Consider the following 230,686-nt stretch of genomic DNA (forward strand, 5'->3'; position numbering starts at 1 on the left):
TTTTCGGCAGTAGGTCGAAGGGGAATTCTTCCCGATCCCAGTACTCGCCCACCGCTGGTTTGATTTCCGTTTGCAGGAATTCGTGGATTTCGGTGAGCCGTCGGGACTCCGCTTCAGGCAGCTGATCGGCCACTTGGAGGATATCGGCATGGGGGAAGGCGACATTGTTCAAGTGTGGGAGGTCTAGAATTGGAGGCATCTGTACACCTTTCATCGGGGACAACAACCGGGTTTCCTGGCTGTAGGTATCGGTGAAGTAATGGCTGTGAAGTTATAAACGTGGTTTTTGGTGGCGAGGTGTTGCCAAGCGCACGCACTTCTTCGCGAACAACTTGACAGCTCCACCTGTACGAGATTCAACTCCAGCGTACACTATATTGTGATCCACGCCACCCGATTTGAGGATTTTATGACCCCCACCACCCCACTCACCCCGCGCCAGCGGCAGCTTTTCGACGCCCTCCTCACCCAATTCCTCAAGAACGGCTTCGCCACCTTCACCATCGACTCCGCCGCCAGGGAACTACACTGCTCCAAATCCACCATGTATTCTCTCGGCGCGACGCGGGACGAAATCATCCGACGGATTTTGGTGAGCTTCTTCAAAGAGGTCACCAGGCGTACCGACGCACAATTGACACACAATACGAGCCCCAAAGTGGCCCTGGAGCGGTACTTCACCGCGATGTCAGCAGCCCTAGAACCAGCATCTTTAGCCTTCTTGCGGGATCTATCTACGGTGGAGGTGGCGCGAGAGATCTACGCCACGAACACCCAGGCCGCGACCGAGAAGATTACCAACCTCATCGAGCGCGGAGTTGCCGAAGGGGAGTTTCGGACGGTCAACTCCAGCTTTCTCGCACATCTCATTTCCGCCGCGATGCAACACATTCAAACCTCTGCAGCTACCCCCGAGGTCAATGCGGTTGATGCATACCGCGAGCTGGGCCAATTAGTGATTTACGGGCTGTATTCGGAAGTTGCTTGACGCATTTTTGGACAATTGCTAGAAATTCCTTTCCAGATTTAACTAAAGTTGAGTGCGACGCAGATCACACCCCGTTAGTGAGCCGAGTAGGCTCACTCCCTTTGGAGGAAATCATGTCCAACACGATCACCGAAAAGTTCCGCACAGCCCGCAACGTCCTGATCAAGCACCAGGAAAACTACGAAGCAGCCCGAGCCGAATTCGAATGGCCCCGCTTCGAGGAATTCAACTTCGCCCTCGATTGGTTCGACGAGCTCGCTCGTGAACCTGAAAACGCCGACCGGGAAGCCCTGGTCATCATCGAAACCGACGGTTCGGAAACCCGTCGCACGTTCTCGCAGATGTCTGAGCGATCCAACCAGCTCGCCAATTGGCTTGTTTCCCAGGGCGTGCAGCGCGGGGACCGGATCATGTTGATGCTCAACAATCAGGTTGAATTGTGGGAATCCATGCTGGCCTGTATCAAGGCTGGTTTCGTGCTTAATCCGGCCACAGCGATGCTTGGTACCGCTGATCTGCAGGATCGAACCGACCGGGCGGGAGTCAAGTGGGTCATTGCCAACGGCGAAGACGCCGCCAAGTTCCAGGAGGTTGACGGCGACTTCACGGTGATCCAGGTGGGGGATTCGCCCGACGCCCAGACAGCACATCCCACGCTTCGGTATGCAGATTCTTTCTCGGCGGATGTGGTATTCACCCCGACTCAGCCGACCCGCGCCGACGAGACGCTGTTGCTGTACTTCACCTCCGGAACTACGTCTAAGGCGAAACTCGTCGAACACACGCACACCTCATACCCGGTGGGCCACCTGTCGACGATTTACTGGATCGGACTCACCCCGCACGATGTGCACCTGAATGTGGCAGCGCCCGGCTGGGCCAAACACGCTTGGTCCAACTTCTTCGCTCCGTGGATTGCCGGTGCCAAGATCTTCATTTACAACTACACTCGCTTCGACGCAGCCGCCCTGATGGACACCATGGAGCGCGAGGGCGTGACTTCCTTCTGCGCGCCACCGACAGTGTGGCGCATGTTGGCGCAAGCTGACCTGTCTCGGATGAAGACGCCGCCGGTCAAGCTCGTGGCCGCCGGGGAGCCACTCAACCCGGAGATGATCGCCACGGTCGAGCGCGCCTGGGGCACTACCGTCCGTGATGGGTTCGGTCAAACTGAGACGACGCTGCAGATCGCTAACACACCTGGCCAGAAGGTGAAGCCAGGCTCGATGGGTCGGCCGCTCCCTGGTATGGATGTGGTGCTGAAAGACCCGGTCACCGATGAGATTGGCAATCACGGCGAGATCTGTCTGCGGATCGATCCGAGGCCGGTGGGCCTGACCCCGGGCTATTTCGGGGACCCAGATAAGAATGCCGAGACTTTCCGCGACGGCTACTACCACACCGGGGACATCGCCGAGATGGACGAGGATGGCTACATCACCTACGTTGGCCGTGGCGACGACGTCTTCAAGGCCTCGGACTACCGCTTGTCTCCTTTCGAATTGGAATCGGCGGTGATTGAACACCCAGCGGTCGCTGAGGTTGCCGTGGTGCCGTCGCCAGACCCGATCCGCCTCGCGGTTCCGAAGGCTTATGTGGCGCTGGCTGCTGGTTTTGAACCTTCGGCTGAGACTGCTGAGTCCATTTTGAAGCACTGCCGGGAGGCCCTGGCCCCGTACAAGCGTATCCGTCGCGTGGAGTTTTACGAGTTGCCGAAGACGGTGTCCGGAAAGATCCGCCGCGTGGACCTGCGTAAACGCGAGACGGAAATCCACGCAGCCGATGGCGGCGCAACTTCGGTCTCCTGCGAGTTTGCGGATACCGACTTCCCAGAGTTGAAGGGCTAATATAGTCCAGTTGACTCGTTCTACTTCGAAGGGATCGCCGTGACCAGCCGTGATGTTATTGCCGACACGATGCGCAATTGGGAAAAGCACGGCTGGGACGACTCGGCCCTAAGCATGGGCACGGTCACCTCTATCTTGCGGTTGGCCGGATTGCTGCGCTCTCGCGCCGAGGACGTACTTCGCCCTTATGGAATTTCTTTCTCCCGCTACGAGCTATTAACTCTGTTGATGTTTTCTCGGTCTGGGGCGCTGCCAATGAAGAAGGCGTCGTCGCGACTCCACATTCCGCCGGCCTCGGTTACGCATACGGTCACTCAGCTCGAGAAGCAGGGGCTGGTGCGGCGCATGCGCGATCCTGAGGATGGGCGTGGCATTTTGGTTGGCATTACTGACCAAGGCATCGCGCTAGTCTCCTCCGCTACACCGGCGCTGAATGAGTTCTTCGTTTCCCTCGGTGTGAGCGATGCGGAGCAGGCGGACATGCTCGCCCTCTGTACTGCTTTTCGACGCGCGATTGGCGACGTTTAAGTTGACATAGCAAAACCGGCCGACATTGTGGGTGTCGGCCGGTTCTTTTGTGCGTGTTAGCTGTTGGTGAAGTTAGGGTCGCGCTTTTCTACGAAAGCAGCCATGCCTTCCTTTTGATCGTTAGAGGCGAAGATGCCGTGGAAGGTGCGGCGTTCGTACATGAGTCCCTGCGCGAGGGTCATCTCGTAGGCCGCGTTGATTTGCTCCTTGATCAGCGTGGTTGCGACGAGGGACTTCGATGCGATGGTCTCTGCCGTCGCGATGGCTTCGTCGATAAGAGCTTCCGGTGCGACGACGCGCGCCACCAAACCCGCGGCCTCTGCTTCCTCAGCCCCCATCATTCGGCCGGTGAGGCACATTTCCATGGCCTTTGCCTTGCCGACAGCGCGGGTCAGACGCTGGGAGCCCCCCATACCTGGAGTGACGCCGAGGTTCACCTCGGGCTGGCCGAATTTGGCCTTCTCACCAGCGATGATGAAGTCGCACATCATGGCCACTTCACAGCCACCCCCGAGGGCGTAGCCGTTCACGGCTGCGATGATCGGGGTGCGCACAGCGGTGAATGCGTCCCAACCAGCGAACCAGTCGAGGTTGTACATTTCGGTGGCGCCCTTCGGTGCCATTTCCTTGATGTCGGCGCCCGCAGCGAAGGCCTTTTCCGAGCCGGTGAGGACGATGCAGCCGATGCCGGTGTCTGTGTCTAATTCTTGGGCGGCGGCGGCGACTTCGCGCATCGTTTGGTCGTTGAGGGCATTGAGGGCTTTCGGACGGTTCAGGGTGATCAGTCCGACGCGGCCACGTCGTTCTACCAGGATGTTCTCATATGTCATGCGGTGCTCCTAGAGTTCAATATCTTCCACTCGGGGGTCGTCGACCGGACCGAGCATGCGGGCCATTTCCTCAGGCTCGACTTCCCCCAGGCTACTCGGATTCCATTGCGGGTTGCGATCCTTATCAATTAGCTGCGCCCGCACCCCTTCCACGAACTCGGTGCCTCGCTGCATGTTGCAGGAGATTCGGAATTCCTGCTGGAGAGCTTCTGCCAGCGTCTTCTCGCGGGCACCGCTTATCGACGCAAATGTCACCTTCAGCGCCAACGGGCAGTTACGTCGAATCCGCTTCGCCGCATCAGACGCCCATTCCGCTTGGCTGGCATCCAGGTTGGCCAGGATTTCCTCAACACTTTCAGCATCATAGACCCGGGCCATCTCCACTCGATCAGGCCCAAAACCGCGGGCTGGCTGGACCGCATGCTTCTCAATGTCCCCCACCACGCCCGAGGCGCAGAGATCGGCGACGAGAGTTTCAATCAGCTCATCGGGCACAAAGTAGTCGGCCAGCCCCGCTTCAATCGCCTGAGCGCCGCCCTCATGTGCGCCGGTCAAGCCGTAGTGGAAACCAAGATTGTCGGGAGCATGCGCAAGCAGCCAGGAGCCACCAACATCTGGTGCGAACCCAATGCCAACTTCAGGCATCCCAAGTTTCGTGCTATCGGTGACGATACGGTGGGAACCATGAGCAGAAATGCCGACGCCCCCGCCGAGGACGAGTCCATTCATGATGGCGACGTAAGGCTTCGGGTAATCGGAAATCATCAGGTTGAGCCCGTATTCATCGGCCCAGAATTCTGCGCCGGCGGTGCCGTCGGCCAGGGCGTCGTCGTAAAGCGCGGCGACGTCGCCACCAGCACACAAGCCCCGCTCCCCAGCGCCGCGCACGATGACGAGCTTCACGGCTGGATCGTCGTGCCACCCGTCGAGCACTTTGGTCATTTCCAACACCATTTCATGGGTGAGGGCGTTGATGGCCTTTTCGCGATTGAGCGTGATGATGCCCGCGTTACCACGGACTTCACTGAGGAGCTGATCGGTCACTGCATGATTCCTTTCGATGTTAAAAGTGTTGGGGTTTGGGTTGGTCTGGTTTAGTGTCGCGGGCTAGGGGGCTTCGAAAAGCAGTGCCTCGCCCTGTCCGCCACCACCACACAAGCTCGCGCCAGCTTTCCGCACGTGACCTGCTGCGATCTGGTGGGCGATGTGGGTTGCCAAGCGAGCCCCGGAGGCGCCGATCGGATGACCGAGCGCGATCGCCCCACCGTGTGGGTTCACCTTGTCCGGGTCTGCGCCCAACGCGCGTGTGGAGCAGATACCGACGGTCGCGAAAGCCTCGTTGATCTCGATGAGATCCAGGTCTTGGACTGTCCATCCTTGACGATTAAGGGCCGCCTTCAGCGCGTTTGCTGGTTGCTCCTGCAGGGAAGCATCTGGACCTGCGGTCTGCCCTGCAGCGCGGACGACGGCCATGATTGGCCAGTTGTTTTCCTCGGCGTGCGCTCGGGTCGTGAGCACCAGCGCAGCCGCGCCGTCGGAAATTGGCGAAGCATTGGCAGCGGTGATTGTTCCATCCTTCTTGAACGCCGGGCGCAGACCACTCAACGACTCCGCGGTGACGTTCTCACGGACACCTTCGTCCAGCTCAACGATCGTGTCGCCCTTGCGGCCCTTCACTGTCACCGGCGCGATCTCCCGGGCTAGCTCTGCGCGCGCTGCTACTGCGCCCTGGTGGGAGCGGGCCGCAATCTGGTCTTGTTCCTCGCGAGTCACCGGCCACTTCTCGCTGTAATTTTCCGTCATTTCACCCATGGAGATACCAAATTCGGCGGACACCAAACCGTCATACGCCATGTGGTCGACGGCGTTAAAGTCGCCAAACTTCACACCCGCGCGGGTGTTCTTCAGCAGGTGAGGCGCCTGCGACATCGACTCCATGCCCCCAGCGATCACCACTCGCGCTTCACCGGATCGCAGCAGGCGGGCAGCGTCGATAACCGCGGTTAGGCCGGACAGGCACACCTTATTCACGGTCACCGTATGGGCGCTCGCCGGGATGCCTGCCGCCAGCGCCGCCTGCTTCGCTGGGTTCTGCCCAGCCCCGGCCTGCAAAACCTGTCCGAGGATGACCGCGTCCACTTCCTCCGACGAAATGTCATTTAGTGCCGCCTTTATTGCGTGTGCTCCGAGTGCCGTTGCAGGCAGCGAAGACAGGCCACCAAGCAGCTTGCCAAATGGGGTGCGGGCGGCACCAACGATGACGACGTCGTTTTGGTCTTGCACTGGTTCTGTCATGGTTTCGCTTTCTTCTAGTTTGTGCTGGGTTTGAGTTGTGCGGTGTTGTGCTGGGTTGTGCGGTGTTGCCCGTTCCCGGCAGTACGCTATATCGCGCTATCGTACAGATACTTTGTGAGCTGCGCCACCGTTTTTGAATATTTGATTCGACCACTTATCTGTACACACTAGTGTTCGTATGTCTCAGATTTTTCTTTGATCACAACTTCGCCATTCGCCCTTGCGTTCTAATTTGAACCTGATAGAGTTGGGGGTAACACGTCAGGAGGTGATAGAGATGATTTCCCACGCCAAAACAGCACTTGAGCAGGCGCTTATCGACGGCCCGTCGTTCCAAGATTTCGCCACTCTACTAGAAATCAAGGAGCTCGTCGCACGGCTCGAAACCAACATGTCCAAAGGTCGCGAACGCTACGAACTGGAAGAACTTGGCGCATCTGCGGGAACATCCCGTCGCATCCTCAGGCGCGCTGCCCATGAATGGCCGTCCGACGTTTCCGTCGAACACCAGGACGTAATTCTGTCTGCGCTAGAGCGGCTAAGTAGCAACTCGGATCGTCGGGATGAGATCTACCAGCAAGGCGCGGAGGCGGCTCGCGAAACTTCGGTCAAACACACGCACGAATTCGTGAAGAAGCTCGTGCGGGAAGAAAATGAGCACTTAGCGAAGGACCCGTTCGAGGCCTACCATCAACGCCGGTTCCGCCTTCGATCCCAAGACGAGCACGGGGGCTGTTCTTTTCACGGCTACGCACCAGCGAAGACGGCAGCACTGCTCAAAGCCCTTCTGGATCGCGCCTTCCATTCCGAGGAAGGCAAGGAACAACAGCCACGAAACGTCGAACAACGCAACCTCGATGCCTTCGACCAGGTCTTGCAATGGGCCTCGAGCGACCGAATTGTCACGACGGGCCATGCGAGCCTCGTGGTCTCCGTCCACGACAGCGACACATTCGACTGGCGTACGAAGTTTGGCACAAACGTCGGCATCGATCTCAACCTCTTTGACCTTGCCAACTTAAGCGGGGATCGGATCAGCGACTACATTGTGGTCCATGAGCAAAATGGGGCCGTCAAGAACCTGGTCACCGCCGAGCGAACCGCCAACTTCCTCATCCGCATCGCATTGCTAGCCCGCGACTTCGTTTGCCAGCACCCCGGATGTGCAGAACCTGCCAGCCGCTGCGACGCCCACCACATAGTCCCCTGGAGTCGCGGAGGCCCCACAAGTATCAATAATCTCGGATTTCTCTGCCGAAAACATCACCGAAGAAACGACGACAGCCACGTCGGCCAGCACATGGACATTGACGATGGAATTCCTTGGTGGATCAACAAAAACGGCACCCCAAAACGCAACAACTCCCCCGGCGCAAAACGAGCCGGAGGAAGAAAACGCGACCCTGACTAACTACACCGCACAATAGGCTGCGGGTCATACACCGTCGTGGTGGTCTCCCGAGAGATCTCCTGCCCCGACAAAGACCTAATCACACGCGTGTCAGAAGTCGTGAACCCCGGCGCGCCACCAGACGGCGCACAATCTGCACCCGACAAAGTAATCGGCGAAGGCGACGTCGGCGCCCACCGGCCACCAGAAATCGACTCAACCTGAACCGTCTTCACACCCTTCAACGCCACGTGCACCTCATTACCCGAAACCCCAGCAGTAATCAGCACCGGATGCGCAGAAGTGTTCTTAAACTGTAGATCAATCACACCCTCAAACACCGTCGCCTCCCGACCCGCCGGATACCGCGAAATGTAGTAAGAGTGCGCCGTATGCGCCACATCCTCCATCCCCGCAAAATACGCAGCGTTGTACAAAGTGGTCGCAAACTGCGAAATACCACCACCCACGGCCTTATCCGCATGCCCGTTCAAAATGATGCCAGACTCCACAAAGCCCTGCGCAGTACCCCGCGGACCGGTGTGCCGATTCAGCGAAAACGTCTCGCCCGGCGCGACCAAGGCGCCGTCGACAAGCTGGGCAGTCTTAGCGATGTTCACCCCGGACGGGCCCGAGAAGCCACCGGTGGAAAACTCACCGATAACGTCATCAAACGTCGCCTTTTCCGCCTGTTCAGTCGTGAAAGTCGCCGGTTCGTCGCGGTATACGGCGTCGAAACGCTTAGGGGCCGTCCCGACCACGCGGGCGGCGAAATCCGCCATCGTCGGCTCCCACTCCACCGACACCCCATCCACCGATGGAGTCACCTTCTTGCCACCCGCGAAAGAGATATCGGCGTTGCGGCGCTTGACCTCAGACTTCGCCAAACCCTCCGCCAAAATCGCCTGAGCCGCCTCCGTATTTACCTCCGGCTTCAACTCGCCACCCTCCGGCTTAAACGAAACCACCTCGCCCATTCGGTTCAGTGGCACCTCGCCGACAACGTCCTTCCGGCCCACCGCGACGATCGGCGCGGACTGAGCCACCCGTACCGGACCCGACATCGCCCGATCCAACGCCGACTGCAACACCGCAGGCTGCGTCACCTTCGCGTCCACCCGCACCACCGGATCCAACCAGTGATCAAGCACCCGGCCCTGGACCTCGCCACGATCAACCTTCTGCCCATTCACCGGCGCGACCGGCACAAACACCCCATCAGCGAAATCGATCCGCGCATCCGCCGGAGCCGGAGTCAGCTCCGCATGCACCCGATCCAACTCCTTGCGCAGCGCCTGCTGATCGACGTCCGACTCCACCGAAACATCCCGAGACACAAAGAAACTAGTCACCTTCGTAATCGGATTGAGGGAAGGTGTGCCCGCAGCATCAATTGTTTTCTCCCAATCCACCTTCAACCCAGCATCCTGGGGCTTGAACGTAGCCGAACGCTCGCCAGCTTCCACCACCACCGGCTGCTCAGCCCGGGGCGCAAGCTCGGTTCGCAGCGTCGACAACGCCACGTCACGCTGCATGCCACCGATCTGCACCCCCGCGACCGTGGTCCCCCGGGGCACATGATCGCGAGTAAGCAGAAAGTCAGCGACATACGCAGCCACTGCCAACGCGAGAATGCTCAAGACAACGCCAACGGTGATCTTGAGGGCAGAAACTGGGCGCGAAGCGGACATGAAAACTCCGATAGTGGATAGAACAACAATGTTTTACGTCTCAACAGCGTAATCACTCAACGCCCAAAACCCTAGGCGGAAAACTGACCTACTGTTGCTCATGCACCACAAGCTGCAATTTTGCCCGCAAAGCTGAATTATGCAGTTGCTGCCCGGAATAGCTACCCGCAACAACAGCCCGCTCCACCGCGTTAATCGCCGCACCCAACTCCGCCGTAGAAATCCACAACGCGACATCCGCCCCGGCAGTCAGCGAGGCGACCACCGCCTCCGGAGTGGACATACGCGCAGAAATCGCTTTCATTCCCGAGAGATCATCGGTATAAATTACGCCTCGATACGGCGTTCCACCTGGATAGTCACCGCTGCGGAGCAGCTGGTAAGCCGCCGGGTTGATAGAGGAAGGGGAGGCATCGCCAAGCCCCGGCACCTGCACGTGGCCAACCATGACGGCACCATCGGACGTCGCTAAGGCAGGCCCGTAGGGCGCCAGATCTACCGCCTTGACATCGGTAAGATTCGGACCAGTCACCGACTGGAAATGGGAGTCGCCGCGGGCCCGGCCGTGACCAGGGAAATGCTTGTACACCGGCCGAACCCCCGCTCGCGACAAGCCCCGAGCAAAGGCCGCGCCATACTCGGCGGCCACCGCCGGATCCGCGGAAAAGCTGCGGTCCCCGATCGCGCCAGCACCACGGCCCCCATCAAGGTCCAACACGGGAGCGAAATCCACCGTCACTCCAGCACCACGCAGGCGCGTCCCCAGCTCAAACGCCATAGCCTCGGCCTGCTCTGAGGTATGCGAAGACGCCATTTCCCGAGGCGCAGGCACCGCTCCGAACAACGCAGGCTGACGCTGAACGCGGCCTCCTTCAGCATCAATCGACACCGAAAATGGGCGCCCAACCGAAGCGCGCAGCGCTGCGATGTCGCGACCTGGAGTAGTCAAGAGCCCAGGGTCTGTCCAGGAACCAATAAAGATTCCACCCGCGCCCTGCGAAAGAGCAAACAGCGCGTCGTCGTAGTTACGCACCCCAACCATCAGCACGCTCGCGGCCCGTTGTCGCAGATCGGTGGGCACAAGTGCCTCCCCGGCGGTCAGTTGTTGCTCGCTCACCCCAAAAAACTGGGCCGAAGCAGCCCGCGCCTCAGCATAGGCACGCTGCGCGAGCTCTTCTTCGATGTCTGCCTGGTTTCGCGCCAATTGCTCAGCGATCGTCGTGGGATCCTCATTAACCGGCAGGGGCTGCCCACACCCAACCACCCCGGTCGCCCACGGTAACAGCGCAATCAGGACAGTAACTACCTGCTTGCGCATGCACACCCCTTCACCGCCCACGACGCTTCACCGAACAATCAACCCCAACCAGTGTGCCAGAACACCATTAGGCTGGGTGCCACTGACATGCACACCAACCTTGCGGAGGAAACCAATCCCATGCCCGCACCAACGCCAGACCCTAACGAACAAACGATGCTCATCGCCTTCGACGGCTCCGCCGAGTCCCGGCGTGCCTTCGCCTACGCAGCCGCCCTGCTCCGCCCAGCGCAGGTACAGATCCTGACCGCCTGGGAACCGCTGCATCGACAAGCGGCCCGCGCAGCCGGCGGAGCAGGCATGATGCAGCACGACTTCTCAGCAGCAGTAGATACCGCGGAGGGCGACCCGGCCTACACCCGCGCCCTCGAAATCAGCCAAGAGGGAGTTGCACTCGCGGAATCCCTCGGGTTCCATGCCCACGCGTTGCTCGTCGAGTGCTCCACCGCGATTTGGAGCGCGCTTGTCGACGCCGCCCAGGAACTCAAACCCGATGTCGTCGTCACGGGCACGAAGGGATACCGCGGAATCAAGTCCTTCTTCAAGTCCTCGACCGCAGAAAACCTGCTTCACAACGTCGGAATGCCCATTTTCATCGTGCCGCCACTCGACGACGACGAAGACACCGACTAGCCTATGGGGAAGTAAAATATTCCCACCGCCTGCACTGACTTCATCAAAGGATCTCCATGGCATTTGAAAGCGACTCCCTGACGCGCCGCACGATCGGCCCCGCGCTGGCGAGTGCTGTGGTGGGAATCGCTGTTGGGGTAGCAGCTGTCGTTGGAGTTGCGGCGATCTCCAACCAGGACACTCTCCCTGCAGGTCATGCCGCTGATCAGGACGCCGCCTTGCTGGGTGGCGCGGAGTACGGCACTCGTCAATAATGCGGGATCGCCATGCACACCTTGTGGGCTGGCTGTTCCTAGCTGCCCTGTGTTTTCTGCAAGCCCCGGGCCTCGTTTTCGCTGACACCAAACATGATCTAACGGCAAACCCGGCCGGGTTTTTGCGCCACTCCTTACACGCCTGGACCGATCTTTTCCCGCTGGGACAACTGCAGAACCAGGCCTACGGCTACCTTTTCCCGCAAGGGTTATTCTTCCTACTAGCGTCACCGTTTCCGGACTGGCTCGCCCAGCGCGCCTGGTGGACCCTGGTGCTCGGCATCGGGTTTTCCGGCTTCTTCATCCTTACCCGACGCCTCTCCGCTTCCCTCCCAGCAGCTGCCCTCGGCGCGATCCTTTATGCGCTCTCCCCGCACACCCTGTCCACTCTCGGCGCGATCAGCTCTGAAACCTGGCCGATGATGCTGACGCCGTGGGTGCTCGCACCTCTAGTCAGCAAGAACAAACCTGGCACAGCAGCAGTAGCCGCCTCCCTGCTGGCGGTGGCGATGATGGGGGCGGTCAATGCGGTAGCGACGGCCGCGGCCTGCCTTCCCGCGCTGGTTATCTTCCTCGTCTGGCGTGCCTGGCGCAGTGGCATCATCTGGGTGCTCGGGTGCGCTGCAGTCTCCGCCTGGTGGCTAGGTCCCCTTCTGGTACTCGGGGCCTACTCTCCACCGTTTACCGACTTCATCGAAAGCTCTTACGTCACCACGCGCTGGCTCAGCCTGCCCGAAATCCTGCGAGGCGCCACCTCCTGGGCCCCGTTCGCCGACTCCGAACGCATCGCCGGAACGCTACTAGCCACAAACCCCTATTTTGTCCTCGCCACCTCAGCGATTGCGATCCTCGGTCTAGTCGGGCTCACCCGCGCCGACCTGCCCCTCCGACGCGCCTGGGTGCTGATGTTCCTGCTCGGCGTGGGCATCCTCGGAGCAGCACACGGCCCTGCAGGCCACTTCGTGCTCGAGCTTCTCGACGGCCCCCTGGCCCCCTTACGCAACCTGCATAAGTTCGACACCCTCGTGCGCGTGCCACTACTTTTGGGTTTTACGCACTTGCTCACGCACATTCGCGCCCCACAGTCTCCGCGCCGCGCAGCTGCGTTTGCCTGCATTGTATTGGTGGCGTGTGCCAGCATCGCACCTGCGTGGAGCGGTCGACTTGGCCCCCGGGGAGGCTTTACCCAAGTTCCTGACTATTGGGTGGAGGCCGCGTCCTGGCTCAACTCCAACGCGCGCAGCACCCGAACCATGGTGCTGCCTGCTACATCTTTTGCGCGCCAAACCTGGGGCTGGACTCGCGACGAGCCACTCCAGCCACTCCTGGAAGTGCCGTGGGTGGTCCGTGACGCTGTTCCGCTGGTCCCACCCGAGGCAATTCGTAGTCTCGATGGCATCGTGGCCCACCCGACCCCGGAGGCGATGGAGCGGCTCGGGGTGGGCATTGTGGTCATCCGGCACGACCTTTCTCCCCACATCGACACCACTGCACTCGAACAAGCCTTCAGCAACCAAGGGTTTAGCACACACACCTTTGGCGAAGTTTCCATCATTGAACTTGACCGCAACCGTGGGATGTCGCTCAGCAGCACTCCGCCGGTGCGGGTGGCTGGTTCGGGCGAATCGCTGGCCCTTATCGACGCGCTCTTCGGCCCACATAGTTACGAACTTACGGCCTCCGGCGCTGCCGACATCGTCACCGACACTCCCCTGCTCACTACCCGAAATTATGGTTTGGTGACCCGGGCGGAGTCTGCTCCGCTGGCGAAAGCAAGTGAGGGTGCGGATGTGCGCAACGCAGTCCCGAACTATCCTTCGCACGTCGAACCGATTCCCGTCACCGAGCGCGGTGGCCACGTGGTCGTTTCTTCGGCAGCGAGCGCTGCCACCGCATTTCTCGGCCCCGATCCATCACGTTCGGCGACGGCGGCCGTCGATAAGCACCCGGAGACGGCGTGGTATCCCGCACCAGGCAAACAGCAAGGCGAATGGTTGGAGCTACGCCCGGACCAGCTGATAGACCGTCCGGAGGTGACCTTCACTACGACAGGTGCACCGGTGGTGGTGACCATTTCTGGGGGCGGCGCCGAGCTCAACCGCACGGCGTACCCGCACCGGCCGGTGACGGTACAGCTGCCCGCGGACCGTGTCGATTCAGTGCGACTAACCCTTGGGGCCAGTGCCACCCCCGCAGGTCTGGCCGAAGTCCACCTCACCGATCACCCCATCGAACGGATAATTTCCCTACCTGCGAGGAGTGGGGCCAGTGCGTGGGTCATGCAGCGCCTCACGCCGGATACCAGGCTCATTCAGCGCGAATTCGGCGTAGCTGAGGATGCTTCGGTGCTGGTCGACGCGGCAACCTGCCACGAAGACGCCGCCACGCCAGGCCCCGTAGCCACCGATATTGTGCTCGACGGGCACCCAGTGCAATGTGGCGACACCCAGGAGCTTTCCGCCGGCACTCATCGCATCACGACGACATCCCGCTGGATTTCCCTACACAAACCAGACCTGCAGCTCCCGCCACCGCCCACGACGATCGCCGACGAAGTGCCCCGATCCGAGAAACCGCAACTACTCAACTCGCACCGCGCCACGAACCCCGGACTGCGGGCCAGTGTCGGCGGAGTGCCCGTAGCACCCATCGACGTGGATGCTGCCGCCCAGGGTTTTCTGATCCCCGCCGGGGTGTCCGGCCGAATCGAACTCAGCTTCGCAGGTGACAGCGCCTATCGGTGGTCGCTGTTCGCCGGGGCAGGGGTGGCTGTACTGGTAGTACTGGCTTGTTTAGTGCTCCAGCGACGCCCCCGAGACGCCACTCCGGCGCTGCCACCGGAGCGCGTACCAACGTGGTGCTGGGGCGCGGCCACCGTATTCCTCGTGGCAGGCTTCCCGGGACTGCTAGCGATGGTAGCGACCGCCGCCATCCGGCGCTGGACTATCTTCGACCGTGGTGTCCTCGCCGCCGCGGGCATGGCCCTGGCTGGCATGTGGTTGGCGCACGCCCCCTGGCCGAGCGAGAATTATGCGGGTGACCAGTGGTTTAGTGCGCTCGCTGGCGTCGTTTCGCTTTCAGCCATTGTGCTGCCGGACGTTCCACGAATTCATAAGACGCAGCCGCAATCGGAATAGTGGCTAGCACCGTCAACAGAGAGATCAACCAGAACCCACCGCTAAACGGTGAGCGGCCAAGCAGCGGGAACATCCACGTCAATACGGGTAAGTGCCACAGGAAAATCCCATAGGACCAACGCCCCAGGGCTTGCATGACGGGAGAGGAAAGGGCCCGTGACTGCTGCGTGTCCCACGCGTAGGGCACCAGCACCAGCGCAGCAAACAAGGTTCCAGCCAGCACCCGACGCACGAATTCCCAGGGACTCGGATGGATCAACCCCAGCGGGCCGAACCACGCCTGCGCAGCTATCCACGCCACCACCAGGGCCAACAGCCAGCTCACCAGGCGAAGCCAAGCGGGCACCGACCACCTAATCTTCCCTTCGAACTCGGCTGCCACCAGCCCCACCGCAAACCAACATGCGTAGGAGACCGGGAAAATCTGCAAGTTCGGCACCCCTGGTGCAGGACTCGCGACCACAAAAGGCAAGAATGGCCAGGCCAGGGAAGCCACAGCCAGCGTGGCGATGAATCCCAAGCGACGCGCGGGCTTTTGTTCCGCACCACCAGTCCGCATGCAGGCCCAGGCTACAAGCGGTAAGCACACGTAAAAGGCCACCTCGACACATAACGACCACAAGTGAGTAAGCCCAGGCGCTAACGCGTTGGGAACGTAAATTTGAGACAGCGTAAGATTGGCAACTACCTGGGTCGCCGTCGCACCGAAAGCTTCCGGCAGCAACAAAAACACACCTATCACGAGCACCAGGTAGGCGGGCAGGATTCGGACAACTCGGCTGGTTGCATAACGCCGCAACGCCTCTCCATGGCCATCGAATTCGAAACGGTGGCGGCGCCAGAGCAAAAATGCCGACAGCGCAAAAAACACTGGAACGAAGAAATCGAACCTCGCAAAGATGCTGTTGGCGGGCATCCCGGTCTGGAAAGCAGTGTGCGTCAATACGATGCCTAGTGCTGCCACAGCCCGCAACCCCTCCAGTGGTGCCAAGAACCCACGGTTGGTTGCGTAAGCTGGAGGTAAATCCACGGTGAGTTGGCCTCTACATTCAAGCTGGTTCGTCATGGTTGTTTTCCGGCGTGGCGCGCATGCTTGCGCGCCTAACGCTGGGGCTAGCTTAGTCGAAAGGACGAATGACGTGCGGATTCCCCGGCCTACCTCGATTAATTTCGGCCTGGCGCTCGCCCTACTCCTGGCAGGACAATTCCTTCCGGATCCCCTCACCAACCCCGTCCGGCTGCTTCCAACCCAGCACTCCTTCGAACTCAGCTACGAGCCCGTGGCTGCTCGGCTTTTCGACGCCACCAGCTTCAATGTGGGCACCTCCCCTGAGTGCCCGGACGCCCCCCGCCCCTCCCTGAGCTGTTTCGTGCACCCTGCGACACTGCACCGCAAGCAAACGATTTCTTACTCCGCAGGGCGTAACCGGAAAGAAACGGTGCAGACTTCCCAGGATCGCATCACCACGGACTCTGGCGCAACCGTTTTTAGTAGTCAAGACACGGCCACTTTGATGCGTCACTCCTCGATCCCTCTCGATGAGGCCCTGGCCTCTACAGTGGAGCACTCCACGATCCCAGGGTTTGACCGCAACTTGGTGGGGGAAAACCGCACCGGGCTGCAGTTCACCTTCCCCTTTGCCAGCGAATGGCGTTCCTACCAGTACTTTGATTCCTTCGGTCATTTTGCTTACCCGATTGATTTCCAAGACCGGGAAGACTTTGACGGCACCACCGTCTACCGCTTCCATCAACAGCTCACCCCGCGTCAATTGGGCGCTTTTAGCGCGACGGGCAGCGCCGAACAATACTATTCCCCGACCGAGATGACGGAGCTCGGGCTGAAACCACAGGATGCGGTGTTCTTGAAACAGTTCTATGCCGCCCAACGCACTGTGTGGGTAGAGCCCAAGACCGGAACGGTGCTCAACATCGTGGAGGAACCGCGCTCCTTCCTGGCCCGCAATATGGAGGAAGCGACACGAACCGCACCGGATTCCCCCCGAGTGCTGTTCTCGGCGACGTTCGCGCTGGATGGACAGTCTAAGGAGCAGCAACGGGATAAAGCCAGCGCCGGGGTCCACCGACTCAAGGCCATCGAAGTACTGCGCTACCTGTGTATCTTCGGCGCCGTCGTCTTTGGAATGTGGGGGGTGAGGACCTGGCGAAGGAACAGCTAGCGCCACATTTCCTCCGCACCGCTGGGATGTGCGCCTGGGTCGTCCTCCTTGTTGGCATGTTGCTGTGGCCCCTGGCCCAGCCAGGTGCGTTGCTGCACCGTGATATGGCGGTCCTGGCGCACCCGGCGCTGTCTCCTGCTGCGGTGGGTTTCGGCGATTTGCCTGCCCGCAACGCTCCGCAAGATGGCGTCTTGGCGCTCAGCGGTTATGCGGTACCGGCCGAATGGGTGGCACGGTTATTGTTGCTGGCCAGCGCGCTGTTCGGCGCGTGGGGCGCGGTGCGAATCACCCGGCACGTGGCTGCCTCCACCTGGGCGAGCGTACTGGTAGTGGCCCTCACGGTGGTCAATCCTTTCGTGGTTGAACGACTCCTGCAGGGGCAGTGGAGCTTGGTTATCGCCGCCTGGTTGCTGCCAGGGGTTGCTTTGTGGGCGATGACCAACGAGATGCGCTTGTTGTTACCGGCGCTATGGCTGTGTTCGATCACTCCCACGGGCTGCGTGGTAGCCGTCGCGGTGGCGCTTGTCCTCACCCACCGACGCGTTATCGTTGCAGGCTACGGGCTCTTACTCGCGCTCCCTTGGCTGGTGCCCAGCTTGCTGTCTCCTTCGTCCGCAAGCGCCACCGGGGCAACAGCCTTCGCTGTGCGCGCGGAGTCGCCGTTTGGTCTCGCAGCGTCTGTAGTGGGCTTGGGCGGAATCTGGAACGACGCGGCCGTCCCCAATGCCCGCGCCGGCCTAGCGACGCTTGCTAGCGCCCTGCTTTTCTTCCTCTTGCTCACTGCTTGGCGGCGCATCCCGCGGTGTGTACTGGTCTTGGCCGGGTCAGCGCTGGTACTTGTACTCATTTTGAGTTTCTTCCCCATGTTGTCCGTGTGGCTGGTAACCACAGTCCCGGGGGCAGCGATGTTTCGCGACACTCACAAACTCTTGTTATTTGCGCTGCCGGCTTACGTGTTTCTGGCCGCTAACCTTCGCCCGCGCACGGTGGCTGCCATAGCTCTGGGGTTAAGTCTGTTTGGGGTCTGGGACACTCCGCACGCGGTGGGAGTGCTCCGGCCGAGTCCCGAACCACAGCTCGGCCACCTGGTGGCACAAGCTGACGATCGCGACGTATTTGTCCCTACTGCGAGCGCGGTGGTACCCCACCGCGCAGATGTGGTGGTCAACCCGCTTTCCAAAGCGGTTTCCCTGGTGGAAAGCGGCGCGTTGAGTGTGGACGGAGTGGTGGTGGATCCGCCGTCGGCTCGCCACCAAGCGGCGGTGAACTGTTGGAAGACCCGGGATCTCGATTGCTTGCGCTCCCTCAACATCGGGATGGTGGCAACGCCGACGGAAATCATCGATTTGGGTGGTCGCCCGCACCACGATTGGCGATGGTGGCTAGGCTGCACGCTAACCTGCGCGTGGTTGTTACTCGGCTCGGCGGGCCTGTTCTTCCAACAGCGCCGCAAATTCTGCGCCCGTTGATTCCCAGGAGAATCCCGCAGCGCGACGCCTGGCCGCATCGCCCAGCAACTGGCAGCACTCCGGGTTGCGGATGAGCTGGGAGGTGGCGTCGATAAGCTGGGCTTTGGTGTCCACCAACAGCCCGGTGACCTGGTCAACCACGCTGTCGCGCAGGCCGGATGAGCTGCGATAACCCACGGTAGGCACGCAGTGCTGCGCGGCCTCGACGACGGCCAACCCCCAGCCTTCTTTACGGCTCGGCATGAGGTGAATCAGGGCCCGCGCCAGTAGTTGGTGTTTGCGTTGCTCCGTGACCTGGCCGTGGAAGATGACCCGTCCCTGCACACCCAGTTCATGTGCGTAGGTACGCAAGTGTTCCTCCCACCAACCTGAACCGATGATGTCGAGGTAGATGTCATGCTCCGGAGCGAGCGCGGCCACCACATCCATCGCGTGTTCGAGTTGTTTGTGTGGCACCAGTCGACTCAGCGTAACCAGGCGGAGTTCCTTAGGAGTATCTGCGAGGTGGGGTGCGGGATCGATGCCGTTGCGGATGATAGTGATGCGTTCCGGAGCGACTCCCAGTGCGCTCAACTCCGTCGCGCTAGGTTGGGACACCGTCACATACTGCGAATGGCGATACACCCAGGGCGCGACCCGGCTTTCCAGGAACCACCCCAGGCGGGCGAGGAACGGGCCCGCCACCGGCCACTGTTCGCGATGACAGTGATGGGTGAGCAGTACTGTTGGTCGACCTGCGAATACTCGGGCGAAGAAGGGAATGCCGTTTTGGGTGTCCACGATGACGTCGACGTCGCGGTAGGGCCCGCGACGGATCCGCGCCAAGGACAGCAAGAATGCAGCGTGAATATACACGGTCAAGCGCCCGCCACCCCGATGAAAGTCCACCCCTTGGCTACGCTCACGACGCCTCGCCCCGGGGTACCGAGCCGTGCGCACGATCACCTCGTGGCCCTGGTGGCTCAAATACTGTGCCACGCGTTCCAAATAACGCTCACTGCCCCCGCCCTGCGGGTGGTGAGTATCGCGCCAACACAGCATAAGAATTTTCATGACAACCTTGCAGCCTACAATGCTTCTGTGCACTTCCTTGAGACCACCCGCCGACGCGCCACCCTGCATCGCTCGCTCAGGCTCCTGCGGTCGTTTCCACAAGAGCAGGCCGATCCAGCAAAGTTCTACACGCAGCTTGCCGACGACACCCAGCAGCTCATCGCGACGCTGTGGGCAGACAGCATCGGCACGCCACCAGCAGGGGCAAGCGTTCTTGATGTTGGTGGAGGCCCGGGATACTTCGAGCGGGCATTTGCTGAGGCCGGCTGGCAGTACTTCGCCGTGGAGCCTTCCGTTTCCGAATTGTCCGCGGCGGGCGCAGTGTGCGCCACAACCGCGCGTGGCGATGGCCGGTCGCTGCCTTTCGCAGACGACTGTTTTGACGTGACTTATTCATCCAACGTGGTGGAACACGTCTCCTCCCCTTGGGACATGGGTGAAGAAATGCTGCGCGTCACCCGACCTGGGGGCTTGGTTGTCGTGTCTTATACCGTCTGGTTAGGCCCCTTCGGTGGCCATGAAACTGGCTTGTGGGAGCACTATGTGGGCGGGGATTTTGCGCGACGTCGCTACGAAAAGCGCCACGGCCACCCGCCGAAGAACGAGTTCGGCAGCTCGCTCTTCGCGGTGTCTTGCGCAGAGGGCCTGCGGTGGGCTCGAGGGTGTGGCGCCGAGGTGATTGGGCTGTTCCCGCGCTACCACCCGGCCTGGGCGTGGTGGCTGGTGCGGGTGCCGGTGCTGCGGGAATTTCTGGTGTCTAATTTGGTGATCGTGCTGCGTGCCTGACTGACGCTTAGATCACCAGGCCCAACAGCAGCACGCAGATGAGGCCCACCACGGACAGGATGGTCTCCATCAGCGACCAGGTTTTAAAGGTCTGCCCGATTGTCATGCCGAAGTATTCCTTGACCAGCCAGAAGCCCGCGTCGTTGACGTGGGAGAGGAAGACGGAGCCTGCGCCGATCGCCAGCACCAGCAGGGCGATATGGGTATCAGTCATGCCAGCTGCAGCAACTGGAGCCATGATGCCCGCGGTGGTGATGGTGGAAACTGTCGCGGAACCGGTGGCCAGGCGAATCGCCACGGCGACCAACCAGCCGGCGAACAGTGGCGACAGTGGAGCGCCCTGGATCCAGGCACCGATGACCTTTGCCACGCCGGTGTCCACCAGCGTCTGCTTGAAACCGCCACCAGCACCGACGATGAGCAAGATGCCGGCAATCGGGCCGAACGAACCGCCGACGATGCTGGAGATTTCCTTCAGAGACTTACCGACGCGCAAGCCGAGAACCACCATGCCGAAAAGGACCGTGATCAGCAGTGCGACCAGCGGGGAACCTGCAAAGTCGAAGAAAACGCGAACGCCATTCTTCTTGTCCAGGCCGATCGTTTCGGTGACGGTGCGGGCCAGCATGAGGACCACGGGCAGCATGATCACGGAAATGGCCGTCGCAAAGCTTGGGCGCTGAGAGCGGTCCGGCTTCTCTTCGGAGTCGAAGCTGGCAGGAGCCTCTATCGGCACCCACTTGGCCATGATCTTGGCGGCAAAGGGACCGGAAATAGCGACAGTCGGGACGGCGACCAGGAGGCCGAGGCCCAGGGTGAGACCGAGGTTCGCGTGCAGGGCGTCAATAGCGATCAGCGGGCCAGGGTGCGGCGGCACCAAACCGTGCAGTGCGGACAGGCCGGCGAGTGCTGGGATACCGAGCAGGATCACTGGAATCTTTGAACGGCGCGCGACCAGCATGACCACCGGGATCAGCAGCACCAGACCAACCTCGAAGAAGAGCGGAATACCGATGATGAAGGCCAGGGCCGCCATCACCCACGGCAGCTTGCCGACGGTCGTGCGGTCGAGGAAGGTATCGACGATCTCATCGGCACCCCCGGATTCCACCAGCAGCGCACCAATCGCAGCACCCAATGCGATGAGCACACCCACGCCTGCGACCGTGGAGCCCATGCCCGAGGAAAACGCGGTGAAGGTCTTGCCCAACGGCACACCCGCGGTCAGAGCCATGACGGCCGAGCCGAGCATCAGGGACAAGAACGGGTGAATCTTCGCCCAAGAAATCAGGCCGATGATGGCAAAAATACCGAGGCACGCTGCGAAGACGAGCTGGCCGCTAGGGGCTGTCGTCAATGGGGTGGCATCGGCTGCAAGAATGCTATGCAACATTAAATTTCCTTCAGGTTGAGGACGGCCAGAATCTGATCGGCAAGATCCCGCGGGCTCGCCTCGATGTTCAACGCGAGGCCGTTTTCGTCGGCTTCCAGTGGCTCGAGTGTCGCGAATTGCGATGGCAGCAACGAAGTTGGCATGAAGTGGCCGGCACGGTGCGACATGCGCTCGCCAATGAGTTCGATCGGGCCGTCGAGATGCACGAACAGTACGGTCCCCTCGGCCTCGCGGAGGAGGTCACGGTAGGAGCGCTTGAGTGCGGAGCAAGTCACGATACTGCTGCGCTTCTCGACGGCCTGTGCACTCATCCAGTCGCGCAACGTGCGCAACCATGGCCAGCGATCATCGTCGTTAAGTGCATGACCGGCGGCCATCTTCGCCTTGTTTGCTTCAGGATGGAAGTCGTCTGCTTCGGCGTAGGGCCAGCCAAGCTGGTCATGGAGCAGGCTAGCTACTGAAGTCTTCCCGCTGCCACTGACTCCCATCAGGACGACATGGACAGGTTGCTCAACCTCCATTGTCGACACCTCAATTCTTCAAATGGGTCGTTAAAATTGTTATATCCATTTGACCATGCAAGTGCCAATACAAAGAATTCTCACTAGGTGATTGTTTTCACTTGGAGAGTTTCTTGCGGGACTGATGCTGACCAGAGCTATTGAGTCTCAGAATTTCGGGTAATTGCCCCCACACGGCCGGTCAATCAGGTTAAAACCCCGTATTGCAATTTATGCCTAACCTTTACCAACCGGTTATAGACATGTGATTGCATTAGCAAATCGACGGTTTTAGGCTGGGCAGTGCCATGAGGCATGAGGCTCACCGACCAGGGAGGAACCTTTGAAAAAACGCGATGCCGTGTGCAATTAGCGCTCTCTTGATTGCGCTTGCGGCTTGACACCCTATGAACGCGGCTACCGCTAACAACTCGATTCCAAGTAGCCATGCCACCTATACCGTGACCCGCACCAGCGAGTACGGCTCAGAACTCAAGGTTCAGGATGCACGCGTCGAAAAGCATGGAACTGACGTTGTCATCATTGGAAAAACGGCTACCAGGAGAACATTTCCGAGGAGCTCACGGATTATCCATACGTCACGGCAACCATGGGCAATAGCACAACTGTCCAATTTGCGCTCAGCGAAGAAAAGATTCGGAAAATTGAGTCAGGTGTTTCGATGTGGGACGTCAGCTGGAAATGTGCCCTCGATACCTGGGGTACCGAAGCAATGGCTGGTTCCGTTGCGGTTATCGGCGTAGACACCGCAGCCGGACTGGTAGCTGCTTCAGCCCTAGGAGGGGCAGCTGCCGGTGCAGCAGGATCTTGTTTCAGCTAACCAAGAGTGAAAGGCCCGCCCATTAGTATTGTTGTAATCTTTGCGGTCGTCATAGCATCGCTCGGCATCCCCAGACTAATTCAGTTGACTAACTCAGCCTCGGCTCGCGAAGTGACGAGCATTGTTTTTGCAGTTGCTAGTATCGCCTTCATTATCGTCGCCTATCGTGCGAACATGCCCATGTGAATTATTTTGATCGCTATGCTTTCGACGGTTCTTTTTGCTGCTGTCGGAATCGCGCTTGGATCGAAGCGATAAGAAAACCCCGCCCCCTACCTCCAGGAGTGAACTGGCCCCCGGAGGGCTTCGCTGCTAGGGTGTTCTGCTTAACACGGTCGTCCCCGTAGAAGCCGTTGTTGTCGGACTGGGAGCACTGTACCTGTGCGGTGGCGTAACGCAAGGATGGGCCCACCTCGTCGATTTCCAGCCCAAACACGCTGCACTTTTTCACCCTCACGGGTTTCATAGGAACGTTGTTGGAGGTGCCCCTTGAGCGCTGGGGTGCATCGTTTTGGTCAGGGGTATGCGCAGAACTGGCTAACCGCGGAATTGAAGACGTCTTCATCGTTGCCTGCGACGGGCTGAAAGGTCTGCCGGAAGCTATTGAAGCGACCTGGCCGCACTCGCTGGTGCAGACCTGTGTGGTGCATCTGATCCGTAACGCCAACACATACGTCGCCTACGGTGACCGCAAAGCCGTCTCCGCCGCGCTGAGAGAGGTCTACACGGCAGTCAATGAGACCGAAGCACGCAGCGCGCTTAACCGGTTTGCTGACAGTGACCTCGGTAAGAAATACCCACAATCTGTCTTGGTATGGGAACGCGCCTGGGAGAGGTTTGTACCGTTTCTGCAGTTCACTCCTCAGGTGCGGAAAATGATCTACACGACCAACGCGATCGAATCACTTAATAGTGAACTGCGTAAAGCCACCCGCAATCGCATCCAGTTCCCCAACGATATCGCTGCTGTAAAAGCGCTGTGGTTGACGATCTGCACGATCGAAGACAAACGAGCACTCAAGCGTGCAAAGAAAGCGAAAGGGGCACCGAAACCAGATAAATCAGGACGCATAATCGAAGGGAGAACAACCGTCGGCTGGATGGAAGCACTCAACCAAATGATCGTCGCCTACCCCGACCGATTCGCCCCATACATCTAGAAAACAAAACACCACACACAAAAAACTTGACACGCCCTGGTCGGTAGCCACCAACCAGTCCGTACCGATACCTGCTCATCCTTGATGTGTGCTGGGCGCACACGTGCGGTAGGGCTGGCGTCGCAACCGTAAACAAAGAGAGCAAGGGAACCGCCAGGTTCCCGCGCTAGCCCTCGAAACGATCCGATTCCATTGGGGCGAGATTCGTTAGGAAAGGGCCGGTTACTACCGGAAACATATGTTTCTACGGTTATATAGTTATAGGCGACCTGGGCAAATACCTAAACCCGCTGGTCAATCCCTGTGGATAACTGCAACCGTGATGTTAAATCAGCGCAACCTGACCAGCGGAAACGAAAGCACCCCAGAGTGGGGTGCTTGGTGTTAGTCTCGATCGCAAAACCCTCAGCATTAGGAGCGGAATTGCTCCAGGCGTTCACTTCCTCTTATGCGAAACGGATTCACTCAAATGCTCTCGAAATGAGCCTGTGTCACTTTTAAGGCGGGGGTATCTGTTCAGATACTTCCTGGTCCATCACGAATCTAGATCTACTATTTCCAGTTATTCTTTAGTCAATCACTTGTTTGGAGATCGTGAAATCTAGATCTTCCCGTTCGAAAGGTGGAGTAATCCATTGAAGTCTATTGGCTCTCATTTGGTGTCAGCTCTAGGTATCGGGGCCACCGCTCTCATTGGGGTGATGGCTGCAATCGCCCCAGCCTATGCTATTGAAACCGTCCCTTCCGTAGCTTCTGAGCAGAATAAACCAGCTGATTTTTGGTTTACCTCAGAAGAGGGAATCCGCACTTTCGACATCGAGGAAAATGTTCTTGTTCCTCATCTTCTCGCTGGTGACCAGATCAAGATTGAAGGAAATATTATTAATGCTTATAACGCACAGGGAAAACTTGTTGCAAGCATCAAAGCAGATCTTCCTGAGGGGCTTGTCCTAAAGTACACCGACGGCGTAATCTACGCGGGCAGCGAGAGCGGAGACGCCCCACGTTGTATCGATAACAAATGGATATCTTTGGGTATTAATATCGCTGCCGATGCATTGGTTTGTGCTCCGCTAGGAGTCGCAACTGGTGGTGCAGGCGGTTTTGCCTGCGGCGCAGCTGTAGGCACTGGTATTACAGCAGCCAGTTGCTAGTAATTGATGCAGAGATAGGAAGGCATTTAAGAAATGGGTGAAGTATCGGGCGGAACTGTTGTAAAGACCCCAGCAGGGTTGAAGGTTCCTTTGTTTCTGTATGCTGTAGCAATTGCAGTGCTAATCTCTGCCGGATCAGCGGCTGCACTTTATAAAATTAACTACCCCTGGTGGGTGTGGATTGTAGAGGCATTGATCCTTTTGCCTATTGTTTATGGGATTTCTCATAAACTGACCAGCGCCGATAACTCTGGCGACTATGTAATTGTTAGCCGCCCGAAGGTAATTTCATTTGCCACAATTTCAGCAGTTGTGATCGCAATCTTGATTATTGTCGCCGTTGTCTTGTAAAAATCTGTTCTCTTTTTAGCGAGGCATAGTTTATTCTGCGTTGCCGACACAGGGTTTACTTCTTTATACCTAGAAGAAGTAAACCCTGTGTCGGCTTGTTTAATAGGTTTAGTGACTCTTCGCAATATGTAGGGAGATGGCTGGGGTGAGGTGAAATCTGCGAAACACTAACCTGCCCAAACCAAAGCCTACTGTGCACATTAGTAATAACATCCCAGATGATGTTGTTTGTGGTACCGCCGAATTCGGCATCACCATACCTGGCTCAGCAGACGCCGGGGACTGCATCGTCGTGGTCTAAACCGTGAAGAGTCGGTTTCTTAAAGGGAAACTCTATGGTCATGTATAAAGCGGACGATTACTAGAATCATGTGTAAGAAAGGTGCTTGACGACTAGTTCTACTCGGTTAGATACGCCATATTTGGCAAAGAGTGATGAGATTGTTTTTCTAATCGTGATTTCTGCAAAGTTTAATTTATGGGCAATTTGTATGTTCGTGTTCCCTTCGCATAGAAGGGTAATGACTGCTTGCTCCCGTGAAGTTAGATTGAGGAATTTGTGAACCTCTTCGAATGATTTATTCGTTGAAGGAGTATCGGGCAGTAATCTCTGGAGACAGTCAGGAGAAATACTTGTTCCTCCATTAAGCGCGTCGCGAAGAGAAAAGATAATAGCGTTTGGGGTCTCGCCTTTGATGATGTAACCCACAGCGCCGAGACGAAGAGCTTGGACCATGGTTTCATCAGTGTCGTAGGCGGTCATCGCAACGAACAAAGGGGGAGAATTGAGTCTTTGTACACAATGAAGTAATTCAATTCCATTCATGTCAGGCATATGTATATCTGACAAGACAAGATCGCAGCTATGGGCGTTTAACCATTCTACGGCAATTTTTCCAGTAGTGGCAGTGGCCACAATTTGTAAATCATCCGTTGTGGATAGATAAATCGGAAACCCCTCGAGGACTGTGGGGTCATCATCAACGAGAAGGATGCGATTGGGCATCATTTGCACCAGGGGTGGGGGTGTCCGCTTTTGCACCCCAGCAAATCAGGGATTACCTGGTAGATACTAATTGCTGGTTGTGTGGCTGACTGTATCGACGTAGTCGATTGGGCAGTAGCTATAGGAGGGAATATAGAACTCACGATTAGCACGAGAGTGATAGGGAGAAAGTTTCTCATAATCTATTCTTATACACCTCACCGTTCAATAGCAAGAGTTATCTTCCACTGTTTGTTTGTTTGTTGAATAGTCATGACTCCGTTGATGGCAGCGAGTCTTTTACGGATTGACTCGAGGCCTAACTTGCTGGAGTTTTTTATGTTGTGGTTTGGGGAATATTCATTGGTCATAGTTATTTCGATGCGTTCGTTGTCAATGAATGCGGTGAACAAGATGGTGGAACCTGGAGCAGCATATTTGATGGCATTGGTGGCAATTTCATGTAGGCACTGATGGAGAGCGCGGTTAATGTGTTCCTGACTGGGGAAAGATGTAAGTTCTGTAGTGGTCTGGACATTAAAATTGTGGGAGCGTAGGAGTTCGGTAACTTCGTGGAGTGTTTCATTAAGGGCTGGCGCAGGGCGGCTGGTTGTTTGATCTATTGGTTCGTTTAGCTCCTGAAGCAGGGTTCTAGTGTCCGCCATCGTTTTACGTGCGAGTTGTGCACAGGTTTGTAGCTGTGAGGCTTTATCTGGGGTGGTGATCGCCAGGGCTTCGAGACGTACTGTTAGAGATGTAAGGTCTGCGGCAACAGTGTCGTGCAGAAGTGCTGCGAGCTCGCGTCGTCGTAGATTACTTGTTTCTTCACGTCTCCGCTGTTGTCTGCGGGATCTATCTATCCACCATCCGATTGCGGAGGCGAATGCGAGCATCGCGGTAAAGACGATGAATGACTCTGGATCACCTTCTAAGCGATGGTGTTCCGGAGAGTAGAAGCCGAGTAAAACAATTAGCGCAGCGAATGTAAATCCGGTTACATGCTTATGTTGGGCTACAAGAATCGCCAGCAGCACTATAGCAGTGAGAGTAAGAATACCTGGATTGAGCTTGCTGAAAGCAAGAAAGGTAAATAATAAGAGGTAAAACCACGCTGCGGCGCGGGGAGAGAAAGCCGCGAACGGAACACAAAGAACTAAAACAAGATAAAGAAATCTAGATGGGGTTCCTACAGGGGAAACGACGAATACACTTAGAGCCCACAGAAGAAGCATCAGGATGCACAGGGCAGTTACGAGTGTAAAGCGAACAGATTGGTTTTTGTCAAAGACCACACAGATAGCATAAACGTCATTAGGCGCGGGATTTATTACGAAGACCTACTCCGTAGGCTGAAGTGTCCCAGGTTTTGTTCCGTTTGAGTAGATGGGAAGATCTGGAACATGTCGAAGAAATTTGATCAGGATGCGAAGGACCGTGTGGTCCGCCTTGTTGAGGATCGCATCCTGGCGGAGGGTATCTTCATGCAGGAAGTGTGCAAGATCGTGGCCCCGAAACTGGGTGTTTCGTGGCACACTGCCCGGTAGTGGGCTCAGGCGGTTCGTCGCGAAGGCCGGGCAACTGATCCTGTGCCTGAAGATCTCGTTGCAGAGGTGGCCAAGTTGCGTCGTGAGAATCAGGAGCTTCGCGACACTAACGAGTTGTTGAAGGTCGCGTCAGCTTTTTCGCATCCGAACTCGACCCCAAACGTCGGAAATGATCGAAGTTCATCGATGAACACCGGGATCGTTTCAGTGTCGAGTTCATATGCACGACGTTAAACACCCACAGTGAAGGCGGTTTTCTCACCTCTCGTGGGTACCGCCAATCCAAAGCCCGTGGCCTTAAGTGCTCGCAGCCTTCGTGACGCCGCACTGGTAGAGCACATTAGCGAGGGTCACTCCGCGAATTACGGTATGTACGGCATCCGCAAGATGTGGCACGTTCTACGCCGCGAGGGAATCGACATTGGACGTAAGCAGACTGCCCGCCTCATGCGCCTTGCTGGAGTCAGTGGAAAAGGTAAAGGCCGGTCGCCTGTGACAACTCGCAGGCCCACAGGCCCGGATAATCGCCTTGACTTGGTGGGCCGTGTTTTTCATGCCCCTGGGCCGAATCGGTTATGGGTGGGGCGACATTACCTACGTACGTACCAGTAACGGGTGCGTCTACACTGCTTTTGTTACCGATGTGTACTCCCGCAAAATTGTCGGATGGGCATTATCCGATACGATGCGGACTTCAGGCATTGCCGCTGCAAGCACTCAACCAGGCGATTGTATGCGCGCAGGAAACAACGGGACTGATTCACCATTTAGACCACGGCTCGCAGTATGTGAGCATTGTCTACAATGAGCGTCTTGCTGAGCATGGAATCACTGCCTCTACTGGGACAGTCGGTGACTCCTATGACAATGCTTTGGCTGAGAACGTCAACGGTTCTTACAAAAATGAGCTAATTCATAGGCGGTCGTGGACTGACGTGGTTGACGTTGAGATCGCGACGTTTGAGTGGGTCTCGTGGTGGAACGAATCACGGCTTCACCAAAGTCTCGGTTACCGTACGCCGGCAGAGGTAGAAGAAGAGTTTTGGACTGGCAACCCAAATCACGAGAGAATGGAAATCAAGGTAAATGCCTAGGAACAAAACCCGGGGCACTTCAGTTGCGGATTGCCCGTCCATTCGGATAGCGCATCGATGCAGCGGTGATTTGGGTAGACAGGTGGGTGCCGAACCGTGCACGCAGGGCAGGGTTGAGATCGTCGACGTTCTCGGCCATTCCGATTGGTTCGATTAGCGTGTCCCATATTGTGCGAGCTCAGCATCGTCTGCAAACATCGGTTCCGCCAGTACTAGGAACGCAAACGCGCCGAGGGCAAACGCCACAACGCTGCACTTATTTGCTTAGCCCGGCGTCGGTGCAACGTCATCTTCGCGTTGCTGAAAACAAGGAGTTTTTCCGCGAAATACCTCCCCGAGTAATCGCTGCGTAAAGCAAACGCAGAGGCCGGCGAGCTACCACTCACCGGCCTGCGAAGCATGCCTTCTAGCGCACCCCCACGTTTTCATTTTCCAGCGCAATTGCCGGGGTTGACAAAAACATAGGGACACCCCCAAGAAACGGTACACGGCGTGGGCAAGTGATGTTACCGAGTTTCGCATTGCCCGCACCAAGGTCCACCTATCGCCGATCATGGACCTCTAAGACCGATCGATCGTGTCGTACAGCGTGTCTACCTCACCGAACACAGCATTTACATCACAGTCATTGCGCCATGCTATTGCACAACAATCCCCAAATGAAGGATTGCTTGTGCACATGAATCAAGGATTCCAGCACCAGCATTCCAGCTGGCGTGACCTGATCAACAGCATCGGTGGCGTGCAGTCAATGTCCAGAAAAGGCGACTGGTACAACAACGAACACATCCAAATACGACTCAAGGGCCTGACACCGATGCAATATCGGAGCCAGGCCCTTAAGCCACTAACTGCCTAGATTTAAACCAGTCCAACAACCGGGGCCGGGTCAAGAAAAGGAAAGGCCAGGTTTCGGTTGTGGAGTCAACTAGGAAGCGTCTTGAATGCGCTTCTTCAAAGCCTCGAACTGAGAGTGAATCTCTGCCGGAACCTTTGGGCCGAGGAAAGTCAGCCACTCTTCGTTGTCGGCGATGTCATTAGCCCACTGTTCCGCAGGTGCGGTCAGGGCTTCCACGACGTCGTCAAGCGGGGTATCGAGACCGGTCAGGTCCAGGTCCTCCACGCGTGCGGTCAGGCCAGCGACGGTTTCGTCGGCTTCAACGCGTCCCTCGACGCGGTCGATGATCCACTTAAGGACGCGAGAGTTGTCGCCGAAGCCTGGCCACAGGAAGCGACCATCTTCGCCGCGGCGGAACCAGTTGACCAGGAAGATCGCTGGCATCTTGTCGCCACCCTTGCGCCCCATGTTGATCCAGTGCTGCAGGTAGTCACCAGCGTTGTAGCCGATGAACGGCAGCATTGCCATTGGGTCGTGGCGTAGCGCGCCGACCTTAGCTTCTGCGGAAGCAGCCGTCTGGCCGGATGCCAAGAGGGTACCGATCATGGTGCCATGCTCCCAGTCGAAGGCCTGGGTGACCAGCGGCACTGTGTCTGGACGGCGACCACCGAAGAGGATGGCGTCGAGGCGAACACCTTGCCAGTCGTCGTATTCCGGAGCGGCCACTGGGCTCTGCGCGATAGGCACGCAGTAGCGGGAGTTCGGGTGGGAGGAAAGCTCGTCGGACTCAGGAGTCCAATCGTTGCCCTTCCAGTCGATGAGGTGCTGCGGGTCACCTTCCAGGCCTTCCCACCAGACGTCGCCGTCGTCGGTAAGCGCAACGTTGGTGAACAGCGCGTTGCCTGGCTCCATGGTCTTCATGGCGTTCGGGTTCGAAGCATAGTTAGTGCCCGGAGCAACGCCGAAGAAGCCGTTTTCTGGGTTGACGGCGTAGAGACCGTCTTCACGCAGGTGGAGCCACGCGATGTCGTCACCGACGACCTCGGCCGACCAACCTTCGATGGTTGGCTGGATCATCGCGAGGTTCGTCTTGCCACATGCGGATGGGAATGCGGCCGCGATGTGGTAGTGCTTGCCCTCTGGGGAGGTCAGCTTCAGGATGAGCATGTGCTCAGCCATCCAGCCCTCGTCGTGCGCCATGGCGGAAGCGATACGCAGCGCGTAGCACTTCTTTGCAAGGATGGCGTTTCCGCCGTAGCCGGAACCGTAGGACCAAATTTCGCGGGTCTCTGGGAACTGGGTGATGAACTTAGTGTCGTTGCATGGCCAAGCAACGTCTTCCTGACCTGGCTCGAGTGGGGCACCGACCGAGTGGAAGCAGTGGACGAAGTCGCCATTAGTACCGATCTTGGCGAGGGCCTCTGCGCCCATGCGGGTCATGATGCGCATAGACATCACGACATAGGCGGAGTCGGTGAGTTGCACGCCCAGCTTAGGGTTCGGATCGTTGATTGGCCCCATGCAGAATGGCACCACATACATGGTGCGACCCTTCATCGCACCCTTGTAGTGCTCCAGCATTTCTTCCTTCATTGCTGCTGGTGGCGCCCAGTTGTTCGTTGGTCCTGCGCCTTCCTCAGTCTCGGTGCAGATGAAGGTGCGGGATTCGACGCGCGCGACATCGGAAGGGTTAGAGCGAGCCAGGTAAGAGTTTGGTCGCTTTTCCTCGTTGAGCTTGATGAGCGTGCCTGCCTCAACTAGTTCAGCGGCAAGGCGGTTCCATTCTTCATCGGAACCATCGGCGAAAACTACGCGCTCAGGTTCGAACAACTCGACCGCGTCCGCAATCCAGCTCAGCATTTCTTGGTTATCGGTTGGTGCGGTGCCTTCAAGGCCCTTAATTGCAGCAGCGGTCATCGCTTCTCCTGACTTGGGTGGTTATCGCCACTTCCCGCCGCAAGGGCGAAAAGTGACGGCAACCGTCTCGTGGTGGCGTTCTCATAATCCAGACTAGTCATAAATTTTTAACAATTTGCGTAGTCAAACACAATGAGATTGAGACTACCGCCACAAAAATGTCATTACCAGCGAGCTACCCCCATTCGACACAGGCCCAACCACCTGCACCGATGACAGCCCCTGGCGCCGATCCCCCCTTATCGGGGGCAGAAATGTTGGCATCACCACCACCTCGCTCCTGGGTGATGTCTGATAGCTCACCCCACCCCCTATTGGCGGGAGACTCAAGGTTTTCGCCACCATCCTGACGCTGAAAAACCTGATAAGAGCCACCATATTCCAGCGTGGATACCTGATCAACAACCCCGTCGCCATCCAAGTCCGCATAAACGGTCATGGCATGCGCCCCATATTCCGTGTGCATCTCGTTGCCACCGGCCGGGATTTCAAACTGTTGACCATCGGCCTCAAAGAGCAGTCCGCCGTCGCCAAGATCACCCACAGCAGCTACGAGCCCAATGCAGTTTTCCCACCACTTTTCCATTGCTCCCCCTGCTATTCAGCTAGCTCGGACATCGCTCGACGCACCCATAGGGCACCTGGCGAGCAAGACCGACTCTGCGCCAGCCTGACCAACTCCCCCCGCGCCCAGTTTTTTCGTAGCTGCGTCAATTTCACGGCCGCGCGAGCAAACACAACAGCCACCACAACAAGCACCAAAAGCACGCCATCCAAAACTCGACTAAACCCCACTCCCACCGCACAGGTTATAACCACTAGCTCGATTGCTAAGGTTGCATCCCACTGCCACGGCGGCTCCACGCCAAACGCCCGGCAGCCTGCCACTGGATCGTGTTCCCACCCCGACCGGTTCTGCGAAGTCTGCGTAGCTTCCAGCCGACGCACCGCCGACTCCCAGCGCTGCAACTTTGGCTCCGGCAGGGGCGCCACCGCAGGAACGCACGCTAGCCGGCGCACCACCTCCTCCACCTGCTCAGCTGCACACTGCACCGCACCCGGCACAACAGGAGAGGAAGCCCGGCTCGTCGAAACCACTTCCACCAGCCGACCGACCCCAGCAAAGGCCGCGCGCAGTTCGGCAACCTCCGCCGATTGCCATCCCGTCTCCGGCCGAACTGCCACCACGACGTCGACATCTTGCTTCCCGCGCGCAAGGATCATGCCCGGCCAAGCTAGCTGTCCACCGACTAGCGCCACCCGAGGTGAGCCAACGGCAGTGTTGAGCGAGGCGAGGTCCTGCCTGAGGGCGTCGATAAGCGGTGCACAGGCCGTCGCGTGTAAGGCAGTGAGCTGGCCGATAAGGTGACGACCTCGCGCACCAGCGACCAACTCGGGTGCCAGCTGTGCCCAGCGCGCGTCGATCGTCGCCACCGACTCCACAACCTCGAAGTGCGCCGGGCCGGCCAGGAGCCGATCACGCATCCGAGCTGTGATGGGCGCGGCATGCACCAAAAAGACCACGTCCGCACCCGCACACCCAGCGGGCCACGTGGCGCGCACCGTCCGCACTCCGGGTAGGCCCAAGCTTATTGACGTGTGCAGCGTACACGCCCCAACCCGTGGTGGCTGGGTGAGTTGTTGCAAAAGATCGTCGACACGTTCCAACAGCAGCGGATCTTCACTCGGCGCAAACTCCGCGGTGGCGTGCACAAAATATGGAAAATAGTTACTCAATAAGGAAGCCACTGACCCGTCCCCCGATGGCAGTAATTGGCGAGCAAATTGGCGCGCTTGTTGGCGAGCCCACCGCGCGCTAATCCACCATCATTGCACCCCAGAAACACAACCTCTGCAACCGCTGGAGCTGCCCGTGTTGAAGAAGTACCCCGCGACCGGGCAAAATAAACGAGATGAATATTTCCGATACTTCTAATTCCCCAGAAAATCCAAATTCCCACCCCGAAAACTCCGAACAACCGGTGGGAAGCTTGCCATTCGGTCGGCCGCTCCAGTCCGAATTCAACGACGGCCTCGACTATCCACGCCTCGGATCCGTGAGCTTCCGACGCGGCACCCTCACCGAGAACCAAGAGAAGATGTGGGAAGAAAACTGGCCCCGCATCGGCACAGTGCTTTCCGACGAGCTGATCGACATCGACCAGTGGTTTGGGCGAACCGGAGCGAAAACCATCCTTGAGATCGGCTCCGGCACCGGAACATCAACCGCAGCGATGGCCCCGCTGGAAGCGGACACCAACATCATCGCCTGCGAGCTGTACAAGCCAGGACTTGCCAAGCTCATGGGTGCTGCCGTGCGCGAAAACCTCGACAACATCCGCATGATTCGTGGCGACGGTGTCGAAGTACTCAATCGAATGTTCCGCCCTGCCTCCCTCGACGGCGTACGCATTTACTTCCCAGACCCCTGGCCGAAGGCCCGGCACCACAAGCGCCGCATCATCCAATCCGGCGTGCTGCACTTGATCGCTACTCGCCTGAAGCCAGGCGGTGTCCTCCACGTCGCCACAGACCACGCTGACTACGCCGAGTGGATCGCTGAATTGGTCAACGTCGAGCCCCTCCTGGAATTCCGGGGCTGGCCGTGGCCGGAGTGCCCACAGCTCACCCATCGGCAAGTCATCACGAAGTTTGAGGGCAAGGGTCTGAAGAAAGACCACGTCATTACCGAATTCCTCTGGCAGCGCACCGACCAGCCAGCAGCTGAAACGGAGCACACCGATGTCTAACGTGCATGAATTCACCCACTACTATGGCGATGCTCCTGTCGACTACCAGCTGCCACCAAACCTGCTCTTAGTGTGGGACGCCCCGAACCTCGACATGGGCCTCGGCGCAATCCTTGGCGGACGCCCAACTGCGGCCTACCGCCCGCGTTTCGACGCCATCGGCCGCTGGCTCGTCCACCGCGCCATCGAGCTATCGGAGACTTCCGGGGAACATATCGAGCCAGAGGCGACTGTCTTTACCAATGTGCAGGCCGGTGGTGCAGATGTCATGCGTCCCTGGGTCGAGGCGCTGCGCAACGTTGGTTTCGCCGTGTTCGCCAAGCCGAAGACGGAGCATGATTCCGACGTAGATCCGGATATGATCGCCCACATCAAGCGTCGACACGGCGAAGGCGTCCTGCGGGGAGTCATCGTGGCCTCCGCCGACGGGCAAAACTTCCGCGAAACGCTGATGGAGCTAGTGGCCGAGGGAATCCCGGCCACCGTGATTGGGTTCCACGAGCACGCGTCGTGGGCCGTCGCCCACGAGGACATCACCTTCATTGACCTGGAAGAAATTCCTGGTGTCTTCCGCGAGCCCCTGCCGCGAATTAGTCTTGACTCGCTTCCCGAAGAAGGCGCCTGGCTGCAGCCGTTCCGCCCCCTCTCCGCGTTGCTTGCGCACCGATAGATTCTTAACCCCGAAAACGAAGGGAACAACACCGAAGTGTTTTATCGTTGGGGCGAAATTGCCTATCGATTCCGAAAATTCGTGCCCGTGGCGATCATCGCAGGTATTCTGGCACTCTTTGCCCTGGAAGGAACCCAGCTAGGGATCCGAATGAGTCAGGAAGGTTGGGATGATCCCCGATCCTCCTCAACCCGCGCGGCACACATTGAGCTGGAGACTTTCGGTCGGGATAATTCCGGCGATGTCATTCTGCTGTTTCACGCCCCCGACGGCAAGACGCTGGATGACCCAGCGGTCTTCCAGCAGGCAAACACCTACTTGACCCAACTCAAGGCGGAAAACCCCGAGCAAATTGCTCATGTGACCAGCTACTTCGAGAAGAAGAACCCGAAGATGGTCTCCCCCGACCACCGCACGGCCTTCGCTGCTGTTGGCTTGCAGGGCGACGGCGAACAAACGCTAAAGTCCTTCCGCGCAGTGGAAGACAAGCTGACCCCTAGCACCGACCTGGGTGGCGCGAAGGTGGAAATCGCTGGTGCCACCGCCGTTGCTGATTCCCTAGATGAGGGAATGGCCGGCGACATCAAACGCGCCGAAGTCGTCGCACTTCCCGTGGTCGCTGTTTTGCTGATCATCGTGTTTGGCTCCGTCGTGGCCGCCGGGATGCCATTGATCGTCGGCGTCCTCTCCATCCTCGGTTCGCTGGGCGTGCTAGCTATGCTGGCCAGCCACACCCAGGTGAATGTATTCGCCCAGTCAGTGGTGACCCTGTTGGGACTAGGCCTTGCCATTGACTACGGCCTATTCATGGTCTCGCGCTTCCGCGAAGAACTCGCTGCGGGAAGAGACACCAAGACGGCTGTGGCCAACACCACGGCCACCGCCGGACAAACCGTGGTGTTTTCGGCGGGTATGGTCATCGTCGCGCTGTCCGGCCTGTTTGTCTTCCCACAAGCATTCCTCAAGTCAATCGCCTACGGCGCAATTTCAGCTGTGGGGCTCGCAGCGCTGCTCTCCATCACGCTGCTACCCGCACTGTTTGGCTTGTTGGGCGCAAACGTGGACAAGTGGTCCATCCGCAAAACTGCCAAAGATGAAAGCCAATGGGAGTCCACCATCTGGGCGCGCATCCCAGCCTGGGCCATCAAGCACTCAAAGCTGGTCACCGTCGGCATCGTTGCGGTCCTACTTGGGCTCACGTTGCCGCTGGCAGGCGTGAAGTTTGGTGGCATCAACGAAACCTATCTGCCTCCAAATAATGCAACTCGTCAGGCACAGGCCACCTTCGACGAAACGTTCCCCTCTTTCCGCACCGAGCCGATCAAACTCGTAGTCACCGGCGCAGACAACGCCCAGCTGGCGCAGATCTACCAGCAGGCGAACGCAGTCGAGGGCCTCACCGGCCGATTCGCCCCAACTAAGCCCACCAAGGATGGCACCACGGTGCTTTCCGCAGGCATCCAGGATCGCAGCCGGAACGAAGACGTCGTGAAGCAGCTGCGTGCGCTGGAGCTGCCAGATGGGGTCAACGTCTACATCGGTGGCACGCCAGCACTGGAGATCGAATCGATCGAAGCACTTTTTGAGAAGTTGCCGTGGATGGCCATTTACATCGTGGTGGCTACGTTTATCCTGATGGCGCTCGTATTTGGTTCCCTGATCTTGCCGGCCAAGGCAATCATCATGACCATCCTGGGCCTGGGCGCGACGCTGGGTATCCTCACCGCGATGTTCGTCGATGGCATCGGTGCGAACATCTTCAATTTCACCGCTGGGCCATTGATGTCGCCAGTATTGGTGCTGATCGTCGCGATTGTCTACGGGCTGTCTACCGACTACGAAGTGTTCCTGGTCAGTAGGATGGTCGAAGCTCGTCGCAAAGGCGCGACCACCGACACCGCCATCAAGTTTGGCACCGCCCATACCGGTTCAATCATCACCGCTGCCGCCCTGATCATGATTGTGGTTTGTGGCGCATTCGGGTTTTCGGAAATCGTGATGATGAAATACATCGCCTTCGGCATGATCGCAGCCCTAATCCTCGACGCCACGATCATCCGCATGCTGCTGGTCCCCGCTGTCATGCACCTGCTGCGCGAAGACAACTGGTGGGCTCCGCGCTTCGTCCAGGTCGCCGCCGACCGCATGGGCCACGGCAAACAGCCGGCAACTGTAGCGGCACCGGCCGCCGTGGCAGTACCGACGGCACCGGCCGCCGAACCGACTGCCGCAACTGAGCCGGCCGCGCCGGAAGAACACCCCATCGACATCCCACTCGAAGACCTCGACGTAGACACCACCCCCGTGCGTGGTGGCCGTTCCGTTGACGCTGACTCCGAGCTCATCCCGTTCTCCGAACTGATGAAACGCCTCCAGCAGGACTAACAGATGACTCGCACCCCAGCCCGCAGCCACGCGGTCCTACCCCGTGTGCTTCGGGCGGTCTTTTCTTTGGCAGTTCTAGCTGCACTGGCATGGTTCTTCAAAAACAACATGCCGATGGTCCGCCAAGCCTGGGATGCCGTCACCAGCGCCGATCCCGAATTTGTTGGCCTTGCCGTCATGCTAGTTTTGCTCTCGATGTTCGCGATGGCCGAGGTCATGTACCAGCTGATGCGTGCCGGTGGTGTGGACGTACGGCGTCGACAAGCCCAGGCATTGACCTTTAGCGCTAACTCCTGGGCCAATACGCTACCCGGTGGCCCGGCTTTATCGACGGTCCTCCAGTTCCGGGTCCAGCGTTCGTGGGGCGCTTCCGTGATCGTCATATCCTGGTTTGTGCTCCTCTCTGGCGCCGTGTCGACAATGTGGTTGGTAGTCCTCGGGCTGGGATCGATTGTCTTCTTAGGCGCTTCCCTGTCGCTGTATTCCCTCATTGGGGCGGGCATAGCCATGGCCTTGCTGGCCGGCGCGGTGCACTGGGCATCGGTTCACCCGCTCACGCTGGAGAAATGGACGTTGTACGCGTTGCCGCTCATCAACCGCCTCCGGCGCAAGCCCGCTCACTACGGAGAAACCGAAATCGCTGCCCACATCCGGCAGCTCGACGCAGTGCGGCTTGCTCCCGGTCGATTCGCCTGGGTGGCGCTGCTGTCTTTGGTAAACCGGGCGTTGGACCTTGCGACTCTCTGGTGTTGCATCGTCGCGGTGACGTCGAACGCCCCCTTGTGGCCCGCAGGTGATTCGGGCACCGACCTCGCTGGCGTCACGCTCGCCTACGCCACTGCGAAAATCGTTGGTGCCACCGGCATAACCCCTGGGGGCATCGGCCCCGTGGAGGCCGCGCTCACAGCCACGCTGGCGGGCGTGGGCATGACCGCGGGGTCAGCCCTGGCGGCCGCTTTGGTATACCGCCTTGTATCGTTTATTTTGCTCACCTTGGTGGGCTGGATTATCTACGCCATCGGATTGAAAGAGAAGCAATGAAATCTGCAGCCTTTGTTTTCGACGTCATCGCCATCATCGCCTTCGCTACATTCGCGCGGCTAGCGCACCAGAGCGAAGACATGCCGTTCGGGCTGTCGGGAATCCTCGAGACGGTATGGCCCTTCCTGATCGGCGTGCTCATTGCGTGGGCGACTTTCCTCGCCAGGAAGCGAGTCGCCGACACCCTGCCCTCAGGGGTCATCGTGTGGGTCTGCGCAGTAATAGCCGGTCTGGGAATATGGGCGGTCAATCACGGGCGGATTCCGCACATTTCTTTCGTCATTGTGGCCACGGTGATGTCTGGCCTGCTGTTGCTGGGCTGGCGCGGAATCGCCCGCCTTGCCACCCGTAACTCCCGCAGAGCCGTCTAGACCGCCACAGCGACAAAACCCGCATCAAACCAGCCATGTCGGCGGTTGATGCGGGTTTTGTGGCCAAACGGCAGCAAATTAACGGGTGAATGCTCCGTTGGCTGCGCGCAGAATGTTATCCAGGAACAAGAAAAGCAGGCCGATGATATCGCCGGCGAGGTCTACTGCGGTGCTGAGCATAAGAACGTATCTCCTCTAAAGTAATCAAATCTAGGAACTGCTAGGTACGTCGCACGCAAAGCGGGCAACGTTACGGCGACAGCTACTAAAACTATCAGAGTGGCATAATGGTATGCTTCTTTGGCAGATCTTGTTCCTGTTTGGTTTCAAGCTGGCGGAGGGCCTGACGGAGGGCCAACCTGGTGGAATTGGGCTCAATCATCGCGTCAATATAGCCACGTTCAGCAGCCACGTACGGCGAGGTCATGTTCTCGTCGTAAAAGTCCATGAAGACCTTCTTCATGTAGGCACGCTGGTTCTCATCCTCAATCTTCGCGAGCTGCTTGCCCTGGATCATCACCACAGCCGCAGCAGAACCCATGACGGCGATCTGCGCGGTCGGCCACGCCAAGTTGATGTCACCGGAGAGGTTCTTGGAACCCATCACTGCATAAGCCCCGCCGTAAGCCTTGCGCACGATCAGGGACACCTTAGGCACAGTTGCCTCGACCAAAGCAAAAGCGAATTTAGCTCCGCGGTGGATCAGGCCGGCCTTTTCCTGGGCCACACCAGGAAGGTAGCCAGGGGTGTCCACCACGTACACCAGCGGGATGTTATATGCATCGCAGATGCGGATGAAGCGGGCACCTTTGTCGGCCGCGTCGGCGTCGATACAGCCGGCGTTTTCCAGGGGTTGGTTCGCCACGACTCCCACCGATTTGCCGTCGATACGCGCAAATGCGGTAATGAGGTTCGGAGCGAAATTCGGCTGGATCTCCAGTAGATCGTCGGAATCAAACAGCTTAGCCAGCAGATCGTGCATGTCATAGCCGGCGTTGGTGTCGTTGGGCATGAACACGTCGAGATCTTCAGCTTGGGACACCGCGTCGTCGGACGGTGCCCAGAATTCTGGGCCCGGATCATTGCAGGTGGAGGGCAGGTGGTCGAGGAGATCCTTGACGTAGTTGAACGCGTCTTCCTCGTCCTGAGCTACATACGATACGTTGCCGTTGAGTTCCTGCTGGCGAGCGCCACCGAGCTCAGCGGAGGTAATTTCCTCACCGGTGACTTCCTTGATTACCGCCGGCCCCGTGACGTACATTTCCGCGCGACCATCCACCGCGACCACAAAGTCAGTGGTCACCGGTGCATACACCGCGCCACCGGCGGACTTACCCATCATGATCGAAATCTGCGGGCTACGGCCCGAAAGCGGCAATTGTCGACGCGCGATTTCGGAATACATAGCCAAGGAGGTCACAGCATCTTGGATGCGGGCACCACCGGAATCCTGGATGCCGATGACTGGGCAACCGATGCGGATAGCCATATCCATGACTTCGCACACCTTGCGGCCGAAGGTTTCGCCCACGGAGCCACCATAAACGGTCTTGTCATGGGCATAGATTGCTACAGTGCGCCCTTCAATCCGGCCGTAGCCGGTGACCACACCATCGGAATACGGAGCTTCCGGGTCGTCCGGGGTACGCCCCAGCGCACCGATTTCGACGAAGGTACCTTTATCCAGTAGACGTTCGATACGCTGGCGGGGGGTGGTCAGGCCAGCTTCGTCACGCTTGGCACGGGCCCGCTCGCTGCCCGGGTCCTGCGCCTTTTCTAGGCGCGCGCGCAAGTCGGCGAGCTTTTCCGCGGTGGTATGTCCAGTCACTATCGAACCACTCGTTTCGGTTACTAGATGATCGCTTACTTCTCCCCAAGCTGTTCAATGCGACGCGTCAAGTGGGCGCCGACCTTGCCAATCTCGGGTTCGTCCACAACTGCGAGGTGGTCGCCACGCAGATGGACGATTTCTAACTCTTCCACGATAGCCGACCAGCCACCGTCTTCCTTAATTGTGGCATAGCGAGGCTCCAATTCGATCGCACCATCGTGCATCCGCTCCGCGCGGAACAAAATCACCGGCAGGTCCAGCCCTGCCCAGTTTTCAAATTCGATCTTGTCCAAAATGCGGTTATCCACAAACGATGCCCGCTGGTGTTCGAGCACCCCAGCTGACAGCCCGTGTTCGGAGGCATCGGTGGTGGCCAAGAATTCACCGAGCATGGCGATCAGGGCGTCTTCCCCAGCCGTGTCCAGCAGTTCGTACGGCACTGGGAAATCCAAACCGTAGGTCTTCTTGGCAAAGCTTGCGTACCGCTCCCAACGCGCGCGGGTCTCTTCCGGGGTGTCCGGCACGTTTTCTGCTGGCTGTACGGTATCCAACAGTGCTACCAGGGCAACGTCAACCGCGGAATCTCGGAGCTGGTAAGCCACCTCGTATGCCAAAGCGCCACCGAAGCTCCATCCGCCGAGGATAACTGGCAGACCATCGGAGTACTTCTCGATTTCCTGGAGATAGGCCGCCGCACGATCATGCAGCGTGCCCTCCAGGCGCTCCACGCCGTAGACCGGCACGTCTTCTGGTAGTCGACGCATAAGTGGCTGGTACACCACCGACGAACCACCCGCAGGGTGGAACATGAACACCGCTGGCTTCTGAGAGCCTTCCGGACGAGGTCGCAGCACCCGAATGTTGCCTTCCACCTCGGTTTCAAGTGCCTCACGCACGACATCTGCCAGCGGTTCCATGGTTTCTGCAGCGAGAACATCGTCCACGGTTACCACCGCACCCGAGCGTTCCGAAAGTCGAGCTGCGATCTCGGCAGCTTGCTCTTGTTCCAATTCAGGCAGGGGGGAGGTCACTCCCGCGGCGGCTTTGCCCGTGATCGTTGCCCAGGTAGCAAACACCAAGCGTTCCGACGCGTCACGCGGCGCCACTCCGACGCCCCCCTTCTTTTCCGCAGGCGCTGGCTTGTCGACGCCCTCCGGCGTGGCTTCTGCCAGAACAGCAGTCTCAGCAGGACGGTTCGATCCGTCGCGCTGCGCCACCATTTCTTCTACGAGGGCGACTACGTCGGCGACAGAGGCGTCGCGAAGCGCTTGCACCTGCAGTTCAGGGATCTGGAAGTCATTTTCGATGCGGTTTTTGATCCGCATGCCCATAAGCGAGTCGAGCCCAAGGTCGATGAGTGGGAGTTCGCGTGGCAGGTCTTCCACGTCGTAGCCCATGGCCTCGGAAACGATCGTGCGCATGCGCTGCTCGACGGTTTCGCCGCTCGTAGGGTCCCAGTGCACGGCGTCGACCACAATCTCGTCGACTGGTGCCGAGGTGCGAGTGTTGGGGGTCACCAGGGCAGACTCAGACTTGTTGCTGAGGCCCAGAGAGCTAGCGAAGCCCTCAGCGATCAGCGTCAAACCTTCCGCCCCTTGGCGATATACCGCCAAAGTGATGCCGCCCAAGTGTTTGGTGGCAATCGTGGTGATGTCACCGGATGTCGGCAACGGAGTGCGTTCCTCCGTGGCAACCAGCTCAATTTCGGAAGCGATTTCCCGGGCCGCGGCCTCCATGAGAGCTTCCGTGCTAGGCACGAGTTCAGCCCGGGAAGCAAACGCGACGGAACCGTCCGGCAAGGCAACCTTGTGTCCAGGCATACCTGCATTGCCGGCAGAAGACGGGCGGGCTGCGGTCCAATAGCGTTGGTGCTTCCAGGTGATGTGAGGGACGTCGAGGCGCGGGCCGGAACCGACGATGGCTTCAAAGTTGATGTCCGCACCAGCGCAATACAGCTTGGCCAAGAGATCACGCAGCGAATCCGCGGCAGGCACTTTTCGTTTGAGTGCGTAGAGCAGTTGGGAATCTCCCGCGCCCACGGACAATGCCGTGTTCATCATTCCCATGAGGGCAACTGGGTTCGGGGAAATCTCCACCAGCATGGTGTGCCCGGCAGCGAAGGCCTGCTGGGTGGATTCGAGGAACCACACCGAGCCGCGGGTACACCGCAGCCAGTAGTCCACATCATGCACAACCTCGCCAGGCTGGTACACCTTGCCCTTATCTACCGAGCTAAACAGTGGGATCTGCAAGGGCAGCGCCGTGATGTCAGCGGTTTCAGCTGCGAGCTCACCCAATAATGGCTCGACTGCAGAGGTGTGTCCTGCGCCCTTGACATTGAGGGCACGCGCAAACTTCCCTTCGGCTTCGAGGATCTCCACGAGGCGAAGGACTTTCTCGCGCGGTCCGCCGACGGTAGTCATACCCGGACCGGCATATACTGCTGGTTCGATCCCGGTGAATTCCGGGTTTTCTTCGATAAACGAGGCCAAAGCCTCCGCGGAAAACTCCACGAGCGCCATAGCGCCGAGCTGGTCTTCGGGCAGGGACTTTTCCCCTTCACCCATGAGACGGGAACGATGGCAAGCGATCTGCATGGCATCCTTGGCGCTTAGGCCTCCAGCCGCGTAGGCGGCGGCAATTTCGCCCATGGACATCCCCATGACCGCTGCTGGCTTCGCCCCGAAGCTTGCCAACAGATCCGTCATAGCGATTTGGATTGCCGTGATGCCTACCTGCGCCGTTTCGGTGTCATAGGTCTGTTCGTCATCGTTAATGATGTCGACGAGGGACCAACCAGACTCGAATTGGATCATCTCGTCCAACTCCGCAATGCGAGCAGCGAACAGCGGCGAAAGTTCCAGCATGTCCTTGGCCATCTTGCGGTGCTGCGAGCCGAAACCAGAGTAGACAAATACTGGCCCAGTAGTCGCTGGCGCATCGGCAACGGCGATGCCTACGCTCTTTTTGCCTTGTGCCACGAGACGCAGTCGGTTGACGGCTTCTTCGACGGTGGGGGCGTCGACAACCGCCCGCGAGCGGCCATGGTTGCGACGCGCTACCGAACGCGCCACCAGTGGCAAATCAGCGTCGCTACGCCCCTCCAGGAAATCCGCCAGGTCGGCCGCAGCTTGTCGACGCCGCGATGGCAACATGCCAGACACCGGCAGCAATACCCCGGTCAACTGCGCGTCGACGTGACTGCTCGGGGCATAGTCCTGTTCCCGGAATTCTTGCACGACCACGTGGGCGTTGGTGCCACCGAAACCGAAGCCGGAAACACCGGCGATTTTCAGGCCGGAATACTCAGGCCATTCCCGCGGATCTTCGACGACCTCGAGCTTTTCTGCCTCGAAGTTGATGTAGCGGTTGGGCCCGGAGTAGTTGATCGAAGGTGGCAGCGTGTCGTGCTGCATCGCGAGCACAACTTTTGCCAAGCCAGCAGACCCAGCGGCGGCCTCAGAGTGGCCGATGTTGGACTTAATCGAACCGAGCAAAGTGGGCTCGAATTCGTCGCGACCAGCTCCAAGGACCGCCCCTAGCGCAGTGGCTTCGATAGGGTCACCAAGGATCGTGCCCGTGCCGTGCGCCTCGACGTAATCGACCTTCGCTGGGTCTACGCCTGCGTCGGCATACGCGCGACGCAGGACGTCTACCTGGGCTTCTGGATTCGGAGCAGTCAAACCGTTGGAGTGTCCGTCAGAGTTCACCGCGGATCCCTTGATAACGGCCAGGATCTTATCGCCGTCTTCGAGGGCTTCCTCGATGCGCTTGAGCACGAAGAGGCCAGCACCGTCGGAACGTACGAAGCCGTCGGCGTCATCGGAGAAGGCATGGATTCGGCCGGATTCTGAGATCACGCCGAGTTCGCCGAATGCCGTTGAGACGAACGGAGATGCCAGCAAATTAACTCCACCGGCGATCGCCAGGTCAGCGTCGCCAGTGCGCAGCGCACGCACCGCATCGTGGATGGCTACCAGCGAAGACGAACAAGCCGTATCGACAGACACCGAGGGGCCACGGAAATCAAAGGCGTAGGACACCCGGTTCGGGATAATCGAGCTCGAAGTCCCGGTCAGTGCATAAGGGTGTGCCTCCGCTGGATCGGAGACGATGATCATGCCGTAATCGTTGTTGCTCGACCCGATGAAGACGCCCACCGGTGCACCACGCAGCGAACTAGGCGGAATGTGGGCGTGCTCGAGTGCCTCCCAGGTAAGCTCCAACGCAAAACGCTGCTGCGGATCCATATTGGCGGCTTCGACTGGTGAGATCCCGAAGAATTCGGCGTCGAAATCCCCCAGGTCTTTCAAATAGCCACCACGCGTGTTATTTTCGGCGATTTTACGGGTCATTACTTCATCAGCCGAATACTCCGACCACCTGCCGATAGGCAGCTCAGAGGTGGCATCCACGCCGTCGACGACGAGTTCCCACAACTCCTCCAGGGATGAAGCCCCCGGGAAACGCGCTGCCATACCGACGATCGCGATGTCGTGCGACCCCGTCTGGGCAAAGGAGGTAAACCGCTGAGATTGAGCATCCGCGGTGAAAGTTCGTGGGCCGTCGATAAGGCGGGTGGCCAGGGCTTCGATCGTGGGGTATTCGTAGGCGATGGTGGCGTCGAGTTGCACGTCGAGCTTGTTCTCCAGCTCGCCGGACATGAGCACCACATCGCGTGAGCTCAAGCCGTAAGACTGCAGCGACTTATCGTCTGCGATTTCGCTAGTCGGCACTCCAGTTGCCCCGGCGACCCAGTGCCGTAACCACTCTTTCAGCTCGGTTACGGTCATCTTTGCTGATGCCTCGCTGGAGTCCATGCTGGATCTTCACCTCTTAGTCGAAAATGTGCAGGTTAATAAGCCTCTCTGTTCCTAGGCTACCTACAAGGACGTACCTAGAGGTGTCGAGACAGAAAGGCTGTTAGTTAAAAATTCGCGCCCGCGCCCGTTTTTGTTACACAGTTGTGAACTTTTAACCGTGCTCACGACCTTAGCAGCGCGCCACCACCTGGTGGCTGTTCGCTGCAGGAAACAGGGCCGAATTCACGAAGTTGCGAGTTCGGCCCACCGCCTCGACTAGCTTTCTTGCTCAGCCAAGTAGGACTTCGCGATCACACGGCGGGCGATCTTGCCACTGGAGCTGCGATTGATGGCCTCCGGGGCGACAATCTTGATGTCATGTGGACGGATGCCATGCGCCGAGGTCACGGCCTCTCGAATTGCTTCAATAGCGGCGGCGTCGCCGTCGGTGGACTTATCGACATCACGCTCAGCGATAATCACGAGGCGTTCAACATCGTCGCCTTGGATCGCAAACGCAGCGATGGCTGCTGGTCGCAGGTGGTCGGTGGCTTGCTGAGCGGTGAATTCGATGTCGACCGGGTAGTGGTTACGCCCAGCGATCACGATGAGGTCTTTGAGCCTGGACGTAAGGAAAACCTGGTTTTCGATATAGGTTCCCAGGTCGCCGGTAGCCATCCACAGTGCCTTTTCCGGTACTCCCTCAGCCCGAGAGTTCTCCGCCAACCGGCCAGCGAGCTGGTTGCGGAAGGTCTCCTGGGTCTCGTCCTCTCGTCCAAGGTAGCCCACGGCATTGTTCTCGCCGTAGACCCAGAATTCGCCGATGACCCCGTCTGCGACTTCCTGCTTGGTCTCTGGGTCGACGATGATCATGTGCATCGAATTGTTCGACTCACCACAGCCGGTAAATGGCGTGGTGTTCTCCCCCGGCTCGTCTTGGAATTCGGCCCGACCCTGCGCCAGGGCCTCCCGATCAAAGTGCTTGATGAGTGGCCGGTTGTCGGTCTGTGGCGTAGATACCAGCAGGGTCGCCTCGGCCATACCGTAGGAAGGGCGCAGTGCCTGACGGTCCAGACCATAATCCTTAAAGACGCGGTAGAAGCTCTCCAGCGCGTGCATCGTCACGGGTTCGGATCCGACGATCATGCCATCAACAGCCGAAAGGTCCAGCTCTTCACCTGCCGCAGGCACGCCGAAGCGGGCGCCCAGCTCAAGCGCGAAGTTCGGCACGACGGTGTAGACGTTGGTGTCTGCATCGCGACGCGACATCTGCTTGATCCACCTGCTTGGCTGTTGGATGAAATCGCGTGGATTCATCAGGTCGAATTCGACGCCCAGGATCGTGACGAATGCCGCGAGGATCATACCCATGTCGTGGTGCAGTGGGATCCACAGGCTCAGACGCATCGGCATTTTCAGCTTTGCGGCGCTGAAGATTTGCAAGACGTTCGTGACAATATTGCGGTGGCTGAGCATTACGCCCGCTGGCATGCGGGTGGAACCAGAGGTGTACTGCAAGAATGCCATCGTATCCACAGGCTGCTGCCCCGTGCGGGCCAAGCGCTGCATGTACTCGGGGTGCGCCATCGGGCTGGTCCAGGCTTCTGCGGTCGAATCCGGCAGAGCATCAACTGCGAGGACGCGCGGGCGTTCCGCCGCTGGCAGCGCGCCGAACAGCTTGCGCACTGCGCCTGCCGACGTCTTATTTGTACACACAATCTGTGGGCGAGCATCAGCGAGCACAGCGTTGAGGTGATCCGAGTGCCCCGGCTCATTCGGGTCGTAGAGCGGTACTGGCACCATGCCGGCATACATCGCGCCAAGGAAGCTGAAGATATACTCGGGGCTGTTTCCGGCCAGGATCGCTACGCGATCGCCGAGCTGCCCTACTTGCTGCAGGCGTGCCGCGACGACCTTAATGCGAGTGTTCATCTGGGTGCGGGTGTACACCATCCGGTTGCCCGCTTTGTTGTCGCTGTAATCCCAGAAGATCAAGCATTCCCGATCACCGCCACCCTGCGCCAAGTCTGCTTGGTAAATCATTTCGCACATCGCAGGCAGCGTTAGCTGCGGAGGCAAAACGATGTTTCCTTGTTCGTTAAAGAATCGGCCCATTGCGGCGTTGATATCCATACCTGCTCCTCGCGGGGTTAAAAGTGCTTTTCCAATAGCTGTTATGAAGTTGTATTTACCCTACCGGCAATAATTCGGTATACAAAAGCAATTATCTCGGCGTGGCGGTTCAGTGTTACCGCCAGCGCACATAACGGCGCCCGCCGGGCCTAGTCGTGTTCGGCTAAGCCCGGCGGGAGAGTTGTGGCCCATTAGGCGTCGATAAGCCCGGTGGCCCAGCCGATCAACCACTGGGTGGTGGTGCTGCCAGGGAAAACGTTTGGATTTGTGGCGTACTGTGCGTGCACGGCGTTCGCGGCGATGAGCGCCTGAGCTCGCTGTACTGCGTTGCCGATCCCTAATGGGGCGTCGCAGATGTGGTCGTCTGGTGCACAAATATCCATCACTCGGTCGTTGAGGACGCCGTAGCCTCCCACTCGTGGCCCTCGCATGGTGGCCCCCGGCATGATCGTTTGGGTCAGTTGGTTCAGCAATTGCAGCGAAACTTCTGCACCGACACCAGCAACCGGGTTACCTTGGGCCTGGCCCACACCAGGCTCACGGCGGCCATCCGCAACGACGGCTACCCCGCGGATCCGTTCAGCTGGGACAACTCCTTGCCCTGCCCCAATCTGATTAGCGATGTCCCCTACAATTACCGCCCCTTGAGAAAAACCCATGAGGATGAAATCTGTTTGCGGGCAATCCTTATGCATGATGCGCAGCTCGGCTTCATACTTAGAGGTACCTTCTTGCCGCGACTGGTCATAGCTCATCTCATGCTGGGCATTAATGTTTTTGAACTGCGCGGTGTACGGCAAGGTCCAGACCTTCACTTTGTCCATCGGGTAGCGCTGCTGGAGAGGCTGCGTCACCGTAAGCATGAAGGATGCCGGGTTTGCCTTGGGGTTGATCGGGTCGTCGTTGGCTACAGACTCCCAGGTACCAGGGGCCGCCAGAACCTCCACGTCAGGACACCACGCCGGCTGCGCTGGTTGGCTGGACTGAGGCGGAAGTGGCAATGGCGGGATGATGTCAGTCTTCTTGGTGGTATTCAACCAGTTGACCACACCAGCACCGATTAGCACCAGGACCACGACCGCGGCCACAACAGTCAGGAACTTCTTCATGTGTTAGCAGTACCCGTCTTTCGCGGCCTTAGTGATGATGTCTGCGACTTCCGCTGGCTTTTTGTCCGTGCGCTTTTGCTCCACGACCTGCCCCGCGATCGCACCGATGAGGTAATTGTCTTTCTCGTTTAAGCAGACCTGGCTGGCTGCTCCCAGCATTTGGTCTTCAATACCTTCAACGCGGATTCCCTGTTTCTTAAGCTCATCCAAGTATTTGCTTTCCGAGTCAGTGCGCTTGGGCCCGTCGCTCGGCAGCGCGGAAATCTCGACGGCAGCCTCGTCGCGGGGGCGTGGCGCAGCCCCCACCGGCGCGTCGTTCTGCCTTGGCGACGCCGTGGCGCTCGGCGATACACTCGCGCTTGTCGACGCAAGTGGCGCCTTACTCAGCGGCGCAACGCTTACTGCTGTAGCTGCTTGGTTGTCTACCGTGGCACCACCGCCGCAGCCTGCCAGCAGCAGGCCTGCCGTGATGATTACAAGGCTTCCGCCTAGTTTTCGCATGGTGTCCTTTCGGTCGACGTCTTCAACTGGATTTAGCGTGGCTCTTCGACAATACGCCCGTTGAGCTGCTTGATGGTGCCGTGCTGGAAGGTCTGCTGATCCCCACCAGCCGGAACCTTGGTGAGGTCAGAGGTTGGCCAGCCATAGCGACCATTCTCCCAACCGTTGGCACCCCAGGTGTCACGGATAGCACCATTCATGACCACGTGGGCGCCCGTAGCGGCGTTCCAGTAGATGGAACCATTTTCGAAGTTTTGCAACGCACCACCAGGGATCAGGAACTCATCCGAGGTTGGGGCTCCGAGCGCAGACTTGACGGTGTTGAGCTCGCCGTACTTCTCGGCAATCTTGCCACGTACGTAGAAGGATTCGTTCGCCTTGTTACGCACGACCCAACCGCCCTGGAACTTCTGGACGATAGCACCGTCAATAGTCTGTGGCGCTGCGGTTGGGTAGCCGAGCACGCCGGTTTCCCAACCCTGTCGGCCCCAAGCGTTGAACATGTCAGCTGGGATCTCCTGGGCGTTGGTCTCGTGGGTCCAGTAGATCACGCCGTGCTGGAATGTCACGAAGCGACCCTTGCCGTCCGGAGTGGCGATCTCATTGGACGTCGGGAAGCCCAGCCAGGAATCGGTGGCGCCCATCTCGGCGTAACGCGCACTGATCCGGCCCTGCAGGACGTGAGCACCAGTCTCGGCAGACCAGAACGCGCGCCCCGTGCTGAAGTCTTGGGAAACACCGCCCTTGACCTGGTACTCATTGTTCAAGCAAGCGCCCCATTGCGCACCCTTGGTTGCTTCGGCGATGGCGCCGATAGTGGTGCAGTCCGCACCGCGGTCTTCCTTCTTCAGAGCAAGGGAGTCAGCGATGTATGGCCACGCCTGCGACATCTCGAACTGCCAGTATGGCCAGTTGTGGATACCCGATGGGCGGAACTGTGCCACCACCGGTACACCCGCGCGATTAGCTCGCTCAACGAAGGTTTGGGTGGTCATGCGCGAGATGACCTCGAGCCCCTTACCGGCTTCGTTGGATGGGCCAGTGGCAACAGAACCTGGCTTGCCGAAGTCATCGACACCGTTACCTGCAGAGACGTAAATGGTCTTGCCCTTGAGTGCTTCGATACCCAACTTTGGATCGTTGTCGATCCAGCGCTGGTTGATCGGCCGTCCCCACATGTTATCGACGTTGTAGCCGCCCCCCTCAACCAGGGCGCCACGCAGCATGTCTGGCATGCCAGTGGACGTGGTATCGAGGTAACCCGAGAAGGAACCAACGAAGTTGAACATATCCGGGCGATGCTGAGCCAGGTTCATCGCCGCGGTGCCACCCATGGACAATCCGGTGATGGCGCGCTGTCCGTTCGAACGGTAACCATTTTGCAGCACGGCCGGCAGCTCGTTGAGCAGGAAGGATTCCCACTTGTAGTTCTTGTCCTTGGCTGGGCCTTCCCAGTCGGTGTAGAAGGACGCTTCGCCACCGACCGGCAGAATCACATTGACGTTCTTGTCAGCGTAGAACTGCTCGATATTGGTGTGGATCGTCCACCCGTTCTCAGTGTCCACGGCACGCAGGCCATCTAGCGCCCACACCTCAGGGAACTTCGCCTTCGGGTTAGAGTGCCAGTCACGCGCCAATAGAATCTGCACCTGAATTGGGTGCTCCGGCATCGCTGCAGAGTTGATGAACACAGCTACTCGACGATCGGTGAGCCACTCGACGCGATCAATCGAAACTCCGGCTGGCAGCCCCTCCAACTTTGGGTGGTCCGTCTTGATAGGGGTACGCTGCGGCACCTCACCTGGATCGAGGTAGTCCGAGATTCCGGTTTGCTTCTTGACACCACCAAGCAGATCCGAGCTGCCGGAGCTTTGCGCCTGAGCGACGAGAGGAGCGTTAAGAGGGCTCAAACCAATCGCGATAGCGACAGGAACCGCCGCCAGGGCTAGTTGAAGGGAACGTCGCCGAGCAGAGCGAGTTTCACGCATGGAAATTCCTTTTGTTGAGATGTGAGGATATACATGTGGAACGCACCGCACCCCCGTGTGCTTGCAGTGTGCTTGCGCGGAGGCGCGGTTGTGCTAGGCCACGAGCCCGAAAGTTCCCCGCTTCCGGCCGGCGTGACGCAGCGTATAAATTTTTCGCCGCTTGCGGTTGTGAATGTCATCGGGCTCGTGTGGGCGAGACCAGTTAGTTCAAAACCGAAGACTGCGTCAAGTTTAAGTTCAACTTTAGACTCTGACGGTAGTGACACACCAGTACCCCCAAGTTATTTTTGGGACTAGTGGGACTTTCGGGGTTAGTTGGTAGGGACGTCAGCTATGGTGCATGAAAGTGCAGAAAACCCCGGCAAAACCACCAATTCTGGTAGTTTGATGCACCATAGATGACACGGCCCAAGCATCAGCCCCGCCCCCAAACGCAAAACTGCCACCTACCCGAAAGTAGGTGGCAGCCTGATCAGTTAGCTTTTACCAAGCACCCATGACGTCCAAGACACGGTTGCGGGTCTTCCACAGCTGGTCGTTCCAGATGCCCCAGTTGTGGATGCCGGTTGGGGCGTAATCGGCGGTGACGTTCAGTCCGGAACGACGTGCCTTACTTTCCCATGCGACCGTCGTCATGCGCGAGAGGGCTTCGAGGCCCGAACCCATGATGCGTTCATTGATCGGGCGGTTCCAATCGCCAGGTCCCCAAGCACCGGTGGCCGCGGAGATGTAAACATCCTTGCCTGCCAGGCCGGCCATGTTGTAGTACGGGTCGTTTTCGAAACGACGTGGGCTGATGATAGCGCCGTACATGGCGTTGATGTTGAATCCGCCCGAGTCAAGAAGTGCGATGCGCAGCAGGGTTTGCATGCCTGGAGCGGTAGTGGTCAGGTATCCCGACCAGGACATTGCCTGGCGGAACTGGCCTGGGTGGCGGGCTGCGAGGTTAAGCGCGGCGGTGCCGCCCATGGACAGGCCGGCGATCGAGTTGTTGGTCGGCGAAACGCCGAAGTTCTGCTGCAGGTATGCCGGAAGTTCCGCGGTCAAGAAGGTTTCCCACATGTAGGTGCGGGACCCGCCCGAAAGCTGCGAGGACATCATCGGCTGGCCGTTCCAGTCTGTGTAGAAAGACCCAGCGCCACCTACCGGCATGATCAGGGTGAGGTTAGAATCGACGTAGGCAGGAGCTGCGTTGACGTACTTAGTCCATCCGGTTTGGTTGTCGTCGGCGCGCATGCCGTCGAGGAGGTAGAAGCCGGCATCGCCACCGCGTTGTGCTGGTTGGATGAGCACTGGGATGTTGCGTCCCATGGCTGGGGAGTAGACGTCGCATCGCTGCACCCAGTACATCGCGGCATCCCAGTCACAGGCGCCGGTAGCGTCTGGGCGGAGCCAGTCGCGGTTGTCTGCGTGTGCGACACCGCCACCGATGACCGCCAAGCTAGCGGCGGTCGCGGTGGCTACCATCGTCGCCGCTAACTTCTTAGTTGCTTGACGCAGTCGAGCTGCAATCTTCATGTTTCTCCTCGGTGTACAACCAGCTTTCAGCCAGCCTTTTGCGGCAGCACTAAACTAATAGTGACCAATTCGTTACTGTTTTGAACTTACACCAATAGGCTGCCTATGCAAGCCCCAGTTGGAAAGTTAGTTCACTGCTGGAAACATCGGAGAAACGTACACCGCCATTACAATGCAGGCCACCCAGAGGATTGCCAACGTCTGCAAAGTGCGGTCTGACAAGGCAAGTTCGTCCGGGGCCCCACCATCTCCGCGATCGACATCTGCTGCGAAACGCAAAATGGCAATCGTGAACGGAACCATGGAAATTTGGTACCAGACAGAACCATGCGCCTCAGTGATTCGGCTCATGTCAAAGCCCCACAGGGCGTAGGACATCACGACGGCGGTAGCAGACAGCGTCCAGACGAACCGCAGGTAAGTGGGGGTATAGCCTTCGAGCGACTTGCGGATCTTCGCGCCGGTACGCTCCGCGAGCAAGATCTCCGCATACCGCTTACCGGAGGCCATAAACAAAGAGCCGAAGGCTGCGACCAGCAGGAACCACTGCGACAACACGATTCCGGCAGCCACACCACCGGCCATGGTGCGCAGCATAAAGCCGGAGGAAACCAAAGCGATGTCGATCACCGGCTGATGTTTCCAACCGAAGCAATAGCCCAGCTGCAGTGCCAAGTAGACCGCGACGATGATCGCCAGCGAACTGCCCGCCGAGGCCAGGAACGACAACCCGATTGCCCCAGCCATGAGCACGATTGCCATGACGTACGCCAAAGAAACAGGAAGCACGCCCGCCGCAATTGGACGGAACCGCTTGGTGGGGTGGGCCCGGTCCGCTTCCACATCGCGAGCATCGTTGATCAGGTAGATCGCGGAAGCTGCCATGCAGAAGGTAGCGAAAGCGATGGTGACGTCGATAAGCGTGCGCTGGTCGAGCAACGCCTCCGAACCTGCGGCCACCGGTGCGGCCAGAACGAGGACGTTTTTAACCCACTGCTTGGGGCGCAGGGCCTTGATCATGCCGTCGGCAAGGTTTTTCGGCGGGCGGCGCTTCTTCAGGGTGTCGATGCCTTCGGTGTGCGGTTCCGAGTCGCCGAACCGTTGCTCGGGGTGAGTCATGCGCTCCTCTTCTCAATTTCGCTAGCCGCAACCGCGGTGGCGGCGCCCAACGCAGCGCCGGTAGCGACGTCTGTTGGGTAGTGAACTCCAAGTACCATACGCGACAGCATCATCAACGGCACGCCCAGCAGTGGCCACTTCTTCCCCAACAGCATCGACAGGCTCACGAGCGCAGCCGTGGTCGAGGTGGCGTGCGAGGAAGGGAAACTCAAGCTTGACGGCGTACCAACCCCAATCTCGATCCGCGGATCCGTGGGGCGCGGACGCCGCACAATGCGCTTAATCACAACGCTAGCCGCATGGCTCACGAAGGCCGCCCCGACAAGCGCTACCCACTTACGTCGCCGAGGCTTATCGACGACCGCCCCCGCCGCACCAAGCGCCAACCAACCAGCGGCATGCTCACCGAACAGACTCATCCCACGCGCGGTGCCGACGACCCCTGGCCGACCTAGCAATGCGCGCTGCACCTCGACGAGGATGTCAGCTTCTTTACTCGACTTGCTAAACATTGAAGATCTTCCCCCAGGCCGCTCGGCTGGTTAGTTGTGGGTGGGCAGCGCGGTACTTGTCCTGCAGTTCGCTGAAGCGCTCAGCCACTTCCTTCTGGAGGCGTCGTGACTCTTTCCACAGTTCCTCGGCCTTCGCGCGGTCGCGCTTGCGGTAGACCACGCCGCGGCCGTCAGCCGTGGTAACCGTGGCGCCGTCGAGACGCGACAGCGAGAACCAACGAGCATTAATTGGCGCGAGGTTTGCCTGAGGTACTTCGTGATGCTCCGGGTTTTCCTTGGTCAGGGTGTGCTTCAGACCTTTAAGCGCCCACACGGCCTTCTTTACCGGAGCCAAGCGACCACCGATGTCATTGATTGGAACGCCCGGAGCTCCCGAAGGCTTGGGCAGGTCGGCAGCGGTTGGCAGCACCACGGCATCAGAGAACTGTTTGCGAATCGCGTTGATGCGTGGCAGCGAAGACTCGAGAATGTCGAAGAGCTGGTCCGGGCCCGCGAGGAAGTCTTTCATCGCTTCGTTTTGGATCGCAACGGTGGAGTACTCCATGCAGACCAGGTGCTTGACCGTAGCCTTTTGCATGGACTTGATGATGCCGTCCACCGGGCCAGTGTGCTGCAGCGCAGCCACGATCAGGCGATTGCGTAGGTGGAAATAGGCTTGCCAGTCGATGGCGTCATCCTTGTCCGACCAGGCCATATGCCAGATCGCGATGCCTGGCCAAGTAGCGGTTGGGTAACCGTGGTCACCCGCACGCAGGCCGAACTCGGCGTCGTCCCACTTAATGAAGAGCGGCAGTGGCTGGCCGATTTCTTCGGCGACAACACGTGGAATCATGGTCATCCACCAGCCGTTGTAGTCGACGTCGATACGGCGGTGTAGGTCGCAGGAGTTGCGCGTGCCTGGCTTGTCGCCCGGCTTGCCGCGATCAGACAGTGGGTGCTGGGCGAAGTCGTGGTCGTAGTGCACGTATGGTGCAGACGTCCACATGAAGTCGTGGCGCCCCACAACCTCACCCATGGAGTGCAGGTGGCTGCGTTCCTGCAGGTTCAGCATCTGACCACCAACCAGGATCGGGGACTTCGCGTAGCGGGCTGCCTGCAGCGCGCGGAGGATGGAGTCCGGCTCGATGGCGATGTCGTCATCCATGTATAGGATGTATGGGGACTTCTTCGCCCCTGCCTCACCAGCACCATCGACGCCACCGAGAGCCTCAAACATGATGCGGGAATAACCGCCGGAGCCACCAAGGTTACCCTGGCGGAACTCGAAGAAGCGGTCCCCAAAGTGCTCGGTGGCAGTCTGGTAACCCGGCTCATCGGCTGGGTGCTTGTTGCCCTGGTCAGGCATGATGACAGTGTCGATCACAGCGTCAACGGCAGGGTCACTTGCCAGTGCTTCCAGGGCCGCCACGGCGTCAGCTGGGCGATTGAACGTCGGAATGCCAACGGTGACACGCTTTTCAAACGGCCCTACCTGAGTGCCATTCGGCAGGGTCTGCGGGCCAGGGGCGACTGGGGCCCACCAGCCCGCTTCCTTGATTGTCGTCTCGGTTTCGGCGGTGATGTCGAACCAGATCCAGCCACCGTCTTCAAACGGTGCTAGGGAAATTTCAAACTCGCCCGCCCCTGTAACCAGGTCACCTTCGACCGCAATACGGGAGCCGTCGATCTTGGAGCGGTAGATGTCTACGCGAGCTTCGCCCTCCAGCTCGACTTTCAAAATCACCGAAGAAAGCTGAGACCAGCGACGCCAGTAGCTGGCGGCAAAGGCATTGAAGTAAGTCTGGAAAGAAACCTCTGCCCCGGCAGGAATGGTGAGGGAGAATCGGTCGGACCAGGTAGCGCGTTCTTTATTCTGCTCGGCTTCGAGCAAGTACAGCGTGCGCACGTCCTGTGGCTCGCCACGCTTGGGCAGCAGGACTCTTTGCAGCTGCTCCACTGCCTTCTTCGTACCTTGCGAAGAATCGCTCATTGCCAACCTTTCAATCACGTATTTCGCTTCGTATCCAGATTAGTTGCCCGCGGGGTGAATCTGCGGTTTCACCCGCGCTTGCGTTAGACATTTCGTAGGCCCAGGGCCACAATAGTGCCATGAAGCGCATTCTCGTCGCAGTCATTACCATTATGTTCGCCCTGTTGGGCCTACCTCAAGCAAGTGCGGCCACCGTGGATGTAACGGTGTATTCCCAAAGTGGTGAACTCAGCGACGGCGATCGCAGCTTCTTGACCACGGAAACCGCCAAGCTCCAATTTCCCGAGCAGGTGAAACACGTACACTATGTGCTTCTCACTACAAATGACTCGAAGTTCAACGACACCGTCGAAAAGTTCGCGAAATCGGAGCACCCCGATTGGGTCTCGAGCGATCAGAAGAAGTGGGCACCTGGTGTGCTCATTGTCGCGGTGGGGCTCGACCCCCGTCGCAATGGCATTTACTGCGGTGATGACGTGTGCGCAGCACTCAACCTCGACGGCAACAGCCACCTAGAAAAGTCCCTCGATGCTGGCAAAGATTCCTTTAAGTCCGGCAGGTACGCCGCCGGACTCTTCGCTATGACCAAAGCCTCGCTCGAGGAATCTTCTGGAATTGGTGGCTGGATTGCCGGCGGGATGGCCGCTCTCGGCGGGTTCATTGCCCTGATCGCCACGCCGATTGTCATCCGTCGCAACAAGATCAAGAAGGCCCGCGAAAACTTCGACTATATTTCCAAGCACTATGCGGATGTCGCCCAGCGTTTCAGCGAGATTGACATCATGGCGCATAACCTGTCCTCGCCGCTTGCCGACGAAAAACTGCGCCGAGAATTCAATGAGGTCAAGAGTCAATTCCTTTCCGTCCACGAGCTACAGCAACGTATACCTGACCTGGCTGGCGCAGCGGACGGAGTCTTCGCCAAGTACGCGAAGGACATCGGGAAGATGAAAGACGCTACCGAAAAAATGAAGACCGCGGCCACTAACATCGAGACGCTGTCCAATATGGAGCGCGGCGATGAAACTGTTCGAAGGAACGAGCTGTCCCGGATCCGGGTTGACCTCCGGGAAGCAACGCTGAAAACCCAGGCGCACTACCTGGAGGGACAGCGTCTTGTTGACCTCACCGAAACCATCGATGTGCACTCGCCCGAGTTCATGAACACCTTTGCCCGGTTGCTCGATGACACTGCGCTCTTCTTCAAGCTGGTTGCCGAAGAACAGAAGCTGAAAGGCCAAGAAAAGGGCAGCGTGCCCCGCATCTACGAGTCCGGTTGGGCCCCAGGCTATGGTTACCACAGCTATGTGTCCTTCACCTTGATGAATACCTGGCACGACGACGCAATCCAGGCCGAATCCAGTTCCTCGTCGGTGGATTCTTCCTACAGTAGCGGGTTCTCCGGAGGCGGCGGGTCCTCGAGCTGGTAGCACTACCAACCAAAAAAGTGCCTTCTCCATGGGGAAAGGCACCTTGTGTATTTGGTAACTCGAACGCGAACTAGCCGCCGATATTGAACTGCCAGGTCACGCCAAACTTATCGACTACCTGTCCGTACACCGCGCCCCACATCTGCTTTTCGAGTGGCATTACAACGTTGCCGCTTTCGGCAAGCTTGTTGAACTGCGCGGTTTGTGCTTCAAGCTGGTTGTCGGAGCCTGAAATGGCGACGGTGATGCGTGGGGTGCTGTGGCCCTCGCTCGTGGCATCTTCGGAATCCGCGGCCATCAGGAACCAGGACTCATTGACGATCAGCTGAGAGTGCATGACAGCCTGGGGATTCGAGGCGAATTCGCCTGCGCCACCCTGCTCGAAGGTCATGATTTGGAGTTCGCCACCGAAGACGGACTGGTAGAAGGTCATGGCTTCGGCAGCATTGCCTGCAAAACCGAAGTATGGATGCAAGGAATTAGTCATACCTGCAGCCTACCCAGGTCTGCTGACACATCACCGAGTTTTATGCATGCACCTTGGCAGGCGCTTCGTAGGCATCAAGCTCGATCAGCAAATCCTTGATATTCGCCTCGAGCGTGTCCGCGATTCCGCGGATTTCTTCCACACCTGGGGTCTTGGATACGGAGATGTCCCATTTGAGGTAGCGATCACCCGGCACCCCTGGGATCTCATCTACACCCAGCAAAACGACGAGGTCAGCGCGGTGAGAAACGCGGGGTGTGATTTCCTTCTGATACAGGAAGTCCGAACGGATGCCACGTTCACCAAGCACTTCATATACCGCAGGATTAATGCCACCCTGCGGCTCAAGACCTACAGAGCGAACGAAAACTCCATCATGAGAATAGTGGCGAGCAATTGCGGCTGCCAGTTGGGTACGGCAACCATTGTGCGCGTCGACGAAAAGAATTTCCTTGCGGGCGCCCTTGCTAAAACCGGCTTCTTCGGCGAGCTGCTCCAGCTTTTCCGACACTTCCCGCTCCACCATCACTGGTAGGAAGGCTTGCACTTTTGCCGTCGCGGTTTGCTCAGCGATCTCGCTATCCAACACAGAGTTAATCAGCGATTCTTCGACGGCTTGGCCATAGCGACGGTGCAGGTCTTCACGAATAATTTCAAACTCACGAGCAGACATGTTTTCCTCTCCGGGATCCCTTGTCGTGCGGAGCCAATCAGCACCTTGTTAACCAACAAGAATCCATTTGTTTACCTGAAGTTAACTTTACTCTTCTGTGTGGGTTTTCCCAAACATGAGCTGTGTCTTATGGCAGCCCAAAGTAAGCAGCGCGCCAAGAACCAGCCCCACTACGACATCTGTCAGCCAATGCACCCCGAGATAAAGCCGTGAAAAAGCAACAGCAAGCGCCCACGACCAGGCGATACTTCCCCACCGCCAACCGAGATTCAACCACACCAACATAGCGACAGCACCGGCCATCAGCGCATGCCCCGACGGCATCGCGCCATCAAAGTGGTGCACCAACTGTTCAGCTAGCGGCGGGCGCGGACGCGCAAAAAGATATTTGAGCAGAGGCGAGGCTACCAGCGCCAGGATCCCCGGGATGAGCGTCGAAAAGCGTCGGTGCCACGCGGCGACCACACAGAGCAAGACAAAAACATAGCGCGGCGCCGACCAGACCGAAAACGGCACGATGACGCTAGTCAATAAAGAACTGCGGTGCGAGACAAGAAAGTCCCACACCACATGGTCAAGAGTGGTCAACTAGAGGAGCTCAGCGAGCTTGTTATCGAACATGGAGAGCGCCGAAGCGATTGCCATGTGCATGTCCAGGTATTGGTAAGTACCCAGGCGGCCACCAAAGAAGACGCGATTGCCTGCGGTCTCGGCGTCGGCAAGCTCGCGGTACTTCAGCAGCATCTCGCGGTCCGTTGGGGTGTTGATTGGGTAGTATGGCTCGTCGTTTTCGTCGGCAAAGCGCGAGTATTCCTTCATGATGACCGTCTTGTCGGCCGGATACTTGCCTTCGCGCTCCGGGTGGAAGTGGCGGAACTCGTGGATGCGAGTGTATGGGAACTCGGCATCGTTGTAGTTCATCACCGGGGTGCCCTGGAAGTCTTGCACTGGAAGGACTTCGGTTTCGAAGTCCAACGTGCGCCAACCCAGCTTGCCCTCGGAGTAATCGAAGTAGCGATCGAGCGGGCCGGTGTACACAACCGGTGCTTCCGGGGACTCGGCGCGGACTTCATCGCGAACCTCAAACCAGTCCGTGTCCAGGCGAACCTCAATGTTCTCGTGCTCCGCCATCTTCTCCAGCCACGCAGCATAGCCGTCAACCGGCAGGCCCTCGTAGGTGTCGTTGAAGTAACGGTTATTAAAGGTGTAGCGCACCGGCAGGCGGGTGATGTTGCCGGCAGGCAATTCCTTGGGGTCGGTCTGCCACTGCTTGGCAGTGTAGTCGCGAATGAATGCCTCATAGAGTGGGCGGCCGATCAGCGAGATGGCCTTTTCTTCGAGGTTGGTGGCGTCCTCGGAGTTGATCTCAGATGCCTGTTCTGCGATCAGTTTCTTGGCTTCCTCCGGCGAGTAGTACTTGCCGAAGAACTGGTTGATCAGCCCCAAGCCCATCGGGAACTGGTACGCGGTGCCCTTGTGCATCGCAAACACGCGGTGCTGGTAGTCCGTGAACGAAGTGAACTGGTTGACATAGTCCCACACCCGCTTGTTAGAGGTGTGGAATAAATGCGCGCCATACTTATGGATCTCAATACCCGTCTCCGGCTCTGCCTCGGAATAGGCGTTGCCACCAAGATGGGGGCGCTTCTCCACAATCAACACTTTCTTGCCGAGTTGGCTTGCAGCCCGCTCCGCAATTGTCAGTCCAAACAGGCCGGAGCCCACCACGATGAGGTCATAAGTCATGACATCTACTCTAAAGCCCCCACCCGGCAGTGCGCTTATCGACGCGCGTAGGACACTCCCACGAATGTCCGCCAATAACATTAGTCACTTGACTATCATTTAGTCACGTTGTGCACTACTATCAACAATGCTCACGACTGTCCCAGCTGCACCATTATCATCAGGGAGAAACACTGTGCCGCAAAGACGACGCATTTCAGCGAAACCCACACGCCCCTTGTGGGCACTTTTTGTGACCACCTCGCTGGTCGCATCAGCTGCCGTCGGCATTGGCGGAAGCCGGGTGCTCCACACCCAGGGCGAAGCAATCGCCCCGGTCACCGCTAGCGTCCAGACCGCATCTTTCAACGACGGCGCAACCGTCACCGTCAACGACCCAGCCATTTCCGGCCAGGGCGGCGACGGCGCAAAGGCCGTCAAGGAATTCACCCGTGGCGAAGAATTCTCCATGTTCGCACTCACCTGGCAGGGCCAGCGCGACGTGGTTGCCCACTTCCGCGGCCAGCGTGCCGACGGCTCTTGGACCCCTTGGTACTCGGCAGAGCCCACGAGTGAAAACCAAGGTGCCGGAAAGAACGGCACCGACCCGATTTACATCGAACCCACCAAGAAAGTCCAGGTCTCGCTGCTCGGTGTCGACATGACTCCGACACCGGCGGCCGTCGAAAAGCCAGGCCAGCCTTCGGGCATCCCAGCAATCCCCACCAACTACGGCGCGATCAAGCCGGTCGCTGACGTGCAGACCACCGACCTGGAAGCCGTGTTCATCGACGGCAAAGCCGACGCTAGCCAGCCTACGAACGGCGTGCAGCTTATGGCTGACGCCGACGGAATGCCGCGAGTAATCTCGCGCGCCGGCTGGGGTGCAGACGAATCGATCCGTAAGAACTGCCAGCCCAACCCGGACTACACGGACCCTACGAATGCGATCGTCATTCACCACACCGCTGGTTCAAACAATTACACCGAGGCACAGTCGGCGGGCATTGTTCGAGGCATCTACCAGTACCACGGCCAGACCCTGGGCTGGTGCGACGTGGGATACCAGTCGCTGGTCGATAAATACGGCAACATCTTTGAAGGTCGATACGGCGGCCTGAACAAGCCGGTGATGGGAGCCCACGCCGGTGGCTTCAACGAGAACACCTGGGCAATTTCCATGATGGGCAACTACTCCACCGTGACCCCGTCCGAAGCAACGATCAAGTCCGTAGGCGAACTCGCAGGCTGGCGCGCCAAAGTGGCCGGATTCGACCCATCCGGCAGTGACACTCACTACTCCGAGGGAACCTCTTACTCGAAGTACCCAGCTGGCGCTGCCGTCACCCTGCCACGCATCTTCGCCCACCGAGATGTCGGCACCACGACCTGCCCTGGCGATGCGGGATACGCCCAAATGGGTCGAATTCGCTCGATTGCGAAGTCCAAGTACGATTCCCTGACCAACGGGCGCCCAGCACCAGCTCCAGCTCCAGCGCCGGGTGGTGCCGCGCCAGCGCCTGCGCCGAGTGGTAACACGCAAGCATCTGTACCGGCACCTAGTGGAAAAACTACGGGTGGCACAGGGGCGGACAAGCTCGCCTCGGTACTCGACACTATTAGCGCGCTCCGCTCCGGAGATATGACCGCGATCCTTTCCGTCGCCGGCACTGTTTTGGGCTTGGCATTGACTTTCCTCGCTGGCCAGGGCAAACTCCCAAGCTTTATTACCGTTGATGGGGGAACACCAAAAATTGGTGGAATCGATATCACGAGCATCCCAGGAAAACTCGCACAAGCTCAAGCCCTGTCCTCCGACCCAGAGATGGCAGCTACCGCCGCGAAGCTCGCCGGCGCTCTTGGCAAGGCCCAAGGCACCGTCCAATACGCCGGAGAAACTGCAGTGCAAAAGCACGAAAACGGCATCGTAGTGAAGAACCCCGCCACCGGCACCCACGCGGTGCACGGCGGAATCGGTAATGCCTGGGCAGCGCAAGGCTTCGATGCCGGCCCACTCGGCCTACCAACATCCGAAGAATACCAAGCCGGAAACCTCACCCGCATGGACTTCCAGCATGGCTTCATCACGTACGACCCAGCCACGCAGCAAACGCAGGTTCACCAGAACTAATCAAGGTTGCGCACTGCGCACGTTAAACCCAGCTAGTGATTCTCCCCGCTAGCTGGGTTTCGTTTTGCCGTGATGGAGGCGTTGTTTGGGATTAAGTAGGCAATTGTGCGCGCGGTTGGCAAACGCGTTGTCATAGGCAAGCTGGTCGACCAGGTCCTGCGGTTGGGTCAAAACGGCAACTGTGGCCAGTGCGTCGTGTCCGCAGCAGTTGCTACCTGGGATCGCTGCGATCCGCAGCCAGTGACGCGGAGGAAGCGCCACAACAAATACTCCAAAAGGATCAATGCTCTGGAATGATGCACTGCCCCCTAGAATGCGCCGCAAATTTTGTACCACTTCAAAGGCAATCCCTGTCGGCTATGCGGGGCACATCCAAAGCGCAAAACTACACAACACAAAGGCCCCACGCACTGACTCAGTGAGAATCACTGGTCAACACGTGGGGCCTTGCTCGCCGTCCGGAGCACCTAACCTAGGTGCTCACTGGCCGGTTATTACTTGCGACGTCGCTTCACTACCATGCTCAACGCAACGCCCAGGGCGAGGAAAATCGCTCCGAGCCACATGACGAGCTGGAATGCAGCAACACCGGTCTGCGCGAGGGCCTTGCGTACCGGTCCCTTATTGGTGGACTGATCGGCACGGGCAGCAGGCTGTCCCTTAGCCGGCTGGGCTGGGTCAATGCCCTTCTGTGGGCCATTGGCGCCCTTGGCGGCACCATCTGCCGGAGCGGCAGGCGCAGCTGGAGCTGGAGCGGCAGGTGCGGCTGGAGCCGCAGGAGCCGGAGCATTCCCAGCAGAGCTACCTGGGATGTTCGAGGACAGGTCCGGAAGCTTACCGATGGTGGCGGTGCTCGACAGGCCATCGGAGCTACCGATCGCACCGTGAATCAATCCACCTGCGACCACACCACCGATGATGATCGCGATGATGTCGCCATCAGAAGATCCTGCAGGTGGCGGGGTCGGCTTATCGGCCTTGTCCACCTTGACCACCACAACAGCATGGTCGACGGTGCCGTCAGGATAGGTGATGTCTACCGTCACGGAGCCTTCACTACCTGGAACCGCGTTCTCACCTGGGGTTACAGTTACAGCGCCGGTGGTTGGGTCGACGGTGGCAGTCCAGCCGTCCGGCAAGGTGTTCTTATCGATCTCAAACTTGGTGCCAGTTGGCAGCTTGGTGTCCCCAGTTTGGCCGATGGTGACTGGCTTTCCTGGCTGTGCCGTTTCTGGCTGGTAGCCAGGCTCGTTGGTAGCGGCGTCCGTAGGCGTCGGAACTGGAGGAACTGGAGGAACTGGGTTGTTCACTGTCAGTCGGGCCACGGCTACGTCCATCGTGCCATCCGGGTAGGTGACGATCACTGGTATCGACACTTCGGTTCCGTCGAGCGCATCGCTCGGCGCAGTGGCAGAAACGGTGCCATCAGCACCAATGGTGATGATCCAGCCCTTTGCGGTGAGTTCCGCGAGGACATCACTACGCAGCTCGAACGTGGTGCCTGCTGGAGCATTGGTCAGGCCCTTGATCGGCAGCACGGCCGAGGTACCAGGAGTGACCTTCTCCGGATCGTAGGACGGATCGAACTGGGCGTTGATGTTCGTAGCCGTCTTAGCGACCTCGACATTCACCGTTTGCGTCACCGGCTGCTTGCCCGGCAGCGTGGTGGTGACGGTAATCGGGTAGGTTCCGGCTGGGGTTCCCGCAGGGACCGTGACGTTGATCGTGCCGTCAGGCTCGACGGTGACAACGCTACCTGTCGGCAACTGAGACTTATCAACCTTAATTTCGGTTCCCGCGGGTGGGATGCCCGGTTTGCCGTCGATAAGCGGGGCAATTGGGGTTGCCACGCCTGGGGTCGCGGGCACGGTGCTTGGGTAGGTGATGGACTCAGCGGTCTTTCCTGGCACGGTGATCAGGACGGTCTCGGTCTCCGGAGGCATGCCCGGCACCGTGATGGTCACGACCACTGGGTAAGTTCCGGCTGGCGCGTCGGTCGGCAGGTTGACGGTGATCTTGCCGTCGGTGCCTACGTTGATCGTCGAGCCGTTCGGCAGACCGGAGCCGTTCGCGGAAATCACGGTGCCACCTGGGATAGCGCCACCGTTACCGTTCACGGTAGGCGTGAGGACCACGGGTTCCGACGGCTTAGCGACGACAGTATCCACATAGTCGATATTGGCGGTAGGCAGCGTCGTTGCTGGGGTACCCACCGTGACGGTGACCGGAACCGTATCCACGGAGCCATCTGGATAGGTCGCGGAGACTGTGAGGTGAACTTCGGTGCCTGGTGCGGCACCCGCTGGGGAGGTGACCTTAACTTCGCCGGTGGCTGGGTCGATGGTAGCGGTCCAGCCGGTTGGCAAGGTGGAGGTGTCCACTGTGAAAACAGTACCGGCAGGGATCTGCGCCTCGCCCGTCTGTGGGATAGCAACCGTCGCCCCTGGCTGAACACCGGCTGGAATGTAAGCCGGGTTCTGGTTATCCGCGATAAGCGGGGTGGTCACCGTCGGGTTATTGGCGGTGAAGTGTGCGATCGCCACATCTTGGGTGCCGTCCGGGTAGGTGACCGTCACTGCAATGTCAGCGATGGTGCCATTCGGCGCGCTGGCTGGTGCAGTTGCTGTCACAGTGCCGGTGGCAGGATCGACAGAAATCATCCAGCCTTGCGCGGTCCAAGCATCCAGGATTGCCTGGCTGATTGCGTACTTGGTGCCCGCAGGGGCATTAGTCATGCCTTGAACCGGGCTTTGCGTAGCGACGCCCACCGGTGCAGTCACCGTGTTGTACGCAGGCGTGAACGCGCTGTTCTGCGCGTCCGGAGGCGTAACAACCTCTGCTGGTGGCACCGTCACCGTGATCACTTCCGTGATCGGATCCTGGCCCGGAACCTTGACCACAACGGTCACGGTGTAATCGCCTGGTGCAGTACCCGTCGGCACAGTCACGGTGACCTTGCCGGTGCTATCCACCGTTGCGGTGGCTGGGCTCGGCAACGTGGTGTCGGTGATCTCGTAGGTTGCCCCAGCTGGATCGCCGACAACGGTCGGAGTGACCGTCGTTGGGGTTCCTGGCTTCACGGTCGTCGCTGGTGGGTAGTCCACCACGACGGTTCCTGCTGGCGCAATCGTGACCGGGACGTTGACAACTTCCGAGCTGCCGTCTGGGTAGGTGACGGTCACTGGAATGGAGACGTTACCTGGGATGACATCGCGGCCTGGGGTCAGCGTGATGGAACCATCTGGATTGACGGTTGCCCATGCTGGCACACCGGTGGCTGGCGTGTAGGTGACCGTACCGTTGACCGGGTTGGTCAAGGTCGGTGCCGGTACTGTTGCGGTGGCACCAGCTGGGACGGTGGTCGGGACGTAGATCGGCTGCGTGGTGTCCGCTTGCTTTGGCGCCTCACCCACCGTGATGGTGAAGGTTTCCTTCGTCTCGTGTCCAGCGGAATCGGTGACGGTGACCGTCACTGGGTAGGTTCCCGCGGTCGTAGGAGTACCGGTGATTTCGCCGGTAGCTGGGTTATAGGTGACGCCAGCAGGCAGTCCGGTCACTTCGGTGGTCACTGGGGTTGAATCGGTTGCCACAACGCGGATCGGTGCGATTGGCGTGTTTACAGTGCCGGTTTGGTCATCGATCGGCGTGATGACTGGGCTGTCAGTATCAGTTACCGCTACCGGATTCACCGTGACGGTAAACGTCACCGAGTTGCGGTTACCAGCGGTATCAACGGCAGTCACCGTGATTGGGTACGTACCAACAGCTGTCGGGGTGCCGGAGATCGTGTTGGTAGCCGGATCATAGGTGACGCCATTGGGCAAACCGGCTACCGACGTGGTGTACGTCGATGCATCCGAGACACCTGGCACGACCGGGGTGATGGCCTGTCCCAGGGTAATGGTCTGATTACCGATGGCCTGGATTTGTGGAGCCGTCGTATCAGCTACAGCAGCTGGGTCAGTGACCACGACAGTCACGTTCACAGTGTCGCGGGTGCCATCCGGGTACGTGACCACAATTGGGATCACGTAGGAACCAGGCTTGACGGTGGCATCTGGGCTCAGCGTGATCGAACCGTCTGGGTTCACGGTTGCCCACGGAGCGGTGTCTGGTTGAGCAGGATCCTTAGCCACGGTGGTGCCCGCCGGCAGTGGATTGGTTTCCACAGCTGGGGTGCGCGGATCATCAAAAGTCGGTGCCGGTACGCCGGTGAATCCACCTGGCGCAACTGGGGTGCCCTGCTGGTAGATCGGCGTATTCACGTCGTTGTGAGCTGGCGGCTGAACAGTGACGTTGAACGTGACGGAAACCTGGTTACCGGCTTGATCGAAGGCCGTGACGGTGACTGGGAACGTTCCAGTCACGGTCGGGGTGCCCGTAATCAGACCAGATACAGGGTCGAAGGTCAGTCCAGCAGGCAATCCTTGTATGGTCAGGGCTGGAGCGACGTCGGAATCATCAGTTCCGGTGATCTTCAATGGTGGGATCTGCACACCATTGGTGTATGTCTGATCCGCGATCGGATCGATCTTCGGTGCGGTGGTGTCCCCTGCAGCAGCAGGCGAGGCGACATAAACCGGCACGTTGACCGTGTCGTTGGTGCCGTCAGGGTAGGTAACGGTCACTGGGATTTGGATGAGGCCAGCTGGAGTTCCTGCTGGTGGCTGGACCGAGATCGAGCCATCAGGATTGATAGTAACCCACGTTGGTGTCGCCGGATCCACTGTGAAAGTGGTCCCTGCCGGCATTGGGTTGGTTTCCACCGCGCTGGTGTTCGGGTCATCGAACGTCGGTGCAGGCACAACTGCCGGTTGGGCTGCACCGGCAACCACAGAGGTGTCCGTACGATAAACAGGATCATTGGTTACGGTCTTGGCCACTGGGGTGACCGTCACCGTTGCAATAGCGGTGTCGGTGGTGCCATCGGCATACTTGACCGTCACTGGAATTGAGTACGTTCCCGGCGCGACGTCTGGGGTCGGAGTGACAGTAATGGAGCCGTCAGGATTGACCGTAGCCCATGTTGGTGCACCCTGGGCAGCGGTGAAGGTAGTACCTGCCGGTGCTGGCAGCGACTCGTAGGTGCCGCTGTTGTCGACGTCGAAGACTGGTGGCGCGATCGTGGTCGTGCCATTTTCCGGAACGGTGTAGTTGCCGTCGTAACGCGGCGTGTTGGCGGTTGCCGACGGGATCTGGTTGACGTAGATAGTAAACGTCGTGCTGGTCTGGTTGCCCTGGGTATCGGTAGCGGTGACCGTCACCAGGTAGTTACCGGACTTTTCTGGGGTGCCGGAAATGACGCCGGTGGCTGGGTCGAAGGTTACGCCTGCTGGGAGACCGGACACATTAAGGTTCGGCGCAGTCTCCGAGTCATCGGTTGCCTTGATAGTGATCGGGGTGATGGCCGTGCCTGGGTCAATTGTCTGGTCAGCGATTGGGTCGATCACGGGTGCGGTGTTGTCCGCAGTTACGGTGAGTGGCACCTTCACGATTTCTTGAGAGCCATCTGGGTAACGGACCAATACGGCAACGTCGTACGTGCCAGGGGCAACGCGGTAGTCCGGGTTGGCGGTGATGCTGCCATCAGCGTTGACAACAATCCACGGCGGAGTAGGCATTGCTGTCCCATTGAATACGGTGCCTTCAGGGGCGGCTTCAAATGTGGTGCCAGCTGGTGCTTTATTGGTCTCAACACCCGGGGTTGTTGGATCATCGAAGGTTGGTACTGGCACGTTGGCAACAGTGCCGACTGGGATAGCCGGAACTGGGGCGTAGATGGCATTGTGCGTCGAGTTGTAGTCGGTGACAGTGATGACGAAGGTGGTAGTGGTCTTGTTACCCGCAGCGTCCACTGCCGTGACGGTAATTGGGTAGCTGCCTGGATTGACAGGCGTACCGGTGATTTCGCCGGTTGCTGGATCGAAGGTCAGGTCTGCAGGCAGGCCGGAGACGGCAAGGGTAGGTGTGCCGTTGTCGTCGGTGGCGGTGATCTTGATCGGTGTGATCGGGCTCCCCACTGGCGTGGTCACATCTGCGATCGTAGAAACGGTTGGAGGTGTCGTATCAGCCGGTACGTCCGGCGCGACAACCACGACCGTTACCGGCACAGTATCGGTGGATCCGTCGGGGTAGGTGACAACGACATCGAAAGTAACCGGACCGGCTGGAACAGTAGCGTCCGGCGCGATGGTAACCGATCCGTCAGGGTTCACGGTTGCCCAGGCAGGAACAGTGGTTCCTGGGGTGAACGTTGTATCAGCTGGGGCTGGGGCGGTCTCCACTGCTGCAGTCGTCGGGTCATCGAAGGTAGGTGCTGGCACAGTCGCAGAATTACCACCGGTAACCGCCGTGCCCTGTTCATAGTTCGGAGTGTTGCTATCCGTCAGCGGAGCCGGCGTGACAGTCAGCGTCCACTCGATGGTGGTCGAATTGCCGGAAGGATCAGTAACGATCACCGGAATGACGTAGGTGCCAGGGGTATCCGTGGTACCGGAGATCGTGTTGGTTGCTGGATCGAAAAGGATACCGACCGGCAGGTTTGGCACGGTCACAGTCAGAGGCGCGCCCGAATCATCGGTGGCCTTGACGACGACCGGTGCAATCGGATCGCCTGCATGCACAGTTTGATCCGCGATGGGATCAACAGTTGGCACAGTGGTATCTACCGGGTAGACCTCAATGTTGAAGATCTTGGTGGTGGTATTGCCCGCAGCATCGGTGGCGGTCACGGTAATCGGGAAGGTGCCCGTTACCGTTGGAATGCCGGTGATCTGGTTGGTGGCCGGATCAAACACCAGGTCTGCTGGCAACCCGTCCACGGTGCTCTCTGGAGCTTCGCCGTTTTGGTCCGAAGCCGTGATGGTGATTGGCTGGATCGGCTGGTTGACCGGTGTGGATATATCCTCAATCGGTGCGAGCACTGGTGCGGTGGTATCGGAAGCCAAGACGTCCACGACGACCGTCGCGGTCGTGGTGTTGCCGGCGGCATCGGTGGCGGTGACAGTGATGGTTGTCGGGCCGACCACGGTTGGGGTGCCGGAAATGATGCCGGTCGCCGGGTCGTAGGTCATGCCGTCGCTCAAGCCGGAGACGGTGATCGTCGGTGCTACACCTGAATCATCGGTAGCTTTTACCGTGATTGGCGCCATTGCGGTACCGACGGTTACTTCTTGGTTCGGCATCGGTTGGATAACCGGAGCGGTTGTATCCAGCGGCGCATTGACCGGGATGACAGTAAGCGTGGTGTTGTCGACATGTGCTGCGATCACGGTGCCGTCGGCAAGCGTGATGTCGTATGTGACAACAACGTTGCTGGTGTCCTGGGCGGTTGGGGTGCCGGTAACCAAACCGGTCGCTGGGTCGAAGCTTAGGCCAGCCGGCAGCCCGGTGACCTTCATATTGCTCACGGTTGCGCCTGCTGGCAGACCCACTGGGGTTACCGGTTGGGAATACGCTATGCCTACTTGCCCATTAGGGAAGGTGGTGTCCGTGATGATGATCGGCTTCGTGCGCTGCAGCGTAGAAGTAGTTCCATCGGCTGCGGTGACCGTGGCGGTCACGGTGACGTTCGTTGTGCCCGGCGCGGTTGGGGTGCCAGTGATGGCGCCAGTCTTAGGGTCGATAACCAAACCTGCAGGCAGACCGGAAGCGGCATAAGTTACCGTTGCTCCCGCCGGCGGAATGACGGTTGCTTGGCCCTGGTAGGCATCGCCAACTGAGCCGGCTGGGAAATTGGTGGTGAACGGCAAGGCGATGAAAGAGTCAGCCTCGCTCAACTGACCAGCTGCGTTGATGAGGTATGCCGTGTAGATGGTTGGCGCACTGAGGTCCGCCGGGACGGTGAAGTCACAGGACGGGATCGTTGCGCCGACCACAGCGACTGGCGCACAAGTCTTGACTACTTTGCCTGAAGGGTCCCGCCATTCGATGGAGTACTTAGTACCCTCCGAAAGGCCGGTCGTCTTAGTTACCGCGGTGTCGCCCGGGCCAGCCGGCATGGTGGTGCTGTTGAAGTTAGGGATATCGAAGGCCTTGTCGGCCGGATACATGGCGAAGTCCACACCGTTAGCACCGTTAAGGACTGTTACACCTGTACCAGCACCAGCGTCCAGCGGGTTCTGGAAGAGCGCATCCTGGAAGGAGCTCATCCGCACGTCATAGGCGTTGCTCGGCAGGGGGTACACGTACATATAATCCGTGTTCACGTGCTTGGAATTAAGCGCTCCTGCAGACCAAATACCTGTGGTCGCATTCGGTACCAATGCACCATAGGTGCCGGCGTTCGAGATGCCTTTCCACGTGCGTGAATCGCCCCAAAGACCGTTGAACTGCGCGTAGTAGCGCCCACTCGCATCGGTGGTGGCCACGACAGATTCAGCAATGGCGGATTGGCCGGTGCTGGATTCGTAGGCAGAGATGATCTGTTGCTGAGCGGCTTTCAATTGGTCGCGTGTGTAGCCGTTGTTGGCAGACTTCCAGGCGTCGATACGGCGTGAGACCTCGTCGTTGAGGTAGGAGGCAACCACTTGAACACCTGGGACTACCGGATCGCCACCGGCGGTGGGGTAGCTGGGAGCTCCGGCAACGAAGTTTTGGTCGACGAAGACGATGCCCGAGACAAAACCAGCATCATCTTTCGGCTGGGTCGGTAGCGGAGTAGGTGAGGCCAACCAGCCGGCTGGGCGCTCATTGAGCGCGAACAGGTTGTTCGTCACCGTCTTGGTGGCTAGGTCCCACGAGTTTGCGATACGGCCGGTCGAGGAGGACAACGTACCGTTGGCCTCTTGGAACGAGATGTAGTACTTCGACTGATCCGGGTTGACCACCCAGGTGCTGAGTCGCTCTGCCGGGATCGCATCGAAGGTGTGCGTCTTGCCATTGGCATCAACCCACGGCTGCATATAAATGGAGTAGTCGCCATTGGCGTTGGTGGTGCTCACGTAGGTCGGCGATACTGCGCCATCTTCGTCAACCCAGTACGACTTCACGGTGACGCCGGACATCCGCACATCGTCACCATTGATGACGGTGCCCCAGCCGGATCGATCGAGGAACACGGTGCCGTTGACAGTGCTGGTTCCGTTCGCGGTACCTGGCGAGACAATTTCGCCAGCCATGAGGGTGGCGGCTTCTGCGGTGGTGGGCTCACCCATGTGGCCGACGACAACAATGCCGGTGGCGACAGCCGCTACCGTTGCTAGACCGGCAGCAAACGGCTTGATTCGATCCACAAAAGAAATTCCGCGCATGGCGCGGGCGGATACGGGCGGGGTGACGGAAGCCGAGGCTTCCGAGTGGGGCAAGTTATTCATAGTTCCTTTTCTAACTCCTGAATTAAGAAGTGTTGATTAGAACAGTATCAGCGCGCACCCTAGATTTCTCTACTTAATTTTCGCTGAATAAACAGCCATAATTGCCCCCGTCACACTTCTGATGACGTTCCTAAGACGAATTGGGCCCAACAGTCCGTGGACTACCCCCGTTCCTGGCGAAGCACCCTTGGTTGGCGCACTAAAACCACAACATCGCGGGGAGAATAATTAAACTCGCTACACCTGAATTAAACTCCTAAAACCACCGTTCAAGCACGGCAGCCACCCCGCTATCGTTATTGGACCGCGTAACACTATCTGCAGCTTCCTGCACCTCGGGCACTGCGTTTGCCATCGCCACACCGAATCCCGCCCAGCGCAGCATGTCGCAGTCATTTGGCATATCACCGAAAGCCACCACGTCTGCGGCCGCGACACCTATCGACGCCGCAATGTAGGCCACCCCTCGCGCTTTAGTTACCCCTGGCGCCGAGACTTCCACCAAACCGTCTGGAATCGAAAATGTCGTGTGAGCAAGCTCTCCCGGTATCAGGGGCGCCAGTACGTCGAAGATTTGTGCTGAGGTGAGCTGTTCGTTTCGGATCAGCAGTTTAATGGCGGGATGCGAGCAGAGTTGAGCAAGCGGGGCCGTCGCATGGCCTTCCGAAACCCAGGCGGGTACGTAATCAGGGGAAACAAGAAACAGCTCTGATTCATCAGCCCAGGCTGAGTCCCCACTGCGTTCCACCGCGAAGCTAGCGCCACCGAAAGGTGCTAGGCCCCTCGTGGCGATCTCCACCACTTGACACAAGGTGTCCGGTGCGAGCGCTGCTACATCCAGCATGGTGTCGGTGGCGGAGTCGTAGACGATCGCGCCGTTTGCACACACACAAATCGGGTAGAGATCCAACTGTTCCAGCACCGGAGCAATCCACCTGGGTGGACGGCCGGTGGCCAGGGCGAACTGCGCTCCGGCAGAAACCGCTCTACGGATGACTGCTCGGACATCTGCGGGGATGCGCTCGCGGTCGTCGAGAAGCGTGCCGTCAACATCGCAACAAATGAGCTGAGGCCTACCGCTCACGCCGCTCCTGTCCAAAAGCCTCCATGCGGGCCTTGAGGCGCGCGATCCACCCTCGTGACATCAGCACGTCCATCGCTTTGCGATCGGCTCGAATGTCAATCTTGCGGATTCGTTTCGCACGGGTGCGCGCTTTCTTAGCTGCGCGCAATTCACGTTCCTCGCGGGTCAACAGCTCAGCGCGTTCCGGCGTGGGGGCGGAGCCACCAAGGGATTCCGGAAGCCAAGGCTCGCCCGATGCGAAGGGGCCAAAGAGCTCTTCATAGGCTGTTCGCACTTCGTCTAGCTGCGCGGACATCGTGGTGTGCAGGGTGGCGTTGTCGGCATCCGTATCACCGGTAACCGTGATTTCGTCGCCTACCTTGATCAAGATTGGGGTGTGTGATCGGCCCAAGTTTTTGGGGAGGTCTTTGGTCCAGAGACGCTGAGAACCCCAGATAGTCACTGGGATGAGAGGCACGTTTGCTGCATTTGCAATGCGCACGGCACCGGACTTAATTTCTTTGATCTCGAAGCTGCGAGAAATTGTTGCCTCGGGGAAGATCCCAACCAGGCTGCCTTTCTGCAGCTCCGCGACCGCGATATCAAGGGCGCTGCTCCCCTTTTCCCGGTCAACCGGAAGATGCCCCATTTTTCGCATCATGGCGCCTACGACGGGAGTATCGAAAATTTCTTTCTTGCTCATGTAACGAACAAGACGCCTGGAAGACACGTGAGCAGGGATCCCACCGAGGATGAAATCGAAATACCCCGTGTGGTTGAAGGCGAGCAATGCCCCACCCGAGGCAGGGATTTTCTCGGCCCCGTCGATGTAGATGCGCAAACCCTGAAAACGCATTATGAGCTGGGCAAGTCCCACGATGCGTCCATAGAACCCCTCCCTAGCCTCAGCGGTTTGAGGCTGGAGACCGGTGAAATCTGCGGGTACGTGCACATTACCTTTACGTTGGTAATTTGCAGAAGCCATGGCAATTACTTTATTGGTTCCAGGACTTCCTTGCCGACGAAAGGTCGCAGTGATTCCGGTACCAGCACCGAACCGTCAGCTTGCTGGTTATTTTCCAGGATGGCAACCAACCAGCGGGTGGTGGCTAACGTACCGTTCAGCGTGGCAGCAGTTTGTGCCTGACCGTTCTCGTCGCGGTAGCGGACACTCAGTCGACGCGCTTGGTAGGTGGTGCAGTTCGAGGTAGAGGTCAGTTCCCGGTACGTGTTTTGGGTTGGGATCCATGCCTCGGTGTCGAACTTGCGTGCTGCGGAGGACCCGAGATCGCCGCCGGCGACGTCGATAATGCGGTATGGCACCTCAACAGCGGAGAGCATGTCGCGTTCCATCTGCAACAACGCCTGGTGCTGCGCTTCGGCTTCCTCTGGCTTGCAGTAAACAAACATCTCCAGCTTGTCGAACTGGTGGACGCGCAAAATACCGCGGGTGTCCTTGCCGTAGGAACCTGCTTCTCGACGGAAGCAGCTGGACCAGCCCGCGTAGCGAATAGGACCATTGGCGAGGTCGATGATTTCGTCCTTGTGGTAGCCAGCCAACGCCACTTCGGAAGTACCTACCAGGAACAAGTCGTCCTTTTCCAGGTAGTAAACCTCGTCAGAGTGAGCACCGAGGAAGCCGGTTCCTTGCATGATTTCCGGGCGTACCAGCACTGGAGGGATCATCAGCTTGAAGCCGTTAGCGGTGGCTTTCTGTGCTGCAAGGTTCAGCATCGCCAGCTGCAACAGTGCGCCGTATCCTGTGAGGAAGTAGAAACGGGAACCGGAGATCTTGGTGCCACGCTCGGTGTCGATCAGGCCGAGGGATTCGCCGAGTTCCAGGTGATCCTTTGGCTCGAAGTCGAACTTGGTTGGCTCGCCGACATGTTCCAGGACCACGAAGTCATCTTCGCCTCCCGGTGGCGCACCGACCACAACATTGTCGATCTTGAGCTGCAGCTCGTTGACGGCATCTTCGGCGGCCTTCTGGGCGGCATCAGCTTCCTTGACCTTGGCTTTGAGTTCTTCGGAGCCCTTAAGCAGTTCGGCACGCTCTTCAGGGGCTGCCTGACCGATCGTCTTACCGAAGGACTTTTGTTCCGAACGCAGCTGATCCGCGGCAAGGATCGCAGCACGGCGACGTTCATCTGCGGCGATGAGTTCATCGACTAGTCCTGGATCCTCCCCTCGGGTCACCTGGGAGGCACGCACAACATCAGGATTTTCACGGAGGAATTTGAGATCAATCACGCTCACCAGCCTACCCCCTGTCAGCTCACAAGTGGCAACGGTTGGTATGTGACCAGTAACTCCCTTTCTCCCCTGCTGGTCATAACCAGCTAGCGTAGAGTTAAACGTATGACTGCCTCAAGTGACGCTTACTCGCTTCCGGTGCGCGCGCTGAACGACGCCACCAAGCCCAAGCACGCCCAGCTGCGGGAAATCCTCGAAGAGTACTGCACCTCCACTTTGCAGGCAGGCGACATGCTCCCTGGTGAGCGCATCCTCGAAGATCACTTCGGAGTGTCTCGGATTACCGTTCGCCGTGCTATCGGAGACCTCGTCGCAAGTGGAGTGCTCAAGCGAGCTAGGGGGAAAGGCACCTTCGTAGCTCCTTCTCCACTGGTCTCGCGACTGCACCTGGCTTCGTTTTCCCAGGAGATGGAAGCGCAGCAGCTCGCCTCGTCGTCGAAAATTCTGCTCTCCGCGCGGGCCTGCGCCCCGGAGGAAGTCTGTGTGTTCTTCGGCAGTGAGCCCTCCCGCTTCCACACGCATCTGCGCCGACTTCGGTTAGGCAATGGCCTGCCTTATGCCATCGACGACGCCTGGTACAACTCGGCTTACGTCCCTGACCTGCTCGAAAACGATGTGTATAACTCTGTGTACGCCATCCTCGGCACGGAATACGGCGTGCCCATCACCGATGCAATTCAGACTGCGACAGCCGTGGCCGCCGACGAGGAATGCGCCGCCCTTCTCGACGTGACCCCGGGCACCGCGCTGCTGAAGATTGTCCGCCAATCTCAATCGAATGGCCGACCTGTCGAGTGTTGCTCCTCTTTGTACCGAACGGATAGATACACCCTAAAAACCCAAGTCACCCGCGCTTAAGGGGGTCGGTGTATGCCGATTGAAGAGCAGTTAGGCACAATTGGAACCAATGAGTAGGAATAAGTCTTGGCGTAGTTCGGTCGCCGTGCGCACCTGTTTGGTGGCTGCACTGGCGGCTTCTTCCGGCATGATTGGTTATGAATGGGCCGGTGGTCAAGAACCTGAGTTGGCCCCGTCCTCCCCTACCCACGCCTCTACGCAAAAGTCTGCTCTAGCAGCCGCTCCTTTTACGACTGCCGATACTGGATCCTGCTTGACATGGGACATTAACCCAGATGGCAGCTTCGCCAACTTCGGCCAAACGGACTGCGCCAGTGAGCATCGCTTTGAGGTTTCTTCTCGCGAAAACTTGGCGGCCTACCCTTCGTCGGAATTCGGTCCGAATGCACCGGCGCCCGATTTGACCAGACAAGCTCAGCTGCGCGAAGAGCTATGTAAAGGCCCGACCACGGAATACCTTGGCGGCCGGTTTGATCCGCTGGGCCGTTACTCCATTGCGCCGATTTTGCCTCCTCGGGAAGCGTGGGCTGCCGGAGATCGCACCATGCTGTGTGGTGTGCAGGTCTCGGACACCAATGGGGTGCCTACCATTACGAAGGGCAAGGTCAACGATCAAGACCAGTCGCGCGTCTCCCAGGCGGGCGAGTGCATCGCTATCGATGCCTCCGGCGCATCACGCACGGTGGACTGCGGCACGGACCACCAATTCGAGGTGACTAAGGTCATCAACCTCGAGGAAGTTTTCCCTGATAAGGTTCCCACGGTTGAAGAGCAGGATGGCTACCTGCAGAAGCAGTGCACACAGGCGGCTTTGGACTACCTCGGTGGCGATGACGCACTCTACAACTCCACCCTGCAGGCGTTTTGGTCGACGGTCCCTACGAATTCCTGGATCGGTGGCTCGCATACCGTGAACTGTTCACTCTTTAAAGCATCGCGCGATGGCAAGCTTTCCACGCTCAAGGGCTCCGCGAAGGGAGCGTTCACCATCGATGGCGCGGCCCCACCACCGCAGCCGACTCGAAACCCGCTCCGGAAGCCATGATTGAGGTCTCCGAAGAACGCTTTGAGGAGCTGGTCGAGGGCGGTTTCGATCTCATCCCCGAACCGTTTTTGAACCACCTCCGCAACACCGTCGTTCTCATCGAAGACTTCCACCCATCCGGCCCCTTTGTATTGGGTTTATACGAGGGTGTGGCGTTACCCGACCGGACGTTCGACTTTTCCGGACACCTCCCCGACACGATCACCATCTACCGGGGCGCCCTCTGCCAATACTGTTCTACCGAAGAGGAACTCGTCCAGCAGGTGGCGATCACCGTCGTGCACGAAGTTGGCCACTACTTCGGATTGGATGACGACGAGCTTCACAACCTGGGGTGGGGCTAAATCTGCTGGTCGGTGTCGGCCCACCGCTCGAGCGTCCACTGCCCAAACGGAGCTTCGCCCGGGCGCAAGATGACGAAACGGCAGTTGGGCAGGTAGGCACCGAAGGCGAAGTCCGGGTCAACATCGGTGGCGTGTGTGGACACCGTACGGATTGCCGCGCCGTGAGATACGACGATGCAATCACGCTCCGCTAGAACGGGGATTAAGGACTCCAGTACTGGCTGGTAGCGAGCCAAAACTTCTAAGTAGTTCTCCCCTTCCGGCAGCCGTGCCTTTTCGTCGCCGTACAGCCAGCCATGGAAGGCTTGCGTGTACGTGGCGGCAGCTTCCTCGCCTTGTTGGCCTTCCATTGTTCCGGCGAAAATCTCGTGGATCCCGGTTCGGACGTCGATAGGCGTGCTGCCTTGAGCCAGGCCTAGGGCGACGTCGTAGGCGGCAGCGATGGCGACGGCGGTTTGTTGCGCGCGGATCGCGATGCTACTGACAATGTACGGAGCTGGGGCAATGCCGGTGAGCCCAACGAGATCTTCGCCAACAGCGGCGGCCTGTGAGCGCCCGAGGTCGGTTAGTTCGGCGCCGGGCGGGCGGGTGTCGAGTGTCCGCCGCTGGTTGTTGTAGGTCTGCCCGTGGCGGAGGAGGATGAGTCGGCCGGTCATGCTGGTTCTCCTGTCTGAAGGCGACGAATGAAGGCGTCGGCTGCGGCAAGCCGGGCCCTAGAATCGCATCCATTATCCCCTACTTGTGACGTGGCGGCAGGCCAGGAGCCAAGGAAGATCAGTTGCTCGGCGTGGAGGTAGAGGGCGCGGATTGCTTCGGCGACTGTGGTGTCGTCGATATGTCCGTGCAGGTCAGCAAAGAACCGGTAGGTGCCAAAGCTGGATTTGGTGGGTCGGGATTCGATTCGACTGAGATCCACGCCACGTACCGCAAATTCGTTGAGTGCCCGCACCAGCGACCCCGGCTCGTTCGGCAGCGTGAAGGCGACGGAAGTACGGTCGGATCCGGTGCGTTGTGGTGGCCGCCCGGCGAGCCCCACCCGCACGAACCTGGTGCGTGCGCCCTTGTGGTCCGCGACTTCGGCAGCGAGCGTGCGCAGCCCGTACATTTCTACCGCCCGGGCGGGGGCCGCTGCCACGTCTGCTTCGCCTTCGGCCACCATGCGCGCCGCGTCCGCGTTTGAAGATGCCGGCACGAACCGTACCCCCGGCATATTTTCTTTCACCCAGCCCTGCACCTGTTGCCACGCCACGGGATGCGTCACGAACGTCTCCGACACACCTGTGAACGACGGGCGAACCGCGATGGAAAAGGCCACGTCAAGGTCAATTTCGGCGTAGATCTGAAGGCCCTCGGTAGCGGCCAACGCATCGAAGGTTGGCGTGACAGGGCCGTCCACGGAGTTCTCGATTGCAACTACTGCGAATTCGGCCTCACGCGTCTGCACGCAAGCAAGCGCTGCGGCTGGTGACGACACCGGGATCAACGTGGCGCCGGGAACAAGGCGCGTCGCGGCGGCTTCGGTGAACGTGCCCTGGGGGCCGAGGAAGGCTACGGTGCTCATGGCTCCACCCTAATGCCCACACACTAAAGTTGAGTGCATGTTGCGCGACCAGCTTGAGGAGTTCTTCGACGCCGCCCTGGGCGAGCCGGCCTTCGCGCACCTCGCACCCGAGCTTGCTTTTCGACGCCTATCTGCTGGCCTCCCGTCCGGCAGGCTTTCCGGGCTGTTGCTTCCCATCAAGGATCTGACTCCGGTTGCGGGCATGCCATGCTCCTATGGATCAGCCTCCCGGGTCGTTTGGCAGGAGTCCGACCCGATTGTGTTAGAGCTGGAGCGACAGGGCGCCGTGATCGTCGGCAAGACGGCAACATCCGAGCTGGGCATGACTGCCTACACCGAGCCGGTGGGGCTTCCCGCGCCCTCGTGGCAAGGCCACACCCCGGGCGGTTCTTCTGGTGGCGCCGCGGTGGCAGTGGCATCGGGGCTGGTCCGGATTGCCCACGGCTCCGACGGTGGCGGTTCCCTTCGTGTCCCCGCTGCTGCGTGCGGGGTAGTGGGTTATAAACCGCCGCACAACTCGGCCGGTGGGAAGCTAACCGCGCAGGGTTTCATCTCTCGGACCGTAGCTGACCAGGCATTCATCCACGATCTCCCCTTAGCACCTTTGGGCCGCCCGCTCCGGGTGGGCGTGTTGCTCACGCCCCTGCATGGCTCGGGTTCGGTGTCCCCTGCCTGGCGATCCGCCGCCATTGCAGCCGCGGATGCACTTTCAGACCTGGGACATTCCGTGGTGGAAGTCGCCCCGGCATACGGCCCGGAACCTTTCGAGGCATTCTCCGATGTGCTCGCTGGCATGTGCCGCCGCATCACCGGATCGGCTTCCCCAATCGTGTCCTGGTTGCGCGCCCGTGGCCTGGCATTACCCGAAGCTCGACACGCGGAGGCCCTCGCCGTGTTCGAATCGGTTCCTGCCCAAGTCCTTCACGCTTGGCCTTTCGACGTCCTCCTCACGCCCACTCTGGCCTTCGACCCGCCCTCGGTCGGCTACTTTTCCTCGCTGGCCCCGGCGGACGACTTCGCCGAACAAACCCGCTGGACTCCGTGGGCTACGTTGTGCAATATCACCGGCTGGGCTGGCATCTCGATCCCCTTCGGCGGGCGATCGGTACACCTCTCCGCGCTCCGCTCCTCTCCTGCTGAGCTGCTGACTTTGGCCGCGGAGTTGGGTGCATGAGCTTATCGACGCACCGCCTTCGGCTAGAAATCCTCCTGGTCCTCACGCTCACCTTTGGCATGTCCGGCGTCCGATCTTTGCTGCGCCTGGTGGACTCGCTGACCCGCGGGCCTCTGAACTCGCAGACCACCACGTTGTATCAGCCCTCGGCCGCGTCAGCGTGGCTGGACGCCTCCCTGCAGCTCTGCTCTGCCCTAGTGCTTGTTGCCTGGGGCTGCCTGGGAGTGTTTCTGCTGGCCGGGGACCGAATTTTCTTGGCGCGCTACCGGTGGCGAGACTGGCTGCCCGGTGCTGGGTTGGCAGCTTTGATTGGGCTACCGGGACTTGCGCTGTACGTCGGCGCGGTAGCGTTTGGCTTTTCCAAGGAGGTAGTGCCATCCGCTTTGGAGGGCTGGTGGGCCCCGTTGGTGCTGTTGGTCTGGGCTTTTGCTAATGCGTTTGGCGAAGAGTTCATTGTGGTCGGCTGGCTCCAAACACGCCTCGAAGCGCTCGGGCTTTCTCCGTGGGCCGTTTTGGCCTGCTCCGCAGTCTTGCGAGGCTCCTACCACCTCTACCAGGGCATCTCCGCCGGTTTCGGCAACATCATCATGGGGCTACTCTTCGGATTCTACTTCCAGCGCACCAGGCGCGTCTGGCCTCTCGTGCTGGCGCACTTCCTCATCGACGCTGTGGCGTTTGTCGGGTATCAGGCTATTGGTGGGTTGGAAATTCCGCGGTTGAGGTAGGGGTATGTTGTGTCGCCGGCTTCTCGCCCGCTTGACAATATATCGCTTTTCGATAGTATCGTTATTCAATACATCGAATAACGATATGCCAAGGAGGCAACTAGTGACCAAGAACCTTCGCCGCGACATCTACTCGGGCTACTTCGGCTTCGGTTTCATCCTGCTTATGCTCGCGATCAGCGTCTTTCGTCTCATCGCCAAACACACTTTTACGTCCCCCATCGGCTTGCTGATGCACGAGGTCAACAGCATGCATATCCCGATTTCGGCACTGAACACAGGGCAAACCAACATCGTGCTGACCGCGTTCATCATCAAGACCATTGCTACCGTCTTCATTTGCATCTCGCTGCTACTTGCTTGCCGATACTTCCTCCGTGGCGACTTCTTCATCCCGGCCAACGTGCGCTACTTCAAGATCGCCAGCTGGTCTGCATTCGCCTACATCTGCGGGCAGTTCATCGAAGGCATGGCCAATAACTGGGTTTCCGCCACCGAAGGCATCGAACACAACGCACTTCCTAACGGCGTCGACGACCCTACATTCATCCCCCTGTACATCCTGTTCATGGTGCTATCTATGACCTCCATCGCCATCACCCGCGCCGTCAAACTCCAAGAGGACCAGGAGGGGCTCATCTAAATGGAAGTCCGCTGCCACCTCGACCGCATCCTTGAAGAAAAAGGCATGACCCTCGCCGAACTCGCCAAGCTTGTCGACGTCACGCCCGTAAACCTATCCGTCCTAAAAAACAACCGCGCCAAGGCCGTCCGCTTTTCCACCCTCGTTGGGCTCTGCGATGCACTTGGCTGCCAACCAGGAGACCTGTTCAGTGTTTCGTAAGGTCCTTTTGCCCCTTTTTGCCACTTTCGTGATCGCTACCTGCGTTGCAGGCTACGTCTACGGCCCTCCGATGTCCGCCATGTTCTTAGGCAAGCCCTACTACCTGGTCAAACCTTCCCCACGGAAGTACGCCTCGGACGCTCTCACGATCATGGAGACCATGGGAATTCACGGCGCGTCTGACGACTTCAACGAGGCGAAGAAGCAAGTCAAGAATCAAGCCAAATCTGCCGACAGCTATGCGGACACCCACGAAGCGCTCCGGGCTGCGATCAAGACCGCCGGTGGCAAGCACTCCAACCTCATTTCACCCGAGGACAATGTGCCGGGCACGAAGGAGAATACTGAGATGCCGCACGTCGAAAAACGCGGCGGGGTTGCGGTGGCGAAAGTTCCCGAAGTCGCGCAAGGCCCCATTGCTCAGGAATACGCCGACACGCTGAGCGCAGGAATCAAGGAGCACGCCCGATGCGGCGCTGTCGTAGATCTTCGAGGCAATGGTGGTGGTGACATGGGCCCGATGCTCGCAGGGCTGTCCCCACTGCTTCCGGATGGCACCGCGCTGGAGTTCGTGACCCCGCATAACACCTCACCTGTCACCATCAACGGCAACTCTGTCAAAGGTGGTGGCAGCCCGGTCACCACGTCTGGAGGAAAGCTCAATGTGCCGGTCGCGGTGCTGGTAGACGGCGAAACAGCATCGTCCGGAGAGGCTACATTGCTGTCCTTCCGAGGCCTGGACAACTCACGCAGTTTCGGAAAGCCCAGCGCCGGGTATGCCTCCGCTAACGTCATGATCGATCTTCCCGACGGGGCGGGCCTCATGCTCACGACTGCGAAAGATCGCGACCGCACTGGCGCCGAATACATGGACGACCCGGTAGTCCCGGACGTCACTACGGACGACGCTCTCGAGGCTGCCCTAGCCTGGCTAGCCGAGCAGGGATGCTAGACGGCTTGGCCTGATCTACCCAACCGTGAGTGGCAGGTAAATCCCCACCACCCGCCGCCATCTCAAGTGTCCGACTAAAATCCACCTCATGACATTCAACGGCGACGACATCGCACGCGACCGCAACGGCAACCCTATCCTGGATCGTTACGGTCGCCCTGTGCGCAAGCGTCGCATGCCGTCCACCCCGCGCAACCCTCAGCCGCCACAGCGTCGCCCGCGTCGCGAGCCTGCTCCAGAAGCGCAACGCCCCCAGCAATACATTCCCCCAGCGCCTCAGCCCCGCCAACCGGCCTACCAGCCTCGCCCTACCTACCAACCGCCAGCTCAGCCGGCCTACCAGCGCCCACCTCGTCCGCCGGTTTCCGCGCCACCGGTTAAGCGTCGAAAAGCGCTGCCGAAGCCGAAGGGCTGCCTGGGGACACTAGCGTTCTTGCTGGTCACACTGCTGGTGCTCACTTTTGTGACATTCCTGTGGGCCGACACCAAACTCACCCGCGTCGAGGCGCTGCCGGCGCAGCCAATCAAGAACACTGCGGGCACAAACTGGTTGCTCGTGGGTTCGGATTCGCGGCAGGGGTTGAGCCAGGAGGAAATCGATACGCTGCAGACCGGCGATGACATCGGCATCGGGCGCACTGACACCATCATGCTGCTGCATATCCCGAGGTCCGGCCAGCCGACCCTCGTATCGATCCCACGCGACTCCTACGTGAACATCCCCGGCTACGGCCAAGACAAAATCAACTCTGCCTTCACCAACGGCGGCCCACAGCTGCTCACCACCACCGTGGAACAAGCCACCGGCCTGCGCATCGACCACTACGCCGAGATCGGTTTCGGCGGCTTCGCGGGCATGGTCGACGCCGTGGGCGGGGTGAATATCTGCGTCGAGCAGCCTATCGACGACGAGGTGATCAACTTCCACGTGCCCGCCGGCTGCCAAGAGATGGATGGGCCCACTGCGCTGAGTTTCGTGCGCACGAGGCACTCCGCGATGGGTGACCTTGACCGCGTGCAGCGGCAGCGGCAGTTCTTCTCCGCGCTCATGTCGAAGGCGACATCTGCAAGTACGCTAGCGAACCCGTTTAGAGTATTTCCGCTGATCACGAAGGCAGGTTCCTCCTTCATCGTCGGCGACGGTGATCACTCCTGGGATCTGGCTCGGCTGGCGCTCGCCATGCGTGGTGGGGTGAAGAACGAAACCGTCCCGGTCGGAGGATTTGCTGATACTGCAGTCGGTTCGGTGGTTTTGTGGGATGAGGCTGCCAGCGAGGCGCTGTTCGCAGGGATGCGCTAGCGCAACAAGTGCGGAAAGTGCCTTCGAAATTGCCCAGAACATGCGGAGCAATCTCGAAGGCACTCAACAGGTTTGAGAATTTAATCTAGCTCAGGGGCACTGGCTGCCAGCACTGCCCAGCAGCAGTGCCCGGCGCGGCAACACCAAGGCCCTCGCGCACCAGATCCAGGACCACCTTGTCATAAGTGGCGCTGGCGTGGGTCACAAATCGACCCGGGCAGGTGTCCTGGATCAGCCGGTTGTCCACTCCCGGCTCATCAATCCGCGCATTGGTGTACGGCAGCACTACAGTGTCGAACTGCGTCGCGATGTTCATGTACCTAATTCCTGGTTGCGCCACCGTTCCGGTGTAGAGCGATTCATTGAACTCCGAACCCGCGAGCTGCTGTGCGAAAGCCTGCATGTTGAATCGCTCCGCGATGCGGTCGTAGTCCGCGCGAATTGCGGGGAAAAGACGGGCAAGATCGTAAAACAGCACAGCTTGGGTCCCCTTGTGCGACGGCACCACTCCGACCACGGTGTGTACCTTGGGCGCGCCACCTAACTGGGTGATGTAGTAAGTGGGCAGCGGGCCGCCACCTTGGGACCAGCCCACGAGATCGACTTGGGAAGCTCCAGTAGCGCCAAGCACCGCGTCCACCACGGCCGACAAAGTAGCCGCGGAGGATCGAATGTCACCGGCGAATCCCATCTGCTCTACGCCATAGATCGGGTTCGTGTTGAAAGTAAACAGACACAAGCCGTCGCGCTTGAGCAAGGGTGCCATCCATGCCCAAGAGTCATAAGCCGACCCTGTAGTGCCCGGGATGAGGATTACCGGGCGTTGGCCGTCGGCTGGCCGGCAGGAAAAGTCGTTGGTGCCTTCCGGCGCGATACCGGGGTGGGTGATCTCATAAGCTGCAGCTTCATAAATATTGCGTTGCGAAGGCCCAATGCCGTTATTGGGGAACCCCTCATCGCCATTCAGGATGGGATCCGCATGCGCGACCCCAGGCAATGCAAGCAAAACGGCAAGCAAAACGACAACCAGGCGTTTCATGTGTCCATCTTTCCAATGAGCATGGCAACCAACATATTGACCATACAAGAAAACACCCCTGAGCACGCCATCGTGGCAGTGCTCAGGGGCTGGTGAAAAATGCAGGCGAGGAAACCTAGCGGATGGTCACCTGACGAGACTTAATGTTTTGCAGCGCCTTGCGCTCATCTGGGCTGAGAGCTGCATCATTGTCGAGTTCGGCCTTGATGCGCTTATCCAGGGCCTCCAGCAACGGTCCGTATTCAGATACCGCCACGGCTGGGTCAAGATCCCAGACCGGAACGGCGATGCCGTGGGTACGGAACACACCTGCGAACTTGGTGCCCTCGCCGAGCAAGAGTTCCCCAGCTGCAGCGATCCGCGCCAGTGCCTGAAGCAGTTTATCCTCATCGTCCGTGCGGACCCAGCGGATATGCGCCTTCTCGCCCGGATCGATCCACCAAGCAACGCCGTCGAAGTCGCCGGTGACCGGGAAGGACGGCAGAATCGAATCATTTGCTGCTTGCATCGACTGCGCTAGCTGCGGGTTCAGCTGGGTACCCTCTGGCAGCCACCAGTTGAAGTCCTCGTGTGCCTGGACATCGAGGGTGTCCGTAGCGGACAGCAAGGAGTCCAAGGCTGGTTCGGAGCCGTCGGCTACCGCTGCCTGGAGAGTCTCGCCTGGCTTGGCTGTCTTCAGCCAGTTCAGCGCGTATGCGAGGTCCCGGTTCGGGTTGTGGGAATGTGCGGCGGTCTGCAAGCCGACGAAGGCATCGCCACCGAATTCCTCATCCCGCACCAGGGCAGCTCCAGCGCCCGGCAGAACGGTTGCCACGTAGACCTTGCGGTCCACCCCAGCTACTTTGATCTCGGCAAACGCAGAAGGAACGAATTCCTGCAGCGCAACCAAATCAGCTTCCATTGCCAGCCCGCCGTATGGACGTGGGTCACGCTCCAAAGCCGCCCGCTCAGCAGCGCGCGCCGCCAACTTCGCCTGACGACGGCTCATGCCCTCCGGCAGAACTTCTTCGTTCTTCTTCTTTTTAGCCATGCCTACAATTTACCTGCCAACACTTCGCGCGCGCGTGCTGGGTAGTTCGTAGCCAGCATATCGACGCCCATATCGAGTGCCCACGCGATGTCCTCCGGCTCATCAACCGTCCACATGTAGGTGGGCAGATCGCGTTCCGCAATCAAGTCCGGATTCAACCGGGCATGCGTCAACGACAAACCCAAGCCAGACGGATTGCCCCATTTCGAAATCATCCGCTGGTAGATCGGGCCCGATTCCTCCCGCAGGAAAATGCGATCTACCTGCGGGGCGATCTCGCGCATCCGGATCATCGCGGGGGCGAAGAACGAGATGACGTGGATGCGGGGGTCGTCGATAAGCCCGGCGTAGCGCAAGCGCATGACGGCCTGCTCCTCAATCATACGCCCCCAGCGGGTCAAATGTTTAGTCTCAATGTAGAGGTCCGTGGTGGGGTGTGCCTTGATCAGTTCGAGCAGTTCGTCGAGGAGGGCAGGGCGCTGAGGTTGCTCAGCCGTGCCGAAATTGAAACTGCACAGCTCATCGTAGGTGGAGCGCTCAACGATGGCGGTGCCATTTGCGACGCGGGAGATGTTGGGGTCGTGCACGCACACGACTTTCCCGTCGCGGGTCAGGCGGATGTCGCACTCGATGGCGTCGGCACCCTGCTCGATGGCCTGCTCAAACGCGAGCATGGTGAGTTCGGGGAAGTCACCCGACGCACCCCGGTGGGCAATGATCTGCATTTAGCTGTCCCAACTGTGAATATGGCGCAGCAGCATCCGGTTCTTGCGCTGCGAACGACCCAGCTTCCGGCTCATCTTGTCCAGCACCCGGATCGCATCATTGATGTGTGGCCCCTTGTTGAGCATCACACACTCTGAACGTAGCGCGAAGGCCGCATCGGTGATTTCGGCGCGCGAAGGCAGTCCATTTTTTGCGAGATTTTCCAAGATTTGCGTGCCCACGATAACCGGGATGTGCGCAGCCTCGGCGAGGGTAAGGATCTGCTGGGGCACCTCCGCCATCCGCTCAAAACCGAGCTCGACGGCCAGGTCACCGCGGGCGATCATCAGGCCAAGGTTAGCGTGGCGCATGCCTTCGAGGATGATCCCGGCCAAGTTGTTAAAGCCCGGCACCGTCTCGATTTTCAGCACGAGCCCCAAATTGCGGACTCGCTCCGCAATGTCAGGGTTCTGCTCAGCAATGCGATCAAGCACCTCGATGACGTGGCGGACATCCTCCGGCGTGCGCACAAAAGAGATGGCGGCGATGTCGGCATGCCGGGCCACGAATTCCAGGTTCACCTCGTCTTCAGGGGTGAGGCTGGCTAGTGGCAAGTCGGTTTCCGGCAAGTTGATGCCCTTGTTTGCGGCGAGGTTCGTGCCCCCGATCTTGGCCTGGGTGACTTCAAGGACGGCCTCGGTGTGGCCATGGTCGGCTGTCTCAAAGTCGGCCGTGCGCTTTTCGCGGACAATCGCAGCGATGCTGCCGTCATCGAAAAGGACGTGCTGGCCAACCTCAAGAGCCCGCACTGCCTCCGGCAGCGTGCACGACAATACCGGGATCACGCCTGGGGTGGCATCCGCTGCCACCTCTGCAGTAGTCAGTACCAGCCGGTCACCGGCTTTGAGCTTGATTCGACGCACAATCGGTGGGATGCCAGTGGCACGGGTCTTCTGATAATCGCACTCCAGGAGGGTGCCTTCCGCGATATAGGCGTTGCGATCTCCCTCAGCCAGCACCGCGCCCTCTAGCACCTGCGTCACTTCGAAGGCGCGCTTGGAACCGCGGGTGTCATGCAGGGAGATGATCGAGTCGACTTCCAACAGCGAGTACCACTCCGGGTCAACCTGCAGCGCCAACGCTGGTCGGCCGGAGAACGCCGGGGCTAGTGGCGGGTTCTCATTATCGGTCGAGGTAATCCATAGTTTCGAGGATTCCAGCACGGTACCGGACTCCTCGCGCAGGACACGCGCACGGCCGATCTGCGGACCATCCGCGATAGCTCCGGTGCGGATCTTCGGACCGGCCAGGTCCATATTGATGCGCACTTCACGACCTGCCTCTGCGGCAGCCCGATGCACGTGATCGATCATCTTCGCCCACGCCTGCGCCCCGTCGTGCGCGCAGTTGATACGCGCCAGCTCCATACCTGCGTCGACGAAAGACTTCACCATCTCATAGTCGTCCGCCGCCTCAGATGGCAGCGTCACCATGATTCGCGAGTGGGTATCCGGGGCTGCCTCACCCAGCAGCGTAGTGGTGTGTTCTTCGAGAACCTCATCAGCATTCGCGAAAGCGTTTGCAATGTCTTCGGTGTTGTAAGGAGCGCCGCGGCCGCTCAGCAAACCGACGATGTTTCGCGCTGCCTCCAACTTCGGTTTCACGCCCAGCTCTACCGTCGATAAACGCGTTGCCCCAATCGAAGTCAAGCCAGCTTGCAGCGGACGGAGATCCACCGAGCGCAGGTGTGCGTAATGCAGCAGGTTGTGCGCGCCGGCGAAGTGGGTCGGCGCTACCTTGTTGATTCGGTCCTGCTCACTCTGGGAAATGTGAGCGATGTCCGTGAGAAGTCGGTCGATGTCATCGACGAGGTGCTCGTAATTGCTCATTGGGGCGATTCCTTAGCTAGTTGATCGTTGCTTCTTCAACATTGTGCCCCGGCGACAAAGATTCGGCAGAGCGAACTACGCGGATCATGCGGGGCTTGGCATCGCATACGTGGGTGCGCACCCTGAAGCGGAGCGACTCCCCGCAGGAAATCTAGAAGAACTCCGCCATCACCTCACGAAGCGCAGCGACGGACGCCTTGAAGCGCTCCATTTCGTGTTCGGAAATCTCAAGCTCAACCACGCGACGTACACCCCGCCGGTTCACGATCGCCGGGGTGCCGATGTAGATGTCATTCTCGCCGTACTCGCCACGCAGGAGGGTAGATACCGGGAGCGCTACGTCCTGATTCTGCAGAATAGCGCGGGTAATGCGGGCCAGCCCCATGCCGATGCCATAGGAGGTGGAGCCTTTGGCATCGATAATTGCGTAGGCGGCGTCGCGGGTTTCTTCAAAGATTTTCTCCAGCTTGCCCTCCAAGGTTGGGTCCTTTTCCAGCTGCTTGCGCATGGACACACCAGCCACCGTCGCGGAGGAAAGGACCGGGAGTTCGGAGTCGCCGTGCTCGCCGATGATGTAGGCATGAATGGAGGTCGGGGCGACTTCGTAGAGCTCGCCGAGCATGTAGCGGAAGCGCGCGGAGTCCAAAATCGTGCCGGACCCGATCACGCGATTAGATGGCAGGCCGGAGTATTTCCACACCGCGTAAGACAGGATGTCCACCGGGTTGGAGGCCACCACGAAGATCCCGTCAAAGCCGGAATTCATGACGTCGCCGACGATAGACTGCATAATCTTCATGTTCTTATCCACCAGCTGCAGGCGCGTCTCGCCGGGCTTTTGCGCAGCTCCGGCGCAGATCACGACGATCGCCGCGTCCTCACAGTCAGCGTAGGTGCCGCGGGTAACCTTGGTGCGCGAACCGGCCCACACCACGCCATGGTTTAGATCCATGACGTTGCCTTCCAACTTCTTTTCATCGATATCGATGATCGCGAGGTGGTCGCAAGTCCCCTGGTTCACCATCGCGTAGGCGTAGGCCACGCCGACATCACCCGCACCAATCAGCACCACTTTATTTCCGACTGCTTGCTTCACGATCCGCTCCTCTCACGCGTTCTGGCTTCTCCCCTACCCGCCATTATGCGCGCAAAACGTACATTCCGCCCTGTGAAATCAGACATAATCGGACACAGTCAGACTAAGTTCAACATTTTCGCCGGCGGTGAGCGTCGATAAGCGCGCGGATGCCGCAGGCCCTATGGGCGAACCAGCCACCGTGACGTCGTCCACCCGCATCCACTGCATGCTTACCGACGCCCGGCTGAACTCGACCACACTGAACCCATGCGCAGCTAGCTCAACGTGGCTGATGTGCGGATTAGCGCCACGCAGATGGTCGGCGGCCATGCGGGCGGCACGTGCGCCGAGAAAATCGTCGACATTCGGCGCAGACACGCTCGTGCACACCAATTCCGCCCCCACCACGGCGCCTTCGTGATGAATGAGGGAGGCCCATTCAGAGTGGATATCGCCAGCCAAGAACACCGCGCTGGGCTGCTCGCGCTCGGCAAGCAAATTCAAGATTTTGGCCCGATCGGCAGCGTAACCATCCCATTGATCGAGGTTATAGGGCACGCCAGAAGCATCCTCACCGATAAGACGACTCACGGCGCCGGACAAAGTCGAATCGAGGCCAACCATACTCACCGGAGTCAACATGACCGAAGTGCCAATGACACTCCAGCGAGTTTCTTGATGCGCCAGTTTCTTGAATAACCAGTCGGTTTGCTCGCTGCCGAGCATGGTGCGCTCGGGATCAGCAGCCTTCGTCAGCGTCGATTGCTTTGAGCGGTAGCTGCGCAGATCCAACATGGTCAACTCAGCAAGGTCTCCGAATTTCAGCGACCGGTACAGGCGGTTATCCCACCGCACCGGCAACCATTCCAGATAGGCCTGCTGGGCCGCCGCTTTACGATCCGCCCACGCCCCCTTCCAGGGATTATGCCCGGCGGCACCATCTGACCACGCATTATTGGCAATCTCATGGTCATCCCACATCACAATCCAGGGCGCGGCTCCGTGCGCAGCCTGCAGCTCCGCGTCGCGACGGTATCGCCCGTAGCGGGTGCGATAGTCCGCCAGGCTCACAATCTCCCAAGTCGGCTCATGCGGGCGCACCACCCCATAGCCTCCCGTGTAAACACCGGAGGCGTATTCGTAAATGTAATCCCCAAGGTGAATTACCGCGTCAATTTCATTTTTCGCTGCGCGTTTTGCAATATCGGAATAAGCCGAAAAGTAACCCGATTCGAAATTGGCGCAGGAACAGACCGCAAAACGCAGGGCATCCACCCGGCCGGAATAAGCAGGCGCAGTTTTCGTGCGACCTACTTTCGACGTAGTTCCTACGTATTTGCCTGAAAGAATCGTGAATCGATAGAAATATTCTGTGTTTGGTTGCAAATTCCACGGGTCGACATGAACAGTGTGATCCGAATCGGCGCTAGCTACCACTTCACCAGCGCGGACCACTTCCGCGAAATCAACGTCTAGTGCCACCTGCCAGTGCAATCGCACATCTTCCCCGCGCCCCGAGCCTGGCACCGCAGTCGCATCCGGGGTGACCCGTGTCCACAGAATGACTGATTGCGGTAGGGGATCCCCCGAGGCGACCCCATGCATGAAGGGCTGAAACTCCGCGGGATCAAGTGGTTGAGGCTCGTGGCGTTCCTTTAGGTCACGGTCAACCAGCTCGGAGAAGTTGCCCGCATTCGCCGCGTTCATTGATGCCGGGAGGAGAGCTGTCGCCCCCACAGCAAGGGAACCGCGCAAAAAGTTACGACGGGTGCTGGCTTTCCACATATCCCCCATAGTGAGGCCCAAGATTGCCCCACGCATTTCGAGGAAGTGGATTTGCCGGAAATTTCATCACGTGTTCATCTATTAGAAAACTACCTAAATGAACCGAATTATTGCCGAATTATTAAAAAAGTATTAGTCTCGCATTTAAAAGACGCTTCATACAAGGAGAAAATGAATGTCCCGGCGCGAAGTAATTCAATTTTTTGATGACATTGACAGCACCCCACTGACCCAAGAAGAAGTTAATATCGTTAAATTTAGTCTTGACGGCACCAATTACATCCTGGATCTATCTGCAGGCAACGCGAAGAAATTCCGTGAATTGCTTGAGCCGTATATTGCTGTGGCCCGTCGGGAGGGAACTGCAACTCCACGTCCACGCCGTACCGGCTCTGCTACCCCAGATTCCAAGAAAATCCGTGAATGGGCGCGCAAAAACGGCTACGACGTCGCTGACCGAGGAAAGCTGCCCACCAGCATGATTGACGCCTACCGCGCCGCTCAAAAGTAACCCTGGGACCTGGGACAGCTACAGCAGCCCCTGCTCCCGGGCGGCGGCCACGGCTGAGGTCCTCGAACGCACACCGAGTTTGTCGTAGATGTGCACGAGGTGTGACTTCACGGTCGCCTCGGACAACAGCAGATCCTTGCCGATGTCGCGATTCGATTTTCCGGTGGCTACCTGCGTCAACACCTGGAGCTCTCGGGGAGTCAGCGCCGAGCGAGGACTGCGGGTGAGCAGTTTATTGGCCACTACCTCGCTCATCGCCGAGTTGCCTTCGGCCGCCGAACGAACCGCCGCAACCAATTCCACCGGTGGCGCATCTTTGAGTAAGTAACCCACCGCCCCGGCTTCAATAGCTCCAAGAATGTCGGCGTCGGTATCGTAATTCGTCACCATCAGCACCTGTGGCGGTTCCGCCATGGTTGCGCGAATCTCTGCGGTAGCGTCCGCACCCGTTGCCACGACGCGTCCCGCGTCTCCGGCGCCAAAGCGCAAGTCCATCAGGATGAGGTCGACTCCACCGGCTTGAGCTGCAGCAACCGCAGCTTCCGCGCTGCTTACTTCGCCCACTACTTTCAGATCCGGTTCGCCCTCAAGCACGGCACGCAGGCCGAGTCGGACGATCTCGTGGTCGTCGGCAAGCAAAATGCGAATCACTGGAAGCCTCCTTATCGATTGCAGTCTAGCAACGGGATCGCCACACTCACTGCGGCCCCCTCGCCCGGCGCGGACTCCACCGTGAACACTCCGCCTACCTCAGCGACCCGGGAACGCATGGCTTCAAGGCCAATGTGCCCCAACCCGGCCGCGTGCTTATCGACGCCCGCCGGATCAAAACCCACCCCATCATCAACCACATCAAGGCGAACCTCCTCGGGCGCAAACGTCAGCGTGATCTGCGCGCGACCAGCCTGCGCATGCTTGACCACGTTGCCCATCGCCCCCTGCGCGATCCGCAAGAGCGTGGCCTCTACCCGCATCGGTAACGCCCGCGACTCACCCTCAACCACGACCTTTGCGGCCACATTCTGAGCAGATGCCGCCACGCGTTGCAAAGCCGCCTCCAGGGAATTCCCCGCCAATCCCGCGGGCTGCAGGGCAGCGATCATCGCGCGGGCTTCGGAGAGGTTCTCCGCGGCGGTTGCCCGGGCCTGTTGAATCCGCAAGATTGCTTGGTCCGGGTGTGCGCTCGCGACATCCTTTTCCGCGACATGCAGGAGCATCTGAATACTCGAAAGGCCCTGAGCCAACGTGTCGTGAATCTCGTGGGCAATGCGCTGGCGTTCGGCGACCATGCCTGCTTCCCGCTCCGTAGCGATCAACTGATGACGCGTGCTCAGCAGCTCCTGCAACAGATTCTCGCGCTCGACGTGGGCGAGCCAGAGGCGTCGAAAAGCAAAGAAAATAGCGATGGTGACCAGGGCAGCCAACGCCGGCCCCAACACGCCCCCGGGAGTGAAAGCGGGGTACTGGTTCATAATGGCCACAACAGTCGCACCCAACACCGCCGTTACCCCACGAAAATCCGGCATCACCGTGAGGAACAAGAAATACAACGGAAAAACCAGGTACACGGCCAGCGGCTGCATCGGCAAGAGCACCACCCACAGCCCAACAAGGGCGAGCAGCCAGATCAGCGTTCGCCACTGGGCGCGCAGCTCCAGCACCAAGGCACCCCAATAATAGACGCCAGAAAATGCCAACAGAGTGGTGAGGGTGGCTAACGTGTCGTCTTTAGACGTAAGCGCTGAGAACCCCACCATCAGCACCAACGCGCCGATCAACACGTCGTTGCTTCGCTGGATCGTCTCGCTGCCAGGCACGCCGACGCCCTCGTTCATCTCACTCCCACTCCCAATTGCCTAGGGTTATAGCTATGAAGCGTACCTTCCCCGCCGCACTCGCCACCCTCGGGCTAGCCAGCACCGCACTCCTTGGCGGCTGCTCTTACCTACCCGGCGGCTCCAGCATGGAAACCACCACGACTGCGACCTCCGCAGCCCCACTGCATTCATCAGCCGACAGCGCATTGCCAATCGACGCCCTGCCGGCCCCCGTCAGCCGCGACGACAACACCGCCTGCCCCTACCTCGACCGCCAATTCGTAGCCGACACCAACGGCCAACGCGTCCTCGCCCAAGGCATCGACCCAGCCTTCGCGACCCCCGCCTGCACCTTCTACTCCTATGCCGACGAACCCCAGCTCACCGTCATCGTCCGCGACATGGCCACCCGCGAAGACGCCATCAAAGTAGTCGACTGGGCAGCACCGATCGACACCACCGAACCCGCCGAAGAACCCGCAGGCTGGGACGGCGGCCGACGCGGCTCGCCCGGACGCGCCATCTACGCCGTACACAAAGACACCCACGCTGTGGTGGTGTTTTCCAACCAAGACCAGTCGTTAAAGGCGGAGCTCATCGCGAAGGAAGCGATCAAGAACCTCGGTTTGTAGCCGGTTTTTGGCGCGATGTTTGACGCGTTGTTGGGCTCGTTGTTGGCTCGTTGTTGGGCTCGTTGTTGGGCTCGTTGTTGGCTTGCTCTTGGGCGGGCCGGTTTTTGGGCGTCGCATTCTGGGCTGCACACACGCTACCGCGTCCCTTCGGCGTAGTCGGACTACCTAGAACGAATTTTATTCATGGGTTTTGAGCCCTTCGGGGTAGTCTGACTACACCGAAGGGACGCGGTAGCAGTTCTGAAGCAAAATCGACGGCGCCAAACGGCACCACCGACCGACAACAAAACCGGCAAGCCCTAAACAGCAACCTCGTTGTAAGGCATCAGTAGGGAAATCTGCGGGAAAATTACTTCCATGAGCAGGAAGAACACGCCGACCAGGAGTGCGAGCACGATGATGAGTCGCACGATGAAGGGGCCGGGGAGGTGACGCCAAATCCATCCGTACATTGTTTAGCCTTCCTGGAATTCGATAGGTCGATCGCTGCCGGTTTTAGTTTCGCTGCGGACCTTCATAGCGTGGACGATCATTCGTTCCGCGTTCGAGAACTGGGGGTGGCAGGTGGTCATGGTCATGAGTGCCTGCATGTCAGGGGTGATCTCAGTGGTCTCGTAGCCTGGGACCGGGTTGACCACCGCGTAGTCAGACGGCAGGGTGATGTGTCGGCCCTGAACTTCTGCGTAGCGGCCCGTCGTCATGGCTTCGACCTGGGTTGGGTTAAAGCAGTTGGCGGCTTCGGCACGGCGCGTCTCGCCTTGGGCGTCGATAGGCATGATGCGGTAGATGTCCCAGCTGGATTGTGTCTCGACGATCACCGCGTCGCACGCCTTCAGGTTGCCGAGGTCATTGAACGGCGCGCCCTTGCCGACGCGGTGGCCGGCGACGGCGAAGTTGCCGTTCTTGCCTGGCATTTGCGAGTCGACATAGCGGCCTGGCCCCTTGAGGAGGTCATCGTCGGTGGTGCCTTCCACGATCGCGAATGCGAAGTCGCTGCCGAAGGCGGGGATGTACATGCGGGCGAAGGCTTCGCCAAGCTGAGGTGTCAACTTCTTGCGCGGGTTAACGTATTCGTGGCCCCAGTTGGCTTCCATCTGCTGCGAAACCACATGCTGTTTCTTCCCTGCTTCCACGTTCGTCCAATACGCCTCGTAAAAAGCAAAGGAAAAGAGCAGCACCGAAATGGTGATGAGAAGCTCACCGAGAATCTGGGTGGCTGTTACCTTGTGAACTTTCTCGGGTTTTCGGTGCCGGGAGCGCCGGGCCGGTTGTTGCGCGGTCATGTACGCATATCCTAGTGCTATTTTGTGACCAACTGGCAATGGTAGCGTAGCTAAGGTCCGCGCAGTCCCACGCAAAGCGAGCATTTCCCTTGATCGAATTCATGATTTATCCCGTCTCGGCGGTGCTGAAATTTTGGCACTGGTTCTTGCATTCTGGGCTGGGCTTATCGACGCCAACCTCGTGGCTGCTCTCGATTTTTGGACTGATCATTACGGTGCGCTCCATTGTGGCCCCGACCTCGTGGCTCATGATGAAGTCTGGCAGGATTTCACAACTACTTCGGCCCCGAATGAAAGAAATCGAGCTGGAATACCAGCAACGCACGGACGGCGAGGCCTCTAAGTGGAAACGCGAGGAAACTAAGCGCGTTCAAAAAGAGGCTGGCTACAACATGTGGGCGGGCTGCGTACCGATGCTTATCCAGTTTCCGGTGTTCATTGGCCTTTACCAGGTGTTATTGCGGATGGCTCGCCCAGCAGAGGGCTTCCACGCTGTGCACAAGCCGATCGGTTTCCTCACCTCTGCAGACATTGAAGACTTCATCTCGGTACGCGTGGCGAATGTCCCTCTTCCGGCCTACTACTCCATGTCGGAGCAAGCCATGGCTGATCTTGGCACGAACCGCGCCGACGTTGCTGGCCTGGTCATTCCGTTGCTGTCGGCCGCCTGTCTGTTTACCACAATCAACATGATTTATTCGTCCTACCGCGGATACAAGACGCTCGACTGGTCGTCGAAGTTTGCAGTGGGCGTTACCCGCGCACTGCTGTCTTTCATTCCGCTTGTGCCGATCATGCTGCTGTCCTCCGCGCTTACCGCTCCAGTTCCCGCGGCGATCATCATCTACTGGTTTGGCGGCAACTTGTGGACGATGTCGCAATACATTGTGCTGACCTACTTGCTGCATCGAAACCACCCACTTACCCCGGAGTTCGAGGCTTTCCGGGAAGAGACGAAGCGCGAATTCAAGGAGAAGGCGCGCACCAAGCGGGCCCACAAGCGTTTTGTCCGAAAGAAGCGACTTTTGACAGTGCTACAGCCCCATCGCGCAAGCACCCACCGCCAAGAACTGCAGGAACACCGTGCAGAGCGTCAGGCCGCTCTAGAGGCTCAACTTGCTCTGCAAGCCGAAGCGAAGGCTCGGGCAAAGGCTCGAAACGCAGCGGAACGAGAAGCTCGGCGGCAGCGGATGGCGGAAAAGCAGTCGAAGAAGAAAAATCAGATGGAGTAATCCGCGGGTGGGGCTGAAATGAGCTGGTCAGCGAGCTCACGGGCGGTCTTCAGTGGCTCGAGGTTTTGAGCCATCGTGGCGCCGGCGAGACCCCCCTCCAAAAAGACGAGCACCTGACGAGCCACGCTTGCGCTTGGATAGCCGTTGAGTTCGGTCAATAGCTGGGTAATGGTTTCTTCGCACCAACGGCGATGGGCCTGAGCCGTAGCGACGATTTTGTGTTCCAAATCCGTCTCCGGACGTGGATATTCGGTGGCGGCATTGAGAAAATGTGAGCCACGGAAGTTCTTTGCTGGTTCTTCCTCAATGCATTGGTCAAAGAAGGCCAGCACTTTCTGATCGGGGGTTTTAAGCTCCGCTGCGCGGGCGCTCCAGGCGGCCCGCCACTGGGCATCAAGCTGCTCGACATATGCCACTACCAGGGCATCTTTTGATCCGAACAGTGAGTACAGGGAAGCCTTCGCCACGTCGGCCTCCCGCAGGATGCGGTCGATGCCGATCACCCGGATGCCTTCGGTGGTGAACAAGTGGGTGGCGCTGGCGAGCAAACGCTCCCGCGGACTCGGGCGCCCTTTTCGACGTCCGCTGGCGCGAGCAGGCTTCGCAGCACTTTCCATGTCGCTTCCCTTCTGTGAACAAGTTTTGGTGCTCATTCTAGATTACCTAAACAGACTAGTGCGTCTTTGTTGTTGGCCACGCTAAAACCCGCTGCCATCTGAAAGATTCAGATAACAGCGGGCTTAGTTAACGCGCGAAGCTTAACGCTTTCGAGTGACCATCTGGACGAGCCACAGCAGGATAACTGCGCCGATCAGACAGGTCACAAAACTCATGATGACACCCATGTTGCTGGTATTCACTCCGAACAGACCAAGCAAGAAGCCACCGAGCACGCCGCCGATAATACCGACCACAATATTCAGAAAAACACCTTGCTGAGCATCAGTGCCGCGAATCTTGGAGGCAATCCAACCTGCAAGGCCACCAATAATGATCCAGCCGATCCATCCCCATGCCATAACAATTACCTACTTTCTATTCATTCGTTTTTACTTACCCTCCCCACGGTAGACGTTGTGCAGCCCATTAACCCAGCCGAATCGATAGGTTTTACCGTTCTGTAGTTAAGCGGTTATCAAAGCGTGACCTTACGATTGTTTTTCTTGGGAAAACAAAAAGTGGCCCGTCCTGAAATTCGGGAGCGGACCACTTATGGAAGAAACTATTTAGTCGTTATCCGCGGTTGGACGAACAACCATCATCGGGCAAGGAGCCGACTGCAGCAGTGCTCGAGAGGTAGAACCGAGCAACATACCCTTGAATCCGCCGCGCCCGTGGGAACCCACGACCAACAGCTGGGCATTCTCGGAGGCGTCGACAAGCGCGCGAACCGGTCGGTCGCGGGTGACAATCTTCTTGACCACCACGTCCGGATGGGTCTCCTGGAAACCGGCGAGACGCTCAGAAAGCAGGGCGTTTTGCTCTTCCTCAACCACTTGCCATTGCTGCTGCGCAGCCGCGAGGCCAGCTAGCGATGCCTGGACCTGCATGTCCATCCAGGTATGTACGGCGTGCAGCTCGACATCGCGGGCAGCAGCTTCATCAAATGCAAATTCGGTTGCCTTTGCAGACACGGAGGAGCCATCCACACCCACCACAACTGGGCCATTTTCCACACCTTCGAAGTTGCAGTCCTCACGAACGACCACGACGGGACATTCAGCGTGTGATACCACAGCTGCAGAAACCGAACCCATCACCATGCCAGACAAACCGCCGAGGCCGCGCGAGCCCATCACGATCATGGTGGAAGTCTTGGACATCTCCAGCAGCATGTCGATTGGGCTGCCTTCTGCGATCGTGTGGCCGATCTTGATGTCTGGAGCGATCGCATAGGCGATCTCGCGAGCCTCATCGATCTTCTCCATCGTCTCCGCCTGGAGCTCATCGTAGATCTCCTGCGGCGGCACCATGCCCTCGGCGTACAAGAACTGAGGCATGGCATAAGACGATGCCAACCGCAGCGGGATCCCTCGCTTCATCGCTGTCCGCGCTGCCCATCGCACCGCAACTTTGGAAGCCTCAGAACCATCAACAGCCACAACGACGATGTTTTCCCTGGACATTTTGTTGGCCAACCTTTCAGAAACAGCGGACCCCGCCAACGCCTAGCCGCTAGCGAAGTGATTTCACTTACTATCCTACGCCGGCAATACGTTAAAGGGCAGTGGTACTAACCACTGCCCGTCATTGTGCGCTTATACCTGTGGTAGAGCTGCTGCTGGCGCGTTGGAAGGGTACAAAATCGCATAAATTACCTGCATGACATTTGCCAAGATTTGACCAATGCCAGTGGAGGAAAACTCAACGAGTGGAGCCATGAGAGAATTAATATCCATGGGCCATAGGATACCGCCAACCAATGACAACGACACAACCGCAACCGACCCGAATGTGGTTGCCGGAGGTAAGCGCCCCAAACGGCCGGCACCGCTTCCGGTGCGGGACGGGCTCAATCCTTCAAGAGTGCGCGTACCCGACGATGCGCCCCTCCCGTTGCGGGCACAAGACTTCGTAGCAGCCCTCATCGCTACCCAGCGATTCCGACACCCAGACGATGACGAACGAGCTTTACTCGGTCGCTTTAGCGCGGGGGAGGTAGTAGGGCAGCATGGCGAACCATTTGCCCCCGATGACCTCCTCAAGCCCGGAGTAGACGTCTGGTTTTACCGCATCCCAGCTCCCGAAACCCCGGTGCCCTACGACATCAAGGTCATTCATGAGGATGACAGGCTGTTGGTCGTCGATAAGCCTCCTTTTTTGGCGACCTTCCCCCGCGGTTCCCACATCACGGAATCGGTGCTGGTGCGGATGCGTCGAGAGACAGGCAATCAGGAGCTTTCTCCGGCGCATCGCCTGGATCGCCTTACCTCTGGAGTTCTGGTGCTCACGAAGTCGCAGCGGTGGCGCGGAGCCTATCAAGAATTGTTCGCCCGGCGCGAGGTGGACAAAGTCTACGAGGCTACCGCCCCAGCCGAGGCCAACATCACAGCGGGAACCGTGTGGGAGCACCGCATGGAGAAGGAGCGCGGGGAGTTCAAAACGCGCATTGTCGACGGCCCCATTAATGCCCGAACCGTCGTTGAGGAGGTGACTCCCTTGCCCAGCAGCGAGGAGCAGGTGTTGCAGCGCCTTCATGGCGTGAGCTCGCCACTGTCCCGTTACACGTTGCACCCGCTCACTGGCCGAACCCATCAGCTTCGCCTGCACATGTACTTGGCCGGGGCGCCAATTCTCGGCGACCCGGTATATCCGGATGTGTTGCCGGTGGACGCGGAGGACTTCGCGGTCCCCATGCATTTGCTCTCCCGACGCCTGACTTTCGTCGATCCGATTTCGGGAGATTTCCGATCTTTCGAGTCCTCCCGATAGTCCCGTTTGTAACATTGGAACCTTCTGTAACTTCAGCCCCTTGGGTCGCAATTTTGGTGGGCAAACACTAAAGTGACTCTAGACCTATATACAAAACCAGCAAGAGGACATTAAAGACCATGGCTGAAGTTGCCGCCCGCGCAGTAAATCTGGTGAAGCAATACGGCACGGGAGATACCGTTGTCCGCGCCCTCGACGACGTCAATATCGAATTCGAAAAAGGCCAGTTCACTGCCATCATGGGCCCTTCGGGTTCTGGCAAGTCGACACTCATGCACTGCATGGCCGGGCTCGACAACGCCTCCAGCGGACAAGCCTTCATCGGCGATACCGAGCTGTCGCGGATGAAAGACAAAGAGCTGACCGCTTTGCGACGCGACCGCCTAGGCTTCGTGTTCCAGTCCTTTAACCTGGTGCCTACCCTCAACGCTAAAGAAAACATCACCTTGCCTGTAGATATTGCCGGCCGGAAAGTTGATGAAGCGTGGCTGGACGAAGTCACCAAGCGCCTTGGCTTGGATCACCGCCTCGAGCACCGTCCGTCCGAACTATCTGGTGGTCAGCAGCAGCGTGTGGCCGTGGCCCGCGCCCTCATCTCCCGCCCGGAGATCATTTTTGGCGACGAGCCAACCGGTAACCTGGACTCGAATTCTTCCCATGAAGTGCTGGATATCCTGCGTACTTCCGTCAACGAGCTCGGTCAAACCGTGGTCATCGTTACCCACGACCCGAAAGCGGCCTCCTATGCCGATCGGGTAGTTTTCCTCGCGGACGGACGCCTTGTCGACGAACTCCGCAACCCGACCGCTGAAAAGATTCTGCAGGTCATGGCAAAGATCGAGGACTTCTAAACACTCATGGCGAAGAATGCAATGCGCACCATTTCGCTGCGCAATATTAGAGCTCACAAAGTCCGACTGTTCCTCACCGTCTTGTCTGTGGTGCTGGGCACCGCCTTCATCGCTGGCTCCTCCATGATGACGGCCAGCCTCAAATCCAGCATGGACTCCCTGCTGACCACGGCATTTAACGACGTCGACGTGGTGATGATGCAAAATGAGAAGTCCCCTCGTGGCATCAGCATGGCCGACGTGCAGGCCATCCGCGATCGTGCGGACACCAAGAGCGTAGACGTATCCACGCAGCAATCTACCGTCATCATGACCGGGTCGGACGGCAAGGCCATCCAGACGGGAGCCGCCCCAGCGCAGGCCTTCGCCCTTGGTCCGAACCAAGACTTCGCCACCGGAGCCTGGCTCAAAGAAGGCAAGAAGCCCGAAGCCCGCGGAGAAATCGCGATCAATGAAGGTGCCCTGAAGAAGGGCAACCTAAAGATCGGAGACAAAACCACCGTGGTCACCCCGGCGGGCCGCCACGAAATGACGATCTCCGGCACCTTCGACTCCAAAGCTGTCTCCGACAGTATGCTCGGCGTCGCCTTTACTGAGCCAGACTTCCTAGCGAACTTCACCGACGGCGAACACGTCCAACTGCTCACCATCGAGCTCGAGGATGGGGAAGACGCCAACGCTGTTAAAGACGAACTAGGCACGGCCTATGGCAATTACTCCGTCCAAACCGGTCAAGCTCTGGTGGAACAAACCACCAAGATGATCTCCCAGGGCCTGAGCTTCATCAACTACGTGCTCTGGGCCTTCGCAGGCATCGCTTTGCTGGTCGGCACGTTCATCATCTCGAATACCTTCGCGATGATCGTCGCCCAGCGCAACCGCGAACTGGCACTGCTCCGGGCGGTGGGTGCTTCCCGTGGGCAGATCACCCGTTCGGTTGTGTTTGAAGCGATCGTTGTTGGTTTGGTAGGTTCTGTGCTCGGTATCCTCGCTGGTGTCGGCCTCACGCAAGGGCTCATGGCGCTGATTAGAACCCAAGGTATGCCATTGCCGAGCGCCGGTTTGGGGCTAGACACTACCTCGGTGGTCGCGCCGTTGGTCGTGGGTGTCCTCATCACCGTTCTTTCCGCCTGGGCGCCAGCCCGACGCGCAGGTTCCGTACACCCAGTCCAAGCGATGCGCGCTGGAGACCAATCCTCCAACAATTCCCTGGTGGTCCGTACCGTTTTCGGTGCGTTGGCTCTGGTCGTTGGTGTCGTTGCGGTGCTGGTCGGCTCGCTGGTGTCCAGCATTGGTGGCATCGGTGCCCGCAGTGGCGTGATCGGATTCGGAGCATTCTGCATCGTGATTGGTTTGTGGCTTGCCGGTCCTGCGGTGGCCGGGCCACTCGTTGGTGGTTTGGGCCGAGTCGTGGGAGCGCCATTTGGTGCCGTCGGCAAGCTGGCTGCGACCAACTCACAGCGTAACCCGCGTCGCACCGCCGCCACGGCATTCGCGCTGACGCTCGGCCTGATGATGGTGAGCTCGATCGGCATGCTCGGCGCTACCATGGAAAAGTCCATGTCCGACATGATCGACGACTCCCTCAGCGCCGACTTCGTCCTCTCTTCGTCCGGCGGCAGCCAGCTCGGCGTGCCCAAGGACGTCCCTGAGGTCGTCTCCAAGGTCGAAGGCGTCGATGCGGTGACCACCATGTACACCGCCCCCGTCGTGATGAACGGCCAAAAAATGGATGATACCTTCGGGCCACCAGCCATGAAGGTCCTGCGTGGCGACCTCTCCAAAGCCGTCAAAGTCACCATGCGCGAGGGCAGCATCGAACTTCCCGAAGACCAGCCCGGCGTGCTCATCGCCGACTCCACCGCAACACGGTTCAACCTTAAGGTCGGCGACGAAGTCACCCTGAACTCACTCGCTGGTGGCGAGGCGAAAGCCCCAGTCAAGGGCATATACGAGCAGAACTCCTCCCTCGACCGTGCCGTGCTGTCAAACAAATCTGCCACCGAGCTTGCCGACGAACAGGCGATCTCCATCTTCGCAATCTACGTCGATTCCGCTTCCGGGCCTAGCGACGACATGCGCAAACGCCTCGAAGATGCCGTGGCCGAACACCTCGTAGTCAGCGTCAAAGACAAGAACGAGTTCATTGGCCAAACGACCGCGATCGTCAGCCAGATGCTCACCATCCTCTACGCGCTGCTGGCGCTATCGGTGATCGTGGCGGTGCTGGGCATCGTGAATACACTCGCGCTCTCGGTGATCGAACGACGCCAAGAAGTGGGCATGCTGCGCGCTGTAGGCACCCAGCGTGGCCAGATCCGCACCATGATCTACATCGAATCCGCTGTGATCGCGTTCTACGGCGCTCTGCTCGGTGCAGTTGTTGGCCTGTGCATCGGCTGGGCGTTCATCCACGTGCTCGCCGGAAATGGTCTCGACCAAGTAGTCGTGCCGTGGGTGCAAGTAGGTGCAATGCTGCTGGCATCACTGGTAGTCGGCGTGCTGGCCGCTGTCTGGCCGGGCCATCAAGCAGCCCGGACGAAGCCACTGGAGGCCATTACCGACTAAGTGTTCGCTCTGGGTGCTGACTGGGTGCTGACTGGGTGCTGCTATCTACGGTGCACCAAAATGCACAAAATGAGGCAAACGGCAGCCTTTCCAGCACTTTCACGCACCCCAGATGACAGGAGTACCGTAACCCCCACTGAGAATAAGAATGCCTTCGAGATTGCTCAGAACTTGAAGAATGTGAGCATCTCGAAGGCATTTTGCCGCACCTGGTGAAGAAGCTACGGCTGCTCCACACCGATGTACTGGAGCGAGGTGTACTCTTCGATGCCTTCGAAGCCGCCCTCGCGCCCCATCCCCGAGTGCTTCACACCGCCGAACGGCGCTGCAGCGTTGGAGATCACGCCGGAGTTGAAGCCCATGAGGCCGAATTCGAGGCCGTCGGAAACACGGTACATCCGCGCAGGCTCCTCGGTAAAGACGTACGACGCCAGACCGAACTCGGTGTCGTTGGCCAGTTCCAGGGCTTCCTCTTCGGTCTCAAAGGTGAAAATAGGCGCGACCGGGCCGAAGATTTCTTCCTTGAACACGCGGGCCTCGCGAGGAACGTCGACGAGCACGGTCGGCTCGTAGAAGTGGCCGGTGTCGGGGCCGCGACGGCCGCCAACCAGAACGCGAGCGCCTCGAGAAACAGCGTCGTCCACCAGGGCTGATACATTCTCCACCGCGGCTTCCTCAACCAGTGGGCCACAGGTCACGCCGTCGTCAAGGCCATTGCCGAGCTTCAGTTCTCCGATGGCTGCGGCGAATTTCTCCGCGAACTCAGCAGCCACCGATGAGTGCACGAGGAAGCGGTTGGCGGCTGTGCAGGCCTCGCCGATGTTGCGCATCTTCGCACCCATCGCGCCCTTAACTGCCTTGTCGATGTCAGCGTCCTCGAAAACAATGAACGGTGCGTTGCCGCCCAGCTCCATGGAGGTACGCAGCACCTGTCCGGCTGCGGCTTCGAGCAGCTTCTGCCCCACCGGCGTGGAACCCGTGAAGGACACCTTGCGCAAGCGAGGGTCCGCCATGAGCGGGTTGGAGATCGCGGAAGCGGACGTGCCGGAGACAACATTCAAAACCCCGGCAGGCAGCCCAGCATCGAGCATGGTCTGAGCGAAGTACTGAGCCGTCAACGGGGTGAGGCGCGCAGACTTCAGCACCATCGTGCAGCCCGCAGCCACCGCCGGGGCGACCTTGCGGGTGGCCATCGCCAACGGGAAGTTCCACGGGGTAATCAGCAGGCATGGACCCACTGGCTTGCGTCGGGTGATCATCGGGAAGCCGGTTTCCGGCGACGTGCCGAACCGACCGCCGATACGCACGGCTTCCTCCGCGAACCAGCGCAGGAACTCGCCACCGTAAGCGACCTCGCCACGAGCTTCGGCCAGAGGCTTACCCATCTCCAGAGTCATGAGCGTCGCAAATTCTTCTTTCCGCTCCTGCACCAACTCGAACGCGCGGCGCAGGATTTCCGAACGCTCGCGAGCCGGGGTCGCCGCCCACGACTTCTGCGCGGCGCACGCCGCGTCGAGGGCGCGCATCGCATCCTCGGAGCCAGCGGACTGCAGCTCGGCGATGGTTTCCCGGGTCGCAGGGTTTTCTACCGTGTAGGTCTCGCCACTGGTGGCCGCTACCCATTCGCCGTCGATAAGCAAGCCGGTAGGTACTTTGGCAAGCAGCGCTTGAATATCAGTCATTGTTGAACCTTTCGACCAGCGCGTCGCTGGATTTAGCCAGAAGTTGCACGTCGGCGCCCACGGCGATGAAGTCCACGCCTGCATCGAGATAGGCGCGAGCTTGAGTTTCGTCGAAGGCGTTGACGCCTACGAATTTCCCAGCCGCCCGGGCCGCATCAATCGCGGAATGCACCGCGTCGAGCACCTCAGGGTGGCTTTGCTGCCCAAGGTACCCCATCGTGGCGGCCAAGTCAGACGGCCCGATGAAGATCGCGTCAACACCATCCACCGCCGCGATGCCCGCGGCATTATCGACGGCCTGCCGGCTCTCAATCTGCACGATGCAGTTCAGCGTCGTGGAGGCATCCGCAAGATAACCCGGTACCCGATTCCATCGGGAGGAACGCGCGAGCGCAGAGCCCACGCCACGCACGCCACGCGGAGGATAATGCATTGCGGCTACCGCAGCTTCCGCATCGGCGACGGTATGGACCATCGGTACCATGAGATTTTGCACGCCCAGGTCAAGGTATTGCTTGATCAGGGCGGTGTCGTTGACGGGCACGCGGACCACGGGGGCGACCTCGTACCCCTGGACCGCGCGCAGCAGCGAGGTGATGGTTTCCAGCCCGATGGGCGAGTGTTCGCCGTCGATAAGCAGCCAATCGGCGCCGGAACCGGCGAGGATTTCGGCAGCCGCAGGAGAGCCCGAGCAGACCCACAGGCCGGTGCCTAATTTGTCGCGGAGGAGGGGACTTAATTGAATCGGCATGTGATTGCTCCTAGTTGTCCGTAGTCCGCGTGGACGGTGTCACCTGGCTCGACCCACATCGGCTTGGTGAAGGAACCAGCGAGGATGATCTCGCCAGGCTCCAGGCTATCGCCGTGATCAGCCAGTTTGTTTGCCAGCCAAGCCACGCCCATCGCGGGGTGGTTCAGCACGGCGGCGGCCACACCGGTGTCTTCGATGGTTTCGTTGCGGTAGAGCAGCGCGGAGACCCAGCGCAGGTCAACCTCGTCGACGCGGACCGGGTTGCCGCCGTAAACCATGCCACCCATCGCCGCGTTGTCCGAGATGGTGTCGACGATGGTGCGCCCCTCCATCTCGATGCGAGAGGACAAGATCTCTAGGGCAGGCACCACGTATTCGGTGGCGCGAAGTACGTCGAAAATGCTGCAGTTCGGGCCGGCCAGGCGATCTTTAAGGACGAACGCCAGCTCGACCTCAATGCGCACGTTGGAAAACTGCGCGTGTTCAATCACTGAGCCGTTTTCAAAGACCATGTCGGAAAATATCGCCCCATAGTCTGGTTCAGTAATGCCAGTGGCTTCCTGCATCACCTTGGACGTGAGCCCGATCTTGCGACCCACGAGGCGACGGCCGGCCGCGATACCGCGACGCTTCCATTCGTTTTGGACCGCGTAGGAATCCTCTACGGTCATCTCCGGGTACTGTGCAGTCAGCCGCGAGATCATCGTGCGCTGTTCCTCGGCGCGGGCGAGGTCGTCGGCGATCTTTACGATCTGTTCGTGGGTGAGCATTGGTTTTTTCTCCTTCTGAAAGGCGGATAAGAAGGCCAGGTTAAAGCTGGTGGCCCAGCTTGAATTCGCCCTTCTTCCACTCCGGCATGTCCTCGGTGTCGTCCTTCCGGGTGTAGGAAAAACCGTCGGCGCCGATAGTTTCTTCCAGCTCAGAGGCATCAGTGCGGGCGACGAGTGGCACGAGGTTGCCGTCGAGGTCGAGCACGCGGGAAGCGTCGGTGTACCAGGATGGTACGACCGGGGTGCCCCACCAGTCGCGACGCTGGTTGTCATGCACATCCCAGGTCACGCGTGGGTTGTCCGGGTCGCCGGTCCAGTAGTCCTGGGTGTAGATCTCCACGCGGTGGCCGTCTGGGTCGCGCAGGTAGAGGTAGAAGGCGTTGGAAACACCGTGGCGACCCGGGCCACGCTCAATGTGGTCGGAGAGGCGCAGCGCGCCGAGCTTGTCGCAGATGGCGAGGATGTTGTGCTTCTCATGCGTGGCGAACGCGATGTGGTGCATACGTGGGCCATCGCCACCGGTCATTGCCGTATCGTGCACGGTTGGCTTACGACGCATCCAGGCAGCGTACTGGGTGCCTTCCTCATCCTGGATGTCCTCGGTAACGCGGAAGCCGAGGTCTTCCATGTACTTCACAGCCTTCGGCACATCTGGGGTGACCTGGTTGAAGTGGTCGAGACGGACCAGTTGGCCAGGGCAGGTGAGGTGGTAGTGCCAGGCCAGACGCTCGACGTGGTCCACATCGTAGAAGAACTCGTATGGGAAGCCGAGCGGATCCTGCACACGTACCGAGTCACCGATGCCTTTAACAAAGCCGTCCTTGCGTCGCTCAACTCGGCAGCCTAGCTCGCGGTAGAACGCCTCGGCCTTGTCCAGGTCTTCTGGGGTGCGCACGCGGTAGGAGAACGCCGCCACCGCAGCTACCTCGCCTTGGCGCAGCACCAGGTTGTGGTGAATGAACTCTTCAGAGGTGCGCAGGTAGATAGCGTTATCGTCCTCGGTGGTGACGGTAAGCCCGAGCACGTCAACGTAGAATTCGCGGGACTTGGCCAGGTCAGTCACCACGATTTCCATGTAGGCACAGCGGATGATGTCTGGAGCTTCAGCAGCAGGGGTTGGGAAGAAGTCGGTCATGGTTGGTTTCCTTCAAATGAGTAGGGCGAACTACCCGCGGGGGAGGCCTCGCGGGCGTCGATTAGGCTGGGGTACTTAGTCCTGCTTGCCGAAGACAGGGTTGTGGACGGCGCCGAGATTGATGTGGACGGCCTGTTGATCGGTGTAGAAGTCGATCGAGCGGTAGCCGCCCTCATGGCCGAGGCCGGATGCCTTCACTCCACCGAACGGGGTGCGCAGGTCGCGAACGTTGTTGGAGTTCAGCCACACCATGCCGGCTTCGACGTTCTGGGCGAAGTTGTGCGCGCGCTTCAGGTCGGAGGTCCAGACGTAGGCCGCCAGGCCGTACTTGGTGTTGTTGGCCAGCTCAAGAGCCTCTTCTTCGGTGTCAAACGGGGTGATCGCGACGACCGGGCCGAAGATTTCCTCCTGGAAGATCCGAGCGGTTGGTGGCACGTCGACGAAAACGGTCGGTGCCACGAAGTTTCCCTCCGGGAAACCTTCCGGACGACCGCCACCTGCGACGAGGCGTCCTTCAGACTTACCGATCTCGACATAGGACATGACCTTTTCGAAGTGCTCTGGGTGGACCAGGGCGCCGACCTCGGTCTTCGGGTCAGATGGCAGGCCCACGCGGACACGCTTCGCCTGAGCTGCGTACTTCTCGACGAACTCGTCGTAAATCTCGCGCTGGACCAGGATGCGCGAGCCCGCAGTGCAACGCTCACCGTTCAGGGAGAACACGCCGAAGATGCAGGCGTTAATCGCTTCATCGAGGTCGGCGTCGGCAAAGACGATCGCTGGGGACTTGCCGCCCAACTCCATGGATAGGCCCTTGAGGTAAGGAGCGGCATTGCCGAAAATGATCTGGCCGGTGCGGGACTCGCCGGTAAAGGAGATCAACGGAACGTCCGGGTGCTTAACCAGCGCATCACCGGCCGTCTCACCGAAGCCGTTGACCAGGTTGAACACGCCCTCTGGCAGGCCGGCTTCTTCGAAAATGCCCGCCCACAGTGATGCTGACAGCGGGGTGAATTCCGCCGGCTTGAGCACTACGCAGTTGCCGGTAGCAATCGCCGGCGCCAGCTTCCAGGACTCCAGCATGAATGGGGTGTTCCACGGAGTGATGAGGCCGGCAACACCGATAGGCTTGCGGTTAACGTAGTTGACCTGGCGGCCAGGCACCTTGTAGGTGTCATCTGCCTGGGCGACGATGAGGTCCGCGAAGAAGCGGAAGTTCTCCGCCGCGCGACGGGCCTGGCCCAGCGCCTGAGTGATCGGCAAGCCCGAGTCAAAGGACTCCATCTCAGCCAGGATTTCCTCGCGAGACTCTACGATGTCCGCGATCTTGTGCAGCACGCGGGAACGCTCGCGCGGCAGCATCTTTGGCCACGGACCTTCCTTGAAGGCCTTGGTAGCGGCGGCAACTGCGGCGTCGATGTCTTCCTTCTTGCCGGATGCGGCCTGAATGTAGTCCTCGTTGGTGACTGGGTTGAGCACCCCGAAGGTGTCCCCGTCGATCGAGTCGACGAACTTGCCGCCGATGTAGTGCTGAATCTTTTCTGGCAGATGTGCTGGTTTGTTCATGGTTAATCCTTCTCAGTGTGGTGTGCGTTCTTTGCTAGGTACTTTTCGATAGTGCGCAACCTGTGCGCACGCGCGAGCTTTTCGACGTATTCCGCCTCGGCCTGAATCTCAATGAGCTGCAGCAATTGAGTGTGTTCTTTCACTGATGTGGCAGCTCGTTCCGGCACAAATGCGAAAGTGGATTCGCGCAGGTAGTTAAGCCGATCCCATTCGGAGTTAATCAATTCCACCAGGTGGCTGTTGGGACAAGCCTCATACAGCACGCTGTGGAATTTGCGATTAAGGATCGTGAATTCTCGTGGGTTGAGGTCGACGAGGCACTGATGCATTTCCTCGTTCAACTCGGTCGCATGCTCGATTTGTGCCGTTGTCACAAATGGAGCCGCCAGCGCGGTGGCGTTGCCTTCGAGCACACCCAGGGTATGCATGGAGTTGACATAGGCGCTGCTATCAATCATTGCGACCCGCGCGCCGACGTTTCTTTCGAACGTCACGAGCCCCTCTGCTTCCAGCTGGCGGATCGCTTCCCGAACTGGGACGACCGAGACGCCTAGTTCTTTGGCAATTTCCGCCAACACCAACCGGTGTCCCGGCGCGAATTCACTAGACAGGATCCTGGTGCGCACAAATTCATGCGCACGCTCCGTCTTGGAAAGCCCTACGCTATTGAGTTGTGGAAGGGGGTTGGTCATGGTTTCTATTGTGGCTCTACCGCTGGCTGCGGGTGCTCAACAAGCCAAGCCTCAAACTCCTCCTTCCAGGTGCCGACCGGTGGGAACAGCCCATCTACTGGGTGCCCTTCGGCAACGCGCGCTGCTACCCATTCGTCTTCGTATTCCTTCTTCAGGGCAGCGTCAGCAACTTCTTCAGCCAGCTCTCGGGGGATCACGATCACGCCGTCGTCGTCGCCGACGATCACGTCACCTGGAATCACGGTGGCATTGCCGCAGCCGATGGCAACATCCATTTCCCACGGGACGTGTTTGCGGCCAAGGACCGCGGGGTGCGCTACCTGTCCGAATACCGGAAGTCCAATCTCCTGTACCGCGGCGTAGTCGCGGATGCCACCATCGGTGACCACTCCCGCCGCCCCGAGGTGCTTCGCGCGCAACGCAAGCACGTCACCTAGGGTGCCGGAACCCGACTCCTGGCGTGCTTCGATGACCAGTACTTCTCCTGGCTTCACGGAGTCAAACGCCTGCTTCTGCGCGTTGAACCCGCCACCGAATTTCTTGAACAGGTCTTCGCGTCCCGGTAAGAAACGCAGGGTCTTGGCGACCCCGACCATCTTGGTACCAGGGGTCTGCGGATGCACCCCTTCGATCACAACCTGGTTGAGCCCCCGGTTGCGCAGCTGCGCCGAAAGTCCGGCCGTCGGGGCAGCCAGCAGCTTTGCCCGCAGCGACGGGCTAATCGCGTTTTCGTCAGCAGACAGTCCGGCAGCCTCGCGGGAGCCGTAGGCTTCCTCGCGTTGCTTGTCGTCCTGGTGTGGCAGCATGCCGATTTCCGGATCGAATCCGCCTGGACCAGTAACAACGGTGCTGCGCAGCTTGCCGGAGCTTAGCCCCAAGCTCGGAGCGTCGACTTCAATTTCCACGACGTCACCAGGATGGATCACGGTGGAACCGGCCGGGGTGCCCGTCAGGATGATGTCCCCTTCTTCCAGCGTCATGTGCTGGGAAAGGTCTGCAACAAACTGTGCGAGCGGGAAGATGAGATCTTCATCTGAAGTGCCCCCTTCCTGCGCCAATTCGCCATTCACCCAGGTGCGGATGCGCAGCTGCGTCGGATCGACCGCCTGGGCGTCGATAAGCTCCGGCCCGAGCGGCGTGTAGCCGTCGCGCGACTTTGAGCGGGTGTTGGAGCCCTTGTCTTGGGCGCGGTAGTCGTAGATGCCGAGGTCGTTGGACGCGGTGACATACGCCACGTGCTCCCATGCTTGCTCGAGGCTCACGCGGTGCGCGGGCTTTCCGACGATCAACGCGATCTCGCCCTCAAATGCCATGAGCTCGCAGCCTTCCGGCAAAACCACATCGCTACCAGATGCAGCCAGCGAGCTGGTGGCCTTCAGAAAATAGGACGGTTGCTTCGGACGACGACCGCGCTGCGCGGCTCGTGACTCGAAAGCCACGTGCACCGCGATCACTTTGCCCGGTTTCACCGGCAGATTGGGGGGATTTGTCATGGAACGTCCTCTGAGGTCAGGGGCCCTAAGTGGGTATCGATTGCGAGTGCGCTCTTGACTCACTGACCGAATCGTATATGATTCTTGCAACCGGCGCAAGTAATCTACATCACGTAAGTCACCTAGGTGGCTACTGGTCACAGAGTGGCTTGGCGCAGCTCACAGGAAATCGGATACGAGCGAGAAAGCACGACATTCATGACAACTAGCAATGCAACCAAAGCAGCCGTGTCCCCGGGACGGCCCGGGACGTCGACAAGCGGCCAGCAAGCAAAAGAGCAGCGACGAGTGGCGGCTGCCACGATCGTCGGAACGGCAATTGAGTGGTATGACTTCTTCCTCTACGCTTCGGCCGCTGGCCTGGTGTTTAAGAAACTCATGTTCGGGCCAATGGGGCCTGGAGCTGCCACGATCGTTTCATTCCTCACTGTTGGCTTGAGCTTTTTGTTCCGCCCGCTCGGCGCTTTCCTGGCTGGCCACTACGGCGACAAGTTCGGCCGACGAAAGATCTTGATGGTCACACTGATCGCGATGGGCGCTGCCACCACAGCCATCGGTTTCCTACCGACCTACGCCACCATCGGTATCGCATCGCCAATCCTGCTGGTCTGCCTACGCATCATCCAGGGCATTTCTGCAGGTGGCGAATGGGGTGGCGCGGTACTGATGGCCGTGGAACACGCACCCAACGACCGGCGTGGTCTCTACGGCTCCTTCCCACAGATCGGCGTGCCACTTGGTTTGCTGATGGCATCCGGAATGCTGACCATCATGGCGAAAGTTGCCCCTGGCGACGCATTTTTGGACTGGGGCTGGCGCGTCCCATTCCTCCTGAGCTTCGTGCTGATCCTGGTCGGTTTCGTCATTCGTCACGGCGTGGAGGAGTCCCCAGTGTTCGCCGAGATCGCCGAGCGTGCTGAGACCGTGAAGCAGCCGATCGGCAAGCTGCTGCGGGAACACCCGCTCCTCGTACTGGTAGCCGCGCTTATCTTCGCAGGTAACAACGCAGTGGGCTACATGACCACAGGTGGCTACATCCAGAACTACTCCACTGATCCAGACGGCCCAATCGGACACCAGCGCAGCGACGTCCTCCTCGCTGTCACCGTCTCGGCCGCAACCTGGCTAGTGTTCACCCTGCTCGCCGGCTGGCTGTCCGACATCATCGGTCGTCGCAACACCTACATCATCGGCTTCATGCTGCAGATGCTCGGCGTGTTCCTGCTCTTCCCACTGGTCAACACTGGAACTCTGGGCAACCTCTACTTGGCACTGATTTCGCTCACGGTGGGACTGGGCCTGACCTACGGGCAGCAATCGGCCCTCTATGCTGAACTTTTCCCGGCCTCCATTCGCTTTTCCGGCGTATCAATCTCCTACGCGATTGGCGCGATCATGGGTGGTGCTTTCGCCCCCACCATCGCGGCTTACCTAGTGCAGAGCACCGGCACCACACAAGCAGTGACCTGGTATTTGGCCGGAATGACGCTGCTCGGCCTCATCGCCGTCCTCGGCCTGAAGGACCGCCGCGGTATCCCACTTGGCCCAGACCACGAGGCCGAACAGGCCGTGAGCCCACTGGTGGGCTTCAAACGGGTCTAACCGCCCCGAGCCCTTGACAGGCACAGTGCGAGCCCAGCGTCGAGCACTGTGCGCCCCAACGCGCGAAACATGCTGCACGACACAGCTCTAAGATTCTTGTCATTAGCGCCACACAAGCGGGCACGATAATATACGATTTGAGATATTGTTTGAGATCCGCGCCACAAACCGTATTTTTTAGCATTAGGAGCACATGATGCACTTCCATCACCACGGATACGTTTCTGAAGACCCCCGCACCTTGCCAGCAGCGGGCGTGGGGCTCAATCGACCGACCGAGCTGCCAGATGAGATGGATGTGCTTATCGTCGGCACCGGACCTGCCGGGATGATCGCTGCCGCCCAGCTTTCGATGTACCCGAATGTGCATACCCGGATCATCGATCGTCGCCCTCATCGACTAGAGATCGGACAGGCTGATGGCATCCAGGCCCGCAGCGTGGAGACTTTCCAAGCCTTCGGCTTCGCAAATGAGATCACCGACGAGGCCTACCGCATCACCGAGATGTGCTTCTGGAAGCCAAACCCGGAAAACCCAGCCGAAATCATTCGCACTGGTCGCGCGCCCGACGATCCGAATGGAATTTCCGAGTTCCCGCACCTCATCGTGAACCAGGCCCGAGTGCTCGACCACTTCGCCGCCTTCATGAAGCGTTCCCCATCCCGTATGGAGCCCGACTTTGGCTGGGAGTTCGTTAGCCTGGAGGTAGCCGATGAGAACGCCGGCGAAGAATACCCCGTTTCAGTCACACTGCGTCGCACGTGCGACGTGGATGAAGGCACAGAACGCGTCGTCAAGGCAAAGTACGTGGTGGGCTGCGATGGTGCCCGCTCCAAGGTGCGCAAGTCCATTGGCCGCGTGCTCGCTGGAGATGCCGCTAACCACGCTTGGGGTGTCATGGATGTCCTGGCCAACACCGACTTCCCGGACATCCGCACGAAGTGCGCGATCCAGTCGTCTTCCGGAAGTATCCTATTGATCCCGCGCGAAGGCGGCCATCTGTTCCGCATGTATGTCGATCTTGGCGTGGTCCCGGAGGGCGATAACGGCAAGATCCGCGAAACGTCAATCGAGCAGGTCATCGCGAAGGCAAACGAAATCATGGCGCCGTACTACGTGGACGTCAAGAACGTCGCGTGGAGCTCGGTGTACGAAGTCGGCCACCGTGTCACCAACCACTTCGACGACGCCTCCGACATCGGCGGCAACCCTCGCGTCTTCATCACCGGCGACGCCTGCCATACCCACTCCGCGAAGGCCGGCCAGGGCATGAACGTGTCCATGCAAGACGGGTTCAACATTGCGTGGAAGCTCGGTGCGGTGCTCAGTGGCCAGTCGCCATCCGAGCTGCTCAAGACCTACTCTGCCGAGCGTCAGGTGGTCGCGCAGAACCTCATCGACTTTGACAAGGAATGGTCTACCTTGATGGCCAAGCCTGCCGAGGAGTTCGAGGATCCGAAGTTCCTGGAAGAGTTCTACGTCAAGACCGCGGAGTTCCCAGCCGGCTTCATGACGCAGTACACCGACTCCCTCATCACCTTTGGCGAATCTCGCCAGGAGCTGGCCACCGGATACCCACTTGGCAAGCGCTTCAAGTCTGAGCTCGTCTCCCGCGTCTCGGACGGTAACCCCATCCACCTGGGCCACCAGGCTACCGCGGACGGCCGCTGGCGTGTCTACGTTTTCGCCGACGCTGCCGGCCAAAAGATCAACGACTGGGCCGCCTGGTGGTCAGACTCCGACAACTCGCCACAGCGCCACACCCCAGCTGGCGACACCGACGCGCTTTTCGACGTCCGGGTGATCTACCCTCGTCCGCACGCAGAGATTTCTATTCCTGAGGTGCCATCCGCGTTCAAGCCCGTGGTAGGCGCATTCGACATCGAATACTGGGAGAAGGTCTATGGCGTGAGTGAGAAGCACAACATCTTCGCTGATCGTGGAATCGGAGCTAAGGGGGCCGTAGTGGTTGTTCGACCTGACCAGTATGTCGCCGGCATCTTCGGCCTGAACGAGACGGAGGCACTGGCCGAGTTCATGAACCCAATCTTCGGCGGATAATTACGGGTTTTTCCACGAGCCGAGTAGCCGCTGCCCAGTTAACCGGGCGGCCGTTACTCGGCTGTCGTTTGCGCTGTTTCTAATGCCATTGCCTGTTCGATGCGCTTATCTGGAACGATCCACATGATGGCTACGCCGACGAAGCAAACAAAGGCAATTGCTGGGTGCACGAACGCACCGACCATGCCTACGACATAAGCTACCGTTGATATTTTCCCCTTCATATCATTGCCGATCGCCTTGGCCAACGGCGAGTCCGGCCCGCATTGGGTGAGCACTTGGTTTTGCAGGATGAAATAGGACACCGCACACATCAACAGCACGGCACCGTAAGTCACTGCAGGAACTACTGCAAACGGGTTGGTCCCAGTCCACGCGGTAGTAACTGGGATCAAGGACATCCAGAATAGCCAGTGCAGGTTTGCCCAGAGAATATGGCCCTTGACCATAGGCAAGGCATACAGCAAATGGTGGTGGTTCGCCCAGTAGATACCTACGTAAATAAAGCTAAGTAGATAGTTGATCAGCTCGGGGCCGAGCAGCCGGATGGCATCGAAATGGACCCCTTCCGGGGTACTAATACCCAAGACCATGATGGTAATGATGATGGCGAGGACGCCGTCACTAAAGGCCTCAAGGCGATTTGTTGTCATGAACCGTTAGTTTAGTCGCAAGCACTCGTGTCCGGGCACTAAATTGTGCCGTTTTGATGAAATGACAACAAAAGGCGGGTACACTTTGAGGCAAATGGCGGCAAAGCTTGATCTACCGCTGCCCACGTCGCTCACTATTAAGGAGAATACATGCTAAAGCTAGCGCCAGAGCCAATTCGCGATCAGCAGGATGACCACCTATTGACGCCAGAAAATTGCGCCATCGTCTTCATTGACTTCCAAGAAGGCCAGTACGCCACCGTGGGGTCAGCCACCTCGAAGGAGATCAACCTTGGTGCTGTCACCCTGGCCAAACTCGCCACCGCTTACGAGATTCCTACCGTGGTGACCACAGTCGCCGTCGATATGGGCGTCAACGAGGCAACCGTCCCGGAAATCATGCGGGAGCTGCCAGGTGTGGAACAGATTGACCGAACTGGTGTTAATAGCTGGGAAGATGCTGACTTCCGCGCAGCCATCGAGGCCACCGGCAAGAAGAAGATCGTGATGGCTGGACTGTGGACCGAGGTCTGCCTCGCCTTTCCGACGCTCGACATGCTCCGCGAAGGATATGAGATCTACCCGGTCATTGACGCTGTAGGTGGCGTGTCATCGGTGACCCACGAAACCGCGATCCAGCGCATGCTCCAGGCGGGCGCGCAGCCGATTACGTCGCTAGCCTTGGGGTGCGAGCTGATGCGCAATTGGGCTCGCGAGGACGCAGACAAGTACCGCGTCATCATTAATGACTACTTCCGGCGCAAGCGTGCCATTGGGGCAGCATCGGGCGATTTGTTCCACAACTAGAACTGAGGAGAAGAAATGACTTTGAAAGACAAGACTGGCGCTGAAGTCGATGTCACTAAGGAGGACAGCTCCTACGTGATTCGCGACGATGCCGGCAATAAGCTTGGCGCGACCTGTTTCATGGAGCATGAGAACGAGCGCGTGTTCTATCACACCGAAATCGGTGATGAATTCAGTGGCCGCGGCCTAGCGACCGTACTGATCGCAACCGCACTAGATGACACTTTCAATGAAGGCAAGACAGTAGTACCGGTGTGCCCCGCGGTAAAGCACTACGTTACTCATCACCCAGAGGAACTGGGTGGCGAGGTCCGCAAGCCCACCACCGCCGACATTGATTTTGTAAGGTCCAATCTGTGAAACCAAACCGTCCATATCTCGACAAAACCGACAACGCAACGTATAAGGCCATGTTCCAGGCTGCCAAGATGGCGCGGGAAAATGCACTGGCAGTGGGCCTTGACGTTGCGACCATCGAGCTCATCAACACTCGGTGCTCCCAGCTCAACGGCTGCGTCACGTGCCTGAGCTTGCACGTGCCGGCGGCACGAAAAGCTGGTGTGTCCCAGCAAAAGCTCGATGTGCTGCCGGCATGGCGCGAAGCAAACGTGTTTAGCGACCGCGAGCGGGCCTTCCTGCAGATCGCAGAACTAGCGACGATCATGAATCCCGCACGGCCGTTAGACCCAGAATTCGACCAGCTCAGCAGCTGCTTATCGACGGCTGAAGTGGCTGCCGCGGAATGGGTTGCCGTAGTGATCAACGCCTTTAATCGGGTATCGATTTTGAGTGGGCACCCTGCGTTGGGGACGCGTGAAGGCTAGTCGTTGCGGTAGGGATGCAAGGAATCCGGTAGCGGGCCACAGGTTGTGGTTGCTACCGGATTGTTTGTGTTTTGTGGAGCATAGGAGAATCGAACTCCTGACCTTCTGCTTGCAAAGCAGATGCTCTACCAATTGAGCTAATGCCCCGTGTTGTAAGGGTGTGCAAGGCCCGAGAACAAATGGTGTGTTTGTTTCGGGCCTTGCACGTGGTTTTTAAGTTTTTTGGTCGGCGGTGACCTACTCTCCCACACCCTCCCGGGTGCAGTACCATCGGCGCTGGTGGGCTTAGCTTCCGGGTTCGGAATGGGACCGGGCGTTACCCCACCGCTGTTGCCACCGACACATCTTTGTTTGTGTGTGTGGTGTTGTGTCAGTTACTGCATAGTGGACGCGTGCTTTTTGTTCTTGTTTTGTGTTTGTTGTTGGGTGTTGTTGGTTTTTTGTTGGTGTATTAGTACCAGTCACCTGCACACATTGCTGTGCTTCCAGATCTGGCCTATCAACCCCATAGTCTATGGGGAACCTCGAAAGAAACCTTATCTTGAAACAGGCTTCCCGCTTAGATGCTTTCAGCGGTTATCCCTTCCGTACGTAGCCAACCAGCCATGCACCTGGCGGTACAACTGGCACACCAGAGGTACGTCCGTCCCGGTCCTCTCGTACTAGGGACAGCCTTTCTCAAGTTTCAACGCGCGCGGCGGATAGAGACCGAACTGTCTCACGACGTTCTAAACCCAGCTCGCGTGCCGCTTTAATGGGCGAACAGCCCAACCCTTGGGACCTACTCCAGCCCCAGGATGCGACGAGCCGACATCGAGGTGCCAAACCATCCCGTCGATATGGACTCTTGGGGAAGATCAGCCTGTTATCCCCGGGGTACCTTTTATCCGTTGAGCGACACCGCTTCCACAAGCCAGTGCCGGATCACTAGTCCCGACTTTCGTCCCTGCTCGACCTGTCAGTCTCACAGTCAAGCTCCCTTGTGCACTTACACTCACCACCTGATTGCCAACCAGGCTGAGGGAACCTTTGGGCGCCTCCGTTACTCTTTGGGAGGCAACCGCCCCAGTTAAACTACCCACCAGGCACTGTCCCTAACCCAGATCATGGGCCGAGGTTGAGATGTCCAATACGATCAGAGTGGTATTTCAACAACGACTCACACACAACTAGCGTCATGTGATCACAGTCTCCCACCTATCCTACACAAACCGTACCGAACACCAATACCAAGCTATAGTGAAGGTCCCGGGGTCTTTTCGTCCTGCCGCGCGTAACGAGCATCTTTACTCGTACTGCAATTTCACCGGGCCTGTGGTTGAGACAGCAGGGAAGTCGTTACGCCATTCGTGCAGGTCGGAACTTACCCGACAAGGAATTTCGCTACCTTAGGATGGTTATAGTTACCACCGCCGTTTACTGGGGCTTAAATTCTCCGCTTCGGTGTTACCACCTAACAGGTCCTCTTAACCTTCCAGCACCGGGCAGGCGTCAGTCCGTATACATCGACTTATCGTCTTCGCACGGACCTGTGTTTTTAATAAACAGTCGCTTCCCTCTATTCTCTGCGACCACAACCAGCTCGAAACCAGTTTGTCACCAGTCGTGGTCCCCCTTCTCCCGAAGTTACGGGGGCATTTTGCCGAGTTCCTTAACCACAGTTCACCCGAACGCCTTAGTATTCTCTACCTGACTACCTGTGTCGGTTTGGGGTACGGGCCGAATATGCACATCGCTAGAGGCTTTTCTCGACAGTACAGGATCACCAACATCAACCAAACGGTCTACGCATCACGCCTCACCCTTTACATGCAGTCCCGGATTTACCTAGGCTGCAGGCTACACGCTTACACCACAATCCAATAAGTGGCTCGGCTACCTCACTGCGTCACCCCATCACTAAGCTACTACCAGATCAGGCCCCACGCATCACCACAACCACAATGTCAAAGACACTTATAGCCACGGCTTTGGGTGGTTAGTATCACTGATTCACCTTTGGCGCGCACACTCGGGTACGGGAATATCAACCCGTTATCCATCGACTACGCCTGTCGGCCTCGCCTTAGGCCCCGACTCACCCTGGGAAGATTAGCTTGACCCAGGAACCCTTAGTCATCCAGCGGATAAGTTTCTCACTTATCATTCGTTACTCATGCCTGCATTCTCACTCGCACACACTCCACAATCAGGTCACCCTACTGCTTCACCACGTGCACGACGCTCCCCTACCCAACCACCAAAAGATGGTTGCCGCGGTTTCGGTGGTGTACTTGAGCCCCACTACATTGTCGGCGCAGAACCACTCGACCAGTGAGCTATTACGCACTCTTTCAAGGATGGCTGCTTCTAAGCCAACCTCCTGGTTGTCTTCGCGATCCCACATCCTTTTCCACTTAGTACACCCTTAGGGACCTTAACCGGCGATCTGGGCTGTTTCCCTCTCGACTACGAAGCTTATCCCCCGCAGTCTCACTGCCATGCTGCTCTTTATGGCATTCGGAGTTTGGCTGACGTCGCTAAGATGATAGTCCCGCTAAACCAACCAGTAGCTCTACCTCCACAAAGGAACACACAACGCTGCACCTAAATGCATTTCGGGGAGAACCAGCTATCACGGAGTTTGATTGGCCTTTCACCCCTACCCACAACTCATCCCCTCAGTTTTCAACCTAAGTGGGTTCGCGCCTCCACAACCTCTTACAGCTGCTTCACACTGGCCATGGGTAGATCACCCCGCTTCGGGTCCAAGACATGCCACTAAAAACACACTAGTTAGTATTCGCTTTCGCTACGACTCCCCCACAACGGGTTAACCTCGCGACATGCCGCTGACTCGCAGGCTCATTCTTCAAAAGGCACGCCATCACCCCACAAAGAGGCTCTGACGGATTGTAAGCACATGGTTTCAGGTACTATTTCACTCCCCTCCCGGGGTACTTTTCACCATTCCCTCACGGTACTAATCCGCTATCGGTCACACTGAGTATTCAGGCTTACCGGGTGGTCCCGGCAGATTCACAGCAGATTTCACGGGCCCGCTGCTACTCGGGAAAGCAATCACACAACCAACACGCATTTTCAGGTACCGGGCTCTCACCGTCTACGGCAGGCGTTTCCACACCACTTCCCCTAACACACATTGACATCATGAGTGGCACGGCAGCACCACAACAATCACTCCCCACAACCCCACACACGCAACCCCTGCCGGGTATCACACGCATGCAGTTTAGCCACCATCCGCGTTCGCTCGCCACTACTAACGGAATCACACTTGTTTTCTTCTCCTACGGGTACTGAGATGTTTCACTTCCCCGCGTCAACCCCCACACCCACTATAGATTCATGGGCAGGTAACCACACACAACCGTGGCTGGGTTTCCCCATTCGGACACCCTCGGATCAACGCTCTATTGGCAACTCCCCGAGGCTTATCGCAGCCTTACACGTCCTTCATCGGCTCAGTATGCCAAGGCATCCACCATGTGCTCTTACTAAAAAACCAACACACAAAAAACACTAAAACACAAAAAATAAAGAAAAATGCTCGCGTCCACTATACAGTTCTCACACAACACGCACAACCACCCACACCACACCACCAACACGGCAGCACAGCACAGACAGCCACACACAGGAAACACACGAATGCATGCCCCAGACACCCAACAGCGCACCAAGCACACACAATTTTTGATCATGACAACCCACACCACCACGGCGCGGGGTTGGCCTCCACCCGATTACAACACCACCAGTAAAACACTCGTTTACTCAAGCAGCGAAAAACAAGCCTGCAACCACAGGCCCATAAAAATAAAACTCCATAGAAAGGAGGTGATCCAGCCGCACCTTCCGGTACGGCTACCTTGTTACGACTTCGTCCCAATCACCGATCCCACCTTCGACAGCTCCCCCCACAAGGGTTAGGCCACTGGCTTCGGGTGTTACCGACTTTCATGACGTGACGGGCGGTGTGTACAAGGCCCGGGAACGTATTCACCGCAGCGTTGCTGATCTGCGATTACTAGCGACTCCGACTTCATGGGGTCGAGTTGCAGACCCCAATCCGAACTGAGGCCGGCTTTCAGCGATTAGCTCACCCTCACAGGCTCGCAACGCGTTGTACCGACCATTGTAGCATGTGTGAAGCCCTGGACATAAGGGGCATGATGATTTGACGTCATCCCCACCTTCCTCCGAGTTAACCCCGGCAGTCTCTCATGAGTCCCCACCATCACGTGCTGGCAACATAAGACAAGGGTTGCGCTCGTTGCGGGACTTAACCCAACATCTCACGACACGAGCTGACGACAACCATGCACCACCTGTACACCAACCACAAGGGAGGACGTATCTCTACGCCTATCTGATGTATGTCAAGCCCAGGTAAGGTTCTTCGCGTTGCATCGAATTAATCCACATGCTCCGCCGCTTGTGCGGGCCCCCGTCAATTCCTTTGAGTTTTAGCCTTGCGGCCGTACTCCCCAGGCGGGGCGCTTAATGCGTTAGCTACGGCACAGAAGTCGTGGAAGACCCCTACACCTAGCGCCCACCGTTTACAGCATGGACTACCAGGGTATCTAATCCTGTTCGCTACCCATGCTTTCGCTCCTCAGCGTCAGTTACTGCCCAGAGACCTGCCTTCGCCATCGGTGTTCCTCCTGATATCTGCGCATTTCACCGCTACACCAGGAATTCCAGTCTCCCCTACAGCACTCAAGTTATGCCCGTATCGCCTGCACGCCCGAAGTTAAGCCCCGGGATTTCACAGACGACGCGACAAACCACCTACGAGCTCTTTACGCCCAGTAATTCCGGACAACGCTCGCACCCTACGTATTACCGCGGCTGCTGGCACGTAGTTAGCCGGTGCTTCTTATACAGGTACCGTCACATAACGCTTCGTCCCTGTCGAAAGAGGTTTACAACCCGAAGGCCGTCATCCCCCACGCGGCGTCGCTGCATCAGGCTTGCGCCCATTGTGCAATATTCCCCACTGCTGCCTCCCGTAGGAGTCTGGGCCGTATCTCAGTCCCAATGTGGCCGTACACCCTCTCAGGCCGGCTACCCGTCGACGCCTTGGTAGGCCATTACCCCACCAACAAGCTGATAGGCCGCGAGCTCATCCCACACCGCAAAAGCTTTCCACCACACACACTAAAGCATGGTGAATATTCAGTATTAGACCCAGTTTCCCAGGCTTATCCCAAAGTGCAGGGCAGATCACCCACGTGTTACTCACCCGTTCGCCACTCGAGTACCCCGCAAGCAGGGCCTTTCCGTTCGACTTGCATGTGTTAAGCACGCCGCCAGCGTTCATCCTGAGCCAGGATCAAACTCTCCATAAAAGAACGATCAAAATAATCAGAACTCAAGAAAAGCCCAACTACCTGACAAAAACAAACAACCAGCAAAAAAAAATTCACTAAATTGTCCAAAAAAAACGTGATGACAAACAGATCCGACGAGGAAAAACCCGCCACCACAAAAAATTGAGTACTAATGCTTACACAGACCACTCCTGGCCTGCCGGCACCAACACACAACCAAAAACAAAAAAAGTACTTGGCACACTATTGAGTTCTCAAACAACACACGCACACCCCACCAGCAACCACACAACATGGCCACAATGAAGCGTCCTGGGTTTTGTTCCGCTTCTTATACGGGGGTCAGCTCGCTGACCCGGGTGTGATTATACATATCGATGATCTCTGCAGGGCTCTTATATCCGAGGGCTTCGTGGAGGCGCTCGTGGTTCCACCAGTGGACCCAGTTCAACGTCGCAAACTCGACCTCGGTCAGTGAGAACCAGGGCTGGGAATAGATCAGCTCGGCTTTGTACAGGCCGTTGACAGCCTCGGCTAGCGCGTTATCGTAGGAATCACCCACGCTCCCGGTGGAGGGCTTGATCCCGTAGTCAGCGAGTTTCTCGTTGTAGGCAACACTCGTGTATTGCGAGCCATGATCGGAATGATGCGTCAGATCCACCAGAGTATCTTTCGCTCCCTGAATGGCCTGCTCGAGTGCCTCTAGTGGTAGCGCCTCGGTTTTCATCGAAGAACGCGTCGCCCAACCCACAATCTTGCGGCTATACACATCAGTAACGAACGCTGTATACACGAAGCCGGATAGGGTTCGTACATACGTGATATCAGCAACCCACAGCTGGTTGGGCCTACTGGCCTTGAACTGCCGATTGACCAGATCCGGACGAGAATCTACTTCCTGAACGGGCCGGGTTGTGATTGGGGCGCGTCCCCGGCGAACACCCTCAATTCCACCGATTCTCATGAGCCGAGCCACCTGGTCACGGCCAACATCCCAACCAGCACGCCGCACTGCATGCCACATCTTCCGCACCCCGTAGACGCTGTAATTCTTGGTGTGGATCTTCTTGAGCTCATCGATCAGGATCCTGTCTCGTATGCTTCTGGCGCTCGCTGGCCTGCTCTTCGCCAGCCGGTAGCCACGAGAGGTGATAAACCCTCCCTCCAGACTCACGCCCAATACCCGGCAAATCGGCTCGACCCCGAAACGATCCCTATACTCATCAATATAAGCAATCATTATCGGGCCGGACGGTCGAGCTCCGCTGCGAAAAAAGCCGAAGCAGTCTTCAAAATCTCATTCGCCCGCCGCAACTCCGCAACCTCGCGTTTGAGCCGTTTAATCTCCTCATGCTCTTCACGCGTAAGCCCCTGCCGTTCACCCGCGTTCACTAAATGCTGCTCGTACCAGCGGCGCAGCGATTCATTCGCGATCCCTAGCTTCGGTGCGATCTCATTGACCGCCTGCCACTGAGAACACGAGCCATCATCGGCTAAACGATCGATCAGCATCCGCACCGCGCGATCCTTGAACTCCTGTGAATACCTCTTGGCCATGTTCCAATCCTCTCAAAAGTGAGTAGGAACAAAACCCAGGACGCTTCAACAAAGTAAAGGAGACAGCCAGCAACATGTTTTCCTACCGCCACACACTCACAAAGCGGGGCGTTGTCGGTCGCGCTGACCCACATAAAGTTACACACCACCCAAACAAAACACAAACACCCAGCTCAGATGACGTATTTTCAACTAAAGAATGGCGCGCCTAGGCACATGGTTTTGGGTTACCCGACGGCGGACCGGACCTTCGAGAATGAACCCGACGCCAATTAGGGTTACAGCGACAACGTAAAACAGTGCCGAGTTCTCCCAGATCACCGCTAGCCAGATCCCCACCATTCCGGTTGCCCCGGACGCCACGCCGATTCCCGCGCACACCACCCAGGCCTTGGCTTGAAAAACAACGACGTTCATCAAGGAAAGCGTCGGCAGTAGCGATGCAAGCACCATAAGTGCGAGCCCGAGTGCCGAGATGGGCGGCTGGAAGGTGAGCCAATATAGCGTCGTTAGGCCCAGGAGGAGTGCGAGCGCCACGGCGTCGCTAAGCCAAGCCAGTTTGATCCACTGTTCGCGCGGGCGACCTAGGGCTACCCAGGACTGCAGGTTGGTGAAGCTCCATAGCGGGGCGATCCAGAGCAGTGCTACACCCATTCCGAGGAACCCGGCTAGATCTTCCAGAGCAGTGTCCTGTCGGATCGCCACCACCAAAATCACTAGCGCGATGAAGGCAAATACCAGCCAGGGCGCCACCATTGGTGCCAGCACGCTGCCCAGCCAAGCTGGAGAGGTTGGTCGATTGGTGGCGCTTACACCACCCCAGATACGCCTTGATCCAGCCAAATTTTTGCTGTTCAGCCACATTCCGACAGCGACCCCGACCACAAAGACCAACATGTAGCCTAACGGGCGTTCATTGCCGAAGATGTAGGGAAGCACGAGCATCAACACGCCAAAGAAGGCGGAAGCGATGAGATAGTCACGCAACCATTGCTTATGCGTGAGGTTGAGCGCCCGATACTTTACCTCCACGACTCCGGTGAGCCAGGGGAGCACGAAGTGCCAGATCGTCAGCACTAGCGGCGTCAAGGGCCCGTCGATATGTATTACTGCACCATAAAGAAGACACATCAGCTGCAGTGGCAAGAAAGCAGGCTCAAAGATGAGTTGAAAGCGGAATTTCATTTAGCTCGCCTCCGCTCTTTCGAGTTGGCGCGAGAGCGCGAGCACGGCCGTCTCCAGGTCTACATTCTCCGAGCGGAAACCGCTGGGTATGCGGTCGAGTTTGGCTGCGTCAACCAGGACTCGGCTGTATCCAGCGGCATCTTCCTGGCCTAGGATGTTGCCACCTAGAAGTTCTAGTTTGCTGGTTGGCCCGGTGAGTGCGACGACCCTTTCTTGCAGTTCGGGGGACGTTGCTGACAGTGGGATCCGGCCGTCGTAAAGCAAGTGCACGGCATCCAGCACACGGGCGGTTTCGTTGATGTGGTGCGTAGAGATGAGGAAGGTGCGAGGCTTTAGCTGCTGTTCCTCAAGTATGAGGCGGTAGAGCAGCTCGCGTCGTTCGGCGTCGATACCGAGATATGGCTCGTCGAGCAGGGTGACGTCACAGCGAGACGCGAGCCCGAAGCAGACGAACATTGCCGAGCGCTGCCCCAAGGACAGCTGCTGGTTCGGCTTCTTCACGTCGAGGTCAAAAATCTGCGCCAGCTCATAGGCGCGCGCTTCATCGAAGCTCGTCCAGCGCTGCGCACCGAGGCCGAACAGGCGCTTGGCGCTCCACCTCGGCATGATGGTGAGGTCATTACCAGCGAGGATCGTGCGCGACATCGTGGCTTCATTATCGAAGACTTCGTTTCCAAACGCCCGCACCGAGCCTTGGTATTTTTGCTGGCCGGCCAGCACCCGCATCAACGTGGTCTTTCCCGAACCGTTCGGGCCGACCAACCCGTGGATCAGCCCTTCCTCCAGCACGAGGTCAAGCTCGGTCAAGACAGGTTGTTGATATGAGACAGTGAGGTTTTGCGCTCTAATCATGGTTGCTCCTGGTAGAGACCGCGGGATTCCGCGACTCGGTCGATGAGTTCGTGCAGATCCGTCCGGGACATCTCGAGCTTGACCGCCTCGTCCACGAGCGGGGCAAGGTAGGTGGCCGGGAAAGCTTCTCGACGCCGTTCGACAATCAAACTGTGGGCTGCTTCGGTGACAAACATTCCGATCCCTCTGCGTTTTTCGAGCACGCCGGCGTCGACAAGCAATGTCAGTCCTTTGCGTGCGGTGGCTGGGTTTATGCGATGGAAACTGGATAGTTCGTTGGTGGAAGGTGCTCGGTCGCCTGGTCTCAGGGTCCCGTCGAGGATGGAATCTTCGACCAGGTCAGCAATTTGGCGAAACAAAGGTGCGGCTGATTCGTCCACGACACGTCCTAGCTAGTTGGTTGGTTACTCATGTAACTAACCATATAACCTTGGTGGCGCGTGGCGCAACCCCCCGAATTGTGGAAAAAATTATGGAACCCCACTCCGCGGGTAAAAACACCTGCGCACACCCTCCAAATCTTCCCCAAATCCCGCAGAAGCCCCACCCGCGGACCGGAAATTTTTACCCCTTTTTCTGCGTTTTAAGGCATGCTGGAAGCTAACAAACTTTAGTTACAAAAAATGAACGGAAATTAGGAGCCATGCTTGAGCGCACACAAGTGTTTGTGGACACCTCTTACCTACTCGCCAGTTTTTACAACTCATGGGAAACCGGAGCTAGAGCACAATTAGAAATTGATCTACCCGAGGTCGTTGCCGTCCTCGGCAACATGATCTCCACTCAAATCGGACAACCTATCCATCGCCAGTTCTGGTACGACGGCATCCCAGATACCGGCCCACACCGTTACCAACGAGCACTCCGTACCTGCGACGGCGTGCAGCTCCGCGCAGGCCAACTCATTGAATGGGGCGAACGGCGCACCCAAAAGGCCGTAGACACCCGACTCGTAGCAGACCTCGTACTCGCCGGCGTCCGGGGAACGTGCTCCGACATCGTGCTGGTTTCCGGCGATGCCGACATGATCCCCGGCGTGCAAGAGGCCGTCAACGCAGGCGTCCGAGTACACTTGTACGGATTTGGCTGGGATTCCATGTCGTCAGCGCTGCGCCACGCCTGCGATTCCACCACCATCCTGGACCCCCGAGAAGACTTCGCGGAGTGCATGCAACTCCAGCCGCTGGAAGGGCCACTGCCTCCAGTCGTGCGTACCAAGCCAATTGGCGACGCCGAACCGATCGACAACGACGGCACCACCAGCTACAACGACGCCGAGGCACACTTCCCCACCCGCCCCGGAGAACCTGCCACGGAGGACGACGCTCGAGCGCAATCGGCACAGCTCAGCCACGTCGAGCAAGCCGACACCAGCATTTCCACCGACGCTCCCGTCGTGGCTAGCCCAGCTGCAGAACCCGCGCCACCGAAGCACTGCATCGAAGACGAAGGCACCGCAAAGCCAGCTCCGGGTCCAAAACCCGCCACAATAACTGTTCCTTCTCCGGCACTGCTAGCACAGCAAGCAGAAGCCGCTCAGGCATCCGAGGTAGAGGAAAAGCTGCGCACTCAGCTCAACAACAACGATGCGCCGAGCAGCACGGATTCCGCCGATACCGACGATCGTCCACGTCCAGCACCGAGCCCGTCGATGATGGCACCTCGCCGCAAGCTACGCTCGCGCTACGTACCGCTTCCCAATGAAGTATGGGCATCCGCAGGATTCCAAACTCCTTACGACGTCGGCCAACAGTATGCCTCGTGGTGGTATGACAATGCTGCTTCAAACGAGCAGCGTGACAACGCCCACCTATTCTCCGGCGGCGGACTTCCCCCCGAGATTGACCGACCATTGCTGCAGTTCGCCTGCGAAACACTGCACGAATACACGCTCACCGAATCCCAGCGAGTGAGCTTGCGCGACGGCTTCCACTCCGGGATCCGGGGCGTGCTCATCAATCTCAACCGAGGGCAATAACGCAGCCCAGGTGCCCCACGCCGCAGGCCGCCGGGCGCCCCAAAAACCAAGCCGCTACCTAGGAAGAAATCCTCAGTAGCGGCTTCGTTCGCTTCCAAGCTCCCGCAATGACACCTACGGTTAAACCTCAGGCTTGCTCTCCGCCTCGCCTTCCGGCTTGGCTGCAGTGTCAGCATCGGCACCACTGGTCAGTTCCCCGGACTTGCCCTTATTGAGCTCGGCTCGGATCTCTTCCAAACGTGCATTGGCCTTGAAATCAGTCCCAGCCTGTTGGATCTCCGCCATCCGGCCCGACATCGAAGACTCCGTGAGCTCCTGGGCACCCAAGGCATTGGCGTAACGACGTTCAATCTTGGCGCGCACCTCATCAAGGGTTGGCACCGAGTCATCTTCCTTGAACTGTCCGATCGTGTCCATCGCTTTGGTGGTGGACTCTTGCATCGCAGCCTGGTCAGCTTGGGCGCGCAACTCATCGATCTGCGCGAGCTGCTCTTTCAGTCGCATCTCCGATTCTGCCTGCTGCTTCTTAGCCTGTTCAGCCGCGGCCTGGGCTTGCGAATACACCGCCTTAGTGTCCTCGAGCTGCTGCTCACAAGCCACCAACTGCGAAGCAAAAATCTCCGCCGTGTTTGTGTACTTCGCCTGCTCCGCCGGATCGGTGGCCGAGTCTGCTAGCTGGATGGCTTGTCGTGCCTTGTCCTGGAGCTGCGCTTGTTGCTTCACCAGGCGATCAAGCTGCATTTCTAGCTGGCGCTGGTTGCCAATCACCGCAGCGGCGTGTTCAGTAATTTGTTGGTGCTGCTTCTTGGCAGCCTCAGTAGCTTGCTGAATTTGCACCTTAGGATCGGCGTTTTCATCGATTTTCTGATCCAAGGATGCGGTTAGGTATTTCCAACCTTTTGCAAATGGATTTGCCATCGAGATGCCTTCTTTCTAACCGTGGTTTTCGCGCAGGGCGTGCGCCTGAAATAACTTAAAGAAACGCAAATAAGTTATCGCCGATTGTACTGAGATTATGAGTCTTGTGCAGGACTAATAGGCAAAACAAAGCGCCCTGCGAGCACGCGTGGTGCTAACAGGGCGCAATTACGTGCCCACCCTATTTCGACCCGTACCGAAGTGAATAGGGCGGGCGAAACGCGTCGATAAGGCAGGCTAGCTTTCCTTATTTTGCTCGGCGATCTGGCGACGCACGTCATCCATGTCTAGCGCCTTGACCTGGGAAACTAGATCTTCAAGCGCAGCTGCGGGCAACACTCCAGCCTGGCGGAAGACCATGATGCCGTCACGGAAAGCCATCAAGGTAGGGATAGATTGAATTTCCAATGCCCCGGCAAGTCCCTGGTTGGCATCGGTATCTACTTTGGCGAAAACGAGGTCTTCATTGTTCTCAGAAACCTTTTCAAAAATAGGCGCGAACTGGCGACAAGGGCCGCACCAGGTAGCCCAAAAATCCACAAAGACGATGCCGCTATCCATCACGGTGGATTCAAAGTCAGCTTCGGTCAGGTTAACAATTGCCATGGGTGGCCTCTTTCGTCTGTCGTTCGCTTACACGTCTGCGAGCTGTGGTCGCTGTCAAGGGTATCAACCAGACCTAAGTGGCGAATATTCCCACCGCCCTCTCGCGACCAAGCCGGCAAGCACCGTGTGATCTCGAGCACGAATTTTCCCTTTTGTAGGTGACAGGTCAATAATGACAATCAGATAAGCAATCACGCATTCGCCGAAGTGGCGGAGGCAACAAGACTATATCCACGCGCGAGAGGGGTAGCACATTGAGCCAGAAGTATTACCACGTTAACGGAATGACCTGCGAACATTGCGCGAAGGCTGTTGCTGAAGAAGTCAACGATGTCCTGGGCACTCAAGGTGTCGAAGTCGACTTCGCCACCGGACAGATGATCGTGACCGGCGAAGGCTTTACCGACGCCGCGATCAAGAACGCGGTCGAAGAAGCAGGCTACCACGTCGTCGAGAATTAACCCCTAAATTTCTTCCCCGCTTGGCTTAGTAATGTAACGTGCGTTACATGTCAGTTAAGCCAGCGAATAGCGATCGCGCCTGGCTGCCGATCGCGCTCGGCATGTTTATCATCGCCGCCGGTGCCAACGCCTACGCCCCGATGCTCCAGGTGTATCGAATTTCCTCGCAGCTCAGCGAGCACATCGTCACCTTCCTGCTCGGGGCGTACGTGCTGGGACTGATTCCTGCTCTCCTCATCGCCGGCCCACTTTCCGACCAACTCGGCCGCCGCCGGTTCATGCGCATCGCTTTCGTCGCTTCGTTGGCCGCTTCTGCTCTGCTCGGGGCAGCCGCACTTATCGACGTCCCCGCCCGCATCGCCCTGTTAACCCTGGGAAGATTCGTCTGCGGGATCTCCGTCGGCTGCGTCATGGCGTCCGGAGCAGCCTGGCTAAAGGAAGTTTCCACTGGTCCGGCTGCGGTAGCGGCCCGGAGAGCGACCGTAGCCACCTCAGCTGGGTTCGGGCTCGGCCCTCTCTTCTCTGGCGCCATCGCGCAGTGGCTGCCATGGAATATGCTGCTGCCCTGGGCGGTGCATTTCGTGTGCGCTGCAGTCATCGCAGTCTTGGCGTGGCACACGCCCGAAGCCGCCCGGGAAGCCAAAGAGCGCTCGTCGTTTCGGCTACCACCAGCGGCATTTACACCGAGGTTCTTGTGGTCGGTAGCCGCGTGGGCACCTTGGGCCTTCGGCTGCGCCACGACCTCTTTTGCCACGTTGGCAGGTCTGACCGCGGACAAGACGACGCATCGAATCGCCTACGTTGGACTCATCGCCGCGGTAACCATGCTGTCCGGAGTTTTCATTCAACCATTGGTGTCAAAACTGGGCGATGGATTCGTCCCGCCCGCGGTCCTCGGACTGGGATTGGCGTTCGTCGGCATGCTCGTGGCCTGGCACATTGCCCACTCCGTCGGGCTGGGATGGATGTTTGTTGCAGCAGTATTCTTAGGATGCAGCTATGGCACGATGATGGTCTCTGGGTTAAGGGAGGTCGAGCGCATCGCCCCACCTGGCGATCTCGGCGCGTTGATCAGCGTGTTCTATTCCCTGACGTATGTGGGTTTCTTTGCGCCATTCGTGCTCTCGATACTTGGGCCCGCCTTTGGCTACAGCAACATCTTCCTGTTCGGAGCAGCGGTTATCGTGGTGTCGGTCTTTCCGGTCACGTACGTTATTAAGTCACACTCGCCACGCTAAACCCCCCAAAGACCACTAGAGTCGACGGATATGCGCGCATACACCCTAAAATCTTACGGTTCCCCCGCTGCTCTCGAGCTAGTCGGCTCCGGTAAAGGCAAGGCCGGAAAAACCGTCGTCGAAATCTAGACGAATTTCACGCGGTTCTTGATTGAACCGAGGCCATCGATCTCGATCTCGACGGTTTCGCCGTCGCGAAGATAACGCTTCGGGTCCTGCGCGTGCCCCACCCCCTCTGGGGTGCCGGTAGCGATAACATCGCCCGGCTGGAGCGTGTAAATCCGCGAGATGAACTCGATAAGGTCACCCGGGCTGAAAATGAGATCACCGGTGGAATCCAGCTGCATGACCTCGCCATCCACGCGCGTGGTCAACGTAGCACCGGGTTGGAAATCGACATCCAGCCAGGGGCCGAAACCGGCGGTATTTTCGAAGGACTTCCCCTGGTGCCACTGCTGGGTCTGCTTTTGGAAGTCCCGCATGGTGAAGTCGTTGATGATCGTGTAGCCAGCAATAACACCATCGGCATCCTGCTTTGCGACGTTGCGTGCCGGGGCTCCGATCACCACGGCCATCTCGCCCTCAAAGTCCGCGCACTTATTGGCAAACTCTGGCACCTCGGCATCGTCATACGGTCCGATGAGAGCTTCCGGGAACTTGATGAACAGCGTGGGCACTTCCGGTTGCGCATGCCCCATCTCGCGGATGTGCTTGGCGTAGTTCAAGCCAACGCAGATGATTTTCCCTGGTCGCGGGATCACGGGAGCGAGATCCTCAGGATTGAACTCGAACTGCTCCGATTCTACGTCCAGCAGGACCTCGTACCACTGTTCGTCGTTAAGCAGTGCTCCGATGTCGGAAAAGCCCTCGATGGTGCGGGCGGTGGTTGGGCCGTCCACGATGATGGCTTGGGTGCCGGTGTTCGTGCGCAAGGTAGCAATTCGCATGGTTATCCCCTAGCTAGGTCGACGAAACGGGAGTAGTGCAGCTGGTGGGCGACCGGGATCGTGTCGATCGGGCCACCACGGTGCTTAGCCAAGATGATATCGGCTTCGCCGGCGCGCTCGTCGTCTTTGTCCTGGGAGTCCGGGCGATAGAGCAGCATGACCATGTCGGCGTCCTGCTCCAACGAGCCAGATTCGCGCAGGTCGGCGATCTGCGGGCGCTTGTCGGTACGAGCTTCCGGCCCACGGTTGAGCTGGGAGATAGCGATCAATGGGACATCGAGTTCCTTGGCCAGCAGCTTGAGCTGACGGGAGAACTCGGAGACTTCCTGCTGGCGAGACTCGACACGCTTGCCTGAGCTCATCAACTGGAGATAGTCCACGACGATCATCTGCAGATCGTGCTTTTGCTTAAGTTTACGGGCCTTCGAGCGAATCTCCATCATGGTGAGGTTCGCGGAATCGTCAATGAACAGCGGCGCCTGGTCGATCTCGCCGACGCGCTGAGCGAGACGAGCCCACTGGTCATCGCTCATGCGGCCCGAGCGCATATCCGAAAGCTTGATTTCAGTTTCTGCGGAGAGCAAACGCATCACGATCTCAGACTTGGACATTTCCAGCGAGAAGATGCAGGAAGTTTTCCCATGCTTGATCGAACAGGAACGCATGAAGTCTAGGGCCAAGGTTGACTTACCAACGCCGGGGCGCGCAGCAATAATGATCATCTGCCCACCATGCAGGCCGTTGGTGAGGTTATCAAGGTCAATAAAGCCCGTCGGGATGCCCCGCGCCAAACCACCCACCGAGGCAATCTGATCGAGCTCATCCATGGTGGGCTCCAGAATATCGGCCAGCACGGCGTAGTCCTCGGTGGTCCGCTTCTGCGAAATATTGAAGACCTGCTGCTGCGCCAAGTCCAGGACCGTGTCCACTTCAGCGCCTTCGGTGCCTTCATAGCCGAGCTGGACGACGCGCGTGCCAGCGTCGACAAGCCTGCGCAGGATGGCCTTCTCGGCGACGATATCCGCGTAATAGGAGACGTTTGCCGGCGTTGGCACCACGTTGAGCAGGGTATGCAGGTAGGGCGCTCCGCCGACGCGCTCGAGGTCATTGTTGCGGTCGAGTCGAGCGGCCACGACGATCGGGTCGATGCTGGAGGCGTCGGAAAACAGGTCGAGCATCGCCTGATAGATCAGCTGGTGCGCAGGCAGGTAAAAGTCGTCGGGCGTGAGCTTTTCGATGATGTCAACAATCGCGGTGGGCGAGACCAACATCGCGCCGAGTACACCCATTTCCGCCTCACGGTCCTGCGGAGGTTGCCGACCAAAGGTTCGCTGTTGCGCGACCTCGCCGGAACCGCGGTAGCCCTTGCGATCCCGACGGAAGTCGTCGCCGCTGTAGCGTGTCACCGAACCGCCAAACTCTGGGACGATATCCGAGTAGGACGCAGTGAAATCTTCGTAAGACGGATCCTCGTGGGTTGGTTCCGGAGGCAATGGGGTGGAATCGTCGAATGATTCTTCTGGATGCGTCATAGTTCTACCACTCTCATCGCCGCTCGATCCGGTCTGGCCAAGCTTTCATTCTAGCCCGCCACGCCGGTAGGGACCCGCTGAGCTACCCTAACGCTGCCAGTCACCCAAACTACCGTGAATAGCCCCGACTACCGCCGAGATTGCGGGCCAAATTTGCTGTTCTGGACAGCCCTTTTCCGCCCACTGCGCCGCTACCGCTGTCATTGCTCCCACCCCGGCTAGCAGAGCATAGCGGTCTCGCTCGCTGACATTGGGGGCAACGATTTCACTGAGTTTCTGCGCATTACGCTCGGCCGCCCGGGCGCGTACTGCAGTTGCGTCGGCATCATCGTGCCCGTGCAGGACCTGTCGGCGTGCCTTGTCACTCGGTAGCGCGGCCAGCCCTAAAAGGTAGCCTCGTACCCACGCGGTGACCCGATCCTGCTTCGGCGCGGTGGAAACTACTTCGTCGAGTTCGCGCTGTTGCACGACCGCCACGTCCGCCAACCAGGTGGAAAGCACTGCAGCAAAGAGCCCATTCTTGCTCTGGAAGTATTTATGCACCAGGGCGACAGATACACCCAGATCAGTGGCGATCGCGCTCACGGAGACGTCCGTGAAAGGCAGGGACGCGAAGTGCTCCGCGGCGGTAGTCAGGATGGCTTGCTTGCGCGCTGTCGGGGTTAGCCGCGTGCGACGTGGGATTTCAGCGGACATGTTGACAGCATAGCGCACTAGTGTAAGACTCTCACTAACGTTAGTGAGAGTCTTACACTAATCAACCCACTCGAAGGAACCCATGAAAATGCCTACAAACCCAACCTGGACCCGCGACACAATCTGGTGGCACGTCTACCCCTTGGGATTTACCGGGGCCGCCGTGCGTCCGGCCAATGATAGCGAACGAGCTCTGACCCCGCGCTTGCGCCATATTGAATCCTGGCTGGATTACCTCATCGAGCTGGGCTGTAACGGCCTGGCCCTTGGCCCAATCTTCCAATCCCGCACCCACGGGTATGACACCACCGACTACTTCACCATCGACCCCCGGCTGGGCAGCCTGTCCGACTTCGACTCGCTCGTTGCTACCTGCCACGCCAAGGGAATCCGAATCATGCTCGACGGGGTGTTTAACCATGTTGCCAGCGGGCATTTCCCGGAGCTGGTCCTCGCCGACCATGTCTTCGAGGGACACGAAAGCCTCCAAACGCTCGACCATTCCCGGCCTGAGACCGCGGAAATGGTGCGCGATGTGATGAAGTTCTGGCTGGACCGCGGCATTGATGCCTGGCGCCTGGACGCCGCCTACGCCGTACCGGCGGAATTTTGGGACAGTGTGATCCCCGAAGTACAACGCGACTTCCCCGAAAGCTGGTTCATCGGAGAGGTCATCCACGGCGAATACCCCGCCTTCGCCAGCCACATCGGCAGCATCACCCAGTACGAGCTGTGGAAAGCCACGTTCAGCTCACTCAACGACGCCAACTTCTACGAACTCGATTGGTGCCTACAACGCCACCAACAGCTACTCTCCAACTTCATTCCGTACACCTTCATCGGCAACCACGACGTCACCCGCATCGCCAGCCAAGTCGGCGCACCAAAAGCCGCCCTGGCCTTAACCTTGCTGATGACCGTCCCCGGCATCCCGGCGATTTACTACGGTGACGAGCAGGGTTTCACTGGAGTCAAAGAGGAGCGCGAGGGCGGCGACGACGCCATCCGCCCCATGTTCCCTAGCTCGCCTTTTCCACCGAACCCCATGTTTGAGCTCCACCAGCGACTCATTGCGTTCCGCCGTCGACATGCCTGGCTTGTCGACGCCCACGTGGAAACCCTCCACCTGGACAACGAACACTACCGTTTCCGGGCTCACTCGGGGGAGGCTTGGGTGGAGGTGGAGTTGTGGCTCACCGGTCAACCCCGTGCCGTGATCTCCGCCCATGATGAGGTGGAAATCCACGTACAACTCACATAGTTATCCACAGGCCCGTGTGGATAACTATGTGGAGTGAATGTGGATGAATTGTGGATAAAAAATTTCGGCCTCGATGCCGTCATTCAACTCCGTAACTTACTATCATTCGCGCAGGTAAAACCGCATTTTCCCGATCAGCTCCTGCGACACGCCGATGCGACCAGGTGATTTGACAAAGTGGGTCTTGCACCCATGCTGGCGAGGGAATGGTTGTGGAGTTGTCCCCAAGTTTTGCGAAGTTATCCCCAACCCTTTACTTGGGGTTGAAACACGTGTGGCCCCGGCGGAAACCGCCAGGGCCACACGTGCGCTGTTGTCGTTGGGCTATGAAATTAGCCGCCGTCGCAGAGTGCCTAGATTAGGCTGCGACGACCTTAAAGTTGATCTTGCCGGTGATGTCATCGTGCAGCTGGACCTTGACCTGGTAAGAACCCAGAGTCTTGATGTGGCCCTTTGGCAGTTCGATGTTGTGCTTGACCAAGGACGGGCCACCGGCCGCCTTGACTGCATCAACGATGTCCTGTGCGGAGACAGAACCGAAAATCTTGCCAGAGTCTGCGGTGCGAACTGCAACCTCAACACCCTCAAGGTTGTCGAGTTGGGTGCGCACTTCGCGTGCGTGGTCGATGTCGCGAATAGCGCGAGCTTCCTGGGCACGCTTGATGCCCTCTACCTGCTTTTCTGCACCACGGGTGGCAACGATTGCCAAGCCACGTGGAAGCAGTAGGTTACGTCCGTAGCCGTCCTTGACTTCAACGATGTCGCCTGCGACACCGAGCTTGTCAACGTCGGCGGTGAGGATCAGCTTCATGATCCCTGCCTTTCGTGTGACACCCACCTACAGCCGGACTGCGACGGTAGGTGAAGTGGAAGTTTGTGAAAATTAAAGTTTCTATCTGGGGAATACCTGCTTGACGTCAGCCTTCGCCCCACTTGGGAGTTAGAACGGAGGCTCGTCGTCAACGCCACCAAAACCGCCACCAGCAGGAGGAGCGCTGTTCCACGGGTCGTTTACCGGAGCTGCTTGAGTGCGAGCACCCTGATTGCCACCGGCTGGACCCGATTGGCCACCAAACCCACCTTGGTCGCCGAAGCCACCGCGTGGAGCCTGGCCGCCTTGATTGCCTTGGCCTGCCTGGTTGTAGCCACCCTGGTTGAAGCCGCCGCCTTGGCCACCCTGACTACGGTTGACCTGCGCGGTTGCATAACGCAAAGATGGACCGATTTCATCCACTTCCAATTCAAACACCGTTCGCTTATCGCCCTCGCGGGTTTCATAGGAACGTTGCTTGAGTCGGCCTTGGACGATGACGCGCATGCCCTTGGTTAGGGTCTCCGCGACGTTTTCGGCTGCCTGCCGCCACACGTTGCAGGAAAGGAACAGAGCCTCGCCATCTTCCCACTGATTAGTTTGACGATTCAACGTCCGTGGGGTGGAAGCGATACGGAAATTAGCCACTGGCGCCCCAGCTGGGGTGAAGCGAAGTTCAGGATCGGCAACGAGGTTGCCTACCACGGTAATGACAGTTTCTCCGGCCATGTTGATACCTTTCTGCGTGCGAGCTGCGTAGCGATTTGTGGAATTGCTAGGTTGGCTGTTTCCAGTTTCCCTAATTACGCGTCGACGCGCAGCACCTTGGTGCGCAGGATGTCGTCGTTCAGGTTCAGAAGACGGTCAAGTTCGAGCACCGTTGCGGACTCGCACTTGAGGTCGATGACGGCATAGATGCCTTCATCCTTCTTGTTGATTGGGTAAGCGAGACGTCGCTTGCCCCAGATGTTTACCTTTTCCACGGTGCCGTTTTCTTTACGGACAACCTCAAGGAACTTGTCTAGGGACGGGCCTACAGTGCGCTCGTCCTGTGAAGGATCGAGAATGATCATGAGTTCGTATTGACGCACGGACCTCATCACCTCCTATGGTCTAGTAATTGGAATCGGCCACACCCATCTTTAGGCATGGCAGGAGGGTCGTTGCGTCAGCAACCTGTCAAAGATACCGCACTTCGGACGAAAAACCAATACCGGGTCAGTGCAACCACTGGGTTCCCCAGCCGATGGCCAGGGCGACTGGGATAATCGTCAAGAACAGGAAGGCGAAAGCCACCAGAGTCCAGACTTGTCGGAGCGACTTTTTGTACATGAACGACGCGAACCCGGCCATCATGCAGAGGAAACCGAGGAACACGGATCCAATCATGATGAGCATCTCGGTGTTCGTCATGCCCCACCACCGCGAGCGAATGGCCCTGCCAGCGGGTCACGCCCTTCGTGGGCTAGCGCAACTTTGTCTGCACGCTTGCCCAGGATCGTTGCCACGATTAGGACGCCGATTGCGATGATCGTGCCGTCGCGCGCGATGATGGCGGCGTTGAGCAGTTCTCCCGGCGCACCGAGCTTATCTTCGCCAAGCATGTGCCAGCACAGGATCGGCCAAAGAAGCGCGTCCGCGGTCATCCAGGTAAAGAGGAGGCGCCAGTTCGGCAGTGCCAGCACTGCCAGTGGGACCAGCCAGAGTGAGTATTGCGGACTCCACACCTTATTCCACAACAGGAAGGCGGCCACGATCAAGAAGGCCAACTGGGCGACTCGTGGCGCATGTGGGCTCCGCAATCCCAGGATGGCAATGGCAACACAACTCAGTGCGAAACCAACAAAGCTCACGAGGTTAATCTGATCGATGGTGAGCGCGGGGAACCCGATGCGTTGGCCGAGGGCATACACCGTGGTCCACTCCGCGCCGCGGGTGGAGTTGAGGCGGAAGAACTCGTTCCAGGCTGCCGGGTAGAAGATCATGATCGGGAGGTTCACTAGCAGCCAAGATATGGCTGCGCCCAAAACGAGGGGCACCATCAGGCCTACGCGACGATTACGCAGGGCTAACACAAGGAAGGCACCCAGAAGGAAGATCGGCCAGAGCTTAAACGCTGCGCCGATGCCGAACCAGACGCCGGCTGCCCATTGCTTGTTGCGGCGTACCGCCAGCAACCCGGAGACGGCACACAAGATCGGGAGGATATCCCAGTTGGAAAAGGCGTAGGAGATCACGAGCGGCGACGCTGCCATCAGCACCACGTCCCACACCCGGTTGCCCGCGAGTTCACTGACTACCTTCACGCTCAGCACCCAGGCAGCAGAGAGCACGAGGGCAGTCACCCAGAAGTACACTGCGGCCTGCGGAATTACCGCGCCAGGAATTGCGTTGACGATCGGGTACAGCGCGTTAGCAATAAGTGCGCACACCCACTGGAAAAGGCCGGTGAGCACCGGGTATTCCATATAGCGAGTGATCCCGTCTTCTACCCAGGAAAACGCGTAGGGGAAGGTGCCCTTGTCCAGCCCGTGGTGGCCGAAAATCGGGACAATGTCGTTGTAGCAGGCCGAGACAAACTGTCGGTTGCCTGACCAGTTCAGCCCCACCCCGGCGTCGCCACGCACGCCCATGATGCAGTTAGCCTTCGAAAGAAAGCCAAAGCTCAGGGTGGTCAGCGCGGTAGCGATGAGCACCCGCAGCGGCGTCCACCACGATTGCGTGCCCGGCGCGGCAAAGCGCCCCAGCGGACCGCCGATCCCCTCAATGAAACCGCGCGCGATGGGTTCGGTGCGCGCGGGGCTGACCCGCTGCGCAATCGCATCCTTTGCTTGGGCGGATGCCGGGCGGACGGTGATCGTGGATTCTTTCACAGCCATATTTTCCTTTGCACTGCTTATCGACGCCCGCTGGCATCCCTATTCATATCGCGCATTAACTGGTGATTACCTTACTGGCAATACGCCTTGTTATGGGCGCACACCGAGCAATTCACCCAGGTTTGGCAGGACTGGCGCCTGTGGCAACGCTGGCGCTGGCGCGGGCGCGGGAGCCGGTGCCGGCACTACTGGTTGGACTGGGGCCTCGGGTTGCTGTGCATCACCGGGGGTCTCGGCGGTGTCCTGAGGTATCTGGTTTTGGGTACGGCTGGAGCCACCCGATCGCGGAGCTGTGTAGGCGGGTACTGGAGCTTGGTTGTTCAACTGACGACCAGAGTTGTAGCCCACGCCATCGACCTTGGGGAAGTATTGGAAATCTTGGTTGGCCAAGGATTTGTCTTGGATTCCCTTCCAGATCTGCGTCGGCAAGCCGGAGCCGTACATGATGCCACCGTAGGAGTTCAGCAGTGCGGAGTGGTCGACTGTGCCGGCCCAGACTGCTGTTGCAAGCTGTGGGGTCGCGCCGATCATCCAGGCATCCTTGTTGTTGCCGGTGTCGCCAAGCTGAGTGGTGCCGGTCTTCGCAGCCGAAGGGCGACCGCCCGCTAGCGAACCGTTCGACCAGGCCGCGATGGGGCCCATGGCGTTGATGGTGGTGTTCGCGGCTTCCTTGGAGATGCGTCGTTCCCCGGGCGTGTCAGCGTGTTCGTAGAGCACTTGTCCGGAGCTGTCCTCTACGCGCTGCACGAAGTGCGGCTTGTGCCAAACGCCTTCGTTGGCGAGCGTGCTCAAGGCTACGGCCATGTCGAACGGACGGGACTGGTACTGGCCCAGGATGATGCCTTCATAGGGGCTGGCACCTTGCTCTTTGAGGGTCTCGCCAATGCCAGGCAACTCGCGTGCAACGCCTAAGGCGTGCGCCATGTCCGCGGTGTCTTGCGGGCCATTCTCGAGGTCTTTTTGCAGTCGGATGAAGCTGGTGTTCAGGGACTGCTTCAGCGCGGTGGAGATGGAACAGCTGCCACAACCGGAGCCTTCATTGTTTTCGACTACCGCGTCACCGGTTTTCACGGGCGCGGAGGAATAGTAAGCGTTGGGGGAGATACCTTGCTGCATGGCTGCTGCAAAGCCGAAGATCTTGAAAGTTGAGCCCGTTTGCACCCCGGCGTTGGCGTAATCCCAACCGCTAGCTTCTTCACCACCGTAGTAACCACGGACGGCCCCGGTTTTAGGATCAATCGTCACTGCCGCAGTGCGGATATTCTCGCGTTCGCCCTGCAGAGAATCACGGACCGTCTCGACGGTGTTGCGCTGCACATTCGGGTCGATGGTCGTCGTCACGCGCAGGCCTCGGGTATTGACGTCGTCTTCTGTCAGGCCTAGCTCGGTGAGCTCGGCCATCACCTGGTTCTTGATCAGCCCGTTGGTGCCAGTAGCTTCGGTGTACGCGCGGTTGAGGGCCGGGTCGGTGGTCTCCGGGTAGGTCAAGCGAGCGCGCTCGGCCGGGTCGAGGGTCTTGGTCGAGACCATGCCGTCGAGCACGTAATTCCACCGGTCTTCCGCGGTGGCGCGGTTCGTCCACGGATCGAGCTGGCTCGGGCGCTGGATCGATGCCGCCAGCACTGCCGCTTCCGCTGGGCCTAGCTGATCGAGTGGTTTACCAAAATAGGCGTTCGAGGCTGCCGCCACCCCGTAAGCATTGCGTCCGAAGTAGATGGTGTTGAGGTACGCGCCGAGGATTTCGTCCTTAGACCATTCCTTGGTCATTTTTGCCGAGTAGATCAGCTCGTTGAGCTTGCGCTTGTAGGAATGGTCATTGCCCACCACGGTGTTCTTCACATACTGCTGGGTGATGGTGGAGCCTCCACCTGCGCTGTCATTGCCGGTGAGTTGGCCCAGCGCTGCACGCGCAAAGCCTGTCAACGAGTAACCACGGTTGCTATAAAACTCACGGTCTTCGGCCGCGAGTACAGCGTGGATGACCGGTTGCGGGATGTCAGCGATTGGCACCTGGGTGCGGTTGCCTTCCGGCGGGACTACGCGCGCGAGTTCTTCTTTGCCGTCTGAAGCCAAGATGAGCGAGATCTGATTGTTGGCGAGTTCCTCGGGCTCCGGGACGTCGGCCACCGCATACAAACTGCCGATGATCAGCGCAGGCACCCCGATAAACACGAGGAGTGCGGTGAGCAGCCCACTCGCCCACCAGCGCTTCTTCGCATGCTTGCGACGCCGACGCCCGCCTTTTGCTCTCGTTGTACTACTCACCTAGTTTGTCCGATCCATTATCTATAGTCCGTCCGGTCGTGCCAGTTCCCGGCTGCCACCTTGCGGTAGCGGCCTGCAAGAGATGATTCCACTTGCAGTCCGGGCACACCTCTACAGTGTGCACGATGAATCCATCCCGCTGCTGCGCGATGTGTTCAATTTCCGACAGGTCTCGTGCTGTACCTGACATTCTTCCTAAGTGCTCCCCAAATATCCAAAGCACCACGCGCAAATTGCTACTTTCGCACACCGGGCACGGGCTTTGCGACGGCACGCCGTGGAACTTCGCCGCGGTGACCAGCAGGAAATCCGCATCACACACGGTATCCGCGGTGATCGCTCCGCTTCGCCACTGCGCAAGCATGCGTTTGCGGTCCAGCTGGTGGCTGACCAGGTGAGTAAAGTAAAGCACTCGTTTAAGTATAGGCAGCTAGCGAAAACCGGGTGTCGGGCACAACCCGTTCCTTTCCGGGGTGGCTTTATCGATAAAGACGAAGCCTTGATCGGTAAAGCAGCAGGCAGTAGGGGAAAATTGCGTGGCCTGCGAGCTAGGTTGGGGAGCACGGGCCACCGCCAGCGACTTCTTTGTTGCTTAAGTGGCCAACCCCAGAAAGACAGCAGGGAGAAGATGACCGAGAATACTAAGGTTCGCGTCGCAATCGTCGGCTGTGGCAACTGCGCCACATCACTCGTGGAAGGCGTAGAGTTTTATCGCAACACGCCTGCATCTGAGACCGTCCCAGGCTTGATGCATGTCCAGTTCGGCGATTACCACATCGCCGACGTCGAGTTCGTGGCTGCATTCGATGTTGATGACGCAAAAGTCGGCAAAGACTTGTCGGAGGCGTTGCGTTCAGGCCAGAACTGCACCATCAAAATCGCCGACGTGCCACATTTGGGCGTCGAGGTGCAGCGTGGCCCAACTTTGGACGGACTGGGCAAGTACTACCGAGAGACCGTCACCGAGTCCGCTGTGGAACCAGTGGATGTAGTGGAGGCACTGAAAGCGGCGCAGGTCGATGTTGTCGTCTCCTACCTGCCAGTGGGTTCGGAGCAGGCGGACAAGTTCTACGCGCAGTGCGCTATCGACGCCGGCTGTGCGTTCGTCAACGCGCTGCCAGTTTTTATCGCGTCTGATCCAGAGTGGGCGGCAAAGTTTGAGGCTGCTGGCCTACCGATCGTCGGCGATGACATCAAGAGCCAGGTCGGCGCCACCATCACGCACCGCGTGATGGCGCGTTTGTTTGAGGAGCGAGGCGTACGCCTCGAGCGCACCATGCAGCTCAACGTCGGTGGCAACATGGACTTTAAAAACATGTTGGAGCGCGACCGCCTGGAATCCAAGAAGATTTCCAAGACGCAAGCGGTTACCTCCAACCTGTCCGGCCCCTTGGCGGGGAAAATTGAGGACCGTAACGTCCACATCGGGCCTTCGGACTATGTGGAATGGCTCGACGACCGCAAGTGGGCCTATGTCCGCCTCGAGGGCAAGGCATTCGGTGAAGTGCCGCTGAATCTCGAGTACAAGCTCGAGGTGTGGGATTCACCGAACTCCGCGGGCATCATTATCGACGCCGTCCGGGCGGCAAAAATCGCCCTGGATCGCGGGCTGTCTGGCCCAATCCATCCGGCTTCCTCCTACCTGATGAAGTCCCCACCGCGACAGCTTCCCGACGACCAAGCTCGCGCTGAGCTGGAAAAGTTCATCCAGGGAAACTAACGCGCTGAGCTGCGGGTTCCACACTCATGAGCGCAAATGTGGTTTCATTATTGCTATGAGTGCGTTAACCCCTGAACAGGTTTCCGATGCTGTACGACCAGCTTTGACGAAGCTTTATGTGACTTATTTCCGTAAAGCCACCCCTTCGTCGTTGTCTGGTCCACAGTTGACGATTCTGACCAGCTTGGCCGAAGGTGAGGCCCGTCGCATCAGTGACATCGCTCGCCAGGAAGGCATTCGGATGCCCACGGCGTCGAACACGCTGCACCAGCTGGAGCAGCGCAAGCTCGTTGAACGCGTGCGTGATGAAACTGATCGTCGCGGGGTGCACGTGCAAATCACCGAAAGTGGATTGGCCGAGCTGCAGAAAGTAGGCGAAGAGCGCAGCGCCTCCTTCGCGAAGATACTAGCCACTCTGACACCAGAGGAATTGGCTCAGATCGACGCAGTTGTGCCGATCATCAACAAGATGTCTGAGGTTTATCCGCAGCCGGATCAATCTGAGTAGTCTTTTGGGATGACTACCGTCGGCCCTGCCGGTAGATTTCGTTGAGCGAGTTAACTTGTTGTTATGATGGCAACAGAAAATGGTTGACTTTATTTAACGCACACTTCACCTTGTTCTGGTCAACCGACGAACAAAGAAACGTTGATGGCCAAGAAATCCCCGAAGTCCACCGCGCCATACCGGGTGCTCGTCAATTGGCGACCGGGCGCGAACGATAGCGAGTCGCATGATTCAGCCTCCGTCATCGACTACGTCGCCTGGCTCTCCCGCAGCACGCCAGTCGAGGTGAAAGTCATCAGCACTTTCGTCCGGCCCTGGCCCGCCACTTCACTGTCAAAAATGGGTGGGAAGTACAAGAAGTGGTTCACCAAAGAAGCGCAAGCATGCGAATCCGCCGTTAAGAAAGCCTTGCTGGATTCGGGCGTCGAAAAGCGGCATTGGGCTGGGGAGGTCAGCGTTTTCCGGGACGGGACCTCTGAGGCATCCTTACTGGTGAAAGAGGCGCAGGACTTTGGTGCTGACCTCATCATCATGAATACCTTGGATGTCGCGCCGAAGGGGCGGTTCCTCTCCGGGACCACCGTGGACATTTTGTTGAATTCCTCCCCGTATCCGCTCGGTTTGATCCCGCATTCGATGAAGCTCTCCAAGCGAGGCGTCACCCGCATCAACTATGGATTTGTGCCCGGCGAGCAGGACAAATCGGTACTCAAGCACGCTGCCGGGCTCGCCCAACAATGGGAGGTGCCGCTGCGCATCGTGGCTATTTCGCCGGAGCTTAACGACGACTCGACCCTCATCGCACCAGTCGGCGTCCATTCGGAAATGTCCGTGCAGTGGCGCGAACGCCTGTATGCCGCCCTCGACCGTGCCCACGATGTGGTGGCTGCCGACTACCCTGCGCTGGATGTGGAAACTGAAGTTGGGTCCGGGCGCAATTGGGCCAACTCCATCGAGGCGGTTAAGTGGAAGAAGGGCGATCTACTCTATCTCGCCAGCGTTCCGTTGGGGCCGATCGAACGAGTTTTTGTGGGGTCGGAAACCAGCCAGTTGCTGCACTTTGCCCCTGTTCCGGTCATTATTCGCCCCTCGACTTAGGGGCACGTGGCCTAGGCTGGAGATATGTCAGCTAAACAGATTGCGGTAATTACTGGAGCTAGTAGTGGGGTGGGATTAGCCGTCGCAAAGCAGTGCGCGGACCTGGGATATACGGTGTATGCGCACTATCGGACCGCGCCCGCTTTCGAGGCTTCTGAGGTGCACTGGTGGCAGGCAGATTTTCCGGACCTCGGCGAGATTCCGGAGTTGTCCGCTTGCGACCTGTTGGTGCACTGCGCCGGTGTGTGCGAGTTGAGCCCGGTTTCAGAGACCACGCTGAGCGATTGGCAGGCCGCGATGGACGTGAACCTGTTGGGGCCGGTCGCACTGACAAACGCCCTACTCCCTGCCCTGCGTGCTGCGGGCGGGCATGTCATCTACATTAATTCCGGTGCCGGGCTGCGCGCGAACCCTACCTGGGGAACATATGCTGCCTCGAAATTCGCGGCTCGAGCCTGGTGCGACGCGTTGCGCGCGGAGGAGCCTAAGATTCGGGTGACTTCAGTACATCCCGGGCGCATCGACACGCCGATGCAGGAAGCAATCGTCAAGAGTGAAGGCGGCACCTACGACGGAGCCAAGTTCCTGCAGTCAAACACCGTAGCGACCGCGGTGCTCAACCTGGTACAGCTGCCTGCGGATACGCAGCCGAACAGCATCGAGCTGCGACCACGGAGCTAGACTGCTACACAGACCACTAAGTATGAAGGAGGCACCCATGACAGATCCTGACAACTCCGGTGCCGAAGGCTACCGTTTCGATCCTGAGCTCGATACGGTGAGCGAGGAAGATCGCCACAAGCCCATGACAGACTTGGACTACATGGCGCACCCTCACCTGCGCGAACAACGCAATCGACGCTCCACCAAGCAGGCCGTGTGGTACACAGTTGCGGTGTGCGTGATCTCCATCCTGATTGGAGTCGCGGTCGCCATCACATCGAAAACCGTGGGCGGGCCGGTGTGCGACGCCGGGGCACGCACGCTCATCTGTTCCCGAAAGTACGAGATACTCTTCCCCGTCCTCACCGGCGGATTCTCGCTCCTCGGCGTCTTCGGCGCGATGTTCATCCTCTGGCGCAAATGGAAGAAGTATGACCGCTGGAAGCCGTGGTTCGGAGTGATCTGGTTCCTGATCCCGTGGGCGTTGACCTGGATAACCGGCTTCGGAACGATGGCTATCGTCGGGCAATAGGCGGGGGCTTGCTGGGGACTTTTCGAGGTCGTGGCGGCCAGAAATTGGGGGTGGCCAATAGGGCTCCTGAACAGGCCTCACTATAAACGGGGGGGAGTAATTTGCCTGCGTGTGCTAAAATGCGGGCGTGTTAGATTTCGAAAGTATTAACGAAAAGCTGGTCCAGATCCTTGCTGGGCAGAGCCAGCTACTTGGCCTGCTTTCAAAATCCCACGTTTCCGTGGAGCAACTCGATGAACTGCTACTACAGGTGCGCAAGATAGAACACCTTACCGAGTTAAGCACCGCGACAATCTTGAACCAGCTACGTCAAGAAAACGCATATAATCCGCAATCACGTTCGAGTACCAACAAACGGATCCATCAGGGTCGCTTCGCCCGGAGCCAACTACGCCAAGCCACAAAACTTGCCGAAGAACTCTTCCCCCAGCCGCCTACCGGTTCCTGTCCCGAACCCCGCCCCGCCCGCCTGCCACATACCGCAGCCGGCGTGCAAGCCGCCAAATTTGGTTTCGCCTCCGTCATTGAGGTTTCTCGTTGCCTCGACCAAGTACCAGTTGACACGCCCGAGGAAACCGTCGCGTGGGTGGAGGAACGGATGGCCGGGTTCGCCGAGATCCTCGCACCGGAAGACCTACGCAAAGCTGGACTGAAAATCCTGCAAGGACTCAACGCGGACTCCGAGCCAAGCGACAAGGAACGCCAACGCCAACGCAACCTTCGTTTGTCCGATCAGCAAGCCGACCTCATGTCTAATGTGAGCATCAAGGCCACGCCAGAACTAGATGCGCTTCTGCGGCGCCTGCTCGCTGACTATGCCGGCCCGGGGGACTTGACTTCGGGCGTCGATAAGCAGGATGACCCTCGCGCCGCCGGGCAGCGGGCTCACGACGCGTTGGTGGCAGCGCTGAAGCACGCGCTGCACCGCGAGGGTCCGATGCCGCCCACGCGAGGGTGTAGCACCGTGGTCGCGTCGATGTCGCTAGAGCAGCTCCACGTGGCAGCCGGTGTGGTACCCACCGATGTTGGCACGATGCTGCCGATCCGCGACCTCCTGCGCCTGGGGGCGGATCGCAATGCGTTCCTCGCAATTCTCGACCCTGACACCGGCAACCTCATCGAACTAGGCAAGACGAAACGGGCAGCCGATGTCTACGCCTACCTCGGATTGCTGGCTGCGCAGGGCGGGGACATGACCCCGGGTTCCGACCTTCCCGCAGCACGATGCGAAATCCACCACATTGAGGCATGGCGTTTCGGCGGGCAGACCGTCCCGAATAACCTAATGTTAGTCGGACACAAAGTCCACCGAAATATCGACAACACCAGGACAAATCGCAAAAAGTGGTGGACCTTCTGCACCATGAGCGGGCAGATGCTGTGGCGCCCGCCAGATATCATCGACCCCGAACGAAGACCCCAAGCAAACTTCAACCCCACCACCTGGTTCTCCCCCGGTCAACTCATGCGGTTCGGGCTGCACACCCCAGCGCCCGAACCACCATTCCAACGACCCCTATGTGTGCGATGCCAGCAAGCAGCTTAAGCCTGCGTCGCTACCCCCTGCGCAGCCACAACTTCCGCGCACTCCGGCTTGCCACACACCCGCTTCGCCGGGTTCGAAGCGCACTCCGGACACATCAACGTCAACTCACGACAGTCCAGGTTTCCGCAGTTCTCAAACTTATTCGTCGCCGTACCACAATGGACACAATGCCCCAACTGCACAAACCCCGGATCTTCTACTCCAGCGCCGAACTCCACATGCATGCGCTTATCAAACACATACAGCGACCCCTCCCACAGTCCATCATTGCCGAACTTCTCGCCATAGCGGACGATGCCACCGTCGATCTGGTAGACCTCCTTGAAACCGCGGTTCTTCATCAGCGCCGACAGAATCTCGCATCGAATGCCACCGGTGCAATAAGACACCACCGGCTTATCCTTCATCCAGTCGTACTTGCCAGACTCCAACTCGCGAATGAAGTCATGCGTGGTCTCCACATCCGGCACCACCGCCCCACGGAACTTACCGATCTGCGCCTCCATTGCGTTGCGACCGTCGAAGAACACCACGTCGTCGCCACGCTCCTCGACCAGCTTATTCACCTGCGCTGGCTTGAGATGCACGCCACCGCCCACGACACCGTTCTCATCGACCTTCAGCTCACCCGGCGCGCCAAACGCCACGATCTCGTCGCGAACCTTCACAGACAGGCGAGGGAAATCCTCGGCGCTACCCTCAGACCACTTGAACTCCATCTTGCCGAAGTACTCTTTAGTCTTCTTGATGTACTCCTTACACGCCTCCATATCGCCACCCACGGTGCCGTTGATACCGTGCTCAGAAATGAGGATACGGCCCCGGAGCTCGAGGCGTTCACACAGTTCACGCTGCCAAAGCATCACGGCCTTGGGGTCAGAAATGGGAAGGAACTTGTAGTACAAGAGGATCTTGGAAAGGCGCTGCATGCGCCCAAGTTTAATGCGCCACCGCCGGAGTACCTAAACAAGTTACGCAGGCCACAGGCGTCATCTTCTCTTCACTGCCCAACCGTGGCCCCAACAGGTACAACACATAGATCACAGTGGCAAACAACAGGCACGCCCACCGCCACAGCTTCTCGACGCGCACCCCCGTCGCCCAAACTAGCCACGCACCAAACAGCGCGCCGGTGGTGTTCCAGAGCAGGTCGTCGATATCCGTGACGCCCAAGGCAAACACGTACTGGCACACCTCAATGACAAGCGATGTTGCCAAGCCAAGCAGAGTCGCGTGCTTGATACTGCGCAGCAGCATAAAGGCCAGCATGCCCAGGGGCACGAACAGCACCATGTTGCCGACGATATTGAAAATCGGCCCGAACCAGGTGCTCGCACCCCAGATCTCCCGGAACGGCACAAGGTGCAGCTCACGGATGTGGTGACTATCCTTGCGCCACAAATGCCCAATGACGAAATAGCCCTTGAGCAGGGTGAGCAAGATGAGCACTGGCACGTAGTACACGACTGCGAGCACGTCACTTCTGGTAGCGTCCCGATAAGGTTCAGCGGTGTGTCTGCGCATAACCGCCAAGTCTAGGTGAATCGACAAGTTGTCTCTCAGGCAACGTATCCTCTACACCGTGGCATCTCCCGAAAACCTCCTGCTCTACCTCTCCCCCGACGACGAAAACGCCGTGCGTAAGGTCTTCACCGAGCTTGCCCGCCGCGGCTTTCCGACGCAGCACCAGACGCCACACATCACCCTAACCTTCTCCCCCGCCATGCAGCCGACAGTCGTACATCGGGCCGCTTCCTTGCTACGTGGGCTGGTCCCGGCGGAATTTCAGCGGGTGGGCACGGTGGTGTTTGGCACGAAGCGGAAGCAGACGGTCGCTTGGCTGCTCGAAACCACCAATGAACTGGAGGAAGCTGCCCGCGAACTGTCCGCACTCAACCCCGACGGCCGAGGCAATCGCTGGACCCCGCATCTCACCGTAGGCTTGCGTCTGCCACGTGAAATCGTGCCCGACTATGTGGCAGCCTTAGATGAGCTCGACGCCCCGCGCATCTTTCAAGCCGTGACCGCTGGATACTGGCGCCCCGACACACAAGAGCTGCGAGTTTTAGCAGGGCAACCGCGACCCCTAAACTAGCCCCATGCCCGAAGGCCACGTCATCCATCGTCTCGCCCGCGACCTCAACTCCGCGTTCACCCAGACAACACCGCAGGTCTCGTCGCCGCAGGGCCGGTTTGCCACCGAAGCAGCCCAGCTGGATCAGCAGACCTTCATAGGAGCCGACGCCCACGGCAAACACCTCTTCATCACGTTCGACCACCCGCTACAGATCCACATTCACTTAGGCCTGATCGGCAAGTTCCACCTCAGCGAGCCAAAAGATCCAACACCTACTACCCGGCTGCGTATCGCAAACGACCACACCACAGCCGACCTCATCGGCCCGCAATGGTGCCGACTCATCACGGAGGATGCCCGCGCCCACACCCTCGCAAAGCTCGGCGCGGACCCCTTGCGCGAAGATGCCGATCCGGAATGGGTGTGGACACGCGTACACCGCTCCAACCGCACCATCGGGTCCCTGCTCATGGACCAGAAGCTTTTCGCGGGCGTCGGCAATATTTACCGCGCGGAGCCCCTATTTCGCCTGGGTATCAGCCCGTTCCTGCCCGGCAAGCAGCTATCGCGCCCGCTTTTCGACGCCCTCTGGACGGATCTCACCGAGCTGATGGCCGACGGCGTGACGAAAGGCAGGATCGACACCATTCGACCAGAGCACACCCCGGAGGCGATGGGGCGCCCGCCGCGGAAAGACGACCACGGCGGGGAGGTCTACGTCTATCGACGCGCCGGCCAGCCCTGCCACGTGTGTGGCACCCCGATCGAGCACCAAGTGATGGAGGGGCGCAACCTGTTTTGGTGCCCGGGGTGTCAGCGCTAGAAATCTACCAGGTCAAGCTCCTCATGGCATTGCCGCGCTAGACGGTCCTGACCCCATAGCGAGTCTCGGAGCGCCTCCCCCAGCTGAGCCGTGGTCATGCCAATGTGAACTGGCGTATTGGATTCAAACACCAACCGGAAATTCTCCCCCAGCTCCTCGATGTACACCGCTGTATCCCGCCACTCGGAGTTCTTCTTATTGGCAAACTCCGTGAACTCACCGAGATGCTGTGGCTCAATCTCGTATTCGAACTCACTACGCATCTGCAGCCAGAGGCCCCCAGCAAACATCTTGCAGGCGTACTCCCGGTCCCCGTAGCGCCCAACGACGTTCACGCCATCACTTTCAATGTCCTCTACTTCCAGCGCAGTCAGCACGACCGGGAGGCGTTCCAACGTTACCGGGAGGATGAGATTCTGGTTCTCCTCATCAATCGAACTTAGAAACCCAGGCTCCGTCGCCGCCAATTCGGGAAACTCCGTCGCAGCATCTGAAGTTGCTCCGATGATGCCGTCGATAAGCCGTTTGACGTTTGCCGTCAGTTGGGAGTCCGACAGGCCACCCTTCAGAGACAATTTGGTGCGGAAGACCACATGGATACCGTCGTCGTGCTGCTGGTACGTCGCGATGGGCTGGAAGCTGCCCGCATGAAAATCCACCATCCAACGCTGGAAGTCGGCCAGCCGACGTTCCGGCAAGCGACCCCAGAGCCGAGCACTGACGAGCAAGCCTGGTTCAAACGGACCGTCCCAGGTGAAATGAATCACGAAGCCGGCAAAGTGTGCGTAGAAATCATTGGGGTCGTCATCGTCGACCCGGTACATAATTCCGATGTCCGTGAGTGCCCCCATCGCCCGAACCGCACTGACTGGGGTGACGATGTCACGACTATCAATGGGGTCAATGTCAAACAGTTCCATGTTGCATCCTCCTCGTATCTGCCAACCTGCCTCATCACCATATCCGGCGGGCTAGACATCTTCCCGAGGAAAATCGAACATTCCAGCTAAAAGGTGTCTACATTGTCGGAGTTTCCGTAGCACGCTCCACAACAGACGGTTCCGTGGTCGGCGCCTCCGCCGAGGTAGCCGTGGTTTCCTCCACTGGGTCATCCGTCTCAGTCGCCCGGACCCCGCGTGCCGACGACGGCAGGGATGTCGAAAGTGTTGGCGTTACCTCGCTGGTGAGAGTCGGAGCGCTCTCAGACGTCACCGGAGCCGGCTGCTGCGTCGGCACCACCGGCTGCACCGGGGCGGGCAGAGACGGTTCCGGCGGGGCCGTCACCGGCGACTTCGGTGCCAACCAGCCAGCATCCGAGCGTTCTCCGCCGGACAGCGTCATCGAGCCCAACAGCAGCAGCCCGAACAACGCGAGGAACAACACCGTCGTAGACGGACGCACTCGACCGCCCAACGTCCAAATCCCCTGGCCCCGGTGTGGCTTCGGGACATCATCATCCTCACGCTCCACGATCTCCTGCATCACCTGCGTCCGTGGCACATCCACATTCTCGGCCGCATTCGCCAAAGCTTCCGACTCCGCAGCGGAGGCCACATCAGACCCCGTCCCCACCAGTGCGGCCGCCGAAATCGGCCGGAATTCCTGCGTATCGAGCAGCTCAGACATCTTTTGCGTCACTGCCTCGGTGGCTAACGGCGAACTGCTGGCGCGTTTGCCGTAGTCTTCCCACCATTCATCAAGGACCGCCGCCCGGACTGCCCTTTCCACCAGCCACTGCTTGCCCGGGGCGACGTCGATAAGCAGGCGCATCGTGGCCGTCCACGGTAACCCCATCGCGGTAGGCGGAGTAACAGCAGTCGCGGCTTGGAAGGTGATGTCGCTGCGCACATGCTGCTTCAACTCTGGGTCGAGCAGGGCGTCCTCCGCAGCGGCCAACGTGCGCGCGTTGATTTCAGCTACCGACGACCCAGCGGTGATCGGCACCGGAATCGCGATCACCGCGCGCGCCCAGCGTGCCGATGCATTAACGCACATTCGCGCCTCACCATTAGGAACGGTGATTTCCTCACCGTTGATCGTGCGGATAGTGGTAGCGCGCAGGGTCATATCGACAACATCACCCTCCACCGTCGCCGCACTGCCATAAAACTTCACCCAGTCCCCCACGCCATACTGCTTCTCCGTGATGATGAAGAAGCCACCCAGCAGGTCACCGATGATCTTCTGCGAGCCAAAACCGACAGCGGCCGACACCACCGTTGCGGGGATCGCCGCAGCCGCCAGATTGATACCGAGGTTGCGCATCGCCGCGATGACCAACGCGGTGTAAGCCACAGCTTCTGCAATGTAGACCATCGCACCAGTGATCGCCTTGCGACCCTTCGCCGCCTCCGTCCCATCCTCCACAGTGCGGCTGGCCCCATCAATGATCCGGCGACCGACCCGTGGAATCAGGAAACCAACGATGACCAGCAGACCCAGGAAGATCCCATGGGTGATGATCCACTGCTTGATGAGCTCGAGAATGTAACCGATTGGCATGGTTCCAGGTTAGTTTGAGCGCCCGCGGATTGCCTTCGAGCTGGTACATATCTTGCGGTCGCTACCCATAAGCCCCCACAACCACACCCTGCTCCACTACGAAAGGCCGACACATCCCATTTTTGGTCGGCCCAACGATTGGCACCAAATCTGCTGGACACACGGCTGATCGGTCACCGTAACCCAATAGGTATTCGTCGAATGCCGGCAGTTCCAATCTCAATGCCAGTGCAGCCTCCAGTGCTTCCCATTCCACGCTGAGCTGCCACTCACCCATGCGATACTCGACGCCCGCCAGTTCCACTGCCACCGTGTTTCGGGCGAGTTTCGCCACCGTCTTCGCATCCCGAATTGTGAGCCCCGACCACCAAGCCAAATCCTTCACCGTCGCAGGCCCATGGGAATGGAAGTACCGCGTGCCGAGCTCCGCGAGCGCCTCCTCCCCTGCCAATTCACGCGCCACCACCGGCAGATTTTCGGTCAACATGAACACATCTTCGCTTCCCCGCCGCGGGCCTTGCACGATGTCGCCGAGTGATCCTAGCGAACGCAGGATATGTGGGCCCCTTTGTTGGGTAGGATCAACGCCCGCGGCGTCGAAAAGCGCGTAGGCCTCAGTGCGCGCCACCGGACCCTCGCGTAGGGCCTCGAACAGGGCTGACCGCGCGGCGTCAAACATCTGCTCGGTGAGCCCTAGTCCGGGCCTCCGCTTAGCTGCGGCTGCCTCGATGCGGGGGCTGCATAGCTGCATCATCCACCGCGCATCTTCGGCAGCTAAGAAATGGTGCGTTCCGCGCTGTGACCAGGTGCGTACGATCTGCCCTGCACGCACGAGCTCTTCAGTTTCAGCTTGGCTCGACAGCGATCGGCATGCAAGTGCTTGGAGTCCCGAATTATAGAGCTGGCCTTGCACGGCAAGCATGTGCTGGGCCACGGCCTGGCCATCAGCTAGCGCCCGGTCTGGCACTAAGGCCTGCGCAATAAGTCGGCGGGCGCGCAACTCGCGGAGTTGTTCGTCCTGCAGGTCAGTGGTGTGGATTGGGGAGGCTGGCATCGGAGGGCACCTTCTGTGTATCGGTTTGATGAAGCTTTAAGCCGCTAGATCTTCTCCAGCATATTTCAGTTTGATGGGCGATTATCCTGGAACGCGTGATGAACCTATCAATAAAAGCAGATCTAACGACACATCGAATCAACAAAGCGGTTCTGGCCGCACTGCTGACACTGGGGCTAGCCTCCTGCAGCACTTTATCGGCACTACCCAAAGACTCCGAGGGCGCACTCCATAGGGCACAGCATGAAGAGCTCCGCGTGGGCGTCACCGAGCATCTCCCCTACACCGATGTCCACGATGACGGCGCTGTCACCGGCAGCGAAGCCCAGCTCATCGACGGTTTCGCGCAGTCGATTGGCACGAAACCTCGTTGGGTTCCAGGTTCCGAGGAAGCTCTCGTAAAGCAGCTGGAAGACGGCGAAATCGATGTCATCATTGGCGGCCTCACCAAGAAGACCCAGTGGTCGAAGAAAGTAGCCCTCACCAGGCCCTACGACAAAGAAACTAAGACCGTCATGGCGGTGCCAATGGGTGAGAACGCCCTGCTTACGTCCCTCGAACGCTACCTGGCAGAAACCACAGGTGAGGTGCAATGAACAGTCTTCCCAAACAACGAGCCGAGGCGCTAAAGAAGGCCATCCGGTTGCAGTGGATCAGCATCGCAGTCGTGATCGTCACCGTCGCCATCGTGGGCGTCGTAGCGGGACAGTCCCAAGCCATGAAGGCCGCTTGGGTGGAAGACCTACTCGCCCTGGTACCTCCAATTGCCTTCCTGGTCGCAGCCCACGTCAGCAAGCGCCCACCCAGCGAGAAGTTCCCCTATGGTTTCCATCGAGCTGTCGGAATCGCCCACTTGGTTGCCGGTTTTACCCTGCTCGCGATGGGTGGGCTGCTCGCCTATGAGTCTGTCTCGGGTCTAGTCACACAGGAAAAGCCACCCATTGGCCTCACCGTCGTGGCAGGTCATGCCGTGTGGGCTGGGTGGCCAATGATCGTCGTCATGCTGTTGTCCATCGCACCGCCAATGATCCTGGGCCGCCTCAAGATGAAACTCGCCGAACAGCTGCACGACAAGGTTCTCTACGCCGACGCAGACATGAACAAAGCCGACTGGACCACCGGACTGGGCACTGCGATCGGCATCTTCGGCGTCGGTTTTGGCCTGTGGTGGATGGACGCTGCGGTGGCCACGCTCGTGTCGCTGTCCATCATCAAGGACGGTGTCACCAACGTGAAAGCCGCGGTTTCCGACCTCATGGACACCCGCGTCACCACCTTCGACGAAAAGGTGCCTGCCTTGCTCCACGAGGTCGACCGAAGAATTCAGGAACTCGACTGGGTCGCCGCCTCCAACACCCGCATCCGCGACCAGGGCCACGTCTTCCACTCCGAGACCTTTGTCGTGCCCCGATCGGAACCCACACTGCAGCAGCTTAACGACGCCCGTTCGATGCTCACCGACCTGGACTGGAAAATGCACGACGTAGTAATCGTGCCGGTACGCGCGCTGCCGGAGTACTGAGCGAGGTCTACCAGTGTTGGCGGCGGCGCCGTAGCACGCGTAGCAGATCTCGTTCGCGCCGAGCATCAAAAGCACACGCCCTTACTAGTTCCGCTCCCAAGTTTGCCGTCGCAGCCAGCGCCTGTGTGGCAACGTCGTTAGCAACCTTTTCAGCCAAACCGATGGATTCACAGTAAGCAAGAAAACGCTTCCGGCTCAGTCCTTCCCGATTCCCCATGACAGGCAAAGCCAATGTCATATCTCCATAAGGCACGGTAGACGGTAGATCGTAGGCGGGCGCAACCTCAAATCCACGACCGTAGTCCACCACCGAGATATTTTTGGCATGGATATCCCCGTTGCCACTCAACCAGCCAAACGCGAGTTGCAGGGCCAACGAACGCGCCGCTAACTTAGGGGTCGTCGTAACTGCTAGAACCCCGTGCGTGAGTTCTTCCCAGGACACTTCATATTTGTCCGCGGGATATCGTCCCAATAGCTGGCTAGCATCCTCTACCGGGTATTTCACCGTACCATTGCTGTCGAAACGCCTCACAACTAGTGCACGCATTCCACGCGAGTCTTCTATAACCTTGGCGTCCACGACATGCCCGCGTCCCCACTTCATTGATGCAAATGCCTTCAAGCACGAATATTCATTCTCCACCAAGCGCGGAAATTCCGGCGGGCTCACTTTCACAATTGTGCCCACGCCGATTGGCACCGCGATAGTACGCCCAGATGCTTTCTCCTGAATCCCCGCCAAACCATGTGCATCTGGATTACCGACTTCGGTAAATACATTGCGCAGATCAAGATTCGGCGCGTCGAGATCAATGTGCGCAGAATTATCCACATCAACCAACGAGGGTGGCACGGTGCCAGATGGCACTACCTGGATATTCCCCACCAAATTGGTACCAACCGCAAGCAGCAACGCAAGTTCATCATCCGCAGACGCCTTTATTGAACGGCGCAACACGCTTAAGCGACGGCCCTCGGGAAGCAGACCAGCAAAGAACGGAGGCAACGCACCCGCAAATGTGCGCACTGGATCTCGAGTCACAGGAAGTGTCGTGGCGACTGCCCGGCCCGGTCGTTCCAGGTAGTCCTCGGTGTAGGAAAACTCCACACCGGCCTCAACGCGCATGAGCGTCGCCGCCAGGCGTCCATCGACCCAAACGTCGCCATTCATCGCAGCGCCTCGGGGACGAACTGCACGATCTGCAACTCGAGCCCCAACACCGCGAGCACTTCCTGCAGCTTATCGAGCTGCACACTCGACTTCCCTGATTCGACTTCCCGCACAAACCGTTCCGAGACCTCCGCAAGGTCCGCAAGTTCGCTTTGCGTCAGGCGCAGCACTTTCCGACGCTCACGCACCGGTCCCGCCACTTCCAGCATGCTCACCCCACGTTCCTTTTCGGCACGTTCGTGCCGGTTAGGTCAAGTCTGGCACAGATTCAATATCAGAACAACCCTTTTCGGCACGTTCGTGCCGGTTTCGCCCGCGCTAGCCGAAATTTAGCTCCCCGCACCCAAAGACCGGCACGTTCGTGCCGAAACCCCGGCCACTGCTAAAAATCAAGAGCACCGGCCGGGGCACACAAGCTGCTACTTCCTAAACAGCGTCTTCTTCGCGAACTTCGGCTCGGACGTGACCAGCACGCCGAGGTTGCGGAAGATCCCTTCGTCCACGGATCCGAGAATCGTGGTGGTGTGGATGTCACACCCACGCAGATTTTGCAGCTGCTCCAGCGCGAGGCGCGCGTTGTCGTCGCTACCTGCCGAGACCGAGAGTGCGATCAACACTTCGTCGGTATGCAGGCGTGGGTTGCGGGAGCCCAGGTGCTTGGTCTTCAGCACCTGGATCGGCTCAATCGAGGCAGGTGAGAGCAGATGTACGTCGTCGGGGATCCCGGCTAGCAGCTTCAGTGCATTCAGCACCACCGCGGCGGAGCAACCAAGCAAAGGCGAGGTTTTTCCGACCACGATACGGCCATCTGCCAGCTCCAGTGCTGCGGCTGGCCCGCCCGTCTCCTCAGCAAGTGCGAGCGCAGGTGCCACGACAGCTCGCTCCGAAGTTTCGATGCCGAGGCGACCCATGATCATCGCTACGCGCTCGGAACCCACGGGATCAAGCTCGCCGCGCGCCTCGGTAACCAGCTCCTTGTAGTACCTGCGGATAATTTCCTGGCGGCCGGCTTCCCGGCACACCTCGTCGTCGGAAATGCAATGGCCCGCCATGTTCACGCCCATGTCAGTGGGCGATTGGTAAGGGGAGTGGCCCGAAAGCTTCTCCAGCAGCGTCTTGAGCAGTGGAAATACCTCGACGTCACGGTTGTAGTTGACGGTCGTCTCACCGTAGGCTGCGAGGTGGAAGGGGTCGATGACATTCTTGTCGTCAAGGTCCACGGTGGCGGCTTCATAAGCCTCATTGACGGGGTGATCCAGCGGAATATTCCAGATCGGGAAAGTCTCAAACTTGGCGTAGCCAGCCTGGATTCCGCGCTGGTGCTCGTGGTAAATCTGCGAAAGGCAGGTTGCCAGCTTGCCGGACCCAGGACCAGGGGCGGTGACAACCACCAGATCACGCGTGGTTTCCGCATATTCGTTGCGGCCGAGGCCATCCTCGGACACCACCAGGCGCGTGTTGGATGGGTAGCCCGGGATCGTGCGGTGGATCCACACCTTCAGGCCCAGGCGCTCGGCGCGCTGCTTGAACGCGGCGGCCTGCGCGTTGTCATCTTCGGTTTGCGTCATCACCACGTGTTCAACCAGGAAGCCCTGCTCGCGGAAGGCATCTACCAGGCGCAGCACGTCTTCCTCATAAGTGATGCCAAGGTCCGCGCGAACCTTTTGTCGCTGCAGATCCTTGGCATTGAGGCAGACAAGAATTTCCATCTCGTCTTTGAGCTGCTCCAGCATCACGATCTTGTTGTCGGGAGTAAAGCCGGGGAGAACTCGGGAGGCGTGCATGTCGTCGAAAAGCTTTCCGCCCATTTCGAGGTAGAGCTTGCCGCCGATCTGGTCGCGACGTTCTTTGATGTGGTGGGATTGCATCGCGATGTACTTCTCGCGGTCAAATCCAATCTTGTGTGCAGTCATGCTGCTGTGCGCCCCTTAATATCTACGGCATTAGGTACGCCCGTTGAGTCTATCAACTCCCGAGTGCACCTGACGGTCGTTTTATTCAGGGCCTGGCTTATCGACGCCTACCAGACGCCCGGCACGAGGACGCGACGATCACTCGGGTAGTCGGGGAATTTCTGCTGATACCAGCGCTGATTACTACGCGCACGGGGGACCAGATTCGCGCAGGTCCACAAGGCGAACGCGAGTCCGGAGAGGCTCCAGGTGAGGATCGCAAAGCCGATCCACTCAATGATTTCCCCCAGCAGGTTAGGGCTGGTCACCCAACGGAACGCGCCCCCGCGCGGGATGTGATAGCCCGTATCGCCAGGTTTGCGCAGGCGCAGCAGAATGTTATCGCTGTGCATGTTCAGCGCCATGCCACACCCAAATATAACCAGCCCAATCATAAACCGCGGATCGCTAAACCAACTCGAATCCCTATTCAGCGCCGTTAAATCACTGCCCAAAAAGAAGCCGTTGACCGAGTTAAACAGCACGGACATCAGCATGATCGACAGCGGCATGACCTTACCCTTGGTGCGCGTGCGCCAGGGGTAGATGAAGGATCGGTTGACATAGTGGCAGGTCAGTAGCGCGGCGAAGGTGATCGTCGGCAAGCTAAGCTCCACGCCACTAGCCCACACCACAGCGTAGAAGCTGACCAGCACCACGACTTCCATGAGCGTCCACGCCAGGCGGTTGGGCACCCCCGGCCCCCAACCAGAGCGCATTTGGCGGCCATAGGGGGCATCGATGAACCACAGCGCTGCGAGGGCAAACAGGGCAATGCCGATCCACGCGACGATGAACAGGTCTAAAGTCATTCGTCAATGTTAGGCTTTTTCCTGCTGACCTGCTCGCGAAAGGCCTCACCATGCGTTCACACTGGACCGCCTCTGACCTGCCAGATCTTCACGGGGAAACGTGGCTGATAACGGGTGCCACCCGAGGCCTCGGCCTCGCTACGGCACGCGCCGCCAGCGCCCGAGGCGCACACATCATCCTCGGAGTCCGCGACGCGGCTCGGGGTGCCGAAGTGGCCCGCGAGCTAGGCGACGCCACGGTAATCCCGCTCGATCTCTCGCAACTTTCGAGCGTGCGAGCGGCCACCGAGCACGTTCCGCGGGTCGACGTCCTCATCAACAACGCGGGCAGCACCACCAGCGTCCGCAGCGAAACTCCCGACGGTTTCGAATGGCACCTGGGCGTCAATCTTCTGGGTCCATTTCTTTTCACAAACCTGATAGCTGAGCAGGTACGACGCCGAGTAGTCATCGTTACCTCGGTCACGCACCACCGAGCCAAGTTCGATTTCGACGACCCTCACTTCACCAAACGCCCCTGGTCTCAAGCGCGGGCCTATAGCCAATCCAAGCTCGCAGATTTGTTGTGGGCGCACGCACTGCAGTCAAAAGCCAGCTTCGATGTTCAAACCTCGCACCCGGGCTGGTCCGATACCACTTTGGCCAACCCCGCGCGAAGTAGCTTTGGGCAAGGGGTGGTAAGCCAGGTGGCGCGTCGATTAGCTAACTCCTCCGAGCAAGGCGCCCTGACGACGCTTTTCGCGGCTACCCAAGACCTGCCGCCGGTAAGCCTGGTCGGCCCGTCCGGGCTGGGGGAGTTGCGGGGTTATCCTCGCCTCGTTAGGGCCTCGGAAAGCGCGAAAAACCCACAGCTCGCTGAGAGGCTGTGGGCGTTCGCTGAGGCTGCTACCAGCTAGTGCAAATTAGTGGAGGCTGCGGCCTTCGACTTCCTTTGGCACCAAAAGCACGGCAATCAGAGACAGCAACGACACTCCGGCGATGTAGACACCGATCGAGAGCGAAGATCCCGTCTTGTTGAGCAGCATCTGCGCGATCATCGGTGCGAACGCACCACCGAAGATGGAACCGATCGCGTAGGAGATGGATACGCCCGACAGTCGGATGTCAGCTGGGAACATCTCCGCGTACAGTGCGGACTGCGGACCATAGGTAGCCCCGAGCAGGATGCCGAGGATGAGAGCCGCGATTGCGAAGAGCACGATGCTCTTGGTGTCAATCAGCAGCCACATCGGCACAGCGTAGATAATCATCGCCACATAAGCCCAGGCGAAGGTCTTGCGCTTGCCGATCTTGTCTCCGAGCAGACCCGACCACAACGTGCCAATCAGCCAGGTGATCGAGCTGAGCAGTGACACGAACAGCACCTGGGACTTCGGCAAGTGCAGCACCTTCGTACCGTAGGAATTGAAGAAGGCGATCGCCAAGTAGCCCGCAGCGTTGCAGCCCGAGAAGATGAAAGCCGCGATGAAGACATCCTTGGTGTGCCGCTTGAACAGCACACTCAGTGGGGCAGAGGATTCTTTCTGCAGATTCTGCAGCTCGGCGAAAACCGGTGATTCCTCCACCATGCGGCGGATAAAGTAGCCGATGCCGATCATCACGATGGAAGACAGGAACGGGATACGCCAGCCCCACGCGTTGAACTGTTCATCGGTGGTCACGCGGGTAAGCACCAGCATGAAGGTGGTAGCCAGGAACATACCGGCCGGCACGCCTACCTGCGGGTACGACCCGAAGTAGGAACGACGGTTGACCGGGGCATGTTCCACCGCGAGCAGCGCAGCGCCACCCCATTCACCGCCAGCCGACAGCCCCTGAATAATGCGCAGCACCACCAAGAGCAGGGGCGCCGCGATTCCGATGGCTGCATAGTTCGGCAGCAGACCCATCGCGACAGTGGCACCACCCATACCGAACAGCGTCAGGACCAGCACAATTTTACGACCCAGGCGATCTCCCAAATGCCCCGCGATCACCGCGCCCAGCGGGCGAAACAGGAAGGAAATACCGATTGACGCCCACGACACGATCTGTGCAAGGGCAGGCGAGCTATTCGACGCCGGGTTGAAGTATTGCGCCGCGAAGATCAGCCCCGCTGCCTGCGCGTAAATGAAGAAGTCAAACCATTCGATGGTGGTACCCACCATCGATCCAGCCAAGACTCGTCGGTGTTCCGCGGTCAGTGGTGTTGGCTCGTAATTGGTTTGCGTAGATGTAGCAGTAGTCATGGGTGTTACTTTCTCTTTAAGTGAGTTAAGGAAAGTCGGCGGCCGCCACTGGCTGGGACGACCGCCGCGAAAGCAGAGGGTACGAGGGGGAGGCAATTAGTCCTTCGGACGGTTGTCCACGAGGCGCTTTGCTTTGCCTTCGCCGGTGTCCACATGGTCTAGGACTTCGACGCCCACGGTGATGCCGATCCGGTTCTTGATCTGCTTTTGCAGGTGACGGCCGGCATCGTCTTGCACATCCTTGGCGAAGTCTGGGTTACCTTCCACCAGGATGGTCAGGGTGTCCATGCGTCCCTTGCGGTCGAGGACGCACTGGTACTTGGTCTTCAACGCATCTTCTTCGACGATGAGTTCCTCGAATTGAGACGGGAAGCAGTTGACGCCACGGAGGATGATCATGTCGTCGTTACGCGCGCTGATGCGGGCCAGCCGTCGCATCGAGCGCGCGGTGCCAGGCAGGAGGCGGGTGAGGTCATGCGTGCGGTAGCGGATGACCGGGAAAGCTTCCTTGGTCAGCGGAGTGATGACCAGCTCGCCGAGCTCGCCGTCCGGCACCGGCTGCAGGGTTTCCGGGTCCACGATCTCTGGGTAGAAGTGGTCTTCCCAGATCGTGAGGCCGTCCTTGGTCTCCACGCATTCCTGCGCGACACCCGGCCCCATGACCTCGGAAAGTCCGTAGATGTCGGTCGCATCGATGCCCAGTCCCGTCTCGAGTTCGCGGCGCATACCCTCGCTCCACGGCTCGGCACCGAAGATGCCCACGCGTAGCGACGTCTCCGCTGGATCCATGCCTTCCTGACGCATACGATCAACCACGTTGAGCATGTACGACGGCGTCGCCATGATCGCGTCCGGCTTGAAGTCCCTAATGATCTGCACCTGGCGTTCGGTCATGCCACCCGAGGTAGGGATCGCCGTCGCGCCCAGCTTCTCGACGCCATAGTGCGCCCCCAACCCGCCGGTAAACAGCCCGTAGCCGAACGCTACCTGCACCTTGTCGCCCGGGCGGACGCCACCGGCACGCAAAGAACGCGCAACCAGGTCAGCCCAGGTCTCAATGTCCTTGCGGGTGTAGCCGACCACGGTGGGCAGCCCGGTGGTTCCGGAGGACGCGTGAATGCGGGCAATCTGGTGATCGCCTACTGCGAACATGCCGAATGGGTACTCGGCACGCAGGTCCTTCTTCTCGGTGAACGGGAACTTAGCGAGGTCGCTGAGCTCCTTAAAATCGTCCGGATGCACGCCCATTTCGTCGAACACGCGACGGTAGTGTGGCACGTTGTAATAAGCATGTCGCAGCGTGTTTTTTGCGCGCGCAGTCTGTAGCGCGGTGATCTCGTCGCGACTCGCGAACTCAATTCCGGTCTCCGGACCGTGATGGGAAGAAGTGATGTCGTAAGCGGAAGTCACAGGTAGTGCCCAACTTTCTACTATCGTCGGCCAATTACCGACCAATCGGTCAGCTAATGTGTGACTCACACTACACGAACGAAGGTGACCTGCGCCACCCTTTTAACAAAGGTTTGCCAAAATTTTGCATCAAACCATTACAAAACGGACACAAACACAGCTTTCTCTAGACGCAAAACCGCAGTACAGCTAGCATTAGGCACATGAAAGCCAACATTTTTATTGCATTAGCCCTAGGGTTCCTGGCAGTGGTCGCGATTGCCTACGGCTTCATGTACGACTGGAAACTACTTATCCCAGCCGTAATATTCGGGCTTGTCTCCGTGATTTTCTACTCCGGATGGGGAAATCGCCGCTAGCACGGAGCACTGGGCGTCGAGCTAGAGCTCCAGCCCCAAAAACACCATCGTCTCTACGATATCGGCCACATCTTCCGGCTCCAACGAACCAGCAGGGGAGTACCACTCAACCAGCGAGTTGACCATGCCAAGCAGCAGACGACCAGCTACCCCAGGCACGACATCCGCATCGATCGCCCCCTCTTTCTGCGCAGCTTCCACTAGGCCAACCACGTAACCAGTAAAGGCACGACGCCGAGCCATCGCCGCCGTCTCCACCTCGGAGTTTCCTCGCAATCGCAACAGCAACGTCACATACTCCGGCTCCCGACACAGCGCCAAGGTAGTTCCACGAACCAGGAACCGAAGTCGAGCCACCGCAGGACCTTGCGTGCGATCACATTCGGCAACGAGGTCGTCGAGAAGCTTGAGGGCCCGGTCAGTGGCTTCCTTCAGCAGCTCCTCTTTAGAGGAAATGTGATGGTAGATCGCAGATTTCGAGAGGCCAAGCACCTTCGCTAGCTCGCCCATGCTGGTGGCTTCGTAGCCTCGCGCGTTGAATTCCTGAACTGCGATGCGCGTGACGTCTTCGCGACTGTATCCCGGGCGGCCCTGCTTCGTTTGAGTCTCCACGATTCATTATGTTAGTCAAACTTAACACTCGGTCAGTAATTTCCCATTATGGTTAGGCGCATGACCACTTCTATCCTCGCCCCTGGGGTCGCAAGCGGCCCAGAATTCGACCACGTACGCGCTATGTTCTCCAACGATCCAGCCACCGAGACACTGGGCGCAACCATCACACACATCGCAGTAGGGGAGTGCGACGGCCACTTCACCGTACAACCCGAACAATGCAACGGTCACGGCACGGTCCAGGGCGGCATCCTGTTTACCTTCGCCGACTCCCTCTTCGCCGGCGCTTGCAACGCCGCAGGTCAGACGGCCGTTGCTGTGCACAACTCGATCCACTACATCGCGCCCGCTTTCCAGGGCCAGCGTATCGACGGCGTGGCGCGCACCGTACAGTCGTGGGGTCGCAACGGCTTCGTCGACGTGAGCTTGACCTGCGACGGCAAGCCGATCGCCGAGTTTCGTGGCACATTTCGGGTGCTTCCTGGGAAGCCGGAGCAGCGCTAAAGCACCAGATTAAGTAACCCCCGTCACAAAATAACTTGACCCACGTCACACTCTCCACATATACTGACCGAACGATCAGTAATTAACCGAGGAGGGCCCACGTGACCACCCCAGAACTCAGCCAAGAACAACAGCACTTCGACCAGCTCATCGCCGATGATTCCCGTGTCGAGCCAACCGACTGGATGCCGGAAGGCTACCGCAAGACGCTGACCCGCCAGATCTCGCAGCATGCCCACTCCGAAATCATCGGCATGCAGCCGGAAGCGAACTGGATCACCCGCGCGCCGAGCCTGAAGCGCAAGGCAATCCTCATGGCGAAAGTCCAGGATGAAGCTGGTCACGGACTCTACCTGTACTCCGCAGCCGAGACGCTGGGTACTGACCGCGACACGCTCGTCGACCAGCTCCTCGAAGGCAAGGCCAAGTACTCGTCCATCTTCAACTACCCGGCGCGCACCTGGGCAGATGTCGGCGCGATCGGCTGGCTCGTCGATGGTGCCGCGATCTGCAACCAGGTGCCGCTTTGCCGCTGCTCCTACGGCCCCTACGGCCGGGCGATGGTGCGCGTCTGTAAGGAAGAATCCTTCCACCAGCGTCAAGGCTGGGAAATCCTCTATGAACTGGCCAACGGCACCCCGGCCCAGAAGCAGATGGCGCAGGAGGCGATCAACCGCTTCTACGGCCCGGCCCTGCAGATGTTCGGCCCACCTGACGATGACTCGCCAAACTCCCAGCAGTCCATGGCCTGGAACATCAAGCGCTTCTCCAACGATGAGCTGCGCCAGCGCTTCGTGGACATGATCGTCCCACAGGCCGAGGCCCTGGGCCTGCACTTCGAGGACCCGGACCTCAAGTGGAACGAGGAGCGTGGCCACTACGACTTCGGCGCGCTGGACTGGGATGAGTTCTTCGGTGTCATCAAGGGCGATGGTCCGTGCAACGAGCAGCGGGCCCAGCGGCGTCGACAAGCCTTCGAGGACGGTGCGTGGGTGCGCGAGGCCGCAGCCGCTTACGCAGAAAAGTACGAATCCGCAGACACCAGCCTGATCGCTTAAGGAGCAACCCATGTCCAACAACTGGCCACTCTGGGAAGTTTTTGTCCGCACGAACCGCGGCCTCTCCCACGTCCACGCAGGATCTTTGCACGCACCCGACGCCACGATGGCGCTGCGCAACGCGCGCGACCTGTACACCCGTCGCAACGAAGGCACCTCAGTCTGGGTCGTCCCTGCCGAGGCAATCACTGCGTCCGACCCTGATTCTAAGGGCGGCTTCTTTGAGTCCGCACAGGGCAAGAGCTTCCGCCACGCCACCTACTACACCAAGTCCGAAGGGGTGAAGCACCTGTGAGCATCACGACGACCGACTCCGCCACTCGCCAGTCCATGGGCGAGGCCATCACTGCCGAGGACATCCAAAACTCCGGGGTGAAAGCGCCCGAAAAGGTCGCGGAATACGCCCTCATGCTTGGTGACGACGCCCTGATCCTCGCCCAGCGCCTGGGCTGGTGGGTCTCCCGGGCCCCCGAGATGGAAGAAGACATCGCGCTGGCCAACATCGGCCTGGACCTCCTCGGACACGCCCGCTTCCTGCTTTCCTACGCGGGCACCGCCTGGGACAAGACCGAGGACGACCTCGCGTACTTCCGTGACGAGGAAGAGTTCCGCTCCTGCCGCCTCGTGGAGCAGGAAAACGGCGACTTCGCGCACACCATCGCTCGCCAGCTGCTGTTCTCCTACTATGCGCACGGCCTCTACACGGTGCTGCTGTCCTCCACCGATGAAACGCTCAAGGCCATCGCAGCGAAGGCGATCAAGGAAGTTGACTACCATGTCGACCACTCCTCCCAGTGGCTGCTGCGTCTGGGCCTCGGTACCGAAGAGTCGAAAACCCGCATGCAAAAGGGCCTCGACCACATGTGGCCTTACCTGGCCGAACTCTTCGAGGACTTGCCAATTCACGAAGAGCTGGAAGGCATCGCGGTGAAGCCATCCACGCTCAAGGCGGAGTTCGACGAGCGGATCGCCTGGATCATCGACAAGGCCGGCCTGGAGATCCCGCAGACCAAACAGGCCCGCTCCGGCCAACGCACCGGAATGTTCTCCGAGCAACGCGGATACATCCTCGCCGAGATGCAGGTGCTGGCGCGCCAGCACCCAGGCGCTACCTGGTAAGCGGGGGCTAGCATGCACGAGCTCAGGCCCACCGGCGAGCGGGAAGCCCAGCTGTGGGACGCTGCCGCCACCGTGCCGGACCCCGAGATCCCTGTCATTTCCATCGCGGACCTGGGCATTCTCCGCGGGGTCCGCTGGGAAGGGGAGCAGCCGATCATAACCATCACGCCCACCTATTCCGGCTGCCCCGCGATGGACACCATCGCAGCCGACGTGAAAGATGCCGTCGAAGCAGCCGGGTTCCCCCGCCCCAGCATTGACCTCGTGCTACACCCGGCGTGGAGCACAGATTGGATGACCGAAGAAGGCAAACAGCAGCTGCAGGATTATGGCATTGCGCCACCGCAGCGTCGAGAAGCAAGCAGTGGCCCGATCCCGCTCACGCTGTCCGCACCGGTGGCGTGCCCCCGCTGCGGGTCCCGCAACACCCAAAAACTCAGCCATTTCGGCTCAACGTCCTGCAAAGCGCTGTACAGCTGCCGCGACTGCCACGAACCGTTCGACTACTTTAAGGTGCACTAATGAACCAGAAGGTGAAATTTAACCCCCTACGGGTCAGCGAGATTCGTCGTCTCACCCCGGATTCCGTCGAGGTTTCCTTTGAAGTTCCCACCGACCTCGCCGACGACTACAACTACATCCCCGGCCAGTACGTCGCGCTGCGTCGCGAAATCGACGGCCAAGAGGTGCGCCGCTCCTACTCAATCTGCGCCACCCCGCAGCGCTTATCGACGGGCGCGTCGGTGATCAAGGTAGGCATCAAGAAGAATCTCGGCGGCGTGTTTTCTACCTGGGCCAACGACGCGCTCCAGGTGGGCGACACCATAGACGTGATGAACCCGCAGGGAGCGTTCACCTCCCGCACGCACGTGACGTTTTTGAATGATCCTGCTGCAGCTGGCGAAGGCAAGAAGCACCTGGTGGCAGTGGCAGCCGGTTCCGGCATCACGCCAATCATGGCGATCGCCTCCGCGTTCCTCGCCTCGGCTGAGGACCACACTTTCGAGCTGATTTACGCCAACAAGGGCGCGGGCGATGTCATGTTCGCCGAGGAAATCGGTGATTTGAAAGACAAGTACCCGGCCCGGTTTGCCGTACACCACGTGCTGTCCCGCGAAAACCGAGTAAACCCGCTGTTCACCGGCCGTATCGACGGGGAGCGCCTGGAGCAGCTGCTGGACAACGTCCTGGGCCAAGACGCCGACGAGTGGTTCCTCTGTGGCCCATTTGAGCTGGTGCAGCTCTGCCGTGACGCCCTCGCTGAGCGCGGGGTTCCCGAGGACCGCGTGCGCTTCGAACTCTTCGCCACCGGTAAGCCAGCCGATGCCCCAGGTGGCCAGCAGGGCCGTGCCGTGGAGATTCGCGAGGGCGAAGACGTGTACAAGATTAAGTTCACCCTCGACGGACTCACCGGCGAAGTCGATTCCCCAGTCTCCGCGCACGAAACCGTGCTGAACGCAGCGCTGCGCAAGCGTTCCGACGTCCCGTTCGCCTGCGCTGGCGGCGTGTGTGGTACCTGCCGCGCCCGCGTTGTAGAGGGCGAATACGAGATGGACGAAAACTACGCGCTGGAGCCCGACGAAGTGGAACGCGGCTACGTCCTGACCTGCCAAACCCGCCCAACTTCGCCGTGCCTGACGGTGGACTTCGATTCTTAAAGGGGGAGGAGAAGCTGTGATTGATTTGCACATTGCAGACGGTGTCGCCGAGGTTGTCCTCAACAACCCCAAGGCGATGAATGCCGTGGACGAGGCAGCCCTAGCGGCGCTCGCCTCGGCATATCGCGAGGCAGCGGATGCGGGCGTACGTGCCCTGCTGCTGCGCGGTGAAGGACGTGGGTTCTGCGCCGGGCGCAACATCGCCGGGTTGGACCCGCGCGACGACGACGCCTATGACTACCTGGCCAACAAGGTCACTCCGGTACTGCGCCAGATGGCCGCTTTTGAGGCGCCGACCTTCGCCGCCGTGCACGGAGCCTGCCTGGGCGTGGGCCTGGGTCTCGCGATCGCCACGGACATCGTCTACGTCTCCGAAGATGCCAAGATCGGCTCGCCATTCGCCAATTTGGGTGCCACGCTCGACTCCGGCGGACACGCCCTGTTCGTGGAGCGTCTGGGGGCGCACCGCGCGATGGACCTGATCGTCACTGGCGAGCTCATGTCCGGGGCGGAGGCTGTGCAGGCGGGCCTGTTCTCCCGCGCGGTTCCAGCCGATGAGCTGCTGGATTTCACCCGCGCTCGTGCTGAACGGGCGGCCAGCGGCGCGACCCTGGCCTTCTTGAAGTCGAAGCAGCTGGTCCAGCAGATTCGCGACGAACGCGTGGGCCTGTGGGAATCCGTCGAGGCCGAGAACAAGGCACAAGGCGAGCTTTGCAGCTCAGAGGACTATTTCGAGGGCTTTGCTGCCTTCCAGGACAAGCGCCGACCAGAATTCAAGGGGAAGTAACATGGCTGCATATCTCGTATCCGGCACCCGCACACCCGTCGGCCGCTACGGTGGCGCCCTGTCTTCGGTGCGACCCGATGACCTCGCCGCTTTGGTGGTTCGCCAGGTGGTCGAGGACGCCGGCTTGCCTCCCGAGGCCGTCGACGAAGTAATCCTGGGCAATGCCAACGGCGCCGGCGAGGAGAATCGGAACGTCGCACGTATGGCGTGGCTGCTCGCCGGGTTCCCGGACTCGGTCCCAGGCATCACCGTCAACCGACTCTGCGCCTCCGGCATGTCGGCGATCGCCCTGGCTACTGCCATGGTGGAGTCCGGTCAAGCAGACGTCGTAGTCGCTGGTGGCGTGGAGTCCATGTCCCGCGCCCCATGGGTCCAAGCGAAGCCGGAGAAGGCGTTTGCGAAGCCGGGGGAGATCTTTGACACTTCCATCGGCTGGCGCTTCGTGAATCCTATCTTCGCAGCTCAGGAGAAGACCACTTTCTCCATGCCCGAGACTGCTGAGGAAGTGGCGCGCCGTTGCAACATCTCCCGCGAGGATGCCGACGCCTTCGCCGTCGAATCGCAGGCCCGCGCCATCGCTGCCATCGAGGCCGGTCTATTCGAAGCTGAAATTACTCCGGTGCCAGTTAAGGATCGCAAGGGCAATGTCACCTATGTGTCGGTGGATGAGGGCCCGCGCGCCGGCACTACGGCTGAGGTGCTAGCACGACTGAAACCAGTGGTCAAAGGCGGGGAAGTGGTTACCGCGGGCAACTCCAGCTCGCTTAACGACGGCGCGTCGGCCATCATTGTGGCGTCTTCAGATGCAGTGGAGCGCTACGGCCTCAAGGCGCGCGCCCGGGTGGTCGCGAATGCGAATGTAGGCCTCGAACCGGCAGTGATGGGGCTTGGTCCGATCCCAGCGACCCGCAAGGTGCTGGAGCGCGCGGGCTGGTCCGTGGACGATGTCGATGCGTTCGAGATCAATGAGGCATTTGCCACCCAGTCGGTAGCGACCGTGCGCGAATTGGGCCTTGACCCCGCTCGAGTGAACGCGTGGGGTGGCGCGATCGCACTTGGCCACCCGCTAGGTTCTTCGGGTTCCCGCATCACGCTCACGTTGCTGTCCCGCCTGGAGCAGTCGGGGGCCGAGCGTGGCGTGGCCACGATGTGCGTCGGCGTTGGCCAGGGCACCGCGATCGCGATTGAGAGGGTATAAATGTCCGCGCTGACCATTGACTTTGGCGAGGATCGGGTTGTCGCGACCATGTCGCGCCCCGAAGTCCGCAACGCCATCGACGCCGAAATGATCAACGAGTTCCACGCCCTGTGCGCGGAGTTGGAAGCCGAGCCACGCATCCTCATCATCGTCGGCGCGGACGGCATCTTCGCTTCCGGTGCCGACATCGGCCAGCTGCGCGAGCGCCGGCGTGACGACGCCCTCCGCGGCGTCAACTCCACCCTCTTTTCCCGTATTGCCCGCCTGCCAATGCCGGTCATCGCCGCGATCGACGGCTACGCGCTGGGTGGGGGAGCTGAGCTTGCGCTCGCTGCAGATTTCCGACTCGGCACCCCGCGCATCAAGGTGGGCCAACCCGAAACCGGTTTGGGCATCATGGCGGCCGCCGGTGCGCTCTGGCGCCTGCGCGAAGTGGTGGGCGAACCGTTGGCCAAGGAGATCCTGTTCACCGGCCGAATTCTTAACGCCGAGGAGGCCCTGGCCGCTGGCTTCGTGACCGCCCTGCACGACGACGTCTTGGCAGCCGCGCACGAGTTGGCGGACCGCATCGCAAAGCAGGACCCACTGGCTGTGCGCCTGTCCAAGCAGGTCTTCGCGATGCCCGCTTCCGCCCACCCCTTTGTTGATAACATCGCCCAGGCGATCTGCTTTGAATCCGACGCAAAATTCGACCGTATGCAAGCCTTTTTGGACAGGAAGAAGAACAAATGACTTTGAAGCATGTTGGAGTTCTCGGTGGCGGGCGCATGGGCGCCGGCATTGCCCACGCCTTCTTGATGACGGGCGCCCGCGTCGTCGTCGTTGACCTCGACCCGGCCGCTGCCCAGGAGCGCATCGTTCGTGACGTGCAGAAATCCCTCGAGCGGGGTGCCTCCGGCACGCTGGGCGAATACCTGGGCCGGCTTGCCTGCGTTGCCGATAGCGCGGGCTTTGCCGGCTGTCAGTTGGTGGTTGAGGCCATCCCGGAGAACTTCGACATGAAGGTTTCCGCTTTCAGGGACATTGCAGCTGCCGCACCCGGCGCGGTGATTGCATCCAATACGTCGTCGCTGTCAGTGACAGACCTGGCGGCGACGGTGCCGTCGCCCGAGAGGGTCATCGGCCTGCACTTCTTCAACCCGGTGCCGGCCTCGAAGCTGGTGGAGATCGTGGTAGCGGATACCACGTCCGCTGAGCTCGTCGAAGCCGCTCGGGGCTGGGTCTCTGACCTGGGCAAAACCCCGATCGTGGTGAAGGACGCCCCAGGGTTCGCTTCTTCCCGCCTGGGTGTTGCCATCGCACTAGAGGCGATCCGCATGGTCGAGGAGGGCGTGGCGACGCCGGAGGACATCGACAACGCGATGGTGCTGGGCTACAAGTTCCCGGTCGGGCCGCTGGCGCTGACGGACATCGTGGGCCTCGACGTCCGGTTGGGAATTTCCGAGTACCTGGCATCGACGTTGGGCGAGCGCTTCGAGCCACCTGCGCTGATGCGCGAAATGGTTGCCCGCGGAGAGCTCGGTCGGAAGTCCGGCAAGGGGTTTTACGAGTACTAGTTTTGAGGGTCCCTCTCGCTCCGTGTTTCGACGCGCGGGTGGGAGTTGTGGAATTGAGAGCTCACAGGGTTCCAGGTTTTGGACGCATTCCGGTCTGGAGACGAACCCGCCTCACGTTGAGGTATTTCAGCCTGCCTCGGGGCGCCCCGGCTTGGCTGCACACTTGCTATGTCGTCGCTTGGCCGTAGTCAGACTACCCAGAACGGATTTTATTCACCATTTTCCGCCCCTCGCGGTAGTCCGACTACACCGAAGCGACGCGCTAGCAGATCTGCAGCTTGCCGACGCCAGGCGCTTGCCGACACCAGGCGCTTGCCGACGCCAGGCGCTTGCCGACGTCCGAGGCCTTCTAAATCACGACTCATCCCCCCGGGGTTCAGAAGGTCTGATTCTGAACGACACTAAAAGAACTACCTCCCCGACGTAATCAACCGATCCGTCCAAGGCTACGCTATTGCACTTGAGCGAGGTTTCCAACGCGACTTAGCCGATGCTGCGGTTGGGTGATGGTTGTCAGCCTGTCGAAGGTCGTGCACATTTAACTACAACGGCGAGTCGTCGAACGGCGACATTCCGCTCTCGGAAACCGAAGGCTTCGGTAGCCAATTGAGAAAAACAACGTCAGCTCATCCACGAGAATTCGGAGAAATCGAGTTGTTTTCTAGCACTATCGTGAAACTAAACAGATCTGTTCAATTTTCTTGAACGTTCAGGTATATTGAACATCATGGAACGAAACCAGCTGCTAGAGAGCCTCTCGGCAGACACACTCACAGAGATTCAATCCCAACTCTCTCAGCGCGATGTGCAGCTCTCATTCACTCCAGAACCCACAGTCAACATTGCAGGCCGAACGATGCTAGTTGAGCTTTTCGTTGATGATGTGACCACAACCCCCAAAGTCCAACCAATGCTGCTTGCCGACGAAATCAGCAGCAAACAGTCCAAAAAACTTCACCAACATGGAATCTGGTTTGCAGACGCGCGCGGAAATATGTTCCTATCTGGTACCGGCTTCTTAATTAATATCGAGGGGCGAAGGGGCAACTACCAAACACACCCAAATAAGCCCTCCAGCATCTCTCTGTTTACCGGGCGCCGTTCTCAAGTGATCGCACTCTTACTCTCCTACGACGAACTGCTAAATCAGTCGCGTCGTACGATTGCTACCGCCGCCGGCACGTCGGTTGGCACAGTACAGCAAACACTTGAGCTGCTTGAGGCAACTCATTACCTTCACCCGGGAGCCTCGGCTGTCTATTTTCCGGACAAGCAACAACTGTTGTCCGCATGGGCGCGTTCTTACGCTGCCGGCCTCGGGCATCAAACCAAGCTTCTTACCGCCGAGGGTGAGGTCCCTGAAATCGATGAAGAATTTCTTCTGAGCGGAGAAGCTGCTGTGGCAGATTTGCTAATCAATCCCCAAACTGCGGATCTTTACGTCGCAGATAGGACAACAGCTGCCCTGACCATGGCTAAGCATAAGTGGCGACAATCCCAAGACGGAAACTTGATATTCCGGCGCCAGTTCTGGCACACCCCCAAACGAGAAGTACCACCGGCTATCGTATACGCAGATCTCATCAGCCACGATTCTCCACGCCTGACAGAAGTCGCACGCGAATATGCCATCGGTCGTCTGGGGGTTTAGATGCAAGGTTACGAAGACATCCAACGTGTGCTTTCGGCTCTCGAGTCGGCGGGAGTCGGCGAAGATTTAATGCTTATCGGAGCTCGAGCTCGAGACATTTTGCACGAACGCATCGTGGGAGGTCATCCGATGCGCGCCACGAAAGATGTCGATATTGCTATCTACGTCGATAGCTGGCACGATTTAGAGGCTATTAATGCCAACTTTGAACGATGTGGCTCGGCCTGGCAAAAACGCCTTGTAGGTAATCTGCCCGTAGATTTTGTACCGTTTGGCCCTATCGAAAGTCCACCTGGCGAAATTTCCCCAAGCGATGGATTGATCCTGAATGTGAATGGACTCAGGGAGGCATTTTCCACGAGCTTGAAAATCGACCTCAATAACGGTCGTGTAGTCAGGATCCCTTCGAAAGTGGGTTTTCTACTACTAAAGCTTGAGGCGTGGCTTGATCGTTTCCATATTTCCGGCAAAGACGGTTCCGATATTGCGACAGCCATTTCCTGGTTTGATGAGCAAGAATACTTGCTGGGCGACGAGTTTCAAGCAATGCTTCTCGACGAGTCATTGGAATTTGATCCCATCCCTCAAAGGGTGGCAATCATTGGTTTCGAGGTAGCAAAGTTACTAGGGGAAGAAAAAGCATCCGCTTTAGCACTTCGCTTCCACGAACTTCAAGAACCAGAGCTAAATCGCTTGGCCGGACAACTCCATAGTTCGGGCGCATTTTCTGTGCCACAAGCACGACTAAAACAGATAGTTCCCGCATTACTCTTCGGAATGCGCACAGCTCACTCCTCTCGATAGTCGCATCGGTACGCCTTAATTAGAGAGAGGTTAGAAGCTTCAAGCGCGACTTTACCGACGGCGCCGGCTTACACGAAACCTTCCTGAAGGTCGCAGCTGGTGAGTTGAACTCCGTCTTGGGTCCTTCCAGTCCGAATATGCGTGTCTTATCGATGGTCTTCCAGGGCCTCGCACTCTGGCCGCACATGTCAGTGGCCAAATACATCGACTTCCCGCTGACCACCGGCGACCGGAGAACACAGCAAGAATCAGCCCCTGTCACTGTGGACGAGCTGGTACCGAAAGGTTATGACACCAGGATCCTCGCCCACGTCCACCAGCCGCTCTCTTTGACCACTAAGCCACCGAACTTCTGGCCGGGGCAGGGCATGCTGCGGGTGATTGAGCTGCCGGGATTGGCGTTTAAGGAGCCAGAAATCCCTCCTGCGTTATGCTAGAACACACCGACTTCGTCCGGCTTACATCTGAATAGCTGCATCTGGCTCGGCACTGGCGGCAATTTTTGTAAATAGTCATTGCTATAGCACTTTGCCCCGAATTGCTTCACCGTCCCTTGATGCTCAGGTAGACGCCAAGCCCCATCAGACCAGTATCTATGTGCAAAAACGTCAGATGCCGGCACACCGAACTCGGCCCACGTCCCATCACACGAAACCAGTCTGAACCCTGCAGGCACCGAGAGATAAGGCGTTGAACAGCGAGTGGTGGCATCCGGTTCCTTATTTCCTGCAGCTAGGGCACTACCTCCAGCCACTCGCACCAACTTCCCGCCCTTAACCTCATAATTGCCAGTTTCAGTTAGCGAAGGGCAGCAGGCAGGGTCGCCAGGGGCGCTGACTTTGAAGCTCAGCCGTAGCGTATCCCCTTCAGCGCGGAACTCACCCCAACCACCGCGTCCTACCTCGAGCCCATCAGGCAACTCAATTCCACGCTTAGGCAACCCATTGCCAGGGTCGATCGTCAGGTCTGGGTTGACCTTAAGCAGTAGTGGTGGCCAGCCGACCGCGCCCGGGACACAGCTGGCGGCCACGTACATTTCCTGCTGGCCGTCTTTGTCGAAGTCGAATTGCAGCATGTTGACCTTCGGTTGCCCGTCGCCAATCTTGGTCAAGATCGAACCGAACCCACCGAGTTCACTTGTGGACTTGAACTCGCCGTTGACCATCGGACCGGACTCGGTGCCACACACGCCCGGCCAGGTTTGGGTGAGCATCTTGGCCTTGATGTCTTCGGAAATTTCATGGCTTACCTGCTTATTGAACGTACGAGACGGCGCTGCCGACGCAGCGCTCGTGGCCACAGGGGAGGTCTGCGTCACCGTAACCACGGTGGTGACCGGCGACGATCCATCGCCATCTTGATTGCCACACGCGGCAAGCGGAAAAGCCAGCAATACAAGGGCAGCCGATGCTGCTTTCACAGATCTAAAAAATGTATTCACAATGGCAATGGCATGGGATTTTCATTAAAAAGCAGCGGAAAGTGCGACTAAACCTGATCCACAATCGCGGCTGCGCGGGCCTGGTCCAGCGCCTCGGTGAGGTCTCCAAGCGGCTCGACGATCGCGTTGGTAATCCGCACCGTGCACAGGCGGTCGCCCGTAGCCTCGGACGTGATCACCACTTCATGCGAGGTAAGCGTCCGACCCAGCTTAATCGGGGTGGCCACCGCTCGCACATATCCCGACCGGGTGCCCCGGTGATGAGTGGCGTTAATATCCACACCCACGCACGCTTTGCCAAGGGTGGAGGCATACTTCAACGCAGCCCAAGACCCTGCCATCTCGCCGAGGCATGCCATCGCTCCGCCATGTAGCGCGCCTAAGGATTGGCGGTTACGTTCCACGGGCATGCGCACTTCGACACGCTCGACCGACTCGGATACGACTTCCACGCCCATGCGAATATCAAGCTCACCCAGCGAAATCTGTACCGGTTCCATACCGACCTCCTCGACAATATTGTGATCTGCGTTATACTCTAGCTCATTACTTACCGAACGTTCAGTTATTTGGAGGATCTACCATGGCGATCGTGCCTAGCTACTTGTCCGGCCAATGGGTTACCCCAGAAAATCCAACCAAGACCACGGAGGTTCTCGACGCCCGCACGGGTGAGCTCGTGGCCGAGGTGAGCACCGAGGGCCTCGACATCGCTGGCGCCATCGATTATGCCCGCACCACGGGCCAGGCGGAGCTCGGCAAGCTCACCATCCACGAGCGCGCGCTCAAGCTCAAGGAATTGGCCATCTACCTGGGCGAACACAAGGAAGCACTCTACCGGATTTCGGATGCCACCGGCGCTACCCAGCGCGACCACTACATCGACATCGATGGCGGTATCGGCACCCTGTTCACCTTCTCCTCCAAGGGACGTCGTGAGTTGCCAAACTCCCACGTCATCGAGGACGGACCGTACGAGCCGCTCTCCAAGGACGGCTCTTTCATCGGCACCCACATCTACACCCGCATCCCGGGCGTCGCGGTGCAGATCAACGCCTTCAACTTCCCCGTGTGGGGCATGCTGGAAAAGTTCGCTCCAGCCTTCATCGCAGGCGTGCCTACCCTAGTCAAGCCCGCCACCCCAACCGGCTACGTCACCCAAGCCTGCGTGCGCCTCATGGTCGACTCCGGCATTCTCCCTGAGGGCTCCATCCAGCTGATTTCCGGCTCCGCCCGCACACTGCTCGACCACCTCGACTACCGCGACCACGTGGCCTTCACCGGCTCCGCCGCCACTGCAGCCACCCTCAAGTCGCACCAGAACGTCATTGAAGGTGGCGTCCGGTTTACCTCCGAAGCCGATTCCCTCAACGCTGCGATCCTCGCCAGCGACATCACCGCCGAGGACCCAGAGTTCGACGCCTACATCAAAGTCCTCTTCCAGGAAATGACCGCAAAGGCTGGCCAGAAGTGCACCGCGGTCCGTCGCGCGCTCGTCCCGCACGCGCTTGTCGACGCCGTGGCAGGCGCTCTGTCCTCCCGCATCGAAGAAAAGGTCGTGCTCGGGGAAACAATGGGGCCATTAGCGTCCTTCGACCAGCAGCGCGACGTCGATGCGGCGATAGCTCGCCTCGAGGCGGCCGGTGGCCAGGCTACGCGCGTCGGCAAGCGCCCAGCGGCGGGTGCCTTCGTGGAGCCGACGATCCTGACCTGGGCCGCTGACGCGCCTGAGGTGCATGAGATTGAGGCGTTCGGCCCGGTGGTGTCCGTACTGGGATACGACGATGATGCGCATGCGGTGGCGCTGGCTGCCAAGGGTGGTGGATCGCTGGTAGCTACGGTGTGCACCCGGGAAAAGGCGGGGGAGTACGCCGCTGGGATTGCAGCGCACCATGGGCGTCTGCACTTCCTGGACCGCGATGACGCGAAAACTACCACGGGACACGGCTCCCCGCTGCCGATGCTCATCCACGGCGGGCCTGGACGTGCCGGTGGCGGCGAGGAACTCGGTGGTGTGCGTGGCGTGAAGCACTACATGCAGCGCACCGCCATCCAAGGCACCCCGAACCATCTCACCGCCGTGACGGGGGAGTGGCACCGCGGCGCGGACGTCCAGCGCGTCACCCGCGAAGAAGGCGAACACCCATTCCGGAAGTCCCTGACTACCCTAAAGATTGGCGATCAGTTCGCCTCCGAGCTGCGCCCAGTCTCCCTGGAAGACATCCTCGCGTTCGCGGAGTCCACCGGCGACACCTTCTACGCCCACACCGATGAAGAAGCGGCGATGGCGAACCCATTCTTCCCTCGTCGAGTAGCGCACGGCTACCTGCTGGTTTCCTGGGCTGCGGGCCTGTTCGTCAACCCAGATCCAGGCCCAGTGCTCGCGAACTACGGGCTGGAGAACTTGCGGTTCATCACGCCGGTGACCTACGACGATTCCATCCGGGTGGAGCTCACCGCCAAGCGGATCACCCCACGCGTCACCGACGAGTACGGTGAGGTCGCCTGGGACACCGTGATCTACAACCAGAACGACGAGATCGTGGCTACCTACGACGTACTCACGCTGGTAGAAAAGGCATAGTGCCTAGGCAGCGGCTAGACGTCGAACCCCTGCTCCCGCGCAATCTTTAGAGTTTCGTCCCGCAGATCCAGGGGCTGAGAGTAATGCCCCGTCACCTGCGTACTGAATGATTTCACCGGTTGATCGGGATTGCGCAGGTCGTAGTAGCTGGTCATCTCGGTATCGTAAGCAGCCATCAGGTCACGGTCCGCCTCCACATAGTGGTTTTCCATCACCCGCACCTGCCGGGGCAAACGCGGCTTGAGCTGCGGGTTTTGGTTCGGCCATCCCAGGCCCATACCTACCACCGGAAAAGTGAGCTCCGGCAACTGCAACAGTTCAATGATCGCGCGAGCGTCATTATGTACGTTGCCATAGAAATTCACACCCAGCCCCACGCTTTCCGCTGCTACACACACATTTTGGGCCATCAGGCAAGCATCAGTAAAACCAGAGATGAAGTTGCGCGGGTAACGCGCGCCCTCCGCCTCGGTCAGGGCATCATTGCGGTGCGTATCGACGATAAACAGCAAATATCCCGTCGCGTCTTTGACATAAGGCTGGTTGCCGATTTCCGCAAGTCGATCCTTCAATGCCTGCTGCGTGACGTGGATGATGCTCGCTCCCTGCATACCCAGCGAGCTGGGGGTATGCATCGCGACGTCGAAAAGCTGGGCGAGAGTGTCGGGGGCGATCGGCTCTCCGGTAAATTTCCGGATTGTGCGGTGGCTTAATTGTGTGCGAATCGTCTCTGTGGTCATATCAGCAAGTGTAGTGAGCAGCGGTAGATTCGTCGGCACCCCGAGAGCTAGTTATGCACGACTTCGGTTCGGTATCCACAGCAACAGACGGTAAAGTGACACTGTTTTTGACGTCACCGTAATTTGTAAGGGGAGTGGTAGCGATGCGCGCTTTGTTAGTCGCGACAGCGTGCGCCACGTTTCTGTGTTCCACAACCCCAGCTGCCGATGCCGAAAATGAGATTCCGCTCAACTGGTGGATTGGGGCATATGGCGTCGATAAGCTGCACGAAGAGGGTTTCGATGGGGCTGGACAGACCATTGTTATTTCGGAGGGTGGGCTGTATCCGGACTCGCCGGACCTCGTCGGCGCTGACGTTGAATACCTGCCGCTTTCGGAGGAATGTCAGGAAGTAATCCCCCTCGATCCCGAGGATGAGATCGAGCAATCGCTGCACGGTACGAATGTCGCCAACATGATTGTGGGCCAAGGCGGGCCGGATAATATTCAGGGTGTTGCACCCCGAGCGAAACTCATCGTGGTGCAGGTGCGCAACACGGACAACGCGGACCCAGACGACCCTCGCACCCCCAGCTGCATCGAGGAAGCCCACAGCGTGGTCCGTAAAGTAATTGACCGCAACCCCACCGTGTATTCCAACTCGGTCGACGACGGGGACCTCCCAAAGTACGCACCCTACCTGCTGCTCACCGGGCATTTGGCTTTCGACGCCGTCGGTAACAACGGCACCGAAGCACCCAATGACCCCGAGGAACTTGAAACACCCACCCCCGGCATGGTGTCCATCGGCGCGGTGGACCCCGAAGGCAATGTCGCCGATTTCAGCAGCCGACAACACGACCTCGCACTGCTAGCACCCGGCGCGGCAGTCCTGGGCAGAGATATCGACGGCAACCTCACCGAAATTAACGGAACCAGCTTCGCGTCCCCCTATGCCGCGGGAGTGTTCGCGCTCGCGAAACAACGGTGGCCTCAAGCCACTGACCTGCAGCTAGCCCAGTCGATGTTGCGCACGGCGATTGGTGCTGAGGGGGAGATCCGCCACGATTCCGCCACCGGCTCCGGGCTTATCGCGCCCTACGCCTTCGTTCACAACGACCCCACCGGCCTGCCCGACGTGCCGCCCTTCCTGCCCGCAAGCAACGCCGCCAATGTCAACGCCAGCGGCGACAAATACCTGCCGTTTTACGACGTCCTCGACGGCACCCGCGACTGCAGCGGCCTGCCACTGTGCGAAGACGGCCAGCTCCGCGCCCCACGCGCACACTGGTTACCGCCGCTGGTGCCGGCACAGACCACGGCGGAAGGCGCTGGGGCTGGCCAGGCTGACGTTGCGACGACCGGTAGCAGCGACGACGTGACGAGCGCGAGCCCGAATCGCCCCCATTTCTCTCCGCGTGCGGGACTGGCGCTCGTTGGATTGGCGATAGTCGCGTTGATTACCAGTTTTGGTGTGCGGAGGCACCGCTAGCCGCACACCGCACCCGAGGTGCTTAGCTGCGATGGCCGAGCGGCTGCTGAAAACGGATCAGGTAACCGTCCGGATCCTTCACCAAAAACTGGCGAACGCCCACCTCAGCCGCGCTGCCAACCTGATACCACTTTTCCTCAGGTTCGAGGAATAGCGGCCAGTTGATGTTGCGCAGGGATGCGAGGGGGACCTCGAGGTCGTCGACACGCACTTGGAAATTGATGCCACGGCCAAACGGGGCTTCGAGCGTGTCGGTGACAAAGTCACGGCCTTCACCAAGCTCGTGCAGAACAATGTGAGCATTGCCTCGGGAGATGCACGCGAAGCCGACCTCGTGGCGTGCGTAGGTAACAGAAAAGCCACACATGACGCACCAGAAGTTCAGGCTGCTCGACAGGTCGCTCACGAGCAGTTCAGGGGCAAGGTCTTGGTCGATTTCTGGGAAGATCATGCCCTAATCTTCCCGCATGGGATTCAAGGGCGCAGGGGGTGTGACGAGTTAGACCGTACAGGGTGGATCACTACTCGTTTCACTACCATCATTACATGGTTCAGTGCTAAATCAGCGTGCATCACTACTCGTTTCACTACCGACATTACATGGTTCAGTGCTTAGATCAGTGCCAATGACAGGCATCACTACTCACTTCACCAGAACGGAATAAGCAATGACTCCCGAGAAGTTCGACGAATTCATCGCACAGCACATCGAATGGATGCGCACTGCGAGTAGTGACAACAGTCGTGTGGTAGCCAAGCGGGTCCAAAATTCGCTTGGAAAGTCCTTCTGGGAAAGCGTCAGCGCTTTTGCAAATACAAGTGGCGGGCTGTTCATACTTGGCTTATCTGAACCGGATGGTTTCACCGCTGATCTCGAATTCAATGCGGAGCAGATCAAGAAAGAACTCGTTGCAGGGTTCAATACGGCACCTGGAAACAGGCCAAAGGTCACTCCGGTGCCACGTCACCGCATGCACGAAGTGAGGTTTGAAGGGCAGGAGCTGATCGCTGTCGAAATCGATGCCATGCGAGATGACCCGCAGCTCGTTAGTCAAATGCCTTGTTTCGTAACGGATCAGCATCTCTCCAAGGGCAGCTATCGACGTGAGTTCGATGGCGATCGCCGACTGAACGCCTACGAGATTCACGAATTACAAACGTGGATGCAACCCGATAGTTCAGATCGCGAGATCATCGCAGATGCGTTGCCTGACGACATTGATGAAATTGCGGTCCAGACAGTAATCGCAGCTTATCGAGCCGAAGGCTCCCGCGTCATCTCCACCGCACGCAATTCTGACGATCTCCTGCGCCTCATCAAAGTGTTGGACTATGACGAACAGCACCACCTTAAGCCAACTTTGGCCGGTGTATTGGCTGTGGGGCGTTACCCCCAACAATTCTTTCCGCAGTTGTTTATCGACGTCACCGTTCACCCAACCACCGAGAAGTCAACTAGTACTGCTGGCATTCGATTCCTTTCCAGAAAGCGTTGTGACGGCCCACTCACCGAAGCCGTCGAGTCTGCAGTCGCGGAAGTGTTGGGTAACTTAAAAACTCGTTACAGTGAAACTGCTGGCACCGTGGTCAACGAGAAGGAGATCCCAGAGCTGGCGATTCGAGAAGCCATCGCCAATGCTGTGATGCACCGCGACTATGGACAACTCGCACGCGGCGAACAAGTTGCCGTTGACATCTATCCAGATCGTGTAGAGATCACCAACCCAGGTGGCCTCTGGGGCGGACGCACCGAAGAGAACCTCGTCGATGGCCGGTCCGTCACCAGGAATGAAGCCCTTGCTTCCATCCTCAGCCACTTGCACAATGCGCGGAATGAACGTATCGCAGAGAACCAAGGAAGTGGCATTCCGGCCATGATCCGCGCCATGACTCAGCACGGGCTCAGTGCACCGAGATTTAAGAACAACATCAGTTCTTTTCAAGTGACGCTGCGCCGCTTCGGGCTCCTTGACACCGAAGCACAGGAATGGCTCGAAAGTCGTGGACATCAGCGCTCACCGATTGCTGACGTGGCTCTGATTCTCGCGCGCAACGAAGGCGAAGTTTCCACTCAATCACTCCGGGACCGTCTCGGAATCGACAGTGACGAAGCCCGAGAATTCCTCGCACAATTGCTTGTCGACGGCCAATTGACCGCCATCGATAGCGAACACTATGCGCTTGCTGCTCAATCGATGCCTCAAGTTAGCGCCCCCGCCCGAGAGCTCTATGAGCACATTTCTGCCACAACTCCACGTAAGACCGCAGAACTCGCCGAACTGTGGGGCAGATCTGAGGGCACGGTTCGTCTACGCGTCAAGAAACTGATCGATGCAGACATGGTGATTCCGACCGCAGCGTCGACAAGCAAGCTGCGTGCCTACCTGCGCACCAAGCGATAGGAATCAATGACCAACTCGCGGACGAGGTCGTCGGGCACGCCTTGGCCTTCGGTGATCATGACCCAATGCCGTTTATTCACGTGGTAGCCAGGCGTGATGCCTGGGTGTTGCTGGCGGAGTAATTCGCCCTCGAGTGGGTCGACCTTGACATTGGCGATCCTTTCGCCATGCAGCACGCCGAGCAGCGCGAACCACTTGCCCTGGATCTTGAATGCATCCCAGTCATCGCGGAATGGCTCCTTTTTACAGAGGCTAACTGCAGCTCGGCCTCGCGGACGAGAGAATGGATGTTAGGGGGAGGGACATAGTGGGAGTCTATGGCGCAACGGTGTGATTACGGCAGCTCGAATGATCACCCACCTGCGGATTGTTAGATTAGAGGGGTGCTAATCTAACAATGATTGCGACTTTTGTGCAATCCTTGGCGGAATAGAGACTGCCTAATCCACCAAACGGTATCGACGGGAGCGCCCGTTGCCGATCGGCCCCACTGTTCCCGCCTCCGCCATCGCATCAATGCAGGCTTTCGCAGTTCCGCGGGAAATCCCCGCCAGCGCCATGAGGTCGCTCGTGGCAAGGTCTCCAACTTCCCAAAGCCACAGCACGGCTGTTTTATGGAGTTCATCTTGATCGGTGGACAGGTATCGCGCCGGAGCGAATGGCGTTGGGTCAGCTTTGCGCAGGATGTTGCGGCACGACTCGCCCAATAACCACACTCCGCCATGCGGAACAACAAGCGGGTCTCCCAAAACCGTCGTTTGCCGAGCAGCTTCCAAAGCATTGTGCGCGGATTCACTGCCGGATTGGAGTCCGCGCGCGACTTCGTCCGCCGAAACAAACGATCGTTGGAACAGCAGATACAGCACAATCGCGATGCGGTAATCCTCTTGGCGAGCTTCCGGCACAATCCTGGACATCAGCTCAAGCACGGGAAGTACTGGGCGACCACCCACCAAGGTGGTTTCCACAAAAGGCCCTGCTATCTCTTCGATGGTTGGTGGCCGATGCCCTAGGGCAATCATCGATTGATACATGCGGTCGACACCCACCCCCTGCTTATCGACGAGCCCAACCGCCCGATAAAGTTCAGCCAAGGCGGGATAGCGAGCCGAGCGGTTGCTCAGTACGTTATTGGCCGTAATTGCTGGAGGAAACCCGCCGGGGCTACGCACGATCAGCGTGCTATCAAGCTCCACCCACCGCACATCAATTGCTTCACTGCGGTTCCAATCGCGATGAATCATGGCATTGAGCATCGCCTCACGAACAGCACTCCGGGGAATTTCCGGGACCGGCTTGTGGGCAAAGCCCTCCACCACAGTGTTGTTCTTATTTACCACATTGAGCGCCTGTTCAATATGTTCGAGCTGTTCGAGGCAGGACTTGTCCGGCTCAGGAACTACTCGATTCAGCACCTGACCACCGTGTACATCAAAGATACTCAACTCGATTACGGCGCTTCCCGCAGAGCTGAACAGCAGTTTTCCCGCGAGGGAGAGAAAACCCTGGGTATCGAGAGCTCCAATTCCGTGTAGAAGTTCTTGGTCTGTCAGCTCAGCAAAAGCTGGATCCCATTTCCTCGCCAATGCCATTGCCCCGGGGCGGACGTCGGCAAGCGTTGCGGTGTTAACCTGAGCCATCGGATCGAAACCAGCCTGGGCTCGCTGATACTCCCACCACTCCGAGCGGTCGACTGGCTTGCACGAGTCACCAACGCGCCAGCGCAGCCGATTCCCGGTATCCTCGACCGGTTCGGCTGCGGGAGCAACATAAATGACGAGTACTCGCTGCCCCTGCACCCGCTTTTCGACGATATCCGGTGCCACATCAATGCGACTATAAATGCCTTGCCGCAGCCAATCGAGGTCCAACTCAGTGCCGATGATTCGCCCGGCCTTGTCTTCGATACCCACGATCAAGGCGCCGCCACCTGGGGTGTTGGCCATGCAGGCGACTTCTTCGGCGATGGGGTCTAGTGCAGCTAGGTTTTCAAATCGGCCAGGCTCTAGAAGTCCTTTGACTATCCTTCCGCTTTCTGCAGCCGTTCTGATGGATTGTGTCGAGCCAGTAATGTTTCGCCACGACTCTTTGGCCGAGTAAGTATGGGCACCAAAATCACACATGAACGCAGGTTTCTCCGGTGCGGCTTTGATTTTCATGTGTCTTTCTATTCGAGATCCCAGACACTATTGGCATGTCTCAGATCGTGAACGCTGGTGTAACGCTGCTTTCGAACGAAGGCAGACGACCGACCGGCTTTGTCATTCGTGAGCGGTCCAGACAGTTGAACATGTTGTGGATCTCCCGGCTGGGAGAGCAAGAACACTTGATAGACACCATGATTGAGACCTTGAGCGAGACCGGCTTCCATCACCTTTCCAAGCTTTCTTTCAATGCGATCCTCACTGTCCTTTAGTCGACGAGCTTCCGAGCTATTCCATGAGACGTTATCCCTACGTAGCTTGATACGTGCAACGTCCATGCAGATTTGCCGATCTTTGTAAATAGCTAGGTATTGAACTTGCCTGAAGTAGCGACCTGCCTGACAAACAAACGCGTGAAGGTCCTCAAGCAAAGGAGAACTATCATTGCTTGGTACGACCACCGTGTCTTTGGGCGTAATTGGCCGTGCTGCCCCCACAACCCGCGTTCGGTCTACCGACTTCATCCAACTAGCGGCCTCTACATTGATGATTCTCGCAAGCTGAAAGATTGCCTCCATTTCGAAGCCAATATCCACATTTAGTAGCGAGTCATGGTGCGCCACACGGTTTCGAAATTTGCGGATCTGTTCCACCAAACGAGCAATCTCTTTACGCTGTCCAGTGCCATTAGGGAAAGCAAGCCTCAAGTTTTGCCTCCATAACTCTTCATACTTCGGGCCGAACCAACCTGTCCAAAAACCAAATGAGAGCCCCGCGATGATTTGGTCTCTTGTCTCTCGATTTTGCTGTCTAAGCCGTTCCCGAACTGTCTCGATTGCTTCACTCTGCGCCACGATAAATGGGGGCATAAAGAACCACGGAATGCCTATTTCACGTTCTCGAATCCATTCTTGAAGCTGGAGATCCACCGCGTTGCGTAACAAAACCTCCAAGTGGGCAAGCTGCTCAAGCGCAGCTCCAGCCATCTGTGCATTCCACGCATACAATTCACGCGCTTTGGCAACATCACCGCCAGCAGCGATCAAATACGAACGCATCCTTGGCTCAGGGAAACCCGGCAATACGATGCGACACGTTGGCTTCTCTTTACTCCCCATGACGGTGATGCTACTATGCAAGTGAACGCCCCGGTGTTGCCTCTGCCCTCGCGCACGCACCCGGGGCTCTTGCGTTTTGATATTCGGGGCGGATTCTAGTGGTCGTGGAAACACCTGATTGTTGTGAGGTGTTTTCATGGGGTCGGTATGGGATCCTGATCCGGTTGTTGTTGACAGGTTTTCCAGCTTGGTACGAGCTGGTAGCTCGGTGAAGCGTCCTGGGTTTTGTTCCTACTCACTTTTGAGAGGATTGGAACATGGCCAAGAGGTATTCACAGGAGTTCAAGGATCGCGCGGTGCGGATGCTGATCGATCGTTTAGCCGATGATGGCTCGTGTTCTCAGTGGCAGGCGGTCAATGAGATCGCACCGAAGCTAGGGATCGCGAATGAATCGCTGCGCCGCTGGTACGAGCAGCATTTAGTGAACGCGGGTGAACGGCAGGGGCTTACGCGTGAAGAGCATGAGGAGATTAAACGGCTCAAACGCGAGGTTGCGGAGTTGCGGCGGGCGAATGAGATTTTGAAGACTGCTTCGGCTTTTTTCGCAGCGGAGCTCGACCGTCCGGCCCGATAATGATTGCTTATATTGATGAGTATAGGGATCGTTTCGGGGTCGAGCCGATTTGCCGGGTATTGGGCGTGAGTCTGGAGGGAGGGTTTATCACCTCTCGTGGCTACCGGCTGGCGAAGAGCAGGCCAGCGAGCGCCAGAAGCATACGAGACAGGATCCTGATCGATGAGCTCAAGAAGATCCACACCAAGAATTACAGCGTCTACGGGGTGCGGAAGATGTGGCATGCAGTGCGGCGTGCTGGTTGGGATGTTGGCCGTGACCAGGTGGCTCGGCTCATGAGAATCGGTGGAATTGAGGGTGTTCGCCGGGGACGCGCCCCAATCACAACCCGGCCCGTTCAGGAAGTAGATTCTCGTCCGGATCTGGTCAATCGGCAGTTCAAGGCCAGTAGGCCCAACCAGCTGTGGGTTGCTGATATCACGTATGTACGAACCCTATCCGGCTTCGTGTATACAGCGTTCGTTACTGATGTGTATAGCCGCAAGATTGTGGGTTGGGCGACGCGTTCTTCGATGAAAACCGAGGCGCTACCACTAGAGGCACTCGAGCAGGCCATTCAGGGAGCGAAAGATACTCTGGTGGATCTGACGCATCATTCCGATCATGGCTCGCAATACACGAGTGTTGCCTACAACGAGAAACTCGCTGACTACGGGATCAAGCCCTCCACCGGGAGCGTGGGTGATTCCTACGATAACGCGCTAGCCGAGGCTGTCAACGGCCTGTACAAAGCCGAGCTGATCTATTCCCAGCCCTGGTTCTCACTGACCGAGGTCGAGTTTGCGACGTTGAACTGGGTCCACTGGTGGAACCACGAGCGCCTCCACGAAGCCCTCGGATATAAGAGCCCTGCAGAGATCATCGATATGTATAATCACACCCGGGTCAGCGAGCTGACCCCCGTATAAGAAGCGGAACAAAACCCAGGACGCTTCACGGTTCGCGCGGCAGCGCGTAGTACTGGGTTGCCTGATAGCGTGGCGTATGCGTTGGCGCACCGGTTGGCGCTACCTGTTCGTTCACGGGTTACTACGTCGTCTAAACAATACGAGCAGATTGCTTCGTTGTGGCTTCGAGGCTGGGCGCCGATGGATATAGTCCGTCACTGCCAGCTGGGCAGCTCGGTTGTCTACCGAGTGGGCATCGATCTGGGGTTATGGACGCGTAATCCTCATGGGCGGCGTGCTGCGGCAACCTCGCGCCGGTGTGCTTATTTACAGCTTCGAATTGGTGCGTTAGGGCGAAAAGATGCCGCTGATGCGTGTGGAATTCATCTACGTGATGCGCGTGATATCGACAAAGGCGTCATCAAGGTGGGGCGGCAGCGTGTAGCGTTCATCCCGGATGGGCCGGATGCGGCCTTGTATAACAGGCTTATGCAGTTGCTTGACTATGTTGACGGCCGGCAGTCGTTGCCGATTGCTATCGTCCCCCAATCGCGTATTGATCAGCGGATTTCACCGCGTTATCTCTGTATTGAAGAACGTGAGCTTATTTTCGACTTGCATCGGCAAGGCTTCGGTGTGCGTGCCATCGCCCGGCGGTTAGGGCGCGCACCGTCAACGATCAGCAAAGAGCTACGCCGTAACCAGGATGATTTCGGCCTGTATTTACCCACCCATGCACAGCGCACATCAACGCTTCGCAGATTCCGGCCGAAAAAACGCAAGATCGACCTCGTCCCAGGTTTATGGGAGACCATCTTTGCCATGCTGCGTGACAAGCTCTCTCCGGAACAGATCGCAGGGAGGTTGCGCAAAGACTATCCAGACGATGACACTATGCACGTGTGTGCTGAAACTATCTACCAAGCATTGTTCTTCCAGGCTAAAGGCGAGTTAAAGAAAGAAATCGCAGCATGCCTGCGACAAGGGCGCACAGTGCGTAAACCTCGCGGGCAGCGTATCCCTCGGCGGCGATTTGTTGACCCTATGGTCATGATTTCCGATCGGCCAGCCGACGTAGAAGATCGAGCTGTCCCAGGGCATTGGGAAGGTGACCTCATCTTAGGTAAAGGAAACACATCAGCTATCGGCACCCTCGTGGAAAGATCCACCAGGTATGTCATGCTATTGCACCTACCCGATGGACATGACGCCGTAGCAGTAAGAAACGCACTGGTTGCAGCGATCAATGGGCTACCTGAGCATCTCAAAGGCTCGTTAACCTGGGATCAAGGAAGTGAAATGGCAGGACATAAATCGTTTACCATCGCCACAGATTGCCCAGTGTATTTCTGTGACCCAGCCTCACCCTGGCAACGCGGCAGCAACGAAAACACCAACGGGCTCCTACGCCAGTACTTCCCTAAAGGCACAGACTTAAGCGTCCACACCGCCGAAGACCTGGAATTCGTTGCCATGCAGCTCAACAGACGACCACGAAAAACACTCAACTTCGATACCCCCGCAGAACGCATGGCACAATTGCTAGACAAAGAAACCTAGACCGTGTTTCCACGACCACTAGAATCCGCCCGGCCTGGCACCAGCAGCACCGAGCTTTATCTCCCAAAATCCGCGTCCTATGAGTTGATTAACAAGTCTCGCACCAACGCCAACTCAAATACCTCATCCACATAGTGCTTTAGTTGTCTGATATTGCCAGTGCCCCAGTCTGAGGTCGACAGCTTAGTTCGAACCTGCGCCCCATCGACAACCTCCCTCTCTGCCACACTGAGCTTCTGATATGCATCGGAAATGATTCGATCCACCACTTCAACAATTTGTTGTTTGTTCAAGTGATCAAACTTTATAAATCGGTCGAAACGAGAATAAATTGGGTCACCCAGCCCACTTTTAATCTCATCTAGGGTTTGAAAGTTTGCCGTACAAATAATGACTCCGGATTTCAATTCGATCTCATAATTTCGGTCTCGGAAACTACCCTCGTCAAACAATTCATAGAATGCTGAGTAGAAGACGGGATTGCACTTGTCAAATTCATCAAGAAGAATTACTTCAGCATCTCGCTCGGCTAAGTCGCGGGCAAATGATGCGTCTGAATGGTTTCCCCCAAATATGTAAGAAAAAAAATGTTCGGAATGCAGCATAGAAAACTGTTTCCGCAGCAGGCCACCAGAAATGGCATTTCCAATTATTTGTGCGGCTTGTGTTTTACCAACTCCAGAAGGACCGTAAAACATAAGTACAACTGGCCGATTTCGATCAGCTTTAGTCATTGAGTAAAGTCCAGAAAGAATTGATTCAATTGCTTTTCCCTGCCCGATAAGCTGAGCATGAAGCGAAACATTCAAGTCGACTAAGCCCTGCTTGCTCAGAACAAAGGGTTTCTGCCTAAGCACTTTGACATCCGACAAGCCTTTAAGCTGGTGAATTACGCGGGCTGGCGGATTATGAATATGAACACTGCGCCAGATACACCGATTCAACAATCCCAAGAAGTTGGAAACTGAACTATCGGAAAGAGTTGCAAAATCAGCCGATGCCACCAGAATGTTTTCAAAGTGAGGCGGATCCGGAATCTCAATTGTTTGCCCCTGAGCAACATGAGTCGTTACATTATTTAATACTTCGATTTGTCGGATAACTTCTACAATGTCAGAACTGGCACCATCTATTTGTTCGACGTGCTCTTCAAAAAAGTGAACGTCTCCTAGATACACGGTGATTTCAGAATTAGTCACCGCAGATCACCCCTGCAAGAATTACGTCATATACTTCCAACTCATCAATTTTTTCCTTTTCCCCATGTTCAAGAATGAGATTTGCCGAGAATTCACTGGTAGCCTGAACTCCAAATTCATCACTCAAACTTTCCAATGTCGCATGACCCACCTTGATGCAATCAAACATCAGATCCATCCTGCACAGATCGTTCAATCCGTAATTATTCCTAAATGCCTTTAGATTAAAGCGAAGCACCCTCTTACCGCCAGAATCATCTGAAGCAATTAGTTCGTAATAGCCCTTCGCTTGAGTCAGGGCTTCATCCAGCTTCGCAAGATCAATGCCTGTCTCGGCGGTGTTAGCGATGACCATAAATGGGGTGAACATTTTTACGTGGGCCATAGACCCTTCTACGGGCGTTAGCTTCACATGGCCAATTGACTCAATGAATTTCTTTTTGGTTGAAATCTTGTCTAGGTAATCCGTAAGGATTGTATTTGATAGTGACTTCTCAATAATTTTGCTTCCCGTTTTCGAGCCTGAGGCACTTCCCGAGACTTCCGCTTTCGCTCCCAAAAAGGAGAACCAACCATATTTTGCTGCAAAACTGGCTGAAATCTTTCCCTCGGCTTCTTTGGCTAGCCTTTCCGCTTCAGTATCAGTGACCTTCTCTCGTCCACCAGCATCTAAATCCACTAGATCAGAGGCTGAGTCTTCATCAAAATAAACAACTTTCACGTAGTTTGGTTTAGATTGCTTTCGATCGTCCTCGACCATCACTTCTGATCCTTTCCATGATCACTCGCATACCTCGGAGCGAACTTTTCCATTTGTTCATAAACCAGCTGAGTTGCTTCTTTTTGCCGGTTAGGCGGATAGCCATACTTACGCAACAGCAACTTGATGGTGCGGCGCAGCTTCGCCTTCACGTCGTCTCGGACAGTCCAGTCGGTTCGAGTATCGCGGCGCATTGTGGACACAATCTCGCGTGCAATGTCAGCCAGGACATCATCACCCAATACATCCACCGCGGATTCATTTTTCGCGACCACGTCAAAAAAGGTCAGCTCGTCATTCGACAAAGCAGGTGTAAAATTTTCACCACGGCGCGACTCTTCAACAACTTCCTTGGAGAGTTCAACCAACTCTGCAATGACCTGTGCAGCAGTGAGCTGCTGGTTTGTGTAGCGAGTCATCACATCGCGGATGCGCTCGGAGAACAAAACACTACGGACTTCGTTGTATCCGGTTGCTTCGCGAATGCCCTGCTGCAATTTCGCTCGCAAAGCTTCGATTGCGACTTCGATGTCTGTCTTCACCGAGCCCGGATTCAGACCCTCAACTGCAAGTTCCTGAAGATTCGGAATATCTCGCCCGATCTCGCCATAGATGTCAATTACGGACATACTCTCCGCGGAATCGACCACCAGTTGGCCCAAAACTCGCCGAGCAGCGTCCGAGATAGGCTCGCCACGGCTCGCTCGGTCCGCAGCCTCCATCTTGATCAGCCATTGACGCACTTCAAGGTAGAATTTCACGTCTGGGCGAATTGCTTCCGCGTCTTCAGCAGACACTGCCACCGCCCAGGCACGAGCCAAGGCAGAAGTTAGTTCCCGGAATCGCTTTGCCACCGGCCGAGCCATTGCATCTTCGGGATCGACATTGCCCGGTGTGCGCGGAGAACGTAGAAATCCCACTACCTTTGAAATCGCACCCCGGATGTCACCAGATTCGACCAATGGGCGCCAATTAACTGCAACCAACCCGTCGATCTGAAGCACGAATCCTTTGGCGATCTCAAGCGTCTCGGAGGCGTGCTGCCCAATAACCTTTTGCCCAGTCTCTTCAGACGAAACGGTGAATTCGTCCAGGGCTGCTCGCAGGTTTTCAGTCAACGGTGCATAAGCGATAAGTAAGCCGTCTGGTTTGTCACGGAACGTACGATTCACTCGAGCCAAGGTCTGCATCAACAATGCGCCCTTCAGCGAGCGGTCGAGGAACATCGTATGCAGTGGGGGAGCGTCGAAGCCGGTAAGCATCATGTCTTTGACGATGATGATCTCCAGCTCATCGTCTGGATTCTTTACACGTTCCTTGACAGCCTTAATGGCACTTGGTCGCCGCATGTGCTTCTTGATCTCAGCCGAGTCCGACGGGTTGGCAGTGTAAACCACCTTGACCTTGCCCTTGTCGTCAGCATCGTTGTGCCATTCAGGGCGGCGCTCAATGATTTTCTCGTAAATGCGGGCGGCGATGCTGCGTGTCGAAGTCACAATCATTGCTTTACCTGGACATCCGATGAAGTCCTGCATTACTTCGCGACGGTCATCCCACCGGAGCAAAAGGTCGTCCACAAGGGTATTCAGGCGGTCTTCGCTGCCGTAAAGCGCTTCAAGTTTGGCCGTAGAGCGTTGGATTTGAGCACGCTCCGCCTCGCTGAGCCCCTCCATTGCTTCCTCAGCAGTGTCATCGATGTAATCATCAGTGATTCCTTGGACACGTGCGAGTGGTACGAGGCGTGGTTCGAAGTACACAGGAACCGTGGCGCCATCGTCTACCGCACGCTTGAGGTCGTAAACATCGATTTCGTCGCCGAACACTTGGCGAGTATCGCGATCATACTCAGCGATAGGTGTGCCTGTGAAAGCGATCATCGTGGCATGGGGCAGTGCGCTGCGCAGATGCGCTGCATAACCATCATTGTCGATGTCGCCAAACCCGTAGTGGGAACGATGAGCTTCATCAGCGATCACGATAATGTTGCGGCGCTCGGACAGTACTGGATGAGAATCACCCTTCTCGCGTTCATCCTTCGTCAGCCCGAACTTCTGCAAGGTGGTGAAGTAGATGCCACCGGAAGTTCTGGCAGCTAACGCGGTGCGCAAGTCGGATCGAGATTCCACTTGGCTCGGCTTTTCCGGCAGCAGGGTAGAAGCTTGAAAAGTACTGAACAGCTGGCCATCAAGCTCTGTACGGTCATTAATCACGATGATCGTGGGGCTTTCCAGCTCTGGCGACCGCATAACCTTGGCGGCGTACATCTCCATTTCCATGGACTTGCCAGAGCCCTGGGTGTGCCAAACGACACCAGCTCGGCGATCGCTACGCACAGCCTGGATAGTGCTGCCTACGGCCTTCGTCACCGCAAAGTACTGGTGTGGCTTTGCGACGCGCATAAACAGGCCTTCTTCGGTGTCGTCGAAGGCAGTATATTCGCGGAGAAGCTGGAGGAATCGCTCGGCGTTAAATACGCCCCACAAAAGGTGGTCGAGCGGGAGTTGCGCATTCCCCTCCTCATCCACGACATCCAGAGCAATTGGCTTACCGTCATCATCGACGTTCCACGGCGCCATATGATTCCACGGTGTGAATGGGGTGCCGTAGCGGGCATCAATACCGTCGCTGGCCACAACAATGTTGGCAAACCGGAACGCCATCGGGAATTCTTTAACATAGGTTTGTAGCTGGTTAAAGGCCTCCTCAGCCGTAGACTTCCCGGCAGGCTTCTTCAGCTCGATAATCGCCACAGGCAGGCCATTCACATAGCAAACGACGTCGAAACGCCGTTCGTACTCGATGTTGCGGATCGTGACCTGATTGACGGCGTGGTAGGTATTTTTGTCCGACTCCGCTGACAAGAAGTAGATGGTGGGGTTTTGTGGTTGCCCGTCCAAATCGTAGTAGGTGATGCCACGGTAGCCCTCCACCAGGATCTCGTGCACGCGCTGGTTTTCCGCAATTGGGTGCTGGGACTTCGGAGTGAGCAATTCACCAATGGCTTGCTGTAGGAATTCCTCGGGAACACCCGGATTGAGTTCACGAACAGCCTCATCGAGAGTGCTGCGCAGGACAATTTCATTCCAGCTCTGTCGCTCGCCCGAACCCGGCGCGACATCCTTGCCGGGCCGGTAGGCCCACTCTTCGCCAAGCTTTTCCAGGGTCAGCTGTTCCAGCATGTCTTCGTTAAACATCGCCGGCTCCTTCCGCATGCTTTTCGACGCCCATAGCCAGAACCTCTTCGTTCGCTTCCGCAACCGTGATCTTGCCATTCATCAGCAAAGGCAAGAGTTCATCCCGGGTGCGGGCGAGGGTTTGGTATTCCTTTGAAAGCGCAGAGAACTTCTCTAATAGTGGGCTCGTAAGGTTCCCGAACTCATGAATGGCTTCAGCTGATGGCCAACGGACCGGGAACTGCTTGACGAACTCCGCGGTTACTCTTTGTCGTCCTGAAGTACCGACCATGTTGAGTTGGGCTTCCGATCGGAAGACCTCACTCGAAGCAAAACACAAAGGTACTGCCCGAGGGGTGCCTTCCTTAGGACGAAAAACAATGAACTCCGTTGACCCAAGACCAACTTCTCCCTCCTTGAGAAAATCTACGTAGCCCAGTTTTCCGTTCTCAAAGCATGGTGTAATCCTGCCCAGCAGCGTATCTCCATTTATAAACTTCGATCCTGACCTGGGCTCTTTCACCTCCCATCTGCTCGGAAGGTGACCGTCTTCCGGAAGATTCTTCATGTCGAGGAACGGTAATCCAACTCCTGCCGGCAGTGGAGTCCGCGGGTTCACATCGATGACATCGCCCACCAGAATCTCGGTCGAAGAGCTACATTGAGCCTTTTGCCACAAAACCTTGATGAAATCAAGACCCAACTGCATAACCCGCTGGTTTGCTGCGATCTTGTCGTCAAGGGCACCAAGGACATCGGCAATCTTGTGCTGCGTTTGTAGATCAAAATCGGGCACCAAAAATCTACCGAAATCAGATTTGTTCAGGATCGGAGAAGCCGAACCTCCAGCGATGTCCTTGAGTTGAGCCGAGCCATTCAAAATGGCGTAATACAAGTACCGAGATTGCGCCTTGCCTGGTACTGCAGTAACACTGTTGATCTGTTGATTCGTCATCACCTGATTCTTGACGAAACCAGTCTTTCCAAGCGTGGATCCAATGCATGTAACGCACGTGGAATTTGCAGGAACAAGCCGGCCCTTTAGGCTAGTCAATGCCGGAGAGGATACGACGCGTTCAGTATCGAAAATTTGGTCTTTGTGAGCGAAGTCAGAAGGAGTAACGAATGGAATGCCTTCGTTGCCATCAGCAGGCCGAAGAAACTGCGTCGGTGTTGAACCGGTTCGGATGTCGGCAATTCTGGCAATCTCTACAAACGGAAGGCTCACTTCAACCTCTCCAACTGTTCACGCACGACTGCGTCCAGTCGAGCAGATTCGTCCAACGCTGCGGTGAGTTCCAAAGTGAGCCGCGCAATTTTCTCGTCGATAGGTTCGCCGTCGTCTTCAACTTCTGCCATACCAACATAGCGACCTGGCGTCAGCGCGTAGCCTGCCTCCCGAATCTCTTCGATGGATGCTGACTTACAGAAGCCAGCCACATCTTCATATTCGCCTTCAGCGGATGCGCGTCCGCGCCAGGTTCGGAAAGTGTTCGCAATTCGTTGAATGTCCTCATCGCTGAACGCGCGTTCCGTTCGGTCAATCATGTGGCCGAGCTGACGGGCGTCGATAAGCAGCACCTCACCGCGCCGATCCACGCTGCCGCTCTGGCCCGCCGTCTTATCCTTGGCGAAGAACCACACGCAGACCGGGATCGCCACCGAACGGAACAGCTGCCCCGGCATCGCGATGACACACGACACCACATCGTCTTCCACCATGTTCTTGCGAATTTCACCCTCGCCGCCGCTTTGGGACGTCATGGTGCCATTCGCCATCACCACGCCAGCCTCGCCGTGTGGCTTCAACTTGGACACGATGTGTTGCATCCAGGCGAAGTTTGCATTTCGCGCAGGGGGCACGCCATACTTCCAGCGCGTGTCTTCCTCGTTACGGATCCAGTCCTTGATGTTGAACGGCGGGTTAGCCAAGATGTAATCCATCTGGGTGCCAGCGTGAATATCACGAGCGAAGGTGTCACCCCAGCGCTCACCGAGACCAGCAGCGCTAATTGCGTGGATGGCCAAGTTCATCTTGGCCATCCGCCAAGTGCGCTCGTTAAGCTCCTGGCCATAGACCGCGATCGCACTGCGATCCCGCTTCGTGGCCTCCAGGAACTTCTCTGCCTGCATAAACATGCCACCCGAACCACAACAAGGGTCGTACACGCGCCCTTCAGTAGGTTCCAGGATTTCTACCAAGGTTCGAACCACTGGCTGTGGCGTGTAGAACTCGCCGCCCCGTTTACCCTCCGCCTTGGCGAACTTATCCAGGAAGTACTCGTAGACCTCACCGAGCAGGTCCCGAGCCTTCTTCTCCTTGGTAGTAGCGAAGTAAGTGGAACTAAACAGGTCCACAAGTTCACCGAGGCGACGCTGATCAATGTTGTCACGCCCGTAAATCTGGGGGAGTGTACCCAACAGCGACTCATTGTCAGTCATGAGTTGGACCATTGCTTCGTCGATAAGCTTGCCAATGGACTTGTGCTTACCTTCTACTTCTTTGCCTTTGGAGTTCTTTTGTAGGAACTCCCAGCGGGCGTTGGAGGCAACCCAGAAGACGTTTTCGCTGGTGTAGGCATCAACGTCTGCGAGGTCTTCCTGGATGACATCCTCTGGATATTCTTGTGCTTCGAGTTCTGCGCGAATGTCCTTTTGACGCTCTTCAAATGAGTCCGACACGTACTTAAGGAACACCAACCCCAGCACCACATCCTTGTATTGGGATGCATCCATGGAACCGCGCAATTTGTCGGCAGACTTCCATAGCGTGTCCTTGATTTCCTTCATAGTGGAAGGGACTTTGATCTCTTCCTTCTTGGTTCTTGCCATTACTTTCTCCTTGTTAGTTTTGTTTGGCTTATCATTAACTTGGTTTTAGCCAGGTGCGCCCCGGATTGTTCCAGTGAGCATTGCTTCCCCTAGTTCATTGTGGAAGCTGTTGAGGTCTCGAAGTTGCTGTTCCATTTGCGCTTTTCGGCGATTGATTTCTCTCGTCATCTCAGCGAAAGCATCTGCTTGATCGCGTGGCAGAACCGGAACGAGCCACAGATGTTTATCCTTCACCCCAGCCCGATTAATCTCTTCAACAAGCAATTCCGGCACTGCAACGATTGGCAATAAATCCTTGCTGCGACCTCGAGTTTTCTTGCACCTGATGATGAATGCTGGAGCTTCAACGACCTTTCCGCCCTCGAAATCCACCAATGCCTTCACCTTGGTTGTCGTGAGTACGATGACATCGCCAGGCTCAGTAAGGTGGTAGCTGGTGAGCTTAAAGCTCAGTTCGAAAAGTTGAGTTTTGCGCTCTCCAATTTCACCTATCCCGAGAAGCTCATTGGCACCAACGACTACGATCGTGCCGTCTGGATTCGTCGTGTCCACCGGTTCAAGCTTGGACCCCGACAGCACCCTGACAATCTTGTCATTGCCCTTGCTCGCTTTTTCCCAGGGAATCACGCTTCGTTTGCGCATTTCATAGGGATTTACATCCTGCTTAAACGGGAATTCTGCGATGCCAATCTCCATGGCTTGCCGACGTAGATCTGCAATCGAAGCGACCGGCACGTCAGTGCTCGTTGGAGTAAGAGCAGGCCGAAGGGTATCACGCTGGCGCACCAAATTTTCCGGGACAACTTTTGCGCGAAGGTATGGATGCAGTTGTACCGGAACCTCGGTATTCAGAGCAGCCAACACATCAGCAATCACCTTGTGGGATTCACTCGATCCCAACTGGAGTCCCGTGTGATCAGCTAAAACAACAGCTCCTTGCTCCTTGGTATCGCGACGCGGAAGTCGCAACGCCCACAGTGCCAGTTGGCGCCGCCCAAGTCTTAACGACCACCCATGCGGAAGCAGTGCGCTATAGCGCAATTGGGTGTTGAAGTGCTCACCCGAGCCGAACAGTAAATTCTTGCGCATAATGACGATCTGCGGATCCTCTTCATGGATCAGCAGCTCAGCAGGTGCCACAACAAGCGCAACCCCAGTGTGATCCAAACCGAGGAGCACATTCTCCAGCTGTTCGAAAAACTCCTGCGCATCCTCCCGCTTGGCCGAGATCCACTGGGCGTAGATCAACGCAGAAGGGGAGAATTCATCGGTTATCCCCTCAACTGTGTGACCATGTGCCGCAGCGCAATAGGCCGGTTTGCCAGGATCAGTGAAATAGATGGTCGTCTTGTCGGAGTGAGAGGTCGTCGCGAGCGCGACGAGCCCATCAGAACCAGGTCCCCACGCAACGACCTCGGCACTTTGATGCGTCTTGATAACCTCACTGAGAATGGCGGCGACAAACTCTTCTGGTTCACTTTGAAGAGATTCGTTCGACTGAATGCTTCGAACTAAATGATCAAGTACATTCTCCGCGGTATAGGCGGCCTCTGCGAGCCGGTTTGCAGTTTCAACGGCACCGTCCGTGTTGCCCGCAAATACCTCTTCCGGCACAAATGGATCAGCAAAAAGCTGGTCCCGGACCTGCTCAGTGGTCACTTCCTCGCCGGTGCGAGAATGGGCAAGTAGTGCGGCCCACACCTTGGAATCTGACTGAGCCTCGACAAACAACTCGCTATAGAAAGGAGCATCTTCAACAGCCTCGATATTCTTGCCGTGCCCGGTGTCGACCAGCCATCGTGCCACCTCGAGCACATCAAACACGGGTCGATCTTCACGGAAAAGCGGTTCTGGGAAAGGCGTCGCATGAGTGGCCGGATAGCGAGTCCGCCATTGACTCACAGCAGGTCGTTGCACATGAGCCAGATCAGCGATGCGTTGCATCGTGATCGTCAAATGAGTGCCAGGCATCGCGTACTCCTCTCTAGATTCGCGTGACCAATTCAGCGGATTGCTAACCTGATCAACTTTCGACATTCAGAGTAACGCGGATCCAGCGACTGCGTTTGCAATGTGTCGTTAAGGGGCCTTAACGGGGTTTACCTAGAAACGCTGTCGATTACTTTCCGACCTGCCACCCGAGTACGCCCGCACCGACCTTTGACCGCCTTCTTGTCCCAGGTTGTCATTTCCCCAGGAGTCTTCGCAGGCAATGGCATATTCGTCTCGCCAATGACGGCTCTCTTCGGTACGTCTCGCGAATCGCTGCTGACGTCGCTCAAAACGGCGAGCTGCGGCCTCATGTTTGTCCTTGGTCGAACTTTGACTCCGAGTTCGTCGAGTTTTCACCTGCTCGAGCTCAAATTTGCGATGGACTGCAGGGCAGACTCCACCTCTTTGAAGAAAATGGATTCCTAGCCGCCCCAGCTGTTCCGATACCTCGGTAAGTTTTCCGCAGTCAGGACAAGTCGCATTCCCGTTGCTAACGCGCAAAATTTCCATATTCAAACTAATAGCGAATTTGGAGCATTATAATCTAATGATTAGTTGCGAAAAATTGCCCATATGTGAACATCCTCGTTAACCACTAAGTCAATGGCAGTTCTTGAAGCCGCTTTCGAACATACTCAGCAAACTCGGGACACCCTGCATCCTGAAGTCGGCTGGCGAGGTTGAACGATATCTTCTTGTTTGAAAAATAGAAAAACTGCTGCTTGATAACCTCATCAATTGCTTCTGGAGCACTATCCCCAACCAACATCAAGAATTCATCGGCGGTATAGACCTCATAGGGACATTTGTCAGGATCTGGATAGAGTCCGACAAATCCTTTCCTGTCATCAGTAACGATAATTTGCACCCGTCCATGCAGAGCCGCACTATGTACATGTGCATCGAATCGATCGGGATAATTCACTGATCGATCAATCTCAAACCCCGAAATCCGAGTGCTTGGAGTATTTAGCAGTCGATCCCTTATCGCTTCGATCTGATGGCTGGATGTATGCGGATATTCCTTCCGCTTGTTGTACATGGCCTCTGCAATGATGTCTTCGGTCCAGTGAAATGTCCACGTGCCCAATGTTTCAGCAGCGAGCAAGCCGAGCCATGAGTGCAAAGTTGTTGAAAACCAGACATTCGCATCTGGAAGCACAGAATTTGACACCGGAACGTAGGACATAAAGTCATCCTAACCGGAATTTATCAACGAGTTAGGACTCGAGATCCATCACTTCAAACACCGATCGACGCATCTCGTCCTTACGTTGCTCCAAAAACTCAAGGACCTCGTTCGAATCGAGCCGGTGATGCGTTCCAACCATGGTCGAAGAAAGTTTCCCTTGCTTGATGTACTTCATTACCGTAGGCCGTGAAACGCCAAGCATTGTCGCCGCAGTGGTAGTAGTGATGCGTTCTGGCATCCGCGAAATACTGATAGGCCGGCCAGCAGCCACAGCATCGAGGACTTTGCCAATAACCTGGGTTACAAGATCCGGTGCATTCCGCCCGTCAGAAGCAGTGACAGTCGGACCGCTTTCACCAAGCTGTCGGCGAAAATTCGCAATCAGCTTTGCATCTTGAGCAGACAAGTTAACCCGCTCTTCTATTTGCATGGGCATGACCAAGCCTCCTTCCAAGGTTTCGATCGTTATGATCTTATTCACAACCCTAGAATGTTTCAGATATAAGTGCAACCCCATGGCGGAGTACCCCAGTAGCACATTTCGTATTTATAAAAACCCGGCATTTTTACAAATAAGACCACTCGCCAACAAGGCCTATTCCTAAAAACTCGCCCAAAACATAGTTAAGCCGACCCGAGTGCCCGTCGATAAGCCCCGCTAGACTGGCAGCCATGACAGATCGCATGAACGTAGAGTCATTCAACCTCGACCACACTAAGGTGGCGGCGCCTTACGTGCGCGTTGCCGATCGGAAGGAACTGCCGGGAGGCGACGTCCTCATCAAGTACGACGTCCGCTTCGCCCAGCCGAATGTGAGCCATCTCGACATGCCGGCGATCCATTCGCTCGAGCACCTCACCGCCGAGCTCATGCGCAACCACACCGATAAGCTCATCGACTTCTCCCCAATGGGCTGCCAAACCGGCTTCTACGCGCTCACTCTCGGCCTGGAAATGCCTGACTTCCTGCGCATTCTCGAAGCCACCCTGAACGACATCCTCGCCGCCACCGAAGTGCCCGCCGCCAATGAGGTCCAGTGTGGGTGGGGCGCGAACCACTCGCTTATCGACGCCCAATCGGCCGCCCGCGACTTCCTCTCCGTCAAAGACGAGTGGCAGCAGGTCATGGCATGATCCGTCCCAAAGTACGCGCGCTCATCCAGTGCGCGATGCCCCTCGAAGCTGCCCCATTTCTCGCTGCCCTCGGCACCGCACCCCGCGTGGAAAACATCGCTGAGCAGGAATTTTATTTCTACGAGGACTACGTGGTGGCCATCACCGGCATCGGACTGAGCAACGGCTCCGCCGGCACCGCCCGCGCACTCATGATGTGCGAGCCGGACATCGTCATCGCTGCCGGCACCACCGGCGGGCTCCACGTCAACGTGGAAGTCGGCGACATCGCCGTGGCCACCAATACCATCTACTCCATGGCGGATGCCACCGCCTTCGGCTACGAACCCGGCCAACTTCCCGGCATGCCCGTGTCCTACAATCCATCCGAAATTGCGATCGCTGAACTGCAGAAACTCGACCTCGGGCACCCCGCGCGCTTCGGCCGAGTAGTCTCCGCAGACGCCTTCGTCACCGCAGACAACGTGGAACCAATCCGCGCCCGGTTCCCCGACGCGATCGCCACCGATATGGAGACCACCGGCATGGCACAAGTCTGCTATACCGAGGGCGTGGATTGGATTTCCTTACGCGCTGTCTCGGACCTCTGCGGCCCCAAGGCCGGCCAGGACTTCCACATCGACGCTTCCCTCGCCGCCGCCCACAGCTGCGACGCGGTGTGGGCCTACCTGGGGGCCTAAGCGACGCTCTGGTGTGCCACCTCCAGCTATTACGCACAGTGTGTGACTTTTCTTTTCATAGGAACGCTCGAGCTGACCTGCGGAAACGCCCTCACCAGAGGCTAGCTGGGAATAACTCCGGTAGATGAGGCCAAATCGTGATGGGTTCCGATCAAAACAGCAAGTAGGCTGGAGTTGAAGTTATTCATCAACGAGATTTTCTAAGGAGTCCACATGTCGAAAGACTGGATCGCAGACGTAAAGAAGTACGCACCTAAGGCCGACGAAGCTGTTCTCGAGGGCATGCTGAAGACCTACCGCCTCACCCTCTCCAACGCTGACGCCGCATACGTCTCTTTCTCGGACGCCGCTGAACTCGAGACCGTCCGCAAGAACTTCCTGCAGAAGAAGCTGGGCCTCACCCAGTCTGACGCTGAGCTCGACGAAGCTATCAAGGAAATCGGCGCAAAGATGAAGGACGGCTCCAAGAACAGCCGCCTCGCCGTCTACTACTTGCTGGCCGAGAAGTTCGGCAAGCTAGACATGTTCAAGTAAACCAGCAGAACGCAAAACCCCAGTTCATCGTGAACTGGGGTTTTGCTTTGCACACCGAACGCCTTCGAATTTGCTGGGTTAAGTAAACAAAAGTGTGTCCGGTCGGTGTGTGTCACCGGCCGTGCAGGTTTGCTGCACAAGTGCTATGTCGTCGCTTCGGCGTAGTCAGACTACGTAGAACAGCGTTTTTTAATGAATAAAATCCCACAGCGGTAGTCCGACTACACCGAAGGGACGACATCGAGCGGGCTACGGCACCCAGACAACAACAAATACTGGCTTCAGGCCCACAACACTGCGGAAATCACGCAACAGAGACACACTTTTCTTTACTAAACCCAACTTGCTCACTTTCGCAAATGTTGAACAACCGCAAAGGCCAGGAAAGCACCCAAAACTAGGTAGGCTACCTGTCCTGCTTTGCGCGGTGCGAAAACACCAATGCCATGATCGCGGTCAACGCTGGCAACAGCCACAGTGGCCACACCACAGTCTCCAAAATTGCCGAAATTGCAGTAGCACCTACGATGCCAATTGCTGTGGCAATCGTGCACAGCAGCGCGGCCGTAACGAAATCAGGGTTGCGATTCATCGTCGTTTCCCCTCGCTAGCAGGCCGCTACAGCACCGGTGAGACGTCGGGAAAGTGAAACGAGCATAGACTTCTCCTCAAGTCCTCAGTGAATGTGGTTCCTAGTAAAAGGTTTTCACTTCGCTGAGGTGCCGGCAAGACGGCGAGGGGAAGTCGGTACGAAAGTTCCTACTTTGCCTTGATTTCAGATTCGGTGACCCATTTGTGGTTCTTCATCGGCATCTCGCCGGAGGTCACGTCCACCATGTAGACAGGCTCGGTGACCACGCTATCGACTGTCGCAACGGCGCCTTTCATACCCGTCATGTGGTCAGCGTTGAGGGTCACCTGATCACCAGGCTTTGCTGGCTGAGACTGGTTGAGCAGTTCCTCCTGCACCACCCACTTGTGGTCGTTGACCTGCGCGCCGCCGGTGGTCGGCGTGTACGTCACGGAGTAGGTGTGCGTGTCGTACGCTGCGACGATGGTGGCGTCCGCACCTTGCATGCCTGGCATGTGGTCAGCCTGCAACGTGACATGCTGCCCGGTCGTGAACTTAGGCGATGCTGCCTTCGTCATGCCCGCTGGGGCCGCCCCGCCATCTGCACCGTGGTTGTGGCCCTCATGGCTTACCGACGGCGCCTTGGTCGCAGTGTCAACCTTCGTCGTGGAGTCTTTTTGCGTGTTCGCGCATCCGGTCAGCCCCAGGGCGACAGTGACGAGAACAGCGGAAGCGAAACGAGCGCGGCGGTTCATGAGAATTAAGCCTTTCGTTGACGGGACAATCGACCTCTCCAGCTTAGCAGCAGCTCAACGGCAAAAAATAACAACAGGCTCCCGCCAAAGAGCGGCGCGAGCATGCTATAAGCCAGCAAGATTAGCACGCCCCACCAGCTCAGTGCCCCGCGCGCGGGCACCCAGCTACGCCCGGCGCGAATCGCCTTGAACCATAGGTAGTAACCCAGCGTAACCACCATTAGGATGCCGGCGGCCAGGAGTCCAAGGGCCAGTTCGGACCAGATGCCGAACAGGAATCCCATGTGAAGGTTGATCAGCCATTCGGTGATCTTGGCGGGCAGAGGCCAGTCGGAAAATGGGACTCGCTCCTCCACGCGCTCGGTGACGGGGTTGATCGTAACCTTGTCTAGGTCGAGACGATAGGGAGCGCGCGCCTCCTGGACAACCCAGGAGTCAGTCGGTTGAGCTCCGGGTTTCGCTTCGATGAGGCCGGTGGGGCCGTCCGCACGCGCGGCATCCATGACGCCCTGGACATCCATCACGACACCGGCCGGTACAGGTGAAGCCGCGGTGGTCGGTGCCGTCCATTGGAGTTGTTTGCGCAGCTCGCCGATATTTTCACCCGCGATGCCGGACCAGGTCAGCCCGGTGAACGTGAGGAAGAGCATTCCGGGGATCAACCACAAGCCAAGCCTGCGATGCCACACCGCACCTCGGCGTTTCGACGGGCGTGAGCGCAGCGTAAGGAGTAGGCCAGCCACCGCGATCGCACCCAACCACGAGGCTGCGAGTTCGGAGTACCAGCGGCCGGCGTCGTCAAGCCACAGGCGTCTATGTCCTTCGGATAGCCAGGCGCGCAGAGGGGAGGCGTTCGAGCTGCCGTATTGGGTCATGTCGCCTTTGATGTCAAGGTCGCCGGGATCGACGAATACCGCCTGCCGATAGGAGGAGCTGGGCAGCGACGGATCCTGAAAGAGGACGCGGGTGGTTTTGGTTGGGTCGTCGCTGCGCTGCACTCCACTCAAGGGCAGCTCAGGGTGCATTTTCCAAGCGGCCTGCACTTGTTCGTCGAGGGGTCGGGCGGGATGGTTGGACGTGGCGGTGTAGGCATCGTGGTACACCACCTCTTCAATGGTTGGGGCGAAGGCGTAGACCAAGCCGGTGAAGGTGGCTACTGCGATGAAGGGGCCGACCAGCAGGCCGGCTTTAGACATGCAGGTGTCTCGCTCGTTGGCGTGCCGCAAGTCGAGTCTTACGATCTGCTTGTGGCACCTTTCGCGTCAATGTGGGAATGCTCATAGAACACTAGTCGGTTTTCATGTTCAACTAATTCCCGTGAGTAGCCACCTTTTCCCGCAACAAACCAGCGACTTCTTCAGGGTCAGTGGCGTGCGTCAGCGCACGCACCACCACGATGCGCGAGGCGCCGGCATCCAGCACATCCGACACGGTTTCGGTGGAGATGCCACCGATAGCGAACCACGGTTTCGGGGCGGGGTGGGCGTCAATAAGCGTGGCTACCTCGCGCACCACGTCGAGGCCCACTGCCGGGCGCCCCGGCTTGGTGGGGGTGGGCCAGACTGGGCCGATGACTGCGTAGTCGAGCTCGGGGTCAGCGAGGGAGTCGGTAAATTGCGCCACCGAATTGTTAGACCGGCCCATGATTACGTCCGGGCCCAGGATCGTCCTGGCTTGGGTGGGGGAGAGGTCGCCCTGGCCTACATGGAAGACGTCGGCGCCGACGATTCGGGCGATGTCGGCGCGATCATTGACCGCGAACATGCAGCCATGTTCGGCGGCGACCTCGGCAAGCACCTCAAGCGCGCTAATCTCTGCGCGGGCCTCGATCTTCTTGTCGCGCAGCTGGATGATGTCTACCCCGCCCGCGAAGCACGCATGCAGAAATTCGCGGAGATCACCCTGCTCGGTGCGGGCATCAGTACAGAGGTACAAACGGGAAGTCTGAAGGGCATTTAGGCGTTGCGTGCGATCCATAAGTTCTATAGTAGGAGGAAACCGTGGGAGTCCTCGCGCGCTAAGGGGACTGAGAGGGCAGCGTATAATGCCGACCGTTTGACCTGATGCGGGTGATGCCGCCGGAGGGAGAGTTGTGTTAGACGTCGCTATTGTTGGGGGCGGAATAATTGGGTTGTCTACCGCGTGGGTGCTGCTTAAACGCGGATACAACGTGCAGGTCTTCGACCCAGACCCAGCCTCGCAAGCTAGTTTCGCCGCAGCTGGGATGCTCGCGCCCGTCTCGGAAGTAGTGTGGGATCAACCCGGCCTCTACCCGCTAATGCGTCGCTCCCGCGAGCTCTTCCCCGATTTCGCCGCCGCCGTAGCCGAAGAATCCGGCATGGACGTTGGCTACCTACCCTCCGAAACGCTCGTGTGCGCGGGCGACAACGCTGACCGTGTCTACCTGCGAGAACTTATCGAGCTGCAGTCCTCCATCGGCGAAGTCACCCTGCTCAGCGCTCGCGAAGCACGCGCACTGGAACCAGGCCTTGGGCCCGGGGTTGTCGGCGCCGTCCACATCCCCGGCGACCACCAAGTCGACCCCCGCAAGTTCTGCGCCGCCCTGCTGCGCATTCTCGACGACCGCGTGGTGCGCGCGAAGGTAGTGGACGCAAAGCAAGGTGCAATCACCCTCGACGACGGCACCGTGGTGACAGCGGACAAGGTGGTACTAGCAAACGGGCTCGCTGCCACAGACTTCGTAGACCTGCCGCTGCGCCCCGTACACGGCGATGTGCTGCGGTTACGGGTGCCTAAGCATGCCATGCCCCTGGTGAGCCGGACGGTCCGGGCCGTAGTTCGTGGGCGGCCCGTGTACGTCGTGCCACGCTCAGACAACCAGATCGTCCTCGGGGCTACCTCGAGGGAAGATTCGCTGTGGGGTGTGTCCGCGGAAGGCGTTCACCAGCTGCTGCGCGACGCACACCACATCGTGCCAGGTATCTGGGAATGTGAAATCGAGGAAATGACCGCCCGCGCCCGCCCCGGCTCTCCCGACGACATCCCGTTCATCGGAGAAGTATCCCCGGGGCTGATCGTGTCCACAGGTTACTTCCGGCACGGCATTTTGCTTTCCGCGATCGGCGCGGAACTCACGGCTGACGTAGTCTGTGAAAAGCCCCTCCCGACCGATTTTGCGGAGGCAGTTGATGTATTTCGATATGGAATGGAATAGGTCTCATGGCTGTCTACTATGACTACCGCGACAAGGGCATGTGGAGCACCCTTCCCGATGATGCTCCGGAAGCTGATTGGCACTCCTAGGCGCCGTTGCCTACTTCCAACTTTTCAAAAAGGAGAAGAAATGACCACCTTGAATGGCAACCCACACACCCCACCAGCGGGTCAGACGATCGCAGAGTTAGTCCAGGAAGTTACCGGCACCGATAAGGGAGTTGCTGTCGCTGTTGATGGCGCTGTAGTGCCGCGCAGCCGGTGGAAAGCCACCCCGGCAGCCGGGGAGATTGAGATCGTTACTGCAGCTCAGGGAGGTTAGTTGTGCTTCAGTTCGGCACGTTTAGTTGCAGCTCACGCCTCATCATGGGCACTGGTGGCGCCACGTCCCTAGACACGCTGGAGTCCGCCTTGGTGGAATCCGGCACCCAGCTGACGACGGTAGCGATGCGGCGCTTCGACCCCGCCACCGGAAATTCCATCTTTGAGATGTTGCGCCGTAATAACATCGCTGCTCTGCCCAACACTGCCGGTTGTTTCACTGCCCGCGAGGCGGTGCTCACCGCGGAGCTGGCGCGCGAGGCCCTGGAGACGAACCTCATCAAGCTTGAGGTGATCGCCGATGAGGATACGCTGTTGCCGGATGCCGTCGAGCTGGTCGATGCCGCCGATCAGCTGGTAGCGCGCGGATTCGAAGTCCTGGCCTACACCTCCGACGATCCGGCGTTGGCCCGCCGTCTCGAGGAGCTGGGTTGCGTCGCCGTCATGCCAGCCGGCGCTCCGATCGGCACGGGGCTCGGGATCCTCAACCCCCACAACATCGAGCTGATCGTGGAGCGCGCCCGCGTGCCGATCATCCTGGATGCCGGGATCGGCACCGCTTCAGATGCGGCACTCGCCATGGAATTGGGCTGCGATGGCGTGCTCCTGGCCTCAGCGGTGACCCGAGCACATAACGCCGTGCAGATGGCCCGGGCCATGAGGCTTGCAGTGGAGGCCGGTTACCTTGCGCGGGAGGCCGGGCGGATTCCACGTCGTACGCTCGCGCAGGCCAGCTCGAGCTTTGACGGGCTAATCGATGGATAGTCAACAGCTGGGCCGCTATGCCCGCCATCTCACCCTGCCCGGCATCGGGGTCGACGGCCAAGAAAAACTGCTCCAAGCAAAAGTGCTAGTCATCGGCGCTGGTGGCTTAGGCTCTCCGGTGCTGAATTACCTGGCGGCCGCTGGAGTCGGGCACATCACTGTGCTAGACGACGACATCGTAGAGCTATCCAACCTGCAGCGCCAAACAATTCACTCGGAGGCCAGCATAGGGGAGCTGAAAGTCGAGTCTGCGCGGCGGGCGTTGGGGCAGCTGAACTCGTCGATAAGCGTGCGGGCGGTGGGGGAGCGGCTGACCACGGACAATGCGCTAGAGCTGTTTCGCGAGCACGACCTGGTGATTGACGGGGCGGATAATTTTGCGACTCGTTACCTGTCCAACGATGCCGCCGAGCTCACCGGCACCCCACTGGTGTGGGGCACAATCATGCAGTTCAGCGGGCAAGTGTCGGTGTTCGATCCCGCGCGCGGGCCGATGCTACGCGATCTTTTCCCCGACCTGCCCGATGCCGATTCCGTGCCGAGCTGCGCGATCGGCGGGGTGTTGGGCGCGCTGGCTGGCCAGGTCGGCTCGATCATGGTGATCGAGGCCATCAAGCTGCTCACCGGGGCCGGCCAGCCCCTGATCGGGCGCCTGCTGCTTATCGACGCCCTCCAGGCCACCACCCGGACCCTGGAATTTACGCGCGATCCGGATCGCGCGCCGGTGACCTCACTGGCAGCGCTGGAGAATGTGTGCGCGGTCGTGCCGGTGGTCGATGAGCCTATCGGGATGCTCGTGGATGTGCGCACACCGGAGGAATTCGCCGCTGGCAGCATCCCTGGCGCGATCAACGTGCCGCTGGACACGCTGGATTCGTGGGAAGCTCCGGAAGGTCCGGTGACGTTTTCCTGCAAGTCGGGCGTGCGATCTGCGGAGGCGGTGCGTCGCGTGGGCGGGGCGGAACGCTACAGCCTGCGGGGCGGATACGACAAGTGGGTTGCTGAGTTAACCCAGCGCTGAAGCTCAGTCTAAGATACGCTCAAACGCGTGAAACGTATTCGGAGGCTGGCGATGGCGCTAAGCGCTGCGTTGGCTATGTCCTCGGCGTGGGTGGCCCCGGCGTCTGCTCTGAGTAGCGATGACCTACTCTCCAGCGTTGGGGGATACGTTGGTTTGAGTTCGGACCTACACATCCCGGTGCTGGCCACCACGCCACACGGACAGGAACTCGTGACAGTGGGCTCCACCCCGTTTCTGGGCCCGACGATTTTTGCCGCCGACCGAGCGGCAACTGACTATCAGCTCGTTCTCTATCAAGATATGAGCTTGCACCTCGAACCCAGGAACTCGATGGGTGGGGTGGTAAAACTCGCGGAGGGTTTCGACGCTGACGTGCCACGGGAATCTTCCACCGGAGGAGTTGACGTGCCGTATGGTTACTACATTGACGAGCTTCACCCCAATCCCGGCTTTCATGATTACTGCACCTCAGCGCCCAATTACTTCACTACCCCGGGGCTGAACGCGGACTTCCGTGGGGCGTGCGCGCGCCACGACATGTGCATGGAGGACAGCCTCGTGCTCGGCCTCGGGGTTGCCGGCTGCAACTTGGACCTGTGGGACGATATGACCCGGGTCTGCATGAATGTCTATAAAGATGATGAGAACTACCGGGAGCCGTGCCTTGAGACCGCCGACGTGTATTTCACCGCCGTGACCTTGGCTAATATCAAGAAGTTTTAGCCAGGATCATTTCTCGCGAACCGAAACCTAACAGGCTGAGCAACAGCATCGAGATCAAAAAGGTCGCTAGCACGACCCAACGTTTGGACAGCTGCCACCGGTCCAGCGCCGCACAGCCAATCCAAGCTCCGAAGGTGTTCAGGATGACATCATCGACATCGGTAAACCCGAGGGCGAAGAAGTATTGAAGCACCTCGATGAGCAAGCTGATGTTCAAGCAAGTGAGGACGACGCGGCGTCGAAAAGCGCGCCCCGGCCACCACATCGCGAGCAACATCCCCATCGGGATGAATAGGCCGACGTTTGCGATGGCATTCGTGACGGAACCCCACCAGGGAGTGGTGGTGAAGAAGTCGCCGAACGGGATCAGCTCCAGGCGTCGCACGTGATGCGCCTGTGGGTTCCACAAACCCGCAATGACCAGGTGCGATTTCCCGAGCGTCACAGCAGCCAATAGGCAGCTATACACGCCTAGGACGAACGCCACTACATTGCGATGTTTCACGTGAAACCAGCCTAGAGAAATCGCTTGCCTAGGCGGAGGGTAGACGTCATGACCTTGGCATATTTCTCCCGCGAGAGATTTTCCGGGCCACCAATTGGGAGAAGACGCTGCTCCGCAACAGTGCGCGTCTCGGTGAACTTCAGGATCCCTTCAACACCATGCCGACGCCCCACACCAGAAGCCTTCCACCCGCCCATGGGTGCATCCACGGAGGCCCACGCCGCCGCGAAACCTTCGTTGATGTTGACGGTCCCGGCGTGCAGTTGGCGCGCAATTGCTTGTGCCTGCTTCGGCCGCCCCACGACGGCCGCGTTCAGGCCATAATCGGTGTCGTTTGCCTTTTCGACGGCCTCTGCCGCCGACCCGACTGCCTCCACAAAGACCACGGGTCCGAAGACTTCTTCGCGTTTGAGGTGGGCGGTATCGGGGACGTCGATAAGCACGGTGGGCTGGTAGATCTTCCCCTCGGGCGGGGTGCCGCCGGTGAGTACCTGTGCGCCTTTTGCGACGGCGTCTTGCACATATTCGTGGACTTTGTGCGCGTGTTCTGCGCTGATGAGGCTGCCCATGTCGTAGTCCCAGCCGCCGATGCCCACGCGCAGTGCTTTCGTGCGTCGGACGAAGGCGTCGAGGAAGGCATCGCGGAGGGCTTCGGCCACGTAGATGCGTTCGATGGAGATGCAAAGTTGCCCGGAGTTCGCGAAGCTGGCTTGGACGGCGATGCGGGCGGCTTGTTCCGGGTCGGCGGTTTCATCGATGATGAGTGGGTTTTTGCCTCCTAGCTCGGCGGAGTAGCCGATGAGCCGTTCGCCGGCGATCGCGCCGAGTTTTCTACCGGTGGCGGTGGAGCCGGTGAACATGAGGTAGTCGCAGGTGTGGGCGATGGCTTGCCCGACGTCGCTGCCGCTGCCAGGGACGACGTGGAGCAGGTCGCGCGGCAACCCCGCCTGGTAGAGGATTTCTGCTGCTAATTGTGCGGTACGCGGAGTTTGGGTGTCTGGTTTGAGGACGACGGCGTTGCCAGCCATGATCGCTGGGATCGCGTCGGAGATCGCGAGGGAGAGTGGGTAGTTCCATGGCGCGATGATGCCGACGACGCCGATGGGTTCGCGCTGTACCCGCGTCTTCGTCAGGACGGGTAGCGCACCTTTTTTGCTGGTTTGTTTGAGCGCTTTGGGTGCGATTTTGGCGTAGTGGCGTGCGGTGATGGCGACGTCGAGGACTTCGTCGAAGGCGTGGGCGCGTGCTTTGCCGGTTTCGGCCTGGATGGTGTCGAGCAGTTCGGTTTGGCGCGTGAGGATGAGGTCGTGGTAGCGCAGGAGGATGTCGCTGAGTTCGCGGGTGGTGGGTCGGTGTTGTTGGGCGTGGCGGGCTTTTGTGAAGGCGGTTTGGGTTGGGTTGGTGTCCATGTTTGTCGAATGTAGTTGAGGCTTGGGCTTGGCGACGCGGTGTTGGTGTGTGGCGACAAATGGAAAGGCACCCGCTTCGGACGTTTATCGTTCGAGGCGGGTGCCTTTGGGGTTAGCTAGCCGCGAGGGCTAGCTGGCCTGGCTTCCTGGTTGAGGAGGCCAGGGTTGGTGCTTAGTTTTCCTTGCGGCGACGGATTGCGAGGAATGCGCCACCGAGGAGCATTGCTAGCACGCCGGAGCCGAGGATGGTGGCGAGGCTTTCGACACCAGTGTTGGCGAGCAGACCCTTCTTTGGCTGTGCCTTTGCTGGCTGGCCAGCCTGGTCAGCTGGGATGCCCTTCTGGTTTGCACCTTGTGGCATGCCCTTCTGAGGTGCCTGCTGCTGTGGTGCTTGCTCAGCTGGCTTTGCTGGAGCTGGGGCCGGAGCAGGGGCAGGCTGAGCGCCGGTGCCGGAGGAGGTGGAAGATCCGTCGGAGCTCAGCTGCGCGCCGCCGATGATAGCTGCCACAACGCCGGTGCCGATGACTACTGGGAGTACCCAATCAGGCAGTTCGGAGGAGCCGGATGGCTTCTTGTCCGTGACGGTGACCTTGACGGTTTCGGTGTGGATAACCTTGCCGTCCTTGTCCTTGATGGTCACTGGTACTTCGTAGGATCCTGGCTTTGCACCTGCTGGGATCGCGATCTTGATCTCGCCAGTCTCCTTGTTGATGGTGATTTCGCTGCCCGTAGGAAGCTTGGTGCCATCAACGGTGACTTCGCTGCCACCTGGGATCGTGCCTACGTGGGTGACGATGCCACTGCCACCGGCTGGGATGGTGACATCGTTGTAGTCGATGTTGCCTGGAGTGACTGGCTTGTCATCCTTGCCGTCGAGAGGATTGGTACCGTTGTTGACCTCTTCGCCGTCCTTGACGCCACCGTTGTCGGTGTCCTCGTCCTTCGGATCGGTGCCGAGGTCAACTTCGCGACCGTCGTTAAGACCGTCACCGTCGGTGTCCGGGTTCTTCGGATCGGTGCCGAGGCCTGCTTCTTGTCCATCGGTCAGGCCGTCACCGTCGGTGTCGATCTTGTTTGGATCAGTGCCGTTGGTTACTTCCTGGCCGTCCTCGACGCCGTCACCGTCGGTGTCCGAATCCTTTGGATCGGTCTTGGTGTCGTTGACTTCCTTGCCGTCGTTCAGGCCGTCACCGTCGGTGTCCGCCTTGTTCGGATCGGTGCCGATCTTTACTTCGTCACCATCGTTGAGGCCGTCACCGTCGGTGTCCGGGTTCTTCGGGTCGGTGCCGAGGTTGCCCTCTTCGGTGTCGGTCAGGCCGTCACCATCGGTGTCGATTGGCTTCGGGGTGATGATGTCATCGGCTGGGGTCTTGACTGGATCGGTGCCCTGGAGGACTTCGTCACCGTCGTTAGTTCCGCCGCCATCGGTATCCGACTTGGTTGGGTCGGTGTTGTGGATCTTGACTTCGTCGCCGTCGGTCAAGCCGTCACCGTCGGTGTCTGCCTTGTTCGGGTCAGTCTTGGTGTCGTTAACTTCGGTGCTGTCGGTCAGGCCGTCACCATCGGTGTCCGGGTTCTTCGGATCGGTGCCGAGGTTCTTTTCTTCACCGTCGTTCAGGCCGTCACCGTCGGTGTCGGCATTCTTCGGGTCGGTGCCATCGATGACCTCTTGACCGTCCTTGACGCCGTCACCATCGGTGTCCGCGTTGTTCGGATCGGTGCCCAAGGTCTCTTCCTGGCTGTCCGTCAGGCCGTCACCGTCGGAGTCCGTGTCGACTGGGGTAACTGGCATGTCGTCACCTGGGTTGTCAACTGGGTTGGTGCCGTTGGCAACTTCAGCGCCGTCCTTGACTCCGCCACCGTCGGTGTCTGGGTTCTTAGGATCGGTCTTGGTGTCGTTGACTTCCTGGCCATCGGTCAGGCCGTCACCGTCGGTGTCAGGGTTCAGCGGGTTGGTGCCCTTATCCTTCTCCTGACCATCGTTCAGGCCATCGCCATCGGTATCCGAGTTCTTAGGGTCAGTGCCATCGAGGACTTCCTGACCGTCCTCGACGCCATCATCGTCGGTGTCCGGATCCTTTGGATCGGTGCCGTACTTGATCTCCTCGCCATCGGTCAGGCCGTCACCGTCGGTGTCTGGGTTCTTAGGGTCGGTGCCGATTGCATTTTCGACGTCGTCAGACAGGCCATCTCCATCGGTGTCAACCGGGGTCGGTGCAACCACTGGGGTTGGGGTGACCGTGATGGAAACAAATTCAACCTTAGATTGGTTGCCTGCAGCGTCGACAGCCTGAACTGCAACGGTGTAGGTACCTGGCGTGGTTGGGGTGCCCTCGATCTGCTTGGTGTCCGGGTTGTAGGTCAGGCCGTCAGGCAGACCGATAACCGTCACCGTAGCGGCAGCGTCATCGACCTTCACTGGGATGGCGGTGATTGGCGTGTCCTCAGGCACGGTAACTGCCGGGATTGGCGTCACGATTGGAGCGGTGGTGTCGCCTGGCGTTGCGGTTACCGTGATTGGGAAGGTCACTGGCTGCGCTGGGTTACCAGCAGCGTCCGTTGCGGTCACGACGACGGTGTAGTTACCCGGCGTGGCTGGGGTGCCCTCGATCTGCTTGGTGTCCGGGTTGTAGGTCAAGCCATCAGGTAGACCGGTGACCGTCACCGTAGCGGCAGCGTCATCGACCTTCACTGGGATGGCGGTGATTGGCGTGTCCTCAGGAACTGTCACACCGGTGATTGGGGAAATGACCGGAGCGGTGGTGTCAGCCGCAGCAGTTACGGTGACGACGGCCTGAGCGAGATCCGTGGTCTTATCAGGGTAGGTAGCGATTACCGGGACCGTGATGGACGTGCCTGCAGCCGCAGTAGCTGGTGGGGTGATCTTGAGTTCACCGTTGTTTGGGTTGAGGTTAACAGTCCAGCCAGCTGGAATCACGAACGCTGGGTCGACTGCGTAAGTAGTACCCGTTGGCATGGTGTTGTCACCGGTCTGTGGGACGGTGACTTCGGTGCCTGGGGTGGTCTGCGTTGGGGCATAACCTGGATCGTTCAGCGTATTATCCGCCGGAGGTGCGACTTCGACGGTGGTATCGATGTTGTCCACGGACTTGTCAGGGTAAGTGACAATCACTGGGACAGTTGTAGTGTCTCCCACTTGCGCGCGTGCCGGTGGGGTTACCGTTACAGCTCCAGTTGTCGGATCAACCTTAACATCCCAACCTGTTGGCGGGGTGTATGAAGGATCCATTGTGAACGTTGTGCCGGCAGGAAGCTCTAGATCTCCGGTTTGATCGATTGTTATCGGAGATCCGGCGGCCGTTTTACCGTCCTGGTAATTCGGGTTCTCATTGTCGGTTTGCTTCTTCTCAACTGGGTTGAAGACAGCAACCGTGTTCTCTTTCGCTTTGGACTCGTAAGTAACGATTACCGGAACTTCGACAATTTCTGTTGGGACTGCCGGGAGAGTCACCACGCCGGTAACGGGATCAATGGTAGCACCAGCTGGGCCACCCTCGCCAAGGGCAAACACTGCTCCGGCAGGCGCCGCATTCTTCTCAACAACGTCACTGGTTGCAGGGTTGTCAAAGAGCGGAGCTTCGTTGGTAGCAACACCTGTGGCAGGAGCGTAGTAAGGCAGTGGATCAACCGTGGCGATGAAGCTAGCTGCCAAAATCACTCGGCCATCAGTAGCTTTTACACTGGACGTGTACGTTTCATTCTTGGAGAGATCGGTAGGCACCGGGAATGGGCAAGATGGAATAGTCCCCAGTGCATCCGATACGACCTCACACTTGCCAACTACGTTTCCATCCGTGTCCGTCCATTCCACAATGTAAGGCTGATTCGGGACAAGACCTGCAGTTTTGGTCTGGGCGATATCGCCCGGATGCGCAGCATTCTGGGTGGTATCGAAGTTCGTGATCTGGTGGATCGGCATGCCCTGGCGGAGAGCAAAGTTCACATTCTCAACCGTCCATTGAATACCAATCGTCGAAAGCGAGGCGTTTTCATCTATTTTCTGGAACATGTTGTCTTGGAAATCGCGCATCTGTACTTCCACGGCAGTTTCCACTACGGGGTAGACATACATGTAGTCCGCATTAATGTGCTTGGTTTGCTGGTTTCCAGCAAGCCAGCTGCCTTCTGACCAACTTCCCGCGAGCGTTCCGGCCTTGTCAACAGAGACCAAACCGCGATTAGAAGCAGACGTACCGTAAATCCCCTTGAAGTGCAGGAAGTAGTCGCCGTTTACGTTGGTTGTGCCGGTAACGGTTTCTGCGATAGCGCTCTTGCCAGGGTTAGCGGTCTCCCATTTAGCGATGAGGTCCTTTTGCGCAGCCTTAAACTGTTCTCTTGTGTAACCGGAGTTCTGCTTCTTCCAGTTGTCTAGGGCGATGGTCAGTTCGTCATTGAGGTAAGACGCAACGACTTTGACTCCAGGAACGACCTGGTCACCGAGACCAGATTGCATTGCAGGAACCCCGTCGCCAATACCATAGAGGTTTGCCTGGTCCCAGTAGATCTTTCCGCGTACCAAACCACCGATTTTTTCGGCTTCTCCAATGGTGTCAGTTTGCTGCTCCGCCGGTGGAAGTTCAAGGTATGGATCAACCTTGCGCTCGTGGTAGGCGAAGTTGAAATCGACAATCTTGTAGATACCAGCGGTCGAGTTCCACGTTGCAACATAGCGTTGAGCGCCACCACTGAAGACGCGGTCACTTTCCGAAAAAGCCAATGAGTACTTTGACGGATCTGGATTCTCGGTCCAGACGCGGACAAACTGCCCAGCGCCAGCCTGAAAATCGTGGGCTACGCCATTCCAGTCAGTCCACGTAGGAAATACAATGCTGTACCGGCCACTTGCGTCAGTAGTCGTAGAGTAAATCGGGGAGACCGATCCGCCGCGGTTCTTATAGTCGATCCACTGGGCGTACACTTTGACCCCAGCCATAGGCAGGTCTTCTTGCCCCATTTTGGACGGAACGCCGTTCCGGTCCTGAAAAACAACGCCGCTTACGGTCCGGGACCCCTCCCAAACCCCCGTACTATCTACCGCCTCAGCTGTCTGAGCAATCGCTGTCGGTGTTGCACCTATCAGATCAGTTGCAACAACGATTCCTCCCGCAACCATGGCCGAGGACACAGCGATAGCGGCTGCGCTGTTTCGGAATCGATCAAAAATCGATACACCTTGGATGGCGGTCAAGGAAGGCGGGATGCTACGAGTGGTTTTCGTAGTCTTTTTATTCATTGGGCTCCTTCTACCAAATTTCCTGTTCTTAGTTAAGGATTTCCTGAGAGGCTGTGGAAAACTTTCAAGAACATAGGGACATCGCTGATGGTATATCAAATCATCAAATTGCGCACCTTAGACTGCGAGATTTTTCAATGTTAAGAATTAACTCGCACGAACTAGAGTAGAGCATCAGTTAATATAATGAGATGATTGGAGCCGTCCTCTAAGCACATCATCAGAGAAGACGGATAATACGTCACGAAAGCCTGGAGACTTATCGTTCCGCCAGACTCGCACTGAACAATATATAAATTTCAGCTTTTTATTCTGAAAATCAATGTTTTCATCTTGCCTCTCAAACCGGTATTCTCTTCCAGCCTCCGAACATTAGGAAAGCATCGTCCTCATCCTCAGCTGTACTCAAGGCCTATTTGTGCATACCTCATTGTTTGGCGGGCAGAATGAATAATTGCCAATTTGAAACACACCAGATGCAGATTTAGCGTTTTTCTTAAAAGGTCAATCCGTCCACGTGATAGACAAACACATAAGGCGCTACTGGGAGTACGGCTCGTCTCCACTAGCGCCTTATATTGTTGTTTTGCCCTGTGCAAAACGCAGGTGACAAGGGTTACTTCACCACGAGGTTCACCATGCGTCCTGGGACGACGATCTGCTTGACCACCGTCTGACCGTCGATATGCGATGCCACGGCCGTAAGAGCGGCGGCGACCACGTCGTCCTGGCTGGCGTCGGGGGCAATAACAATGCGTCCGCGCACCTTGCCATTGACCTGGACGGGCAGCTCGATTTCGTCGTCACGCAGGTACTGCTCGTCGAAGGTGGGGAAGGATTCGTAGGTGAGGGAATTGTCGTGGCCCAAGCGGGACCAGAGTTCCTCCGCGATGTGGGGTGCCACGGGGCCGAGCATCTGCACGAGTGGGGTGACCGCTGCGCGCGGCGCGCCACCGTTGTAGGTCTTGGTCAAGTAGTTGACGTACTCGATGAGCTTGGCGACCACCGTGTTCAAGCGCAGCTCCTGGTAGTCCTCGGTAACACCCGCAACGGTGCGGTGGAGCGCCTTGAGGTCATCCTTGGTGAGCTCGGCGTCCGAAACGACCAACTCACCGGTCTCTTCGGACACCACCAGGCGCCACACGCGCTGCAGGAAGCGGTGCGCGCCGATCACATCCTTGGTTGCCCACGGCCGGGACGTGTCCAGCGGGCCCATCGCCATCTCATAGACGCGCAAGGTGTCGGCACCGTACTCGTCGCACATCTCGTCCGGCGAGACGGAATTCTTCAGGGACTTGCCCATCTTTCCGTATTCCTGCTTGACCTCTTCGCCCTGGTAGAAGAACTTTCCGTCCTTTTCCTCCACCTCGGCTGCTGGTACGTAGACGCCACGCGCGTCGGTGTAAGCGTAGGCCTGAATGTATCCCTGGTTATAGAGGCGTCGATAAGGCTCGCGGGACGTCACGTGGCCCAGGTCAAAGAGGACCTTGTGCCAGAAGCGGGAGTACAGCAGGTGCAGCACAGCGTGCTCGACGCCGCCTACATAGAGATCAACGCCGCCGCCGTCGTGCTCGTCACGCGGGCCGGTCCAATAGCGTTCGTTCTCGATGTCGCAAAACTTCTCATTGTTCAACGGATCGATGTAGCGCAGCTGGTACCAGGAAGAACCCGCCCACTGCGGCATGACATTCGTGTCGCGCGTGTACCGCTTCGGCCCGTCGCCGAGGTCGAGCTCCACATTGACCCAGTCGGTCGCCTTGGCTAGAGGCGGCTGCGGCTCACTATCCGCATCCTCCGGATCGAAAGACACCGGCTTGTAGTCCTCAACCTCAGGCAGCTCGATCGGCAGCATGCTCTCCGGCAACGCGTGCGCGATACCGTCCTCGTCATACACCACCGGGAACGGCTCACCCCAGTAGCGCTGGCGCGCAAACAGCCAGTCCCGCAGCTTGTACTGCACCTTTTCCTGGCCCAACTGCTTATCGACGAGCCACTGGATCGCCCTCGCCTTGGCTTCGTCCTTGCTCAAGCCGTTGAGATCCAGGCCGTCGTCGTTAGCGGAGTTGACGGCTTCGCCGGACTCTGTAAAGGCCTCTACCTCGATGTCTCCACCCTTAACGACCTCAATAATGGGGAGATCAAACTGTTGAGCGAACTCAAAGTCGCGAGTGTCGTGCGCCGGAACGGACATAATCGCGCCGGTGCCATAGCCGGTCAAAACATAGTCCGCGATGAAAACCGGAATCTGCGCACCATTAACCGGATTGGTTGCATAGCAACCGAGGAAGACACCAGTCTTCTCCTTATTCTCCTGACGCTCCAGATCCGACTTCGCCGCGATCTGCTTCCGGTACTTGGCCACAGCTGCCACTGGGGATTCCTCACCGTTGGTCCAGCGCGGGTCGGTGCCCTCCGGGTAAGAAATGGCGGTGAGCTGATCAACCAGCTCATGCTCCGGCGCCAGAACCATGTACGTTGCGCCGAACAACGTGTCCGGGCGCGTGGTGAAGACGGTGATCTTGTGGCCCTGCGCATCGAAATCGACCTCGGCGCCACGCGAACGACCAATCCAGTTACGCTGCATCGCCTTGACTTTGTCCGGCCAGTCGAGGAGGGACAGGTCGTCGATAAGGCGGTCAGAGTAAGCGGTAATGCGCATCATCCACTGCGAAAGCTGCTTGCGGAAAACCGGGAAATTCCCGCGCTCGGAACGGCCGTCGGCGGTGACCTCCTCATTCGCCAGGACCGTGCCCAGGCCCGGGCACCAATTCACCATCGAATGAGAACGGTAAACCAGGCGGAACTCGTCGAGAGCCTGAGCCTTTTCCTGCTTACTGAGGGTGTTGAAATCCCGGCCGTCCTTGGTCTTTTTGGTGCCAGCTTCGAGCTCATTCTTGAGGTCTGCGATCGGACGAGCCTTTTGTTGGTCGGGGTCGAACCAAGAATTAAAGATCTGCAGGAAAATCCACTGCGTCCACTTGTAATAATCGGTGTCCGTAGTAGCGATCGCACGCCGCTTATCGTGGCCCAAGCCCAAGCGATTCAGCTGACGCTCCATATTATCGATGGACTCCTGCGTCTTAACCCGCGGATGCGTACCCGTCTGGATCGCGTACTGCTCCGCCGGCAAGCCGAAGGCATCATAACCCAGCGTATGCAGCACGTTCTTGCCCTGCATACGGTTAAAGCGCGCATAAACATCCGTAGCGATATAGCCCAGCGGGTGGCCGACGTGCAGGCCGGCGCCGGAAGGGAACGGGAACATGTCCTGGACGAAGAGCTTGTCCTTTGGGAGTTCTGCAGGGTGAGTGGGTGCCGTGCTGGCGGGTGCCGTGCTGGCGGGCGCCGTGCTGGCGGGCACCGTGCTGGCGGGCGCCGTGCTGGCGGGCACCGTGCTGGCGGGCGCGAGGGCGCCGACCGGGTTTGGGGCGTTAAAGGTACCGTTCTCGGTCCAATAGGTTTGCCACTTGGATTCGATCTCGGCGGCCAACGGCGCGCCGTAACGATGCTGAGGGGTGCTTTCGCCTGGATTTGTCATGTCAATAGTGTACTGGCTTCACTTTTCAACGGCGCGTTTGGGCTGGTCGTTCCACAGTGCGGGATTTTCGTCTTGAGCCCGGCCCCTGTGATAGCGGGCCCTTGGCTTGTCGACGTCCGCTGCTAGTCGACGTCCCCCGGGTGCTGGTCGACGTCCCCCGGGTGCTGGTCGACGTCCCCCGGGTGCTGGTCGACGTCCCCCGGGTGCTGGTCGACGTCTAAAAGGCTGCACACTTGCTAGCGCGTCCCTTCGGAGTAGTCGGACTACGCACAATGCCCAACAATCGTGAATAAAATCCCGAAAAAGTAGTCTGACTACGCCGAAGGGACGCGCTAGCAGTTTTGAAGCAAATTCGGAACCCCTTAGAACCAACCCCAACCGAACCAACCCAAACCGATCCAACCCAAACCGAACCAACCCAAACCGATCCAACCCAAACCGATCCAACCCAAACCGAACCAACCCAAACCGATCCAACCCAAACCGATCCAACCCGAAGTTATCCACAAGGTTCCCAAATTCCTGGTTATCCACAAGCGCCGGCAGCCGAATCTTCAAGACCTCGATATCATCTGCGCCATGCGTTTAGATAGTGACAATCGTAAGCCATTTGTCCTGGTCAATAGCCAAAAAGTCCCTCGTAGCAACGAGCGCTTTTGGCGTGGTGTCGCACAAGAAGATTTCATCCGTGTGCATGGGAAGTTCTACGTGGATCGCAAACGTTGGGATCGGTTGCGGACCTGGGAGAAAGAGGAGGCACATGCGTGTGCGGTGGGTTGGTCGTCGATTAGCGCGGTGCTTGTAGGGAGGTCGGCGGCAATCGTCCATGGGCTACCGGTCATTTCTCGGGCGTGGGGCGCGGAGCTGGTCGCCGAACTTAACTATCCCGCCGGTAAGCGGAAGGGAGGGCGACAAGGGGGGATTGCGGGGATACTGTACCGGGGACACCATTTGTCGGAACGCCACGTCCACGCGCTTGGCGACCTCCGGGTGACCTCGAAGGCGCGCACCGTAATCGACTGCGCTCGCTACGAGGAGTTCGAGAATGCGCTGGTCATCGCGGAGGGAGCGCTGCGTCAGAGCCCAAAACTTCGCGCCGAAATCGAGGAACTGCTCAAGGAAATGAAAGGCTCGCCAGGCCTACCAAAAGCGCGACGCGTGCTGCAGTTCGCCGGCACGCAATCGGAGTCGGCCGCCGAATCCCGTGCGAAGGCGCAGTTCATCACCGCCGGGCTACACCAAGAGCACAAGATCAAGCAAAACCCCGAGCTGCTTATCGACGGCACCCGCTATCGACCCGATTTCCTCATCGATGGCTGGCTCATCGTGGAGATCGACGGGATGGAAAAGTATTTCGGCAAGCACCTGCCTCCCGACGAGGCGTTGCGAGCGGAACGGCTGCGAGAGGTGAAGCTGCAGAACGCAGGCTATCGGGTCTTGAGATTTGGGTGGGACGAGCTGGAAGCAAAGTCAGTGGTGGGGGACGTCAAAGCCGCAATCCGTGCTCAACGGCTATCCGTTCCGCTGAGTGCCTGATGGGTGCTGGTGGGTGATTGATCTCGCAACCGCGAGGGCCGACCAACGGCCAGCCGGTCAGCCCACCTCGAAAACAATTTCTCCACACTTGCAACCCCGCATCCCCACAAAGACGAGCAGCTCATCGGCATTCACTGCAAAGCTTGCCAACCTGCGACCTGGGAAAACACCAAAAATAGGTGTAGCCAGGGTCACATTCTTTGGGCTAGTATGCTCCCCAACACCATTAGGTGACCGCGGTCACATCAGACCGCGACAGCACCCCAGCTGGCCCGACCACGGCCATCAGGACCGAAGGATTGGCACACTCATGACTTCTCTACTCGACCCAACCCAAGACCCAACCCGCCGCCCGAATAACTCAGAACTACGGGGCTTTTCCCTGGAAGATCGTTACACTCGCGAGGACGGCACGATCTTCCTCAACGGCATCCAGGCGCTCGCCCGCATGGTGCGAGACCGGGCAGTTCTCGATCGTCGATTAGGCCTTACCACCGGCTCGTTTATCTCTGGCTACGAGGGTTCCCCGCTGGCCGGCTACGACCTTGAGCTCGCCCGCAAGGCTCGCAAGTTCCTTGAACCGTACAACACCATCCACCAGCCGGCCCTGAACGAGGAAATCGGCGCGACCTCTGTGATGGGTTCGCAGATGGCGCAGGTCATCAAGCCTCTCGACGGCGTGACCGGCTACTGGTACGGTAAGGCCCCCGGCTTGGACCGCGCGTCGGACGCTCTGCGCCACGCCAACATGATCGGCACCAGCCCCACCGGCGGGGCAGTAGCGATCGTCGGCGACGATCCCGGCGCGAAATCTTCCACCGTGCCGTGCGCTTCGGAGATGGAGTTGGCAGACCTCTACATGCCGATCCTGTACCCGGCCGATAGCCAAGACATCCTCGATTTGGGTGTTCACGCTGCGCTGATGTCGCGCGTGTCCGGCCTGTGGACTTCCCTGAAGATCTCTGCGCACGTCGCCGACGGTTCCTCCACCGCGCAGGTCAGCCCCGACCGAATCCAGCCGATTTACGGCGACCTCGGCATCAGCCAGCACAAGCCAAGCGGACACCTGCTCGGCAAGAATCTCCTGGCCCTGGAGGAATCTCAACTCACAATCCGGATGCCACGCGCCGTCGAATACGCGCGCCTCAACGGCCTCAACCAGATCCGCGTGCGCACTGGCGACGACCGCATCGGCATCGTCGCTGCTGGAAAAACCTACCTCGACGTATGCTCCGCGTTCCAGCGCATGGGAATCTCCGAGGAGGACCTGAACCGACTGGGTATCCGCCTACTGAAGCTCGGCATGGTTTACCCGATGGATCGCGACACTCTCTACCGCTTTATCGACGGCCTAGACGAGGTCATCGTGGTGGAAGAAAAGCGCGACTTCATCGAGACGATGATCCGCGAGATCCTCTACGACTACCCGCACACCCCGAACGTGCGCGGCAAGACGAACGAGGACGGCTCCGTGCTGTTCTCCCGCTTCGGCGAGCTCGACATCGACTCAGTCACCAACGGCCTGGCCAAGCGTCTGGCAACTAAGCACAACGTCGAAGCCGCGCAGCGCTGGCTGGAGCGCACCACCCCGAAGAAGAAGGGTCCGATCCAGCTTCCGCTGGCTGCTCGCTCTCCTTACTTCTGCTCTGGCTGCCCACACAACTCCTCCACCAAGGTTGCCGAAGGCTCCCTCGTCGGCGCAGGGATCGGCTGCCACGCGATGGTGCTGCTGCAGCCGGAATCGCAGGTAGGCAACGTCGTCGGCGTGACGCAGATGGGTGGCGAAGGCACCCAGTGGATCGGTATGGCGCCGTTCGTGAAGGAAAAGCACTTCGTACAGAACCTGGGCGACGGCACCTTCGACCACTCTGGGTCCCTGGCCGTGCGCGCCGCGGTGGCAGCCGGGGTGAATATCACCTACAAGCTGCTGTTTAACGGCACCGTGGCGATGACCGGCGGCCAGGATCCTGTGGGCGGCAAGAACCTCAACGAGACGCTCAAGGTACTGCAGGCGGAGAAGGTGGCCAAGATTGTGGTCACCACGGATGATGTCAAAACCACGCGTCGACAAGTGCCCAGTGGCGTGCAGGTCAGGCACCGCAACGAGATGATCGATATCCAGCGTGAACTCGCGGAAGTGCCGGGCGTGACCGTCCTGGTGCATGACCAGCACTGTGCCGCCGAGAAGCGCCGTAAGCGCAAGCGTGGCCAGTTTGAGACGCCGAAGCAGCGCGTGGTCATCAACGAGCGCATCTGTGAAGGCTGTGGCGACTGTGGCGATAAGTCCAACTGCCTGTCCGTACACCCGGTTGACACCGAGTTCGGTCGCAAAACACGCATCGACCAGTCCACCTGCAACCTCGACTTCTCCTGCATCGAAGGCGACTGCCCATCCTTCATGACGGTCACCGTCCCCGACGCGGGCGTGCGCAAACAGGGCCTCAACCAGGTGAAGAAGATCAGCGCCCCAGCGCTCGACTTCGACGCGCTGCCTGAGCCGGACCGCGCGAAGGAACTCAGCGCAGGCGAAAGCTTCGGCATGCGAATCACCGGCATCGGCGGCACGGGCGTGGTCACGGTCTCCGCCGTGCTGGCCACCGCAGCTGTTATCGACGGCCTGACGGCCCGCACCGTGGACATGACCGGCCTCGCCCAGAAGGGTGGTGCGGTCGTCTCCGATGTTAAGCTTGCCGCTGGTCCGCTCGAGCAGGCCGCCAAGGTAGGCGCCGGAGAAGCCGACCTCTACCTGTGCGCCGACGGCCTCGTGGGTGCGGATGCCACCCACCTGAAGGTGGCGTCTCCGGAGCGCTCCATCGCGGTGCTGTCTACCGCCAAGGTGCCGACCGGCGAGATGGTCAAGGACACCCGGGTGACCTACCCGCATCTTGATGACATCGCCACCCGAATCGGCAGCGCCGCGCAGCGCCTCATCCAGCTCAATCCAGTGTCCCTGGCGGAGCAACTGTTTGGCGACTCCAACACCGCGAACATGCTGCTCGTCGGCGCGGCGTACCAAGCTGGCGCCCTGCCAATTTCCGCAGACGCCATTGAGGAAGCCATCCAGCTGAATGGGGTAGCGGTTGATCGCAACCTGCAGTCCTTCCGCCGGGGCCGTCAAGCAGTAGCAGCGCCGGAAGCGCTGCAGGCCACCCTGAAGGAAATGCACCCAGAACCGGCGCCGGCATTCACGCAATCACTGGCGGACATCGTCAACCTACGCGTGCTGGAGCTCGCGGAGTACCAGGACACCGAATACGCCCGCCACTACGCAGACCGAGTTGAGACCGTACGGCGCGCCGAAGAAGCCACCGGCCTCGGCAGCACCGCGCTGTCGGAGTCGGTAGCTCGGTACCTTTACAAGCTCATGGCCTACAAGGACGAGTACGAGGTAGCACGCCTGGCCGTCGACCCGGCAGTCGCCAGCGACATCGAAGCCGACTTCGGCGCCGACGCCCGCATCAACATCAAGCTCCACCCGCCAGTGCTGCGCGCCATGGGTCTCGACCGCAAAATCTCCCTCGGCCCCTGGGCCCGCCCAGTACTCAAAGGCCTCGCACACGGCAAGCGCCTGCGCGGCACCCGCTTCGACATCTTCGGCATGACCGAAGAACGCCGCATCGAACGCGAACTAGTCGCCGAATACGAACAGCTTATCGACGCCCTCCTGGCCCGCATCACCACCGGCACCATCGATCAGGTATGGCTGGACAAGGCGGCCGAGCTCATGGCTCTGCCAGACATGGTCCGTGGCTTCGGGGAACTCAAGCTACGCAACGTCGCGGCCTACCGCGAAGCCGTCGCCGTCGCAAAGCAGGAGCTCTTCTAGTTCATTTGCTGCTTTGAGCTTGTTCGGGATTTCTCCCGTCGGACTGTCAGTCTTGACACTTCCGACGGGAGATTCTTGGGTTTAGGGGCTGGTGGGGCGTTTATGGTGGCAACAAGGCTCCCTAGAGGTCGATACAGGCCACCACGCTCGTAATGGACGCGGATACAGTACCGCAAGTAACGGCTCAGACCATGACGAGGGCGCGTGCGGAGATTCTCAAGTTTGATTCCCCTTACCCACTCACTTACCAAGAAGAAGCATTCATCGTCGGAAGCTACATCAAAGTAGCTGTTGAGCCAAAGGCAATCTACCCTGCTATTTGCTACGTTGACACTGCGGTCTTGGTCATTTATCAAGACGGCACCACCGATTTCGCAAGTGGCAAGCTTCCCACTTAGCTTCGGCAACTTAACACCTAGCTTCGTCTCAACCTCAATCCACCCCACTTGAGCTGCGAAAACAACTTAACACTTAACTTAACACCTACTTCCCACATGTGTTATGTTAGGTGTTAAGTTCCGGCAGAAGGGCCAGCGATGCACGAAGAACAACTTGCACAATTAGTCACCAGTCTCCGTACGATCGGCACGGACAATCAGCACATTGAGGTCAAGAGTGGGGTTGGCAAGGAAGTTCTGGATTCTCTAAGTGCATTTTCCAATACCGGTGGGGGACTGATCATTGTCGGACTATCGGAGTCCGATGGCTTCATTCCGGTTCCGAAGTTCAACGCCAAAAGCGCGCATGATCAGCTTATTTCTCGGTGCACGCAACTCACTCCTGCGGTGCGACCAATCATTGACGTCCTTGAGTTCGAAGGCACACCAATCGTCGTTGCCGAGATTCCGGAAATCCTTCCACGGGATAAGCCCTGTTACGTCACTGAACGGGGTCAACTGAAAGGGTCGTACTATCGCGTGGGTGAATCTGACCTCAGAATGTCTATCTACGAGGTCGAGCGCCTGTTAGAGGAGCATGAGCAGCCCCGTTGGGATGAGGAGGCTTGCCCGGGGACGTCGATAAGCGAGCTGGATGCCCAGATGCTTGAGTCTTACCTTGAACGTCAACGCCCCGACCGGCCTCGTACGTTTGCAGACGGCACAGCGACTGCCCTGGAACATCTTCGAGTCACCGTCAAGGAAGAGCTCAGCCTGGCAGCGCTGTTGGCGATGGGAAACGATCCGCAAACCGTTTTCCCTCGACTGACCGTCACGTTTGCCGTTTACCCAGGGACAGAAAAAGGAGACATCCTCAGCGGGGTGCGATTGGAGGAGTCTCGTACGCTGTTTGGGCCGATTCCTGATCTTGTGCAGCAAAGCGTGGAACTTGTACGGAAGAACATGCGCACTTCAGCGCTAATCGACGGCGCATTCCGCACCGATCTTCCCGACTATCCGCTTATCGCAGTCCGCGAAGCCGTAGTCAATGCATTGATGCACCGCGATTATTCCCCACATGCGCGTGGCACTCAGGTGCAGATCAATATGTTCATCGACCGCTTGGAAGTCACTAATCCCGGCGGCTTGTACGGCAATATGACGGAGCACAGCATCCGCACCCCAGGCAACAGCTCCACCCGAAATCAGCGTTTATCCCACTTCCTGGAAAACACCGTTTACCCAGGCGGTGGACTTGTCGCGGAAAACCGGGGTACTGGCATCGCGGTCATCGACAAGTCACTTGAACAGGCGCTCATGCCTCCGGCGGAAATCCAGAATCGGTTAGGCTCTTTCACTATTGTCTTCCGGCGTCGCAAAGTTGCGAAAACCGAACAACACCTCGGTTCTTCTGACTTCGTAATCTTCTACCTGGGGCAACACGAAAGCGCCAGCACCTCCGAGATCGTGAACGCATCCGGTTTCAGCCGCACTGCGATCCAACGAGCTCTCAACCAAGCGATCCACGAGGGAAAGGTGGAAACAACCGAGCCACTCCGCTCCCCGAAACAGCGTTATCGACTGAAGCGAACTTAACACCCAGCTTCGTCACAACCTCGATCCACCCCACTTGAGCTGCGAAAACAACTTAACACTTAACTTAACACCTACTTCCCACATGTGTTATGTTAGGTGTTAAGTTCGACCCTGGCCCCGAATTTCAGCTGCGCAGAACCCGACCACCGCGGCCATGTTTCACGTGAAACATCGCGCTATTTTTGGGCTCGGGCGTCGTCGGCAAGCACAGTGCTGCGCAGGGGCTCAACCGCACACATCGCGAGGGCCGTGAGTGCCCAGCCCGCCACCAAATAGATCACCGCATTGAGCGTGCGGGCCACGATGTTGACCTCTTGCAGCGAGCCCAAGACTACGAACATCATCAACGCGCCAAGCGCAAACCCCACGAGGCTGACCAGGATGATTGGCCCCATGATCTGGCGCAACGCCACTCGAATATGAAAGCTGCGTGGCACACCGAGACGGCTAAGTGCTCGCGTGAGATCCGCGCGCTCGTACACTTCGGAAGCTTGCCCGAGGAGCGTCGATACGGCAGCGATTATGAAGCCGAAGGCGATGGTGAGCATGATGCCGGAGATGACGTCGTTAAACCACAAACTGCGGGTCGGGTCCTGCGTAAATGGCGAAGTGACGCTGCCAGCACCTTTAGGAGACAGCACCAGCACTCCCACGAGGACGCCGTAGAAGGCCGTAGCGGAGGAACGTCGCCAAGCAGCCCGAGCGTCCGTGCTGACCTTGCGGAACCCCACAAAATTTGCTGCCCCGGGCAACAGTGCTGCCAGCCGGAACCACAACTGCAGCAGGAACGGCACCCCAAGA

200 protein-coding genes, 1 tRNA gene, 3 rRNA genes and 4 pseudogenes (2 of these 208 running past the window's edge) are annotated in these 230,686 nt (G+C 58.5%); 93 read left to right on the forward strand and 115 right to left on the reverse strand.

Annotated features, from left to right (window positions below):
• Positions 1–199, reverse strand: the start of a protein-coding gene (locus CEPID_RS11060) for an acyl-CoA dehydrogenase family protein (protein WP_047241007.1). The gene continues 995 nt to the left of window position 1, outside the view; only the first 199 of its 1,194 coding nucleotides appear in the window; the start codon lies at positions 197–199; its stop codon lies off the left edge, out of view.
• Positions 200–409: 210 nt separating this feature from the next.
• Between CEPID_RS11060 and CEPID_RS11065 the strand changes: the two genes are divergently transcribed.
• The 3 genes from CEPID_RS11065 to CEPID_RS11075 all read left to right on the forward strand — a co-directional run bounded on the left by CEPID_RS11065 (position 410) and on the right by CEPID_RS11075 (position 3,363).
• Positions 410–988: a TetR/AcrR family transcriptional regulator gene (locus CEPID_RS11065; protein ID WP_047241008.1), complete on the forward strand. Its 579-nt coding sequence runs from the start codon at positions 410–412 to the stop codon at positions 986–988.
• 113 nt (positions 989–1,101) lie between these two features.
• Positions 1,102–2,835, forward strand: coding sequence for an AMP-binding protein (locus tag CEPID_RS11070; protein ID WP_047241009.1), 1,734 nt, complete (start codon positions 1,102–1,104; stop codon positions 2,833–2,835).
• 39 nt (positions 2,836–2,874) lie between these two features.
• The gene (locus tag CEPID_RS11075; protein WP_236684241.1) at positions 2,875–3,363 is read left to right on the forward strand and encodes a MarR family winged helix-turn-helix transcriptional regulator; all 489 of its coding nucleotides are present in this window, start codon (positions 2,875–2,877) and stop codon (positions 3,361–3,363) included.
• A 56-nt stretch (positions 3,364–3,419) separates the two neighbouring features.
• Here CEPID_RS11075 and CEPID_RS11080 read toward each other — a convergent pair whose 3' ends face one another.
• From CEPID_RS11080 to CEPID_RS11090, 3 genes are all read right to left on the reverse strand, one after another.
• Positions 3,420–4,193, reverse strand: a complete 774-nt coding sequence (locus tag CEPID_RS11080) for an enoyl-CoA hydratase (protein WP_047241010.1) — start codon at positions 4,191–4,193, stop codon at positions 3,420–3,422.
• A 9-nt stretch (positions 4,194–4,202) separates the two neighbouring features.
• Positions 4,203–5,237 carry an enoyl-CoA hydratase/isomerase family protein gene (locus CEPID_RS11085; RefSeq protein WP_047241011.1) on the reverse strand — a complete coding sequence of 345 codons (1,035 nt, stop codon included), beginning with the start codon at positions 5,235–5,237 and terminating at the stop codon, positions 4,203–4,205.
• Between the two features lie 63 nt (positions 5,238–5,300).
• Positions 5,301–6,488 (reverse strand): acetyl-CoA C-acetyltransferase, encoded by a 1,188-nt coding sequence (locus tag CEPID_RS11090; RefSeq protein WP_047241012.1) that lies wholly within the window; start codon positions 6,486–6,488, stop codon positions 5,301–5,303.
• 277 nt (positions 6,489–6,765) lie between these two features.
• On the opposite strand from CEPID_RS11090, the gene CEPID_RS11095 reads away from it, so the two are divergent.
• The gene (locus tag CEPID_RS11095) at positions 6,766–7,899 is read left to right on the forward strand and encodes an HNH endonuclease signature motif containing protein (RefSeq protein WP_047241013.1); all 1,134 of its coding nucleotides are present in this window, start codon (positions 6,766–6,768) and stop codon (positions 7,897–7,899) included.
• On the opposite strand, the gene CEPID_RS11100 is transcribed toward CEPID_RS11095, so the two are convergent.
• Positions 7,896–9,569 (reverse strand): VanW family protein, encoded by a 1,674-nt coding sequence (locus CEPID_RS11100; RefSeq protein ID WP_047241014.1) that lies wholly within the window; start codon positions 9,567–9,569, stop codon positions 7,896–7,898. The two genes, CEPID_RS11095 and CEPID_RS11100, sit on opposite strands and share 4 nt — an antisense overlap.
• Positions 9,570–9,657: 88 nt before the next feature.
• The gene (locus tag CEPID_RS11105) at positions 9,658–10,887 is read right to left on the reverse strand and encodes a glycoside hydrolase family 3 N-terminal domain-containing protein (protein WP_083984455.1); all 1,230 of its coding nucleotides are present in this window, start codon (positions 10,885–10,887) and stop codon (positions 9,658–9,660) included.
• An 87-nt stretch (positions 10,888–10,974) separates the two neighbouring features.
• Between CEPID_RS11105 and CEPID_RS11110 the strand changes: the two genes are divergently transcribed.
• The 3 genes from CEPID_RS11110 to CEPID_RS11120 are packed head-to-tail and all read left to right on the forward strand — an operon-like array spanning position 10,975 to position 14,911.
• Complete coding sequence (locus tag CEPID_RS11110; RefSeq protein ID WP_236684242.1) at positions 10,975–11,520, forward strand: universal stress protein; 546 nt, start codon at positions 10,975–10,977, stop codon at positions 11,518–11,520.
• Between the two features lie 56 nt (positions 11,521–11,576).
• Entirely contained in the window at positions 11,577–11,774 is a 198-nt protein-coding gene (locus CEPID_RS11115) for a DUF2613 family protein (RefSeq protein ID WP_047241015.1), read from the forward strand.
• On the forward strand, positions 11,774–14,911 hold the full coding sequence (locus CEPID_RS11120) for an alpha-(1->3)-arabinofuranosyltransferase domain-containing protein (protein ID WP_047241016.1): 3,138 nt from the start codon (positions 11,774–11,776) through the stop codon (positions 14,909–14,911). The genes CEPID_RS11115 and CEPID_RS11120 overlap by 1 nt, the downstream gene beginning before the upstream one ends.
• On the opposite strand, the gene CEPID_RS12980 is transcribed toward CEPID_RS11120, so the two are convergent.
• Positions 14,823–15,977, reverse strand: a complete 1,155-nt coding sequence (locus CEPID_RS12980; protein WP_083984456.1) for an acyltransferase family protein — start codon at positions 15,975–15,977, stop codon at positions 14,823–14,825. The genes CEPID_RS11120 and CEPID_RS12980 overlap by 89 nt on opposite strands.
• A 73-nt stretch (positions 15,978–16,050) precedes the next feature.
• On the opposite strand from CEPID_RS12980, the gene CEPID_RS11135 reads away from it, so the two are divergent.
• Positions 16,051–17,091 carry a porin PorA family protein gene (locus CEPID_RS11135; protein ID WP_047241019.1) on the forward strand — a complete coding sequence of 347 codons (1,041 nt, stop codon included), beginning with the start codon at positions 16,051–16,053 and terminating at the stop codon, positions 17,089–17,091.
• Positions 17,058–18,560, forward strand: coding sequence for a hypothetical protein (locus CEPID_RS11140; RefSeq protein WP_144413521.1), 1,503 nt, complete (start codon positions 17,058–17,060; stop codon positions 18,558–18,560). The genes CEPID_RS11135 and CEPID_RS11140 overlap by 34 nt, the downstream gene beginning before the upstream one ends.
• Here the strand turns inward: CEPID_RS11140 and CEPID_RS11145 are convergent.
• On the reverse strand, positions 18,504–19,613 hold the full coding sequence (locus CEPID_RS11145) for a glycosyltransferase family 4 protein (protein ID WP_047241543.1): 1,110 nt from the start codon (positions 19,611–19,613) through the stop codon (positions 18,504–18,506). The two genes, CEPID_RS11140 and CEPID_RS11145, sit on opposite strands and share 57 nt — an antisense overlap.
• Before the next feature lie 27 nt (positions 19,614–19,640).
• Here CEPID_RS11145 and CEPID_RS11150 point away from each other — a divergent pair, with 27 nt between their 5' ends.
• On the forward strand, positions 19,641–20,399 hold the full coding sequence (locus CEPID_RS11150) for a class I SAM-dependent methyltransferase (protein WP_047241021.1): 759 nt from the start codon (positions 19,641–19,643) through the stop codon (positions 20,397–20,399).
• Positions 20,400–20,406: 7 nt separating this feature from the next.
• Here the strand turns inward: CEPID_RS11150 and CEPID_RS11155 are convergent, their stop codons facing one another.
• Both CEPID_RS11155 and CEPID_RS11160 read right to left on the reverse strand, forming a co-directional pair.
• Positions 20,407–21,792, reverse strand: a complete 1,386-nt coding sequence (locus CEPID_RS11155) for a GntP family permease (RefSeq protein ID WP_047241022.1) — start codon at positions 21,790–21,792, stop codon at positions 20,407–20,409.
• Entirely contained in the window at positions 21,792–22,313 is a 522-nt protein-coding gene (locus CEPID_RS11160; protein WP_047241023.1) for a gluconokinase, read from the reverse strand. Before CEPID_RS11160 ends, CEPID_RS11155 begins: the two co-directional genes overlap by 1 nt.
• A 661-nt stretch (positions 22,314–22,974) precedes the next feature.
• On the opposite strand from CEPID_RS11160, the gene CEPID_RS13375 reads away from it, so the two are divergent.
• From CEPID_RS13375 to CEPID_RS11185, 4 genes and pseudogenes are all read left to right on the forward strand, one after another.
• Positions 22,975–23,133: a hypothetical protein gene (locus tag CEPID_RS13375; protein WP_158408050.1), complete on the forward strand. Its 159-nt coding sequence runs from the start codon at positions 22,975–22,977 to the stop codon at positions 23,131–23,133.
• 500 nt (positions 23,134–23,633) lie between these two features.
• Positions 23,634–24,293, forward strand: a pseudogene (locus CEPID_RS11175) (IS256 family transposase); the annotation flags it as partial.
• Positions 24,294–24,928: 635 nt separating this feature from the next.
• Entirely contained in the window at positions 24,929–25,447 is a 519-nt protein-coding gene (locus tag CEPID_RS11180) for a hypothetical protein (protein ID WP_201775202.1), read from the forward strand.
• 33 nt (positions 25,448–25,480) lie between these two features.
• Complete coding sequence (locus CEPID_RS11185; protein ID WP_047241026.1) at positions 25,481–25,798, forward strand: hypothetical protein; 318 nt, start codon at positions 25,481–25,483, stop codon at positions 25,796–25,798.
• Positions 25,799–26,165: 367 nt separating this feature from the next.
• Here CEPID_RS11185 and CEPID_RS11190 read toward each other — a convergent pair whose 3' ends face one another.
• Both CEPID_RS11190 and CEPID_RS11195 read right to left on the reverse strand, forming a co-directional pair.
• On the reverse strand, positions 26,166–26,804 hold the full coding sequence (locus tag CEPID_RS11190) for a response regulator transcription factor (protein WP_047241546.1): 639 nt from the start codon (positions 26,802–26,804) through the stop codon (positions 26,166–26,168).
• A 197-nt stretch (positions 26,805–27,001) separates the two neighbouring features.
• Complete coding sequence (locus CEPID_RS11195) at positions 27,002–28,075, reverse strand: ATP-binding protein (RefSeq protein ID WP_083984460.1); 1,074 nt, start codon at positions 28,073–28,075, stop codon at positions 27,002–27,004.
• A 62-nt stretch (positions 28,076–28,137) separates the two neighbouring features.
• Between CEPID_RS11195 and CEPID_RS13440 the strand changes: the two are divergent.
• From CEPID_RS13440 to CEPID_RS13215, 5 genes and pseudogenes are all read left to right on the forward strand, one after another.
• Positions 28,138–28,327, forward strand: a pseudogene (locus CEPID_RS13440) (hypothetical protein).
• A gap of 369 nt (positions 28,328–28,696) precedes the next feature.
• A complete protein-coding gene (locus CEPID_RS13750; RefSeq protein WP_407921626.1) occupies positions 28,697–28,939 on the forward strand; it encodes an IS3 family transposase in 243 nt (80 codons plus the stop codon).
• A 29-nt stretch (positions 28,940–28,968) separates the two neighbouring features.
• Positions 28,969–29,421: an integrase core domain-containing protein gene (locus CEPID_RS12995; protein WP_158408052.1), complete on the forward strand. Its 453-nt coding sequence runs from the start codon at positions 28,969–28,971 to the stop codon at positions 29,419–29,421.
• A 216-nt stretch (positions 29,422–29,637) separates the two neighbouring features.
• A pseudogene (locus CEPID_RS13605) lies at positions 29,638–29,763 on the forward strand (IS110 family transposase); the annotation flags it as partial.
• A gap of 127 nt (positions 29,764–29,890) precedes the next feature.
• Positions 29,891–30,280, forward strand: a pseudogene (locus tag CEPID_RS13215) (transposase); the annotation flags it as partial.
• A gap of 69 nt (positions 30,281–30,349) precedes the next feature.
• On the opposite strand, the gene CEPID_RS11215 reads toward CEPID_RS13215, so the two are convergent.
• From CEPID_RS11215 to CEPID_RS11225, 3 genes are all read right to left on the reverse strand, one after another.
• Positions 30,350–32,176 carry a phosphoenolpyruvate carboxykinase (GTP) gene (locus tag CEPID_RS11215; RefSeq protein ID WP_047241029.1) on the reverse strand — a complete coding sequence of 609 codons (1,827 nt, stop codon included), beginning with the start codon at positions 32,174–32,176 and terminating at the stop codon, positions 30,350–30,352.
• A gap of 175 nt (positions 32,177–32,351) precedes the next feature.
• Positions 32,352–32,762, reverse strand: a complete 411-nt coding sequence (locus tag CEPID_RS11220) for a hypothetical protein (protein WP_052843555.1) — start codon at positions 32,760–32,762, stop codon at positions 32,352–32,354.
• Between the two features lie 11 nt (positions 32,763–32,773).
• Positions 32,774–33,925 (reverse strand): hypothetical protein, encoded by a 1,152-nt coding sequence (locus tag CEPID_RS11225; RefSeq protein ID WP_144413524.1) that lies wholly within the window; start codon positions 33,923–33,925, stop codon positions 32,774–32,776.
• 170 nt (positions 33,926–34,095) lie between these two features.
• On the opposite strand from CEPID_RS11225, the gene trmB reads away from it, so the two are divergent.
• From trmB to CEPID_RS11250, 5 genes are read left to right on the forward strand one after another with little or no spacing between them, the layout of a single operon-like run.
• Positions 34,096–34,926, forward strand: a complete 831-nt coding sequence (gene trmB, locus CEPID_RS11230; RefSeq protein ID WP_407921627.1) for a tRNA (guanosine(46)-N7)-methyltransferase TrmB — start codon at positions 34,096–34,098, stop codon at positions 34,924–34,926.
• Positions 34,919–35,596 (forward strand): NYN domain-containing protein, encoded by a 678-nt coding sequence (locus tag CEPID_RS11235; protein WP_047241032.1) that lies wholly within the window; start codon positions 34,919–34,921, stop codon positions 35,594–35,596. Before trmB ends, CEPID_RS11235 begins: the two co-directional genes overlap by 8 nt.
• A gap of 36 nt (positions 35,597–35,632) precedes the next feature.
• A complete protein-coding gene (locus CEPID_RS11240) occupies positions 35,633–37,981 on the forward strand; it encodes an MMPL family transporter (RefSeq protein WP_047241033.1) in 2,349 nt (782 codons plus the stop codon).
• A 3-nt stretch (positions 37,982–37,984) separates the two neighbouring features.
• Positions 37,985–39,022 carry a lysylphosphatidylglycerol synthase transmembrane domain-containing protein gene (locus tag CEPID_RS11245; protein ID WP_047241034.1) on the forward strand — a complete coding sequence of 346 codons (1,038 nt, stop codon included), beginning with the start codon at positions 37,985–37,987 and terminating at the stop codon, positions 39,020–39,022.
• Entirely contained in the window at positions 39,019–39,393 is a 375-nt protein-coding gene (locus tag CEPID_RS11250; protein ID WP_047241035.1) for a DUF3054 domain-containing protein, read from the forward strand. Before CEPID_RS11245 ends, CEPID_RS11250 begins: the two co-directional genes overlap by 4 nt.
• A 274-nt stretch (positions 39,394–39,667) precedes the next feature.
• Here the strand turns inward: CEPID_RS11250 and CEPID_RS11255 are convergent, their stop codons facing one another.
• The 10 genes from CEPID_RS11255 to CEPID_RS11300 all read right to left on the reverse strand — a co-directional run bounded on the left by CEPID_RS11255 (position 39,668) and on the right by CEPID_RS11300 (position 56,875).
• Positions 39,668–41,221 carry an acyl-CoA carboxylase subunit beta gene (locus tag CEPID_RS11255; protein ID WP_047241036.1) on the reverse strand — a complete coding sequence of 518 codons (1,554 nt, stop codon included), beginning with the start codon at positions 41,219–41,221 and terminating at the stop codon, positions 39,668–39,670.
• A 35-nt stretch (positions 41,222–41,256) separates the two neighbouring features.
• Positions 41,257–46,044, reverse strand: coding sequence for a type I polyketide synthase (locus CEPID_RS11260; protein WP_047241037.1), 4,788 nt, complete (start codon positions 46,042–46,044; stop codon positions 41,257–41,259).
• 258 nt (positions 46,045–46,302) lie between these two features.
• Positions 46,303–48,159, reverse strand: coding sequence for a FadD32-like long-chain-fatty-acid--AMP ligase (locus CEPID_RS11265; protein ID WP_047241038.1), 1,857 nt, complete (start codon positions 48,157–48,159; stop codon positions 46,303–46,305).
• A 191-nt stretch (positions 48,160–48,350) separates the two neighbouring features.
• Positions 48,351–49,268 carry a cutinase family protein gene (locus tag CEPID_RS11270; protein ID WP_047241039.1) on the reverse strand — a complete coding sequence of 306 codons (918 nt, stop codon included), beginning with the start codon at positions 49,266–49,268 and terminating at the stop codon, positions 48,351–48,353.
• A 3-nt stretch (positions 49,269–49,271) separates the two neighbouring features.
• A complete protein-coding gene (locus tag CEPID_RS11275) occupies positions 49,272–49,769 on the reverse strand; it encodes a hypothetical protein (RefSeq protein ID WP_052843557.1) in 498 nt (165 codons plus the stop codon).
• Positions 49,770–49,801: 32 nt separating this feature from the next.
• A complete protein-coding gene (locus CEPID_RS11280; protein WP_047241040.1) occupies positions 49,802–51,757 on the reverse strand; it encodes an alpha/beta hydrolase-fold protein in 1,956 nt (651 codons plus the stop codon).
• Between the two features lie 483 nt (positions 51,758–52,240).
• Positions 52,241–53,275, reverse strand: a complete 1,035-nt coding sequence (locus CEPID_RS11285; RefSeq protein WP_047241041.1) for an alpha/beta hydrolase — start codon at positions 53,273–53,275, stop codon at positions 52,241–52,243.
• A 126-nt stretch (positions 53,276–53,401) separates the two neighbouring features.
• Complete coding sequence (locus tag CEPID_RS11290; RefSeq protein WP_047241042.1) at positions 53,402–54,394, reverse strand: decaprenyl-phosphate phosphoribosyltransferase; 993 nt, start codon at positions 54,392–54,394, stop codon at positions 53,402–53,404.
• Positions 54,391–54,906 carry a phosphatase PAP2 family protein gene (locus tag CEPID_RS11295; protein WP_047241043.1) on the reverse strand — a complete coding sequence of 172 codons (516 nt, stop codon included), beginning with the start codon at positions 54,904–54,906 and terminating at the stop codon, positions 54,391–54,393. Before CEPID_RS11295 ends, CEPID_RS11290 begins: the two co-directional genes overlap by 4 nt.
• Positions 54,899–56,875: a glycosyltransferase gene (locus tag CEPID_RS11300; RefSeq protein WP_047241044.1), complete on the reverse strand. Its 1,977-nt coding sequence runs from the start codon at positions 56,873–56,875 to the stop codon at positions 54,899–54,901. The genes CEPID_RS11295 and CEPID_RS11300 overlap by 8 nt, the downstream gene beginning before the upstream one ends.
• Before the next feature lie 119 nt (positions 56,876–56,994).
• Here CEPID_RS11300 and CEPID_RS11305 point away from each other — a divergent pair, with 119 nt between their 5' ends.
• The gene (locus CEPID_RS11305) at positions 56,995–58,305 is read left to right on the forward strand and encodes a DUF5129 domain-containing protein (RefSeq protein ID WP_047241045.1); all 1,311 of its coding nucleotides are present in this window, start codon (positions 56,995–56,997) and stop codon (positions 58,303–58,305) included.
• A gap of 70 nt (positions 58,306–58,375) precedes the next feature.
• Here CEPID_RS11305 and CEPID_RS11310 read toward each other — a convergent pair whose 3' ends face one another.
• The 4 genes from CEPID_RS11310 to glf form a co-directional block, all read right to left on the reverse strand.
• A complete protein-coding gene (locus tag CEPID_RS11310; protein WP_047241046.1) occupies positions 58,376–58,792 on the reverse strand; it encodes a VOC family protein in 417 nt (138 codons plus the stop codon).
• A gap of 40 nt (positions 58,793–58,832) precedes the next feature.
• Positions 58,833–59,465, reverse strand: a complete 633-nt coding sequence (locus CEPID_RS11315; RefSeq protein ID WP_047241047.1) for an arsenate-mycothiol transferase ArsC — start codon at positions 59,463–59,465, stop codon at positions 58,833–58,835.
• A gap of 87 nt (positions 59,466–59,552) precedes the next feature.
• A complete protein-coding gene (locus CEPID_RS11320) occupies positions 59,553–60,053 on the reverse strand; it encodes a phosphatase PAP2 family protein (RefSeq protein ID WP_083984463.1) in 501 nt (166 codons plus the stop codon).
• Positions 60,054–61,211: a UDP-galactopyranose mutase gene (gene glf / locus CEPID_RS11325; RefSeq protein WP_047241048.1), complete on the reverse strand. Its 1,158-nt coding sequence runs from the start codon at positions 61,209–61,211 to the stop codon at positions 60,054–60,056. It lies immediately after the preceding gene.
• 127 nt (positions 61,212–61,338) lie between these two features.
• Here glf and CEPID_RS11330 point away from each other — a divergent pair, with 127 nt between their 5' ends.
• Positions 61,339–63,321, forward strand: coding sequence for an N-acetylmuramoyl-L-alanine amidase (locus CEPID_RS11330; protein WP_407921600.1), 1,983 nt, complete (start codon positions 61,339–61,341; stop codon positions 63,319–63,321).
• A 48-nt stretch (positions 63,322–63,369) separates the two neighbouring features.
• On the opposite strand, the gene CEPID_RS13220 is transcribed toward CEPID_RS11330, so the two are convergent.
• From CEPID_RS13220 to serS, 5 genes are all read right to left on the reverse strand, one after another.
• Complete coding sequence (locus CEPID_RS13220; protein ID WP_144413525.1) at positions 63,370–63,582, reverse strand: hypothetical protein; 213 nt, start codon at positions 63,580–63,582, stop codon at positions 63,370–63,372.
• Positions 63,583–63,815: 233 nt separating this feature from the next.
• Entirely contained in the window at positions 63,816–72,635 is an 8,820-nt protein-coding gene (locus tag CEPID_RS11340; protein ID WP_047241051.1) for a Rib/alpha-like domain-containing protein, read from the reverse strand.
• 256 nt (positions 72,636–72,891) lie between these two features.
• Complete coding sequence (locus CEPID_RS11345; RefSeq protein ID WP_047241052.1) at positions 72,892–73,719, reverse strand: Cof-type HAD-IIB family hydrolase; 828 nt, start codon at positions 73,717–73,719, stop codon at positions 72,892–72,894.
• Entirely contained in the window at positions 73,709–74,683 is a 975-nt protein-coding gene (locus tag CEPID_RS11350; protein WP_052843561.1) for a lysophospholipid acyltransferase family protein, read from the reverse strand. The genes CEPID_RS11345 and CEPID_RS11350 overlap by 11 nt, the downstream gene beginning before the upstream one ends.
• A 5-nt stretch (positions 74,684–74,688) precedes the next feature.
• Positions 74,689–75,948, reverse strand: a complete 1,260-nt coding sequence (serS, locus tag CEPID_RS11355) for a serine--tRNA ligase (protein ID WP_047241053.1) — start codon at positions 75,946–75,948, stop codon at positions 74,689–74,691.
• 108 nt (positions 75,949–76,056) lie between these two features.
• On the opposite strand from serS, the gene CEPID_RS11360 reads away from it, so the two are divergent.
• The 3 genes from CEPID_RS11360 to CEPID_RS11370 are packed head-to-tail and all read left to right on the forward strand — an operon-like array spanning position 76,057 to position 78,198.
• Positions 76,057–76,809, forward strand: a complete 753-nt coding sequence (locus tag CEPID_RS11360; protein ID WP_047241054.1) for a GntR family transcriptional regulator — start codon at positions 76,057–76,059, stop codon at positions 76,807–76,809.
• A 49-nt stretch (positions 76,810–76,858) separates the two neighbouring features.
• Positions 76,859–77,854, forward strand: coding sequence for a septum formation family protein (locus CEPID_RS11365; RefSeq protein WP_047241055.1), 996 nt, complete (start codon positions 76,859–76,861; stop codon positions 77,852–77,854).
• Complete coding sequence (locus CEPID_RS11370; protein WP_047241056.1) at positions 77,851–78,198, forward strand: metallopeptidase family protein; 348 nt, start codon at positions 77,851–77,853, stop codon at positions 78,196–78,198. The genes CEPID_RS11365 and CEPID_RS11370 overlap by 4 nt, the downstream gene beginning before the upstream one ends.
• On the opposite strand, the gene CEPID_RS11375 is transcribed toward CEPID_RS11370, so the two are convergent.
• Together CEPID_RS11375 and pheA are read right to left on the reverse strand one after the other, a co-directional pair.
• Positions 78,195–78,854: a histidine phosphatase family protein gene (locus CEPID_RS11375; protein WP_047241057.1), complete on the reverse strand. Its 660-nt coding sequence runs from the start codon at positions 78,852–78,854 to the stop codon at positions 78,195–78,197. The genes CEPID_RS11370 and CEPID_RS11375 overlap by 4 nt on opposite strands.
• Positions 78,851–79,759: a prephenate dehydratase gene (pheA, locus tag CEPID_RS11380; RefSeq protein WP_047241058.1), complete on the reverse strand. Its 909-nt coding sequence runs from the start codon at positions 79,757–79,759 to the stop codon at positions 78,851–78,853. The genes CEPID_RS11375 and pheA overlap by 4 nt, the downstream gene beginning before the upstream one ends.
• A gap of 37 nt (positions 79,760–79,796) precedes the next feature.
• Between pheA and CEPID_RS11385 the strand changes: the two genes are divergently transcribed.
• The 6 genes from CEPID_RS11385 to CEPID_RS11410 all read left to right on the forward strand — a co-directional run bounded on the left by CEPID_RS11385 (position 79,797) and on the right by CEPID_RS11410 (position 84,754).
• A complete protein-coding gene (locus CEPID_RS11385; protein WP_047241059.1) occupies positions 79,797–80,933 on the forward strand; it encodes an amidase in 1,137 nt (378 codons plus the stop codon).
• Positions 80,930–81,658, forward strand: coding sequence for a CPBP family intramembrane glutamic endopeptidase (locus CEPID_RS11390; RefSeq protein ID WP_047241060.1), 729 nt, complete (start codon positions 80,930–80,932; stop codon positions 81,656–81,658). Before CEPID_RS11385 ends, CEPID_RS11390 begins: the two co-directional genes overlap by 4 nt.
• A 103-nt stretch (positions 81,659–81,761) precedes the next feature.
• Complete coding sequence (locus CEPID_RS11395; protein WP_047241061.1) at positions 81,762–82,301, forward strand: DUF2975 domain-containing protein; 540 nt, start codon at positions 81,762–81,764, stop codon at positions 82,299–82,301.
• A complete protein-coding gene (locus CEPID_RS11400; RefSeq protein WP_047241062.1) occupies positions 82,302–82,502 on the forward strand; it encodes a helix-turn-helix domain-containing protein in 201 nt (66 codons plus the stop codon).
• Positions 82,492–83,454: a S41 family peptidase gene (locus CEPID_RS11405; protein ID WP_236684243.1), complete on the forward strand. Its 963-nt coding sequence runs from the start codon at positions 82,492–82,494 to the stop codon at positions 83,452–83,454. The genes CEPID_RS11400 and CEPID_RS11405 overlap by 11 nt, the downstream gene beginning before the upstream one ends.
• Positions 83,455–83,542: 88 nt before the next feature.
• Positions 83,543–84,754: an LCP family protein gene (locus CEPID_RS11410; RefSeq protein WP_047241064.1), complete on the forward strand. Its 1,212-nt coding sequence runs from the start codon at positions 83,543–83,545 to the stop codon at positions 84,752–84,754.
• Positions 84,755–84,839: 85 nt separating this feature from the next.
• Here CEPID_RS11410 and CEPID_RS11415 read toward each other — a convergent pair whose 3' ends face one another.
• From CEPID_RS11415 to CEPID_RS11440, 6 genes are all read right to left on the reverse strand, one after another.
• On the reverse strand, positions 84,840–85,793 hold the full coding sequence (locus CEPID_RS11415; protein ID WP_052843563.1) for an esterase/lipase family protein: 954 nt from the start codon (positions 85,791–85,793) through the stop codon (positions 84,840–84,842).
• Between the two features lie 115 nt (positions 85,794–85,908).
• Positions 85,909–86,823, reverse strand: a complete 915-nt coding sequence (locus CEPID_RS11420; protein WP_047241065.1) for a DUF5926 family protein — start codon at positions 86,821–86,823, stop codon at positions 85,909–85,911.
• Between the two features lie 2 nt (positions 86,824–86,825).
• Positions 86,826–87,548 (reverse strand): glycerophosphodiester phosphodiesterase family protein, encoded by a 723-nt coding sequence (locus CEPID_RS11425; protein ID WP_047241066.1) that lies wholly within the window; start codon positions 87,546–87,548, stop codon positions 86,826–86,828.
• Positions 87,549–89,417, reverse strand: a complete 1,869-nt coding sequence (locus CEPID_RS11430; protein WP_047241067.1) for a pyruvate kinase — start codon at positions 89,415–89,417, stop codon at positions 87,549–87,551.
• A 151-nt stretch (positions 89,418–89,568) separates the two neighbouring features.
• Complete coding sequence (locus CEPID_RS11435) at positions 89,569–90,513, reverse strand: L-lactate dehydrogenase (RefSeq protein ID WP_047241068.1); 945 nt, start codon at positions 90,511–90,513, stop codon at positions 89,569–89,571.
• A 78-nt stretch (positions 90,514–90,591) separates the two neighbouring features.
• Entirely contained in the window at positions 90,592–92,280 is a 1,689-nt protein-coding gene (locus CEPID_RS11440) for an alkaline phosphatase D family protein (RefSeq protein ID WP_144413526.1), read from the reverse strand.
• Between the two features lie 175 nt (positions 92,281–92,455).
• Between CEPID_RS11440 and CEPID_RS11445 the strand changes: the two genes are divergently transcribed.
• Entirely contained in the window at positions 92,456–92,791 is a 336-nt protein-coding gene (locus tag CEPID_RS11445) for a histone-like nucleoid-structuring protein Lsr2 (RefSeq protein WP_047241069.1), read from the forward strand.
• An 18-nt stretch (positions 92,792–92,809) separates the two neighbouring features.
• Here the strand turns inward: CEPID_RS11445 and CEPID_RS11450 are convergent, their stop codons facing one another.
• Positions 92,810–93,442, reverse strand: coding sequence for a response regulator (locus CEPID_RS11450; RefSeq protein ID WP_047241070.1), 633 nt, complete (start codon positions 93,440–93,442; stop codon positions 92,810–92,812).
• Between the two features lie 11 nt (positions 93,443–93,453).
• A complete protein-coding gene (locus tag CEPID_RS11455) occupies positions 93,454–94,626 on the reverse strand; it encodes a sensor histidine kinase (RefSeq protein ID WP_047241071.1) in 1,173 nt (390 codons plus the stop codon).
• A gap of 35 nt (positions 94,627–94,661) precedes the next feature.
• Between CEPID_RS11455 and CEPID_RS11460 the strand changes: the two genes are divergently transcribed.
• Positions 94,662–95,240 carry a DUF2020 domain-containing protein gene (locus CEPID_RS11460; protein WP_047241072.1) on the forward strand — a complete coding sequence of 193 codons (579 nt, stop codon included), beginning with the start codon at positions 94,662–94,664 and terminating at the stop codon, positions 95,238–95,240.
• A gap of 299 nt (positions 95,241–95,539) precedes the next feature.
• Here the strand turns inward: CEPID_RS11460 and CEPID_RS13450 are convergent, their stop codons facing one another.
• Together CEPID_RS13450 and CEPID_RS11475 are read right to left on the reverse strand one after the other, a co-directional pair.
• A complete protein-coding gene (locus CEPID_RS13450) occupies positions 95,540–95,692 on the reverse strand; it encodes a hypothetical protein (protein ID WP_047241074.1) in 153 nt (50 codons plus the stop codon).
• A 3-nt stretch (positions 95,693–95,695) separates the two neighbouring features.
• On the reverse strand, positions 95,696–96,523 hold the full coding sequence (locus tag CEPID_RS11475; protein WP_047241075.1) for a class E sortase: 828 nt from the start codon (positions 96,521–96,523) through the stop codon (positions 95,696–95,698).
• Between the two features lie 101 nt (positions 96,524–96,624).
• Between CEPID_RS11475 and yidC the strand changes: the two genes are divergently transcribed.
• Positions 96,625–97,755, forward strand: coding sequence for a membrane protein insertase YidC (yidC, locus tag CEPID_RS11480; protein WP_052843680.1), 1,131 nt, complete (start codon positions 96,625–96,627; stop codon positions 97,753–97,755).
• On the opposite strand, the gene CEPID_RS11485 is transcribed toward yidC, so the two are convergent.
• From CEPID_RS11485 to CEPID_RS13455, 4 genes are all read right to left on the reverse strand, one after another.
• Positions 97,743–98,372: a TetR/AcrR family transcriptional regulator gene (locus tag CEPID_RS11485; RefSeq protein ID WP_047241077.1), complete on the reverse strand. Its 630-nt coding sequence runs from the start codon at positions 98,370–98,372 to the stop codon at positions 97,743–97,745. The two genes, yidC and CEPID_RS11485, sit on opposite strands and share 13 nt — an antisense overlap.
• Positions 98,373–98,513: 141 nt before the next feature.
• Entirely contained in the window at positions 98,514–98,774 is a 261-nt protein-coding gene (locus CEPID_RS11490) for a GlsB/YeaQ/YmgE family stress response membrane protein (RefSeq protein WP_047241078.1), read from the reverse strand.
• Positions 98,775–98,981: 207 nt separating this feature from the next.
• Positions 98,982–99,881, reverse strand: coding sequence for a universal stress protein (locus CEPID_RS11495; protein ID WP_047241079.1), 900 nt, complete (start codon positions 99,879–99,881; stop codon positions 98,982–98,984).
• A 132-nt stretch (positions 99,882–100,013) separates the two neighbouring features.
• Positions 100,014–100,154 carry a hypothetical protein gene (locus tag CEPID_RS13455; RefSeq protein ID WP_169747267.1) on the reverse strand — a complete coding sequence of 47 codons (141 nt, stop codon included), beginning with the start codon at positions 100,152–100,154 and terminating at the stop codon, positions 100,014–100,016.
• Between CEPID_RS13455 and CEPID_RS11500 the strand changes: the two genes are divergently transcribed.
• The 3 genes from CEPID_RS11500 (at position 100,153) to CEPID_RS11510 (ending at position 104,606) form a co-directional block, all read left to right on the forward strand.
• Positions 100,153–101,187 (forward strand): pseudouridine synthase, encoded by a 1,035-nt coding sequence (locus CEPID_RS11500; RefSeq protein ID WP_236684244.1) that lies wholly within the window; start codon positions 100,153–100,155, stop codon positions 101,185–101,187. The genes CEPID_RS13455 and CEPID_RS11500 overlap by 2 nt on opposite strands.
• 119 nt (positions 101,188–101,306) lie before the next feature.
• Positions 101,307–102,038, forward strand: a complete 732-nt coding sequence (locus CEPID_RS11505) for an ABC transporter ATP-binding protein (RefSeq protein ID WP_047241080.1) — start codon at positions 101,307–101,309, stop codon at positions 102,036–102,038.
• 6 nt (positions 102,039–102,044) lie between these two features.
• Entirely contained in the window at positions 102,045–104,606 is a 2,562-nt protein-coding gene (locus CEPID_RS11510; RefSeq protein ID WP_047241081.1) for an ABC transporter permease, read from the forward strand.
• Positions 104,607–104,827: 221 nt separating this feature from the next.
• On the opposite strand, the gene CEPID_RS11515 is transcribed toward CEPID_RS11510, so the two are convergent.
• The 7 genes from CEPID_RS11515 to CEPID_RS11545 form a co-directional block, all read right to left on the reverse strand.
• Entirely contained in the window at positions 104,828–106,288 is a 1,461-nt protein-coding gene (locus CEPID_RS11515) for an NAD-dependent succinate-semialdehyde dehydrogenase (protein WP_047241082.1), read from the reverse strand.
• A complete protein-coding gene (locus CEPID_RS11520; protein ID WP_047241083.1) occupies positions 106,281–107,039 on the reverse strand; it encodes an HpcH/HpaI aldolase family protein in 759 nt (252 codons plus the stop codon). Before CEPID_RS11520 ends, CEPID_RS11515 begins: the two co-directional genes overlap by 8 nt.
• Positions 107,024–107,809, reverse strand: coding sequence for a 2-oxo-hept-4-ene-1,7-dioate hydratase (gene hpaH, locus CEPID_RS11525; protein ID WP_047241084.1), 786 nt, complete (start codon positions 107,807–107,809; stop codon positions 107,024–107,026). The genes CEPID_RS11520 and hpaH overlap by 16 nt, the downstream gene beginning before the upstream one ends.
• Before the next feature lie 40 nt (positions 107,810–107,849).
• On the reverse strand, positions 107,850–108,944 hold the full coding sequence (gene hpaD, locus CEPID_RS11530) for a 3,4-dihydroxyphenylacetate 2,3-dioxygenase (RefSeq protein ID WP_047241085.1): 1,095 nt from the start codon (positions 108,942–108,944) through the stop codon (positions 107,850–107,852).
• Positions 108,945–109,019: 75 nt separating this feature from the next.
• Entirely contained in the window at positions 109,020–110,510 is a 1,491-nt protein-coding gene (gene hpaE / locus CEPID_RS11535) for a 5-carboxymethyl-2-hydroxymuconate semialdehyde dehydrogenase (RefSeq protein WP_047241086.1), read from the reverse strand.
• Between the two features lie 2 nt (positions 110,511–110,512).
• Positions 110,513–111,202 carry a GntR family transcriptional regulator gene (locus CEPID_RS11540; RefSeq protein WP_047241087.1) on the reverse strand — a complete coding sequence of 230 codons (690 nt, stop codon included), beginning with the start codon at positions 111,200–111,202 and terminating at the stop codon, positions 110,513–110,515.
• Between the two features lie 5 nt (positions 111,203–111,207).
• The gene (locus tag CEPID_RS11545) at positions 111,208–112,695 is read right to left on the reverse strand and encodes a fumarylacetoacetate hydrolase family protein (RefSeq protein ID WP_047241088.1); all 1,488 of its coding nucleotides are present in this window, start codon (positions 112,693–112,695) and stop codon (positions 111,208–111,210) included.
• Positions 112,696–112,983: 288 nt separating this feature from the next.
• Here CEPID_RS11545 and CEPID_RS11550 point away from each other — a divergent pair, with 288 nt between their 5' ends.
• Together CEPID_RS11550 and CEPID_RS11555 are read left to right on the forward strand one after the other, a co-directional pair.
• A complete protein-coding gene (locus CEPID_RS11550; protein WP_236684337.1) occupies positions 112,984–114,297 on the forward strand; it encodes an MFS transporter in 1,314 nt (437 codons plus the stop codon).
• A gap of 196 nt (positions 114,298–114,493) precedes the next feature.
• Positions 114,494–116,359, forward strand: a complete 1,866-nt coding sequence (locus tag CEPID_RS11555; RefSeq protein WP_047241555.1) for an FAD-binding monooxygenase — start codon at positions 114,494–114,496, stop codon at positions 116,357–116,359.
• Between the two features lie 53 nt (positions 116,360–116,412).
• Here the strand turns inward: CEPID_RS11555 and CEPID_RS11560 are convergent, their stop codons facing one another.
• Positions 116,413–117,012 (reverse strand): TMEM175 family protein, encoded by a 600-nt coding sequence (locus CEPID_RS11560; protein ID WP_047241089.1) that lies wholly within the window; start codon positions 117,010–117,012, stop codon positions 116,413–116,415.
• A gap of 150 nt (positions 117,013–117,162) precedes the next feature.
• On the opposite strand from CEPID_RS11560, the gene CEPID_RS11565 reads away from it, so the two are divergent.
• Genes CEPID_RS11565 through CEPID_RS11575 form a run of 3 tightly spaced genes read left to right on the forward strand, consistent with a single transcriptional unit; the run spans position 117,163 to position 118,643 of the window.
• Entirely contained in the window at positions 117,163–117,819 is a 657-nt protein-coding gene (locus tag CEPID_RS11565; protein WP_047241090.1) for an isochorismatase family protein, read from the forward strand.
• A 15-nt stretch (positions 117,820–117,834) separates the two neighbouring features.
• Positions 117,835–118,179: a GNAT family N-acetyltransferase gene (locus CEPID_RS11570; RefSeq protein WP_047241091.1), complete on the forward strand. Its 345-nt coding sequence runs from the start codon at positions 117,835–117,837 to the stop codon at positions 118,177–118,179.
• Entirely contained in the window at positions 118,176–118,643 is a 468-nt protein-coding gene (locus CEPID_RS11575; protein WP_047241092.1) for a carboxymuconolactone decarboxylase family protein, read from the forward strand. Before CEPID_RS11570 ends, CEPID_RS11575 begins: the two co-directional genes overlap by 4 nt.
• Positions 118,644–118,717: 74 nt before the next feature.
• Here the strand turns inward: CEPID_RS11575 and CEPID_RS11580 are convergent.
• From CEPID_RS11580 to CEPID_RS11620, 8 genes are all read right to left on the reverse strand, one after another.
• Positions 118,718–118,790: transfer RNA gene (locus CEPID_RS11580), tRNA-Ala, on the reverse strand.
• Between the two features lie 77 nt (positions 118,791–118,867).
• Positions 118,868–118,984: ribosomal RNA gene (gene rrf, locus CEPID_RS11585) — 5S ribosomal RNA — on the reverse strand.
• 90 nt (positions 118,985–119,074) lie between these two features.
• Positions 119,075–122,151: ribosomal RNA gene (locus CEPID_RS11590) — 23S ribosomal RNA — on the reverse strand.
• Positions 122,152–122,476: 325 nt separating this feature from the next.
• Positions 122,477–123,997, reverse strand: a 16S ribosomal RNA gene (locus CEPID_RS11595).
• The 16S, 23S and 5S rRNA genes sit together here with 1 tRNA gene alongside, the layout of an rRNA operon.
• Positions 123,998–124,310: 313 nt before the next feature.
• Positions 124,311–125,536 (reverse strand): IS3 family transposase gene (locus tag CEPID_RS11600; protein ID WP_144413386.1). Its coding sequence is split into 2 segments (ribosomal slippage): positions 124,311–125,257 and positions 125,257–125,536, totalling 1,227 coding nucleotides; the frame shifts between segments, so codons are not numbered across the junction.
• Positions 125,537–125,728: 192 nt separating this feature from the next.
• The gene (locus tag CEPID_RS11610) at positions 125,729–126,721 is read right to left on the reverse strand and encodes a hypothetical protein (RefSeq protein ID WP_047241093.1); all 993 of its coding nucleotides are present in this window, start codon (positions 126,719–126,721) and stop codon (positions 125,729–125,731) included.
• Complete coding sequence (locus tag CEPID_RS11615; protein WP_047241094.1) at positions 126,722–127,573, reverse strand: ATP-binding cassette domain-containing protein; 852 nt, start codon at positions 127,571–127,573, stop codon at positions 126,722–126,724.
• Positions 127,570–127,953, reverse strand: coding sequence for a GntR family transcriptional regulator (locus CEPID_RS11620; protein ID WP_047241095.1), 384 nt, complete (start codon positions 127,951–127,953; stop codon positions 127,570–127,572). The genes CEPID_RS11615 and CEPID_RS11620 overlap by 4 nt, the downstream gene beginning before the upstream one ends.
• Before the next feature lie 263 nt (positions 127,954–128,216).
• Here CEPID_RS11620 and CEPID_RS11625 point away from each other — a divergent pair, with 263 nt between their 5' ends.
• Positions 128,217–129,551 (forward strand): NYN domain-containing protein, encoded by a 1,335-nt coding sequence (locus CEPID_RS11625; RefSeq protein WP_047241096.1) that lies wholly within the window; start codon positions 128,217–128,219, stop codon positions 129,549–129,551.
• A 120-nt stretch (positions 129,552–129,671) separates the two neighbouring features.
• On the opposite strand, the gene CEPID_RS11630 is transcribed toward CEPID_RS11625, so the two are convergent.
• Both CEPID_RS11630 and trxA read right to left on the reverse strand, forming a co-directional pair.
• Positions 129,672–130,469 (reverse strand): PspA/IM30 family protein, encoded by a 798-nt coding sequence (locus tag CEPID_RS11630; RefSeq protein ID WP_047241097.1) that lies wholly within the window; start codon positions 130,467–130,469, stop codon positions 129,672–129,674.
• Between the two features lie 237 nt (positions 130,470–130,706).
• Positions 130,707–131,075, reverse strand: coding sequence for a thioredoxin (gene trxA / locus CEPID_RS11635; protein ID WP_047241098.1), 369 nt, complete (start codon positions 131,073–131,075; stop codon positions 130,707–130,709).
• Positions 131,076–131,329: 254 nt separating this feature from the next.
• Here trxA and CEPID_RS12635 point away from each other — a divergent pair, with 254 nt between their 5' ends.
• Complete coding sequence (locus CEPID_RS12635) at positions 131,330–131,536, forward strand: heavy-metal-associated domain-containing protein (protein ID WP_407921601.1); 207 nt, start codon at positions 131,330–131,332, stop codon at positions 131,534–131,536.
• Positions 131,537–131,583: 47 nt separating this feature from the next.
• On the forward strand, positions 131,584–132,774 hold the full coding sequence (locus tag CEPID_RS11640; RefSeq protein WP_047241099.1) for an MFS transporter: 1,191 nt from the start codon (positions 131,584–131,586) through the stop codon (positions 132,772–132,774).
• Between the two features lie 125 nt (positions 132,775–132,899).
• On the opposite strand, the gene CEPID_RS11645 is transcribed toward CEPID_RS11640, so the two are convergent.
• The 3 genes from CEPID_RS11645 to CEPID_RS11655 all read right to left on the reverse strand — a co-directional run bounded on the left by CEPID_RS11645 (position 132,900) and on the right by CEPID_RS11655 (position 135,949).
• Entirely contained in the window at positions 132,900–133,721 is an 822-nt protein-coding gene (locus CEPID_RS11645) for a fumarylacetoacetate hydrolase family protein (RefSeq protein ID WP_047241100.1), read from the reverse strand.
• Between the two features lie 2 nt (positions 133,722–133,723).
• Positions 133,724–135,253 carry a replicative DNA helicase gene (dnaB, locus tag CEPID_RS11650; protein ID WP_047241101.1) on the reverse strand — a complete coding sequence of 510 codons (1,530 nt, stop codon included), beginning with the start codon at positions 135,251–135,253 and terminating at the stop codon, positions 133,724–133,726.
• An 87-nt stretch (positions 135,254–135,340) separates the two neighbouring features.
• Positions 135,341–135,949, reverse strand: a complete 609-nt coding sequence (locus tag CEPID_RS11655; protein WP_144413527.1) for a TetR/AcrR family transcriptional regulator — start codon at positions 135,947–135,949, stop codon at positions 135,341–135,343.
• An 88-nt stretch (positions 135,950–136,037) separates the two neighbouring features.
• Between CEPID_RS11655 and CEPID_RS11660 the strand changes: the two genes are divergently transcribed.
• On the forward strand, positions 136,038–137,210 hold the full coding sequence (locus tag CEPID_RS11660) for an alpha-amylase family glycosyl hydrolase (protein ID WP_047241556.1): 1,173 nt from the start codon (positions 136,038–136,040) through the stop codon (positions 137,208–137,210).
• Between the two features lie 358 nt (positions 137,211–137,568).
• Here the strand turns inward: CEPID_RS11660 and rplI are convergent, their stop codons facing one another.
• The 7 genes from rplI to CEPID_RS11695 form a co-directional block, all read right to left on the reverse strand.
• The gene (rplI, locus tag CEPID_RS11665) at positions 137,569–138,021 is read right to left on the reverse strand and encodes a 50S ribosomal protein L9 (protein WP_047241103.1); all 453 of its coding nucleotides are present in this window, start codon (positions 138,019–138,021) and stop codon (positions 137,569–137,571) included.
• A gap of 129 nt (positions 138,022–138,150) precedes the next feature.
• Positions 138,151–138,750: a single-stranded DNA-binding protein gene (locus CEPID_RS11670; RefSeq protein ID WP_047241104.1), complete on the reverse strand. Its 600-nt coding sequence runs from the start codon at positions 138,748–138,750 to the stop codon at positions 138,151–138,153.
• A gap of 74 nt (positions 138,751–138,824) precedes the next feature.
• Positions 138,825–139,112 (reverse strand): 30S ribosomal protein S6, encoded by a 288-nt coding sequence (gene rpsF / locus CEPID_RS11675; RefSeq protein WP_047241105.1) that lies wholly within the window; start codon positions 139,110–139,112, stop codon positions 138,825–138,827.
• A 127-nt stretch (positions 139,113–139,239) separates the two neighbouring features.
• Positions 139,240–139,434: a hypothetical protein gene (locus CEPID_RS11680; protein ID WP_047241106.1), complete on the reverse strand. Its 195-nt coding sequence runs from the start codon at positions 139,432–139,434 to the stop codon at positions 139,240–139,242.
• Positions 139,431–140,900: a glycosyltransferase family 87 protein gene (locus CEPID_RS11685; RefSeq protein ID WP_083984468.1), complete on the reverse strand. Its 1,470-nt coding sequence runs from the start codon at positions 140,898–140,900 to the stop codon at positions 139,431–139,433. The genes CEPID_RS11680 and CEPID_RS11685 overlap by 4 nt, the downstream gene beginning before the upstream one ends.
• A gap of 90 nt (positions 140,901–140,990) precedes the next feature.
• Entirely contained in the window at positions 140,991–143,165 is a 2,175-nt protein-coding gene (locus CEPID_RS11690; RefSeq protein WP_047241107.1) for a transglycosylase domain-containing protein, read from the reverse strand.
• Positions 143,158–143,577: a DUF5318 family protein gene (locus CEPID_RS11695; protein WP_047241108.1), complete on the reverse strand. Its 420-nt coding sequence runs from the start codon at positions 143,575–143,577 to the stop codon at positions 143,158–143,160. The genes CEPID_RS11690 and CEPID_RS11695 overlap by 8 nt, the downstream gene beginning before the upstream one ends.
• Before the next feature lie 216 nt (positions 143,578–143,793).
• On the opposite strand from CEPID_RS11695, the gene CEPID_RS11700 reads away from it, so the two are divergent.
• The 6 genes from CEPID_RS11700 (at position 143,794) to CEPID_RS11725 (ending at position 149,232) form a co-directional block, all read left to right on the forward strand.
• Complete coding sequence (locus tag CEPID_RS11700) at positions 143,794–144,885, forward strand: inositol-3-phosphate synthase (RefSeq protein ID WP_047241109.1); 1,092 nt, start codon at positions 143,794–143,796, stop codon at positions 144,883–144,885.
• A 55-nt stretch (positions 144,886–144,940) separates the two neighbouring features.
• Complete coding sequence (locus CEPID_RS11705) at positions 144,941–145,393, forward strand: MarR family winged helix-turn-helix transcriptional regulator (RefSeq protein ID WP_047241110.1); 453 nt, start codon at positions 144,941–144,943, stop codon at positions 145,391–145,393.
• Between the two features lie 144 nt (positions 145,394–145,537).
• A complete protein-coding gene (locus tag CEPID_RS11710) occupies positions 145,538–146,491 on the forward strand; it encodes a universal stress protein (RefSeq protein WP_047241111.1) in 954 nt (317 codons plus the stop codon).
• A gap of 24 nt (positions 146,492–146,515) precedes the next feature.
• Entirely contained in the window at positions 146,516–147,172 is a 657-nt protein-coding gene (locus CEPID_RS11715; RefSeq protein ID WP_047241112.1) for an SDR family oxidoreductase, read from the forward strand.
• Between the two features lie 37 nt (positions 147,173–147,209).
• Complete coding sequence (locus CEPID_RS11720; RefSeq protein WP_047241113.1) at positions 147,210–147,686, forward strand: hypothetical protein; 477 nt, start codon at positions 147,210–147,212, stop codon at positions 147,684–147,686.
• A gap of 127 nt (positions 147,687–147,813) precedes the next feature.
• The gene (locus CEPID_RS11725) at positions 147,814–149,232 is read left to right on the forward strand and encodes a DUF222 domain-containing protein (RefSeq protein WP_047241114.1); all 1,419 of its coding nucleotides are present in this window, start codon (positions 147,814–147,816) and stop codon (positions 149,230–149,232) included.
• Here the strand turns inward: CEPID_RS11725 and trhO are convergent.
• A complete protein-coding gene (gene trhO / locus CEPID_RS11730; RefSeq protein ID WP_047241115.1) occupies positions 149,229–150,161 on the reverse strand; it encodes an oxygen-dependent tRNA uridine(34) hydroxylase TrhO in 933 nt (310 codons plus the stop codon). The two genes, CEPID_RS11725 and trhO, sit on opposite strands and share 4 nt — an antisense overlap.
• A 10-nt stretch (positions 150,162–150,171) precedes the next feature.
• A complete protein-coding gene (locus CEPID_RS11735) occupies positions 150,172–150,756 on the reverse strand; it encodes a VanZ family protein (RefSeq protein ID WP_047241558.1) in 585 nt (194 codons plus the stop codon).
• A 58-nt stretch (positions 150,757–150,814) separates the two neighbouring features.
• On the opposite strand from CEPID_RS11735, the gene CEPID_RS11740 reads away from it, so the two are divergent.
• Positions 150,815–151,327: a 2'-5' RNA ligase family protein gene (locus tag CEPID_RS11740; RefSeq protein WP_047241559.1), complete on the forward strand. Its 513-nt coding sequence runs from the start codon at positions 150,815–150,817 to the stop codon at positions 151,325–151,327.
• Between the two features lie 4 nt (positions 151,328–151,331).
• Positions 151,332–152,132: an Fpg/Nei family DNA glycosylase gene (locus CEPID_RS11745; RefSeq protein ID WP_047241116.1), complete on the forward strand. Its 801-nt coding sequence runs from the start codon at positions 151,332–151,334 to the stop codon at positions 152,130–152,132.
• On the opposite strand, the gene CEPID_RS11750 is transcribed toward CEPID_RS11745, so the two are convergent.
• From CEPID_RS11750 to CEPID_RS11760, 3 genes are all read right to left on the reverse strand, one after another.
• Complete coding sequence (locus CEPID_RS11750) at positions 152,129–153,052, reverse strand: YbjN domain-containing protein (protein WP_047241117.1); 924 nt, start codon at positions 153,050–153,052, stop codon at positions 152,129–152,131. The two genes, CEPID_RS11745 and CEPID_RS11750, sit on opposite strands and share 4 nt — an antisense overlap.
• A gap of 97 nt (positions 153,053–153,149) precedes the next feature.
• Positions 153,150–154,634 (reverse strand): mechanosensitive ion channel family protein, encoded by a 1,485-nt coding sequence (locus CEPID_RS11755; protein WP_047241118.1) that lies wholly within the window; start codon positions 154,632–154,634, stop codon positions 153,150–153,152.
• Positions 154,635–154,695: 61 nt separating this feature from the next.
• Entirely contained in the window at positions 154,696–155,688 is a 993-nt protein-coding gene (locus CEPID_RS11760) for a winged helix DNA-binding domain-containing protein (protein ID WP_052843565.1), read from the reverse strand.
• A gap of 98 nt (positions 155,689–155,786) precedes the next feature.
• On the opposite strand from CEPID_RS11760, the gene CEPID_RS11765 reads away from it, so the two are divergent.
• Entirely contained in the window at positions 155,787–156,284 is a 498-nt protein-coding gene (locus CEPID_RS11765) for a substrate-binding periplasmic protein (RefSeq protein WP_047241119.1), read from the forward strand.
• Positions 156,281–157,210 carry a cation diffusion facilitator family transporter gene (locus CEPID_RS11770; protein WP_047241120.1) on the forward strand — a complete coding sequence of 310 codons (930 nt, stop codon included), beginning with the start codon at positions 156,281–156,283 and terminating at the stop codon, positions 157,208–157,210. The genes CEPID_RS11765 and CEPID_RS11770 overlap by 4 nt, the downstream gene beginning before the upstream one ends.
• A 7-nt stretch (positions 157,211–157,217) precedes the next feature.
• Here CEPID_RS11770 and CEPID_RS11775 read toward each other — a convergent pair whose 3' ends face one another.
• The 4 genes from CEPID_RS11775 to CEPID_RS11790 all read right to left on the reverse strand — a co-directional run bounded on the left by CEPID_RS11775 (position 157,218) and on the right by CEPID_RS11790 (position 161,148).
• Positions 157,218–158,384: a type II toxin-antitoxin system HipA family toxin gene (locus CEPID_RS11775; RefSeq protein ID WP_083984469.1), complete on the reverse strand. Its 1,167-nt coding sequence runs from the start codon at positions 158,382–158,384 to the stop codon at positions 157,218–157,220.
• Positions 158,381–158,593 carry a type II toxin-antitoxin system Y4mF family antitoxin gene (locus CEPID_RS11780; protein ID WP_047241121.1) on the reverse strand — a complete coding sequence of 71 codons (213 nt, stop codon included), beginning with the start codon at positions 158,591–158,593 and terminating at the stop codon, positions 158,381–158,383. Before CEPID_RS11780 ends, CEPID_RS11775 begins: the two co-directional genes overlap by 4 nt.
• Before the next feature lie 210 nt (positions 158,594–158,803).
• On the reverse strand, positions 158,804–160,297 hold the full coding sequence (locus tag CEPID_RS11785) for a DUF1846 domain-containing protein (protein WP_047241122.1): 1,494 nt from the start codon (positions 160,295–160,297) through the stop codon (positions 158,804–158,806).
• 107 nt (positions 160,298–160,404) lie between these two features.
• A complete protein-coding gene (locus CEPID_RS11790) occupies positions 160,405–161,148 on the reverse strand; it encodes a DUF1295 domain-containing protein (RefSeq protein WP_047241123.1) in 744 nt (247 codons plus the stop codon).
• Between the two features lie 50 nt (positions 161,149–161,198).
• On the opposite strand from CEPID_RS11790, the gene CEPID_RS11795 reads away from it, so the two are divergent.
• Positions 161,199–162,044, forward strand: coding sequence for an SDR family NAD(P)-dependent oxidoreductase (locus tag CEPID_RS11795; protein WP_047241124.1), 846 nt, complete (start codon positions 161,199–161,201; stop codon positions 162,042–162,044).
• Between the two features lie 6 nt (positions 162,045–162,050).
• Here CEPID_RS11795 and CEPID_RS11800 read toward each other — a convergent pair whose 3' ends face one another.
• Both CEPID_RS11800 and CEPID_RS11805 read right to left on the reverse strand, forming a co-directional pair.
• The gene (locus CEPID_RS11800; RefSeq protein WP_047241125.1) at positions 162,051–163,376 is read right to left on the reverse strand and encodes an MFS transporter; all 1,326 of its coding nucleotides are present in this window, start codon (positions 163,374–163,376) and stop codon (positions 162,051–162,053) included.
• 96 nt (positions 163,377–163,472) lie between these two features.
• The gene (locus CEPID_RS11805; protein ID WP_047241126.1) at positions 163,473–164,786 is read right to left on the reverse strand and encodes an AMP-binding protein; all 1,314 of its coding nucleotides are present in this window, start codon (positions 164,784–164,786) and stop codon (positions 163,473–163,475) included.
• A 203-nt stretch (positions 164,787–164,989) separates the two neighbouring features.
• Between CEPID_RS11805 and CEPID_RS13380 the strand changes: the two genes are divergently transcribed.
• Entirely contained in the window at positions 164,990–165,145 is a 156-nt protein-coding gene (locus CEPID_RS13380) for a hypothetical protein (RefSeq protein ID WP_158408053.1), read from the forward strand.
• Positions 165,146–165,166: 21 nt separating this feature from the next.
• On the opposite strand, the gene CEPID_RS11810 is transcribed toward CEPID_RS13380, so the two are convergent.
• Positions 165,167–165,757 (reverse strand): TetR/AcrR family transcriptional regulator, encoded by a 591-nt coding sequence (locus tag CEPID_RS11810; protein ID WP_236684245.1) that lies wholly within the window; start codon positions 165,755–165,757, stop codon positions 165,167–165,169.
• Between the two features lie 60 nt (positions 165,758–165,817).
• Between CEPID_RS11810 and CEPID_RS11815 the strand changes: the two genes are divergently transcribed.
• The 10 genes from CEPID_RS11815 to CEPID_RS11860 all read left to right on the forward strand — a co-directional run bounded on the left by CEPID_RS11815 (position 165,818) and on the right by CEPID_RS11860 (position 173,640).
• Positions 165,818–166,264: a hotdog fold thioesterase gene (locus CEPID_RS11815; protein ID WP_236684246.1), complete on the forward strand. Its 447-nt coding sequence runs from the start codon at positions 165,818–165,820 to the stop codon at positions 166,262–166,264.
• Between the two features lie 101 nt (positions 166,265–166,365).
• Positions 166,366–167,322, forward strand: a complete 957-nt coding sequence (paaA, locus tag CEPID_RS11820) for a 1,2-phenylacetyl-CoA epoxidase subunit PaaA (protein ID WP_047241129.1) — start codon at positions 166,366–166,368, stop codon at positions 167,320–167,322.
• A 10-nt stretch (positions 167,323–167,332) separates the two neighbouring features.
• Positions 167,333–167,617 carry a 1,2-phenylacetyl-CoA epoxidase subunit PaaB gene (paaB, locus tag CEPID_RS11825; protein ID WP_047241130.1) on the forward strand — a complete coding sequence of 95 codons (285 nt, stop codon included), beginning with the start codon at positions 167,333–167,335 and terminating at the stop codon, positions 167,615–167,617.
• Positions 167,614–168,441, forward strand: a complete 828-nt coding sequence (gene paaC, locus CEPID_RS11830; protein WP_201775203.1) for a 1,2-phenylacetyl-CoA epoxidase subunit PaaC — start codon at positions 167,614–167,616, stop codon at positions 168,439–168,441. Before paaB ends, paaC begins: the two co-directional genes overlap by 4 nt.
• Positions 168,442–168,453: 12 nt before the next feature.
• Positions 168,454–168,963, forward strand: a complete 510-nt coding sequence (gene paaD, locus CEPID_RS11835; protein WP_047241131.1) for a 1,2-phenylacetyl-CoA epoxidase subunit PaaD — start codon at positions 168,454–168,456, stop codon at positions 168,961–168,963.
• A complete protein-coding gene (gene paaE / locus CEPID_RS11840; RefSeq protein WP_047241132.1) occupies positions 168,963–170,099 on the forward strand; it encodes a 1,2-phenylacetyl-CoA epoxidase subunit PaaE in 1,137 nt (378 codons plus the stop codon). Before paaD ends, paaE begins: the two co-directional genes overlap by 1 nt.
• 16 nt (positions 170,100–170,115) lie before the next feature.
• Positions 170,116–170,886: an enoyl-CoA hydratase/isomerase family protein gene (locus CEPID_RS11845; RefSeq protein ID WP_047241133.1), complete on the forward strand. Its 771-nt coding sequence runs from the start codon at positions 170,116–170,118 to the stop codon at positions 170,884–170,886.
• A gap of 1 nt (position 170,887) precedes the next feature.
• Positions 170,888–172,084 carry a thiolase family protein gene (locus CEPID_RS11850; RefSeq protein WP_047241134.1) on the forward strand — a complete coding sequence of 399 codons (1,197 nt, stop codon included), beginning with the start codon at positions 170,888–170,890 and terminating at the stop codon, positions 172,082–172,084.
• Positions 172,085–172,816, forward strand: coding sequence for an enoyl-CoA hydratase/isomerase family protein (locus CEPID_RS11855; protein ID WP_047241135.1), 732 nt, complete (start codon positions 172,085–172,087; stop codon positions 172,814–172,816).
• A complete protein-coding gene (locus CEPID_RS11860) occupies positions 172,813–173,640 on the forward strand; it encodes a 3-hydroxyacyl-CoA dehydrogenase family protein (protein ID WP_047241136.1) in 828 nt (275 codons plus the stop codon). Before CEPID_RS11855 ends, CEPID_RS11860 begins: the two co-directional genes overlap by 4 nt.
• 209 nt (positions 173,641–173,849) lie before the next feature.
• Here CEPID_RS11860 and CEPID_RS13385 read toward each other — a convergent pair whose 3' ends face one another.
• Complete coding sequence (locus tag CEPID_RS13385; RefSeq protein ID WP_158408054.1) at positions 173,850–174,005, reverse strand: hypothetical protein; 156 nt, start codon at positions 174,003–174,005, stop codon at positions 173,850–173,852.
• Between the two features lie 362 nt (positions 174,006–174,367).
• Here CEPID_RS13385 and CEPID_RS11865 point away from each other — a divergent pair, with 362 nt between their 5' ends.
• From CEPID_RS11865 to CEPID_RS11875, 3 genes are all read left to right on the forward strand, one after another.
• Entirely contained in the window at positions 174,368–175,291 is a 924-nt protein-coding gene (locus tag CEPID_RS11865; protein WP_047241137.1) for a type IV toxin-antitoxin system AbiEi family antitoxin, read from the forward strand.
• Positions 175,292–176,095, forward strand: a complete 804-nt coding sequence (locus tag CEPID_RS12580; protein ID WP_052843578.1) for a hypothetical protein — start codon at positions 175,292–175,294, stop codon at positions 176,093–176,095.
• Between the two features lie 137 nt (positions 176,096–176,232).
• The gene (locus tag CEPID_RS11875) at positions 176,233–176,532 is read left to right on the forward strand and encodes a hypothetical protein (RefSeq protein WP_047241138.1); all 300 of its coding nucleotides are present in this window, start codon (positions 176,233–176,235) and stop codon (positions 176,530–176,532) included.
• On the opposite strand, the gene CEPID_RS11880 is transcribed toward CEPID_RS11875, so the two are convergent.
• Both CEPID_RS11880 and CEPID_RS11885 read right to left on the reverse strand, forming a co-directional pair.
• A complete protein-coding gene (locus CEPID_RS11880) occupies positions 176,529–177,515 on the reverse strand; it encodes a hypothetical protein (protein ID WP_047241139.1) in 987 nt (328 codons plus the stop codon). The two genes, CEPID_RS11875 and CEPID_RS11880, sit on opposite strands and share 4 nt — an antisense overlap.
• Positions 177,516–177,583: 68 nt before the next feature.
• A complete protein-coding gene (locus CEPID_RS11885; protein ID WP_083984470.1) occupies positions 177,584–178,036 on the reverse strand; it encodes a PaaI family thioesterase in 453 nt (150 codons plus the stop codon).
• An 83-nt stretch (positions 178,037–178,119) separates the two neighbouring features.
• On the opposite strand from CEPID_RS11885, the gene paaZ reads away from it, so the two are divergent.
• Positions 178,120–180,120 (forward strand): phenylacetic acid degradation bifunctional protein PaaZ, encoded by a 2,001-nt coding sequence (paaZ, locus tag CEPID_RS11890; protein ID WP_047241140.1) that lies wholly within the window; start codon positions 178,120–178,122, stop codon positions 180,118–180,120.
• Between the two features lie 14 nt (positions 180,121–180,134).
• On the opposite strand, the gene CEPID_RS11895 is transcribed toward paaZ, so the two are convergent.
• Positions 180,135–180,860: an NADPH-dependent oxidoreductase gene (locus tag CEPID_RS11895; RefSeq protein WP_047241565.1), complete on the reverse strand. Its 726-nt coding sequence runs from the start codon at positions 180,858–180,860 to the stop codon at positions 180,135–180,137.
• Between the two features lie 143 nt (positions 180,861–181,003).
• Between CEPID_RS11895 and CEPID_RS12585 the strand changes: the two genes are divergently transcribed.
• Positions 181,004–182,332 carry a S8 family peptidase gene (locus CEPID_RS12585; RefSeq protein ID WP_052843580.1) on the forward strand — a complete coding sequence of 443 codons (1,329 nt, stop codon included), beginning with the start codon at positions 181,004–181,006 and terminating at the stop codon, positions 182,330–182,332.
• A 22-nt stretch (positions 182,333–182,354) separates the two neighbouring features.
• On the opposite strand, the gene CEPID_RS11910 is transcribed toward CEPID_RS12585, so the two are convergent.
• Positions 182,355–182,783, reverse strand: coding sequence for a VOC family protein (locus CEPID_RS11910; RefSeq protein ID WP_047241143.1), 429 nt, complete (start codon positions 182,781–182,783; stop codon positions 182,355–182,357).
• 217 nt (positions 182,784–183,000) lie between these two features.
• Here CEPID_RS11910 and CEPID_RS11915 point away from each other — a divergent pair, with 217 nt between their 5' ends.
• On the forward strand, positions 183,001–184,734 hold the full coding sequence (locus CEPID_RS11915) for an ATP-binding protein (protein WP_047241144.1): 1,734 nt from the start codon (positions 183,001–183,003) through the stop codon (positions 184,732–184,734).
• Here the strand turns inward: CEPID_RS11915 and CEPID_RS11920 are convergent.
• The 3 genes from CEPID_RS11920 to CEPID_RS11930 form a co-directional block, all read right to left on the reverse strand.
• Positions 184,713–184,940 (reverse strand): MmcQ/YjbR family DNA-binding protein, encoded by a 228-nt coding sequence (locus CEPID_RS11920; protein WP_083984471.1) that lies wholly within the window; start codon positions 184,938–184,940, stop codon positions 184,713–184,715. The genes CEPID_RS11915 and CEPID_RS11920 overlap by 22 nt on opposite strands.
• 234 nt (positions 184,941–185,174) lie before the next feature.
• Positions 185,175–186,857: a DUF5635 domain-containing protein gene (locus CEPID_RS11925; protein WP_407921628.1), complete on the reverse strand. Its 1,683-nt coding sequence runs from the start codon at positions 186,855–186,857 to the stop codon at positions 185,175–185,177.
• Positions 186,858–186,901: 44 nt separating this feature from the next.
• Entirely contained in the window at positions 186,902–187,924 is a 1,023-nt protein-coding gene (locus CEPID_RS11930) for a hypothetical protein (RefSeq protein ID WP_236684248.1), read from the reverse strand.
• A 329-nt stretch (positions 187,925–188,253) separates the two neighbouring features.
• On the opposite strand from CEPID_RS11930, the gene CEPID_RS11940 reads away from it, so the two are divergent.
• Together CEPID_RS11940 and CEPID_RS11945 are read left to right on the forward strand one after the other, a co-directional pair.
• Positions 188,254–189,479 (forward strand): IS3 family transposase gene (locus tag CEPID_RS11940; protein ID WP_144413386.1). Its coding sequence is split into 2 segments (ribosomal slippage): positions 188,254–188,533 and positions 188,533–189,479, totalling 1,227 coding nucleotides; the frame shifts between segments, so codons are not numbered across the junction.
• A 546-nt stretch (positions 189,480–190,025) separates the two neighbouring features.
• Positions 190,026–191,018, forward strand: coding sequence for an IS30 family transposase (locus tag CEPID_RS11945; protein ID WP_169747269.1), 993 nt, complete (start codon positions 190,026–190,028; stop codon positions 191,016–191,018).
• A gap of 77 nt (positions 191,019–191,095) precedes the next feature.
• Here the strand turns inward: CEPID_RS11945 and CEPID_RS11950 are convergent, their stop codons facing one another.
• The 8 genes from CEPID_RS11950 to CEPID_RS11990 form a co-directional block, all read right to left on the reverse strand.
• Positions 191,096–192,217, reverse strand: coding sequence for an AAA family ATPase (locus tag CEPID_RS11950; RefSeq protein WP_047241146.1), 1,122 nt, complete (start codon positions 192,215–192,217; stop codon positions 191,096–191,098).
• Positions 192,210–192,977, reverse strand: coding sequence for a DUF6414 family protein (locus CEPID_RS13610; RefSeq protein WP_047241147.1), 768 nt, complete (start codon positions 192,975–192,977; stop codon positions 192,210–192,212). The genes CEPID_RS11950 and CEPID_RS13610 overlap by 8 nt, the downstream gene beginning before the upstream one ends.
• Complete coding sequence (locus CEPID_RS11960) at positions 192,977–196,171, reverse strand: type I restriction endonuclease subunit R (RefSeq protein ID WP_047241148.1); 3,195 nt, start codon at positions 196,169–196,171, stop codon at positions 192,977–192,979. The genes CEPID_RS13610 and CEPID_RS11960 overlap by 1 nt, the downstream gene beginning before the upstream one ends.
• Positions 196,164–197,378: a restriction endonuclease subunit S gene (locus CEPID_RS12595; protein ID WP_052843584.1), complete on the reverse strand. Its 1,215-nt coding sequence runs from the start codon at positions 197,376–197,378 to the stop codon at positions 196,164–196,166. The genes CEPID_RS11960 and CEPID_RS12595 overlap by 8 nt, the downstream gene beginning before the upstream one ends.
• Positions 197,375–198,982, reverse strand: a complete 1,608-nt coding sequence (locus tag CEPID_RS11970) for a class I SAM-dependent DNA methyltransferase (protein ID WP_047241149.1) — start codon at positions 198,980–198,982, stop codon at positions 197,375–197,377. The genes CEPID_RS12595 and CEPID_RS11970 overlap by 4 nt, the downstream gene beginning before the upstream one ends.
• 45 nt (positions 198,983–199,027) lie before the next feature.
• On the reverse strand, positions 199,028–200,953 hold the full coding sequence (locus CEPID_RS11975; protein ID WP_047241150.1) for a hypothetical protein: 1,926 nt from the start codon (positions 200,951–200,953) through the stop codon (positions 199,028–199,030).
• Positions 200,954–201,569: 616 nt separating this feature from the next.
• Positions 201,570–202,163: a PIN domain-containing protein gene (locus tag CEPID_RS11985; RefSeq protein WP_047241152.1), complete on the reverse strand. Its 594-nt coding sequence runs from the start codon at positions 202,161–202,163 to the stop codon at positions 201,570–201,572.
• Positions 202,164–202,194: 31 nt separating this feature from the next.
• On the reverse strand, positions 202,195–202,647 hold the full coding sequence (locus CEPID_RS11990; protein ID WP_236684249.1) for a helix-turn-helix domain-containing protein: 453 nt from the start codon (positions 202,645–202,647) through the stop codon (positions 202,195–202,197).
• Positions 202,648–202,838: 191 nt separating this feature from the next.
• Between CEPID_RS11990 and CEPID_RS11995 the strand changes: the two genes are divergently transcribed.
• The 3 genes from CEPID_RS11995 (at position 202,839) to CEPID_RS12005 (ending at position 204,514) form a co-directional block, all read left to right on the forward strand.
• The gene (locus CEPID_RS11995) at positions 202,839–203,300 is read left to right on the forward strand and encodes an S-ribosylhomocysteine lyase (protein WP_047241154.1); all 462 of its coding nucleotides are present in this window, start codon (positions 202,839–202,841) and stop codon (positions 203,298–203,300) included.
• Positions 203,297–203,980, forward strand: coding sequence for a 5'-methylthioadenosine/S-adenosylhomocysteine nucleosidase (gene mtnN, locus CEPID_RS12000; RefSeq protein ID WP_047241155.1), 684 nt, complete (start codon positions 203,297–203,299; stop codon positions 203,978–203,980). Before CEPID_RS11995 ends, mtnN begins: the two co-directional genes overlap by 4 nt.
• Before the next feature lie 213 nt (positions 203,981–204,193).
• The gene (locus CEPID_RS12005) at positions 204,194–204,514 is read left to right on the forward strand and encodes a DUF2853 family protein (protein ID WP_047241156.1); all 321 of its coding nucleotides are present in this window, start codon (positions 204,194–204,196) and stop codon (positions 204,512–204,514) included.
• 406 nt (positions 204,515–204,920) lie between these two features.
• On the opposite strand, the gene CEPID_RS12010 is transcribed toward CEPID_RS12005, so the two are convergent.
• From CEPID_RS12010 to thiE, 4 genes are all read right to left on the reverse strand, one after another.
• Positions 204,921–205,106, reverse strand: coding sequence for a hypothetical protein (locus CEPID_RS12010; RefSeq protein ID WP_047241157.1), 186 nt, complete (start codon positions 205,104–205,106; stop codon positions 204,921–204,923).
• 167 nt (positions 205,107–205,273) lie between these two features.
• Complete coding sequence (locus CEPID_RS12015) at positions 205,274–205,840, reverse strand: YdhK family protein (RefSeq protein ID WP_047241158.1); 567 nt, start codon at positions 205,838–205,840, stop codon at positions 205,274–205,276.
• A gap of 5 nt (positions 205,841–205,845) precedes the next feature.
• Entirely contained in the window at positions 205,846–207,036 is a 1,191-nt protein-coding gene (locus tag CEPID_RS12020) for a PepSY-associated TM helix domain-containing protein (RefSeq protein ID WP_083984537.1), read from the reverse strand.
• A gap of 112 nt (positions 207,037–207,148) precedes the next feature.
• Positions 207,149–207,817, reverse strand: coding sequence for a thiamine phosphate synthase (thiE, locus tag CEPID_RS12025; protein ID WP_047241159.1), 669 nt, complete (start codon positions 207,815–207,817; stop codon positions 207,149–207,151).
• 115 nt (positions 207,818–207,932) lie between these two features.
• On the opposite strand from thiE, the gene thiO reads away from it, so the two are divergent.
• The 5 genes from thiO to CEPID_RS12050 all read left to right on the forward strand — a co-directional run bounded on the left by thiO (position 207,933) and on the right by CEPID_RS12050 (position 211,844).
• Complete coding sequence (thiO, locus tag CEPID_RS12030; RefSeq protein WP_047241160.1) at positions 207,933–209,015, forward strand: glycine oxidase ThiO; 1,083 nt, start codon at positions 207,933–207,935, stop codon at positions 209,013–209,015.
• Between the two features lie 129 nt (positions 209,016–209,144).
• On the forward strand, positions 209,145–209,336 hold the full coding sequence (gene thiS, locus CEPID_RS12035; RefSeq protein WP_047241161.1) for a sulfur carrier protein ThiS: 192 nt from the start codon (positions 209,145–209,147) through the stop codon (positions 209,334–209,336).
• A 44-nt stretch (positions 209,337–209,380) separates the two neighbouring features.
• Complete coding sequence (locus tag CEPID_RS12040) at positions 209,381–210,100, forward strand: thiazole synthase (protein ID WP_083984538.1); 720 nt, start codon at positions 209,381–209,383, stop codon at positions 210,098–210,100.
• The gene (gene moeB / locus CEPID_RS12045; RefSeq protein ID WP_047241163.1) at positions 210,093–211,121 is read left to right on the forward strand and encodes a molybdopterin-synthase adenylyltransferase MoeB; all 1,029 of its coding nucleotides are present in this window, start codon (positions 210,093–210,095) and stop codon (positions 211,119–211,121) included. The genes CEPID_RS12040 and moeB overlap by 8 nt, the downstream gene beginning before the upstream one ends.
• Positions 211,122–211,148: 27 nt before the next feature.
• The gene (locus tag CEPID_RS12050; protein ID WP_047241164.1) at positions 211,149–211,844 is read left to right on the forward strand and encodes a hypothetical protein; all 696 of its coding nucleotides are present in this window, start codon (positions 211,149–211,151) and stop codon (positions 211,842–211,844) included.
• On the opposite strand, the gene CEPID_RS12055 is transcribed toward CEPID_RS12050, so the two are convergent.
• The 4 genes from CEPID_RS12055 to leuS form a co-directional block, all read right to left on the reverse strand.
• Positions 211,831–212,349 carry a VanZ family protein gene (locus tag CEPID_RS12055; protein ID WP_052843587.1) on the reverse strand — a complete coding sequence of 173 codons (519 nt, stop codon included), beginning with the start codon at positions 212,347–212,349 and terminating at the stop codon, positions 211,831–211,833. The two genes, CEPID_RS12050 and CEPID_RS12055, sit on opposite strands and share 14 nt — an antisense overlap.
• 11 nt (positions 212,350–212,360) lie before the next feature.
• On the reverse strand, positions 212,361–213,758 hold the full coding sequence (locus tag CEPID_RS12060; RefSeq protein ID WP_047241165.1) for a succinic semialdehyde dehydrogenase: 1,398 nt from the start codon (positions 213,756–213,758) through the stop codon (positions 212,361–212,363).
• Between the two features lie 172 nt (positions 213,759–213,930).
• Positions 213,931–219,012 (reverse strand): Rib/alpha-like domain-containing protein, encoded by a 5,082-nt coding sequence (locus tag CEPID_RS12600; RefSeq protein WP_052843589.1) that lies wholly within the window; start codon positions 219,010–219,012, stop codon positions 213,931–213,933.
• A 616-nt stretch (positions 219,013–219,628) separates the two neighbouring features.
• Positions 219,629–222,550 (reverse strand): leucine--tRNA ligase, encoded by a 2,922-nt coding sequence (gene leuS, locus CEPID_RS12070; protein WP_047241166.1) that lies wholly within the window; start codon positions 222,548–222,550, stop codon positions 219,629–219,631.
• Positions 222,551–222,606: 56 nt separating this feature from the next.
• On the opposite strand from leuS, the gene CEPID_RS13390 reads away from it, so the two are divergent.
• From CEPID_RS13390 to CEPID_RS12090, 5 genes are all read left to right on the forward strand, one after another.
• A complete protein-coding gene (locus CEPID_RS13390; RefSeq protein WP_158408055.1) occupies positions 222,607–222,771 on the forward strand; it encodes a hypothetical protein in 165 nt (54 codons plus the stop codon).
• A 358-nt stretch (positions 222,772–223,129) separates the two neighbouring features.
• Positions 223,130–224,086 (forward strand): PDDEXK family nuclease, encoded by a 957-nt coding sequence (locus tag CEPID_RS13235; protein ID WP_144413529.1) that lies wholly within the window; start codon positions 223,130–223,132, stop codon positions 224,084–224,086.
• A gap of 310 nt (positions 224,087–224,396) precedes the next feature.
• On the forward strand, positions 224,397–227,912 hold the full coding sequence (locus CEPID_RS12080) for an indolepyruvate ferredoxin oxidoreductase family protein (protein WP_083984474.1): 3,516 nt from the start codon (positions 224,397–224,399) through the stop codon (positions 227,910–227,912).
• A gap of 191 nt (positions 227,913–228,103) precedes the next feature.
• Positions 228,104–228,310, forward strand: coding sequence for a hypothetical protein (locus CEPID_RS12085; protein ID WP_144413530.1), 207 nt, complete (start codon positions 228,104–228,106; stop codon positions 228,308–228,310).
• A gap of 138 nt (positions 228,311–228,448) precedes the next feature.
• Positions 228,449–229,885: an ATP-binding protein gene (locus tag CEPID_RS12090; RefSeq protein ID WP_047241169.1), complete on the forward strand. Its 1,437-nt coding sequence runs from the start codon at positions 228,449–228,451 to the stop codon at positions 229,883–229,885.
• 176 nt (positions 229,886–230,061) lie between these two features.
• On the opposite strand, the gene CEPID_RS12095 is transcribed toward CEPID_RS12090, so the two are convergent.
• Positions 230,062–230,686: the 3' portion of an FtsX-like permease family protein gene (locus tag CEPID_RS12095; protein WP_047241170.1), read on the reverse strand. 776 nt of this gene lie beyond the right edge of the window; only the last 625 of its 1,401 coding nucleotides appear in the window; its start codon lies off the right edge, out of view; its stop codon occupies positions 230,062–230,064.

Source organism: Corynebacterium epidermidicanis (assembly GCF_001021025.1).
Taxonomy (GTDB): Bacteria; Actinomycetota; Actinomycetes; order Mycobacteriales; family Mycobacteriaceae; genus Corynebacterium; species Corynebacterium epidermidicanis.

Bases quoted from the DNA above. Each gene is read 5' to 3' on its own strand.
- CEPID_RS11065 (WP_047241008.1), top strand. From the start codon at position 410: ATGACCCCCACCACCCCACTCACCCCGCGCCAGCGGCAGCTTTTCGAC.
- CEPID_RS11070 (WP_047241009.1), top strand. From the start codon at position 1,102: ATGTCCAACACGATCACCGAAAAGTTCCGCACAGCCCGCAACGTCCTG.
- CEPID_RS11080 (WP_047241010.1), bottom strand. From the start codon at position 4,193: ATGACATATGAGAACATCCTGGTAGAACGACGTGGCCGCGTCGGACTG.
- CEPID_RS11090 (WP_047241012.1), bottom strand. From the start codon at position 6,488: ATGACAGAACCAGTGCAAGACCAAAACGACGTCGTCATCGTTGGTGCC.
- CEPID_RS11095 (WP_047241013.1), top strand. From the start codon at position 6,766: ATGATTTCCCACGCCAAAACAGCACTTGAGCAGGCGCTTATCGACGGC.
- CEPID_RS11100 (WP_047241014.1), bottom strand. From the start codon at position 9,569: ATGTCCGCTTCGCGCCCAGTTTCTGCCCTCAAGATCACCGTTGGCGTT.
- CEPID_RS11105 (WP_083984455.1), bottom strand. From the start codon at position 10,887: ATGCGCAAGCAGGTAGTTACTGTCCTGATTGCGCTGTTACCGTGGGCG.
- CEPID_RS11110 (WP_236684242.1), top strand. From the start codon at position 10,975: ATGCACACCAACCTTGCGGAGGAAACCAATCCCATGCCCGCACCAACG.
- CEPID_RS11115 (WP_047241015.1), top strand. From the start codon at position 11,577: ATGGCATTTGAAAGCGACTCCCTGACGCGCCGCACGATCGGCCCCGCG.
- CEPID_RS11120 (WP_047241016.1), top strand. From the start codon at position 11,774: ATGCGGGATCGCCATGCACACCTTGTGGGCTGGCTGTTCCTAGCTGCC.
- CEPID_RS12980 (WP_083984456.1), bottom strand. From the start codon at position 15,977: ATGACGAACCAGCTTGAATGTAGAGGCCAACTCACCGTGGATTTACCT.
- CEPID_RS11145 (WP_047241543.1), bottom strand. From the start codon at position 19,613: ATGAAAATTCTTATGCTGTGTTGGCGCGATACTCACCACCCGCAGGGC.
- CEPID_RS11155 (WP_047241022.1), bottom strand. From the start codon at position 21,792: ATGTTGCATAGCATTCTTGCAGCCGATGCCACCCCATTGACGACAGCC.
- CEPID_RS11160 (WP_047241023.1), bottom strand. From the start codon at position 22,313: ATGGAGGTTGAGCAACCTGTCCATGTCGTCCTGATGGGAGTCAGTGGC.
- CEPID_RS13375 (WP_158408050.1), top strand. From the start codon at position 22,975: ATGTGGGACGTCAGCTGGAAATGTGCCCTCGATACCTGGGGTACCGAA.
- CEPID_RS11185 (WP_047241026.1), top strand. From the start codon at position 25,481: ATGGGTGAAGTATCGGGCGGAACTGTTGTAAAGACCCCAGCAGGGTTG.
- CEPID_RS11190 (WP_047241546.1), bottom strand. From the start codon at position 26,804: ATGCCCAATCGCATCCTTCTCGTTGATGATGACCCCACAGTCCTCGAG.
- CEPID_RS13750 (WP_407921626.1), top strand. From the start codon at position 28,697: ATGTACGGCATCCGCAAGATGTGGCACGTTCTACGCCGCGAGGGAATC.
- CEPID_RS12995 (WP_158408052.1), top strand. From the start codon at position 28,969: ATGTGTACTCCCGCAAAATTGTCGGATGGGCATTATCCGATACGATGC.
- CEPID_RS11215 (WP_047241029.1), bottom strand. From the start codon at position 32,176: ATGACCGCTGCTGCAATTAAGGGCCTTGAAGGCACCGCACCAACCGAT.
- CEPID_RS11220 (WP_052843555.1), bottom strand. From the start codon at position 32,762: ATGGAAAAGTGGTGGGAAAACTGCATTGGGCTCGTAGCTGCTGTGGGT.
- CEPID_RS11235 (WP_047241032.1), top strand. From the start codon at position 34,919: ATGTCTAACGTGCATGAATTCACCCACTACTATGGCGATGCTCCTGTC.
- CEPID_RS11245 (WP_047241034.1), top strand. From the start codon at position 37,985: ATGACTCGCACCCCAGCCCGCAGCCACGCGGTCCTACCCCGTGTGCTT.
- CEPID_RS11250 (WP_047241035.1), top strand. From the start codon at position 39,019: ATGAAATCTGCAGCCTTTGTTTTCGACGTCATCGCCATCATCGCCTTC.
- CEPID_RS11260 (WP_047241037.1), bottom strand. From the start codon at position 46,044: ATGGACTCCAGCGAGGCATCAGCAAAGATGACCGTAACCGAGCTGAAA.
- CEPID_RS11265 (WP_047241038.1), bottom strand. From the start codon at position 48,159: ATGGATATCAACGCCGCAATGGGCCGATTCTTTAACGAACAAGGAAAC.
- CEPID_RS11270 (WP_047241039.1), bottom strand. From the start codon at position 49,268: ATGAAGAAGTTCCTGACTGTTGTGGCCGCGGTCGTGGTCCTGGTGCTA.
- CEPID_RS11275 (WP_052843557.1), bottom strand. From the start codon at position 49,769: ATGCGAAAACTAGGCGGAAGCCTTGTAATCATCACGGCAGGCCTGCTG.
- CEPID_RS11280 (WP_047241040.1), bottom strand. From the start codon at position 51,757: ATGCGTGAAACTCGCTCTGCTCGGCGACGTTCCCTTCAACTAGCCCTG.
- CEPID_RS11285 (WP_047241041.1), bottom strand. From the start codon at position 53,275: ATGAAGATTGCAGCTCGACTGCGTCAAGCAACTAAGAAGTTAGCGGCG.
- CEPID_RS11290 (WP_047241042.1), bottom strand. From the start codon at position 54,394: ATGACTCACCCCGAGCAACGGTTCGGCGACTCGGAACCGCACACCGAA.
- CEPID_RS11295 (WP_047241043.1), bottom strand. From the start codon at position 54,906: ATGTTTAGCAAGTCGAGTAAAGAAGCTGACATCCTCGTCGAGGTGCAG.
- CEPID_RS11300 (WP_047241044.1), bottom strand. From the start codon at position 56,875: ATGAGCGATTCTTCGCAAGGTACGAAGAAGGCAGTGGAGCAGCTGCAA.
- CEPID_RS11305 (WP_047241045.1), top strand. From the start codon at position 56,995: ATGAAGCGCATTCTCGTCGCAGTCATTACCATTATGTTCGCCCTGTTG.
- CEPID_RS11310 (WP_047241046.1), bottom strand. From the start codon at position 58,792: ATGACTAATTCCTTGCATCCATACTTCGGTTTTGCAGGCAATGCTGCC.
- CEPID_RS11315 (WP_047241047.1), bottom strand. From the start codon at position 59,465: ATGTCTGCTCGTGAGTTTGAAATTATTCGTGAAGACCTGCACCGTCGC.
- glf (WP_047241048.1), bottom strand. From the start codon at position 61,211: ATGACTTATGACCTCATCGTGGTGGGCTCCGGCCTGTTTGGACTGACA.
- CEPID_RS11330 (WP_407921600.1), top strand. From the start codon at position 61,339: ATGCTCACGACTGTCCCAGCTGCACCATTATCATCAGGGAGAAACACT.
- CEPID_RS11340 (WP_047241051.1), bottom strand. From the start codon at position 72,635: ATGAATAACTTGCCCCACTCGGAAGCCTCGGCTTCCGTCACCCCGCCC.
- CEPID_RS11350 (WP_052843561.1), bottom strand. From the start codon at position 74,683: ATGGCTTCTGCAAATTACCAACGTAAAGGTAATGTGCACGTACCCGCA.
- CEPID_RS11360 (WP_047241054.1), top strand. From the start codon at position 76,057: ATGACTGCCTCAAGTGACGCTTACTCGCTTCCGGTGCGCGCGCTGAAC.
- CEPID_RS11365 (WP_047241055.1), top strand. From the start codon at position 76,859: ATGAGTAGGAATAAGTCTTGGCGTAGTTCGGTCGCCGTGCGCACCTGT.
- CEPID_RS11370 (WP_047241056.1), top strand. From the start codon at position 77,851: ATGATTGAGGTCTCCGAAGAACGCTTTGAGGAGCTGGTCGAGGGCGGT.
- CEPID_RS11375 (WP_047241057.1), bottom strand. From the start codon at position 78,854: ATGACCGGCCGACTCATCCTCCTCCGCCACGGGCAGACCTACAACAAC.
- pheA (WP_047241058.1), bottom strand. From the start codon at position 79,759: ATGAGCACCGTAGCCTTCCTCGGCCCCCAGGGCACGTTCACCGAAGCC.
- CEPID_RS11385 (WP_047241059.1), top strand. From the start codon at position 79,797: ATGTTGCGCGACCAGCTTGAGGAGTTCTTCGACGCCGCCCTGGGCGAG.
- CEPID_RS11390 (WP_047241060.1), top strand. From the start codon at position 80,930: ATGAGCTTATCGACGCACCGCCTTCGGCTAGAAATCCTCCTGGTCCTC.
- CEPID_RS11400 (WP_047241062.1), top strand. From the start codon at position 82,302: ATGGAAGTCCGCTGCCACCTCGACCGCATCCTTGAAGAAAAAGGCATG.
- CEPID_RS11410 (WP_047241064.1), top strand. From the start codon at position 83,543: ATGACATTCAACGGCGACGACATCGCACGCGACCGCAACGGCAACCCT.
- CEPID_RS11415 (WP_052843563.1), bottom strand. From the start codon at position 85,793: ATGAAACGCCTGGTTGTCGTTTTGCTTGCCGTTTTGCTTGCATTGCCT.
- CEPID_RS11420 (WP_047241065.1), bottom strand. From the start codon at position 86,823: ATGGCTAAAAAGAAGAAGAACGAAGAAGTTCTGCCGGAGGGCATGAGC.
- CEPID_RS11425 (WP_047241066.1), bottom strand. From the start codon at position 87,548: ATGCAGATCATTGCCCACCGGGGTGCGTCGGGTGACTTCCCCGAACTC.
- CEPID_RS11430 (WP_047241067.1), bottom strand. From the start codon at position 89,417: ATGAGCAATTACGAGCACCTCGTCGATGACATCGACCGACTTCTCACG.
- CEPID_RS11440 (WP_144413526.1), bottom strand. From the start codon at position 92,280: ATGTGGAAAGCCAGCACCCGTCGTAACTTTTTGCGCGGTTCCCTTGCT.
- CEPID_RS11445 (WP_047241069.1), top strand. From the start codon at position 92,456: ATGTCCCGGCGCGAAGTAATTCAATTTTTTGATGACATTGACAGCACC.
- CEPID_RS11455 (WP_047241071.1), bottom strand. From the start codon at position 94,626: ATGAACGAGGGCGTCGGCGTGCCTGGCAGCGAGACGATCCAGCGAAGC.
- CEPID_RS11460 (WP_047241072.1), top strand. From the start codon at position 94,662: ATGAAGCGTACCTTCCCCGCCGCACTCGCCACCCTCGGGCTAGCCAGC.
- CEPID_RS13450 (WP_047241074.1), bottom strand. From the start codon at position 95,692: ATGTACGGATGGATTTGGCGTCACCTCCCCGGCCCCTTCATCGTGCGA.
- CEPID_RS11475 (WP_047241075.1), bottom strand. From the start codon at position 96,523: ATGACCGCGCAACAACCGGCCCGGCGCTCCCGGCACCGAAAACCCGAG.
- yidC (WP_052843680.1), top strand. From the start codon at position 96,625: ATGATTTATCCCGTCTCGGCGGTGCTGAAATTTTGGCACTGGTTCTTG.
- CEPID_RS11485 (WP_047241077.1), bottom strand. From the start codon at position 98,372: ATGGAAAGTGCTGCGAAGCCTGCTCGCGCCAGCGGACGTCGAAAAGGG.
- CEPID_RS11490 (WP_047241078.1), bottom strand. From the start codon at position 98,774: ATGGCATGGGGATGGATCGGCTGGATCATTATTGGTGGCCTTGCAGGT.
- CEPID_RS11495 (WP_047241079.1), bottom strand. From the start codon at position 99,881: ATGTCCAGGGAAAACATCGTCGTTGTGGCTGTTGATGGTTCTGAGGCT.
- CEPID_RS11500 (WP_236684244.1), top strand. From the start codon at position 100,153: ATGGGCCATAGGATACCGCCAACCAATGACAACGACACAACCGCAACC.
- CEPID_RS13455 (WP_169747267.1), bottom strand. From the start codon at position 100,154: ATGGATATTAATTCTCTCATGGCTCCACTCGTTGAGTTTTCCTCCACT.
- CEPID_RS11505 (WP_047241080.1), top strand. From the start codon at position 101,307: ATGGCTGAAGTTGCCGCCCGCGCAGTAAATCTGGTGAAGCAATACGGC.
- CEPID_RS11510 (WP_047241081.1), top strand. From the start codon at position 102,045: ATGGCGAAGAATGCAATGCGCACCATTTCGCTGCGCAATATTAGAGCT.
- CEPID_RS11515 (WP_047241082.1), bottom strand. From the start codon at position 106,288: ATGACTGATATTCAAGCGCTGCTTGCCAAAGTACCTACCGGCTTGCTT.
- CEPID_RS11520 (WP_047241083.1), bottom strand. From the start codon at position 107,039: ATGCCGATTCAATTAAGTCCCCTCCTCCGCGACAAATTAGGCACCGGC.
- hpaH (WP_047241084.1), bottom strand. From the start codon at position 107,809: ATGCTCACCCACGAACAGATCGTAAAGATCGCCGACGACCTCGCCCGC.
- hpaD (WP_047241085.1), bottom strand. From the start codon at position 108,944: ATGACCGACTTCTTCCCAACCCCTGCTGCTGAAGCTCCAGACATCATC.
- hpaE (WP_047241086.1), bottom strand. From the start codon at position 110,510: ATGAACAAACCAGCACATCTGCCAGAAAAGATTCAGCACTACATCGGC.
- CEPID_RS11540 (WP_047241087.1), bottom strand. From the start codon at position 111,202: ATGACCAACCCCCTTCCACAACTCAATAGCGTAGGGCTTTCCAAGACG.
- CEPID_RS11545 (WP_047241088.1), bottom strand. From the start codon at position 112,695: ATGACAAATCCCCCCAATCTGCCGGTGAAACCGGGCAAAGTGATCGCG.
- CEPID_RS11555 (WP_047241555.1), top strand. From the start codon at position 114,494: ATGCACTTCCATCACCACGGATACGTTTCTGAAGACCCCCGCACCTTG.
- CEPID_RS11560 (WP_047241089.1), bottom strand. From the start codon at position 117,012: ATGACAACAAATCGCCTTGAGGCCTTTAGTGACGGCGTCCTCGCCATC.
- CEPID_RS11565 (WP_047241090.1), top strand. From the start codon at position 117,163: ATGCTAAAGCTAGCGCCAGAGCCAATTCGCGATCAGCAGGATGACCAC.
- CEPID_RS11570 (WP_047241091.1), top strand. From the start codon at position 117,835: ATGACTTTGAAAGACAAGACTGGCGCTGAAGTCGATGTCACTAAGGAG.
- CEPID_RS11610 (WP_047241093.1), bottom strand. From the start codon at position 126,721: ATGAAATTCCGCTTTCAACTCATCTTTGAGCCTGCTTTCTTGCCACTG.
- CEPID_RS11615 (WP_047241094.1), bottom strand. From the start codon at position 127,573: ATGATTAGAGCGCAAAACCTCACTGTCTCATATCAACAACCTGTCTTG.
- CEPID_RS11625 (WP_047241096.1), top strand. From the start codon at position 128,217: ATGCTTGAGCGCACACAAGTGTTTGTGGACACCTCTTACCTACTCGCC.
- CEPID_RS11630 (WP_047241097.1), bottom strand. From the start codon at position 130,469: ATGGCAAATCCATTTGCAAAAGGTTGGAAATACCTAACCGCATCCTTG.
- trxA (WP_047241098.1), bottom strand. From the start codon at position 131,075: ATGGCAATTGTTAACCTGACCGAAGCTGACTTTGAATCCACCGTGATG.
- CEPID_RS11640 (WP_047241099.1), top strand. From the start codon at position 131,584: ATGTCAGTTAAGCCAGCGAATAGCGATCGCGCCTGGCTGCCGATCGCG.
- CEPID_RS11645 (WP_047241100.1), bottom strand. From the start codon at position 133,721: ATGCGAATTGCTACCTTGCGCACGAACACCGGCACCCAAGCCATCATC.
- dnaB (WP_047241101.1), bottom strand. From the start codon at position 135,253: ATGACGCATCCAGAAGAATCATTCGACGATTCCACCCCATTGCCTCCG.
- CEPID_RS11655 (WP_144413527.1), bottom strand. From the start codon at position 135,949: ATGTCCGCTGAAATCCCACGTCGCACGCGGCTAACCCCGACAGCGCGC.
- CEPID_RS11660 (WP_047241556.1), top strand. From the start codon at position 136,038: ATGCCTACAAACCCAACCTGGACCCGCGACACAATCTGGTGGCACGTC.
- rplI (WP_047241103.1), bottom strand. From the start codon at position 138,021: ATGAAGCTGATCCTCACCGCCGACGTTGACAAGCTCGGTGTCGCAGGC.
- CEPID_RS11670 (WP_047241104.1), bottom strand. From the start codon at position 138,750: ATGGCCGGAGAAACTGTCATTACCGTGGTAGGCAACCTCGTTGCCGAT.
- CEPID_RS11680 (WP_047241106.1), bottom strand. From the start codon at position 139,434: ATGACGAACACCGAGATGCTCATCATGATTGGATCCGTGTTCCTCGGT.
- CEPID_RS11685 (WP_083984468.1), bottom strand. From the start codon at position 140,900: ATGGCTGTGAAAGAATCCACGATCACCGTCCGCCCGGCATCCGCCCAA.
- CEPID_RS11700 (WP_047241109.1), top strand. From the start codon at position 143,794: ATGACCGAGAATACTAAGGTTCGCGTCGCAATCGTCGGCTGTGGCAAC.
- CEPID_RS11705 (WP_047241110.1), top strand. From the start codon at position 144,941: ATGAGTGCGTTAACCCCTGAACAGGTTTCCGATGCTGTACGACCAGCT.
- CEPID_RS11710 (WP_047241111.1), top strand. From the start codon at position 145,538: ATGGCCAAGAAATCCCCGAAGTCCACCGCGCCATACCGGGTGCTCGTC.
- CEPID_RS11715 (WP_047241112.1), top strand. From the start codon at position 146,516: ATGTCAGCTAAACAGATTGCGGTAATTACTGGAGCTAGTAGTGGGGTG.
- CEPID_RS11720 (WP_047241113.1), top strand. From the start codon at position 147,210: ATGACAGATCCTGACAACTCCGGTGCCGAAGGCTACCGTTTCGATCCT.
- trhO (WP_047241115.1), bottom strand. From the start codon at position 150,161: ATGCAGCGCCTTTCCAAGATCCTCTTGTACTACAAGTTCCTTCCCATT.
- CEPID_RS11735 (WP_047241558.1), bottom strand. From the start codon at position 150,756: ATGCGCAGACACACCGCTGAACCTTATCGGGACGCTACCAGAAGTGAC.
- CEPID_RS11745 (WP_047241116.1), top strand. From the start codon at position 151,332: ATGCCCGAAGGCCACGTCATCCATCGTCTCGCCCGCGACCTCAACTCC.
- CEPID_RS11750 (WP_047241117.1), bottom strand. From the start codon at position 153,052: ATGGAACTGTTTGACATTGACCCCATTGATAGTCGTGACATCGTCACC.
- CEPID_RS11755 (WP_047241118.1), bottom strand. From the start codon at position 154,634: ATGCCAATCGGTTACATTCTCGAGCTCATCAAGCAGTGGATCATCACC.
- CEPID_RS11760 (WP_052843565.1), bottom strand. From the start codon at position 155,688: ATGCCAGCCTCCCCAATCCACACCACTGACCTGCAGGACGAACAACTC.
- CEPID_RS11765 (WP_047241119.1), top strand. From the start codon at position 155,787: ATGAACCTATCAATAAAAGCAGATCTAACGACACATCGAATCAACAAA.
- CEPID_RS11770 (WP_047241120.1), top strand. From the start codon at position 156,281: ATGAACAGTCTTCCCAAACAACGAGCCGAGGCGCTAAAGAAGGCCATC.
- CEPID_RS11775 (WP_083984469.1), bottom strand. From the start codon at position 158,384: ATGAATGGCGACGTTTGGGTCGATGGACGCCTGGCGGCGACGCTCATG.
- CEPID_RS11780 (WP_047241121.1), bottom strand. From the start codon at position 158,593: ATGCTGGAAGTGGCGGGACCGGTGCGTGAGCGTCGGAAAGTGCTGCGC.
- CEPID_RS11785 (WP_047241122.1), bottom strand. From the start codon at position 160,297: ATGACTGCACACAAGATTGGATTTGACCGCGAGAAGTACATCGCGATG.
- CEPID_RS11790 (WP_047241123.1), bottom strand. From the start codon at position 161,148: ATGACTTTAGACCTGTTCATCGTCGCGTGGATCGGCATTGCCCTGTTT.
- CEPID_RS11795 (WP_047241124.1), top strand. From the start codon at position 161,199: ATGCGTTCACACTGGACCGCCTCTGACCTGCCAGATCTTCACGGGGAA.
- CEPID_RS11800 (WP_047241125.1), bottom strand. From the start codon at position 163,376: ATGACTACTGCTACATCTACGCAAACCAATTACGAGCCAACACCACTG.
- CEPID_RS13380 (WP_158408053.1), top strand. From the start codon at position 164,990: ATGAAAGCCAACATTTTTATTGCATTAGCCCTAGGGTTCCTGGCAGTG.
- CEPID_RS11815 (WP_236684246.1), top strand. From the start codon at position 165,818: ATGACCACTTCTATCCTCGCCCCTGGGGTCGCAAGCGGCCCAGAATTC.
- paaB (WP_047241130.1), top strand. From the start codon at position 167,333: ATGTCCAACAACTGGCCACTCTGGGAAGTTTTTGTCCGCACGAACCGC.
- paaD (WP_047241131.1), top strand. From the start codon at position 168,454: ATGCACGAGCTCAGGCCCACCGGCGAGCGGGAAGCCCAGCTGTGGGAC.
- paaE (WP_047241132.1), top strand. From the start codon at position 168,963: ATGAACCAGAAGGTGAAATTTAACCCCCTACGGGTCAGCGAGATTCGT.
- CEPID_RS11850 (WP_047241134.1), top strand. From the start codon at position 170,888: ATGGCTGCATATCTCGTATCCGGCACCCGCACACCCGTCGGCCGCTAC.
- CEPID_RS11855 (WP_047241135.1), top strand. From the start codon at position 172,085: ATGTCCGCGCTGACCATTGACTTTGGCGAGGATCGGGTTGTCGCGACC.
- CEPID_RS11860 (WP_047241136.1), top strand. From the start codon at position 172,813: ATGACTTTGAAGCATGTTGGAGTTCTCGGTGGCGGGCGCATGGGCGCC.
- CEPID_RS13385 (WP_158408054.1), bottom strand. From the start codon at position 174,005: ATGAGTCGTGATTTAGAAGGCCTCGGACGTCGGCAAGCGCCTGGCGTC.
- CEPID_RS11865 (WP_047241137.1), top strand. From the start codon at position 174,368: ATGGAACGAAACCAGCTGCTAGAGAGCCTCTCGGCAGACACACTCACA.
- CEPID_RS12580 (WP_052843578.1), top strand. From the start codon at position 175,292: ATGCAAGGTTACGAAGACATCCAACGTGTGCTTTCGGCTCTCGAGTCG.
- CEPID_RS11875 (WP_047241138.1), top strand. From the start codon at position 176,233: ATGCGTGTCTTATCGATGGTCTTCCAGGGCCTCGCACTCTGGCCGCAC.
- CEPID_RS11885 (WP_083984470.1), bottom strand. From the start codon at position 178,036: ATGGAACCGGTACAGATTTCGCTGGGTGAGCTTGATATTCGCATGGGC.
- paaZ (WP_047241140.1), top strand. From the start codon at position 178,120: ATGGCGATCGTGCCTAGCTACTTGTCCGGCCAATGGGTTACCCCAGAA.
- CEPID_RS11895 (WP_047241565.1), bottom strand. From the start codon at position 180,860: ATGACCACAGAGACGATTCGCACACAATTAAGCCACCGCACAATCCGG.
- CEPID_RS12585 (WP_052843580.1), top strand. From the start codon at position 181,004: ATGCGCGCTTTGTTAGTCGCGACAGCGTGCGCCACGTTTCTGTGTTCC.
- CEPID_RS11910 (WP_047241143.1), bottom strand. From the start codon at position 182,783: ATGATCTTCCCAGAAATCGACCAAGACCTTGCCCCTGAACTGCTCGTG.
- CEPID_RS11915 (WP_047241144.1), top strand. From the start codon at position 183,001: ATGACTCCCGAGAAGTTCGACGAATTCATCGCACAGCACATCGAATGG.
- CEPID_RS11925 (WP_407921628.1), bottom strand. From the start codon at position 186,857: ATGTGTGATTTTGGTGCCCATACTTACTCGGCCAAAGAGTCGTGGCGA.
- CEPID_RS13610 (WP_047241147.1), bottom strand. From the start codon at position 192,977: ATGGTCGAGGACGATCGAAAGCAATCTAAACCAAACTACGTGAAAGTT.
- CEPID_RS11960 (WP_047241148.1), bottom strand. From the start codon at position 196,171: ATGTTTAACGAAGACATGCTGGAACAGCTGACCCTGGAAAAGCTTGGC.
- CEPID_RS11970 (WP_047241149.1), bottom strand. From the start codon at position 198,982: ATGGCAAGAACCAAGAAGGAAGAGATCAAAGTCCCTTCCACTATGAAG.
- CEPID_RS11975 (WP_047241150.1), bottom strand. From the start codon at position 200,953: ATGCCTGGCACTCATTTGACGATCACGATGCAACGCATCGCTGATCTG.
- CEPID_RS11985 (WP_047241152.1), bottom strand. From the start codon at position 202,163: ATGTCCTACGTTCCGGTGTCAAATTCTGTGCTTCCAGATGCGAATGTC.
- CEPID_RS11995 (WP_047241154.1), top strand. From the start codon at position 202,839: ATGACAGATCGCATGAACGTAGAGTCATTCAACCTCGACCACACTAAG.
- mtnN (WP_047241155.1), top strand. From the start codon at position 203,297: ATGATCCGTCCCAAAGTACGCGCGCTCATCCAGTGCGCGATGCCCCTC.
- CEPID_RS12005 (WP_047241156.1), top strand. From the start codon at position 204,194: ATGTCGAAAGACTGGATCGCAGACGTAAAGAAGTACGCACCTAAGGCC.
- CEPID_RS12010 (WP_047241157.1), bottom strand. From the start codon at position 205,106: ATGAATCGCAACCCTGATTTCGTTACGGCCGCGCTGCTGTGCACGATT.
- CEPID_RS12015 (WP_047241158.1), bottom strand. From the start codon at position 205,840: ATGAACCGCCGCGCTCGTTTCGCTTCCGCTGTTCTCGTCACTGTCGCC.
- CEPID_RS12020 (WP_083984537.1), bottom strand. From the start codon at position 207,036: ATGTCTAAAGCCGGCCTGCTGGTCGGCCCCTTCATCGCAGTAGCCACC.
- thiE (WP_047241159.1), bottom strand. From the start codon at position 207,817: ATGGATCGCACGCAACGCCTAAATGCCCTTCAGACTTCCCGTTTGTAC.
- thiS (WP_047241161.1), top strand. From the start codon at position 209,145: ATGACCACCTTGAATGGCAACCCACACACCCCACCAGCGGGTCAGACG.
- CEPID_RS12040 (WP_083984538.1), top strand. From the start codon at position 209,381: ATGGGCACTGGTGGCGCCACGTCCCTAGACACGCTGGAGTCCGCCTTG.
- moeB (WP_047241163.1), top strand. From the start codon at position 210,093: ATGGATAGTCAACAGCTGGGCCGCTATGCCCGCCATCTCACCCTGCCC.
- CEPID_RS12060 (WP_047241165.1), bottom strand. From the start codon at position 213,758: ATGGACACCAACCCAACCCAAACCGCCTTCACAAAAGCCCGCCACGCC.
- CEPID_RS12600 (WP_052843589.1), bottom strand. From the start codon at position 219,012: ATGAATAAAAAGACTACGAAAACCACTCGTAGCATCCCGCCTTCCTTG.
- leuS (WP_047241166.1), bottom strand. From the start codon at position 222,550: ATGACAAATCCAGGCGAAAGCACCCCTCAGCATCGTTACGGCGCGCCG.
- CEPID_RS13235 (WP_144413529.1), top strand. From the start codon at position 223,130: ATGCGTTTAGATAGTGACAATCGTAAGCCATTTGTCCTGGTCAATAGC.
- CEPID_RS12080 (WP_083984474.1), top strand. From the start codon at position 224,397: ATGACTTCTCTACTCGACCCAACCCAAGACCCAACCCGCCGCCCGAAT.
- CEPID_RS12085 (WP_144413530.1), top strand. From the start codon at position 228,104: ATGACGAGGGCGCGTGCGGAGATTCTCAAGTTTGATTCCCCTTACCCA.
- CEPID_RS12090 (WP_047241169.1), top strand. From the start codon at position 228,449: ATGCACGAAGAACAACTTGCACAATTAGTCACCAGTCTCCGTACGATC.